General features: G+C 47.6%; 195 protein-coding genes, 2 tRNA genes and 1 riboswitch (2 of these 198 running past the window's edge). Of the genes, 35 read left to right on the forward strand and 162 right to left on the reverse strand.

Features of this window, described 5'->3' with window-relative positions:
• The 16 genes from BN1938_RS16110 to BN1938_RS16185 form a co-directional block, all read right to left on the reverse strand.
• A protein-coding gene (locus BN1938_RS16110) for a sensor histidine kinase (protein ID WP_050641561.1) crosses the window boundary here: on the reverse strand, window positions 1–918 show its 5' portion. Its footprint begins 903 nt before the window's first position; the window shows 918 of its 1,821 coding nt (coding positions 1–918); its start codon is at window positions 916–918; its stop codon lies beyond the left edge, outside the window.
• 70 nt (window positions 919–988) lie between these two features.
• Entirely contained in the window at window positions 989–1,810 is an 822-nt protein-coding gene (locus BN1938_RS16115) for a carbohydrate ABC transporter permease (protein WP_050641562.1), read from the reverse strand.
• Window positions 1,810–2,682: a carbohydrate ABC transporter permease gene (locus tag BN1938_RS16120; RefSeq protein ID WP_050641563.1), complete on the reverse strand. Its 873-nt coding sequence runs from the start codon at window positions 2,680–2,682 to the stop codon at window positions 1,810–1,812. The genes BN1938_RS16115 and BN1938_RS16120 overlap by 1 nt, the downstream gene beginning before the upstream one ends.
• Window positions 2,683–2,791: 109 nt before the next feature.
• Window positions 2,792–4,159, reverse strand: a complete 1,368-nt coding sequence (locus BN1938_RS16125; protein WP_050641564.1) for an ABC transporter substrate-binding protein — start codon at window positions 4,157–4,159, stop codon at window positions 2,792–2,794.
• A gap of 124 nt (window positions 4,160–4,283) precedes the next feature.
• Complete coding sequence (locus tag BN1938_RS16130) at window positions 4,284–6,701, reverse strand: glycoside hydrolase family 95 protein (RefSeq protein WP_050641565.1); 2,418 nt, start codon at window positions 6,699–6,701, stop codon at window positions 4,284–4,286.
• 22 nt (window positions 6,702–6,723) lie between these two features.
• Window positions 6,724–9,339 carry a type 1 glutamine amidotransferase family protein gene (locus BN1938_RS16135; RefSeq protein WP_050641566.1) on the reverse strand — a complete coding sequence of 872 codons (2,616 nt, stop codon included), beginning with the start codon at window positions 9,337–9,339 and terminating at the stop codon, window positions 6,724–6,726.
• Window positions 9,329–11,386: a beta-galactosidase gene (locus BN1938_RS16140; protein ID WP_050641567.1), complete on the reverse strand. Its 2,058-nt coding sequence runs from the start codon at window positions 11,384–11,386 to the stop codon at window positions 9,329–9,331. The genes BN1938_RS16135 and BN1938_RS16140 overlap by 11 nt, the downstream gene beginning before the upstream one ends.
• Window positions 11,387–11,782: 396 nt before the next feature.
• Window positions 11,783–11,968, reverse strand: a complete 186-nt coding sequence (locus BN1938_RS16145) for a PspC domain-containing protein (protein ID WP_050641568.1) — start codon at window positions 11,966–11,968, stop codon at window positions 11,783–11,785.
• Window positions 11,969–12,035: 67 nt separating this feature from the next.
• Window positions 12,036–12,932, reverse strand: a complete 897-nt coding sequence (locus tag BN1938_RS16150; protein WP_050641569.1) for a DUF4097 family beta strand repeat-containing protein — start codon at window positions 12,930–12,932, stop codon at window positions 12,036–12,038.
• A gap of 3 nt (window positions 12,933–12,935) precedes the next feature.
• Window positions 12,936–13,700 carry a DUF1700 domain-containing protein gene (locus tag BN1938_RS16155; RefSeq protein ID WP_050641570.1) on the reverse strand — a complete coding sequence of 255 codons (765 nt, stop codon included), beginning with the start codon at window positions 13,698–13,700 and terminating at the stop codon, window positions 12,936–12,938.
• Window positions 13,697–14,020, reverse strand: a complete 324-nt coding sequence (locus BN1938_RS16160; protein WP_009002195.1) for a PadR family transcriptional regulator — start codon at window positions 14,018–14,020, stop codon at window positions 13,697–13,699. Before BN1938_RS16160 ends, BN1938_RS16155 begins: the two co-directional genes overlap by 4 nt.
• A gap of 520 nt (window positions 14,021–14,540) precedes the next feature.
• A complete protein-coding gene (locus BN1938_RS16165) occupies window positions 14,541–14,816 on the reverse strand; it encodes a DUF1294 domain-containing protein (RefSeq protein WP_050641571.1) in 276 nt (91 codons plus the stop codon).
• A gap of 19 nt (window positions 14,817–14,835) precedes the next feature.
• On the reverse strand, window positions 14,836–18,444 hold the full coding sequence (gene addA, locus BN1938_RS16170; RefSeq protein ID WP_050641572.1) for a helicase-exonuclease AddAB subunit AddA: 3,609 nt from the start codon (window positions 18,442–18,444) through the stop codon (window positions 14,836–14,838).
• Entirely contained in the window at window positions 18,422–21,784 is a 3,363-nt protein-coding gene (locus BN1938_RS16175; RefSeq protein WP_050641573.1) for a PD-(D/E)XK nuclease family protein, read from the reverse strand. The genes addA and BN1938_RS16175 overlap by 23 nt, the downstream gene beginning before the upstream one ends.
• 64 nt (window positions 21,785–21,848) lie before the next feature.
• On the reverse strand, window positions 21,849–22,556 hold the full coding sequence (locus tag BN1938_RS16180; RefSeq protein WP_050641574.1) for a DUF5131 family protein: 708 nt from the start codon (window positions 22,554–22,556) through the stop codon (window positions 21,849–21,851).
• Between the two features lie 110 nt (window positions 22,557–22,666).
• The gene (locus BN1938_RS16185; protein ID WP_050641575.1) at window positions 22,667–24,382 is read right to left on the reverse strand and encodes a diguanylate cyclase domain-containing protein; all 1,716 of its coding nucleotides are present in this window, start codon (window positions 24,380–24,382) and stop codon (window positions 22,667–22,669) included.
• Window positions 24,383–24,996: 614 nt separating this feature from the next.
• On the opposite strand from BN1938_RS16185, the gene abc-f reads away from it, so the two are divergent.
• Window positions 24,997–26,565, forward strand: a complete 1,569-nt coding sequence (abc-f, locus tag BN1938_RS16190; RefSeq protein WP_082203035.1) for a ribosomal protection-like ABC-F family protein — start codon at window positions 24,997–24,999, stop codon at window positions 26,563–26,565.
• 370 nt (window positions 26,566–26,935) lie between these two features.
• Here the strand turns inward: abc-f and trxA are convergent, their stop codons facing one another.
• The 9 genes from trxA to BN1938_RS16235 all read right to left on the reverse strand — a co-directional run bounded on the left by trxA (window position 26,936) and on the right by BN1938_RS16235 (window position 38,783).
• Complete coding sequence (trxA, locus tag BN1938_RS16195; RefSeq protein ID WP_025654999.1) at window positions 26,936–27,244, reverse strand: thioredoxin; 309 nt, start codon at window positions 27,242–27,244, stop codon at window positions 26,936–26,938.
• A gap of 130 nt (window positions 27,245–27,374) precedes the next feature.
• Complete coding sequence (locus tag BN1938_RS16200) at window positions 27,375–28,031, reverse strand: Crp/Fnr family transcriptional regulator (protein ID WP_050641576.1); 657 nt, start codon at window positions 28,029–28,031, stop codon at window positions 27,375–27,377.
• Window positions 28,032–28,526: 495 nt separating this feature from the next.
• The gene (locus BN1938_RS16205) at window positions 28,527–30,608 is read right to left on the reverse strand and encodes a penicillin-binding transpeptidase domain-containing protein (protein ID WP_330581583.1); all 2,082 of its coding nucleotides are present in this window, start codon (window positions 30,606–30,608) and stop codon (window positions 28,527–28,529) included.
• Between the two features lie 120 nt (window positions 30,609–30,728).
• A complete protein-coding gene (locus BN1938_RS16210; protein ID WP_050641578.1) occupies window positions 30,729–31,892 on the reverse strand; it encodes a uroporphyrinogen decarboxylase family protein in 1,164 nt (387 codons plus the stop codon).
• A gap of 105 nt (window positions 31,893–31,997) precedes the next feature.
• Window positions 31,998–33,062 carry a uroporphyrinogen decarboxylase family protein gene (locus BN1938_RS16215; RefSeq protein WP_050641579.1) on the reverse strand — a complete coding sequence of 355 codons (1,065 nt, stop codon included), beginning with the start codon at window positions 33,060–33,062 and terminating at the stop codon, window positions 31,998–32,000.
• Between the two features lie 31 nt (window positions 33,063–33,093).
• Window positions 33,094–35,709: a hypothetical protein gene (locus BN1938_RS16220; protein ID WP_050641580.1), complete on the reverse strand. Its 2,616-nt coding sequence runs from the start codon at window positions 35,707–35,709 to the stop codon at window positions 33,094–33,096.
• A 5-nt stretch (window positions 35,710–35,714) separates the two neighbouring features.
• Window positions 35,715–36,554, reverse strand: coding sequence for a carbohydrate ABC transporter permease (locus BN1938_RS16225; RefSeq protein ID WP_050641581.1), 840 nt, complete (start codon window positions 36,552–36,554; stop codon window positions 35,715–35,717).
• Entirely contained in the window at window positions 36,544–37,449 is a 906-nt protein-coding gene (locus BN1938_RS16230; RefSeq protein ID WP_148487240.1) for a carbohydrate ABC transporter permease, read from the reverse strand. Before BN1938_RS16230 ends, BN1938_RS16225 begins: the two co-directional genes overlap by 11 nt.
• Before the next feature lie 68 nt (window positions 37,450–37,517).
• Window positions 37,518–38,783: an ABC transporter substrate-binding protein gene (locus BN1938_RS16235; protein WP_050641583.1), complete on the reverse strand. Its 1,266-nt coding sequence runs from the start codon at window positions 38,781–38,783 to the stop codon at window positions 37,518–37,520.
• A 266-nt stretch (window positions 38,784–39,049) separates the two neighbouring features.
• Between BN1938_RS16235 and BN1938_RS16240 the strand changes: the two genes are divergently transcribed.
• On the forward strand, window positions 39,050–40,807 hold the full coding sequence (locus BN1938_RS16240; protein WP_050641584.1) for a sensor histidine kinase: 1,758 nt from the start codon (window positions 39,050–39,052) through the stop codon (window positions 40,805–40,807).
• Between the two features lie 47 nt (window positions 40,808–40,854).
• Here BN1938_RS16240 and BN1938_RS16245 read toward each other — a convergent pair whose 3' ends face one another.
• From BN1938_RS16245 to BN1938_RS16305, 12 genes are all read right to left on the reverse strand, one after another.
• Window positions 40,855–42,381: a response regulator transcription factor gene (locus BN1938_RS16245; protein ID WP_050641585.1), complete on the reverse strand. Its 1,527-nt coding sequence runs from the start codon at window positions 42,379–42,381 to the stop codon at window positions 40,855–40,857.
• 217 nt (window positions 42,382–42,598) lie between these two features.
• Entirely contained in the window at window positions 42,599–43,870 is a 1,272-nt protein-coding gene (gene purD, locus BN1938_RS16250; protein ID WP_050641586.1) for a phosphoribosylamine--glycine ligase, read from the reverse strand.
• 11 nt (window positions 43,871–43,881) lie between these two features.
• Window positions 43,882–44,508 carry a phosphoribosylglycinamide formyltransferase gene (purN, locus tag BN1938_RS16255; RefSeq protein ID WP_050641587.1) on the reverse strand — a complete coding sequence of 209 codons (627 nt, stop codon included), beginning with the start codon at window positions 44,506–44,508 and terminating at the stop codon, window positions 43,882–43,884.
• The gene (gene purM, locus BN1938_RS16260; RefSeq protein ID WP_050641588.1) at window positions 44,502–45,527 is read right to left on the reverse strand and encodes a phosphoribosylformylglycinamidine cyclo-ligase; all 1,026 of its coding nucleotides are present in this window, start codon (window positions 45,525–45,527) and stop codon (window positions 44,502–44,504) included. The genes purN and purM overlap by 7 nt, the downstream gene beginning before the upstream one ends.
• A 25-nt stretch (window positions 45,528–45,552) precedes the next feature.
• Window positions 45,553–46,065, reverse strand: a complete 513-nt coding sequence (purE, locus tag BN1938_RS16265) for a 5-(carboxyamino)imidazole ribonucleotide mutase (protein ID WP_050641589.1) — start codon at window positions 46,063–46,065, stop codon at window positions 45,553–45,555.
• 63 nt (window positions 46,066–46,128) lie between these two features.
• Complete coding sequence (locus BN1938_RS16270) at window positions 46,129–48,201, reverse strand: aminopeptidase (protein ID WP_050641590.1); 2,073 nt, start codon at window positions 48,199–48,201, stop codon at window positions 46,129–46,131.
• A gap of 1 nt (window position 48,202) precedes the next feature.
• Window positions 48,203–48,571: a DUF6142 family protein gene (locus BN1938_RS16275; RefSeq protein WP_082203037.1), complete on the reverse strand. Its 369-nt coding sequence runs from the start codon at window positions 48,569–48,571 to the stop codon at window positions 48,203–48,205.
• Complete coding sequence (locus tag BN1938_RS16280; RefSeq protein ID WP_025654990.1) at window positions 48,549–49,022, reverse strand: VanZ family protein; 474 nt, start codon at window positions 49,020–49,022, stop codon at window positions 48,549–48,551. The genes BN1938_RS16275 and BN1938_RS16280 overlap by 23 nt, the downstream gene beginning before the upstream one ends.
• Window positions 49,023–49,056: 34 nt before the next feature.
• Complete coding sequence (locus BN1938_RS23720) at window positions 49,057–49,206, reverse strand: hypothetical protein (RefSeq protein WP_025654989.1); 150 nt, start codon at window positions 49,204–49,206, stop codon at window positions 49,057–49,059.
• A 12-nt stretch (window positions 49,207–49,218) separates the two neighbouring features.
• Complete coding sequence (gene pyrE / locus BN1938_RS16290; RefSeq protein ID WP_050641591.1) at window positions 49,219–49,893, reverse strand: orotate phosphoribosyltransferase; 675 nt, start codon at window positions 49,891–49,893, stop codon at window positions 49,219–49,221.
• Between the two features lie 680 nt (window positions 49,894–50,573).
• Entirely contained in the window at window positions 50,574–52,817 is a 2,244-nt protein-coding gene (locus tag BN1938_RS16300; RefSeq protein WP_050641593.1) for an ATP-binding cassette domain-containing protein, read from the reverse strand.
• Window positions 52,818–53,121: 304 nt separating this feature from the next.
• Window positions 53,122–53,658 (reverse strand): sugar O-acetyltransferase, encoded by a 537-nt coding sequence (locus BN1938_RS16305; RefSeq protein ID WP_369794806.1) that lies wholly within the window; start codon window positions 53,656–53,658, stop codon window positions 53,122–53,124.
• Window positions 53,659–54,107: 449 nt separating this feature from the next.
• Between BN1938_RS16305 and BN1938_RS16310 the strand changes: the two genes are divergently transcribed.
• Complete coding sequence (locus tag BN1938_RS16310) at window positions 54,108–55,007, forward strand: LysR family transcriptional regulator (protein ID WP_050641595.1); 900 nt, start codon at window positions 54,108–54,110, stop codon at window positions 55,005–55,007.
• A 76-nt stretch (window positions 55,008–55,083) separates the two neighbouring features.
• Here BN1938_RS16310 and BN1938_RS16315 read toward each other — a convergent pair whose 3' ends face one another.
• The 9 genes from BN1938_RS16315 to BN1938_RS16360 all read right to left on the reverse strand — a co-directional run bounded on the left by BN1938_RS16315 (window position 55,084) and on the right by BN1938_RS16360 (window position 67,277).
• Window positions 55,084–55,986, reverse strand: coding sequence for a dihydroorotate dehydrogenase (locus BN1938_RS16315; RefSeq protein ID WP_050641596.1), 903 nt, complete (start codon window positions 55,984–55,986; stop codon window positions 55,084–55,086).
• Window positions 55,986–56,768: a dihydroorotate dehydrogenase electron transfer subunit gene (locus tag BN1938_RS16320; RefSeq protein WP_050641597.1), complete on the reverse strand. Its 783-nt coding sequence runs from the start codon at window positions 56,766–56,768 to the stop codon at window positions 55,986–55,988. The genes BN1938_RS16315 and BN1938_RS16320 overlap by 1 nt, the downstream gene beginning before the upstream one ends.
• A 113-nt stretch (window positions 56,769–56,881) precedes the next feature.
• Window positions 56,882–57,808 carry an orotidine-5'-phosphate decarboxylase gene (gene pyrF / locus BN1938_RS16325; protein WP_050641598.1) on the reverse strand — a complete coding sequence of 309 codons (927 nt, stop codon included), beginning with the start codon at window positions 57,806–57,808 and terminating at the stop codon, window positions 56,882–56,884.
• 96 nt (window positions 57,809–57,904) lie between these two features.
• Window positions 57,905–59,182 (reverse strand): dihydroorotase, encoded by a 1,278-nt coding sequence (locus BN1938_RS16330; protein ID WP_050641599.1) that lies wholly within the window; start codon window positions 59,180–59,182, stop codon window positions 57,905–57,907.
• A gap of 87 nt (window positions 59,183–59,269) precedes the next feature.
• Window positions 59,270–61,084: a DUF6320 domain-containing protein gene (locus BN1938_RS16335; protein ID WP_050641600.1), complete on the reverse strand. Its 1,815-nt coding sequence runs from the start codon at window positions 61,082–61,084 to the stop codon at window positions 59,270–59,272.
• Between the two features lie 3 nt (window positions 61,085–61,087).
• Window positions 61,088–62,035, reverse strand: coding sequence for an alpha/beta hydrolase (locus BN1938_RS16340; RefSeq protein ID WP_050641601.1), 948 nt, complete (start codon window positions 62,033–62,035; stop codon window positions 61,088–61,090).
• 1,083 nt (window positions 62,036–63,118) lie between these two features.
• Window positions 63,119–65,017, reverse strand: coding sequence for an ABC transporter ATP-binding protein (locus tag BN1938_RS16350; RefSeq protein ID WP_050641602.1), 1,899 nt, complete (start codon window positions 65,015–65,017; stop codon window positions 63,119–63,121).
• Window positions 65,010–66,761, reverse strand: a complete 1,752-nt coding sequence (locus BN1938_RS16355) for an ABC transporter ATP-binding protein (RefSeq protein WP_050641603.1) — start codon at window positions 66,759–66,761, stop codon at window positions 65,010–65,012. The genes BN1938_RS16350 and BN1938_RS16355 overlap by 8 nt, the downstream gene beginning before the upstream one ends.
• A 72-nt stretch (window positions 66,762–66,833) precedes the next feature.
• Window positions 66,834–67,277 carry a MarR family winged helix-turn-helix transcriptional regulator gene (locus BN1938_RS16360; RefSeq protein ID WP_082203038.1) on the reverse strand — a complete coding sequence of 148 codons (444 nt, stop codon included), beginning with the start codon at window positions 67,275–67,277 and terminating at the stop codon, window positions 66,834–66,836.
• A gap of 365 nt (window positions 67,278–67,642) precedes the next feature.
• Here BN1938_RS16360 and BN1938_RS16365 point away from each other — a divergent pair, with 365 nt between their 5' ends.
• Together BN1938_RS16365 and BN1938_RS16370 are read left to right on the forward strand one after the other, a co-directional pair.
• Window positions 67,643–68,461, forward strand: a complete 819-nt coding sequence (locus tag BN1938_RS16365) for a helix-turn-helix domain-containing protein (RefSeq protein WP_050641605.1) — start codon at window positions 67,643–67,645, stop codon at window positions 68,459–68,461.
• Window positions 68,462–68,464: 3 nt separating this feature from the next.
• Window positions 68,465–68,935: a VOC family protein gene (locus tag BN1938_RS16370; protein ID WP_050641606.1), complete on the forward strand. Its 471-nt coding sequence runs from the start codon at window positions 68,465–68,467 to the stop codon at window positions 68,933–68,935.
• A gap of 206 nt (window positions 68,936–69,141) precedes the next feature.
• Here BN1938_RS16370 and BN1938_RS16375 read toward each other — a convergent pair whose 3' ends face one another.
• Entirely contained in the window at window positions 69,142–70,035 is an 894-nt protein-coding gene (locus BN1938_RS16375; RefSeq protein WP_330581584.1) for a DegV family protein, read from the reverse strand.
• A 246-nt stretch (window positions 70,036–70,281) separates the two neighbouring features.
• On the opposite strand from BN1938_RS16375, the gene BN1938_RS16380 reads away from it, so the two are divergent.
• Both BN1938_RS16380 and BN1938_RS16385 read left to right on the forward strand, forming a co-directional pair.
• The gene (locus BN1938_RS16380) at window positions 70,282–70,872 is read left to right on the forward strand and encodes a TetR family transcriptional regulator (protein ID WP_050641607.1); all 591 of its coding nucleotides are present in this window, start codon (window positions 70,282–70,284) and stop codon (window positions 70,870–70,872) included.
• A 141-nt stretch (window positions 70,873–71,013) separates the two neighbouring features.
• Entirely contained in the window at window positions 71,014–72,024 is a 1,011-nt protein-coding gene (locus BN1938_RS16385; protein ID WP_242843876.1) for a D-isomer specific 2-hydroxyacid dehydrogenase family protein, read from the forward strand.
• Window positions 72,025–72,156: 132 nt separating this feature from the next.
• Here the strand turns inward: BN1938_RS16385 and BN1938_RS16390 are convergent, their stop codons facing one another.
• Window positions 72,157–73,845: an AAA family ATPase gene (locus BN1938_RS16390; protein ID WP_050641608.1), complete on the reverse strand. Its 1,689-nt coding sequence runs from the start codon at window positions 73,843–73,845 to the stop codon at window positions 72,157–72,159.
• 270 nt (window positions 73,846–74,115) lie between these two features.
• On the reverse strand, window positions 74,116–76,125 hold the full coding sequence (locus tag BN1938_RS16395; protein WP_050641609.1) for a beta-galactosidase: 2,010 nt from the start codon (window positions 76,123–76,125) through the stop codon (window positions 74,116–74,118).
• 205 nt (window positions 76,126–76,330) lie between these two features.
• On the opposite strand from BN1938_RS16395, the gene BN1938_RS16400 reads away from it, so the two are divergent.
• Window positions 76,331–77,137 (forward strand): AraC family transcriptional regulator, encoded by an 807-nt coding sequence (locus BN1938_RS16400; RefSeq protein ID WP_050641610.1) that lies wholly within the window; start codon window positions 76,331–76,333, stop codon window positions 77,135–77,137.
• Window positions 77,138–77,225: 88 nt separating this feature from the next.
• Here the strand turns inward: BN1938_RS16400 and BN1938_RS16405 are convergent, their stop codons facing one another.
• The 5 genes from BN1938_RS16405 to BN1938_RS16425 all read right to left on the reverse strand — a co-directional run bounded on the left by BN1938_RS16405 (window position 77,226) and on the right by BN1938_RS16425 (window position 81,003).
• A complete protein-coding gene (locus tag BN1938_RS16405; protein ID WP_050641611.1) occupies window positions 77,226–77,843 on the reverse strand; it encodes an ABC transporter permease in 618 nt (205 codons plus the stop codon).
• Window positions 77,840–78,607, reverse strand: a complete 768-nt coding sequence (locus BN1938_RS16410; RefSeq protein ID WP_050641612.1) for an ABC transporter ATP-binding protein — start codon at window positions 78,605–78,607, stop codon at window positions 77,840–77,842. Before BN1938_RS16410 ends, BN1938_RS16405 begins: the two co-directional genes overlap by 4 nt.
• A 24-nt stretch (window positions 78,608–78,631) precedes the next feature.
• The gene (locus tag BN1938_RS16415) at window positions 78,632–79,555 is read right to left on the reverse strand and encodes a glycine betaine ABC transporter substrate-binding protein (protein WP_050641613.1); all 924 of its coding nucleotides are present in this window, start codon (window positions 79,553–79,555) and stop codon (window positions 78,632–78,634) included.
• A gap of 20 nt (window positions 79,556–79,575) precedes the next feature.
• A complete protein-coding gene (locus tag BN1938_RS16420) occupies window positions 79,576–80,247 on the reverse strand; it encodes an ABC transporter permease (RefSeq protein WP_050641614.1) in 672 nt (223 codons plus the stop codon).
• A 147-nt stretch (window positions 80,248–80,394) separates the two neighbouring features.
• Entirely contained in the window at window positions 80,395–81,003 is a 609-nt protein-coding gene (locus BN1938_RS16425) for a 4Fe-4S binding protein (protein WP_050641615.1), read from the reverse strand.
• Between the two features lie 439 nt (window positions 81,004–81,442).
• Here BN1938_RS16425 and BN1938_RS16430 point away from each other — a divergent pair, with 439 nt between their 5' ends.
• Window positions 81,443–81,766, forward strand: a complete 324-nt coding sequence (locus BN1938_RS16430) for a winged helix-turn-helix transcriptional regulator (RefSeq protein ID WP_050641616.1) — start codon at window positions 81,443–81,445, stop codon at window positions 81,764–81,766.
• 102 nt (window positions 81,767–81,868) lie between these two features.
• Here the strand turns inward: BN1938_RS16430 and BN1938_RS16435 are convergent, their stop codons facing one another.
• From BN1938_RS16435 to BN1938_RS16510, 16 genes are all read right to left on the reverse strand, one after another.
• A complete protein-coding gene (locus BN1938_RS16435) occupies window positions 81,869–82,963 on the reverse strand; it encodes an ABC transporter substrate-binding protein (protein WP_242843877.1) in 1,095 nt (364 codons plus the stop codon).
• 48 nt (window positions 82,964–83,011) lie between these two features.
• Window positions 83,012–84,187 carry a Gfo/Idh/MocA family protein gene (locus tag BN1938_RS16440; RefSeq protein WP_050641617.1) on the reverse strand — a complete coding sequence of 392 codons (1,176 nt, stop codon included), beginning with the start codon at window positions 84,185–84,187 and terminating at the stop codon, window positions 83,012–83,014.
• A 197-nt stretch (window positions 84,188–84,384) separates the two neighbouring features.
• Window positions 84,385–85,290, reverse strand: a complete 906-nt coding sequence (locus BN1938_RS16445) for an AraC family transcriptional regulator (protein ID WP_050641618.1) — start codon at window positions 85,288–85,290, stop codon at window positions 84,385–84,387.
• A 5-nt stretch (window positions 85,291–85,295) separates the two neighbouring features.
• The gene (locus tag BN1938_RS16450; protein WP_050641619.1) at window positions 85,296–86,804 is read right to left on the reverse strand and encodes a phosphohexomutase domain-containing protein; all 1,509 of its coding nucleotides are present in this window, start codon (window positions 86,802–86,804) and stop codon (window positions 85,296–85,298) included.
• An 11-nt stretch (window positions 86,805–86,815) separates the two neighbouring features.
• Entirely contained in the window at window positions 86,816–87,280 is a 465-nt protein-coding gene (locus tag BN1938_RS16455; protein ID WP_050641620.1) for a VOC family protein, read from the reverse strand.
• Window positions 87,281–87,524: 244 nt separating this feature from the next.
• Window positions 87,525–88,460: a class II fructose-1,6-bisphosphate aldolase gene (fba, locus tag BN1938_RS16460; protein ID WP_050641621.1), complete on the reverse strand. Its 936-nt coding sequence runs from the start codon at window positions 88,458–88,460 to the stop codon at window positions 87,525–87,527.
• 14 nt (window positions 88,461–88,474) lie between these two features.
• Window positions 88,475–88,915 (reverse strand): ribose 5-phosphate isomerase B, encoded by a 441-nt coding sequence (gene rpiB / locus BN1938_RS16465; protein ID WP_050641622.1) that lies wholly within the window; start codon window positions 88,913–88,915, stop codon window positions 88,475–88,477.
• Window positions 88,916–88,937: 22 nt separating this feature from the next.
• A complete protein-coding gene (locus BN1938_RS16470; protein ID WP_050641623.1) occupies window positions 88,938–89,885 on the reverse strand; it encodes an ABC transporter permease in 948 nt (315 codons plus the stop codon).
• A 26-nt stretch (window positions 89,886–89,911) separates the two neighbouring features.
• Entirely contained in the window at window positions 89,912–91,426 is a 1,515-nt protein-coding gene (locus BN1938_RS16475) for a sugar ABC transporter ATP-binding protein (protein WP_242843878.1), read from the reverse strand.
• Window positions 91,427–91,494: 68 nt separating this feature from the next.
• The gene (locus tag BN1938_RS16480; RefSeq protein WP_050641625.1) at window positions 91,495–92,577 is read right to left on the reverse strand and encodes a substrate-binding domain-containing protein; all 1,083 of its coding nucleotides are present in this window, start codon (window positions 92,575–92,577) and stop codon (window positions 91,495–91,497) included.
• A 387-nt stretch (window positions 92,578–92,964) separates the two neighbouring features.
• Window positions 92,965–93,642: an HAD family hydrolase gene (locus BN1938_RS16485; protein WP_050642730.1), complete on the reverse strand. Its 678-nt coding sequence runs from the start codon at window positions 93,640–93,642 to the stop codon at window positions 92,965–92,967.
• Between the two features lie 110 nt (window positions 93,643–93,752).
• The gene (locus tag BN1938_RS16490; RefSeq protein ID WP_050641626.1) at window positions 93,753–94,382 is read right to left on the reverse strand and encodes a KpsF/GutQ family sugar-phosphate isomerase; all 630 of its coding nucleotides are present in this window, start codon (window positions 94,380–94,382) and stop codon (window positions 93,753–93,755) included.
• 145 nt (window positions 94,383–94,527) lie between these two features.
• Window positions 94,528–95,451 (reverse strand): carbohydrate kinase family protein, encoded by a 924-nt coding sequence (locus BN1938_RS16495; RefSeq protein WP_050641627.1) that lies wholly within the window; start codon window positions 95,449–95,451, stop codon window positions 94,528–94,530.
• Window positions 95,452–95,480: 29 nt separating this feature from the next.
• Window positions 95,481–96,557 (reverse strand): inositol-3-phosphate synthase, encoded by a 1,077-nt coding sequence (locus BN1938_RS16500; RefSeq protein ID WP_050641628.1) that lies wholly within the window; start codon window positions 96,555–96,557, stop codon window positions 95,481–95,483.
• 1,352 nt (window positions 96,558–97,909) lie between these two features.
• The gene (locus tag BN1938_RS16505) at window positions 97,910–98,941 is read right to left on the reverse strand and encodes a LacI family DNA-binding transcriptional regulator (RefSeq protein ID WP_050641629.1); all 1,032 of its coding nucleotides are present in this window, start codon (window positions 98,939–98,941) and stop codon (window positions 97,910–97,912) included.
• A 1-nt stretch (window position 98,942) separates the two neighbouring features.
• Window positions 98,943–99,866 (reverse strand): carbohydrate kinase family protein, encoded by a 924-nt coding sequence (locus tag BN1938_RS16510; protein ID WP_050641630.1) that lies wholly within the window; start codon window positions 99,864–99,866, stop codon window positions 98,943–98,945.
• A gap of 508 nt (window positions 99,867–100,374) precedes the next feature.
• Between BN1938_RS16510 and BN1938_RS16515 the strand changes: the two genes are divergently transcribed.
• The 4 genes from BN1938_RS16515 to BN1938_RS16535 all read left to right on the forward strand — a co-directional run bounded on the left by BN1938_RS16515 (window position 100,375) and on the right by BN1938_RS16535 (window position 104,231).
• A complete protein-coding gene (locus BN1938_RS16515; protein ID WP_050641631.1) occupies window positions 100,375–101,451 on the forward strand; it encodes an inositol-3-phosphate synthase in 1,077 nt (358 codons plus the stop codon).
• A gap of 356 nt (window positions 101,452–101,807) precedes the next feature.
• Window positions 101,808–102,473 (forward strand): ribulose-phosphate 3-epimerase, encoded by a 666-nt coding sequence (gene rpe / locus BN1938_RS16525; RefSeq protein WP_050641633.1) that lies wholly within the window; start codon window positions 101,808–101,810, stop codon window positions 102,471–102,473.
• Window positions 102,466–103,305: a transketolase gene (locus BN1938_RS16530; RefSeq protein ID WP_050641634.1), complete on the forward strand. Its 840-nt coding sequence runs from the start codon at window positions 102,466–102,468 to the stop codon at window positions 103,303–103,305. Before rpe ends, BN1938_RS16530 begins: the two co-directional genes overlap by 8 nt.
• Complete coding sequence (locus tag BN1938_RS16535; RefSeq protein ID WP_050641635.1) at window positions 103,293–104,231, forward strand: transketolase family protein; 939 nt, start codon at window positions 103,293–103,295, stop codon at window positions 104,229–104,231. Before BN1938_RS16530 ends, BN1938_RS16535 begins: the two co-directional genes overlap by 13 nt.
• A gap of 220 nt (window positions 104,232–104,451) precedes the next feature.
• Here the strand turns inward: BN1938_RS16535 and BN1938_RS24275 are convergent, their stop codons facing one another.
• The 4 genes from BN1938_RS24275 to BN1938_RS16545 all read right to left on the reverse strand — a co-directional run bounded on the left by BN1938_RS24275 (window position 104,452) and on the right by BN1938_RS16545 (window position 105,917).
• On the reverse strand, window positions 104,452–104,610 hold the full coding sequence (locus BN1938_RS24275) for a hypothetical protein (RefSeq protein ID WP_082203040.1): 159 nt from the start codon (window positions 104,608–104,610) through the stop codon (window positions 104,452–104,454).
• Window positions 104,611–104,618: 8 nt separating this feature from the next.
• Window positions 104,619–104,762, reverse strand: a complete 144-nt coding sequence (locus BN1938_RS23485) for a hypothetical protein (RefSeq protein WP_156320710.1) — start codon at window positions 104,760–104,762, stop codon at window positions 104,619–104,621.
• On the reverse strand, window positions 104,752–105,012 hold the full coding sequence (locus BN1938_RS16540) for a type II toxin-antitoxin system Phd/YefM family antitoxin (protein ID WP_050641636.1): 261 nt from the start codon (window positions 105,010–105,012) through the stop codon (window positions 104,752–104,754). Before BN1938_RS16540 ends, BN1938_RS23485 begins: the two co-directional genes overlap by 11 nt.
• A gap of 110 nt (window positions 105,013–105,122) precedes the next feature.
• A complete protein-coding gene (locus BN1938_RS16545) occupies window positions 105,123–105,917 on the reverse strand; it encodes a nitroreductase family protein (RefSeq protein WP_050641637.1) in 795 nt (264 codons plus the stop codon).
• A 389-nt stretch (window positions 105,918–106,306) separates the two neighbouring features.
• Between BN1938_RS16545 and BN1938_RS16550 the strand changes: the two genes are divergently transcribed.
• Window positions 106,307–106,492 carry a ferredoxin gene (locus tag BN1938_RS16550; RefSeq protein WP_050641638.1) on the forward strand — a complete coding sequence of 62 codons (186 nt, stop codon included), beginning with the start codon at window positions 106,307–106,309 and terminating at the stop codon, window positions 106,490–106,492.
• 859 nt (window positions 106,493–107,351) lie between these two features.
• On the opposite strand, the gene BN1938_RS16555 is transcribed toward BN1938_RS16550, so the two are convergent.
• The 6 genes from BN1938_RS16555 to BN1938_RS16580 all read right to left on the reverse strand — a co-directional run bounded on the left by BN1938_RS16555 (window position 107,352) and on the right by BN1938_RS16580 (window position 115,760).
• The gene (locus BN1938_RS16555; protein WP_050641639.1) at window positions 107,352–108,293 is read right to left on the reverse strand and encodes an ABC transporter permease; all 942 of its coding nucleotides are present in this window, start codon (window positions 108,291–108,293) and stop codon (window positions 107,352–107,354) included.
• Window positions 108,286–109,809: a sugar ABC transporter ATP-binding protein gene (locus BN1938_RS16560; RefSeq protein WP_050641640.1), complete on the reverse strand. Its 1,524-nt coding sequence runs from the start codon at window positions 109,807–109,809 to the stop codon at window positions 108,286–108,288. The genes BN1938_RS16555 and BN1938_RS16560 overlap by 8 nt, the downstream gene beginning before the upstream one ends.
• A gap of 97 nt (window positions 109,810–109,906) precedes the next feature.
• Window positions 109,907–110,914, reverse strand: coding sequence for a sugar ABC transporter substrate-binding protein (locus BN1938_RS16565; protein WP_050641641.1), 1,008 nt, complete (start codon window positions 110,912–110,914; stop codon window positions 109,907–109,909).
• Between the two features lie 65 nt (window positions 110,915–110,979).
• The gene (locus BN1938_RS16570; RefSeq protein ID WP_050641642.1) at window positions 110,980–112,212 is read right to left on the reverse strand and encodes an anhydro-N-acetylmuramic acid kinase; all 1,233 of its coding nucleotides are present in this window, start codon (window positions 112,210–112,212) and stop codon (window positions 110,980–110,982) included.
• A 55-nt stretch (window positions 112,213–112,267) separates the two neighbouring features.
• The gene (locus tag BN1938_RS16575) at window positions 112,268–113,287 is read right to left on the reverse strand and encodes a LacI family DNA-binding transcriptional regulator (RefSeq protein WP_050641643.1); all 1,020 of its coding nucleotides are present in this window, start codon (window positions 113,285–113,287) and stop codon (window positions 112,268–112,270) included.
• Between the two features lie 184 nt (window positions 113,288–113,471).
• A complete protein-coding gene (locus tag BN1938_RS16580) occupies window positions 113,472–115,760 on the reverse strand; it encodes a bifunctional diguanylate cyclase/phosphodiesterase (protein WP_050641644.1) in 2,289 nt (762 codons plus the stop codon).
• A gap of 169 nt (window positions 115,761–115,929) precedes the next feature.
• On the opposite strand from BN1938_RS16580, the gene BN1938_RS16585 reads away from it, so the two are divergent.
• Entirely contained in the window at window positions 115,930–117,411 is a 1,482-nt protein-coding gene (locus tag BN1938_RS16585; RefSeq protein ID WP_050641645.1) for a GntR family transcriptional regulator, read from the forward strand.
• A gap of 54 nt (window positions 117,412–117,465) precedes the next feature.
• On the opposite strand, the gene BN1938_RS16590 is transcribed toward BN1938_RS16585, so the two are convergent.
• From BN1938_RS16590 to BN1938_RS16615, 6 genes are all read right to left on the reverse strand, one after another.
• Window positions 117,466–118,692 carry an NAD(P)/FAD-dependent oxidoreductase gene (locus BN1938_RS16590; RefSeq protein WP_050641646.1) on the reverse strand — a complete coding sequence of 409 codons (1,227 nt, stop codon included), beginning with the start codon at window positions 118,690–118,692 and terminating at the stop codon, window positions 117,466–117,468.
• 3 nt (window positions 118,693–118,695) lie between these two features.
• Window positions 118,696–119,142 carry a 4Fe-4S dicluster domain-containing protein gene (locus tag BN1938_RS16595; RefSeq protein ID WP_050641647.1) on the reverse strand — a complete coding sequence of 149 codons (447 nt, stop codon included), beginning with the start codon at window positions 119,140–119,142 and terminating at the stop codon, window positions 118,696–118,698.
• Between the two features lie 17 nt (window positions 119,143–119,159).
• Complete coding sequence (gene cooS / locus BN1938_RS16600; protein ID WP_050641648.1) at window positions 119,160–121,043, reverse strand: anaerobic carbon-monoxide dehydrogenase catalytic subunit; 1,884 nt, start codon at window positions 121,041–121,043, stop codon at window positions 119,160–119,162.
• Window positions 121,044–121,162: 119 nt separating this feature from the next.
• Window positions 121,163–121,552 carry an RrF2 family transcriptional regulator gene (locus BN1938_RS16605; protein WP_050641649.1) on the reverse strand — a complete coding sequence of 130 codons (390 nt, stop codon included), beginning with the start codon at window positions 121,550–121,552 and terminating at the stop codon, window positions 121,163–121,165.
• 238 nt (window positions 121,553–121,790) lie between these two features.
• Window positions 121,791–122,687: a helix-turn-helix transcriptional regulator gene (locus tag BN1938_RS16610; RefSeq protein ID WP_050641650.1), complete on the reverse strand. Its 897-nt coding sequence runs from the start codon at window positions 122,685–122,687 to the stop codon at window positions 121,791–121,793.
• Between the two features lie 257 nt (window positions 122,688–122,944).
• Window positions 122,945–123,979, reverse strand: a complete 1,035-nt coding sequence (locus BN1938_RS16615) for a cell wall hydrolase (RefSeq protein ID WP_050641651.1) — start codon at window positions 123,977–123,979, stop codon at window positions 122,945–122,947.
• Between the two features lie 311 nt (window positions 123,980–124,290).
• Here BN1938_RS16615 and BN1938_RS16620 point away from each other — a divergent pair, with 311 nt between their 5' ends.
• Window positions 124,291–125,052, forward strand: coding sequence for a 4Fe-4S binding protein (locus BN1938_RS16620; protein ID WP_050641652.1), 762 nt, complete (start codon window positions 124,291–124,293; stop codon window positions 125,050–125,052).
• Window positions 125,053–125,179: 127 nt separating this feature from the next.
• Here the strand turns inward: BN1938_RS16620 and BN1938_RS16625 are convergent, their stop codons facing one another.
• The 6 genes from BN1938_RS16625 to BN1938_RS16650 all read right to left on the reverse strand — a co-directional run bounded on the left by BN1938_RS16625 (window position 125,180) and on the right by BN1938_RS16650 (window position 131,281).
• A complete protein-coding gene (locus tag BN1938_RS16625) occupies window positions 125,180–125,968 on the reverse strand; it encodes an aspartate/glutamate racemase family protein (RefSeq protein ID WP_050641653.1) in 789 nt (262 codons plus the stop codon).
• A gap of 221 nt (window positions 125,969–126,189) precedes the next feature.
• Window positions 126,190–127,212, reverse strand: coding sequence for a uroporphyrinogen decarboxylase family protein (locus BN1938_RS16630; RefSeq protein ID WP_050641654.1), 1,023 nt, complete (start codon window positions 127,210–127,212; stop codon window positions 126,190–126,192).
• A gap of 11 nt (window positions 127,213–127,223) precedes the next feature.
• On the reverse strand, window positions 127,224–128,624 hold the full coding sequence (locus BN1938_RS16635; protein WP_082203041.1) for a GntP family permease: 1,401 nt from the start codon (window positions 128,622–128,624) through the stop codon (window positions 127,224–127,226).
• Window positions 128,625–128,628: 4 nt separating this feature from the next.
• A complete protein-coding gene (locus tag BN1938_RS16640; protein ID WP_050641655.1) occupies window positions 128,629–129,843 on the reverse strand; it encodes a Tm-1-like ATP-binding domain-containing protein in 1,215 nt (404 codons plus the stop codon).
• 13 nt (window positions 129,844–129,856) lie between these two features.
• Window positions 129,857–130,654 carry an N-acyl homoserine lactonase family protein gene (locus BN1938_RS16645; protein WP_050641656.1) on the reverse strand — a complete coding sequence of 266 codons (798 nt, stop codon included), beginning with the start codon at window positions 130,652–130,654 and terminating at the stop codon, window positions 129,857–129,859.
• Between the two features lie 21 nt (window positions 130,655–130,675).
• Window positions 130,676–131,281 (reverse strand): class II aldolase/adducin family protein, encoded by a 606-nt coding sequence (locus tag BN1938_RS16650; protein WP_050641657.1) that lies wholly within the window; start codon window positions 131,279–131,281, stop codon window positions 130,676–130,678.
• A gap of 290 nt (window positions 131,282–131,571) precedes the next feature.
• Here BN1938_RS16650 and BN1938_RS16655 point away from each other — a divergent pair, with 290 nt between their 5' ends.
• A complete protein-coding gene (locus BN1938_RS16655) occupies window positions 131,572–132,282 on the forward strand; it encodes a FadR/GntR family transcriptional regulator (RefSeq protein WP_050641658.1) in 711 nt (236 codons plus the stop codon).
• 586 nt (window positions 132,283–132,868) lie between these two features.
• Here BN1938_RS16655 and BN1938_RS16660 read toward each other — a convergent pair.
• From BN1938_RS16660 to BN1938_RS16730, 15 genes are all read right to left on the reverse strand, one after another.
• The gene (locus BN1938_RS16660) at window positions 132,869–133,993 is read right to left on the reverse strand and encodes an ROK family protein (RefSeq protein WP_050641659.1); all 1,125 of its coding nucleotides are present in this window, start codon (window positions 133,991–133,993) and stop codon (window positions 132,869–132,871) included.
• Window positions 133,994–134,551: 558 nt separating this feature from the next.
• On the reverse strand, window positions 134,552–135,586 hold the full coding sequence (locus BN1938_RS16665; protein WP_050641660.1) for an NAD(P)-dependent alcohol dehydrogenase: 1,035 nt from the start codon (window positions 135,584–135,586) through the stop codon (window positions 134,552–134,554).
• Window positions 135,587–135,656: 70 nt separating this feature from the next.
• On the reverse strand, window positions 135,657–137,171 hold the full coding sequence (locus tag BN1938_RS16670) for a sugar ABC transporter ATP-binding protein (RefSeq protein ID WP_050641661.1): 1,515 nt from the start codon (window positions 137,169–137,171) through the stop codon (window positions 135,657–135,659).
• Between the two features lie 47 nt (window positions 137,172–137,218).
• Window positions 137,219–138,310, reverse strand: a complete 1,092-nt coding sequence (locus tag BN1938_RS16675) for a sugar ABC transporter substrate-binding protein (RefSeq protein ID WP_050641662.1) — start codon at window positions 138,308–138,310, stop codon at window positions 137,219–137,221.
• Window positions 138,311–138,328: 18 nt separating this feature from the next.
• Window positions 138,329–139,318, reverse strand: coding sequence for an ABC transporter permease (locus BN1938_RS16680; protein WP_050641663.1), 990 nt, complete (start codon window positions 139,316–139,318; stop codon window positions 138,329–138,331).
• 14 nt (window positions 139,319–139,332) lie between these two features.
• Window positions 139,333–140,610 (reverse strand): uroporphyrinogen decarboxylase family protein, encoded by a 1,278-nt coding sequence (locus BN1938_RS16685; protein ID WP_050641664.1) that lies wholly within the window; start codon window positions 140,608–140,610, stop codon window positions 139,333–139,335.
• Between the two features lie 179 nt (window positions 140,611–140,789).
• Complete coding sequence (locus BN1938_RS16690) at window positions 140,790–141,995, reverse strand: ROK family protein (protein WP_173020117.1); 1,206 nt, start codon at window positions 141,993–141,995, stop codon at window positions 140,790–140,792.
• Window positions 141,996–142,152: 157 nt separating this feature from the next.
• The gene (locus BN1938_RS16695; RefSeq protein ID WP_050641666.1) at window positions 142,153–142,983 is read right to left on the reverse strand and encodes a carbohydrate ABC transporter permease; all 831 of its coding nucleotides are present in this window, start codon (window positions 142,981–142,983) and stop codon (window positions 142,153–142,155) included.
• Window positions 142,984–142,986: 3 nt separating this feature from the next.
• Window positions 142,987–143,901 (reverse strand): carbohydrate ABC transporter permease, encoded by a 915-nt coding sequence (locus BN1938_RS16700; RefSeq protein WP_050641667.1) that lies wholly within the window; start codon window positions 143,899–143,901, stop codon window positions 142,987–142,989.
• Between the two features lie 152 nt (window positions 143,902–144,053).
• On the reverse strand, window positions 144,054–145,409 hold the full coding sequence (locus BN1938_RS16705; protein ID WP_187376320.1) for an ABC transporter substrate-binding protein: 1,356 nt from the start codon (window positions 145,407–145,409) through the stop codon (window positions 144,054–144,056).
• 138 nt (window positions 145,410–145,547) lie between these two features.
• Complete coding sequence (locus BN1938_RS16710) at window positions 145,548–146,246, reverse strand: class II aldolase/adducin family protein (RefSeq protein WP_242843879.1); 699 nt, start codon at window positions 146,244–146,246, stop codon at window positions 145,548–145,550.
• 39 nt (window positions 146,247–146,285) lie between these two features.
• On the reverse strand, window positions 146,286–147,770 hold the full coding sequence (locus tag BN1938_RS16715) for a rhamnulokinase (RefSeq protein ID WP_242843880.1): 1,485 nt from the start codon (window positions 147,768–147,770) through the stop codon (window positions 146,286–146,288).
• 311 nt (window positions 147,771–148,081) lie between these two features.
• Window positions 148,082–148,576 (reverse strand): 8-oxo-dGTP diphosphatase, encoded by a 495-nt coding sequence (locus BN1938_RS16720; protein WP_242843881.1) that lies wholly within the window; start codon window positions 148,574–148,576, stop codon window positions 148,082–148,084.
• Window positions 148,577–148,650: 74 nt separating this feature from the next.
• Entirely contained in the window at window positions 148,651–149,307 is a 657-nt protein-coding gene (locus tag BN1938_RS16725; protein ID WP_330377689.1) for a DUF4317 family protein, read from the reverse strand.
• Window positions 149,308–149,331: 24 nt separating this feature from the next.
• Window positions 149,332–150,201, reverse strand: coding sequence for an aminoglycoside 6-adenylyltransferase (locus BN1938_RS16730; RefSeq protein ID WP_050641669.1), 870 nt, complete (start codon window positions 150,199–150,201; stop codon window positions 149,332–149,334).
• Between the two features lie 205 nt (window positions 150,202–150,406).
• Here BN1938_RS16730 and BN1938_RS23985 point away from each other — a divergent pair, with 205 nt between their 5' ends.
• Window positions 150,407–150,502, forward strand: coding sequence for a putative holin-like toxin (locus BN1938_RS23985; RefSeq protein WP_242843882.1), 96 nt, complete (start codon window positions 150,407–150,409; stop codon window positions 150,500–150,502).
• Window positions 150,503–150,911: 409 nt separating this feature from the next.
• Here BN1938_RS23985 and BN1938_RS16735 read toward each other — a convergent pair.
• From BN1938_RS16735 to BN1938_RS16775, 9 genes are all read right to left on the reverse strand, one after another.
• A tRNA-Pro gene (locus tag BN1938_RS16735) sits at window positions 150,912–150,985 on the reverse strand.
• Between the two features lie 63 nt (window positions 150,986–151,048).
• Window positions 151,049–151,119, reverse strand: a tRNA-Gln gene (locus BN1938_RS16740).
• A gap of 193 nt (window positions 151,120–151,312) precedes the next feature.
• Window positions 151,313–152,527: an LL-diaminopimelate aminotransferase gene (locus BN1938_RS16745; protein WP_050641670.1), complete on the reverse strand. Its 1,215-nt coding sequence runs from the start codon at window positions 152,525–152,527 to the stop codon at window positions 151,313–151,315.
• A gap of 1 nt (window position 152,528) precedes the next feature.
• A complete protein-coding gene (dapF, locus tag BN1938_RS16750; RefSeq protein ID WP_050641671.1) occupies window positions 152,529–153,380 on the reverse strand; it encodes a diaminopimelate epimerase in 852 nt (283 codons plus the stop codon).
• A 24-nt stretch (window positions 153,381–153,404) separates the two neighbouring features.
• Window positions 153,405–153,953 (reverse strand): ANTAR domain-containing response regulator, encoded by a 549-nt coding sequence (locus BN1938_RS16755; RefSeq protein WP_050641672.1) that lies wholly within the window; start codon window positions 153,951–153,953, stop codon window positions 153,405–153,407.
• Between the two features lie 66 nt (window positions 153,954–154,019).
• Window positions 154,020–155,351, reverse strand: coding sequence for a glutamine synthetase family protein (locus BN1938_RS16760; RefSeq protein WP_050641673.1), 1,332 nt, complete (start codon window positions 155,349–155,351; stop codon window positions 154,020–154,022).
• Between the two features lie 212 nt (window positions 155,352–155,563).
• Window positions 155,564–155,812: an HPr family phosphocarrier protein gene (locus BN1938_RS16765; RefSeq protein ID WP_050641674.1), complete on the reverse strand. Its 249-nt coding sequence runs from the start codon at window positions 155,810–155,812 to the stop codon at window positions 155,564–155,566.
• 139 nt (window positions 155,813–155,951) lie between these two features.
• Window positions 155,952–156,713: a polysaccharide deacetylase family protein gene (locus BN1938_RS16770; RefSeq protein WP_050641675.1), complete on the reverse strand. Its 762-nt coding sequence runs from the start codon at window positions 156,711–156,713 to the stop codon at window positions 155,952–155,954.
• Between the two features lie 78 nt (window positions 156,714–156,791).
• Window positions 156,792–157,376, reverse strand: coding sequence for a TetR/AcrR family transcriptional regulator (locus BN1938_RS16775; protein ID WP_050641676.1), 585 nt, complete (start codon window positions 157,374–157,376; stop codon window positions 156,792–156,794).
• 383 nt (window positions 157,377–157,759) lie between these two features.
• On the opposite strand from BN1938_RS16775, the gene BN1938_RS16780 reads away from it, so the two are divergent.
• A complete protein-coding gene (locus BN1938_RS16780) occupies window positions 157,760–158,779 on the forward strand; it encodes an NAD-dependent epimerase/dehydratase family protein (RefSeq protein WP_050641677.1) in 1,020 nt (339 codons plus the stop codon).
• Window positions 158,780–158,894: 115 nt separating this feature from the next.
• A complete protein-coding gene (locus BN1938_RS16785; protein ID WP_050641678.1) occupies window positions 158,895–159,722 on the forward strand; it encodes a C39 family peptidase in 828 nt (275 codons plus the stop codon).
• 546 nt (window positions 159,723–160,268) lie between these two features.
• On the opposite strand, the gene BN1938_RS16795 is transcribed toward BN1938_RS16785, so the two are convergent.
• The 10 genes from BN1938_RS16795 to BN1938_RS16840 all read right to left on the reverse strand — a co-directional run bounded on the left by BN1938_RS16795 (window position 160,269) and on the right by BN1938_RS16840 (window position 170,095).
• Entirely contained in the window at window positions 160,269–161,228 is a 960-nt protein-coding gene (locus tag BN1938_RS16795) for a carbohydrate kinase family protein (RefSeq protein WP_050641680.1), read from the reverse strand.
• 130 nt (window positions 161,229–161,358) lie between these two features.
• Complete coding sequence (locus tag BN1938_RS16800) at window positions 161,359–162,306, reverse strand: TIGR03943 family putative permease subunit (protein ID WP_050641681.1); 948 nt, start codon at window positions 162,304–162,306, stop codon at window positions 161,359–161,361.
• Between the two features lie 62 nt (window positions 162,307–162,368).
• A complete protein-coding gene (locus tag BN1938_RS16805; protein WP_050641682.1) occupies window positions 162,369–163,562 on the reverse strand; it encodes a CobW family GTP-binding protein in 1,194 nt (397 codons plus the stop codon).
• Between the two features lie 27 nt (window positions 163,563–163,589).
• A complete protein-coding gene (locus BN1938_RS16810; protein ID WP_050641683.1) occupies window positions 163,590–164,348 on the reverse strand; it encodes an exodeoxyribonuclease III in 759 nt (252 codons plus the stop codon).
• A 118-nt stretch (window positions 164,349–164,466) separates the two neighbouring features.
• Window positions 164,467–165,213: a tRNA pseudouridine(38-40) synthase TruA gene (gene truA, locus BN1938_RS16815; RefSeq protein WP_050641684.1), complete on the reverse strand. Its 747-nt coding sequence runs from the start codon at window positions 165,211–165,213 to the stop codon at window positions 164,467–164,469.
• The gene (locus tag BN1938_RS16820) at window positions 165,200–165,856 is read right to left on the reverse strand and encodes an ABC transporter ATP-binding protein (RefSeq protein WP_050641685.1); all 657 of its coding nucleotides are present in this window, start codon (window positions 165,854–165,856) and stop codon (window positions 165,200–165,202) included. Before BN1938_RS16820 ends, truA begins: the two co-directional genes overlap by 14 nt.
• A gap of 1 nt (window position 165,857) precedes the next feature.
• The gene (locus BN1938_RS16825; protein WP_050641686.1) at window positions 165,858–166,682 is read right to left on the reverse strand and encodes an ABC transporter ATP-binding protein; all 825 of its coding nucleotides are present in this window, start codon (window positions 166,680–166,682) and stop codon (window positions 165,858–165,860) included.
• Complete coding sequence (locus BN1938_RS16830; protein WP_173020115.1) at window positions 166,679–167,524, reverse strand: ABC transporter permease; 846 nt, start codon at window positions 167,522–167,524, stop codon at window positions 166,679–166,681. The genes BN1938_RS16825 and BN1938_RS16830 overlap by 4 nt, the downstream gene beginning before the upstream one ends.
• A gap of 4 nt (window positions 167,525–167,528) precedes the next feature.
• On the reverse strand, window positions 167,529–168,467 hold the full coding sequence (locus tag BN1938_RS16835; protein ID WP_050641687.1) for an ABC transporter permease: 939 nt from the start codon (window positions 168,465–168,467) through the stop codon (window positions 167,529–167,531).
• A gap of 83 nt (window positions 168,468–168,550) precedes the next feature.
• On the reverse strand, window positions 168,551–170,095 hold the full coding sequence (locus tag BN1938_RS16840; RefSeq protein ID WP_050641688.1) for an ABC transporter substrate-binding protein: 1,545 nt from the start codon (window positions 170,093–170,095) through the stop codon (window positions 168,551–168,553).
• Between the two features lie 1,095 nt (window positions 170,096–171,190).
• On the opposite strand from BN1938_RS16840, the gene BN1938_RS16845 reads away from it, so the two are divergent.
• Window positions 171,191–171,715, forward strand: coding sequence for a nitroreductase family protein (locus tag BN1938_RS16845; protein ID WP_050641689.1), 525 nt, complete (start codon window positions 171,191–171,193; stop codon window positions 171,713–171,715).
• The gene (locus BN1938_RS16850; RefSeq protein ID WP_050641690.1) at window positions 171,712–171,984 is read left to right on the forward strand and encodes a DUF6092 family protein; all 273 of its coding nucleotides are present in this window, start codon (window positions 171,712–171,714) and stop codon (window positions 171,982–171,984) included. Before BN1938_RS16845 ends, BN1938_RS16850 begins: the two co-directional genes overlap by 4 nt.
• 574 nt (window positions 171,985–172,558) lie before the next feature.
• On the opposite strand, the gene nrdR is transcribed toward BN1938_RS16850, so the two are convergent.
• From nrdR to BN1938_RS16870, 4 genes are all read right to left on the reverse strand, one after another.
• Window positions 172,559–173,008 (reverse strand): transcriptional regulator NrdR, encoded by a 450-nt coding sequence (gene nrdR / locus BN1938_RS16855; protein WP_025654864.1) that lies wholly within the window; start codon window positions 173,006–173,008, stop codon window positions 172,559–172,561.
• 48 nt (window positions 173,009–173,056) lie between these two features.
• Window positions 173,057–173,311, reverse strand: coding sequence for a YlmC/YmxH family sporulation protein (locus BN1938_RS16860; RefSeq protein ID WP_025654863.1), 255 nt, complete (start codon window positions 173,309–173,311; stop codon window positions 173,057–173,059).
• A gap of 80 nt (window positions 173,312–173,391) precedes the next feature.
• Entirely contained in the window at window positions 173,392–174,594 is a 1,203-nt protein-coding gene (locus BN1938_RS16865; RefSeq protein WP_050641691.1) for an ABC transporter permease, read from the reverse strand.
• Between the two features lies 1 nt (window position 174,595).
• On the reverse strand, window positions 174,596–175,369 hold the full coding sequence (locus BN1938_RS16870) for an ABC transporter ATP-binding protein (protein ID WP_025654861.1): 774 nt from the start codon (window positions 175,367–175,369) through the stop codon (window positions 174,596–174,598).
• A 145-nt stretch (window positions 175,370–175,514) separates the two neighbouring features.
• Here BN1938_RS16870 and BN1938_RS16875 point away from each other — a divergent pair, with 145 nt between their 5' ends.
• The gene (locus tag BN1938_RS16875) at window positions 175,515–175,889 is read left to right on the forward strand and encodes a DUF3783 domain-containing protein (protein WP_050641692.1); all 375 of its coding nucleotides are present in this window, start codon (window positions 175,515–175,517) and stop codon (window positions 175,887–175,889) included.
• Between the two features lie 171 nt (window positions 175,890–176,060).
• Here the strand turns inward: BN1938_RS16875 and BN1938_RS16880 are convergent, their stop codons facing one another.
• The 6 genes from BN1938_RS16880 to BN1938_RS16905 form a co-directional block, all read right to left on the reverse strand.
• Window positions 176,061–176,540, reverse strand: coding sequence for a DUF2178 domain-containing protein (locus tag BN1938_RS16880; protein WP_050641693.1), 480 nt, complete (start codon window positions 176,538–176,540; stop codon window positions 176,061–176,063).
• Window positions 176,531–176,746 (reverse strand): helix-turn-helix transcriptional regulator, encoded by a 216-nt coding sequence (locus tag BN1938_RS16885; RefSeq protein WP_025654858.1) that lies wholly within the window; start codon window positions 176,744–176,746, stop codon window positions 176,531–176,533. Before BN1938_RS16885 ends, BN1938_RS16880 begins: the two co-directional genes overlap by 10 nt.
• Before the next feature lie 34 nt (window positions 176,747–176,780).
• Entirely contained in the window at window positions 176,781–176,993 is a 213-nt protein-coding gene (locus BN1938_RS16890; RefSeq protein ID WP_050641694.1) for a hypothetical protein, read from the reverse strand.
• 652 nt (window positions 176,994–177,645) lie between these two features.
• Window positions 177,646–179,022, reverse strand: a complete 1,377-nt coding sequence (locus BN1938_RS16895) for a hypothetical protein (protein ID WP_050641695.1) — start codon at window positions 179,020–179,022, stop codon at window positions 177,646–177,648.
• A 123-nt stretch (window positions 179,023–179,145) separates the two neighbouring features.
• Window positions 179,146–180,888: an ABC transporter ATP-binding protein gene (locus BN1938_RS16900; protein ID WP_050641696.1), complete on the reverse strand. Its 1,743-nt coding sequence runs from the start codon at window positions 180,886–180,888 to the stop codon at window positions 179,146–179,148.
• 1 nt (window position 180,889) lies between these two features.
• Window positions 180,890–182,638 carry an ABC transporter ATP-binding protein gene (locus BN1938_RS16905; protein WP_050641697.1) on the reverse strand — a complete coding sequence of 583 codons (1,749 nt, stop codon included), beginning with the start codon at window positions 182,636–182,638 and terminating at the stop codon, window positions 180,890–180,892.
• Between the two features lie 192 nt (window positions 182,639–182,830).
• Here BN1938_RS16905 and BN1938_RS16910 point away from each other — a divergent pair, with 192 nt between their 5' ends.
• The 5 genes from BN1938_RS16910 (at window position 182,831) to BN1938_RS16930 (ending at window position 189,639) form a co-directional block, all read left to right on the forward strand.
• Window positions 182,831–183,532: an ABC transporter ATP-binding protein gene (locus BN1938_RS16910; protein ID WP_050641698.1), complete on the forward strand. Its 702-nt coding sequence runs from the start codon at window positions 182,831–182,833 to the stop codon at window positions 183,530–183,532.
• A 1-nt stretch (window position 183,533) separates the two neighbouring features.
• On the forward strand, window positions 183,534–185,270 hold the full coding sequence (locus tag BN1938_RS16915) for an efflux RND transporter periplasmic adaptor subunit (RefSeq protein ID WP_050641699.1): 1,737 nt from the start codon (window positions 183,534–183,536) through the stop codon (window positions 185,268–185,270).
• A gap of 29 nt (window positions 185,271–185,299) precedes the next feature.
• The gene (locus tag BN1938_RS16920) at window positions 185,300–186,538 is read left to right on the forward strand and encodes an ABC transporter permease (protein ID WP_050641700.1); all 1,239 of its coding nucleotides are present in this window, start codon (window positions 185,300–185,302) and stop codon (window positions 186,536–186,538) included.
• A gap of 109 nt (window positions 186,539–186,647) precedes the next feature.
• Complete coding sequence (locus BN1938_RS16925; RefSeq protein ID WP_050641701.1) at window positions 186,648–187,025, forward strand: hypothetical protein; 378 nt, start codon at window positions 186,648–186,650, stop codon at window positions 187,023–187,025.
• Between the two features lie 697 nt (window positions 187,026–187,722).
• Window positions 187,723–189,639, forward strand: coding sequence for a putative bifunctional diguanylate cyclase/phosphodiesterase (locus BN1938_RS16930; protein WP_050641702.1), 1,917 nt, complete (start codon window positions 187,723–187,725; stop codon window positions 189,637–189,639).
• A gap of 799 nt (window positions 189,640–190,438) precedes the next feature.
• Here BN1938_RS16930 and BN1938_RS16935 read toward each other — a convergent pair.
• The 7 genes from BN1938_RS16935 to BN1938_RS16965 form a co-directional block, all read right to left on the reverse strand.
• Window positions 190,439–191,626 carry a uroporphyrinogen decarboxylase family protein gene (locus BN1938_RS16935; protein WP_050641703.1) on the reverse strand — a complete coding sequence of 396 codons (1,188 nt, stop codon included), beginning with the start codon at window positions 191,624–191,626 and terminating at the stop codon, window positions 190,439–190,441.
• Between the two features lie 187 nt (window positions 191,627–191,813).
• Window positions 191,814–192,563 (reverse strand): response regulator transcription factor, encoded by a 750-nt coding sequence (locus BN1938_RS16940; RefSeq protein ID WP_050641704.1) that lies wholly within the window; start codon window positions 192,561–192,563, stop codon window positions 191,814–191,816.
• 15 nt (window positions 192,564–192,578) lie between these two features.
• Window positions 192,579–194,345, reverse strand: a complete 1,767-nt coding sequence (locus BN1938_RS16945; RefSeq protein ID WP_187376321.1) for a sensor histidine kinase — start codon at window positions 194,343–194,345, stop codon at window positions 192,579–192,581.
• A gap of 79 nt (window positions 194,346–194,424) precedes the next feature.
• On the reverse strand, window positions 194,425–195,549 hold the full coding sequence (locus BN1938_RS16950) for an autoinducer 2 ABC transporter substrate-binding protein (protein ID WP_050641706.1): 1,125 nt from the start codon (window positions 195,547–195,549) through the stop codon (window positions 194,425–194,427).
• Between the two features lie 57 nt (window positions 195,550–195,606).
• Window positions 195,607–196,596: an ABC transporter permease gene (locus BN1938_RS16955; RefSeq protein WP_050641707.1), complete on the reverse strand. Its 990-nt coding sequence runs from the start codon at window positions 196,594–196,596 to the stop codon at window positions 195,607–195,609.
• Complete coding sequence (locus BN1938_RS16960; RefSeq protein ID WP_050641708.1) at window positions 196,596–197,597, reverse strand: ABC transporter permease; 1,002 nt, start codon at window positions 197,595–197,597, stop codon at window positions 196,596–196,598. Before BN1938_RS16960 ends, BN1938_RS16955 begins: the two co-directional genes overlap by 1 nt.
• A 3-nt stretch (window positions 197,598–197,600) precedes the next feature.
• On the reverse strand, window positions 197,601–199,121 hold the full coding sequence (locus BN1938_RS16965; protein WP_050641709.1) for a sugar ABC transporter ATP-binding protein: 1,521 nt from the start codon (window positions 199,119–199,121) through the stop codon (window positions 197,601–197,603).
• Between the two features lie 218 nt (window positions 199,122–199,339).
• Between BN1938_RS16965 and BN1938_RS16970 the strand changes: the two genes are divergently transcribed.
• From BN1938_RS16970 to arcC, 3 genes are all read left to right on the forward strand, one after another.
• Complete coding sequence (locus BN1938_RS16970; RefSeq protein WP_050641710.1) at window positions 199,340–200,971, forward strand: DUF975 family protein; 1,632 nt, start codon at window positions 199,340–199,342, stop codon at window positions 200,969–200,971.
• 69 nt (window positions 200,972–201,040) lie between these two features.
• The gene (locus tag BN1938_RS16975; RefSeq protein WP_050642736.1) at window positions 201,041–201,592 is read left to right on the forward strand and encodes a prolyl-tRNA synthetase associated domain-containing protein; all 552 of its coding nucleotides are present in this window, start codon (window positions 201,041–201,043) and stop codon (window positions 201,590–201,592) included.
• Window positions 201,593–201,849: 257 nt separating this feature from the next.
• A complete protein-coding gene (gene arcC, locus BN1938_RS16980; RefSeq protein ID WP_050641711.1) occupies window positions 201,850–202,779 on the forward strand; it encodes a carbamate kinase in 930 nt (309 codons plus the stop codon).
• Between the two features lie 234 nt (window positions 202,780–203,013).
• On the opposite strand, the gene BN1938_RS16990 is transcribed toward arcC, so the two are convergent.
• Complete coding sequence (locus tag BN1938_RS16990; protein ID WP_050641713.1) at window positions 203,014–204,597, reverse strand: DEAD/DEAH box helicase; 1,584 nt, start codon at window positions 204,595–204,597, stop codon at window positions 203,014–203,016.
• Between the two features lie 397 nt (window positions 204,598–204,994).
• Here BN1938_RS16990 and BN1938_RS16995 point away from each other — a divergent pair, with 397 nt between their 5' ends.
• Entirely contained in the window at window positions 204,995–205,654 is a 660-nt protein-coding gene (locus BN1938_RS16995; protein ID WP_050641714.1) for a PAQR family membrane homeostasis protein TrhA, read from the forward strand.
• A 506-nt stretch (window positions 205,655–206,160) separates the two neighbouring features.
• On the opposite strand, the gene BN1938_RS17005 is transcribed toward BN1938_RS16995, so the two are convergent.
• The 6 genes from BN1938_RS17005 to BN1938_RS17030 form a co-directional block, all read right to left on the reverse strand.
• A complete protein-coding gene (locus tag BN1938_RS17005; protein WP_050641716.1) occupies window positions 206,161–206,727 on the reverse strand; it encodes a nucleotidyl transferase family protein in 567 nt (188 codons plus the stop codon).
• Between the two features lie 137 nt (window positions 206,728–206,864).
• Window positions 206,865–207,491, reverse strand: a complete 627-nt coding sequence (locus BN1938_RS17010) for a GTP pyrophosphokinase (protein WP_025654835.1) — start codon at window positions 207,489–207,491, stop codon at window positions 206,865–206,867.
• Window positions 207,492–207,721: 230 nt separating this feature from the next.
• Window positions 207,722–208,222 carry a DNA-deoxyinosine glycosylase gene (locus tag BN1938_RS17015; RefSeq protein ID WP_050641717.1) on the reverse strand — a complete coding sequence of 167 codons (501 nt, stop codon included), beginning with the start codon at window positions 208,220–208,222 and terminating at the stop codon, window positions 207,722–207,724.
• Window positions 208,219–208,716: a flavodoxin family protein BilS gene (gene bilS, locus BN1938_RS17020; RefSeq protein WP_050641718.1), complete on the reverse strand. Its 498-nt coding sequence runs from the start codon at window positions 208,714–208,716 to the stop codon at window positions 208,219–208,221. The genes BN1938_RS17015 and bilS overlap by 4 nt, the downstream gene beginning before the upstream one ends.
• 37 nt (window positions 208,717–208,753) lie before the next feature.
• Window positions 208,754–210,994, reverse strand: coding sequence for a formate C-acetyltransferase (pflB, locus tag BN1938_RS17025; protein ID WP_050641719.1), 2,241 nt, complete (start codon window positions 210,992–210,994; stop codon window positions 208,754–208,756).
• A gap of 134 nt (window positions 210,995–211,128) precedes the next feature.
• Window positions 211,129–211,209, reverse strand: a riboswitch (ZMP/ZTP riboswitch).
• Between the two features lie 344 nt (window positions 211,210–211,553).
• Entirely contained in the window at window positions 211,554–212,195 is a 642-nt protein-coding gene (locus BN1938_RS17030) for an HAD family hydrolase (protein ID WP_050641720.1), read from the reverse strand.
• 119 nt (window positions 212,196–212,314) lie between these two features.
• Here BN1938_RS17030 and BN1938_RS17035 point away from each other — a divergent pair, with 119 nt between their 5' ends.
• Window positions 212,315–213,106 (forward strand): DeoR/GlpR family DNA-binding transcription regulator, encoded by a 792-nt coding sequence (locus BN1938_RS17035; protein WP_050641721.1) that lies wholly within the window; start codon window positions 212,315–212,317, stop codon window positions 213,104–213,106.
• A gap of 73 nt (window positions 213,107–213,179) precedes the next feature.
• On the opposite strand, the gene BN1938_RS23145 is transcribed toward BN1938_RS17035, so the two are convergent.
• The 5 genes from BN1938_RS23145 to BN1938_RS17060 all read right to left on the reverse strand — a co-directional run bounded on the left by BN1938_RS23145 (window position 213,180) and on the right by BN1938_RS17060 (window position 220,898).
• Complete coding sequence (locus tag BN1938_RS23145) at window positions 213,180–214,199, reverse strand: NUDIX domain-containing protein (protein WP_187376322.1); 1,020 nt, start codon at window positions 214,197–214,199, stop codon at window positions 213,180–213,182.
• A gap of 131 nt (window positions 214,200–214,330) precedes the next feature.
• Complete coding sequence (locus tag BN1938_RS17045; RefSeq protein ID WP_050641722.1) at window positions 214,331–217,060, reverse strand: glycoside hydrolase family 2 TIM barrel-domain containing protein; 2,730 nt, start codon at window positions 217,058–217,060, stop codon at window positions 214,331–214,333.
• Window positions 217,061–217,298: 238 nt separating this feature from the next.
• Complete coding sequence (locus BN1938_RS17050; RefSeq protein ID WP_050641723.1) at window positions 217,299–219,041, reverse strand: S8 family peptidase; 1,743 nt, start codon at window positions 219,039–219,041, stop codon at window positions 217,299–217,301.
• Between the two features lie 65 nt (window positions 219,042–219,106).
• Window positions 219,107–219,712: a rubrerythrin gene (gene rbr / locus BN1938_RS17055; RefSeq protein WP_050641724.1), complete on the reverse strand. Its 606-nt coding sequence runs from the start codon at window positions 219,710–219,712 to the stop codon at window positions 219,107–219,109.
• A gap of 169 nt (window positions 219,713–219,881) precedes the next feature.
• Complete coding sequence (locus tag BN1938_RS17060) at window positions 219,882–220,898, reverse strand: glycosyltransferase family 2 protein (RefSeq protein WP_050641725.1); 1,017 nt, start codon at window positions 220,896–220,898, stop codon at window positions 219,882–219,884.
• Between the two features lie 199 nt (window positions 220,899–221,097).
• Here BN1938_RS17060 and BN1938_RS17065 point away from each other — a divergent pair, with 199 nt between their 5' ends.
• On the forward strand, window positions 221,098–222,321 hold the full coding sequence (locus tag BN1938_RS17065; RefSeq protein ID WP_050641726.1) for a 6-phosphofructokinase: 1,224 nt from the start codon (window positions 221,098–221,100) through the stop codon (window positions 222,319–222,321).
• Window positions 222,322–222,658: 337 nt separating this feature from the next.
• On the opposite strand, the gene BN1938_RS17070 is transcribed toward BN1938_RS17065, so the two are convergent.
• From BN1938_RS17070 to BN1938_RS17095, 6 genes are all read right to left on the reverse strand, one after another.
• Window positions 222,659–224,137: a glycoside hydrolase family 32 protein gene (locus BN1938_RS17070; RefSeq protein WP_050641727.1), complete on the reverse strand. Its 1,479-nt coding sequence runs from the start codon at window positions 224,135–224,137 to the stop codon at window positions 222,659–222,661.
• A 21-nt stretch (window positions 224,138–224,158) separates the two neighbouring features.
• Entirely contained in the window at window positions 224,159–225,502 is a 1,344-nt protein-coding gene (locus BN1938_RS17075; RefSeq protein ID WP_050641728.1) for a glycoside hydrolase family 172 protein, read from the reverse strand.
• 120 nt (window positions 225,503–225,622) lie between these two features.
• Window positions 225,623–226,453 (reverse strand): carbohydrate ABC transporter permease, encoded by an 831-nt coding sequence (locus tag BN1938_RS17080; RefSeq protein WP_050641729.1) that lies wholly within the window; start codon window positions 226,451–226,453, stop codon window positions 225,623–225,625.
• A 7-nt stretch (window positions 226,454–226,460) separates the two neighbouring features.
• Complete coding sequence (locus tag BN1938_RS17085; protein WP_050641730.1) at window positions 226,461–227,333, reverse strand: carbohydrate ABC transporter permease; 873 nt, start codon at window positions 227,331–227,333, stop codon at window positions 226,461–226,463.
• 134 nt (window positions 227,334–227,467) lie between these two features.
• Window positions 227,468–228,796 (reverse strand): ABC transporter substrate-binding protein, encoded by a 1,329-nt coding sequence (locus BN1938_RS17090; protein ID WP_050641731.1) that lies wholly within the window; start codon window positions 228,794–228,796, stop codon window positions 227,468–227,470.
• A 286-nt stretch (window positions 228,797–229,082) separates the two neighbouring features.
• The gene (locus BN1938_RS17095) at window positions 229,083–230,063 is read right to left on the reverse strand and encodes a LacI family DNA-binding transcriptional regulator (protein WP_050641732.1); all 981 of its coding nucleotides are present in this window, start codon (window positions 230,061–230,063) and stop codon (window positions 229,083–229,085) included.
• A 277-nt stretch (window positions 230,064–230,340) separates the two neighbouring features.
• Here BN1938_RS17095 and BN1938_RS23490 point away from each other — a divergent pair, with 277 nt between their 5' ends.
• Window positions 230,341–230,505 (forward strand): hypothetical protein, encoded by a 165-nt coding sequence (locus tag BN1938_RS23490; protein WP_154253258.1) that lies wholly within the window; start codon window positions 230,341–230,343, stop codon window positions 230,503–230,505.
• Window positions 230,506–230,644: 139 nt separating this feature from the next.
• Here the strand turns inward: BN1938_RS23490 and BN1938_RS17100 are convergent, their stop codons facing one another.
• Window positions 230,645–230,686, reverse strand: partial view of a rhamnulokinase gene (locus BN1938_RS17100; protein WP_050641733.1) — the 3' end only. Its footprint extends 1,431 nt past the window's final position; 42 of the gene's 1,473 nt are visible here — the last part of the coding sequence; its start codon lies beyond the right edge, outside the window — the gene reads right to left on this strand; the stop codon is at window positions 230,645–230,647.

Raw genomic sequence — 230,686 nt, forward strand, 5'->3', positions numbered from 1 at the left:
CACTCCCAGCACGATAATCCATGCCAGATTCTGATAGATGACGCCCATATAGCTGTTTACATCTACATAGAGGCAGACCTGCATCTCAAAGGCAGTATTGTCCGCCCCATACACCAGATATTTCCGGCCGCCGGCTTTTACTTCCTGAATGTTCCCCTCTTCCGTGAATTCCATCTCCTGCCTTATGGATTCCAGATGCTCTTTATTCTTCAGATCTTTCCCGTAAAACAGCTCTCCCCCATGATAAACAGCCACCTGAACAGGATAATTATTCATCTGCAGAGTGAAAATATCATCGAGAAGCTTTTTCTCATACTGGATATCAATATATCCCAGTTTCTGGTATTCATCCTGGATCTGTCGGACATAAGAGAAGACCTTCTCTTTCGTGCGCCCATATCCATCTTCTGTAAAGGGCGTAATATACTTGATGTACTCTTCGTCCCTCATCTTTTCCCGCCAGGGAAGAGCTTCAATCCCTTCTTTATTCATGTAGGCCTCGTTATAAATATCCAGATTCAGCCAGTCATCCCGCGCAGAAATCACGTGGAAGCTGCGGTTCCGGAAATCCTCTCCGATCAGGTTCATCAGAACCATCTGTATGGTCTTACGCTCCTGGGGATATTTCTGAAAATAATTTTCCTCCCCATTATAATTTTCTGCTTGTTCCAGAACCCGGAGCACATGCTTATCGGAAGCCACGCCAAGCGAGATTCTGTGCATGTTCTCCAACAGCTCTCCAAACTGGGTGACCGCCCTGACGGAAAGCTGTTCCATTGTATCCTGTTCCTTTTCCTTGATGGATTTGCTCTGGGAGTTCGTGTATATAGCGAGGAATACAAGGATAAGCAGACTGATTAAAAGAGAGAACAACAGGACTGCCTTTTTCTGATAACTAAGCTGTTTTACCCTGATCATCACGTTCCATCCCCTTTCTGTTACATTTTCTGAAACATTTTCCCCACTATATCACAGAGCAAATTCGTTATCAACCTTTCACTGCGCCTGCAACCATGCCTGATATGATGTATTTTTGTCCCGCCAGATATACAATAACTACTGGCAGGGAAGAAAGCAGGATGTAAGCACATACGATGTTCCAGTCACTGCCAAACTGACCGATAAACTTGTAAACGCCGAGGACTATGGTCCACTTGGAACTGCTGGACAGCAGATACAGCGGATACTGGAAATCATTCCAGATAAATACAAATTGCGTAATAAAAGATGTCACAATTACCGGCGTCAGCATCGGGCGTATGATGTGGAAGAAAAGCTGCAGGGGAGTCGCCCCGTCCATTACAGCCGCCTCATCAAGCTCTTTCGGCACGGAACTGACAAAACTGTACGCCAGGAATACGCTCAGCGGTACAAACATTGCGATATAGACAAATATAATCCCCGCATAAGAGTCCATCATCCTGAATTTCTGCAGGACCTGTATCAATGCTATGACCTGTACCGGAACCACCAGTCCAAGCAGAAAATAAGAGTATACGCCTCTGTTAATCTTATCCCGGTTCCTGCTTAGGGAATATCCGGCCATTGTCCCCAATATGGAGGATGCCAAAACCGATACCCCTGTGATCAGGACACTGTTCAGGAAGGTCCTGAAAATATTGGACTCCGTAACGGCCACGGCAAAGTTTGCAAACTGCCACACTTCCGGCAGCTTCAGCGTCATGATATCTGCCTCCGCGGAGGTTTTAAATGAATTGATGATAATCAGCAGCAGCGGGATCAGAACGATCAGACTTAGTATCCACATAAATACCGCCAAAACAGTGCGCTTTATTTTCTGTGCTCTCATTAGTGATCCACCTCCAATTTTGCAAACAGTTTATTCAGGGCAAAGAATACTACAATGACAAATACCGTCAGTACCACATTGGCCGCGCAGCCCGTGGAGAGTGCACCGCTGCCCAGATAGGAGTATATGGTTGTACTTAGGACCTGGGTGGACATACCCGGCCCGCCTCCGGTCAGGGCAATGATGATATCAAATACCTTTAGGCCGTTGACTACGCTCAGAAGCACATTGATACTGATAGAAGGCACGATCAGCGGCAGCGTGATATTTTTAAAACTGGTCCATGCCGTTGCGCCGTCGATCGAAGCTGCCTCGTAGTATTCTTTGGAGATCACCTGAAGCCCTGCCAGATAGATTACCATGCAGTAGCCGGCCCCTTTCCATATCTCTACCAGAATGACCATCCACATCGCAGTATTCGGGTTGCCGAGCCAGTCAAAGCTTAAGGCCGAGGAGCTGAAAACAGAAAGAATATGGTTAATCAGCCCCGTATCCGGCTGGAGCATTGCCTGGAAGATCTGCCCAACGATCAGGGTGCTTAAGATTACCGGCAGATAAAAAATGGTGCGGAGCACATTTCTGGAACGGATGCTGGTATTCAGCGCAACCGCCATTGCCAGGCCGATCAGGTTCTTGCATACCGTTGTCAGTACGGCAAACAGGAGGGTATTGCCAAGCCCCACCCGGAACCGGTTCTGGGAAAACATCTGGATATAGTTGGCAAATCCGACGAATTCCTTGGAATCGTTATAGATCGTGTAGTTCACAAAAGAGTAATAGATACCCAGAATCCCCGGCAGTATGTAAAATAATGTGTAAATAACCAGGGGGATCATCCAGAGATACCTGGGATACATTTTCTTATAATTCATTTACAAGCCTTCCTTTCTTAAAGTAACGGGGCACAAAAACCATCCCGTTTTTGTGCCCCGAATGTAACCGTTCAGAAAGCCTGAACAGTTACCCCAATGCCGCTGTTCCTTAGAATCCTTCCAGACCAAGGGACTGGCAGATTCCCTCACGGATACCGTCATATTCATCGCAGAACTGTTTCGGCGTATACCGGTTCATCACCACTTCCTGTAGCAGCTGGCAGAAGCTGTCCCAATCCTGCCCCTGTATCACGGAATTGTGAGATACATGCACGCCATAAGTTCCGTCGCTTAATTTGTCCAGGAGCTCTTTCGTCGGCGCCGTCATTTGGCTTGGCTCTATATCTTTGAACGGAGATACCGCTCCGATGGAATCATAGAATGCCTGCAGATTTTCATCTTTTGCACACCAGTTGATAAAGTGCTTGCTCACGTCTATATTTTTCCCGTCCTTTGGAATATAGAACTGTGTGCTGGTGGACTGGTAGATCGTATCGTTCTCTCCAATGTAATAGGGGATCATAGTCAGTTTATCCGCTGTTCCTTCTCCATATTTTGCATCGATCTCATTGAACCAGGATGTCAGCCCGATCAGTACGCCGCATTCATTGTCTGCAACCGCTGCAAACTGCCCGTCCCAGGACTGTGCCATTGGATTCTTTCCAAAATAGCCGTCTTTCGACCAGTCATACAAATCCTGCAGCATTGCATTGAAGCTTTCGCTGTCGCCGTAGTTCATCTCGTTTGTGTTAAACTTCTTGATCAGGTCGGGATCCTTCTGGTTGTCCGCATAGACACCTGAGCTAGTGATGTTGCCGCACATCCAGGAATCTCCTGCGCCAAAGTAAAATGGTGTGTAACCTTTTTCCTGCAGCACTTTAAAAGAATCTACAAGATCTTCTTTGGATTCCGGGATATCCAGCCCGCATTTCTCGAACACTTCTCGGTTTACACAGAAACCCCAGTAATCCTGTGCTGCCAGCGGGCAGCCGTAAAGTCTTCCGTCTGTGTCCACAAATCCGTCGATGCTGTTCAGTTTTTCCACCCATGGTTCCTCCGTCAGATCCTCCAGATTCTGAGAGGCGTTCATGTAAGTCAGCTCGGCCGGTGATGCGGAGTTCATGATGATGTCAGGGAGTTCCTTTGTCGTAAACTTGGATTTAATGACCTCGGATGCGGTGTCGCTTGGCAGGATCTCCACCTGGATCTTGACACCAAACTCCTCTTTGTATTCGTCCACCAGCGCCTGCATTCCATCTTTCCACCAATCCTGTGAAGTAACCAGTGAAATGGTTCTTCCGTCCAGATCGTCTTTGGTGTACTCGTAAATATTGGCATCGGTTTCCTGTTTGCTGCTCCCGGAATCTTTCTGTGCGTCCGCGCCTTTATCGCCTCCGCCCTGGGAACATCCTCCGAGGATTGCTGATACTGTAAAAATTCCTGCCATCAGCATTGGCATTACTCTTCTCTTTTTCATAACCTTCTCCTTTCTTCTCCTGTAACCTTTTTCTTACCTATGGTATTTCCTTTACTGCTGATTTGATTATATTAGGGGTGCATTCTTTTTCACATGCACTTTTCACAGGAACCACTTGGACTTTTTAAATATCCTTCCGGGCGATGCTGTATTTCGCTCCGGCTTTCAGTTCGATTTCTGCCTCCCAGCCCGCTCTGCCCGGCATAGCATACACCAACGTGCTGTCTTTTTCTCCGCGAATTGTAAAGGGAACGGAACATACGATCACGGCCCGCCCATCTTTTCCGGCACACAGACCGCCGCCTGTAAGAGCCTCCTCTTCCCACTCCATGGATATCTTGAGGCTGCCCGGTGCGCCAATTCCCTTTACACGGCCGCTTTTCCATGCTTTCGGCAACGCGGGGAGCAGATAAATCTTTCCGCCAAGGCACTGAACAAGAAATTCGGTCATCCCTGCTGCCGCTCCCAGGTTTCCGTCGATCTGGAAGATTTCGCGTTCCCCTTCATTTTCCCCCAGAGGCGGATGCAGGTCGAATAAATTATCATAAACCGAGTATTTCAGCATCTGTTCCACGTATTCCCATGCACTGTCGGGCTCCTTCAGCCTTGCCGAAAAGTTGATCAGCCAGGCGCAGTTCCAGCCGATATACTGCTTTCTCCCTTTCAGCCTGATCTCCAGGCTCTTCTTAACAGCCTCCACAAGCCCGGGAGTATCTTCACTATTGATCTGGTTGAAGGGATGAAAACCAATCAAATGTGCAAAATGACGGTGGCCCGGATCCACTTCCCTGTATTCTTCCCTCCATTCCAGCAGCTGTCCCTTGCTGCCGGTATGAAATTCCGGAAGCGCATTCAGTACATTTCCGGCCTCCTGGCACTGTCTGCTGTCCGGCTGTTTTCCCCGCAGGATCTTCTCGATTTCCAGCAGATTGGAGAGAACTTCCCGGATCAGAACAATGTCCATTGTGGAGGAAACACAGGCGGCGCATTCCCTTCCCTGATCATCATAAAATGTATTTTCCGGAGAGGTGGAGGGACATGACTGGTATCCCCCCTCCTCCTGATATACATAATCTAAGATAAACGCCGCACATGCCTGATATACGGGATAGATCTCCGCCAGATACTCCGGATCCCCGGTATAGAGATAGTGCCGGTAAAGATGGGTTGTGAGCCAAAGCCCGCCCATGGGCCAGTACGCCCACTTTACTTCTCCCAGCGCCGGAATACACTGCCGCCACAGATCGATGTTGTGGTGGACCGCAAAGCCGCGGCAGTTCAAGTTCGCCGCCGCTTCCTGTCCTGCGTCCGCAAGCTCTTTTATCATCTTAACCAGGGGGATCTCACACTCCGGCAGATTTCCGGGCCCGCAGATCCAGTAATTCATCTGGGTATTGATATTCACCGTCCAGTTGCTGCTCCACACGGACCGCACGTCCTCACACCAGATTCCCTGGAGGTTCGCCGGCTGTACCAGAGCGTCCAGCGGTCTTGAAGACGAGAGCATCAGGTATCTTCCGTAATGGAATAATAGCACGGAAAGGCCCGGATCGATGCCTCCATTTCTTACCATCCTCAGGCGCTCATCCGTCGGACGCTGCTCCGCCTCTTCCCCGCCCTCTAATTCCAGGACAGTCCGAAGATACAGCCGCTGATGTTCCCGCGTATGCTCGCGGAAATGCTCCTTATAAGATGCAAGCTTTGCCTGTTCCCAACGCTCCTCCAGGCAATGGACCAGGAGTTCGTCTTGTGTGCACAGGGGGCTTCCGTACCCTTCGTATCCGGTTTTACCTGATAAGAACAAGGTCAGGCAGGTAAAATCCTGAATGCAGATCTCCCCTTCCTTCTCCCTGATCAGGCCATCACATTCATTCACCCCAATAAACAGGCCGTATATCATGCCCGGCTTTTCTTCGTCGTACTGAATCGGGTCGCTGCTGGACACATAGTTTGGCTCTACATGGGAAGGCGCCTGTGCCAATAATAGCAGCCCTTGCGTCTTTGCCTCATTCTTTCGCACTTTTAATGGGGTATGCAGGGAGACTGTAACTGTGAGCGGCGAGCCTTCTGTATGAATCCGGATATACATCCCGTTCTGCACTGCCGAGACAAAAACCTCTTCTCTTACCTTCTGCCCCTTGAACTCCCAGACCGTTCGCGTTACGGCTTCATCCAGGTGCAGACGCCTGTCACAGGCGTCGTATTTTGCATCACTCCCAAACTGCAGCTCCAGCCACCCTGCCGACAGATAGGATTCATTATTACACCCCAGCATATGTTCCTGTATCAGCTTCTGCGCGTCCCAGTACGCGCCGTCCTTTAAAAGTCTTCTGGACTCTCCCAGCATCTCCTGCGGGATCTTCTGCTGCCCCCGCCAATGTCCCGGGCCGCCGGACCACAAAGTATCGAGGTTCAGAGAGATGCGCTCCCGGGGAAATCCTCCGTATACCATGGCCCCCAGATGTCCGTTTCCGAGCGGCAGCGCCTGGGTAAAATCTTTTGCCGGCTTTGTATACCATAAAGTCTGATTTTTAGTTTTCATAGTCTCTTCCTTTCCCAGGTTTTTATGCAAAGGGGTCTGACCCTTTTGCAGAGGGGTCTGACCCCTTTGCCGCCTTTACAGACAGTACCGGTGTTTCCTGCAGTCCAAATGGTTTCAGCACTGTCAGGGCGGACCATGCATCCCCGCTCTCATATACCGGTGTCACCGGAAAATAGAGTTCCAGCACATTCTCTCCCTCTGCGAGTTCCAGTTCTGCCGTGTAAGGCGGGCCAATCAGCTTTTTCACCGGTTCTTTGTTGAGCCGGATCTCACATACATCCACCGGCTGCGGTATGGTTATTTTTCTCTGTACCGCTTGCTCCGCGGATATCACGGTCCGGTAAATGATCTGGCCGTTGAATTTTTCAGCCGCCAGCCATGGATTCAGATCCTCAAGCACCCCGGAATCTCCACTTTTGATCAGTACCGGCTCTTTTGCCCTGCTGTCCGCCGCATAGATCTCCCATGTGCCCTCTATTCTTTCGCTTTCTTCCCATTGTTCCTGTATCTCTGCCGGGATTTCTTCCCGCAGGAAAAGGCAGACCGCCGCCTCACCTGGCTCCAGGCTTAGAACTGCATTTCCCTCCGCATTTCGTTTCAACGCATAGCATTTGTTTTCAAGTCCGTCATAGCGCACAGCATATGCCGGCTCTCCCCCCTTTTGGAGGACTGTGAATTCCTGTTTCTCTGCCACAGCTTCATTGAAACAAAGAAGGGCTGTCCCGTAATCATTTTCGTATGAATAGGTTCGGAGTTTTTTATTCCCTCCCTGTATGACCAGACCCGGGTGAATCAGTTCCATCACCCTCCCGGGAAGCTCTGTTAGAGAAACGGTTTCCGCCATGCTGATAAAGGCGTCATCCGCATCCGGCGCCCTGTCGATGCAGAGTACCCGGCCTCCCAGCCGCATCCATTGTTCCAACCCTTTTAAAGTCTCTTCGGGCAGAAATCTCATGGCTGGAATTACCAGGCATTCATACTCCTGTGAACCCACTTTCAATGTGTTCCCATACTGTGTTGCGTACCCGCCCGTCCCGGAAAATGCATCGCATGGGATCACATCTGCATCGATCTGGTGCTCCATCAGGCTGCGCAGCGGTTTCTGGTACAACTGCGCATCCTCTCCGGACCATTCCGCGTCCGCATGATACAATACCGCAGCCCGTGCTGGATACCGCCCTCCGCTCAGCAAATGTCCCATACGGTTCACATATTCCATTAATTTCTGAAAATACGGGTACTGCATATGTCTGCCGCCTGCATAGAAATGAGGCGGGCAGTCCGGATCCGGATATGTTTCCGGTGAAAATGCATGCGGCACAAAGTAATTAATCCCCCTGGCCAGCATATGGTCCGCCAGCCATTTCATCAGGGATACTCCCTCCTGCCAGCCAAACGCGCCGAATATCTCACACATCGCCCTGCCCTGATGCAGCGGGTTGATATGCGCCGCAGAACTCCCCAGCTTTCCAAGTCCGTAATGAAAGAACTCTCCATCCCGGTCAGAAGCTACCCACTGATGGGTTTCCTGATCCATCCCCGGCATTACCTGCAGCAGCACGACATCGATCCCTCCCATGTCAAAGGAGGACATGGTTCTGAAATAGTGGCCGGTGCTGCATCCCAGACGCCCGTGGGAATTGTCATCCTCTATAATATGGCCGACATGCAGAACACCCCTCTCACTGCACCAGTCATGGATCTGGTCTGAAAATGCGGTTTTTAATTGTTTTGTCACCGCATCCATATATTCATACCGTATGGTTTTTGTCCTGTCGCCGCACGGGTACCAGAGGGCCGGGAGATGATTCACAAAATTCTCTTCCCATTTTTCCCGCAGCCTGTCGGAAAGTTCTCTGCTCCACGGAATAAATTTCATCTTTTCTCCAAGCCTTGCCTGAAAATCATACCCCGGAAGATTGCCGAATTCCGGCTCATCCGAAAAGAACCCTTCGAAGGTGCCGCCGAATTCCTTTCCATAATGCCTGTAATGCGGCTCATATACCTGCTCTATCAGCACTTTTACGGATTCCGAATCCAGGATATTAAAATAATTTAGTTTTCCGTCTCCTTCATGGGTCGTATAGAACAAAACCACCCGGTGAAGCCCTTCCGGCACATCAATCCGCAGCCAACCGTCTTTGATCTTTCCCGTCACGTCGATGCTTTTAGACAAATCCAGTTCCGTGCTGCCCGGATCCGTCCGGGGTGCAAGCACTGCCCCAACCAGCTCTTCTCCTTCCTTTAGCACCGCTCCCGCAGGAAGCGCAGCCTGTCTGACCGGCCCCAAAACATCCGTTGACCAGCAGGTAAGAAACTGATTTGACAAGTCGTTCGATCCGCCTTCGAATGCACCGTTTGCATGCCCTGTTGGAAAATGGTCGTCATCCAGGAGCCACAGCTTCATGTCATGCTCTTTTGCATATTCCATAATAAAATCCATATCTGACCACCAGGACGCCCCCCCAAAGTCCGGATGGGGCCTGGCTTCGATACAGATGCCGCGTATATTGCAGTCATAGATTTTATCAAGTTCTTCCCTTAAAACTTCATGATCCTCACCGTGCATCCAGAAAAACGGATAGATTGTGTTCCCCTCTTTTCCCTGCAGTACCTGCTCTAATCTGTTATTGCTCATGATTCCTGCCCCTTTTCCATATTTTTACTTCGTAGGGCTGCAGGCAGCACTGGCCCTGCGCCCCCCATTCCTCAGGTATGTCAGCTGTTTGTTCCCCGTCAGAATGGTTCATCACAAACAAAAATGCCTCCCTGTCGTTCTGCCTCACCGCATATTCAACCGGCCCGCCCCAGGTATTCCTGAGTATTAAGCCGGATTCCCTGCCGATCTGCTTCATGATCCATTCTCCTGCCGCCTCATCCGGAACGCATCCGATGTACCATGCTTTGCCATTGCCGTATGTATGCACAGTGACTGCAGGTTTCCCTTTGTACATCCCGGTCTCAAACAGAAGAACCGGCTCCGCTTCCTCCGGGCAGATACAGTCACACCAGATGACGCCTTTTCCAACAGAACCTTCCCCGCTTTCTTTGTCTTGTTCTTTCCGGTTTTCTTGTTTACCCCCTGCCCGGGGCGCTGCTGCCAGGCCGGATTCTTCCGCCCACAAGCAGTCGTACTCGGGAACCGTAATTCCCAGCAGCTTCCGAAACGGCCCGGGAAGCATATCGGGAAGGCATGCGTTGCAGCGGTCTTTCACTCCCGAACGCACCGACATTACCAGGTTTCCCCCCGATTCCACATAGCGTTCCAGCCTCTCCGCCTGTTCCGGGGACGAGAGATACTGAAGCGGTGCAAATACCAAAGGATACCTCTCCATTGGCTCGCCTTCCCGTATGAAGTCAACCGCTATGCCCGCTTCGTAACACCATCTGTAAAACTGCTGCACCTGGTACAGGTAAGAATAATCCGGGTGATGGGGCTGCACCTGAAGCGCCCAGTCCTGCTCATAGGAGAAGAGTATCGCCGCCTGTCTCACCGGCATGCTTCCCTTCATCTCCTCCATCACCGGCTTCAGCGTACGGATCGTTTCCTGCAGTTCCCGGTAAGTTCTGCCTGGAACACCGCTGTGCGGCAGGATTCCATGCCAGTACTGTTCCGTTCCATAAAGGCAGTTCCTCCATCGGAAATAGACAATTGCGTCCGCTCCATGCGCCACGCTCTGGGAGGTCCAGAGATTCAGCTGTCCAGGCTTTGGAGTCCTGCCGATCAGTTTGCCCCCTGTAGCCCCTGCCTGCATCTCCAGCATCCAGAAAGGCTGTTTTTTGACGCTGCGGATAAAATCATAACAGGCAGCCACTTCCCATGCAGGCTGTCCCGGCTGCTCAAAATAGTATCCCGTGGGGTATTGGTCATTGCCCGCAATGTCCAGGTTCTCTGCCATTTCAAAATAGTCCGTTTTATCATAAAATCCCATCAGATTGTGGGTAATCATCTTATCCGGAGAGATCTCCCGGATGATATCCGCCTGCATCTTCAGGAAATCATTGACCAGGTCAGAGGTAAACCGTTTCCAGTCCAGTTCCAGAGAAGGGCTGTGCATAGTCGGCACTGTCCTTGGCGCAGGGATTTGAGAAAAGTCGTTATATTCCTGGCTCCAGAACACGGTGCCCCATGCGGCATTCAGATTCGAAACCGTCTGATATTTTCCTTTCAGCCAGCGCTGGAAGCTTCTCTCGCAGCTTGGGCACATGCACAGATCTTCATGGCTGTTTCCCAGCTCATTATCTATCTGCCAGCCGATTACCCATGGCTCATCCTTGTACTGCCCGGCCATTCTCTCCACTAGTAACCGGATTGCACTCCGATAGTGATGATTGCTCATACAGTCGTGGTGGCGGCCGCCGAATCCCTTACGCTCCCCGTGGGAGTCCATGGGAAGTATCTCCGGATCTTCCCCGATCAGCCAGGCCGGAGGCGCCGCAGTGGGGGTGCCCAGTATGGTATAGATGCCTGCCTGTTTCAGCATTTCAATGATTTCATCCAGCCATCCGAACTGGTAGACTCCGGGTTCCGGCTCAAAACGGCTCCAGGAAAACTCGCCCATACGCACCGCCTGGATCCCCATCTCCTTCATCAGCCTGATGTCCTCCAGCCAGCGCTCCTTCGGCCAATGCTCAGGGTAATAATCCACGCCAAAGGAAATCGGCGGTATAGTTGTCTTGTTCATAACTTTTCCTCCTCTGCTTTTTAAGATAGAATATTAATTTTAGTATAAACGCAGCCGAAAAGGATTCACATGAAGGATTCACAGATTGTTTATGTAGAAAGTTTATATCAGAACAATGTGGGCAAGCCCACTTCAACTCCCCATCCTCTCACTCATGCGGGGCTGGCACACTTTTGCGCCGCCGCGATGCCGCTTTGCGGCTATATACCTTATCGCGGCGTGTACATCCCCGGAGGGTTTTGTATAACAGGAAAGTGCTAAACACTTTCCTGTTATATAAAAAATAAGCCATACAAAATAAGGCTGATTTTATAAATCCCGCCTTATTTTGTATGGCTCATTGATTGATCGTAACAGTCCAGGCAGACCTGAACTGTTATGATTGATATCCGCTCTTTACTTCTCGTCAGGGATTATGATTGCAGCTATAAAGTAAGCCACAATACCGCTGCCTGTGCAGCCTAAGAGTACCAAAAGCAGACGTATCAGGGTTGCGTCTATGTTGAAATATTCTCCGACACCTCCGCACACTCCGCAAATCATGCGGTTGCTTCTTGAACGGTATAATTTTTTTTGTTCCATAATGATTCCTCCTATTTTAAGATAGATTTACTGTCTTATTGGTCTAAATGCTGCTCCGCATCACTTTTTAAAAATCTTCATTGAATTTAACTTCCACTCTTCCGATACCGCAGTCGATCTTCATCGGTCTGCCTGTTCCATTATCTAAATTACGTTCACTTCCAAGACCTGCATAGCTGTAGTCTCCGACTGTTAGCTCGCCGATTCCGCATTTCAGATCATAGTCGTAATCGTCCTGGTTCCCATACAGTGTCATTTTAAGTTCGCCAACTCCACAGTGAATGTCCGCAGATTGATTTACTTTTCCTTTCAGAGTCGTCTGGCCTGCACCGCATTCCACGTCCAGCTCTCCTGCCTCAAAGCTTTTGATCACGGCCTGGCCTGCGCCTACATTGATATCCAGTTCTCCTGCCTCAATGCTTTCAATTTTCAGCAGTCCTGCCCCGATATCGAAGGATGCCTCTGTAAGAGCGCTGTCCTCCGGAATCTGAATGACCACGGCTCCGGAATTATGTCTTCCAATCTGTTTCCATATACTATGATTCTTTGTTTCAATAAAGAGTTCGCGGTCCTCTGTCCCCATGATCAGATTATTTCTCAATTTGCTGTTCAGCTGGCTTGTATCTACTGTAACGGTATCCCCGCTGTATCTTCTAATATCGATCTCTACATAGGTCGCCTCGATATCAATGGACTGTATTTCCTTAAAATTGGATACGTACTCTTCACTGCCCTGAGTATAATGTTCCCCAGCTGTCTCTAAATCATCCAGATCTTCCAAGTCGTTATCATCATAACCATTCCATCTCTGCCAGTCATCCCAGTAGAACCAATGGTCTGCAGCATACACCTCTCCGATGCCCGAAAGAGTCGCCCCCATTCCGGCACCCGTCACGCAAAGTACGAGTCCGATGCCTGCAATTGACGCACATACGATCCAAAAAATCTTCCACCCTCTTCTCATTGTTTAAGACACCACCCTTCTGTGAAATGGCCAGCGGCAGATATTTACAATGATTCTGCACATAGCCGGATAAATAACCATACAAAGTCTTACGGTTGCCACGGTAGCAATGAGTCCCAGTACAAATATAATCAAACCGGAACCGCAGGTCAAAAGTGCTGTAGGAAGAGCAATCAGCAGCTTTGCCAGGCCGAATACAAAAACAACAATACCGGAAAGCATCAGGGCAACGGAGCCGACAACAAGACCTGCGAACAATCCAAATGCGGCACACACGATTCCGATAATCAAAGCCACAATCCCGATCAGTACAGGGAATGCAAACGGAATCACTACCAGACAAATCAGAATCACCAGTATGATCTTAAGCGTCTTGCTGGTTCTGGGTTTCTCACTACCATCATCATAGTCTGTATAGGAAGATCCTCCATAGGACTCATTCCCGGATGTACTCCGATAGCTGTAACCGCCCTCAGCCTTTTTATAAGTATACTCTCTTGTTGCAGGATTCTCTTTTTTCTCAAATCTGGAATCGCTGTAACCGTTCTCTGTAAATTCACCGTTTTCACTGCTTCCGCCTTTTAAATCTGCTTTGATCGTAGCAGCAACCTTTTCCGGGCTGCCAAGTTCGCTGATGACTTCCGCTTCGTGCTCCTCTCCGGCATCCTCAAAATAATCGGTATAATACTGCAGCGCTGCTTCCCGCTCATCTACGGGAATGCCGGTGAGTAATCTTTCAAGTTTTTCCATAAATTCGTTTCGATTCATGCCGTAACACCTCCCTCAAATATCTCGTTAATCTTACTGGAATAATTCTTCCACTCTACTCTGTATAAATTCAGCTGAGCCATTCCTTTTTCTGTTACTTTGTAGTATCTCCTGTTTCTCCCATCAAACTGCCTGTCATATACTTCCAGACATTCGTCCTTCTGCAGCCGTCTGAGCACAGGGTATAGTGTAGATTCCGATACTTCAATAACCCGGCGGACATCCTGGGTTATCTTATAACCATACGTCCCTTCTTTCTCCCGTGACACAACTGCAAGCACAATTGCATCCAGCAGTGCTGCTCCGGTGTTAAATACCATATTATCACTCCTTTTTATAATATTATGATAATGTTAATATTATGAAATTGTTAATATTACTATCCCATCAATATTATTTACTTTTCTATATTATACGATATATAATATCGCCTGTCAACCATTATTGTATTCTTTTGGGGAAATTTTTTGGATGGTATGGGGACGCCGCGGGAACCGGACATAGGGGTGGTGGAGGCGGGGTATGGCTGTAAGAGGCAGTTAAGTAAAATAGAACGAAAACCGGGGCGACCTGGACACATCACCCGAAGCCCTTATGGGGGCTTCGCGCGCTGGGTCCAGGGATTCTTTTGATTCGGTATCAAAAGAATCACCCCGGTTTTCGTTCTATTTTACTTAACTGCCTCTAACAGCCATACCCATGCTTCCACCACCCCTATGTCCGGTTCCCGCGGCTGGCTCATCCGATCGGGAAGAAATTTTGTGGGAGGCATTGGGGGCGCGGTGGATGGAGAATGGGGGATGCGTTTAGTTTTGGGAGGAGGGAGTTTTTAGGTGCTATTTATGCTGCACTGCTCCAATATATTGCTATTCCTGCTGCCTGCATCATCATAATGCAGGGGACTCCGATTCGGAATAGGGGTTTTCTTGTTTTGTGACGGAAGATCTGCATGCCTAGCAGTGCTCCCGGGGATCCTCCCAGCAGCGCCAGGAGGATCAGGGTTTTTTCCGGGATCCTCCATTTGTTTTTTTGCGCCCTTCTTTTGTCATACCCGTAGGTTAGGAATGCGATGACGTTTATGATGATGATTGCTGTTATAATATAAGGATGATTCATGGCACACTCCTTTTTTGTTTTATACTTGTATCTCTTGTTCCAGTGTGAAGGAATAGATGATTTTTTCCTTTACTTTTTTTCCCAGAAGCTGTTCCAGCGCCTGGGCATAGTAGTCCAGCTGGGCATGATATTTTTCCTGCAGCTCACGGGCTGTTTTTACTTTGTCTGTTTTGTAATCCAGGACGACCAGCTCTCCGTCTTCCTCGAAGTATACATCGATGATACCCTGTACCAGGATCGTCTCTTCAGTGGCTTCATCAGGGTAGATTTCATGGGCGTCCACTCCCAGTACGAATGGCTGTTCTTTTTTCAGCAGGTGATTCCGGGCCGCTTTGTGCATACGCAGTCCACTCTCACAGTGTAAAAAGGCCAGTATGTCCGGAATGCGGATGCATTCTGCCATCTCGTCCGACAGTTTTCCCTCCCCCTGCAGGTTGGTAATTTCTTTTTCCAGTGTATCTGCATCGTAATCCTGGGAAAAGTCCAGTAATTCAAGTAGTTTATGATATGCACTTCCCCGGGATGCCCCCGTAAGCTCGGCTGATTCCTTGAGAAATTCCGGAAGAAGCGGTACGATCTCCGGTTCTTCGTATAATTCTTCTCCCGATTCCTCCGAGAGATAGGCACGCTTTTTCAGCTCGGATACCGTGAATTTAAGCTTTAGTTTCTGCTCCTGTCCATAGGGGTACGTATACTCCAGCTGTTCGGGCAGTCTCTCACGAAGTGCTTTGTGATAGATATGTTCTGTGTTCCAGTGCTCCAGGATATCTCTCGCCAGGCTTTCTGCCTGCTGTTCCACCGTATCTGCTGCTACGGCGTCCAGACAGTCTGTAACCGTAACTTCCAGCGGAACCTCTTCCGTAATCCGTGGAATGAGCGGGAGTATCCAGTCCAGATAGGTGCGCGCACCGGAAAGCACATAATACGGCAGGGGCAGAATCTTACCGCCTGGAGCCTGCTCTTCCCGATATTGCTCAAGCACTTCTCCTGCTTGGGGCAGCCCGCCCGTCATGATCAGCTTTTCCTTCGCTCTGGTCAGAGCCACATAGAGTACCCGCAGTTCCTCGCCCAGATTTTCTCTGGTTATCTCTTCCTGGATTACCTTCTTTAATATAGTAGAAATCCTGGTTCTTTTTTCCAGATCAATCGCGTCTATACCAACGCCCCACTCCGGATGTATCACGATACTTCCTTTTACATCCTGGGTATTGAACTGCTTCCCCATACCGCATACAAATACAATGGGGAATTCCAGGCCCTTACTCTTGTGGATCGTCATAATCCGCACCGTATCAGACTGTTCATCGGCTATATTGGCTTCTCCATAGTCAACATCGTACTTTTTCAGCTGTTCGATGTAGCGTACAAAGTTAAAGAGCCCTTTATAGCTCGTGCCTTCAAATGCAGACGCCTTTTCCACCAGCATTTCCACATTTGCTTCACGCTGCGCCCCGCCCGGCATGGATGCGATATAAAGGCCGTAGCCCGTGTCTTCGATAATCCTCCAGAGCAGCTCATGTATGGCAGTATAAGGAACCATTTCCCGGAAATATTCCAGTTTCTCCAGAAATGCCTGCAGAAGCTTTCTGAGATCTCCGCCTTGCTCTTTGGCATGGGCGTATTCCAGGACTGCCTCATAGTAGGGAAGTTCCGGATATGCATTGCGGATGTCCGCCAGCTGCTGCGCGTTCAGACCTGCAAACGGGGAGGTCAGTACAGCCGTCAGCGGCAGCTCCTGCATGAAATTATCCAGGATTCGCAGGTAATCTAGCAGGACGCTTACCTCATAGGTTTCAAAATATCCTTCGCGGCTTCCGGCATAGGCGGGTATCCCTTCCTCCCCCAGTACTGCCGCGAAGACATCGGCCCATCCCTTGATGCTTCTGGTCAGGATCACGATATCCTTATACCGGGGCGCCCGGTAAGTTCCGGATGCCTTGTCCAGAACCCGGCCGCTTAGCAAAAGTTCTTTGATACGCCGGGCCACAGCACGGGCTTCCCTCTCTCTGCCGGTTTCTCCGGCCAAGCCGTCATCGGACGTATCTACCAGGATCAGCTCCGCCCGATTGAGGCTCCTTCCCTGCCCGTCCAGCTGCGGATCATAGGAAGCGCCCGGATAGAGAGCCGCCTGCCCGTCATAACAGATGCCGCCCAGCTCCCTGCGCATGATCTGTTCAAAGATAAAGTTGACGCTCCCAAGCACTTCCTCCCTGCTTCGGAAATTCTTATGCAGGTCGATCCGCTGCCGGTCGCTGTCCTCCTGGCTGTATGTCTCATATTTCTCCATAAACAGTTCCGGCCTGGAAAGGCGGAACCTGTAGATGCTCTGTTTGACATCCCCCACCATGAAAATGTTATTTCTGCCCTTGCTTACCGTAGACACGCTGGTCAAAATAGCCTCCTGTATCAGGTTGCTGTCCTGGTACTCATCAATCATAACTTCTAAAAACTGTTCCTGATACTCCGCCGCCGCAAGTGAAGGCACAAGCCTGCCCTCTTCTTCCGTGGTCAGAATCCGCAGGGCAAATTGTTCCATATCGCTGAAGTCTATCATATTTTTGCTCTGCTTTTTCCGGGAAAATGCTTCGGAGAACTGCTTCACCAGATCTGTCAGCACCTGCATGGAATCCGCAGATTCCTCCATGTCTTTCAGGATTTCTTCCGGCGCTTCATAGAAGTACATTGCGGTAATATCCTTCATCATTTTCTTGACTTTTTCACGCAGAGCTTTCACCTGATCCCTTTTATCCACATCCACAGAATCATCTTTCTTTGCTGAAAGACGCTTCCACGCAATTCCCTGGACGGCTTCGTACATCCCCGCAAAGGACTCCTGCTTCAAGAGATGTTCCAGGCCTTCGCTGTCAGCTTCCAGCATCTCCCCATACATATAAGGACCATCGGGCAGCCCGCACAGGCGCAGGCCTTCCTCCAGGATCAGCAGCATATCCCCTGTTTTCTGACGGACCAGTACTTTCACACGCTCCATGCAGGCCGGCTCCGTACCGGTACCGTCATCCCGCCCGGTCCGGTAACTCCTCACACATGCGTCCAGCCATAGTTCCGGCTGTGGATAACTTCTGGAATAATCATACAGCTTTAAGATAATCTCTTCGATTTTTTTATCATTTCTGCCTATGCCGAACTTCTCTACAAACTCCAGGAACGAAGTCTCCGCATTTATATAGCATGCTTCTAATAATTCATCGAGAACATCCTGTCTGAGGAGCTTTAGTTCTCCCTCCTCCGCGATGCGGAAACTCGGGTCAATATCCAGGATATGAAAATGCTCCCGTATAACGGACAGACAGAAACTGTGAATGGTTGTAATCTGCGCGCTGTGGATCAGGGTTGCCTGCCGCTGCAGGTGTACGTCTTCCGGGCGTTCCTCCAGCGCCTGCTCGATTGCTCCGCGGATACGTTCCTTCATCTCCGCAGCTGCCGCCTCTGTGAATGTCACGATCAGAAGCCGGTCCACATCAGCAGGTTTCTCCGGATCTGTCAGCATCCGGATGATACGCTCAACAAGAACCGCCGTTTTCCCGGAGCCCGCTGCTGCCGAGACCAGAATGTTCCGCTCTCTCAAATCAATAACTTTCTGCTGTTCACTGGTCCATTTCACGTCCATTTTCCTGCTGCTCCTTTCCGTCCTGTCTCATTCTCTCTACCGCTTCTTCCCTGTCCAGCTTTTCCATTTTCCGATATTCACATCCCTCAATGCGCACATCAAAGCCGCAGATATCCCGGTACGCACAGTAATCACAGCCCGTCTCTCCCTCCAGTTCATAGGGCAGGGCCTGTGTCTCCCCTGACAGGATTCTTCTCTTGAGCTCCTGCTCTTTTCTTTTTGTGTAAACCAGAAGCGTATGAAAATCTTCCGGAGCAAGCACTCTGGAATACCGGTTCAGGCTTCCGTCTTTATTCTTTCCTACCGGAATTAGATTTGATGTTCCCGACAGCCCCCTTTCCAGGTGCTGGATCACTGCCTCATCCGCATTGACAAGGCCGTCCAGTTTCAGTTCCTTCAGAAGTTTTTCCTCCAGGACCGCTTCATTTTTCTCCTTCTCCACGATCGGATCCTTCATGCGGTAATAAAAGATGCCGGCAGGCAGAATTTCCCGCCCCGGATACTTTCTTTGTTCTATATCCATGGCCGCATTCAAATACACGGGCAGCTGCATCTGCAGCCCATGATAAAATGCAGTAATGTCAAAGCTTTTGGAGCCGGTTTTATAATCCGTTACCTTTACATAAACTTTTTCTTCGTCCTCGCAGGTGTCGATCCGGTCAATCTTCCCGCTGCCAAACTTCATCTCATAACCGCTCGGCACAAAGTCCCCCTTTTTCAGCTGCTCTGTCAGAGCCCACACCGACCGGTGGATCAGCTTTTTAATGCGGGTGATCATATATTCATTGCGCGCTGTACTGTAAAGAACCGTGTTGCCATAATCCACAATACTTTCCTCCACGCTTTCCTCGATCAGTTCTGCACGCATTTCTCCCGGCATCTCCGTCCACAAGACCTGGTTCATCTCTGCTTTTTTGGAAAAACGTTCCATTGACTGGTGGGCGATATTTCCCAGATCCATAGCCTCAAACTGATATGCTTCCCTGTCCGAAAGGCGCAGTCCATAGTTCAGAAAATGTGCATATGCACAGGAGGCGAAGCGCTCCAGCCGGGTTACGCTGAAGCGGGAGGGATCCCCGTACATCAGTCCCGCAGACGACGGGGAAAGGCGCTCTGGTTTTTTTACAAAGAAAGCGGCATCCAGTACTTTTCCGGTCCTTGCTCCGTGCTTCACATACCAGGTATAAAGTTCCTTCCACTCATCAGTCACCCCTGCCGCCCGGTTCCGCAGGCCCCGGATGAGATGGTCCATAGCGGTCCTGCCCGTCAGCTCCATATCCGCAATGCCTTTCATTTCTTCATCCACGATTTTAAGCTGCGGGTAGAGACGCCGTATATCCTGTACAAGGTAGGCCGGCCGGAGCGTTTTTCCCTCGGCTGATACCCTGCTGAATGAAATGGACAGATAGTCCGTCGGCTTTGTCAGGTTCATGTACAAGTAAAATTTCTGAATATAGGTTTTTTCTTTTGCTCCCGGGGAGAGACTGAGTTTCCGGCTGGCAAAATGCTCCCGGTCACGTTCGGATAAAAGACCTCCCTGCCCAAGATTACCGGGAAGCAGGGTATCATTCGCCCCTACAAAAAAAAGAGCCTTGATATCTTTCAGACGGGTTCTCTCCACATCCCCGATGACCACCTGGTCCAGGCTGGGCGGAATTACCCCCACCTTGGCTTCTTCCAGTCCGGCATCCAGCAGTTCGCAGTATTCCTTCAGTGATATTCTTTCCTCCCCCAGAAGCTCAACGAATTTATCAAACAATTCTATCGTAATACGGTAGACCTGGGCATATTCCTTCGCTAGTGCCAGTTCACCCTGCTCCTGAAAACGGATCTCCATCTCTTTGAGACGGATCTGCGCCTGCTGCTCCACAAGAAAATGATATACCGCTTCCGTCACGTCTCTTACCGTTTTATTCCGGCGCTTCAGTACAGATACAAGAGAATCCAGCTGTTCTACAAAACGTACCCTCAGGCCGTTTAACTCAGCAAGCGCGCTTTCCTCCATTCCAGCGGTACGTCTCACCCAGGCAGACTGCCATTTTTTATAGCCTTTCAGCCCCAGGGCCAGCACATAATTTTCCATCTGGTCAATTTCCCGGCGGGTAAATCCTGCAAGACCCGTCCTAAGATACCGGAAGACGCTCTCATAGGAAAAACTCTGCTCCGCCATTGCCAGAAGGCTCCTCACATATTCTACAAAGGCATTCAGCAGGATACTCTTTTTATGGTCCATGAATATCGGAATAGCATACGTGTCACAGGCTTTCTCCAGACTGGCCGCGTAAGCGTGCATATCGCTTGCAATCACCGCAATGTCCCGGTATCTGAGGCCTTTTTCCCGCACCAGATACCGGATCTGTGATGCCACATATTCTGATTCCTGTTTCGGATTACGCGTGATATGGACGGAAAGGACCTCCTGTGCCTTATCATACTGATTTTTGGAATACCGAAACAGCTCTGCTTCCAAAAATCCCAGCACCTCGTTCTCTTTAAACCGGTAAAACGGCCGCTCATACAGGCAGACCGCATCTTCAACCTCAACCCTGTTCTCCCGGGCGGTACGCACAAGGCTAGTCACCATCTGACGGCTCAGGGCGAACAGCTGATAGGGATGGCTGTACACATAGGGATCCTCCCGTGAATCCATCACCGCCGTGACGGCGACTTTTCTGCATACCCTCATCAGTTCCCCCAGCAGCTTATTCTGTACCGGAGTAAAACCGGTGAATCCATCCAGCACCACCACACTGTGTCTCAGCAGTTCCGAATGGGGCACCGCGCCGCTCAGCACATCCAGCAGCTCTTCCTTTGTGATATACTTGTCCGCCAGATAATTTTCAAAACCCTCATATACCTTGCGGATATCCTGCAGCTTATAATGAAGATAGCTCTCCGGTTCCAGCCCTTCCATAAAGTCATCCAGCTTTTCAAACCCGATCCCATACTGGGTGAACTCCGAGATCACCGACTTCACCTCGCTGATATAGCCCTGCTTTTTCAGATTCCCCCGCAGCACCTTCAGCTCGTTTTCATAGTCTCCCGCAATTTTACGCAAAATCAGATTCTTCCCCTCATCATCCAGAACCCGCTTCGTATCCTGCCCGGTCTCCTCAAAGATCCGGTGCGCCAGCCGACCGAAGCTCAGAACATCAATATTCATGATTCCATGCCGGGGATGCAGTGTACACAGATCCTTCTGCGTCTGCATCGTAAACTGCTCGGGCACCAGTACCAGATAATTCAGATCCGGGTGATTCATAGAATCTTCAATCACCTTTTGATATAAGTAATGAGACTTTCCTGAACCGGAATTCCCAAAAATAAATTGTAAAGCCATCCATACCTCCTAATATCTAAAAAACTCCAAAGGGGTCAGACCCTTTTGCGGCGGGGCCTGACCCCTATACATTAATTCCGGCTTTCCTGGCCTGGCTCCCCAGATCACGGACCGCCAATGTGTACATTTTCCCGTCCTTGATAAAGTGTGTTCCGCACTGTCTGAATTCGAAATGTGTTCCTGCCCTGATGCACTGTTCCCGCAGAGAAAGTATCCATTCATAATCCAGCGGCCGCGCATTTTTGTCGGATTCCCCGCCCGCCACGACCAGTTCCACGCCCTCCAGATACTGCTCCAGCCGGATACTGCCAATGAGAGGCTGGCAGATGATGTTCTTATGCCTGATAGGAAGACCGGAAAATATAGACAGCCTGGCATCGGCCATCTCCTGATTCTCTATGGTACATCCCACCGTGACATTCTCATAGCCGTCTCCCCAGTCCTTTGGAATACACTGCATAAACCGTTCAATTCTCTTTGTCAGAAACAAGAAATGCAGATCCTGGCGCTCCCGGATCATATCCCAGCATTCTGCCCGCCATTCATCCGCATCCTCCAGCAAAAAGTCCGACGAAAAACAGACATATACCGTTTGACCGGATTTCATCTTATAATCACCGGACTTCTTCTTCTCGACCGGAGCATAAAACTTGTCCGTCCGCACAACCTGATCCGTATCAGCCCCTTTTTTGCTGTCTCCTTTGTGGATATAACAGTACTTACATCCTTCGCTCTTCCTGTGGCATCCCCGCCACGGATTCCACATTGCCATCCATCTGCCTCCCCTTATTCAGACGCCGTGCGTCCCCTAATATTTACTTTTCACAGCACTTTTGCTCCCCGGTTACTCAATGTAACAGTTCAGGCAGGCCTGAACTGCTATCACTCAATACACAGAAAAGCAGCTTTCTGTTCCCATACTATTGACATTTTATTCTGATTGTAAAAATCAGGACCGCCGGAACTCCAGGAATGTCCGATTTTACACTCCGGATACAGTTCTCTGAATTTTCTGTTTCCATACAGTAATAATCCCTCTTCCTTTTCTACCACGTAAATACATTCGTCCAGGCTGTTCAAAACCGTCTGATACTGCTGCATCTCCTGATTTACTTTTTTTATCTTCTTACTCTGCAGGAAAATGGACAGTACCTGGGATATCAGCGAAAGTGTGCTCACCTCTTCCTGTGTCCACAAACGCAGGCCTGTACACTCATCAAATCCGACAAACCCGCTGAAAACATTCTCATTCCAGCAGGCACACTGCAGAGTGGAATGTATTTTCTGCCTGGCCAGCAGTTCTTCCTGTTCGGGTTTCAGGGTATGAATATCACGGCAGTAGAAAATAGAATCTTCCCCAAAAAGCTTCTCATAATCTCCATACTCTTTAAAATCAAGATCTTTCAGATTGTCAATCTCCGGCTCGATGCCTTCGCTGCACCACTCATAAGTATTCGTGGTATACCTTCCATCGCTGGTATTTTCAAATACATAAGCCCGGCTTACGTCAAATTGTTTCCCTACAAGTTCTAAGACCGCATTCACCGCCTGATCCACATTCTCCGCCTGATATAGGATGCGGAATACATACCTGGCCAGATTATCCCCGCTTTTAGCATATCTGTTTTCCGATTCAATCGCTGTCCTAGGTGAACTGTATTCCATCATTCCCAGCTCACAGACCGTATTACAGTCATAAATGACATAATTATTCTTCCCCCGGCTTTTTGCCTGGTATAAGGCCAGGTCGGCTTTTCTGTACATTTCCTTAAATGTCCGCCCGTCCCTGGGGTATATCGCTGCCCCGATGCTGCATGTGATACACACCGGACTTTTCTCCTTCTCAAACAGGTGCCGGAACATGCGCAGAAGATCCTCCGCCTTTTTCTCCGCATCCTTAGGTGTTACAATGTTCTTCATAAAAACGATAAACTCATCTCCACCGATTCTGCCCACAATATCGCTTTCCCGCATCAGTCCCTTCATCCCGGCTGCCATCTCAGCCAGAACGATATCCCCGACCATATGTCCGTTCGTATCATTGATCTGTTTAAAATTATCTGTATCGATCATAAATAATGCGCCCATGGCATTACTGTTTTCCACAATATACTTCTTAATCTGCTTCTCTATCTCCGCACGGTTATAAATACCGGTCAAAGAATCTTTCTCCGCAATGTGCTGCAGCGTCTCTATCTTCTTTCTTTCACCCGTAATATCCAGGCCGATGCTATAGTAAGACGGTATACCGTCCCCGCAGTCTTCCCCACTGACATAGCAAAGCGATACGGTCCAGATTCTTTCTGCTTTGGAGCGTGTATATGCCCTTACCTCGAATACAACATGCTCTCCGGTCTCAGTCAGATTGCCGGCCAATACGCTTGCACGCTTGAAATCCTCCGGATGCAGATAGTTGCATCGGCTATGGAGCTCCTCTTCAAACTGTTCCCTGGTATATTCGATCATTTCCAGGAAAATGTCATTATACCATAAAATCGTACGCAGATCCCGTGCATCCAGCCGTATCATACCCGCGGGGACCGTCCGCAAAATGGCGTCTCGTTCCTGACCCTGTTTTCCACTGTTCTCCATTTCCATCTCTATTATCTCCTATTCAGCATCCATATGTACCATTGGCTTATCTGCTTGACTTTATATATTGTTATTTTACAATCACGGGTAGTATTCAATCTCCGTAGGTCTATTATAAAGCCTTTATAAAACAATTACCATAGAAATAATATTTCCAAATCTCTATTCGCACTTCAAAAGTTACTGTGTACAGCCCTGTGAATAGTAACCTGCAAATAAAAATCCTATCGTTGACATTTCGATTGATATCTGCTACGATAATCCCAGATCAAGATCACAGATAGGAGATGTTAAGATGAAGAATTTTTTCTGCTAATTTATACCGCATAACAAAACGAAATGACACGGGGACTTGGTCCGTTTTTTTGTTGTGCAATCGCAGAAAGGTTCCTTCATTTGCTTCTCTTCACTTGATAGACAGCAGTCATTGATTCGCATGCTCTCAGCGCCGCTCTGTTTAGAGGACTGGCGTTTTTGACAGAGTATCTGAACTGCCATATTGAATCAGAAGCCGCAGGAATTAACTTTTCTGCGGCTTTCTTTTTACGTATCCCTGTCCTGCCGCCGCAGGAGGGGGAGAACAACCTATATGTCAGAACACAGATACGGAGGTATGCCTTATGTCAAGAATTCAAATAACCAATTTAACTTTTTCATATGATTCAAGCTTTGATCCGATCTTCGAAAATGTTTCTTTTCAGATAGACACAGACTGGAAGCTGGGATTTATCGGCAGAAACGGGCGCGGAAAGACTACATTTCTCAATCTTCTGCTTGGGAAATACAACTACCGCGGTACGATTTCAGCCAGTGTAGATTTTGAATATTTTCCCTATCCGGTAGAACATCCGGAGGATATGACGCTTTCAATCATAGAGGAGGTCAACCCCCTTGCAGAGAGCTGGCAGATATGCAAGGAACTCAACCTGCTGGACGCTGATCCCGAAATCCTGTACCGCCCCTTTTCGTCTCTCAGCAACGGAGAGCGCACAAAAGTACTTTTGGCGGCACTGTTCTTAAAGGAAAATGCATTTTTACTGATCGATGAGCCCACTAACCATTTGGATATCAGAGCCCGGGAAAAAGTCGCCCGGTACTTGAACAGCAAAAACGGCTTTATCCTGATCTCCCATGACCGTGCCTTTTTGGACGAATGCATAGACCATGTCCTTTCCATCAATAAAGCGGACATCGAGATACAGAAAGGAACCTTTTCTTCCTGGTTTGCCAATAAAGAAGCTCAAGATAAAATGGAACTGGAACGCAATGTCCAGCTAAAGCAGGATATTCGGCGCCTGGAGGAGGCTTCCCGGCGAACCGAACGCTGGTCAGACAAAATCGAAGGTACCAAAACGGGAACCCGCATTGCCGGCCTGCGCCCGGACAGAGGCCATATAGGCCACCAGGCCGCCAAGATGATGAAACGGTCCAAGTCCACACAAAAACGTCAGCAAAACGCGATCTCCGAAAAAGAGCATCTCCTGAAAAACATCGAGACAGCCGATGACCTGAAACTCAATCCGCTGCGCTTCCACACAAGCGTACTGCTCTCCATGGAAGACATCTGTATCGCATACAAAGATACACCCGTCTGCCAGAATATCAATTTCACAGTACGTCAGGGAGACCGCATCTGCCTGAGAGGAAAAAACGGATGCGGCAAGACCAGCCTGATCAAATTAATCCTGGGGGAGCCTGTCCCATATACCGGCAGCCTGCATCTCGCAAGCCAGGTGAAGCTATCCTACATCTCCCAGGACACCTCCTGGCTAAAAGGAAGCCTCACTGATTTTGCCGCGCAATGGAACCTGGATGAAACCATATTTAAAACACTCCTGCGAAAACTGGATTTCAGCAGAATCCAATTCGAAAAAAACATAGAAGAATACAGCGAGGGCCAAAAAAAGAAAGTCCTGCTCGCCAAAAGCCTCTGCGAGCCCGCCCACCTGTTCATCTGGGACGAACCCATGAACTTCATCGACGTATTCTCCCGTATGCAGATCGAAAACCTTCTGCGGGAATATCAGCCAACAATGATCTTCGTAGAACACGACGAGGCATTCCAAAATAAGGTAGCAACTTTGGTGGTGGATCTGGAGTTGGATAAGGGGGCGCCTGTCCAAAATGGGGAGAGAAAGGCCGCCGGGAGAAAAGGTGAGGGGGCTGGAAGCAGCCCGTCTGCTTTCTAAACGTACCGTGTATCCCGCACACATCCGCAGCTCCCGCCTATAGGGCACCCCCGTGAAGAAGGCTTACTGTCTGCCGGATGCGCCAGCTGTGGGGAATCGTGACAGGGGGCTTTGGGATGCTTCATTATGGCATTACAGCCTCTTCATCAAAATAAAAGCCAACATATGAACTGACAGCAGGACTACCAGTCCTGCTGTCAAGCCGACTCAAGCGGGAATGCATCCGGCATTCCCGTGTTTGTCGGCGGTGTTCATCATGTTGGCTTTTATTTTGATTAGAGGCTGTTATGCCATAATGCTGCATCCCAGAGACCCCTGTCACGATTCCGCACAGCGTCCCCATACCAGCCATCCCCTCCTACACATCCCTCTACTCGAACATGGAGAGGACTGCGCTTTTGGGTTTTGCCCCCAAATCTTTTTTTACGACTTTTCCGTCTTTGAATACCATGAGTGTGGGTATGCTCATTACTCCATATTTTTGTGCAATTTCCATCTCTTCATCGATGTTCAGCTTGCACACTTTTGCATCTTCTTTTTCTTCTGCAATTTCTTCTACTACAGGAGCCATCATTTTACATGGGCCGCACCAGTCTGCATAAAAGTCTACCAGTACCGGCTTTTCTGAGTTTACTACCTCCTGCTCGAAATTCTGTGCTGTAAGTTTTATAACTGCCATAATTTGTTTCCTCCTTTAATTTAGATGCTCACTATTTTAGTTGAGTAAGAATTGTTTGCTTTGTTTATATTGTAAGTATAACACAATCTATTATTCTTTCTGTGACATAATCACAAAACAGGCTTCTTATTTATACTTTGCCCAACTTTGCCGCATCCAATACTTCAATGTGACCGCGTGTAAGTTTTACCAGACCGTCTGTCTGAAATTGTTTTAGCAGCCTGGTCACGACCTCTCTGGCGGTTCCGATATCGCGGGCCAGGGCATCGTGGGTGATTTTGAAGGTATCAGAACCTGCCAGTGAGCGGTGTTCGAGTATTGTATCCGCCAGCCTGGAGGCTACATTGGAAAATACGTACTGGTTAAACAGCCACATGATATCCGAAAATTTTTCAGAGATCATTTCCAGAGTGTAGTCCTTAACTTTCGCGTTCTGCTCACTGATTTCCCTGTATGCACCTTTGGGAATTGTACAAATGACAGAATCCTGCTCCAGCTCCATATCCAGTTCGATATCCAGTCCCTTCATCATACATGCCGCGCTCAGGATACTGACGTCTTCATCCACCAGCCTGAACAGCGTAATCTCGCCCCCGCCGGGGGAAGTCACATAGACTCTGGCCTGACCGGATTTGATAATCTGCACACCGGCACATTCCCGTCCTCCATAATGAAGGATTGTGCCTTTCTCGTATGTACTTTCTACTACCCGCTGCGCCAGTGCATCCTGTTCCCTTTTTGTTAAATCATCCCAAAAGGGAAGCGTCCTTTTCAGTAATTCCTTCATAATAAACGGTCCCACCTGTCATATCAAAATTTAGCTGTAAAAAAAATTAAGTTTGAAAATAATCTCTCTTGATTGCATAATAATTATTTTTATGCTATATTAACAATATAGCAAGAACAACCGTAAAGGTTGACCTTTGAAAGATTATGTGAGAAATTCCACCCAGTACCTGTCAAAGTAAGAGGGTGGATTTTCTTATGCTAATGGCTCATAAGATAAATAAAGGTCAGCAGTGCAATCAGGAGCATTCCAAATTGCATGAGATCCTTAAAATCAAACGGTTTTTTATCCATTTGCACCACCTCCCTTCTATGTAATAAGAACGGGAGGCCAACCACCCTGTTTACGGTTGTTCTTGCAATGATTCTAGCATATGTCTCATCTCATCTCAATATTTATATCCTAATCCAAATATCTTTATATATTATTACATATTTTGCCATTTAATAATAAACAAAAACTCTTCTTGTAAATTGTTCACTTTCCCCTACAGCATTACTGCACATAAGACGCCACAAATTCCTTGACTTTAGCTGTCACATATCCGCTGCCGCCCTTGCTCTTTACATCTTCTACCATACCGACTGCAAGCACCGGCTTTGCGATATCCTCCGTCGTTCCGCAGACGAACCAGCCTCTTTCTACTCCGTCCGTATCGTCCTGGCTCTCTTTGATTTCCGCCGTACCGGTTTTACCAAGCATCAATACGCCGTCTATTTTTGCGCTTGCTCCCGTGCCGGAAGGATTTTCGATGACCTGCACCAAGTCATTCTTCACCAGTTCAGCCGTCTCCGGCGAAACCACCTTTTCCTTCCATACTTTGCCCTCTGCCTGCTCTTTATACAGAATTGTGGGCTGAAGCATATTTCCGCTGTTCATAAACATGCTGTACATGGACAACATATGAACAGGATTCACCAGCAGCTGCCCCTGGCCGTAGCCGGTGTCCGCAAGCTGGATCTCAGAATCGATATTGTCATCGTCGTCATATGTGGATTCGGAAAGTGTCAGCTCAAACGGCATTTGTTCATCAAATCCCATGTTCTTAAAATACTCACTGATCGTGTCCGCACCTATATCCAGCGCGGCTCTGGCAAAATAAATGTTGTCTGAGTATACCAGAGCATTTTCCAGATTCACCTCAGAACCATAATCCGTCAGCGTTGTTACGTGATAATCGCCCCAGCTTCCATCCTTCTGCCAGCTTAATCCCACATACCCCATATTGGCATCCGGCTGGATCTTCCCGGATTCCACACCGATTGCGGCTGTTATAGCTTTGAAAGTAGAGCCCGGGACCCATGACGTATTGAATCGATTGGTTAAAGGTTTATTTTCATCGTTATTCAGTTCCTCCCAGCGTTTCTCGGACATACCCATGATAAATTCGTTGGGATCATACCCAGGAGTACTCACCAATGCCAGTATTTCTCCTGTCTTGGGATTCATGGCTGCGGCCGTGCCCGGATCCGATGCAAACTGTTCATACGCCGTTGTCTGCAGCCCGGCATCCACTGTTACCTGCACATCCTTCCCATTCTCCGCCGGTTTCAGGGCCAGCGTTTCGATCTCCGTCCCCTCCTCGTTCACGATCACAATGCTGCATCCGTCAACGGCTTTGAGTTCATCCTCCAGAGCCCTTTCCAGACCAGACTTTCCTATCACACTATTCTCATGATACCCCTTTTCCCTCAATTCTTCAAGCTCTTCCGCGGTCACGGTCTGCACATATCCCGTAAGCTGGCCTGCTGCGGCTCCAAGCGGATATACACGCTCCTCCTTATCATTAATCATGATTCCCGGTATCTGCAGAAGCTCTTGTTCGGCAGGGTCATTTTTTGCAAGTTCTTTCACCGGTACAAACGAATCGTCCTGCACATAGGAAGCGCTCAGTTTTTCATTGATATTATCCTCCGTCATCCCCAGGATTTCCGCAATTTTCTTCACGGATCCTGCTTTGTCTTCCCCCAGTTTGCCCGGGACTATACCCACTTCGGATACAATCCCCTGGCCCGCAAGCATCTGGCCGTTCCTGTCCAGTATGGATCCCCGTGCTGCGGTCTGGGTGTTGATCTGCACTTTATAACCATCCTGCAAAGAGGGGAAAATCAAAGTAGAGTCCCAGACAATCCGGTAATCCTTCCCCTCTTTTACAAACTGCATCTTATTATCAAATATAAGTTCATCTGCCAGAGTGTCCATAGCAGTTGAATAAGAAAGCACTGCCTTCTTTTTACCTTCTTTATAATCAGGCTCTCCCTGAACTGTCACCTTTATGTTTTTTGCCTCTATTCCCTCGTAAATATTCTGGTTCCGCTCCGTAAAATCTTCCTGGGAAATGCTTTTTTTGGTGTCCTCACTCAGCAGCTGATACATCTCTTTATACTTGCCCTCATTCAGCAGAGAAAAATACTGCCCGGCTGCATCCTGGGGCGTTGTCTTAACCCGCAGAAGCCACCATGCCAAAACACCAGCCAGTATCACCAGAACAATTGCCGCCGCTGCTGCCGGAATGATCCACTTGTTCCCCTGTTTTTGTCTTCTCTTCCTACGCCTGTATGCTTTTCTCTCTGCCAATATCAATTCCCTGCCTTTCTGTGAACCCTTTATGATCCTCTCCTGCTAAATGAATACGCATCGCCTACCTCTTAATATTACATTTGTAATCCTGCCCTGTCAATATCTTGTATGCAGCTTCTAAGCATTCCTTTCTTCCATAACCGCCCTCAGGCGTCTGATATAGTATTGGTAGTTTTGCAAAGATGTGGACGGCGCCACCTGATGGTCTGCCCCCGGCAGGTAGCCTCCCTGACGGATCACCGGCTGCAGACGCCTGAATTCCTGATCGATTGCCTCCGGGCCTTCAGCGATTTTCAACTTATTAAAGCCGCCAATCAGCTTAACATGGGGAAATGCCTCTCTGATTTTTACGATATCCATTCCTGCGTTAACGTCTACCGGTAAGAAACCCTCTACTCCGGCCTGCAGCATATTCGGAATAAGCATACAGAAGTCCCCGTCAGTATCTATAAATACATTCGCGGCACCTTTGCTTTTTAAGAAGGGAATCAGCTTTTTGTAGTATTTCCCTACGAATTCATCGAACAGACCACCGGATATCATGGGACCCCCACTGCCGCTTAAGTCTTCTTCTATCAACAGGACTTCCGGTTTTACCCATGCCATGATCTTGTCCAGACAGATCAGATATGTTTTTAGAATAAATTCATTGATTTCGTGCAGCAGCTCCGGCTCATCGTAATAGGCATACATATGCTCCTCGTCTCCAAATAATTCCCTCAAAGTCCAGAAAAAACCGGATATGCGAAAGCGTACGGAATAGTCTTCCCTTTCAGAATCCAGCTTATACTTTTCATACACTGCCTTTATATTCTCCTCTTGACAACAGTCCTCAAGTTCCTGAAGAACACGTATTTTCAATTGATACCAGCTGGCCTGATCCCATATGACCGGTTTCATATCCTCTACCAGTGCTCTTTTCTTATAATATTTTCTGATCCAGCCGTCTTCATCCTGCCTGAGCTGATACTCCTGTGTATCCTCGATGATCTCTCTGTCAAAACATTTAAAAGGAATCCGGAAGCTCATACGTTTCACTCCATCCAGGCCCATGTACTGCTCATATTGGTAAACAGGTTCCGTCATGAGATCGTTCAGATATCTCTGATAGCGTTTTTCCGGTTCGGGATAAAGGGATTCGGATTTGAATTTCCGGGGAAGGCCTTCTCTAATCCAGCGGTCCACACTTAACGCCCATGGGAAAAATGTTTCAGCCGCAGTTCCTCCCCCGTCCACTTTTTCAAAGTTCAGTGTTCTTAACATCTTCTCGGAATTTTTCATACATAACCTCTTTTCTTGAAACAAAAACTGTGTATCCGTGCGCCTGTGTTTTCAAGGTACAGGCGTATCTACGATACACAGTATTTCGTTAAATATATTTTAATTCTAATATGTACCGTATCTGACAGCCGCCTTATACATGGCGAGAACATTTTCCAATGGAGTATTGTCCTGGAGCATGTGAGTCGGGGAAAACGCGTATTCATAGCCTGGCTTCATAATCTCCAGTGTCTCCTTTACATTCTTCTCTACGTCCTCCGCCGTTCCCTCCACCACCGGTCCTGCAGTGGAGATACATCCATGAAAACAAAGTTTTCCGCCAAACTGTTCTTTTAGGTACTTGGGAGACATGTTATTTGCCTCGGGCTGGAGCGTATCAACCGCAGTGAGCCCCATTTCAATCATCTCCGGGTATACCCAGCTGGAGGAACCGCATGTATGAAGCATGGTTTTCTTATGATAGGCAGCGGCCAGATCCAGATATTTCTGGTGCCAGGGTTTGAGCACTGCGCGGTAGCTTTCCATGCTGATCAGCGGGCCCTGCTGAGTTCCCAAATCTTCCCCCAGCCAGATAAAGTCTATATAATCCCCGCATTTATCGAGCACACGTTCCATGCGTGCAAGCTCCAGTTCCATTCTACGCTTTGCCAGCAGTTCCCCCGCCGGATCCTGCGTTATGATGTCTATAAAAGTCTGCTCCATGCCCCGCAAAAATCCATTCGAATTGATATAACACCCATACCCGGCATTTCCTGCAAACAAGGAAAAGTCTTTTGTAAGGCTCCTGCACTGCTCCAGTATTTCATCATAATCATAATCGTCCGGTGAGGGCATCGGCCAGGCCATGACCGTCTCCTCATCTGCCTCTTCTAATGGAAATTCACAATAGTCCTCATAACCGCCGTACTCATTGTCCACCCAGCGTGTTACAATCCCGTAATCCGGTGACACTCTCACTCCCGGTTTTTCTGCGTGGAGCCGTTTTCCGGTATAGCGGGGCTCTATCCCATAGAAATCTGCATACAGGCATTTTCGCAGTGCCGCATCGCTGTGTACCCCAAAGTGCCGCTTTAGCTTCCCATCAATTCCCGGATTGGCAAAGTAATCAATCGGAACCCGATCCAGTTTTTCTCTGGCAAAATAGTTCAAAACCCGTTTTCTGCTGTTCATCTCATCTCCTCCTTGATTTTCCGTCATCCGGCTAAGCCGAATACAGTAACCTGACCGGCCCGAGCAGCCCGGACGGCTCCTGTGCCATATAGCGGTCGAACATATTGTTTTGAACCGACTTGGACAGGGTATTGGTTACGGTAACAACCAGCTCGTTTTCTTTCTGTATAAGTCCGGTCAATTCATAACAGTAAGGGGGACAGATTTTTGTGCCAATCACGCCCCCATTCAGCTTAACCTCCACACATTCAAAGGCCTCTCCCAGTTCAAGGAATATCCGCCCTTTCTCCGGAAGATCTGCTGCAGTCATCTTTGTCGTGTATACGATATCTCCCGCATACTCCGGATACAGATCAGGTCCCGTTATATTTGCAAGAGTCTCCATGGCAAATTTCATCCTGTGCAGCCCATCAGTCAACTGTACATTCCATTTTTGGAAGTCCGCTTTTAGAGGCACCAGGTGCTTTTGAGATATTCTTTTTTCTGTAATGACCGGCGTTTCCTGCTCCTTTGCCGCCCCGATTAAAAACAGGGACTGGTACGGCAGCAGTTCTAAGCATATGATTGTCTCCCCTTTTTCAAACCGCCCTTCCGCATCGTATGTCCTGTTTTCCAAGGCATCATAAAAATAATAAGTTTTTTGTACCGGCAGTTTGATCTCGGTGGAAATGGATTCGTAAAGACTCTCATTTGTCAGGAAATACATCTCTGTTTCCTGCCTGTGGTAATGGTAGATACGAAGATAACGGCTTCCCGGAGTTACAGCGACATCTGCTGCCCCGATCTCCTCCAGCAGCTGACGTGGCTCCCTCAAATCCGTAACAGAGATGCCCGGATGGCGTTTCAGCCGCTGCAGAATCTCTTCATCAATACTGTAATAAATATGTTCCGGATATCCGCCTGTCAGATATACCGGCACGCCCTGATCTGCAAATTCCATGAGCCTTAAGGCCCACTCTCGTGTGATATTCTGTGCGTAGGGCATGAGCAGCATTTCATAGTGCTCATCATGAATCCACAGCTTTCTGTTGGCAATCTGTGTCTTTTCCCGGTCCATAAGATAATCCATAGGCGCAATATCACAGTCAATCTGTACTTCCATCAGTGCTTTGGCTATTTCTTCAAATGCCTGGCTTTCACCGCCCCACTGTGCCTCCGCATGATAAACTACCAGCGCGGGGCACTGATGAACTCCGTCAGAAAGCAGACTGCAGACACGGCCCGCGTACTCCGACCAGATGTGAAAATACTTCCACTGCGGATTCTTCCCGCCCGCGTAGAAATGCGGCGGGCAGTCCTCATCATTCTCTTTGGGCGAAAATGCATGGGGAACCAGCCGGTTGACTCCTCTGACACAGACATGGTCTGTCAGCCATTTCATCAGCTTAAGCCCCTCCTGCCAGCCATATGCCCCGAATATTTCGCACATGGTCTTCCCTTCTTTTTTAGGATCCAGATGTCCGAAGGAACTCGCCATCTTTGCAAGCCCCCAATAGTAGAACGTAAGATCGAGGTAGCCAAAAGGGCTCTCCATCCTGCCTTCGAAACGCTCCGGCCAGATCTGATACACCACGTCCAGGCCGGATTCATCCATGCCCTCCAGGCTTCTGTAAAAGTGTCCGCTCCCATAGCCGGTACGGGCATGGGCGCCGTTATCCTCCACTACATGGCCGGTCAGCTTGACTTTATGTGCCCGGCACCAGTCTCCGATCTGCCCGATAAAACCATCCCTGAACAGCCTTGTGATAACATCCATATATCCGTAACGAACATCTCTGCTCTTTTTACTGTCTCCGTACCAGAGATACAGGAGGTCTTTTCTGCAGTCCTCCCCCAGTTCCCGGGAAAGCATGGGGAAGACTTCGTCCGAATACGGCAGGACAACTCCCTGCTCATTGATGCACTCACGGTATCCGCCTCCCGATCCCAGTTTTCTCTCATAACCTTCTGCATTGCCGAATCTGGGTTCATCTATGAAAAAGCCCTTTATTGTTTTTCCAAACTCCTCACGGTATCTTTCATAATGGGATTCATAAGCCAGCGAAATATACGCTGCAGCCGCTTCCCTGCTTATGGGATTTACATAATCTTTTGTCCACTCTTCCCCTCCATACCGGGTTTTTACAAACAAAAAGATGCGGTAATCCCCCTCTGGCACGGACCAGTACAGCCTTCCGTCTGCCACCAGGTCCGTCAGGTCACATATGGACTCATCCACAATGCCGTCCACTTTATCGCTTCGCTTTACTGCCGTAACGGCCAGAAGTTCCTCTCCCTCCTTCAGCCAGGGGGTGATATAAAAACAAGCATCCCGCAGCGGCCCGACTGCATCAATATGGTATTCTCTCAGGTACACCTTCAGATGCTGCGGATACAGCTCTTTGATTTTTCCTGCTCCATAACCGCTGGGATAGGCACTGTCATCGAAGAGCCACACCTCCATGTCTCGTTTCTTTGCTGCCGCTATTAAAAAATCCAGATCCGACCACCAGCCCTCTCCCATAAAATCGGGATGGGGCCTGGATTCCACGATAAACCCGCCGATCCCATTCTTGTACATCTGCTCTATCTCATTTTCCAGAATTTCATGTGCCTCACCGTGCTGCCAGAACAGCGGGCGCAGACAGTTTTTTCCATTCATCTCCATATCATTTATCCTTTCACACTCCCCGCTGTCAGGCCTGCGACAAAATATTTCTGCGCAAATCCAAACAAAATAAACAGCGGAATTAAAATCATGATAATAGCAGCACACAGCGGCGGCCACTGGGTTCCAAATTCACCCTGGAAGTTTAAAAGCCCCACAGTCAGCGGAATCCCTTTGTCCGTCAAAAGTGTGGAAATCTGTGCCCACATCAGCTCGCCCCATGCAAAGCTGAAATTCATGACGATACAGGTCATTACGGAACTTTTCATCAGGGGCAGTATCACCTTGACCATTGTATTGACCTCGCTGCTGCCGTCGATTCTGGCAGCCTCCAGAAGTTCGCCGGGGATAGACTGAAAAAAGTTTTTCATAATAATTATGGTGCCGGGCAGCGACCACCCCGCATAGGCCAGTATCTGCGACAGATATGTAACTTTCAGGATACTCATTTTCGTCATCATCATATAGAGCGGAATTACCATTGTCTCTGTGGGCAGAATCTGAATTCCCAGAAGAATGAGAACGATCAGCTCCACATGCGGCACCTTCAGTCTTGCCAGTGCATAGGCGCACAGGATACTGAATATCTGGATCAGTATGACGGTTACCGCTGTAATGATCACACTGTTGATAAAGTAACTGCCGATCTTTCCGGTCACAAAGGCTTCCACGTAATTTTCCAGGTGCAGCACCTTTGGGAGACTCCACACATCCGCATAGAATTCCTGCATTGTTTTAAAAGACGTAATACCAGAAAAGTAAATGGGAATGATACACACAATCATTGACAATAGAAGGAGCAGTCTGATCATCCATTTTGAAATCGATATTTTTTTAGTATTCATAGACTTCTCCTTTCATCAGCCGTCTCGCAACTATAATACATATCATAACAACCACCGTAAGGATCAGCCCCAGTGCAGCGCCGCTTCCAAAACGGTTGTAGCTGAAGGCCACCTCTATCATCTTGATCGGCGCTGTCTTGGACAGATCCCCCGGCCCGCCCTTGGTCAGCGCCCATACCATATCGTAGGTCTTAAACGCCCAAAGCAGCATCATGGAAAGCGCCAGCTGAATGGTCGGCTTTACAAGAGGCATAATGATCATCTTCACTTCCATCCAGTAGGATGCCCCGTCCAGCCTTGCCGATTCGAACAGACTCCCCGGTATGGAGATCAGCCCTCCGTACACCAGAATCATGATGATTCCGCTGAACCGCCAGCCCTGTACCGATGCGACGGCCCACAGCACCGTGGATGGATCCGACAGCCATGCATGTTTCAGGCTTTCCAGCCCGATCACCTGCAGAAAAGAATTCAACAGCCCTTTATCCGGCGCCAGAATGAAGGTGAACAGAAGGCCGATCACCGTCATCGGCAGCATACTTGGGGCAAAAAATACAAACCGGTAAAGCGCTCCTTCCCGCCTGCCCATCCGGTAAATGAACAGGGCACACAGCGTGCCTAGTATCATTGCTTCCACGGTAGACACCAGGGCAATAAACAGTGAATTGTATATGGTTTTCTTCATGGAAGCATCGAGCAGAATTTCCTTATAGTTTGTAAGCCCGATAAATTTGATGCCGGAATTGCCGTTCCATTCACAGAAAGACAATACCACATTCCAGATAATCGGTATAATTACGGTATATATAATCAGCAGCACGGCAGGAATCATAAATATAATTCCGACTGTAGTTATTTTCTTGTTTAGTTTTGAATGATTCTTAATTGCATCCACGTTTTACAGAGTCCTTTCTATAATGAAGAGGCTGCCACTTGTATGCAACAGCCTCACAACTTTTGTACTTATTTTTCAGCAGCCTTTCTCATCGTGTCCATTTCCTCCAGAGACTGATCTCCATAGAACAGATAATTAGCGGGAACATTCTGTGTGATATAATCAAACAGCTCTGAGGAAAGTCCCATGATTTCCGTTGGATATACTCTTCCTGAATCCCTCGCGTAATCTTTCGCATTTGGGTCGTCACTGCCACCCGTTGTTTCCACTGGTGTCACAGTGCCGTTTTCCGCTGCATGCTCAAATACTTCCTGGCTTGTCAGCAGCTTTAACATTTCGACAGACAGATCTTTGTCTTTCACATTGGATGGGATAAAGTATCCTGTACAGCCGCCCAGTATATAATCCAGTTCTCCGCTTCCCATCATGGGCCAGCTTACGATTCTGACGGTATCCAGACCGGAGTTTTCAATGCTTTTCTTTGCCATGGAATTCACCTCTGCAACCATTGCCACATCGCCGTTTGCAAATGCCGCATTTACCTCATCACCGGTCACTGATATTGCGCCTTCGCCAGGATAGCAGTAGTTGTCATAGAGTTCCGCAACTTTTTCAAAGACATCAACGACTCTTTTATCTGTAAATGAGATCTCTCCGGCATTAAACGATTCCAGCTCTTCCTCGGAATCCCAAACCTGAAGAAGCCCGTTTCTGACCGTCCAGTTTGCCAGTTCTGCGCGGATTCCAATCGGAAATGCTTTGGTGTTTTCTTTGATCTTAGCACACGCATCCATGAATTCATCCCAGGTCCATGATTCCTGTACTTCCACTCCCGCTTCTTCCAAAATGGCCGTATTCACCTCGATCAGCGGATAAACGGTGGAATCCGGAATAGAATACACTTTTCCATCGTAGGTTCCCACATCCAGCGCACCCTCCACGAAGGAGTCTTTCCATTCAGGGTCTTCCTCCAGATATGGCGTGAGGTCAAGCGCCATGTCTGAGGTCAGGAAATTCTGCATTTTATTTGGCCAGTACATGGACAGATCGATAGACTCCCCAGCCGTAAAGGCAGTTTTGATCGTTTTTTCAATTGTGTTATTATCAAAGGTTTTATTCACAAATTTTACATCCGGAAGTTTTTCTTTCAAATATTCCAAGTTCCATGTCCCATTCGGAATAGAATCTCCTTCAATAATTACCACCGCTTCTTTCGATGCGGAAGACGACTTATCCTCCCCTTTCCCACTCTCCTTACCGGATGATCCGCAGCCTGCCGCCGTAAGCATTGCCGCCAGGGCTACTAAGGTAATACATACACTTTTTCTTTTCATTTAAATCCTCTCTCCTTTACACCTTTTTACTTTTGTTTCTCTTTTGTTTTCATAATTCAATTATAAATACTTTCTGCACTTTAAAATATTTGAAATTTCTACTACTTTTTTTGTTATTCTACGATTTGCTTAAAATGATTGACAAAGTCCCGGCTACTCTCTATAATGACAAAAAACGTTCGTCCCCATTATACAAAAGCAGATTTCAACAGGATAGCGCCCGTTTTGGGGAATAATTTAGTTCGATAAAAGGAGAGCTGCCGAAAATGAATTATATAAGAAATATGTCCTTGAAAAAACGTTTGTATTTTTCGCTCTTTCTTTTTATTATCCTTCCGATCACTATATTCGGAATGGTTACGTATTTTTATATGGGGAATCTGAACCGCAAGGAAAAGTATGCACAGGAACTGGAATCGTTCAAAAACAGTGCGAAAGATATTGAGTCCATTCTGACCTATACAGAGAACATCGGCCTCTCCGCGGTCACCGCCAATCCCATTTTCCGCTTGGTCGACGGAACCGCAAACAATAAAAATTATTATGATATCAGCAACTATTTTCAGGATCTGATGGATCGTTATCCCTACTATAAGAATTTTACAATCAGCTCCAATAAGCAGATCATTTTTCAGCGGGGCGTCTATATTGAAAAAGAAAATCACGCTTTCCTCAACAGTGCTTATGAAAGCACGTATGGACATTACTGGGCGCCTGCACACATTCTGCCCGTCCCGTCCACCAATTATGATACGGAATCGGGTCCTGTAATTACCTATTATTCCAATATTTATGACTATTATCATGACATCAATCAGACCGTGGGCATGCTGTCTGTCAGCATCCAGGAATCGGCGCTTCACACCCTGTATACAACGTATCTGAATCCGCTGTCCTCCACATCCAAGATCTTGAAAAGCGACGGAACCGTTATGTGCTCAGACAATAAACAAGAACTCGGGAAGAAATCGGATCTCTATCTCAGCAATAAAGACGCGATGACAGGCTCAAGCAGCTATCTGATTTTAAACGGTTCCGACGGTAAAGTGCTGTGCTATTATTATAAAAGTGATATTTCCGACTTTGTTTTCCTGAATTTGGTCCCCTACTCTGCTTACGGAAGCCTCGAGATGGCTCTTGCTGCTATTCTGGGTGTTTCCCTTACGATCTGCATTTTTTTCGGATTTATGTTCTCCGTACTCCAGAAGAAATATGTGGTAGAACCGATTGGTGGGCTGATTCAGGAAATAGAAAAAATGAAAGATGGTAATTTTGACCTTATACTCCCTTACGAGTCCAGGGATGAGATTGGGCAGCTGAGTCAGGATTTTATAGATATGTCTGAGAGGCTGAAGCACCTTATCAATGAAGTATACCTTGGGAAAATCAAGCAGCAGGAGGCGGAGATGGCGGCCCTGGTTATGCAGATTAATCCGCATTTCCTCTACAATACGCTGGATTCAATCCACTGGCTCGCTATCACTGAAGGAGCATATGATACCAGCGAACAGATCGAAGCCCTTTCTGCAATTTTCCGCCATGTCCTCAGCAAGGGATCGGATCTGGTAACGATACAGAGCGAGGTGGATTTTCTGCAGAACTATATGTTCATCATGGAAAAACGCTATGACAGCAGAGTACGTCTCACCGTAGCGATTCCTGAACCTCTCCGGGAATACCGCATACTGAAGCTGCTGATTCAGCCGCTCGTTGAAAACTCACTGCTGCACGGGCTGGAGCCTAAAAAAGAAGGCGGCAGCATCCGTATAACCGCTTACACTGATGATTGCCGCCTGTATATTGAAGTAAAAGATAACGGGGCCGGAACCGACGAACATGAGATACAAAAAAGGCTTCGCAGTGAAGCAGAAGACTCTTCTGTATTTGCTCTGAGAAACATCGATGACCGCATCAAGCTTCACTACGGGGAAGAATTCGGCCTGTCCTTCTCCAGCAAAAAGGAAGTCGGAACCTGTGTCACGCTTGCCCTGCCCTATGAGGCCTCAAACAGTATACTCCGCTAACAGCATGGATCCGTTTGGCACGACATGAGCAGCGGGACGTTTTGCGACTACATTTTTTTCCGAAGACTGGAAGGAGAACACCCTTCCAGTTTTTTAAATACAGAGACAAAGTATGCATAATCCGTATATCCGGCAAGGACAGCAATCTCCGACAGCGGGAGTATTGTCTCCCGCAGCAGCCGTTTCGCCTCCGCAATCCGAAGCTGATTCATATACTGTGAAAATGTCACGCCCGTCTCCTTTTTAAACAATGCGCTGAAATAATTTGGTGACTTCTGCACATATTTAGCCACCTGTTCCACAGAAACAGCTTCTCTGTAATGCTCCTGCAAAAATTTAACGGCGGCCCCCACGGTATGGCCGTAATGGCTGCGTTCTCTCTCCAGTTTTGCCGCAATCGACCTGGACAGAAATGCCTTGTACTCCTCTAAGATGTCCTCCAAATAGGACATTCCCTCCATACGTTTTGCAAAAGCGGCAGGGTCGGGAAGTCCCTGCTGCTGGGATGCAAGTTCATAGAGCCATCCCATAAGGCAGGATTTTATCTCGGCTGGGGATGGTTCAAGCGAGCGTCTCCAGCATTCTCCAATAGCATCCACCAGTTCCGTGCAGTCCTGACCTGCGGCCGCTGCCTGAATCAGTGCTTTTCCCCTTTCTGTTACAGATATGCCAATTTCTTCTTTACATTCCGTCTTAGATTCTTCAAGCAGCTGCCCGGGCCCGGTATAGAATCTGTACTCCCCGAGCTTTTCCAGGTTTTTATATGCCTTTGACAGCCGCCTGATGGAATACATTCCGGACAAAACTGCCGTGATCTTCTGTTTTGGATATGCTTTCACCAGCCTCTGGAAGAGACGGGCCAGCCCTACTGACCTTTCCTGTATGTAAAGAGCGGAGTTTACAACTTTGACGAGAACCAGATATTTATTCTCCATCTTTATGATGACACCGTCCCCGCCGTATTTTTCATTCAGTTCGGATTCAACCGCGCTGAGCAAACCGTCTTCGTCTGACAGTGCCTCCCCGTAATCCTGAATCATCAGCATCATCAGAAATTCATTTAAGTTCTCCAATCCATAATGATTTTCAAAAAACTCTTTTGTGATATTGTAATCCTCAATCTCGCCTTTTAATATTTTCTGAAAGGTATTTCTTTTGTATTCCTGCCGGTACTTCAACTGCAATATGGAAGAATTCCTTTCCTTTAGGATCTCATCCCGCAGATCCGTCACCCGCCGAATCAGAGAACGAGCATTAAGTGGTTTCAGCTCATAATCGATTGCCCCCAGCTTAATTGCCTGCTGTACATACTCAAAATCAGAATAACCGCTGATCAAAATCACGCGGATATCAGGATTCAGCCGCTTAACCTCCCGCAAAAATTCAATTCCGTTCATCTCCGGCATACACACATCGCAGAGAACAATATCGGGCATAAATTCCGGAAAGGCTTTGACGGCATCTATCCCGTCCTGGAACGCGGCAACCTGGTCTATCCCAATCGCCTCCCACTTAATTCCCCGGCTGATCCCCTCTCTAATCTGCTTATCATCATCAATAATCATCAAATTCATAATTGTCCCTCATGCACGCACATTTTTCTCAATTATACTATCCTTTTATCTTAAAGTCTATTACACTTTCTGGCAGACGTACAGGCTTCAGCCTTGTGGACAGATGGGACGCAGCATAAAGGGATCGCCGTCAGCCTTCCAAATGCACTTTACAATGGCATAGGTGCATTTGGAAAGCTGACGGCGATCCCTTCATTTGGCGCGCCGGCCGCGAATCCTAAAATTCATCAATCGCTTTCCCAATATCATGGCGCATGTATTTATTGTCAAATTTTACCCATTCAGTTGCGGCATAGGCGTTTGCCCTTGCCTCTTTAAGATCTTTTCCTTTTGCCGTTACTCCCAGCACACGTCCGCCGTTTGTAACGATCTTATCTCCGTCGAACTTTGTCCCTGCATGGAAGCAGTAATACCCCTCATGCTTTTTGAACTCTTCCAGCCCGGTAACCTCGAATCCCTTGTCATACTGAACCGGATATCCGTCCGAAGCCAGCACAACGCATACTGCCGCATTGTCCTCGAACTGAAGATCAATCTGGTCCAGCGTACCGTCGATGCAAGCCTCAACGACTTCGATCAGGTCATTCTTCATGCGCGGCAGCACCACCTGGGCTTCCGGATCCCCGAAACGTGCATTGTATTCCAGCACCTTGGGTCCTTCCTCCGTCAGCATCAGCCCGAAGAAGATCACGCCTTTAAACGCTCTCCCCTCTGCCGCCATGGCATCTACCGTGGCCTGATAGACATACTTATTACAAAACGCTTCTACTTCCTTCGTGTAAAACGGGCTTGGGGAAAATGTTCCCATGCCGCCGGTATTCAGCCCGGTGTCTCCGTCCCCGGCCCTCTTGTGGTCCTGCGCAGAGGTCATCGTCTTAATGGTCTTTCCGTCAACAAAAGAAAGCACAGATACCTCACGTCCCGTCATGAATTCCTCGATTACCATCTCGTTTCCTGCGGAGCCGAACTTCTTATCCAGCATGATGGTCTTCACGCCTTCCTTCGCCTCCTCCAGGGTATTGCAGATCAGCACGCCCTTACCAAGCGCCAGCCCGTCCGCCTTCAGGACAATCGGAAACTTTGCCGTTTCCAGATAGGCGAGCGCCTTGTCCGGATCTGTAAAGTTCTCGTAACCTGCTGTAGGTATGTTATATTTCTTCATCAGATCTTTTGAAAATGCTTTGGAGCCTTCCAAAATTGCCGCATTTTTGCGCGGCCCGAATGTACGGATTCCGACGGCTTCCAGTTCATCCACAAGACCGCCCACCAGAGGGTCATCCATGCCAACGATCACAAGGTCGATCTCTGCCTCCTTCGCAAAAGCTGTCAGCTTGTCAAATTCCATGGCTTTGATCTCCACACACTCTGCATACTCCGCAATTCCTGCGTTTCCAGGTGCACAGTACATCTTTTCCACCTTGCTGCTCTTTGCCGCGCTTGCCGCAATCGCATGTTCTCTTCCACCGCTTCCTACAATCAATACCTTCATAGCAGCCTCCTCTATTTCGTAATTACTGTTTTTCCGTCCACTACTCTTACTTTATCATTCGCAATCAAATCGATTGCCATGGGCAGGATCTTCCACTCTGCCTGTTCCATCACTCTGCGCTGCAGAATCTCCGGGGTGTCCCCCTGCTCTACTTCTACCGCCTTCTGCAGGATGATGGGCCCCGTATCCGTCCCTTCATCTACAAAATGCACCGTGGCGCCGGCTACTTTTACGCCGCGCTCCAGGGCTGCTTCATGTACCTTCAGCCCGTAATAACCTTTTCCGCAGAAAGCCGGTATCAGAGACGGATGAATATTGATCATGCGGTTCTTATATTTTGCTGTCATAGCCGGAGGTATGACAACCAGGAATCCGGCAAGTACAATCAGGTCGGGCTCATATGTATCTACCGCCTCCAAAAGCTTTGCATTAAACACCTCTCTGGATTCGTAGTCTTTGGGTGATATACAGCAGGCGCTGATTCCATTCGCACTGGCACGCTCCAGAGCACGGGCATTTTTATTGTTGCTGATCACACCCACGATCTCCGTATTCGATATAGCTCCGCCTTTGACACCGTCGATCACCGCCTGCAGATTAGTCCCGCCGCCTGACACCAGAACAACGATCTTTAGCATAAGGTAACTCCTTTTTCTCCGGCTTCAATCCGGCCGACTACATACGGATCTTCCCCGGCAGCCTGAATGGCCTCCATAGTCTTATCCACATCCGCCTCGTCCACTGCCATGATCATGCCGAGTCCCATGTTAAACGTATTGTACATCATCTGCTCTTCAATCTCGCCGTCCACGGATAACATATGAAAGATCGGCGGAATCGGATAGCTGTCCTTTTGGATCACCGCGCGGGTGTCATCCTTGAGCATACGCGGAACATTCTCGTAAAATCCGCCGCCTGTAATATGGCTGCATGCCTTAATTGTTACCCCTGCCTCTTTGATGCTGCGCAGTGCCTTTACATAGATCTTTGTCGGTACAAGGAGCGCTTCTCCCAATGTCTTTCCAAGGCTGTCATAATATGTATCCAACGCCTCTCTCTTCATGTTAAATACATTTCTCACAAGAGAGAATCCATTGCTGTGAACACCTGAGGACGCCATGCCGATCAGCACGTCTCCGGCCTTCAGGTCTTTGCCTGTGATCAGGTCTTTTTCATCTACAATGCCCACTGCAAAACCAGCCAGGTCATACTCATCTACCGGATAGAAGCCCGGCATCTCCGCCGTCTCCCCGCCGATCAGGGCCGCATTGGACTGCTTGCATCCCTCTGCCACACCGCTGACGATGGTTGCAATCTTCTCCGGTTCATTCTTGCCGCATGCAATGTAATCCAGGAAGAATAAGGGCTCCCCTCCTGCACAGGCAATATCATTGACACACATTGCCACGCAGTCAATGCCGACTGTGTCATGTTTATCCAAAATAAAAGCCAGCTTCAGCTTTGTACCTACACCGTCAGTTCCGGATACCAGTGTCGGCTTCTCCATATTTTTAAACTTCTCCAGGGAAAATGCGCCTGAGAACCCGCCCAGATTCGTCAGTACCTCTGATCTCATGGTCTCCTGCACATGCTTTTTCATGAGCTCCACTGACTTATAGCCAGCTTCTATATCAACACCCGCGTTCTTATAATCCATATTATTTTTCTCCAATCTGCCGCTTCTATTTATTTTCAAGGTATGCTTCGTATCCGATTTCTTCCAGTTTGGCTGCTTTTCCCTGCACAGTCTCCTTCATCTCAACGGAGTATGCTTTCAACTTGTCCAGAAGCGCCTCGTCCGAGGTAGCCAGGATCTTTGCTGCCAGGATTGCTGCATTCATTCCGCCGTCGATAGCCACAGTTGCAACCGGAATTCCCGGCGGCATCTGTACGATTGAAAACAGAGCGTCCTCTCCGCCCAGGTTCTTCCCTGACATCGGCACGCCTACGACCGGCATAGGGAACAGCGCTGCGCACATCCCCGGAAGGTGTGCCGCCATACCTGCTCCTGCAATGATTACCTTAATTCCTTTACCCTCTGCGGCCTTCGCCCACTCGAAAAATACATCCGGCTCGCGGTGTGCTGAGATAATGGTCATCTCGTAATCAATTCCCAGCTTCTCCAGCATACTTGCAGCCTTACTCATAACCTTCAGGTCAGAGTCGCTTCCCATTACTATTCCTACTTTTGGCATGTCTCTTCCACCTTTCTCATTTTGTACGCTTCCGTATCTGTTCCATGCGAGCAGATACGCTCTTTAATTAAAGGGCTCGTTGAGAGCCTCTGTTCCTTCAAGTACGAACCTGCCATCCTTCAATAGTATAATATCATTTCCTTCTTTTGTCACTACACTTATTTCTTCTAACTCTTCATAAGGTATGGTTATATCTGTGTGGCACTGGAAATATGCCTTTGCCACGTCTTCTTTTCTCAGCATAGAGACTGTGTTGTCTTTTGCCACGATTTCCTTGCCGTTCGGATTATACACACGGATGTCCTCGCTCCAGCTGTAACAGGTGTCTCCCACTGCAAAATGAGGTCCCATTTTTTCCGCAATCAGTATGGGCATTTTGTCTTCAATCCCGTACTTCTTCGCCGCCACATACGCCGTCGTGTTGGTGCCGATTGCAAATTCTCCGAGGGGCAGGGTCTTGTGGTTATGGAGAATATTTTCATAGATATACGTGCTGTTATCTTCCTCATTCTCAAAGTTCGTGCATGTGTAATCTGTTATCATGCCGTCTTTGAATGTAATCTTCAGGTTCAGATACTGCAGTTCATTCAGATAGACACATCCCACATGCAGGACACCGTTTGTTCCCTCCAGTACCGGTGAGGTAAATACTTCGCCGACCGGAATGTTGACATCGGCCACGCAGTTCTCGAATATGGTTTCCTTCTCCGGGTCTGTCAGGCGCCGCAGCTGCACTGTCAGATCCGTCTGGTTCTCTCCTTTTCCAAGAATGCGGACACACTCGCCCTGATCCAGGGCATCAATCATAACCTGCTGGACTTTTTCATAAAGCCCGGCATCCAGTGTGTTGATGCGGATCACTTCATCAAAAATGGCCGCATAATCCTCCCCGATCTCGGGAACCGGATAAGCAATTATAGTAAAACTTCTCTCTTCCCCTTTGATATATTGGTTTGTCATCTGACCGGACTTGCTGTCAAAGAGAAGGGCCAGGGAACGCTGTGCCTCACTGCAGCTTACTGCCTCCGGCTTCGCCTTTGGAGAAAATGGCTTCTCCCCGAAGATTTCCATCACGGCCGGGCCTGCAAACTGTGCGGCCTGCTCTTTATTCTTTTCATAAGTATTTTTAATGACATCCAGCTTCCGCTCGATGTAGCGCTTGTCCATAAATAATGCCTGATCATGGCGGTGGTCGTATTCATACTGCTTGTTGGCAATGGCCCCGCAGTACCCGATCTTCAGATGTTCCCTCTTGGTTATAACACTGGAGGATGCCCGGTAAATCACCGGCTTAAGCCCCATTTTTGCGAAATTTTCAATAGCAAGCTTTACGACCTTTTCAAATCCGAGAGAATAGCGGATATTGACCACTGATTTTATGGACAGATCCTTTCCGGTGTTGATAAATCCGACACGGTACCCCTCCGTATACACATCCGCCATCTTCCGCAGAGTCTCTTCGGGCAGCCCGTTCAGATGCCTGGCTGTTCCCAGCTCATTTTCCGTAATGTATTCTCCAAAGCGGTACAGATACCTCTCGTCATCCAGATCCGCTCCCATTATGATATCCGCCGCAAAGGAATAACAGGGACAAATCTGTTCCTCAATCCGGTCTGCCAAAAACACGTCACAGTAATCGCTGGCATACCAGTAAATCATGTCTTTCAGTGTTTTATATTCCGGCAGTTCTTCAGCTTCAAAGCTGTTATAAATTTCAATAAACAGTTCATTCTGTATGGTCAGATAATCCAGGCGGTTCTCAAAAACAAAAGGAATTCCGCCCCGCAGCTCTGTGTACAGGAGACTCAATAACTGCCCGTATTCTTCTCCCAGCTGCTTTACCGCATATGCCGGATCCGCATAACTGTGCCCGTAATTTTCCTCCAGAATATCCGCGTACAGCGCCTGGTTGATATCCTGCATCTGCCTGAGGCTTAAGTGCCCCCATTCTCCACTTTCGATCAGCTGCCGCACGTCCTCCAGCTGAAGCAGGAATGCCGCTGTTCCTTGAAAAAAGGGCCGGAAAGCCCCGCCAACCGATTCTTCCACGGCCACCCTTCTGATCCTGTCTATTGCAAGCTCATGCCGTTCTCCGAACTCACTGTTTCTTTCTGCCTTCCATTCTTTCTCTTCCATATTACATTAGACCTCCTAAAAATATCGCTGCCAGGCCCAGCAGAATTACGATATTTCCCGCCATGCCTGCTTTACAGGTTATATAACGCTTTTCCCGTTCCCGCATTCCTTTTACCGATGCCCGGACTCCAAGCGCCGCCAGCACGATAGCGACAATGCCCAGTCCTCCGATCAGCCCGAATGTATTGCCGCGCATGACAAACGCCGCCAGAATGCAGATCAGAAGGATGGCAAGCGCGCCTCCCGCAAAGACGCAGGAATAGATCCCCATACGGGAGTGCTTGAACTTGGCCTGCCCGTATTTTCTGGAACCCCGCTTCTTGCGGTCCTTTTCCTTCTGTCTGTCTTTAGTACTTTTTGCCATGCCCATAATGCCTTCTCCTTATCGTATTGCAAATTGAGAACAAAATATATCCCAGCACGCCGCCAATCGTGTTCAGCAGAAGATCATCCACATCAAAGCTGCCTACCTTTGTCAAAAGCTGGAAAACCTCCACGCACAGGCTCAGGCCAAAGCTGTAAAACAGTGTCATAAAAAAACCTCTGGCCCTGCTCGCCATGGAAATAAAAAACCCGAAAGGCATGAATATAAGAATATTTCCGAATAAATTAGTGAATACCGCGAAGGCTCCCAATTCTTCCCGGTATTCGATGAATCGCTTTATCTCTTTGAATAGTACTAAATTATACTGGTATTCCCTTGAAACACCAGTCCGCCCGTACCAGTCTGAAAAGATCAGAAAATAAAGGAGAAAGAAAATGTAAAGAACAAACAACACTTTCCCCAGGGTACGGATCTTTTTTACTTGTTTCTGGCTCAAAATTTTACCCCTTTAATTTACTGAGTACTCTCGGTTAAAATGTAATCTGATTCTTGTTTTTCAGAAGGCGGGCGCCATTAATAATAGAAATAATTCCCGCTGCCACTCCTGTCACAATCATAATGATCCCCAGCACGATGCTCCCCACACCTGCGCTTTGCATAGTCTTGTAGGCTTTTTCCATAATACTACCTCCTTACTTTACGCCATATTGCTCGTAATATGCATCAATTGCTGCTTTTAATGTGTCATCTATGATGATTTTTCCTTTGTAAGGTCTGTTGTACAGGTGCTCTACAACCTCGGCCATCGTCACGATTGCCGTCGTCTCCAGCCCGTATGTTTCCTGAATCTCAGCCAGCGCGCTCTTGGTTCCCTGTCCCCGCTCCATGCGGTCTACTGAAACAACAAGCCCGATTGGGGATACGTCTCCCTGTGCTTTGATAATCGGCAGTGTCTCCTGAATGGAAGTTCCCGCAGTAGTGACATCCTCGATAATCACAACCTTGTCCCCGTCCTGCATCGGGCTGCCAAGCAGGATTCCCTTGTCCCCGTGATCCTTCACTTCTTTTCTGTTTGAGCAGTAGCGGATCTCTTTTCCGTAAAACTCGCTGATAGCCATCGTTGCAGCCACGGTCAGCGGGATTCCTTTGTATGCCGGTCCGAATAAAACATCAAAATCAAAGCCAAACTTCTGCTCAATTGCCTTTGCGTAATATTCACCTAACTTTCTCAGCTGTGTACCTGTGCGGTAAAATCCTGTATTTACAAAAAAAGGCGTCTTCCTGCCGCTCTTTGTTACAAAATCTCCGAATTTCAGAACCTCACAGTCGATCATAAACTCAATAAATTCCTGCTTGTACTGTTCCATATGTTATTAACCTCCGTATTTGCAGGGCTTGCTGCCCTCTTCATGATTTTTTAATCTCAGCCGCATGGTTTTAACTCTGCCGCTCCAGTGTTTTGAAAATTGCTCTGCGTTTTCTCATCGATGCCTTTTTCCTCAAAAGCGGAATAAGTGCAAGTAAATTTCTTTACAATTTTACCACACCTTCCATATATTTTCAATTAAGGAATCAGCGGTACGCAGAAATTAAACAGGAGCAGTTACTGTTCAGACGTTACTTTTTACATCCCAGCCAACAACTAAATCGGGAGTTAGTGACGCGCTTTAGCCGCGGCACGGATGGGGACGCTCCATGAAGGGATCGCCGGAAGGCTTTCGGCGATCCCTTCATGGAGCTGGTTCATCCGACCGGCAGGAAAAGGCACGTTCCTAAGGAGGGCCTCAAGCGGGGGAAGCTTATGGTATTGAATTGGCGTAACGCTCTTATCCCAGCAAGTTTTATAAAAAGCGATTGGCTTACTTTAAAGTCATTTGTCAATTCAGTTAAAAATATGCTTAATAACTTAGCGCTAATATAAAAGTTCCACCAATTCTGTCCCATCCGCTGCAACCGCACGGAACCCCTCCGGGGAACGAGCTCTGAACTACCGTTTGGATGCACCTTGTCATTTGCGTCCCCCCAAAAATTCAGGCTCTTAACTGCTTCATTCGGGACATGATGCCCGCAGGCTGACCGCCGTCAGTGTCTGTGCATTTTGTATCATATCCATAGGTGTTCCGGTAAATACGACCTCACCGCCGTTTTTTCCTCCATCGGGGCCTATGTCAATGATCCAGTCCGCCTGCTTCATTACATCGAGATTGTGCTCAATGACCACCAGAGTGTTGCCCCGGCATACGATGGTATCAAATAGTTTTAACAGATTCTGGATGTCTGACATATGCAGGCCTGTGGTCGGCTCATCCATTACGATTATACTTCCCTTTTTCCCCAGGTTCTTCGCCAGTTTGATTCTCTGGCGCTCCCCGCCGGACAGTGTGCCAAGCGGCTGTCCTAACTTCAGGTAGGATAATCCCACCTGCTGCATGACTTTTAGGTGCTTCCTGATTCTGGCGTCCTCAAACACTTCCATTGCCTCGGAAGCGGTCAGTCCCAGCAGTTCAACGATATTCTTTCCTTTATAAGTGCAGGCAAGCGCTTCTTCGTTATAGCGCAGTCCGCCGCATGCCTCGCATTCTGTGACAATCGGATCCATATATGCAAGCTCGGTCACAATAACACCTTTGCCGCCGCACACCGGGCAAGCCCCGGCGGAGTTAAAGCTGAACAGACCGTCCGGTTTGCCGTTTTCCTGCGCCAGCAGCTTTCTTATCCGATCAAAAAAGCCGAGAAATGAGGCCGGGGTAGACCGGTTCGTTGCCGTGATCGGCCCCTGGTCTATCATCACGATATCCTTTTCGTACTGCTTCGCAAACACCCGGGAAATCAAGGTGCTCTTGCCCGAACCGGCGACTCCGGTCACAACGGTCATAATCCCCAGCGGTATGTCCACATCCACATGCTTCAGATTATGCAGACAGGCCCCCCGGACCGGCAGGCTTCCCGACTGCCGTCGCGGTTCCTGTTTCACGGGGAGGGAACCAAGCATCGCATCGCCTGTCAGAGTACCGGACTTCAGTAAGTCCGGATAACTGCCGGCAAATACAATTTCCCCTCCATGTTGTCCCGCCTGCGGGCCAACATCTATCACATAGTCTGCAATTGATATGACATCCTTGTCATGCTCAACCACAAGAACCGTATTTCCCTTATCACGAAGCTGCTTCAACAGGTTATTCATGCGGTAAACATCGCGCGGATGCATCCCGGCGCTTGGTTCATCAAAAATATAGGTCATTCCGGTCAGACTGCTGCCCATATACCGGACCAGCTTAAGCCGCTGGGCCTCCCCTCCGGACAGGGATGGCGTATCCCGATTCAGATGCAGATAAGGCAGCCCGATCTCTATCATCCTGTCCAGCCCTTCTACAAGCGTCTGAACCAGCAGCCCTACTGTTGAATCCGTGATCTGCGTAAGGACTTCCCGAAGCTGGGTCAGCTCCATCCCACACATATCCGCAATCGAATATCCGTTTATCTTACAACTCAGGGCGGCTTCATTCAACCGTTTACCGTGGCAGTCGGTACACTCCACCTCCGTTACCAGAGTCTGCGCCTTTTCCTGGGTGTGTTTGCTTTTGCTGCTGATGTCCCGGTTTAACAGCGTTTTCGTATATTTGTGGTACAATCCGGTTACTTTCGGATTTTCCGGCTCCCCTTTTCCGTCACGGGAACCATATAGAAGAAGGTTGTACTCCTCCCGGGAATACTCCTTTACAGGCTTGTCAAGATCGAATAGCCCTGACTTTGCATACTGCTTCCAGTACCATGAGCCGGGTGCATATAACGTATCCTTAATGCAGCCTTCCTTCCACGACTTATCAGGGTCAATCATGGCTTCAATATCCACCTTTGTGATCTTTCCCAGGCCGGAACAGGTCTTGCACATTCCGTTGGGGTCATTAAAAGAAAAGTAGGACGCCGTCCCCGCATAGGGCTGTCCGATTCTCGAAAACAACAGCCGCAGGCTGGAATACAGTCCGCTGATCGTTCCCACCGTTGACCGCGCATTCCCGCCCAGGGGAGACTGGTCTACTACCACAGAAGCGGTTAGATTATCAATTCGTTCCACAGCCGGTTTGGGATACTTCGGCAGCCTGGACCTAACAAATGCCGGATAGGTAGCGTTCATCTGCCGCTGCGATTCGGCGGCAATGGTATCGAAAACGATGCTGGATTTCCCCGAACCGGATACTCCGGTAAACACCGTGATTTTTTCTTTTGGGATCGTAAATGTAACATGTTTCAAATTATTTTGAGTAAGCCCATGAACCATGATATCTTCCATATAATTACACCTCTTTTAATCAGATTATAATAGGAAATAATGGGCTTTCCTTAGAGCGTGTACTTGCACACAAATCTACGGTTAAACCACAAAATAAAGTATATCATAATAAAATTAAGATAGCCACCGTCCATTTTTTATCCTGCACTGTATGGGATCTTCAGGATTCCATTGTATTCCCCCTACTCTTCTGTCTCAAAAGTTACTTCTGTGGTGCCTCCTGTTTCCTTACTGCTATTTGCGTTATTTTCCCCGGATACCTCCTGTCCAGTCCCGGAAATGCCCTGCGCCGCTTCTTCCTGTATCAAAACATTTTTATTGTTTTCGCAGGTACGCCCCCCACCACAGTATTCTCAGGTACATCTTTTGTGACCACTGCCCCGGCAGCGATGACCGCGCCGTCACCAATACTGACTCCCGCCAGAACAGTTGCATTTGCCCCTATCCAGACATTTTTACCAATAGAAATGGGCGCTGGTATCAAGTCCGCCCTATATTCCGGATCCAGATTGTGGTTCAGAGTCGCAAGCACCACATTGTGCCCGATCAAGGAGCCGTCGCCGATGGTAATTCCTCCCTGATCCTGGAATTTGCATCCCGCATTAAAAAACACATGTTTCCCGATGGTCAGGTTCTTCCCACAGTCCGTATAAAAGGGCGGAAATAAACAAAAGGATTCATCTATCGGTTTTCCTGTCAGCTGCTCCATAATCGCCCTGATTTCTTCCGGCGTGTGGTGACTTCCATTTAGTTCCGCCGTCAGGCGCAGAGCTTCCTGTGACAGGCAATGCATCTTCCTGCTGACGTCCGACTTAGCAGGTATATATTTTCCACTGTCCATATATTCTATAAATTCTTTTACGTCTATCATTTTTCAATCTCCATTTTCGTTATAATTTCAGTTAAGCCGGCGTCCCAGACAAAGCCCTGTCACCGGACACTTATTCTGTTATGCTTCCTTTCCCATCTTTTTTCCTCTCATTTTTTATTTAACAACGGTCTGCCCGGATCCTGAACTTATCATTTATTGCAGAGCACCTCGTATATGTTTTTTCAAGATTGTGAGTATATCGCTGCTATTCACAGGGCCGTGAATAGCAGCGATATATCTGCTCTGTGTATAGTATAAATCAGTCGCATGATAATAACAAATACTTATATTTAATCAATCTGTATAGTTGAAAGCTATTTATCTTTATGCTAAACTAAACAAACTAACCGAACTACATACAAGACCAATACCTTGTGACCATCGTCAAATGAATAAGTTATTATTTAGGAGGTCATCATATGGAACTAAGAGTTCTGCAATATTTTCTTGCAATTGCAAGGGAACAAAGTATCGTCCGGGCTGCGCAGTCACTGCATCTTTCGCAGCCAACACTTTCTACCCAGATTAAGAACTTAGAAGAAGAACTTGGTAAGCAGTTACTGATACGCGGCACAAAAGGCTCGCGTAAGATAACGCTTACTGAAGAAGGTATGATTTTACGAAAACGTGCCGAAGAGATCCTAGATTTAGTAGAGAAAGCAGAAAAAGAGGTTACCTTTACCGATGATATTGTTATGGGTGATATTTATATCGGTACCGGCGAGACAGATGCGGTACGAATTTTAGCGAAAACTGCCAGAGCCTTGCAGAATACGTATCCCGGCATTCACTACCACATTTCCAGCGGCAACTCCACCTTCGTAATGGAACGCCTGGATAAAGGTCTGCTGGACTTCGGCATCATATTTGGGACGGTTGATTTGACGAAATACAATGCTCTCAGATTGCCGGCAAAAGATGTCTGGGGAGTTCTAATGCGAAAAGATTTCCCCCTTGCATCAAAAAGTGCAATATCGCCTCAGGACTTATGGGATAAACCATTGATCATCTCCCAGCAGGAAGACAAAGGCGGAAAACTGCTCCAATGGCTAAAGCATCCGGAGTCTGATTTGAACATCGTCGCCACTTATAATCTTATTTTTAATGCCTCCCTGCTTGTAGATGAAGGGCTGGGATATGCCATTGGTTTTGACAAGATCATCAATACTTCCGGAAATAGTAACCTCTGCTTCCGTCCACTAAAGCCCGGGCTGGAGGATGAAATGAATATTATTTGGAAGAAATACCAGATATTTTCTAAGCCTGCCGAGAAATTCATAGCCAAACTGCAGGAACTTTTAAATACGGATGGAATTTGACTATTTTGTATGCAAAGGGGTCTGCCCCTTCTGCAGAGGGTTCTGCTCCCTTTGCAGAAGGGGCAGGCCCCTCCTTTTATTTAACGATTCCCACCATCTCACTAAGGTTCTCGATGTGATATTTTTCCATATACCGTTCAATCCCCTCTACAATTTCAACGGTAGCCGCCGGATTGAAAAAGTTGGCTGTTCCTATGGATACAGCCGCAGCGCCTGCCAGGATGAACTCAATAGCATCCTCATAAGTAGCAATTCCCCCCATTCCGATTACCGGAACTTTTACGGCATTGGCCGCCTGATAGACCATGCGCAGGGCGATGGGCTTTATCGCAGGCCCCGATACGCCCCCTGTTTTATTGGCAAGGGCAAATGCCTGTTTATCGATGTCGATCTTCATACCTGTCAGCGTATTGATCAGGGAGAGTACATCCGCCCCGCCTGCCTCTGCCGCTTTTGCCGTCTCTGTGATGTCTGTCACATTCGGGCTCAGTTTCATAATAACAGGCTGCCTGGCACGTTTTTTCACTTCTCTCGTAATGTCCTCGACAGCTTTTGGATTCTGTCCAAAGGCAATACCTCCCGCTTTTACGTTCGGGCAGGAAATATTGATTTCCAGAAGATCTACCGGCTCATCTGCCAGCCGCTCCACAACTTCACAATATTCTTCCGTTGTCTTTCCGCATACATTTACAATAATCTTAGTGTCAAACTTCTTTAAAAACGGAATGTCCCGCTCGCAGAAGACATCAATCCCCGGGTTTTGAAGTCCGATTGCGTTCATCATGCCCCCATGCGTCTCTGCGATTCTGGGTGTTGGATTTCCCGGCCACGGTACGTTTGCCACGCCCTTTGTTACCACCGCGCCGAGGCGGTTCAGATCTACAAACTCGCTGTACTCTTCCCCCGAACCGAAAGTCCCGGAAGCCGTCATGACCGGATTCTTCAATTCCACACCGGCAAGGTTCACTGTTGTATTCATTAGATTTCCACCTCCGTCGCTAAGAATACCGGCCCATCTTTGCAGACACGCTTATTGTGTACATGGCTGTGGCCATCGATCTCTTTTGACTGACATACGCATGCCAGGCACGCCCCGATTCCGCAGGCCATACGCTCCTCCATAGATACATAGCATACGATATTATTTTCTTCGGCATACTGCTTGATTGCCCGGAGCATGGGGGACGGTCCGCATGCGTATATAATCTCCGCAGCAAGCGCATTTTCGGCAATGGCATCCATGACATTTCCCTTTGTTCCCGCACTTCCATCCTCTGTGGCAATATACAGGCGGCCCTGATGTTTGAATTCCTCTGTCAGAAACTGCTCGTCACGGTATCCCATGACCATCACCTTTTCACCAGGCATCTGCTTTGCCAGCTCCAGCATGGGCGGCACACCGATACCGCCTCCGATTAAGACGGCTTTTCTGCCCGCCGCTTCATTGACAGGAAAACCATTTCCCAGAGGACCCAGAATATCAATCCGGTCTCCCTCCGATAGTTTAGAGAACTGTTGTGTCCCTGTACCATCTCCGGTTACACGGTATACAACACGGATCTGATTCTTCTCTTTCTCTATCTCACACAGGCTGATGGGGCGGGGCAGCAGCTTACTCCCGTCCTTTGTATACATAGAAATAAACTGACCAGGCACTGCCAGAGTCGCAATCTTTTCTGTCTGTATCCACATACTGTAGATATCTGCGGCGATACACTGCTGAGATACAATCAGGGCCGATTCTTTTTGTTTATTAGACATTCTTTTACTCCTTTTCCGTAGCAGCTCAGACAGGACTGAACTGTTACCCTTTTATGGACAGCACCCATTATTTCAGGGCCTGTCACTTTTGTATTACTTCCATATCTTTCTGCCTATCTGCCTTGTAAAGCTCCCTGAATATCTGCTGTCATCGCTTCTACCGCAGCCCTTGACGCATCCCCAAAGTTTTCTGCGCTATATGCCGCATAGGCCTCCTGCTTATATGCTGCGATAATACCGCGGGAAGAGTTCACAATTGCGCCCAGCCCGTCCTCATTAAAGAAGTGAACCAGATCCTTGCCCTGCCCTCCCTGAGCACCGTATCCCGGCACCAGGATATAGGCTTTCGGCATCACTTTACGGAGCACTTTTCCCATCTCCGGATAAGTAGCGCCCACTACCGCACCGATATAGCTGTATTCTCCGCCCATGCACTGTGCGCCCCACTCGGCAACTTTTTCACCGACCAGCTCGTAAAGCGGCCTGCCGTCAATCAACTGATCCTGGAACTCACCGCTGGACGGATTGGAAGTTTTCACAAGAATAAACAGGCCCTTTTTCTCAGCCTTACATATGTCTATAAAGGGGTTCACGCCATCGGAGCCAAGGTAGGGATTCACGGTCGCAAAGTCCTCATCAAAGGGCAGATATTCCCTGCTTCCCACCTTCACTTTACCAAGGTGACCCACGGCATAGGCTGCAGAAGTAGAGCCAATATCGCCCCGTTTAATATCCCCGATCACGACCAGGTCTTTTTCCTTACAGTAATCGACCGTCTTCTTAAAAGCCATCAGTCCCGGAACGCCAAACTGCTCATACATCGCAATCTGAGGCTTCACAGCCGGAATCAGGTCATACGTCTTGTCCACTATCTCCTTATTAAACTGCCAGATCGCCTCCGCAGCCCCTTCCAGAGTCTCACCAAACTCCTCAAAAGCACGCTTCTGGATATGTTCCGGAATGTAGTTCAACATGGGATCCAGTCCGACCACGATCGGAGCGCCCGTCTTCTTAATCTTACTTACCAGCTTGTTAATCATGAAAAAACCTCCTCAATTATCTGAATGTTCTGAAAATGATGAGCAAAGGGGTCAGACCCCGGTGCACCGGGGTCTGACCCCTTTGCCCTCCGTTTTTTATCTGGTATATACAATTCGTCCATCAACGATGGTACAACATACCTCTCCCTTGACCGGATATCCATCAAACGGGGTGTTCTTCCCCTTAGATAGAAACGTATTTTTATCGATTCTGTATTCTGCAGAAGGATCAAAGATGACAATGTCTGCGGTCTTTCCCTCAGACACAGAGCCTTTGTCCTCCAGGCCCAGTATCCGGGCCGGATTATAACTCATCTTCTCGACCATCTGCATGATTGTCAGAACGCCCTTTTCGACCAGCTCTGTGTATGTCAGGCAGGCGGATGTCTCCAATCCGACGATCCCGAATGCGGCTTTTTCCATGGGGAGATTTTTCTCTTTTTCCGCATGGGGTGCGTGATCGGTAGAAATCACATCCATGATGCCGCTTTTCAGCCCTTCTCTCAGAGCTTCTACATCCTCCGGTGCACGCAGCGGCGGATTCATCTTATATTGTCCGTGATTCTCGCGGATGTCTTCTGTAGACAGAATAAAATGATGCGGGCATACTTCCCCTGTTACCGGCAGCCCGTCTTTTTTGGCCGCGGCTATCATTCTGACGCTGTCCGCCGTGGAACAATGGCAGAGGTGCAGGCGCACTCCTGTCTCCTTCGCCAGAAGAATGTCTCGGGCTACGATGACATCTTCAACGGCATTCGTAATTCCCTTCACTCCAAGTGAATCCGCCTTGGACCCGGCATTCATAACGCCGCCTTCTACCATCGTAATGTCTTCGCAATGTGCAAAAACAGATATATTATTTTCTTTGGCCAGTTTCATCCCTTTTCGGTACAAAGAGGCATTCATGACCGACCTGCCGTCCTCACTGATCGCATGGCATCCGGCCTCCGCCATTCCTTTGATATCCGCCAGTTCCTTTCCGGCTTCTCCTTTTGTAACAGCCCCAAGCTGGATCACATGAACCGGAGATTCTTTTGCAGCTCTTTGATGTACGTCTGCAACCATCTCTTTTGTGTCCGTTACGGGCTTTGTATTCGGCATCGCGCACACCGTGGTCACTCCGCCCCTGGCCGCTGCCCGGCCGCCTGTCTCCAGTGTTTCTTTATGGGTCAGCCCGGGATCGCGCAGATGCACATGCAGGTCTATGAAGCCAGGCATGACGTAACAGCCTGATGCATCAATCGTCTGATCCGCAGTGTCCCGGATATCTTTTGCAACTTTCACGATCTTGTCACCTTCTGTCAGAACATCACTGATACCGTCCAGTCCTGTCAGAGGATCTAATACATGTCCGTTTTGAATCAAAAGTTTCATATAGTCTTGTCCTTCCTATCAATAATTGCTGCAATACTGCATACGGATTTATAATACCACAAACGGCGCAGAGAGTACAATCCTTGTCTACACATGGAACTTTTTATGCATCTCTTCCCGGAATTCTTTTCCTTTAAATATAACAAGGGCCGCCAGAAACAAAAAGCACGCCACCACACAGATGGAACACACAAGCTGGAACTTCACCACGCCAGTCAGCAGCAGAATCAGCGGGAGCAGTACCCCGTACCCGGCTGCCATCACAAAATAGATCATATATTCTCTTGCCGTGTTCCTCTGCACCTTTGTAATAATAAACATAGAAAGCAGTATCACCATACAGACAGCCGGAAGCACATAATCCACAGACCATCCATGCCAGCCCGTAAAAACATCCCACAAAATACAGCCCACCGAAACGATAATCAGCTGCCACATAGCATTCTTCATCAGGTTATACCGCTTCACAAAACCAATCGCCAGAGCCAGCCACATACTGGCAATTCCGGCCGCCGTAAAAATAGGCCAGCGGATATCCGGATGAAAATTAAAGTCAGCGGCCACAAAGCCTACCGCTGCTGCCAGGCACAGAAAAGAGAAAAAGCGGAAAACCTTCAGCTCCATCTTTCCCGGCACGTCTGGCTGCGGGAATTCCGGTTCTATCCTCTCCACAGTGATTCCCTGTTCCTTAAGTATCCGGTAAAAGTTTCTCTGAATATTCAAAGTATCGAACCTGGATGTAAATCCAAGAGAAAGCTTGTCTCCAAAAGAGCACATACACAACTCCAGTTTAGGTGTACTTGTATATACTCCGAAGCGTTCTATATAAGGCTCATATTCCCCCGGCATCCTGACTGCACTCATATTGGAAAAAATAGCCGTCACATCCCGCTCCGCATATCTGGCTCCGGCCCGAATGCCCAGATTCTTTAGTTCCAGAGGCGCCAGCCTGAGAATAGGGTGCATCTCCAGGGCGATCAGTTCATTCATATGTTCCGCCACACGCTCCGTCGTAAGCTCCTCTGCGAAATATTCCTTTACACGCCCCAGTACAGCCTCAAAACTCCCCTCTCCGGTTCCAAAATGATATCCCGGTTCAATCCAGTTAAAGAAATTCAGCATGGAATCAGAAGGGAAAAACTTCCGCAGATTTACAGGCACCATCAATACAACCGGATGGTTCTCCTGCTGTTTGGACATTTCCTGGTGAATTGCCATCAGAAAAACACTTGTCAGAAATACGGTCATAGATACTCCGAGTTCTCTCGAGCGTCCAAGCACCTCTTTTACTGAGACCACCGCCTCATTCACCTGGAGCCGCCCGATTTCCTTCCTGGGTTTTTTCAGCTGATGCGCTTTTGGTTTTTTTACCTTCTTCTTTTTTACTTCTGTATAATACTGTGAAAAGCTGTCGCTCTCCTGATCCTGGATCGTGACGTTCTCATCTAAAAGAGGAACATCCGCAAGCCCCTCCTCTTTGTGGGTTATATACAAATAATTCTTCACAAGCTCTTTTAAGAATTCTGTAGCGCCCGTCCCGTCTGTCAGCGCATGAAACACTTCAAAATTAATCCTGCGTCCATAGTAGGTCACTTCAAACAACAGCGATTTTTTATCCCGCACATACAGGCAGCTGCACGGTTCCTTGTACTCTTCACGCACTACAGGCCTGAGCCTGCTCTTTTCCAGGTAATGCCAGAACAGCCCCTTGCGCATAACTGATAAAAATACGGGATACGTAACAACCGTTCTGTCCAGCGCCTCCTGAAGCCGCTCCCCGTTTATCTCCTCCTTCAAAACACAATAGAACCGGAACACCCTGGTGTCCTTTTTATTACTCGTAGCTGAAAATAATTTTGCCGCATTATCCAGCTTTCTCCAATACGCCCGTTTCTGCTGCACACTTTACACCCCCTGAGCTGGTTCATATCCCAAAAATTCATTAATCCGGTCAAAGCTCTCCTGCACATGAAAGTTTTTGATGCCCAGGGCAAAATAGCCGTGCAGGGCATCCTTGATCCTGCAGATCTCCACCTTGTTGCCGGCCGCCTTCAGCTTCTCCCCATATGCCTCCCCCTCATCTCTCAGGGGATCATATTCGGCCGTAATTACAAGCGTATCCGGCTGATTTGTCAAGTCTTCCGCCAGTATCGGTGCAAAGTAAGGATTTCTTTTGTCCTCCTCGCATGAAGCATAAAGTTCAATATAATCCCGCATCTTTCCCGCTGTAAGCAGATAATCCGTCCCGTTCTCCCGCACGGACTCAAATGGCGAATTCTCTGTATAGTCGCTGTTGACTGCCGGATAGATCAGCACCTGGCGCCTGGGAAGGAATTCGCCCCTGTCCCTCGCCAGAAGCGACAGCGCAGCCGCAAGATTTCCTCCCGCGCTGTCTCCGATGAGCGTAATATCCTCCGGATTTACATTCAATATAAACCGTTTCGTAAATACAGCCCTTGCCGCTGCATAACAGTCCTCCAGACCAATCGGAAACCTATTCTCCGGAGCCAGCCTGTAATCCACAGAGACCACGACATGCTCCGTGGCATTGGCAAGCCTGGCGCAGATACGGTCATAATTATCCACACTCTCTGTCACCCAGCCGCCGCCGTGGATAAGCAGCATCACCTTATGCAGGATCGGGCCTGTATTCTTAAAGGCCTTTTCATTTGGGAAAAATATCCTCGTAGGCACCTCGTACCCGTCGTTATAAATCTTATAGTCAATCTTCTTATAAAAAATCTTCATCGGATCCAGCCTCTTCAGATCCGCCAGATGCCGTGAAGCCTCCACTTCAATTCCATCAAAAGAAAGCGCCTTTAGTATCATTCTTGCCGTATTATTAATCGCCATTCATCTCTCCTATCGCACCCGGCCGAAACTGCAGGAAATTCTGCAGCTGCCTGAGGCATCCTTTGTTTTCTATTATTATAAGTGAAGACTGGAAGAATCACAATAGTATTTGTGAATGCGCTATCGGGAGTTGGCGACGAGCTTTGGGCTTGGCGCGGATGGGGGGACGCTCCATAAAGGGATAGCCGAAAACCTCCCGGAGAACATCCATGTCCTTTCAAAAACGCGGCCACGGACCTAAGAAATTCTAGGCGGGAAACAGCCCTGAAAATGGAGCACCACTGACACATCACGAGAAATCCGATGATTTCTCGCGCTGGGTCAGCTGATTTTTGGATTCGGAATCCAAAAATCTCTCCATTTTCAGGACTGTTTCCCACCAAGAATTTCTAAGGTCCGCTTTGAGCGTTTTTGAAAGGACATGGATGTTCTCCGGGAGGTTTTCGGCTATCCCTTCATGGAGCTGGCGCATCCAACCGGTAGGAAAAAGCTCGTTTCTAAGGAGGGGCCTCAAACGGGGGCAGCGTATGGATATAGAATTGGTGGCACTTTTATGTCCCCAGTAGGTGTAAAAAGCAAGGGGATACGCTTCCGGTATCAAAATAATTCAATACGCATCTTGAAGATGAAAAGACACGCATAGCCAATCCACATCCGCTGCCCTGGTCCGGGATCCCACCCGGTTGGCGAGCTCACCTGCCGATTGGATGAGCCAGCTTTATGACAGGGAGGCCGGGGAGGTGCTGGGGCTGTATATGCCGTTGCGAAATGCTGGAATGCGCTTAGTGATTCTTGAACAGCCGATGCCGGATAGGCGGGGAACAACTTGATCTCCAAATCAAGTTGTTGCTGAACCCAGCGCGGGAAATCATCAGATTTCCCGTGATGTGTTCAGCGTACCCGCCTATCCGGCATCGGCTGTTCTAGAATCACTTAGCAGCATGGGTGCATATCGCAACGGCATATACAGCCCCAGCACCTCCCCGGCCTCCCTGTCATAAAGCGTCCCCATCCGTCGACCAGTCTAAAGCTAGCCGACTAAATCCCGATTTACTGATAATTGCCGGGGTATGAAATGTACCCCTAAGCCAATTCAAAAGCCCCGGTATACAGCTGATAGTATTTGCCATGCTTTTGTATGAGTTCCTGATGGCTTCCTCTTTCTATGATTTCTCCCAGTTCCAATACCATGATTACGTCTGAATTCTGCACGGTGGAAAGTCTGTGTGCGATGACGAATACGGTGCGGCCTTTCATGAGCGCATCCATGCCGCGCTGTACGATGGCCTCGGTTCTGGTGTCTATGGAGGAAGTGGCCTCATCCAGGATCATGACCGGAGGATCTGCTACGGCTGCTCTTGCGATGGAGATCAGCTGGCGCTGACCCTGTGACAGGCCGCTGCCGTCCCCGGAAAGTACGGTGTCGTATCCTTCCGGCAGCATACGGATAAATCCGTCCGCGTTGGCGCGTTTTGCAGCCGCGATACATTCTTCATCCGTTGCATCCAGTTTGCCGTACCTTAGGTTCTCCATGACAGTTCCGGTGAACAGGTTGACATCCTGGAGTACGATACCCAGGGAACGGCGCAGGTCGGACTTACGGATTTTGTTGATATTGATACCGTCATAACGGATCTTGCCGTCAGCAATGTCATAAAACCGGTTGATCAGATTTGTGATTGTGGTCTTGCCCGCGCCGGTTGCGCCGACAAATGCCACTTTCTGGCCCGGTTCGGCATACAGTGTAATATTGTGGAGAACCATTTTATTCTCTTCGTAGCCAAAGTCCACGTCAAACATCTTCACCTCCCCTTTGAGTTCGGTGTAGGTCAGGGTACCGTCCTCGTGGGGGTGTTTCCATGCCCACAGGCCGGTGCGCCCGGGCGTCTCTGTAAGAACGCCGTTTTCGTATTTTGCATTTACCAGTGTTACATATCCATTGTCTGTTTCACTTTCCTCATCAATCAGCTGGAAGATACGCCTTGCGCCCGCCAGTGCCATGATGATCGCGCTCAGCTGTTGTGACACCTGCCCCAGCGGCTGGATAAAGCTTCTGGAAAGCTGTAAAAAGGAGGCGATCATTCCCAGCGTAATGACGCCCACGCCGGCCAGACTGACATTCGTCACACCCCATATTCCCAGGGCGCCGCCCACAATCGCTATCAGAACATACAGAATATAGCCCAGATTGTTCATGATCGGCATGAGGATATTCGCATAGGTATTGGCCTGTGATGCCTCTCCGAAAAGTTTTTCGTTCTTTTCATCAAACATTTCCTTTGCCTTTTCCTCGTGGCAGAATACCTTTACAACCTTTTGCCCGTTAATCATTTCCTCGATATAACCATTGACATCTCCAATGGATTCCTGCTGCCTCACAAAATACTTGCCGCTGTTTCCGGCCACCTTTTTAACCACCTGAAGGATAATCGCCACAAATACCAGCACAAACAAGGTCATCCATATACTGATGGAAAGCATGGCAATAAACACGGCTGCGATGGTAATGACAGAGGAAAAAAGCTGCGGGACACTCTGCGACATCATCTGGCGCAGTGTGTCTGTGTCATTCGTATAATGGCTCATCACATCCCCATGGGAATGTGTGTCAAAATATTTGATCGGCAGGGTCTGCATATGGGAAAACATTTCATCCCGGATATCCTTTAATATGCTCTGAGATATCACCGCCATGAACCGGTTATAAAACAGCGTGGCGAGCACACCGATCAGGTAGATGCCGCCCATCATAATCATCACCCTGAGCAGCCCGCTGAAATCCGGCACTGCCTGCACGAGCAGAGGGGTAATATAATCATCGATCAAGGTCTCTAAAAACAGGGCGGCCAGTACGCTTGCCCCTGCGCTCACCAATATACAGATCAGTACAAATACAAACCTGGCTTTATATTGTTTCAGATAAGAAAGCAGACGTTTTAGCGTCTGCATATCCAGCTGCTGTTTTTTCTTGCTCTTATTCATCTTCACTGCCTCCCTTCTGCTGAGATTCGAAGACTTCTTTATAGATTGCATTGCTTCGGAGCAGCTCCTCGTGGCTGCCGAATCCGTCGATTTTCCCGTCATCCAGTACGATGATTTTATCCGCATCCTGGACAGAGGAAATTCTCTGCGCAATGATGATCTTTGTAGTGTCCGGTATCTCTTCCCTGAAAGCCTTCCGGATCAGTGCGTCCGTCTTTGTATCCACTGCGCTGGTGGAATCATCCAGAATCAGTATCTTCGGCTTTTTCAAAAGCGCCCTTGCGATACAAAGCCTCTGCTTCTGGCCGCCGGATACATTGGAGCCGCCCTGTTCAATATGCGTGTCATACCCATCCGGAAATCTCCGGACAAAATCATCGGCCTGAGCAAGCTGACAGGCATGGATCAGTTCCTCATCCGACGCATGTTCATTTCCCCAGCGCAGGTTTTCCTTAATCGTACCGGAAAACAATTCATTCTTCTGCAGCACCATAGCCACCTGATTCCGCAATACTTCAATGTCATAATTCCGGACATCAACACCTCCGACTTTCAGCACACCCTCTGTCACATCATAAAGTCTCGGGATGAGCTGAACAAGCGTGGACTTGGATGACCCGGTGCCGCCGATAATACCGATGGTCTCTCCTGAGGCTATCTTCAGGTTAATGTCACTCAGGCACATCTTATTAGCCTTCCTTGAATAACTAAAGGAAACATCTTCATATTCAATGGAACCGTCCGGCACTTCCATAACCGGATTCTCCCCGTTCTGAAGGTCGCTTGTTTCTGTCAGAATTTCTGCAATTCGTTCTGCAGATGCTTTGGACATCGTGATCATAACAAATACCATAGAAAGCATCATCAGGCTCATTAATACTTGTGTTGTATAAGTAAACAGACTCATCAGGCCGCCTGTACTCAGTCCTGCATCCGGATTGCCGCCGCTTGCTATGATCAGTCTGGCCCCAAACCAGGAAAAGACCAACATACAGGCGTACATGCAGAACTGCATCAGAGGCATATTAAAAGCAAGTGTTTTCTCAGCTTTTGAAAAATCCCTGTATATCTTCTCGGAAATATTCCGGAACTTTCCATTTTCATAATCCTCGCGCACAAAGGATTTTACAACACGGATTCCCCGCACGTTTTCCTGTACCACATTGTTCAGTTTGTCGTATGTCTTAAATACCCTCCTAAAAATGGGATGCACTCTCGTCATAATCAGATACAAACCAATTCCCAAAATCGGCACACAGATGAGAAATACGACAGACAGCTCTGCGCTTACCCTGATCGCACAGAACAGGGAAAAGATCAGCATAACCGGCGCCCTCATGGCCATACGTATGGTCATCTGATAGGCGTTCTGCACATTTGTGACATCCGTTGTCAGCCTTGTTACAATACTGGATGTGGAAAATTTATCGATATTAGAAAATGAAAAATTCTGTACATTATAGTACATATCCTTCCGGAGGTTCTTTGCCAGCCCTGCAGAAGCATGTGCCGCCGTTTTACCGGCCGCCGCCCCGAAAAACAGGGAAAAAAATGCTGCAATCAGAAGAAAAACCCCCGTTTTTCCAATATAGCCCATGTCCCCTTTGTCGATCCCATAGTCAATCAAATTCGCCATCATCAGCGGAATTATGACTTCCAGCAAGACTTCCAGCGAAACCAATATGGGCGTCAGAATGGAATCTCTTTTATACTCTCTAATACTTTTTGCCAATGTTTTTACCATGTCTAAACCTCCTCGTTCCAATTTGTCAGACATCAAACAATCAGTGGATAGTATAAGCCGGCACAGGCCGGCTTAGATTTCAGTTACATTTTTTCTTATTCGTTCAATATACGAGTAGAACTGCTCCAGTTCTTTCTCTGAAAAGCCTTTTGTAATCTGACGCTCTGTGGCATCCCTGTCTGCTTCCATCCCTTTCGAGATTTCGATTGCTTCCGGCGTCAGAACCAGCTTCTTCAGCCTGGCATCTTCGGGTACGCTCTCCCTGACAATGAACCCCTTTTCCTCCATCAGGTTCAATACCTTGGAGGCTGTGGAACGGGTGATATTGAACTCAGCCTCCAGATCTTTCTGGTAGACTGGCTTCGGAGACTTCTTTCGAATATAATCAATAATCCATCCGTTCGAACCCGTAAGACGGCAAAAAGCCGACTTCTGTATCTTGCTGTCAATCAGTCTTTTGATCTGATTATCCAGTGCCCGTATCTCGATTCCCATATATCTTTTTGTTCTCATCATAACCCCTGCTCATATATTATTCTGCAGCTATGCTGCAGACCTGCCCGCAGAGCATGCATTACGGGATGCCCTTTGGGTATACATTATTCTGCAGTTTTGCCGCAGACCCGCCCGCAGGGCATGTGTTACGTTGTGCCCTTTCGGTATAGTTCTATCATCAACTGTCCTACCTGCAACTGTTTGACATAGAACATAATACCGCTTTGTAATTGAGATGTCAATAGTTGATCCAAAATTAACCAAAATTTCAAACAAAAGACTTGGTTTATCTTGTGGAAAGAACTATAATACATCAGAGCGCCTGTGTTATAATGAAAGCTGTTATCTAATAAATTTCAACATCAAAATACAGAGGAAAAAGTAGAATGATTCATAATAATAAGCAGTTTAATATGTTCCCCTCTCATGCGGGACTGAGAGAATACATACTGAATTACAACATCGTATTTCCGGAGAATGATACATTCACAACTCGGTATACGCTTATGCCCAACGCCTGCGGGACGTTGTCGCTTTCTTTCGATGGAACCGATGTCATAGCCGAACTATGGGGAGCATCCGTGGCTCCTGTATTATTAGGGACGGAGCCAAATCGTTACCGTGTCATGCTGCTTGTTCAGCTTTCCCCCTGTGGTTTGTATCAGATCACCCGCCAAAACCAGGCGGAGTTTGCCGGCAAACGGATGCCGCTTTCTGACATCGACTGTGAACTGTTCCATTCGCTGCATCAGGCGTTTGTCATGTCAAAGACTATCATAGATCTGGTAAATGCCTGTGATAATATTCTTTATAGGCGCATGGATAAACGCGTTATATCTAATGCTTTGTTGTTAGCAGCAACCGTAATTTCCAACAGCCATGGACAAGCACAGGTGAAAGAAACCGCCCGGCAGTCCGGCTATAGTGAACGTCAGCTGAACCGCTTATTTCTTGCGCAAATCGGAATGAGTATCAAAAACTATGCGCGATTAACCCGTTTCAACTATGTGCTAAAGCACATACATAAATCTCACTGTATGCTGGCAGAATTATCACAGAAAGCAGGATATTTCGACCAGGCCCACTTTGATAAAGATTTCAAAGCGATCAGTGGACTTACCCCGCAATCTTATATAAAAACTATGTCTGATTTTTACTATGACGGAATGGAGATGTATCATACAATGTCCTCAAAGGAGGAATAAATCATGAAATATCAAGGTTGTTTATTAGCAGTCAGGGACATTTCCGTCTCTAAAAACTTTTATGAAAAGGTGCTTCATCAAAACGCCATAATGGATATCGGCGTACATGTAACCTATGAAGGCTTTTCGCTGCAGCAAGGGTATGCCGAACTCGTTGGTATCGAAACCGAAAGCGTGAAAGAAAGATCTCACAACTTTCAGGTCTATTTTGAAGTGGAGGACTTAGACAAAGTGTACGCCGAGACGAGAGACATCCCCGGCCTGCAGTGGGTCCATGAGATTAAAGAATACCCGTGGGGACAGCGCAACATCCGGATCTATGATCCGGACCTGCATATCGTGGAGATTGCAGAGGATATGAATACGGTTTTCAAACGCTTTTTCAGTCAGGGAATGTCTGCAGAAGAAATTGCCGAGCGAACCATGTTCCCTCTTGAGGCCGTAAAACAGTATGCGCCTTGTGATGCGGTATAACGCATGAGGCTAGTACAGCAGTGCACTGCTGTACTAGGAAACCAGCCTGGCAAATATAAGCCGCAGGTCATCTTGCCGGTAAGATCGGATTTTAACCGCCTTACCGCAGGATGCCTGCGGCTTGTTTTCTTAATAGAATCTCTATCTGCTATCAGACTGAAAGCTTTTTGCTAATCCCTCCCGATACCAGAGGATCAAGATTTATATCAATGCTTTCTATATGCCCCAATCCCCAGTGCTGCGGGACCGGTATGACACCCAATACTGAGCATCAGCGGGCTGTGGGTGATCTCCTCCCCCGGAAATTCCTCCTGCATCTGAGCGATCCAATGTTCCAGTACTTCCGTCTCCATGGCGGTATTGGCAATCCCAAACATCAGCTGATGGCTGTCGTACAGTCCCTTCAGCCTGGTAGATACATCGTTATGTAACGCCTTGCACATGGTGCGGAATGCCGTCTTCATGCCCCTTACCTTTGCATATGCATCCAGTTTGTCACCCTGGATGGTAAGCACCGGTTTAATATTGAGCACGCTTCCGATCGCAGCTCCCGCTGCCGTTACTCTTCCGCCCTTTTTCAGGTATTCCAGGGTATCCACGGCAATATAAATCGTTGCATCCATAGCTTCGGCCTCTAAAGTCTCTTTAATCTGTGCTCCGCTCATCCCCTGCTCTGCCATGCACATCGCATCTTTCACCGACTGAATCTGTGTAATAGAAATCCGGCGGTTATTCACGACATGTACCCGCCCTTCAAATTCCTGTGCGAATATACTTGCACTCTGGCAGGAATTACTGAGGGCGCTGGACATCGGAATATAGACGATCTCCTCATGTTTTTTCAGAAGCCGGTACCACATCTCCATCACTTCTCCGGGCGCGGGCTGGGAAGATGTCACAGACGCGCCCTTCGCCTGGAGATCGTAAAATGTGTCCGCTGTAATATCCACGCCCTCCAGATATGTCTTTCCATCAATCTGGATGGGCATCGGAACAACCGTAATTCCCATCTCCCTGCCCTCTTCTGGCAGAATTCCGCAATTGCTGTCCGTCATAATTGCAATATCCGGCATAATCTTCATCCTTTCAATTCTTTTCACAACTATAAGCCAGCCCATTCTCCGAATCCGAATATCTCTTCCATTACCTAAGCAGAGTTACTGTGCACGCCCGAAGGATATGAACTGTTACAACAACTAAACAGATACACTGATATACGGTAAGCTGACACGTTGACCATTATTTTAACACGTGTTAAAATTATAGCAAATACGGAATTTGATAACAACTTACAGTATTTTATTTTTGTTAGTTATTTATACAGATTGGAGAAATTGTAAATTATTATGGAAGACAGACGAATCAGAAAAACCAAAAAGAATCTGAAAACCACCCTTATTTCCATGCTGTCAGACATGCCCTTTGAACAGGTATCCATCACAGAGCTGTGCAGCCGGGCGGACACAAGCCGGATCACCTTTTATACCCACTACAGCGATAAGTACGCCCTGGTTGACGATATTTTCCAGGATATGATCCGGGAGGGAACCGCTGTTTATGAAGAAATGCAGGCGGCCAACAACCCTTCAGCCAGTCCGGTCATCAGCTACTGCAATGTATTGGACAGCATTATGAAGCTATACTACAAGAACCATAACTTTTTCCGCCATACCATCCCGGATGAGAATCCCTATCTGGCATTTGCCTTTTACAACTATGTATTGGAGACCGTAGAAACGCACACAAACAAAGAAAGCCGGGTCCTCAGCCTCCGGTATTCCCCGAAGAAAATCGCAGGGTTCTTATGCTATGGCATTGTCGGTTTTATCAACGAAGGACATGCGGAAAATATCTCCAGGGAGAAAAATATTGCAGAAGCACGGGAACTGCTTACCCGAATTTTGGAATCCGATATTTTGACCACCGATTCAATCTAAACCGGCAGCCCACTTTTGTTTCACTCAAAACCGATAAAGTTTATCGCTTTGACGCGTTCCCCCGTGTGTTTGACAAGAGTTAATTCCTTTTTTAAAATAGGAAACAATGTGATTGCATAAGACACACGGAGGTACACAGTTATGAACAATGATTTTATAAAAATCCTGGCTTTTGAGGTACGTGATGATGAGAAATGCTTTTTTGAGGAGGCGGCAAAACGCCTGCATCTAGAAACCGTACTCCGTCCGGACATCCTGACAGTGGAAAACACTGCTGAATGCCAGGGATTTACAGGAGTGACAACACTGGGAATGAGCCGGCTCTCCCGGGAGGTACTGGACGGCCTGAAGCAGGCCGGCGTAAAATATATTTCTACCCGCACGGTGGGATACAACCATATAGACGTTGCGTATGCCCAGTCGATCGGGCTTCACGTCTCAAACGCAGAGTATGCCCCGGAGAGTGTCGCAGAATTTACCATTATGCTGATGCTCCTCGTTCTACGAAAGTATAAGCCCGCAGTATACCGGCAGAATGTCAACGACTATTCCCTGGGCGGCCTGTGCGGAAGAACACTGAAAAGCCTGACCGTCGGAGTGGTGGGAACCGGACAGATCGGTCAGGCGGTGATTCGTTCCCTCAGCGGCTTCAGCTGCCGGATTCTGGCTTATAACCGCAGCCCGCGTAGGGAACTTGAACCTTATGCTTCATTCGTTTCTCTGGAACAGCTTTATTCCGAAAGCGATGTCATTACCTTTCATCTTCCGCTGAAAGAAACGACAAGATATATGGTCAATCCCCATACACTTTCTCTAATGAAGGACGGTGTTGTGCTGATCAACACAGCCCGCGGGGAACTGATGGATCAAAAGGCGCTCATTCAGGGGATTGAATCCGAGAAAATCGGTGCGCTGGCCCTGGATGTCTTCGAAGACGAACGTTCCATCTATCACGAAAGCCGGATCAATGACATCATTGCAAACCGGGATATGGCGTATCTGCGCCAGTTTCCTAATGTGGCCATGACCCAGCATATGGCATTTTATACTGAATCGGCTGTGGAGGAAATGGTGGAGTGCGGCTTGCGCGGAATCGTGGAAATGCATAGAAATGGCTGCTGGGCGAAGGAACTGACAGCGTTCACATTATAAGATACATCTCTCAGACTGCTGTAAACAAGACCTTTTAAAACGCAGAATAGCCGCCCGTCCTCTGCCAGAACGAGCGGCTTGATTTGGTGAACCCTGCCTGCCGTCTAGACTGGCGCCGCCTACGATATCGCCCTATCCACCGAATCGTACTACACAGTCTTTCTTATAAAAAGAAATTCCATAACAGTCTATTTTCCGGTACCCTTCTGCCCGCAGTTCGTCCATATATCCTCGTTCAAATATCTGATTCACCGCCTTATCTGCATCCGCCTCCAAGGCGTCAATGCAATCGGAAACCTTAACTTCTATGACAAATGCCCTGCCGCGCAGGGACGGGCTTTTAACCATCAGGTCAGAACGGCCGTTTCCGGATTCCCGGTTAGATTTTACCAGATAGGACTCACTTTGGCTCAATATCCCGGCCAGAAAGCCATGATAAAAGTTTTCGGCACTGTCATAAAAACTAATTGTAGAAATAAGCTGCTCGCCAAGAATTTCCTCCATCCTGACAGCATTCCTTTCTTCCATGGCCTGATACAGATCCCTGAAATCCCGCTTCTTTATATTCTCACGAAACCAGTACAGAATTGTATTTTTGTAGATGCTCTTTACCTCTGCGTTTGGGATACGCACTTTCAGGAAAATAGAGGACTCCTTGAAATACTCGCCTGCCTTTGTCAGATAGCCGGTAAAATACAGAAAATTCCACAGATTTTCCCCAATCTCTTTCATATCCTCATAAGTAACTTCTTCATGTACTTGAATATCCATCGTTTTTCCTGCCAGCAGTGTTTCGATCTGCCCTTTCATCTCCCTGTCCGCCCGTGCAATCATATTTTTAATAATATCATTAGAGCTGGTATTGATCCAATAAGGGCGCGGAAAAGCATCTGGATCTGCGCCTAAATCATATAGAAATTTAATCACACTCCACGGATTATAGACCTCAATATCGCCAAACAGATATCCATCATACCATTCCTGCATATCCTTAAACCGTTCATCCCTTCCGTAATAAGACATCGCAAGCCGCACTTCCTGCTCTGTAAAACCGAAATGCTCACTGTATCTCTTGTCCAATACAGAAATGATATTCAGATGGTTCAGTCCTGTAAAGATGCTCTCTTTTGAAATCCGAAGGCATCCGGTAATTACCGCAAACTGCAGGCAGTCATTTGTCTTCAGCGCAGATTCAAAAAGAGAGCGGATAAAACTGACCATCTTCTCATAAAATCCTGCAAAATACGCATTTTCTAAGGGCACGTCATATTCGTCCAACAGGATAACGGTCTTTTCTCCCGTCGCCTTATAGAGACATTTACTTAGAAACTTCAGCGAACCGGAATATACATCATATGACGCATTACCGTCTGCTATACCTTGAAACAACTGTTTCTCCGCTTCCGTAAGTGCGCAGGAATCTAAGAGGTACCTGTGCCGTTTGAACTCCTCCCCGATTTCTTCCTTTAACTTATAATAAGCGGATTCAAATGTGTTCTGCTTCGCTGACTTCAGCGTCAGATTAATCACTGGATACTTTCCCATCTGCTCTGTATAGGAAGCTCCTGCCTCCATGATCTTCAATCCCTGGAAGAGAGCCGCATTATGGGCATTTTCTTCAGGATTGCCTGTGTCTTCAAAAAAGTACCGGAGCATGCTCAGATTCAAAGTTTTTCCGAACCGCCTGGGACGTGTAAATAGATTCACTTCCCCTCGTAAATCAGATAACTCCTTTATAAGCAAAGTCTTATCCACATAATAATAATCTTCTGTTATTAATTTTTCAAAATTATCAACACCAATCGGTAATGCTTTTATCATTCCTAGCACCTCCTGCATTTTGCGTTGCTATCTCCGGCTGCATTCTTACGTTTGTAAGCCTGCAATATCCGGATCAGAACCTCTTCTATATTATAGCAGACATCCTCTCCAAGGCATACCCCCCCCTATGATTCCGAACATGTATTTTACAACCACAATTTTCAGGATTGGGTCTCCTGTGGGAGTAAATGGCCGTAGTTCCCCAATAAGAGAAGCCCCTCGCTTTAGCTATGGGGAGAGTCACCCCATTTCGTGTTATCCGTAATCCTGCTATTCTCTGTTTCTGCTTATAAGTTTTACATCAAACCTGGACATTATCTCGCCCTCCTGTACCCGCTCACCCGTCAGCAAATCGGTCCCGCCTGCGAAGCAGGACGGCAGTTTTAAATCCTTGTCTTTGAAATTCATCACGAAATAATACTTATGTTCTTCTGTTTTCCTGCAGGTAATCTCAAGTTCTGTGCTCTCATTTATCACAGGCTTCACCCCGGCATCAGCGACTGCTTTATCCAATACTGCTGCAAGGCCTTCTTCCATACTGGTTCCCACATAATAGACCGTACCATCCCCGAACCTGTTTCTCGCCACAGCCGGCATTCCTGCATAAAAATCTTCCCCATACACCGCAGCGCTTTCAGCATGTTCCAGATGCATAATATCGCATACCAGGCCGCATCTGAATTTTGTTCCATCCCGGAATACAACCTCGTTTGTCTGTTCGGGTGCAAGTGCATCGATCTCTTCGACCCACACCCCAGCCAGCTCTCTCAGCGGCCCCGGGTACCCTCCCAGATGTACATTGTCCGACTGATCCACGATCCCGCTCATAAAGGATGTAACCAGTACTCCGCCGCCCCTTACAAATTCCTCGAGCGCCTCCTTCATACCTTCCTTCACCATATAGAGTACAGGAGCAGCCACCACCTTATATCTGCTGAAATCTGCATCCGCCGGAATCATATTGACTGCGATATTCCGGTCATAGAAGTACTTGTAATACTCGTGGATCTGTTCAACATAAGCCAGATCTTTGGATGGCCCGCTTGTATATTCCAGCGCCCAGTAGTTATCCCAGTCAAAGATGATTCCAACCTGTGCTTCATTAACTGAACCTAAGATCGTATTCCCCAGGCTTTCAAGTTCCTCTCCCAGCTGCCTGACTTCCCGGAACACTCTGGTATCCGTTGTCCCCACATGCGCAATCACTGCCCCATGAAACTTTTCGCAGCCTCCGACGCTTCTGCGGAGCTGGAAAAACTGGATTGTGTCCGCTCCATGTGCAAGTGTCTGGTAACTCTGGGCACGCATCTGCCCCGGTCTTTTCAGCGAATTGTAAGGCTGCCAGTTCTGCTGGCTCGGCGTCTGTTCCATCAGCATAAACGGAGCGTCCTTTAACCCCCGCATCAGATCATGGCACATAGCAGTCTGGCTCCAAGGCGTATTATAGCTTGGGTAATTGTCCCAGGAGATAATATCCATTTCCTTTGCCCATTTAAAATAATCCAGCCCTTTGTATGTTCCCATCAGATTTGTCGTAATCGGCGCCTTGGTGTCAAACCTGCGTATCTCATCTCGTTCCATGATATAATTGCCCAGAATGCTGTCGGAATTGAACCTGCGGTAGTCTATGGAAATCCCCGCAAAGGCCGTATCATTATCTCCGATTCCTTCACTCAATGCATTTGGAAGAACGATTTCATCCCAATCATAGATTGTGTGGCCCCAGAATTCCAGGTTCCACGCCCGGTTCAAAGCATCTATTGTCTTATACTTTTTCTGAAGCCAGACACGAAACGCCTTCTCACAGTTTTCGCAGTAGCATTCCCCGCCGTACTCATTGTTAATATGCCAGCACGCAATATGTTCATTCTCCCCATAACGCTCCGCTAACTTTCCCGCAAGTGCTTTTGCATACTTTTGATATACAAGGGAGTTAGGACATGCATTGTGGCGCTGTCCGAACTTATGGCGCCGCCCCTCATAGTCGGTCCTTGCCACCTCGGGATAACGCTTCAACATCCATGCCGGAAGCGCAGCCGTAGAAGTGGCAAGTACGATGTCGTACCCTTCCCGGCTCAGCATATCAATGATCTCATCCAGTTCGGAGAAATCATATACATCTTCACCCGGCTGCAGCTTTGCCCAGGAAAAAACATTAATAGTAGCGCTGTTGATCCGCGCATCTTTAAAAACCTTCATATCCTCATGCCATACTTCTCTTGCCCATTGGTTCGGATTATAATCTCCACCGTATAAAATCCTGCGAAACTTGCTTTCCATGATTATGTCTCCTCTCTTACTTTCAAACAGTCCGTTACTCTACACTTGCCATTCTGTAAACAATAACACGTGTAACAGTTCAGCCAGGCCTGAACTATTACAACAAAGTTGCATTGTTTCACTATCGTGATTATATTACAGATAGACAAAGCTTTGTGTGATATGTTAAGCTAAATAATATAACATTTTGAAACAGGAGATTACGATGTCGATCTTTTACAGAAACATTCCGGTCAGCGAGCCTTTCACCTTTGATTCCGTAGGAAACCACTGGAACCAGGAGAGTCTTACCCGTCCAAAAGGATACCCGCTCTACCACTACCTGCAGACGGAAACAGGCTGCGGCAGAATTATCATACAAGAGAAAAAATATCAGCTGAGGGAAGGAGAAGGCGTTCTCATCGCTCCGCTGATCCGCCACTCGTATTCAAGGGAGACCGGGGAATGGAGTACCTTGTTTGCCACATTTACCGGTACGGTAGAGAGCAGCATCCCCAAAATCCTCGGCGGCAGACAAGTGATATTTACAGAAAAAGAACAGGCCGCGCAGATCGCCGGCCTGATTGATGACGCTGTGAAAATGTATGAAAACCCGCCCGTCGATGCCAGAGCCCTCTCAACGGCCTGCTATTGTCTACTGATGAATTTTGTGGATGGGATCTATACACGTGAACTGGCGGAAGATCCCTTATATCAAAAGTATGTGGCCCCTGTGATAAAAGAGATTGAAACCAATTATGCTTCTCCGATTACAGTACAGGAGCTGAGCCGGCTGGTCTACATTACGCCCCAATACCTGTCGCGGTTGTTCGGCCGTTTTCTCGGGTGCTCGGCTTATGAATATCTGACAACCTACCGTATCAATAAGGCAAAGGAACTCCTGCTTACCAGTCCAAGAATGGAAGTGCAGGAGGCCGCTCTGCGGACAGGCTACCTGGATGCCAGCCATTTTATTGCCATGTTTAAAAAACAGACAGGGGTGACACCACTTGAATTCAGGAGGATGAATTAAAAACATTATTAATAAAAGGGCCAGTTCTCTAACTGCTCTTTTGTCTTCTCCAAACTAATATCTGTTGAAGCAATCTGTAGTTTATCTCCTACATCCTCTTCTCCGCCACCTTAAACAATGCATTGATCCCCACTGCCAGCCCAGCGGAAAGGATACTTCCTATGACGATCTTATAGACATTCAACGTCCGCAGCCCGTCAAACAGTATGGTGCCCAGGCCGCCCGCATTGATCATTGCCGCAATCGTAGCAATACCAATCGTGGAAACCACTGCCAGCTGAATCCCGGTAAAAAGCGCCCTTTTCGCCAGCGGAATCCTGATTTGACACAACACCTGCATACGACGCATTCCCAGTCCCTCAGCGGCCTCAACCACTGCGGGTTCGACACCGTAAAGCCCGGAAATAAAGTTCCGCAAAAGCAGATATTGATTATAAACAACAAGAACGATCACTGCCGTCGTCTTGCCCAGTCCTGTGACCGGGATCAAAAATGCAAACATGGCAAGGCTCGGAACAGAATACAGTACGGAAAAAATATGAACCAGTATCTCGCCGGTTTTTTTCGAGTATATGGCAAGTACCGTCAGAGCAGAGGCAATGAGCAGGGAAAACAGCAGCGTAACCGCAGTAATCTGGAGGTGTTCCAGTAAAGCCTCCAGCAGATCATCATAATGTCTGGCCAGATACACCGTCAATTTACTCATATGTATCCCTCCCACATTTTCTCCTGCTCCTTTGCGGACCGGATCAGTGCTGCTGTGAAGTCGTCAGCAGGGTTCGCGATGATGTTCCCAGGCTGATCGAACTGGCTAATTTTACCTTCGTTCATTATCATGACTCTTGTTCCCAGCTTAAACGCTTCATGGATATCGTGAGTCACCAACAGAAAGGTCTTGCCCAGTCCCCGGTGCAGGCCAAGCAGTTCTTCCTGCAGGCCAGTGCGCGTAATGGCATCAACGGCGCCGAAGGGCTCGTCCAGCAGCATGACCTCCGGCTCCACTGCCAGCGCCCTCGCCAGCCCGACTCTCTGCTGCTGCCCGCCGGACAACTGGGAGGGGTAGCGTCCCTGGAACTCATCCGGATCCAGCTTAACAAGCTCCAGAAGTTCCCTGACACGTTTCTGTATCCGCTCCTTGTCCCACTTTAAAAGCCTGGGGACCGTTGCAACGTTATCCGCTATGGTCATATGAGGAAACAGGCCCGTCTGCTGTATGACATACCCGATTCCCCGCCTCAGCTGAACAACATCTATTTCGGCAGTATTTTCACCAAACAGATAGATATTCCCTTCATCCGGCTCATACAGCCGGTTAATCATTTTCAGCAATGTTGTCTTTCCGCACCCGGAAGATCCCAGAATGGTTACAAATTCCCCTTCCTCCACGGAAAAGGACAGCTGATCCACCGCATAATAGCTGGTTCCCGGAAACTGTTTACTTACATTACTGAAGGTGATTGCTGCTGACATAACTGCTGCCCCTTTCTGGCTGACTTATTTTATGGATTCATAGTACTCCAGTGCCACATCCTCGATCTCTTCTTTGTCCATATCTACCCTGGCATTCAATGCTGTCAGAGATTCCGTATCCATTGCCGCACTGACCTTGTTCAGGACGTCCGCGATATCCGGATGTGCCTCCAGTACGGAATCATGGATCACCGGCCCCAGATTATAAGGAGGCCATACATTTTTGTCATCCTCCAGAAGAGTAAACTTTTCTTTATCTGCCAGCTGTCCCTCTGTCGTGTACACAGGTGTTACGTCCGCTTCATCATTTGACAGTACTTCATACTTTAGACCGTTGTCATATATTTTGGAAGATTTCCAGTCCATCTTGCCATAGGCTTTTTCCAGCGCCGGAATTCCGTCCTCCCGTTCATCGAATTCCCCCTGTGATGCAAAACGCAGCTCACTGGCATGCTTCTGCAGATCGGATATTGTCTTAATTCCCAGTTTTTCTGCAACCGGAGTGCGGATTGCAAGACCCTGTCCGTCATTGGCCTGAGAGTAGTCAAGCCAGGTAAGCTGAAACTGCTTCTCATACTCCGCCTTTACAGTGTCATACACCTCCTGGGGATCTGTGATCACATCCATACCAAGTATTGAGAGAAGCGCAGTTCCGGTATATTCCGGATACATATCGATCTCATCATTGATCAGAGATGTATGGATAATAGAACCCGCAATGTCAAATATACGCTCCACCTCATACCCCGCATCTTCCAGTGCCAGGGAATATACCTCTGATACAATCATTCCTTCGGTGAAATCTTTCGATCCCACCCGGATTACCGCATCTTCTTTTTTCCCCTCGCCTCCTGCGTCTTTGTTCTCTTTGCTGCCGCAGGCTGCCAGCGATGTCATCATCGCCAGGCACACTGCCGCGATTACTGCCTTTTTCACCTTCAATTTCATAATACGTTTCTCCCTTGTCTTTAAGATTTGAGTTTCTTTTGTCTGCCAGGCGACCGCCATGGTATAAATATTTTCTCCAGCCCGCTGAAAATCATTCCTGCCGTCAGTGAAAGAAGCGCCACCGAAACGCCGCCGATCAGCAGCAGGTCTGTCCTGTTCAGCCCCAGTCCGGTAAAGATGATCCCGCCCAGCCCGCCGGCTCCGATTTTCGCTGCGATGGATGCACTGGCAACGATCTCAATGATTGCTGTCCTTGCACCCGTCAGCATATAGGGTACGGCAAGCGGTACCTGCACCTTCCAGAATATCTGCCGTTCCTTCATCCCCTGACCGGCTGCTGTCTCCAGCATAAATTCCGGCACCTCCTCAAAACCGTCCGCCGTATTCATGAGAATCGGGGGCACAGCCATCAGCACAAGCGCTGTCATAGCCGGTTTTACCCCTGTTCCCATGATTGGAATCAGGAGAATCAGTATAGCAAGGCTGGGGATAATACGCAGTATCTGAAATATCCCAACCAGCCACTTTTTACATTTTACATATCTGATACATAAATAACCGCATGGAATTCCTATGAGTGCGGCGGCCAGAAGCGCCAGGATGCTGATACTGATGTGCTGCCACAGACAGATCAGATATTCATCCAGACGGCTGGTAAAATATGCTTGTATGTTCATCCATAATTCGGACATCTTGTTGTTCTTCCTGCCTTTCTTTTCTCATGCCTGCTGCCTGTACATCCTGCTGCCTATAAAGTCTTCTGCTGCACATGAAGGCTTCTGCTTCCTATGAAGGTTTCTTCTGCCTATAAAGTCTTCTGCTGCACATGTAGCTTTCCGCTATCCATGAAGCTTCTTCACCGCATCCGCCGGGCACGTCTCCATGCACGCCCCGCAGTGCAGGCAGTGCACCGGATCGATCCGATACGGGCTTCCTTCTGTGATGCAGTTCTGGGGACAGACATATGTACATGATCCGCAGCCAATGCACGTCTCCTTAATGAAAAATCCGGCTTTTTCCACTTCTCTCCCATAGGCAAAAGCTTCCCTGCTGACCGGGTGGTGCAGAAGGTCAAACCATTCACCGCATCCCTCATAGATCAGAAAAGCATCCAATATGTTTCTCGTATTCCCCGGATATACCTCGTTCATTCCCGGATTATCCTCAAATACCTTATTAAGCCATGCCTTATCCGCCAGCTTTACCTTGCCCGTGAACTTCAGAGACTGGCAGTCCGGACACATCGCGCTCAGCGCAATCTCTCCGCTTTGGATCAGCTGTTCGTAAAAAGGTTTCCCTTTGGATGTAACAATATACATTCCCTCATCTGCCGCAATCATAATATTGATAATCCGGCTGTGTGGATGTCCTTCTTTATCAACGGTTGCAGCTGACGCAACCTTTACTTCACGGAACATATCGACGTACTTACGTGCTTTTTCATTCATGCTTTTCCCATCCTTTTCCAAATATGACAACGCTCGTTTCTTTATACAGCCATAATAAGCGGTTGGGGTTACAATGTAAAGTACGCACCTCAAAGTTCCTTAGTATCAAATCGATACTAAGTTACATTTTTGTCAGTACTTGCTTTCCCTCATCTTAACAGTATATAATAAATACTAAGAAGGCCATATCTGTTCGTGATAGAGAACAATATAGCGGATATTCCATACTGTACACCCATTCACCAATCGGAGAAAGTAAATTTTGCATATATTTTTTTGTATTGATGCACGCCTTGGCGTACTCGTGGCGGGCGCGCTTCATGCTCTGCACGATGATCTGCTTTCGGGATAAAACCTTTTTGATAACACTACTATTTTAACCCATTTTTTAATAGAAGGAAAACATATTTATTAGATATTTTTTATAGGAGGTCCTGCTATGGATGCTGAAAAGAAACTTCCGGAATGCCCTGTGGAAATAACGCTGCAGCTGATCGGAGATAAATGGAAAGTGCTGATTATAAGAGATCTGCTGGAAGGAACCAAACGTTTTAATGAGCTGATGCGCTCCGTGGAAGGAATTACTCAGAAGGTACTCACAAGCCATCTCCGCGCCATGGAGACCGCGGGCCTTGTGAACAGAAAGGTGTACCCCGAGGTGCCGCCCAAGGTGGAATATTCCCTTACCGAGACGGGTCTGAGTTTAAAGCCGGTTCTGGATGCTATGGTCGCATGGGGGACGGATTATAAAAAAATACTGTAAGTCAAAACAGCTCCATTCATTAAGATAGCAGGCGGCTCCTGGCAAGAGCCGCCTGCTGCTTTTTTCCTTGTATCATGTTACGACCAACCTGAAATATATCTGTTAGTCAATTGATATTTCAAAATCATATTTCGCGTCCGGATTGGTAACTTTGGATACACTCTTCCAGTCTACCGGAGCGTCACCGGACATGAATTTTTCTTCAAACTGTGCAATGTTTTCCTGTGAAACTGCCGGCAGTTCCAACTGAACTTTTTTCTCTCCGTCATATGTCTTGCCGTTCACAACATCGAAGGCTACCACCGCACCGAATGCTGCCTGGAGATAATGGCCTCCGGTAGAGAACCAGAGTTCCCCTGCCTGCATGGATTCGATTGCCGGATTTAAGAGGTCCATGCCTCCTACTTTAACGTCATCTATCTTGCCTTCTTCCTTGAGCACATTTACGGTAGCCAGAGCCAGGGAATCGTTGTAGCACCATACACCGTCCACCTCCGGATGTGACTGGTAGAGATTGCGGAATGCCTTATCTCCGTCATCCCAGTTCTCGCCGGCATATTCAAACTGGAGCAGTTCAACGTCAGGATTCTCTTCCAGTGCTTTATCCAGTCCTTCTTTTCTGCCCTCAGCAACAGAAGTTCCCTGGAATCCGCCGATTCCCAGAAGTTTCTTGCTGCCTCCATTGATCAGTGACATTGCGATCTGATATCCGGCCTCTTTATCATCCGGCCCGATAAAGCATACATAGTCTTCTCCTGCCTTCAGGTCGTCTCCCGGCCAACGGTCAATGATAACAAGCGGAATTCCCTTTTCTTTGCATGCCGCGGAGATCCCCGCGCATACGGAAGCATCCTGAGGACCCAGAACCAGAGCGTCGATACCGCCTGAAATCATGCTGTCCACATCTTTGATCTGTTCTGACTGATCGTTGTTGCAGTCGTCTGCCGTGACATTAAAGCCAAGCTCGTCTGCTGCCTGTTTCACATAAGTTAATGCATTTCCCCAAAACTCATTGTTTGCCGTTGGATAAGAATAACCGATTGTTATTTTTTCTGTACTTTCTGTCTTCTCTCCTGTATCCGTGGTCTCCTCTTTTTTCGTCTCCCCTTCTGCCTTCTTATCCGTACCGCATGCTGCCAGCCCAAAAATCATACATCCTGTTAACAGTATTGCCATTACCTTTTTCATATTTTTCATATTTTTTTCCTCCCGATTCTCGGTTTACATTACACAAATGTCTTTCAACTACTTAATGACCGGCGCATCATAGTGAGGCACAATATATTCCTCCGTAAGCGGCAGATCCACCCATGCATTCGTCTCCATGGACTTATAAGCCCCGACAAGCACATCCGTGACAATCGCGCTGTCCTCCGGTGTCAATGACGGCGGCACATCCTTTTCTATGCAATCAAGGAAGTGCTCAAGCATAGATTTGTACGCCCACCCCCGCTTTGGATAGATCGGCACCCAGCGTTTTGGAACGTTCCCGTCCGGCTGCATAATATCTTCTGACCAGAATAACTGCGGATAGCGGTACTCTTTCACGATCTCCGGAAGCTCACTCTGCTTGAAGTCTTTGCTTGTATAGACTGCAAGGGGAGCCGTCTGATATGGATTGGTTGCCTCGGAACCCGTGAAAATGGTTCCCTCGGTTCCATATACTTCAGATATATTGGATACACAGGGTGAATACCTGTCGCCGCTGATCACCCCGGTTGCTCCGTTTTCAAATTCGATGGTGATCCAGAAGGAGTCGTCCAGCTGTGTGTACTCTTCCGGGGTTCCCAGTCTTTTTATAATCCCCATCACGCGTTTCGGCCTGCTTCCCATCAGGAACATCAAAAGGTCCGCTCTGTGAGCTCCCAGGTCGAATAAAGCGCCGGCTCCTGCCAGCTTCGGGTCGGAACGGAACGGAGTGTAAGACAGCTGTTCGTGATAAAGGTTCCAGCCCTCATGCAGTGAAGAACGGCCCATCATCGGTTTCCCGATAAATCCCTCGTCCATCAGCTGTCTGGCTATCCTGTTCTGCTCCCAGAAGCGCTGATTCGTACCCGCCATAAGGAAGACGCCTTCTTTTTTGGATACTTCCACCATCTTCCACGCCTCATTGTGTGTACAGGCAAACGGCTTCTCAACAATGACATGTTTTTTCGCTCTCATGGCATCGATCGCCTGCTGTGCATGGAAGCGGTTCGGCGTACCTACAATTACAACCTCTACATTCTTGTCTTCGAGCATCTGTCCATAATCAGTATAAGTTTTTTCAGGTTCCCACTTCTTTGCCATTGATTCCAGTATCTCGGTATTTGTGTCGCACAGTGCCGCCAGCTTTGCATTTGGGAGTGCCGCAATTGACGGGCAGTGTCCAATCTCGGCGATGGAACCGGCGCCTACAATACCAACTCCAATTTGTCTCATAATTGTTACCTCCTTATTTGTAATATGGCAGTTAAGGTTCAAGTTAACGTTGTATGTTTTGTTCAAAAAAAAGAGTGATCCCTTCGGATGCTTGTCAACTTTTCCCTTAACCTTAAGCTTAGCTCCATTATACTGTTATTTTTATCCAAATTCTCGTAAAATCGATCCACATATTAGCACAATATGCCCAATTTTGTTCAGTATCCGCTGTTGTCTGCATCCTCCTTTTTTTTCCGAAGCTCCCTGGGTGTAATCCCATAGGTCTTTTTAAAAATTCTGGTGAAATAACTGCTGTTATCAAAGCCTGCGGCAACTGCTATATGTAAAATGGAGTCCTCCGTCGTCTCCAGTTCAAACCTTGCCTGACAGAGGCGGTACTGGTTAAGATATTCTACCGGCGATATCTGCATCCCCATCTGAAAGCAGCGTATCGCTTCGCTTTTACTGATATTTGCAGCCTGGGCAATGTCTTCAAGATATAGCTTTTGTGAATAATTTGCTTCTATGTATCTCATCATTTTACGCAGACGGGACTGGGATCTCAGTGAAATTCCCAGCTTCTCCATTTTCACCAGTTCCTCCCGGTGCCCGCAGAACAGCAGCCATAGGTTACAGACTCTGATGTGCATATCCAGCTCACAAAACGATGCATGGCTGCATATTTCAAAGATTTCCTCCAGCTTCTCAAGTATTTTTTCCTGCCAGGCCGAAGCATCCCGCAGAACAATATGGGAACATTCGGATTCGATAAAATCCCTGATGCAGTTATCATATATGACCGATGTTTCCGCCGCAATCAGATCTGAGGAAAATAAGATATTGGCAATGGCCCCGTCCTTACAGTTTTCGATGCTGTGAACTACCCTTGCATTGATGAATAACCCTTCCCCCGCTTCCAGCTGGATCTGCTGATTCCCGATCAAGCAGTAGACCGAACCATACATGACTTTTACAAATTCAAATTCCCGGTGCCAGTGCCATTCTATCTTTTCTTCATCAAACTGCTGCATTTCTTCCCGATTGTACTGGAAAGGAAATTTTTCCGTCCCGTGTGCCCTCAGCTCTTTCAAAGTCTCGTCGGTTACTATTTTTGTAATCTGCACAAACCTCAGCCCCTTAATTCGGTATACCTCTCCAGGAAAGGCCTGAGCCTTTCTGCTATCACAGCTACGCCTCCCTCTCTGTCGGCCTCGAAATTCAGCGGGAGGATCGGGTCATGTAGCGACATCCTGATCAGCATCCATCCCTTCACTTCATCATCCTGGAAATTGATGCGTATGCCCTCGTAGTTTGGCTCTGCAATGTGGAATTTCTCTTCCTGCTCCGCAAAAATACGAAAATCCTCCAGAATCTTTCTTCCATATTCTTTATAATCCGGAGCCAGTATCCGCAGACGCACTTCCCTGCTCTCCGCCGGTTTTTTAAGTCCCGCCGTCAGATCCTCCAGTCTCCGTCCCTCCCGCAGGGAGACGGCCAGTCGGCTGATGATAACCACGCTCATATAAGCCCCGTCATCCAGAAAGTAATTTTCCTTAACCGCACCATGCCCGGAAGTCTCGATTGCAAGATGGGTTTCGATCCCTTCCTTGTTTAAACGTATGGCTTCATTGATCACGTTCTTATATCCCCGCTTGAATCTGTGATGCTTCATCTTCAGCCGGTTCTCCAGGAATTCCGTCAGACAGTCCGAGGTTACGGAATCCGTCACCACCGTTGTATGGGGGTATTTCTCAGACAGGGCTGCGGCCATAAGGGCAATGACCCCGTCTTTATTTACTTCTTCTCCATCCGCAAATACGAAGGCTGCCCGGTCTCCGTCCGTGTCAAATATAACGCCAAGGTCCGCTTTTGCAGCCAGCACCGCTTTCTTTAACGCTTCCATGGCCTTTTCATTTTCCGGATTGGGCACATGTACCGGAAAAGTCCCGTCAGGATTCATGCAGATGCTGCCTTTAGTGGAGGCTCCCAGCGGTTCCAGTACGTTTTTAAAATAACCGCTTACCCCGTTGGATGCGTCGATTACAATATGCAGTCCTTCCAGTGGGCGATCATAATCATCGGCATTCACCTCCTTACAAATAAGATTTCTCAGGTATTCCGTATATGCGCCTGTCAGATCCGCGTCCTCTGCCCTGTGATATTCCGTCTCATAATTCATTCTGGATATGAGCGCCGCACGCTCCAGAACCTCCTTGATATCACTGCTTTCCAGGCCGCCGTCTCTGGTAAAGAATTTAAGGCCGTTCCTGTTGGGCGGCAGATGACTCGCTGTGATCATAACGGCTCCGTCATACTCAAACCCTTCCAATACCGTAGACATAAACATGGAGGGAGTAGACGTCAGCCCACAGTCATATACACGGCACCCTCTTCGTCCCAGCCCGTTAATGACCCCTCTTTTTAATTCCTGCGCGGACAGCCTGGAGTCGTGACCCACACCAACTCTCATGACTTTGTCCTCCTTCTTCTCCATTAGATATTCGGCAAAAGCCATGGCAATATCGCGCACGATATTCTCGGTCAGATTCACAGCCTCTCCCGCAGCGCTTTCCAGCGCAACTCCACGAACGTCACTTCCATTCTGCAGCTTTAAGTAAGCCTCTTTCCATGCCTCCATTTTGTTGTACCCTACCTTTCATAAAATTCTATTTTTGTTCCCGTCGGATCCCAGCAAAAACCGTATTTCTTTCCGGTGATCCGATCTATTTTTACTTCCGTTACCGGCACCCCTTTTTCCGACAATCTCCCCAGCATCTGTTCCACATCTTCTGCCAGAAAAGAAAGATGATTGAATCCCGGTAAAGATAATTCTGCATCTGCCTGCACGCCCGTACATACAGAGCCCTCTTTAATAAAGAGTTCGGCAATATACCTACCGCCGCTGTATAGTTCCAGCTTCCTTGCATTTTTATTGCTGGAAAACGACTCTCTGAACAGGTCAAATCCCATATAATCCACATAAAACCGTACTGTTTCCTCATAGTCCGGTGCAATCAGGCATATATGATGAAACTCCAGCGCCGGTTTTCCATTTTTCTCAGAGCTTACGCACTCTGGAGAGCAGTCCGTCCCTCCCGTCATTTTTTCTTTCATGCTGTCCTCCTGTATATCAAAGTGGGGAAGCCCACTTCAACTTCCGCCCCTTACCCATGAGGGGCTTGCACACTTTGGCGCCTCCGCGGTGCCGCCTTTCGGTTATATGCCTTATCGCGGCGTGTGCATCCTCCGGAGGGTTTTTATATAATAAGAAAGTGCCGGGCACTTTCCTATTATATAAAACAACTCTCCGGCCCTTACAAAGCCGGAGAGTTGTTATCCCGGATACCGCGTATCCGAATCAGGCTTTTCCTGATGAGCCTAACACACACTGTATTTTATGTTTTACAAGTTCTTTTACGTTATCTCTGCCCGGACGCAGATACTGCCTCGGGTCAAAGTGAGACGGGTTCTCTATGATGTCTTTTCTTACTGCCGCAGTCATAGCCAGGCGTACATCGGAATCTATGTTGATTTTACATACCGCCGATTTTGCTGCCTGCCTGAGCATCTCCTCGGGTATTCCGATGGCGTCATCCAATACTCCATGGTATCTGCGTATCATATCTACATATTCCTGGTTTACGGATGAAGAGCCGTGCAGCACGATGGGATAATCCGGAAGCCGTTTTTCAATCTCTGCCAGGATATCAAACCGAAGCTGTGGTTTTTGTCCCGGCTTAAACTTAAAGGCCCCATGGCTCGTTCCGATCGCAATCGCCAGCGAATCTACACCGGTTCTGGACACAAATTCTTCTACCTCATCGGGATTTGTGTAAGATGCATCTTCTGCCTTAACATTGACATCGTCCTCTATCCCTGCCAGTTTTCCCAGCTCACCCTCTACAACAACGCCTTTACTGTGCGCATATTCCACGACTTTTTTAGTCAGCGCTATATTATCCTCGAAACTGTGTTTTGATCCGTCAATCATGACAGAGGTGAATCCTCCGTCAATACAGGATTTACATATCTCGAAATCCTCGCCGTGATCCAGATGAAGCGCGATCGGGATGTCCACGTCCAGTACCGCGGCTTCCACCAGCTTCATGAGGTAAATGTGCTTTGCATATTTCCTTGCCCCTGCCGATACCTGCAGAATGACCGGAGACTGTTCCTCCCGGGCTGCCTCTGTAATGCCCTGTATAATCTCCATGTTATTGACATTAAATGCCCCGACTGCGTAGCCGCCCGCATATGCCTTTTTGAACATTTCCGCTGTTGTTACCAATGCCATGATGCATCCTCCTTCTACTGTTTCTTTTCAATCTCCGCTATTTTATCAATCCGTGTCTGATGCCTTCCCCCTTCGAATTCCGTGTTCAGAAACAGGTCTGTCATCATGAGCGCAAGTCCTGCGCCCACAACACGCCCCCCCATACAGAGGATATTGGCGTCATTGTGCTGTCTTGTCAGCTTTGCACTGAAGCAGTCGGAGCAGCAGGCTGCCCGGATTCCCTTTACCTTGTTGGCTGCAATGGAGATACCGATCCCTGTACCGCAGCATAGAATTCCCTTCTCGCATTCGCCAGCCGCAACCGCCTTTGCCAGAGGATACGCAATATCCGCGTAATCCACGGCCTGGGGGCTGAAGCTTCCAAAATCCCGGACCTCGATGCCCTGCTTTGCCAGATATGCTTTGATTTCTTCTTTTAGTGCAAAACCGCCATGGTCACTGCCTAAAGCTATCATTTTTTCTTCCTCCAGTCTCTCACTATCTGACGATCATGTTCGGTTTTCTCTCAGTCGATACCGCAACGGCAAAGATCACAACCAGACCCTTGATCAGCAGCTGTACTTCTGACGGCATTCCCCAGAGCACCAGACCGTTGGCAAGTATGCCGATCGTCAATACACCGATCAGGGTGCCTCTTACGCCGCCGACACCGCCGGTCTGTGATGTTCCGCCGAGTACGACTGCAGTGATAACATCCAGCTCATAACCGACGCCGACTGAGGGGGAACCGGAGCCAATGCGGGCCGCCATTACAATGCCGCCGAGCGCTGTCAGAACTCCCGCAAATAAAAATACCAGTACCTTCTGTTTCTTTACATTAATTCCACTTAATCTGGCTACATTTTCTTCCCCGCCCACCAGTCTGGTGTAGCGCCCGAAAAGCGTGAACCGTTCGATCAGAAATACAACCGCAAACGCTGCAATTGCAATAATCAGTATCCATGGCCTCAGGCCAAATACCTGTTTGATGGCCCCATTGTAATCCACCATTGTGATGGAACCGCCGCTGATCATCGTAACAAGAGCCCTGGCAATGGAGAGCATACCCAGAGTTACAATGAATGTGGGCACCTTCAGCTGCACGTGTATCACACCCATGAAGAGATAGCACACAAGTGACACTGCTATCGTAGCAAGAAGCGCCACAATCAGGCTGTTCGTCGACAGGTAGATCTTCGCCGCAATAACACCGCAGAGGCTAATCATGGAACCTACGGAAAGGTCGATGCTTCCCATCAGGATAATAAATGTTCCGCCCAGCGCACAGATCAGCAGGTCTGTGGAGGAGGTCAATACGCTCAAAAGATTGTTGATTTTTAAAAATTTGCCGGCTGTCGTAAATGAAAAGAGAATAAATAAAATCACAAACGCTGCCAAGGAAATATTCTTTTTAATAAAGCTAACTACTACATTTTTATTTTCCATTTTTCAATATTCCTTTCTTTATAGAATCAGACCATCTGTACTGCCAGCCGTTCTTCTGTAAAAGTATCCCGGGAGAATTCTCCGGACACTTTGCCCCGCCTGAAACAGTACACCCGGTCACTCATTCCGATCAGCTCCGGAAGCTCATCCGATATCAGCAGGATTCCCTTTCCCTGATTCTTCAGATCCTCCAGGATTTTATATATCTCATACTTAGCGCCTACATCAACGCCTCTTGTCGGCGAGTTCACGATCAAAAACTCCGATTCATTCACAACCCACTTGGAAATGGCCACTTTCTGTCTGTTTCCTCCGCTCAGGTCAGATACGGGTGTCGCCTCCGACGGCGTCTTGATCAGGAACCTCTTTATTGAATCGACCGCAATCTTTTTTTCTTTTTTATGATTGATAATCGCGTGCCTGCTGACATTTTTCATGTTCCCCGAAGAAATATTCATTGTAGAATCGTATATCAGAAACAGTCCTTCTTTATCCCGGTCCTTTGGTATATAGCCAATGCCATTTCTCATTGCCTCCAGCGGAGAATTGATTTTTACAGACTGCCCTTTAAAATAAATCTCGCCCCGGTCCACCTGGTCGTATCCAAACAGTGCCTTGCCAAAGCTTTCCGAACCGCATCCGCCGATGCCAGCGATCCCTACGATCTCTCCTGCATGTATCTGTATACTAATGTCTTCAAATTCTCCCGCTCTCGTCAGTCCCTTTGTCTCCAGCATGACGTCCCCTATGGAACTGTTGTCATCGCTTCGGTATACCGCATCCGATACGTCACGGCCTACCATGTTTTGTATGATCAGATCCGGAGAAACCGATTCGTTGACCTCCATTTTTGTGATCAGCTTCCCGTCCCGCAGAATGCTGACCCTATCGCAGAGGTCATACACCTCTTCTATGAAATGGGATATGTATATAATCGCGCATCCATTGTCCCGCTGCTCCCGAAGCAGCTGATACAGATTTTCTACGGAACTTTTGGAAATGGCTGCCGAAGTCTCATCTACAAGCAAGACCTTTGGATTCGTAGAAAGTGCACGGGCAATCTCAACTTGTTTTGTCTCCTCAAATCCCAGATCCGATAATAAATCCGTAGGCTTAATATGATCGTATTTAAATCTGTGCAGGATTTCTCCTGCCGCTGCAAACTGTTTTTTCCAGTCGATCAGCCCGGCTTTATTTGTAAATCTTTTATCCTGTCCCAGAAATATATTTTCGGCAACCGTCAGGTTGTTGGCAAAATTGGGCTGCTGCATAATGATTGCTACGCCTGCCTCTTCCGCATCATGTACGTTTCTTGGATTGTATGGTTTACCAAAAAGCTCCATCTCACCGTCCGTCTTGTCATATATCCCCATCAGGATCTGAAAGGTTGTTGATTTGCCTGCGCCGTTCTCACCTACCAGACCGTGAATCTCGCCCTCTTTGATCTCAATCGCATCATCAGCGCCCCAGTCCAGCGCCTTTGTCCCAGGGAAATACTTCTTGAGCCCGCGCAGAACAACCGCATTTCTTTTTTCAGCCAATGTTCTTCCTCCTTCCATTTTAGAAATATCCTCCTCCGGCCCGATACCGGAGGAGAAATGATCCGCTGTTACTCGAGTATCAGATTGAAGTTATATTCTGCATCCGGATTCTCTGCCCTGCTGGCTCCTGCCCAGTCATAGGACTGTTCTTTATCGAGAAATTGCTCCTTAAAGTCCTCCACATTGTTCTGATCCACACACAGCAGGCTCATCTGGACCTTGGCCGGGCCGTTATACTCCACGCCCTTCGCAACATCATAGGCTACAACTGCGCCAAATCCCGCTTCCATATAATGTCCGCCTGTTGAGAACCAAAGCTCTTTGGCTTCCATTGACTCCACCGAATTGCTGAGCAGATCCATGCCGCCGACTTTGACCGTATCCAGCTTGCCTTCTTCTTTCAGTATGTTTACGGATGCGAGGGCCATGGAATCGTTAAAGCACCATACTCCGTCCACTTCCGGGTGTGCCTGATACAGGTTCCGGAACGCTTTATCTCCGTCATCCCATGTGTCACCTGCATATTCATACTGTAAAAGCTTCACGTCCGGGTTCTCTTTCAGTGCCTTGTCAAGCCCTGCTTTCCTGCCTTCACCAACGGATGTTCCCTGCACACCGCCAACGCCCAGAAGGTTTTTGCATCCGGAATCAATCAGTGACATTGCGATGTCATATCCGGCCTGTTCGTCATCCGGCCCGATAAAGCATACATAATCTTCGCTGGCCTTCAGGTCGTCTCCCGGCCATCTGTCTATGATAACTACCGGGATATCCGCCGCTTTGCATGCCGCTGTGATCCCCGCACATACAGAGGCGTCCTGGGGCGCCAAAACAAGAGCATCGATACCGGAAGATATCATACTGTCGACATCCGATACCTGTTCCGCCTGATCATAATTACAATCATCCGCAATCAGCTTGAATCCCAGTGCTTCTGCAGCCTGCTTCGCAGAATTTAAGGCATTGGTACCCCAGAATTCATTATTGGAACCAGGGAAAGAATATCCGATCGTGATCTCTGCATCTGATTTGCCACTTCCGTTATCCGCACTGTCTGCAGCAGATGAAGCTTTTTCTTTCTCACATCCCGCTAATCCGAACACCATGCAGCCTGCCAATACTAATGTTAAAACCTTTTTCATATTCTTCATCTTATTTCCTCCTTCATGTCTGTCTCTTATTCGTACATCGTTATGCTGTTCATCGCTGCTTAATTTTACGATGCACATGTTTCTGTTCTGTAATTCCGGGCGCTGATTCCACTGTTTTGTCTCTCATAATACGTTCCTCCTGGGCATAATATCTCGTCTGCAAGTTCTCGATAAAGTTAACGTTAAAGTTTTTCTTTAAAAAAATATAACGTTTACTTTAACGTTAACTTCTTATCTGACTTAAATTTTACGCGCAAAGTCGAAAAAAGTCAATTGTCATATTTCCACAAATAGCCGATTATAAATTTATCTATTTTTTCCAATTGAAAAGAAATCAAAACAAAGTGGAATTCTCCGCGCTGCAGCTGCTGATTTTACTCTTGTCTCTTAATCAGCAGTATGGTACATAAACGGCCCTCCTGACTCCAGCACGGCTTTCGCCTCGGACAGCGAGGGAACCACGCAGAGGGCCATTTTTCTGTATTTTTCCTCCGGCTGTTTCATGTCGGGGACACAGATCACATCAATCCCTGCCCTGTATGCCGCCAGTATTCCCATTTCAGAGTCCTCTATCACATAAGCTTCCTCCGGCCGTACCCCCAATTTCTTGCAGCCATTCAGGAAAATATCCGGGCCGGGTTTGCCATGCACCACTTCATCGCCACAGATGATGTCATCAAAATACGCCTCTATCTCAGCATAGCGCAGGATACGTTCTACTCTTGCTCTGTCACTGGATGTCGCCACCATTGTCAGATACCTGTTCTCCTTTGTAAATCGTAAAATCTCCATCAGGCCAGGCTTCTTCGGAACCCCCTCCGCCGAAAACAGAAATTCCATCCTGTCATGGACGCATTGTATAATCTCTTCCAGGGGAAATGAATCTCCGAAATGTTCCCGCATCATCTTTCTCACCGCTGCCATGGGATGTCCCAGCATGAGCATGTAAAAATCCAGCGTCATCTCATACCCCCTGCTGCGGCACTCTTTCTGATACCCTTCCCAGGTCACTCTTTCACTGTCAATCATCAGTCCGTCCATATCAAATATTACTGCTTTTTTCATTGCCATTCAGCCTCCTTAACCACTGCGCTTTAAAAAAATAACCCTCTGGCCCGATCAAATGCCAAAGGATCATTTTTGAATCAGGTGTTCCTGACGAGCCCGGTGTTATATTACTTCCCTATTTTCTCCTGATATTCCCTGATCAGCTGCTGGCCCAATGCGCCGCCCGGATGGCTGAGCGCAAAATTCTCCCGCTTAAAATCCTTAATCTCGGATACCACGGTAGCAAGCGCATCTCCCGCCGCCAATGCCGCTGTTGAGCTCGAAGTTGGAGCGAGCCCCATATGGTCTACTTCCTTTCCCGCATCTACCAGTATCGCGATGTCAGTCTGCTGTGCCAGCGGCGACTGTTTATCCCTTGTAATAGAGACTGTCTTCGCCCCTATGATCTTCAGCGGCGGAAGCATATTCAGGATCTCCTGTGATTTTCCGCTGTTCGAGATCATAATCACCACATCTTCTTTTGTTATCATCCCCATATCCCCGTGCAGGGATTCACAGCTGTGCACGAAAAATGCCGGCACGCCCAGGCTCGCAAATGATGCTGCGATCTTCTTCCCGATATGGCCCGTCTTACCGAGTCCCGTAATAATCAACCGGCCTTTGCATTCCAGTATTGCTTTTATCGTCTTGGCATAGGCTTCGTCCACCTCGTCAGATACTGCCTTTAAAGCTTCTGCTTCGGCCAGTATTTTTTCTTTTGCTTTACTTACCAGTTCCGCATCTGTATAATTCTTCATTGCTTAATCCTCCTGCTTCCTGTGCAGAGGGGTCAGACCCCTTTGCAATCGGGGTCTGACCCCTTTTGTTTGTATTCGTTTCTATATGATTAATTTGTCACTGCCTTCCCTGCTAATCAGCGGCCGGCTTATAATGTTCTGCCCTTTAAGCGCCTGTCGCGATGCGCATCTGTACTTTCTCCTTTGACGGCATTCGTCCATATGTACAGCCGCCAGACCGCTGTATTACCAGGGATGCCGTTGCGTTTCCGTTCAGTGCAGCCTTATACATATCCTGTTCCTTTACATAAGATGCCATAAATCCGGCGCCGAATGAATCTCCTGCACCGGTAAAGTCCAGGCTTCCGTCCTCTACTTCGCTCTTCGCAGAAAAGGGTTTGATACGGACGAGCTCTTTTTTGCCTTCTTTAAACATTACACCGTTGCCGCCAAGCGTTACCACCACATTTTCAGCCCCTGCATCTGCCAGATACCTGACCGCCTCTTCCGCTGTTCTTCCCGGTATGATAGACTGCAGGTCCTCCTCGCTTGCCTTGATAATGGTACTGTTTTTACATAAGGTGTCAATCACCATTCTCCCATACGTCTCTTCTACAGAGTGACGGATGTCACTCGTTGCGCCTCCGTATCCTCCCAGGTCTACAAAGACTGTTTTATTTCTCTCATAGAGTTTTTTTACAAGATCCAGCTCCACTTCATAGTTCATCGGACAGATTTTAAAATAATCCGCCTCCAGATAATCCTTATGAATATCTTCAAATCCGATATTCGGCGCCGCCTTCTGATACTCTACATATTTAGTGCCGTCATTTCTGTATACCAGCAGGTTTGTTGTCGTATATTCATATGGCAGAATGCCTCTTTTGTCCAGAACATCTATTTCTGAAATAATGTCCTCCATGTCATAGCCATAATAAGTAACAATTCCGACATTTCTTCCCTGCGCCGCCATAACAAGGCTTGAATATGCAGCCGGGCTTCCCAGAACAGGACCAATCGTCCTGTTTGGGAACTGTATGGTTTCTTTGATAATTGTGCCAATTACAACGATATCTAAATTTTTTTCCATTTTTCTTCCCGCCTATCTGTCATTTTAATTTATTTACCCGCGATAAAGTCTTCCAGCATTGCACGGCACTGATCATCCGGATGCTGTACCGGTGGGTGTTTCATGAAGTAGGAGCTTGGCTCTTCGATAGCGCCTGCCATCCCTCTGTCTTTTGCGAGCATACAGCATCTAACGGCGTCAACGCTGATTCCGCCGGAGTTCGGGCTGTCGATTACATCCAGTTTCAGGTTCAGGCTTACAGGTGCCCCGCCAAACTTCTGTCCTTCGATACATATAATCGCTGTCTTCTGGTCACCCTGGTTGTCGACAAAAGCAAATCCGGGAGCAATCGGCACGTCATGCTTCAGAATACTTGCAATCGCGTCATGCTTTGTGACATGCTTTGTCTCACCACGCATAACCAGGTTGATAAAGTCTGTATTTCCAGCGTAGTTGAGCTGATAGGACTTCGTGATCTTAATTCCTCTGTCCTCAAACAGTTTTGCAAGCGCTCTGTGTACGATGGTTGCGCCTAACTGGCTCTTCCAGTCGTCACCGATAACCGGGATGCCGGCTTTTTTGCATTTGTCAGCGATAGCCGGTGTGCTGGCTATCAGTTCCGGAATTCCGTTGACAACGCCGCATCCTGCTTCACATGCTGCATCCACGTAGAATCTTGCTGCATCGTGTGAACCTGTAGGAAGATTGATAAGAATGACATCAACTTTGTAATCTTTGAGTGCCTTAACTACGTCTACCGGCTCCTGAGAGTCATCGATTGTAAAGTAGTCTTTGCCATAGTAGTGCTGCAGATGATCCGGTGCTCCGTCCAGGACTGGTCCTTTTAATACCGGCGCTCCGAGTTTCGGAACATCACAGATTTTGTATGTACAGTTTGGCCATTCCAGAATTGCTTCGCTGACATCCTTGCCCACCTTCTTGGAATCAATATCAAAACCTGCAACAACTTCGATATCGGAAGGAACATATCCCCCCAGGTTATAATGCATAAGCCCGCCGGCCTCTTCAGCAATCTCCGGTGTCTTATAGAACTCAATCCCCTGAACAAGAGAACATGCACAATTCCCCACTCCCACAAGCGCCAGTCTGATCTTTTTCCCTGCCATAGTCTTTTCCTCCTAAATGTAATGTTAAATTGTAGTAACCGATAAAGTTAACGTTATAGTTTAACTTCAAAAAATATAACGTTTACTTTAACGTTAACTTCTTATCTGTTTCAAATTGTACCCGTAAAAATACTAAAAGTCAATTGTCACTTTTCAACAAAGACATCCCCCATAATTTATCCAAAACTGCCAAATCGGGATTCAGCGACGAGCTTTAGTCTCGGCGCGGATGGGGACGCTCCATAAAGGGATAGCCGAAAACCTCCCGGAGAACATCCATGTCCTTTCAAAAACGCGGCCGCGGACCTAAGAAATTCTAGGCGGGAAACAGCCCTGAAAATGGAGCACCACTGACACATCACGAGAAATCCGATGATTTCTCGCGCTGGGTCAGCTGATTTTTGGATTCGGAATCCAAAAATCTCTCCATTTTCAGGGCTGTTTCCCACCAAGAATTTCTAAGGTCCGCTTTGAGCGTTTTNCCGAAAACCTCCCGGAGAACATCCATGTCCTTTCAAAAACGCGGCCGCGGACCTAAGAAATTCTAGGCGGGAAACAGCCCTGAAAATGGAGCACCACTGACACATCACGAGAAATCCGATGATTTCTCGCGCTGGGTCAGCTGATTTTTGGATTCGGAATCCAAAAATCTCTCCATTTTCAGGGCTGTTTCCCACCAAGAATTTCTAAGGCCCGCTTAGAGCGTTTTTGAAAGGACATGGATGTTCTCCGGGAGGCTTTCAGCGATCCCTTCATGGAGCTGGCGCATCCGACCGGCAGGAAAAGGACTCGTTCCCAAGGTGGGGCCTCAAACGGGGGCAGCGTATGGATATTGAACTGGCGGGACTTTTATGTCCCCAGTAGGTATACATAAGCAAGGGGATACGGTTCCAGTATCAAAATAATTCAATACACATCTGGAAGATGAAAAGACACGCATAGCCAATCCACATCCGCTGCCCTGGTCCGGGATCCCACCCGGTTGGCGGGCTTTCCTGCCGATTGGATGAGCCAGCTTTATGACAGGGAGGCCGGGGAGGTGCTGGGGCTGTATATGCCGTTGCGAAATGCTGGAATGCGCTTAGTGATTCTTGAACAGCCGATGCCGGATAGGCGGGGAACAACTTGATCTCCAAATCAAGTTGTTGCTGAACCCAGCGCGGGAAATCATCAGATTTCCCGTGATGTGTTCAGCGTACCCGCCTATCCGGCATCGGCTGTTCTAGAATCACTTAGCAGCATGGGGGCATATCGCAACGGCATATACAGCCCCAGCACCTCCCCGGCCTCCCTGTCATAAAGCGTCCCCATCCATCGACAAGTCTAAAGCCAGCCAACTAAATCCCGACTTTTTAGGAGGTCTCCCGCAGGATTAGTTCTGGTTTCATTACTACATGTTTTTTCTCTTCCGGTTCTGTCTCTTCCTCTTCATCCTCCAGCTTTGCCCTTGCATCCATTAATTCTATCAGCAGTCTGGCGCTCTCAATGCCCATTCTTAATTTGGGCGATCCGATGGTTGTCAGACGGGGTTTTACAAAGGACAGTATCCCGATGTCGTCATTGCCGCTGAGTGCGATATCATGGGGCAGGTTGAATCCCCTCTCCTGGATTGCACAGATCGCACCTATTGCGATATAATCGCTGTAACACATCACGGACAGCGGGGGTTTATTACGCTCCAGTATACGCTTCATGCTCTCGTATCCGTCCGCCTGATCCGTACAGCCGGATACGACCATGTTCGGCTCATACGGAATGCCGCAGTCTTCGAGGGCCTTCTTGTAGCCCTCCAGCCTGTTCTGCGCGGAAGAAACACTGGGCAGGAAATTCAGGAAAAAAATCTTCTCATTGCCGTAACTGCAGAGGTGCTTTGCTGTCATATATGCAGCCTGATAATCATCCAGTACCACATAGGTATCCTCGCCTTTTTCCAGGTAACGGTTCACCAGAACATAGGGGATGTCATATTTCCGCAGCAGTTCACAGCTCTTTTTATTTCCCGCCGCCGGTGTCAGGATTACTCCTGCCACGTTAAGACCCCTCAGCTCGTCTACAAGCTGAATCTCTTTATCCACATCCTCATGGCTGTTCATCACGACGCAATGGTAGCCGTGGGCCGATAACGTCTCTTCGATCCCCCGGATCACCCTTGCGTAGAATGGGTTGGCATTATCACTGATGATAATCCCAACCATGTTGGTCCGCTGCTGGCGGAAACTTCGGGCAACCTGATTCGGCACATAGTTTACTTCTCTTGCATAGTCCAGAATCTCTTTTTTCCTCTTAGCGGATATATCCGGATGGTCATTCAGCGCCTTAGATACCGTCGTAATACTTACACCAAGCCCCTCTGCCAGGTCCTTCAATCTTGTTACTTTTTTCATACTATAATTTTCCCTCCATCCGCAGCTTGACCATTCTTTCAACCGGCATCCTGCTCTCCACGCATCCGCCGTTCTCTTCCAGAATCAGTGATGCCATACTGTTGGCATACTCTACTGCATAAACTATGTCATCGGGCTTTTCATCCAAAGCCGCCATTAAACCTGCCGAAAATGCATCTCCGGCTCCCGTCAGGTTCTTTTCCTTTCCTTCCATCGTAGGGTAACTGTCCGAAAACTGTACTTTTCCGCCTGCCCCCTGGAATGCCGCCCCCTGATCTCCCATGGTAACAACGGCATATCTGGGGCCTCTTGCAGTCAGATACTCCAGGCAGTCTTCCACGCTTTGATCCGGCATCAGATAACGCAGGTCATCCTGGCTGGCTTTTATTATGAATGCATTTGCACATAAATCATCCACCAGTTTTCTTCCCCGGTATGTTCCAACCGGAAAATGATTGTAGGAGGTGGTTCCGCCGTATCCGCCCAGATCCACGATAATGCGCTTTCCGGCCGCATTCAGCTTCTGGCATATCTCAATGTCCACTTCATAGTCCATTGGGCAGATGAAAAATGTGGAGGCTTCCAGATATGTCTCCGGTATTACTTCATAACTGATCACAGGAGCTACTTTAAAATACTCTACCCTGTTTTTCGCATCTTCCTGATAAATCAAATGATTCTCTGTCGTATACATATAGGGAATGCATCCCGTTGTATCCACCATGCGCAGTTCTCTTTCTATTATCTTCTGCATCTCCTCGCCGCAATAGGTCACAATCCCCGTACTCTTTCCGGCTTTCGCCAGAGCCAGGCTTGTATATGCACAGGGGCTTCCAAGAACCGGCCCCACTATCTTATCCGTCAGAAAAATTGTCTCTTTTACAATATTGCCTATAGTGACAATATCTACCTTTTCATTTTTCACTGAGTATCCCCTCCGTTCAATCTGCTGGCAAAAGTTTGTTTCACTCCTTAACAGCAGAGATTTTTCTATGTACAGCCTCACTATAACGAAAAAAACTGAAATAATAAGTAACATTTAAGTTATCGGTACAGTAACTGTATTTTCTTAATTTTTAGTATAGCTTACTATTCAAACATTGTCCAACACTTTATACAAAAAAATCCGCTTTTTTCTGCTCCTTCAGCCGATTTTTCATTCAACATTAGACTTTTTGAGAATATTGACTAATTTTCTCTGAACTTTTTGTGCATATATGCCAATTGACATTTTTATTTTTTGGATTTAGAATGGGGTCATGAAGCAGATCAAATGATACAGTTAACGTTAACTATCATTTATTTATCTTTTCACATTTTCATACTGAGGACAACATAATAAATTTTTTTGTCCGGTTACTTAAACGTTAACTTTAACATTTGCTCCAGCATCAAATACATAATAATCCATATTATCTCAGGAGGAAAAAACTATGGCAGAGAAAAAAATCAGATTGGCACTCGTCGGAGTAGGTAACTGCGCATGCTCTCTCGTTCAGGGAATCGAGTTCTATAAGACACCGGAGATTGCAGAAGAAGCCGGCGGACTTATGCATTATAACCTGGGGGGATATGTTCCTTCCGATATCGAAGTTGTTGTAGGTTTTGATATTGATTCCAAGAAGGTGGGCAAGGATGTCAGCGAAGCGATTCTGGAATGGCCAAACTGTACATACAAGATCTGCGATGTTCCGAAACTTGGGGCGCCGGTATTAAAAGGACCAGTCCTGGACGGAGCTCCGGATCATCTGCAGCACTACTATGGCAAAGACTACTTTACAATCGATGACTCTCAGGAGCCGGTAGACGTAGTTAAGGCACTCAAAGATTACAAAGTTGATGTCATTCTTATCAACCTTCCTACAGGTTCACACGATGCAGCAAGATTCTACGTGGATGCAGCATGTGAAGCAGGATGCGGCGTTGTCAACGGAATTCCGGAACTGATAGCCAGCACACCGGCTATCGCTGACAAATGCAAAAAAGCCGGCATCCCGGTTATCGGTGACGACTGGAAGAGCCAGTTAGGCGCAACCATCGTACACAGAGCGCTTGCAAAACTGTTTGAGGACAGAGGAATTAAGATCACGAAGTCCTATCAGCTCAACTACGCTGGAAATACAGACTTTATCAACCTGGTTATGCGTGGTGAGACAAAGCATGTCACAAAGCATGACGCGATTGCAAGTATTCTGAAGCATGACGTGCCGATTGCTCCCGGATTTGCTTTTGTCGACAACCAGGGTGACCAGAAGACAGCGATTATATGTATCGAAGGACAGAAGTTTGGCGGGGCACCTGTAAGCCTGAACCTGAAACTGGATGTAATCGACAGCCCGAACTCCGGCGGAATCAGCGTTGACGCCGTTAGATGCTGTATGCTCGCAAAAGACAGAGGGATGGCAGGCGCTATCGAAGAGCCAAGCTCCTATTTCATGAAACACCCGCCGGTACAGCATCCGGACGATCAGTGCCGTGCCATGCTGGAAGATTTTATCGCTGGTAAATAGACATATTGACTCCTTCACTTTAGAATTCTGCAGTCAGTGAACCATATGGGTATTGTTTCATATATGGAACCTGGTGCAGGGTCAGGTATCCGGCAGCCCGCTAGCAGCTGCTGCCGGATATTTGAGCAAATCATGCTGCAAAATTGCAAGATTGTAACAGTTCAGGCAAGCCTGAACTGTTACACATCCAGCCCATTCAAGTTCGCCTACGGCGAATGGCTGGATGTCTGCAGCCACTATGTTTTCGTACGGTCTGCGCAGTAAATGCGCAGACCTTTCTGAACTACTACACAAGATTGTACCTCTGCAATTTTGCAGCATTTTTACGAAAAACAAGAAAACCGGGGAGGTAACTCATGATAAAATTAGCACCTTCAATTCTTTCTGCTGATTTTGCAGAACTCAGGAAAGAGATCACAGTCTTACATCTCTCTCCCGCAGATTATATACATATCGACGTTATGGATGGTATGTTTGTACCCAATATTTCACTCGGCCTGCCCGTCATCCAGTCCATACGAAGATATACCGACAAGCCTTTTGATGTCCATTTGATGATTGAGGAGCCTTACCGCTTTATAGACGACTTTGTAAAAGCAGGCGCCGACATCATTACCGTACACGCAGAGGCATGCCGCCATCTGCACCGGACCATCCAGGCCATTAAAAACCACGGAATAAAGGCCGGTGTTGTCCTGAATCCGGCCACCCCTCTTTCTTCTATAGAATATGTACTCGAAGATGTGGATATGGTGCTTCTTATGACTGTAAACCCAGGATTCGGCGGCGCTTCCTTTATCCCCAATGTGCTTCCCAAGATAACACGGCTCCGCAGCATGATCGATGAGGTGGGGCTTTCCGTAGATATCGAAGTCGATGGGGGTATCAAACTGGACAATGTAAAAGATGTCATACAAGCCGGTGCAAATGTAATTGTGGCAGGCTCCTCAGTATTCAACGAAGATATTTCCATGAATATTGAGAATTTTTATAAAAAATTTAAGGAGGCAACTCATGAATAAACAAAAACTCCAGCAGATTGCGAACGAAGTGCGCAAGGGAATCGTCACTTCTGTTCACAGTGCGAAAGCAGGCCATCCGGGCGGATCTCTTTCTGCCGCAGACCTGTTTACCTATTTATACTTTGAAGAGATGAACATTGATCCCGAGAATCCAAAGGATCCGAAACGGGACCGTTTTGTTCTTTCCAAAGGACACACGGCTCCGGGCCTGTATGCCACGCTCGCACACAGAGGATATTTTCCGGTAACCACACTTACCACGCTCCGGCAGATCGGCTCCATCTTGCAGGGACATCCGGATATGAAACACATCCCCGGCGTGGATATGTCCAGCGGTTCCCTGGGGCAGGGCGTATCCGCTGCCGTTGGCATGGCACTTGCGGCAAAATTAAGCAAGGCGTCTTACCGCACCTATACCCTGCTGGGTGACGGAGAGATTCAGGAAGGCCAGGTATGGGAGGCTGCCATGCTGGCCGGACACCATAAGCTGGATAATTTGGTCGTAATCGTCGACAACAACGGCCTTCAGATTGACGGGGCAATCGACGATGTATGCTCCCCGTATCCCATTGATAAGAAATTTGAATCCTTCAATTTCCATGTAATCAACGTAGACGACGGCAATGATTTCGACCAGTTGAAAGCAGCTTTTGACGAAGCTAAGACTACCAAGGGAATGCCCACCGCAATCGTGATGAAAACCGTAAAAGGAAAAGGTATTTCCTTTATGGAAAATCAGGCTTCCTGGCATGGAACCGCACCAAACGATGAGCAATACGCAATTGCTATGGAAGAATTAGAAAAGGCAGGTGAGACATTATGTCAGAAGTAAAGAAAATCGCTACCCGTGAAAGTTATGGAAACGCACTTGTTGAACTTGGCAAAGAACATGAAGAAATCGTAGTTCTGGATGCAGACCTTGCTGCTGCAACTAAAACAAGCATTTTTAAGAAGGCTTTCCCTGAAAGATTTATCGACTGTGGGATTGCAGAAGGCAATATGATCGGTGTGGCCGCAGGTCTGGCTGCTGCCGGAAAAGTACCGTTTGCAAGCTCCTTTGCCATGTTCGCGGCAGGCCGTGCCTTTGAGCAGGTGAGAAACTCCGTGGGCTACCCGCACCTGAACGTAAAGATCGGCGCCACCCATGCCGGTATATCCGTAGGAGAGGACGGAGCTACACATCAGTGTAACGAGGATATCGCGCTAATGAGGGCAATCCCGGGTATGGTTGTGATCAATCCAGCCGATGACATAGAGGCCCGCGCCGCAGTAAAAGCCGCATATGAATACGAAGGTCCCGTATATCTCCGTTTCGGACGCCTGGCAGTACCCGTAATCAATGACAGACCTGACTACAAATTTGAACTTGGAAAGGGGATCACACTCAGGGACGGCAGGGATGTCACCATCATCGCTACCGGACTGTGCGTTTCTGCTGCCCTTGAAGCCGCTGAAAGATTCTCCCAGGAAGGTGTTCAGGCCAGGGTCATCAATATCCACACAATCAAGCCCCTGGATGAAGAACTTGTCATCAAAGCTGCAAAGGAAACCGGTAAGATCGTCACAGTAGAGGAACATTCCGTCATCGGCGGGCTTGGAAGTGCGGTATGCGACTGTCTGAGCGAAAACTATCCCGCCAGTGTACTGAAAATAGGTACGAATGATGTGTTTGGGGAATCCGGCCCGGCGGTAAAACTGCTTGCAAAATATGGGCTTGATGCCGACGGAATTTATACGAAGATTAAGAGATATCTTTAACGATTAGAGCACGGAACAAGTTGCACTAAGCCGCAAACTGATGCAATGTTGGATGCGTGTGTATTTTACTTTGGGCGGGAAATCCGCCAGCCAGGGTGCTCCCCTACATGGCAAAGCATCTTTTTGAATGTAACAGAGCGTGTCTGAAAATTATTTGCTGCAAGATGTTGCCCTGCTTCACGGGATATTGCGGCAGTAAATTTTCAGACGCGCTCTGGTCTTACCTGTCATTTCTGTAATTATATTTGCTGTAGAATATTCCATCTATTTGGATCTCTGTTTTATCATTATCAACAAGATACAGAACAATATAGTTATCTACAGGCATTCTTCTGTACCCTAAGAACCTTAGCCGCATATCATTGGTATATTTGTACATTTCAGGATTTAAACAAAGCTGATCATACTTTTTTTCTGTGTATTCAAAAAGTCGGTTGCAGCTTTTGAATGACGAAGCTTAAGTGTCATATATTCTATAATCTCTTTGAGCTGCAGACGTGCTTCTTCTGAAATCTTTAGTTTATAAGCCATATTCTTCCTTTAAATCCCGAAGCACTTCATATCCATCATGTACTGTCCCATTGTCGAATTGATCCCGGGAGATTTCCAATGTTTTGTATATATTGTTCAAGTACATATTTCGTTCATAGGCTTCCATACTCATAATCACCATATCACCATAGCCATTCTTTGTTACAAAAATAGGTTCATCTGACTTATGGCACAATTCTGAAACTTCACTTGTATTTTTTAAGTCTTTGATAGGTATAATCTGAGGCATAAAATCAACTCCTTTCTTTATGGTACAATTATACCTTAATAATCCCATAATTGCACAAGTTTTATACTATATGAAACTATAGTTCCTGCCATTTTTTTGTATTCGATGAGTTATTTTATTATGATATGTCCGACGAGCCTTGGTGCGGTTCTTCTGTATGTAACTGCGGGATAACCCAAAAGCATGCAGCCTGCTATTCCTTTTTCTTCGATTCCAAGCCATTTTTTCAAAATCGGGCTTGTACTGATTACACGCATCATGTAACCGCTGTAAAGGGCTCCCAGACCGTGGGCAACGGCCATGTTCTCGATGTTGGCTGCAGCCAGGCCTCCGTCCAGCGGGTGGTTGTCCGCTGATATTACCAGGAAGGCGGGGGTGTTGTAAAAGAAATTATCGTCCGTGGAATCCGCTTTCCACTTTTCGTAAAAACGTTCAAAGATTCCGGCATACCGTGGCACATCTTTTTGCAATGTACGGATAATATCCGGCATGTTTTCCCATACCAGTGCCTTGAATTCCTCTATCTGATCCTGTATAAAGACAAATGTGCACGCCTGTTTGTTTCTTGCTGTAGCAGTATAACGGCCTGCATTCAGGATATCCTCCACCTTTTCCCGTTCGATTTTTTCCGGCCTGAAATTGCGGATACTTCTCCTGAATTTCATTGCATGCAGCATATTTTCAGGATTCACATCAAATGTCTTTGGCACATACTCCTCCACATCGTCCATATCATATTCCGGTATCGCAGCAGCGCGGACCGGACAGACCGCCACACAGTGTCCGCACTGGAAGCACGGTCCCGAAACTTCTGCTTTTCCTTCTATAATATGCAGCACATCTACCGGGCAGTCAGCCGCACATTCCCCGCACCCGATACACAAATCACGATTTATTTTTACCATATTTTATCTCCTTCCATGCTTTTATTTTCTTGTATTATACACCAAATAAAAACTAGTACATCGAATAATAAGTAACTTGCTGTTAAACTGAGATAAATTTTCGAGAGTGCTGCTTCACAAACGTATGCGTAGCGGGCTACGCTGAGGCTTGTGGAGTAGTGCTATCGGAAATTTAGGTTAGTTTAACAGTAAGTTAATTATACTTCGAGGTACTGGACACCATCCCGGACGATATCCAAAAACTGCATTTTTCTGTAATAATTTTCCTGCAAACACTGTATTACTTCCAATAACAAGGCAATACTATATTCATGCACGTCCGCTGGAACACCCCACCATTACTTCCAGAGGGCGCCATGCAGACTGACAATGAAAGGAGCCTTATTTACATGAAAGCAGAAATTGACAGAGAAGGATGTATATCATGCGGACTCTGCGCCGCTACCTGCCCGGAGGTATTCCGCATGGCAGATGACGACCTGGCAGAAGTCTATAGCGAAATAACCCCGGAAACAGAAGATACCGCAGAAGAAGCGGCAGAAAACTGCCCCGTCAGCGTTATCAAGGTTGATTAGGGGGGAGGTTGTTTTGGCAGGGGGGACGCTGTGCGGAATTGGAACAGGCATCTCCTGGATACGGAATTAGGGCATAAGCGCCGCTAATCAAAATCGGAGCCGGCATGGTGAACACCGCAGACACTCACGAGAATTCTGATGAATTCTCGCTGCGGGTCTGCTTTCCTTCAGGCCTTGTGGGCCTGAAGGAAGTTCACATGCCGGCTCCGATTTTGATGAAGCGGCGCTAATGCCCTAAAAGACGCATCCAGGAGATGCCTGTTCCAATTCCGCACAGCTGGTGCATCCAGTCAGAAGTCAAAAACTCCCTCACGTGAGGAATCAAGGCGGGAGCAGCGTATGGAAGAGAACTGGTGATACAAAGGTTGCTCCAGAACAATCCCTTTCGTAATAACAGACACTGCCTTTTAAGCCAGAACATTAAGTTAAACTCGCTTATAATCTCATCCCGCTCAGCCAGTTCCCATCCGCCTCACCCGCCGGAATCCCCACCGAAGGCAGTATAGTGACCGACTTGATGCGCCCAGCCTGCCGGGAGGTGGATGCTCCGATGCCGTCCGGGGAGGCTTATGCTGATTTTGGAAGCCTTTAGCGTGCCGTACAATTTCTTACTGCGAAAAAGCCGCATCTTATGGAGGAAAACTGATTCCGAATCAGTTTTCCAGAGCGTCTGAGCTTAGAAAGCATCGGCTTTCTAAGTGAATACGCTCGGTTCCATAAGATGCGGCTTTTTCGCAGTTAGAAATTGTAGGCTAAGCGGCCGGTTTCCAAAATCAGCATAAGCCTCCCCGGACGGCATCGGAGCATCCACCTTCCGGCGGGCGCCCCTTCATCCGCCACCCCACTGCCCCCAAAATTCCTACTTCTTGCTATGTGTATCTGCTAGTACGGATATTACGATTATGACTCCCTTGAACACCTGCTGCCAATATGTATTCATTCCCACCAGTGTCATTCCATTTGTCAGAACGGTAAGCAGAAGTACTCCCACGATTGTGCCCATGACTTTTCCGCGTCCGCCGGACATGCTTGTTCCCCCGACTACGGCTGCCGTGATGCAGTCCATCTCGAAGTTCAGGCCGGCTGAGGGCTGTCCGGAACCGAGGCGGGTGGTGATGATCAGACCTGCTATGGCGGTCAGGACTCCCATGATCATATAGACAAGGATTTTTACTTTTTCTACTGCGATTTCTGACCAGCGGCTTGCCTCCATATTTCCGCCTACGGAGTAGATGTAGCGTCCGAAACGGGTCTTCGATGTCAGAATGACGCCGAATATGATAACGATTACCATAATGATGACGGGGACGGGAATTCCAGCGATGTATCCGGTTCCTATCATCGTAAAACTTTCATTGCTCCATACTACGGAATTACCGCCGGTGACGATGTAGGCCAGGCCCCGCAGTACGGTCATGCTTGCAAGGGATGCGATGAATCCTGGCAGCTTTCCTATTGCGCAGAGCACTCCGTTAACGGTTCCGATTACCGCGCCAACTGCAATTGCCGCAATCACGGAAAAGAATACATTGTCCGTATTCTTGCAGACTACGGCTCCTACCAGGCCTGCGGCACATACGAGGGAACCTGCCGATAGGTCAATCTCACCTATGATGATAACCATGGTCATCCCCACCGCCGCGATCGCCGTATAGGAAGCCTGCCTCAGAATATTAGATATATTGTTGGCGGACAGAAACTGTGAGTTCATGATCGTCCAGATCATACATAATACGATTACTACGCCAACTAAAAGCAGTTCCCTGAAGGATCTGAGATTTATCTTTTTTGTTTTATTCATTTTCCATACCTCCGCCAAATGCAGCCTGCATTATGCTATTCTTTGAAACTTCCTCCGCAGCGATTTCGCCGGAAATGCTGCCCTCATGCATGACGATAATCCTGTCGCTTACCTGCATGACTTCTGCGATTTCCGATGAAATCATGATGATGCTTTTTCCTGACTGGGTCAGCTTACGCATCAATGCATAGATCTCACTCTTTGCGCCGATGTCAATTCCTCTTGTGGGCTCATCCATAATCAGGATATCCGGCGTCATGGCCAGCCACTTTGCAATCACCACTTTCTGCTGGTTGCCTCCGCTCAGCTCTTTGACCTCCTGCTCCTCGTTTCTCAGGGATATGCCAAGATCGCTGATGTAGTTTCCCGTGATCTGCTTAAGCACCCGGCGATTCAGCCAGAAGCTTTTCAGCTGTCCAAGCTTGGAGATGAGCATATTATCCCGGATACTCATTCCCAGGATGAGGCCCAGCCCCTTTCTGTCCTCGGGGACAAGGCCGATTCCTGCGCCGATTGCATCCTTAGGAGAAGAGACGCAGACTTTTCCCCCTTTTATATATATTTCACCTTCCCCAATGGGGTCAATGCCAAACAGCTTCCTCATCAATTCCGTTCTCCCCGCGCCTACCAGGCCAAAGAATCCCAGAATCTCCTTTTCATAGAGCTTAAAACTAACCGGGCTGCTTTTGGGATATACCTTCACGTTCTTCACTTCCATGATTACATGCTCCCGATTCACAAATTCACTTCCACATGCCTTGCGCCCATCTAACTCATGCCCTATCATCATTTTAATCAGGTCGGGTTCTGTCACCCGCTTTGTCTCTACCGTATCTATGTATGTACCATTTCGAAAAACCGTAATACGATCGGATAGCTGGAACACCTCTTCCATTCTGTGGGAAATGTATACGATGCACACGCCCTGTTTTCTCAGATCCTCTATGATCTGGAACAGCACCTGAGATTCCTTTTCCGACAGACTGGCCGTAGGTTCGTCAAACACCACCACTCTGGCCTGAAAGGACAATGCCTTCGCAATCTCCACGCACTGCATCTGTCCGCAGCTCAGCTCGGATACCGGGGTGCCCGGATCGATGTCCAGGTTTACCTTTTGAAGTTCTGCCTTTGCCTTTTTATTCAGTGTGTCCCTGTCCAGCAGCCTGCTTTTTCCGACCGGCTCTCTGCCGATGAAAATATTTTCTGCTATATTCATATTTTCCAAGAGGTTCAGTTCCTGAAAAACCATGCTTAATCCTGCTTTCTGTGCCATTAGCGGTGATTTCATCTCTGCCTCTTCCATCTGTCCGTTTTCTTCGTTCAAAAGATACATGCTGCCTTCGTCTTTTGAGTATACCCCTGTCATGATTTTCATCAAAGTAGATTTCCCTGCCCCATTCTCTCCCATGAGTGCATGGACTTCTCCTTTTCGCAGCTCGATCTGTACATGATCCAGTGCCTTAATTCCTGCAAATGCCTTCGATATTCCTTCCATCTTTACTATTACATCGGACATATCTTCACCTCTTCATTTATGATAGGAACCATCCACATACGCAGATGGTTCCAATTCAGGTACGCCAGGGCGTACCTGCGGCTTTCAAGGTTAATACTTATTCTACCTCAACGCCATATCCTTTTTCTCTGTCGATAAATTCCTGGATATTGTCTTTGTCCATGTACTCAACAGGAACTTCAATAAATTTCTCAACGTCTTTTCCTTCACACCATGCCAATGCCTGTTCTACAGCCTTGTATCCCATCTGATATGGATCCTGTGATACGCCTACTGCCACTTTCCCGTCCCGGATAGCCGCCATATTCTCGGATGTTGCATCCACAGTGGTAATCAATAGGTCTTTCAGATTCGCGGAGGTAGCCGCGCTTAAGATTGCCATACCTGAATTTTCATTAATTCCTACAAACGCATCGATGTCCGGATTTGCCTGCAGAATATTCTCTGCGGAAGCCAGGGCCGTATCTCTTGCATGCGCAGTCTGCTGCTCTGCCACAATTTCAATCCCGCTCTCTTTGATTACTTCCATGAAACCTTCGGTCCTGTCCTTCAATGAGCTGACCGTAATCCCATCGATGATAGCGATTTTCCCTTTGCCGTCGAGTTTTTCTATTACGTATTCTGCCAGCATTTTTCCGATTTCTTTATTATCGGAGGCAACGAATGCAAGGGAACCTTCGCAGTCCACATCCATTGTAAATACGCCGACGCCTCCATTCACGGCATCGCTGACGGCATTGACCACGCCCTCCGAATCATAAGGGTTCAGCAGGATTGCATCGCATCCCATAGTCACCAGGTTCTCGAGCTGGGAATTCTGCGTTTCCAGAGAACTGTCGGCTGACAGGACGTTACATTTTTTCACGTTGTAATCTTCACATGCCTTCTCAATCCCCTTTTGCATTGCTACGAAGAAGGGGTGCACATTCTGTCCGAATGAAACTCCAAGTGTGATTTCTTCCGCTGACTTTCCTTCCTCTGTTTTTGCCTGCCCGGAATCTGCGGCTGGTTCAGAAGCTTCTTTCCCTGGTCCCTCACTTGTACATGCAGCCAGTGTGACTGCCATCATTGCTGCGCAAAGCAGAGCTGCTATTCTTTTTTTCATAATCTATTCCCTCCATTATAACTGGCATTTTATATGTTTTCATGGTATATTTATATCGTATTCAATTAGATCTGCGGGCCGCCTGCTATATTGCGGGGAGCCAGAGCAATCTTGCCAAGGATTGAGTACTGTGACGCATGACCTGCTGCTGGAATATTTCCCGGTATCCGGTGGATAGTTGAATAAGCGATGGTCGCAAACTTAATCGCTTCTTTATATTCCGGCGGGATGCCGATTTCAGCAGAGGTCGTCACTTTGATATTTCCCGGAATTCGTTCCCGGATCTCTTTCATAATCTGAGGATTCTTTACTCCCCCGCCGCTTGCATACAGCTTGTCCGTCTTCTCTATGATCTCCGCAGGTATATTGTCAATCATACTTTTCGCAACAGCCGCCCCTGTAAATGCGCATGACGTTGCAAGAATATCTTCCGCCGGCAGATGTCCGAATTTGTCCAGAACACTGTCTATGTACTGTTCGTTGTAATCTCCTACCCATCCTGATCTTGGTACCGGCCTGTCCCAGAACGGATGCTGCATAAAGAAGTCCAGCATCTCTTCATTGATGTTTCCTCTGGAGGCAAGCTCACCGTCTTTGTCGTAATCCTTCCCGGTCAGTTTCTTGCACAGGTAGTTGGATACCGCATTCCCCGGACCAGTGTCAAATCCAAACATGTCTCTTCTGTCTTTACCTGCCACATGCAGGTTTGCAATTCCGCCGATATTCAGCGTCATGACCGGCTTCTCCTCGTTCCGGAATAAAATGTAATCCAGATATGGCATCAACGGAGCCGCCGCACCTCCCCATACGTGATCTGCGGGACGGAAATGTGTCACCGTGTCAATATTCGTCAGGTTTGCGATTACAGAGCTCTCGCCCATCTGAAGTCCGGCCGGATACGGCCCGTCCAGCCATCTGTGGAGCCAATCCCCCTTTTCCTCCTCAGACATGGACGCGATCTTCGCGTGGTCAGGCTGCTCCTGGTATATGGTCTGTGTATCCAGCCCCAGCACTTTGATATCCAGCGGATTGATATGATTCTCTTTCATAAACTGTACTGCTTTTTCAGCAAATACTGCTCCGCAGATATAATTGAGCCTGTTGATCCCCACCATATCCACGCGGTTCTCAAAGGCATCCCTCACGATCGGCGTTACCTCCTCGGGCCAGTCGTAGGAACCTCCGCAGATAAAGCGGGGCGCTTTGGGAAAACCATCGCTGTCCATCTCGATCTCTGCCAGAATCACGTCGATTCCGTCAAAGGACGAACCACTGTTCATACCCATAATTAAATCCATTTTGTTCCCTCCTTGAATTGATATTTATAGAACACCCTCCGGTGCTGCTACCAGTTTAGTCGGCTTTTCTGCAGGATTTCCGAAATACAATGGAGGCCTCCAGTACCTCTCGTTTCTCCCCCTGCTCTCCGGGGGCTTTTTCTTTTTGTGCGATCAGCTCCTGCACCGCTGCCTTTCCGATCGCTTCGATGGGCTGAACCACGGTTGTAATATCCAGCAATTCATTTAGTTCTTCATCATCCCATACGAGAAGCGAAATATCCTGGGGAATGTGCATCTTTCTTTTCTTCAGTTCCATGAGCACACCGATGCACAGGCTGTTATTCAGCACATAAAGAGCTGTGGGGCCTTCCACGTCCAGCAGCTCCGCCGTCTTCTCCCGGATCTTTTCCTTATCATTATGTGCGGCAAACATCACCAGGTCTTCCCGGTATTCGGCGCCGTACTCTTCCAGTGCTCTTTTATAGCCTTTGATTCTTTCATTTACAGTAGAATAATCGTCAGTTGCGAGCACCCCGATCTTTCTGTGTCCCAATTCCAGAAGATACCTGGCCGCCTGACAGGATGCCTCCGCGTTATTGCTCTGAATTACCCTGGAATCCAGTCCGCGGATTCTTCTGTCCACAAACACAACCGGTACGCTGCCCTGATACAGTTCTCTGTATTGTTCCCGGATCTCCTCTTCCCTTTTTACCGTAGACATCAGGATCACGCCGTCCACCTGTCTGCCATACATGTTCTGGAGATGCCCGATTTCCTGCGCCACATTCTCATGGGTGTTGCAGACAATGACATTGTATCCCTGCTTTTGTGCTTCTTTTTCAACTGCATAGATCAGTTTATTGCAGTAATTATTTTTAATGCTGCCCAGTATTACGGCAATTGTCTTTGTGCTCTGGCCCCTTAGTCCCTGCGCTACCAGATTGGGCCTGTAGTTTAAAGCTTCCACAGCCTGCATGACTTTTTCCCTGCTCTTTTCCGATACGTTGCCGTAACCGCCGACCACACGCCCCGCCGTTGCTCTGGACACGCCTGCCAGCTTCGCCACATCTGTAATCGTAATATTCTGTTCCATCCTTCCACCTCCGCTCTCACATTTTTGAGAACGATCTCATTTCTGTGAATTTAAAAACTTGAGAACGTTCTCAAGTTGTAACTGTATTATACTCACACCATTTTCTATTTGTCAATTGCTTTTGGTCAACATGCTTTATTTTATTAGTTTTCACTAATTATAGTTAGCTATTTTTATCAGTATTTCACAAAGTTTTATTTTCATATCGCTGAAACCATTTCCCAAATTCTTCCGCTGGCAAAGGCCTGGAAATCACGTATCCCTGCACCATATCGCAGTGAAGTGAGCGCAGATATTCCAGCTGTGCAGTATCTTCAATCCCCTCCGCCACCGTTTTCACATGCAGCCTTTTGGCTAGTTCAAGCAGGCAGGCAATTACAGCCTTTGCCTTGTCACTGGACATATCCAGGAAGAACAGGCGGTCCAGCTTGATCACGTCCACATCAAATTCTTTCAACAGCCCAAGTGAAGAGAATCCGGAACCGAAATCATCCAGGGAGCAGCTGAAGCCGTGCTCATGCATCTGGCGTATCACATTTATAACCCTGCTGATCTGTCCGTCGTCAAAGAAAATAGATTCCGTGAGTTCGAATTCGATCATCTCATGTGCAATGCCATATTTATCTGCAGTTTCAATAAAAGGCTCCAAACATTGGCTGCCCTGAAAATGGAGCCTGGAAAGATTCACCGAAACCGGCACCGGATTCTTCCCCTCTGCGCTCCATTGCTTCAGCAATTTACAGACTTCTTCAAACATATACAGATCCAGCTGGCAGATCCTGCCATTTTTTTCAAACAGCGGGATGAAGTCCGATGGAAAAATCATCCCCTTCTTTGGATGGTTCCAGCGCACCAGAGCCTCTGCGCCCTCAATCCGTCCGCTTTCAAGCCCTGCTTTGGGTTGAAGATACACCTGAAAATCATGATTGATCAAGGACTCTTGAAACAAAGCATTCAGCTCCTGCTCTCTCTTCACCTGTTTTACAATAGCGCCGCTGTAAAACGCACAGACATTCTCCGATCCCTGCTCTGCATATTGATATGCCAGTCGGGCACGGTCCTGCAGAATCGTAATATCCATGAACGGATCGTCTAACATACAGGCACCCTGCTGAAAGATCAGCTCGCAGTGCGGTACATCTGTGTCTTTAAAGGAATGAATATCTTCGAGTATTTTATCAAGCCGCATTTGTACATCTTCACGACGGCTTTCTTTCAGGCAGAGCGTAAAGTGATCGGATCCGCTTCTGGCGGCAAACTCATTCTTATGCCTGTCAATGTTCCTGTCCAGAACCCGATATATATAACGGAGTATCTCGTCCGCCTCTTCACTGCCATAACGCTCGTTAATCAACTTAAATCCCTTCACGTTCAGCTGCACTAAGTAGTAATCAGACAACGCTATGTCCGGCCCTATTTCGGTAAATTTCAAGCGAAGAGCCGCCTGATTCATGCCGCCGGTCACTTCATCCATAAATGCAAAACGCTCCAGCTTCCTTCTGCTCTCATGAAACAGACGGTAAACATTCAGCAAAAGCACGAAACAGGCGGCGGCGACAAACCCCAGGATCAGAAATGAACGGAATACATACCGGTCCAGCCCCTCTGATATGATGTCTGCCGGTATCAGCGTGAGAAGAAACCAGTCGTTTATATTCAGAGAATTGTATGACAGATACAGCTCCTCTTGCTTGATGGACGTAAATTCCAGCATCCCGTTTTTACCGCTCTTTAAATCGGCCTTCATCTCGTAAATATCATCGACAACCTCGGAGTCCCTGTCGTTTTTGAAGATATCATCCAGCTGCATAAAGGTCTCTACATCAGTTGGGGAGAGAATCACCTCCCCGCTGCTGTCGATAATGCAGCTAAGACTGTTTCCGCTAAAGCTTTTGGAGGCAATCATTTCCTGCATCTTTTCCTTATTCCTGATGCCTACTGCCACTTCCTGTATCTCTTGATTGATGGTAACCGGCACCGTATAGATGATCTCCTGTCCGCCAAGGTAACTTGCCCCTGCCTTGCCTTCAAATGCTTCCTTTACGACAGGAAGGCGGCTGAGCCGTTTCTCTTCCTGCTCATTGAGACTGCGGCTCTGGCTGGATGAGATCAGTTTTCCCTCATTGCCAATGACAAAAAGAGAAGAAAATTCGAGTATGTCCGCCTTTCTCTTTAAAAGTTCCGGCAATTTTGCAATCCCGGCATCCTCCTGCAGCCTGGCTGCGGAATCTGCGACTGCTTTCAGATCCTCCATTCTATGATTCATGGTATCGCTGATTTCTCTTGTTGTCTGTATGGTTACATCGTATAGATACTGCTTCGTACTGCGGTCCAATACGCTCCTCAGATCTGCTGCATTCCATATGGAAATAAGTAATGTAATGATAACAACAGCAGAGATAAAAACGATCTGGACTCCTCTTAACATCAACGGCCGCCGATAATTCGGAACAGCTTTCACTTTTTTCTTCATGGCAAATGCTCCTGTTTACAAAAATAAATATTTGTACCTTTGTTATTCATTTTACTATGAAGCATTTTTACCGTGCAAACCAATATTTGTGTACGTATACAGATAGTGGCTTTAAGAAATAATATGATTTATGATATACTGTTGCAAAAATTAAAAAGGAGTCCCGGCTATGGAGCAGAAAAAGACGTTATATGATTACTTATATCAGAACCTAAGGGAGCAGATACTGACAGGTATCCTGCCTTACGGCGCTCATATTCCTTCCATAACGCAGCTCTGCGATATATACAATGTCGGCGTAAGAACCGCAAAAGATGTGGTCAAGGCCCTGAAGAAGGAGGGGCTGATCCATACAGAGCAAAGGCGCCCGTCTATTGTGATATACCGTCATCCGCAGGCCGCCACAGACAATCCCGTCTATGCTATCCTGGGACAGCGCAGCTCTATTCTCACGGTTTATCAAACCATGTCCATACTGATGCCGCTGCTTCTTTCATTTTCAGCCAGCCTGTGCAGCCCCCGGAAATTGGAGCAGTGCTTCTGGCCGCTTATCCATGAGCGTCGTGAGAAGCGGGAATTGTGGCAGAGCCATTCGGACTTTCTCCATGGTCTGCTGGCAGCTTCGCACAACCTGCTATTCAGAGATCTGTACACCAGTCTCGAAATCTATGCGCAGGTTCCCTTCTTCTGGGAGCACAGGGCAGAATTCCCAACCACCCCTGCATATGAGGCCTGCAGACGCAAATTCTGGGACATGGAAACTTTAAAAACCAGAAATCACGAAGAAACATGCCGTCATTTTACCCATTCCTACCGGCTGTCGGCAGAGATCATCAGCCAGTACCTTGACCAGCTTGCCAGAGAATATCCGATGGTTTCGGACCACAGTGAGGATATCTACACATGGCGTGCCGAGCTTGGCAGGGACCACTATTATATGCAGATTGTCCGGGATCTGATTGACAAAATCGGCCTGGGGACATACAAAGACGGGGATTATCTGCCCTCCGAAAAAGTGCTTGCAGACCAGTACGGCGCTTCCCGCTCCACAATCCGCAAAGCCATTGCCACCCTGAACCAGCTTGGTTTCGGACAGACATTCACCCCCAAAGGCACCCGTGTCATACTTGCTACGGATGAGGCGACTTATGCCTGTATGAAAACAAAAATGTACAAACGAGATACCCTGCTCTACTTAAGCGGCCTGCAGTTCATGGCCCTCGCCGCGCCATCCGCCGCAGCCCTGGCATTTCCCAACATTACGCCCTCTGTACAGGACCGTATGCGCAGCAGGTTCCGTGAGCCAGGGGCGATTCCCCTGGACATTATCATGGACGAGGTGATAAGCCTGCTGCCTCTTCGTCCCCACAGAATTATTCTGCAGGAAGTCCGCAGCATCCTCCACTGGGGCTATTATTTTTCCTTTTATCCTGAGGGAAATCAATTATCCAATCCGTTAAACCAGATGGGATTAAAAGCATTTGAAGGCCTGGAGGCCCAGGACTGCGGGGCCTTCTCTATGCATCTTGCCCAATGTTACTGCCATGTCCTGAATGTGATCCGGGAATTCATGGTCACGTGCGGACTGCCGGAGGCCGCAGAGATTGTAACACCCAAAAAACGGTTTTTGCAGTGCACCATATATAAATGAAAGATACAAAATCAAGGCTGATGGACGGTTCCTCCCGTCCATCAGCCTTATCTTCTATATACCTGCCCAGAGGTACTTTCCGCGTTCTCCAACCTGATAGAAATCCCCATAGTTAATATGGAATACATCTTTTTCTATTCCGCTGATATCCGCCTTATTCTTGATCAGATACTGCCAGATTCCCGCGTTGGAGATGTCCCCCTGAAGGAGAATCCCTTCTATTTTGCCATCCCGCAGAATCACTCTGTTATAATGCCCGCGGTCTTCTCTGACCTGAACTTCGTCTCCCTCTTCTGCACGGATTTTCCCGATGCAGAGCGTGACAAGCCCAAAGAAATTGATTGTATTTTTAGCCGCATATGTATCCGTATATTCTGTTTCAATGCCGCACATATTTTTTCCGGCTATACGCCCCTGGTCCGCCGCATTTGGCCAGATTCCTGAGAGACCCGTCATGTCTCCTGCCGCATAGACATCCGCCGCAGTGGTCTGCAGATAGCTGTCTACCACGATCCCCCGTTCACAGGCAATGCCGCTGCCTTCCAGATATGCTGTACATGGGCGCACACCCGCCGCAGCAATAATCATGTCGCAGGCCACTTCTTCCCCGTTATCGAGTGTCACCTTATGAATCCTGCCATCGGCTTCACATACAGCCTGGTCCGCCTTTCTTCCAAGGAGAAAACGTACCCCTGCCTTTTCAAATAATTCCTGATAAGCAGCCGCCCCGTGTTCATCCAGCTGAACCGGCAGGATCTGAGGCGCCATCTCTACGATGGTCACTTTCTTTCCCAGTTCCAGAAGTCCATATGCTGCATCCAGGCCTACCAGGCCGGAACCGATAATCAGGATTTCCTGCGCCTGCGCCGCTTCCCTCACAATCGCCCGGGCATCCGGCAGATCTCTGAGCCCGAATACATTGGACGCTTTTCTGAGTTCCCCGACAGGAGGAATCAGGCTGTTCGCCCCGGTTGCAAGCAAAAGTTTGTCGTAACGGACGGTTTCTCCGTTATCCAGAACGGCTTCCTTTTGGTTCGGACAGACTTTGGACAGCCTCACGCCGCTCATCCAACGGACGTTGTATTTGGCAAAGAAGTCTTCCTCTGTAAAATCCAGACCCTTCTCGTCTCTTTCCCCGGCAATATATTTATGCAGCATACAGCGGGAATGAATCTGTGTGTCTGCAGAAATCATGACAATCTCCGCTGATTCTTCCTGCGCTCTTATGACCTTTGCAGCTTCTACGCCTGCAACTCCGGCGCCGATTATTACATACTTCATCCGCTATACCTCCTCCACATAAATCGCCTTCGTTGGACAGGCCGCCACACAGGATGGCTCGCCCCCTGCATTTACACAGAAATCGCACTTGATGACTTTGCTGTTCGTAACACTGTCAGGCTTCAGTACTCCAAAAGGACAGTTCATCACGCACATGAAACAGGAACCGCAGCGGTCCTCGTCATAGAACACATGACCGCTTTCGGGATCTTTTCTGAGCGCACCACTCATACAGGATTTGACGCACTCCGGGTCGTCACAGTGACGGCAGAACAGCGGTTTATATCTTCCTTTGGAATCCTTCAATATAAAGTTTCTGGACTCATTTTCCGGGTCTGTCAGATTCAAGTCATAGACCGTACCCTCGCCTTCTCTGTGAGCCTGCATGCAGGCTACGGAGCAGTTCTTACATCCATCGCATTTTTCATACTCAATCATGATACGCTTCATAAAATAAGGCTCCTCTCTTAAATATTCAGTCCCTGGCGTTTTTCCAGTACAATCTTCTCTAAAATGTCTGCGGATTCTTTTGCATCTCCGTTGATGATGACCTGTCCTCCGGTCAGAGTCTTCATATCTTCTGTCAGTACCTGAACCGCTACCGGGCTTCCGGTTACAAACGGCGGCAGTCCCAGATGAAGCGGAAGTCCTAAAGCCAGGCCGTAGCATCCGTCTGCCAGCGCCTGTTCTTCCAGCCACTGTGCCGCAGAAAGCACAAGCGGAAGCTGAGGCAGGTCGACTCCCAGTGCCTCTGCCAGCTCGGTTGCCACGATTTCCAGACGTCCGATTGCCAGACACGGTCCAAAGTTCAGCACCGGCGGAATTCCCAGTGATTCACAGACTGCACGCAGTTTCGGGCCTGCATATTTGGCTGCTTCCGGTGTCATCAGCCCGCAGTTTTCGATACCGCCTGAAGAACATCCTGCAGTCAGTACGATGATATCTCTTGAAATCAGTTCTTTTACCAGGTCGACTGTAAGTATGTCATGGCCTCCTGCAGTCAGGTTTGAACATCCGACTACTCCTGCAACTCCCTTGATATCGCCTGATACGATCAGATCGATCAATGGTTTCCAGCTTCCGCCGAGGAATTTTTTCAGGGAAACTTCGCTGACTCCGGTCAGTGTATTCTCGTAACCGTGTTCTTCCATCAGATTCATAGGCACATTGCCTCTGCGTGCACTGTAAGCCTCGATTACTTCGTCAATAATCTCTTCCGTAACAGCCGGACGGTTTTCAAAATCAAATTCTTTTAATTCCGCATTGGCTTTTTTCGCTATATTATCAATGCAGATCTGCTTAATCTGCAGTTCATCACAGATCGGCTCGATTCCCGGCAGAGTACAGTTAAACTCTGAGATAACGGCATCAATTCCTCCGGTTGCCAGAATAGCTTCACTTGTGAAGTTATTGCCGGCATGGCCGTCAAAGATCTCCGTGTAGTGTGCGCCCCTCAGCTGCAGATCCTGCCCCACGCAGGTACATCCAACCAGCTTGAATCCTTTTGCGCCGGCTTTTTTTGCTTTTGCAATCACGTCCTCATCGGTCAGCCTGTTCTGCAGGAAGGTAAACATGGAGTGCTGATGTCCGGTAATCATGATATTGATATAATCCGGGTCAATGACTCTAAGCCCCACAGGTGCAAAACGGATTTCCGGTTCTCCGAGCACAATATCGTTGAGTAAATTCGTAAGCACAAGCCCGTACATTCCTGTGGATATCCCCAGCTTGAGACAGTCAAGGAGCATATTGACAGGGTCGGAATTCAGATTGGTTGAACATTTTACGACTCCGTGGAACACTTCAGACTTCGCGCCTCCGGGAAGAATTCCCAGCTCTTTCCATTTCTCAAAGCGTGGTTTATATGCCATCTTCTCTGTAAGCTGCATCTTTTCATACTCCGGCAGGTATAGATCTCTCAGAACCGCGTCTGCGACTGCTTCTGCCTTTTTATGTACGTCTGTCTCCTCAATGCCGAAAAGGGTAGCCAGACGGTCCAGTGTCTCAACACCTTTGATCTCGCCTTTGCTCTTTGCCACATTCTTCACGTTCAGAGCTGTATTCTCCACCACATGGATGTAGCAGCCGGAACCGGAAGCTACGGCCCTTAAAAGATTTCTCGTTACGATCGTATCTGCGTTCGCTCCGCAGATTCCGCGCGGCGCTTTTGGTGTAATACGGCAGGGGCCGTTCGCACACAGGCGGCAGCACACACCCTGCAGTCCGAAGCCACACTTTGTACTCTGTGCATCCACTCTGTGATGGGATGTCTCCACGGGCAGTTTTGCAATAAAGTCCTCCAGCGGCTTGTCAGCACTTTTGCAGGTATTGCATCCATAACATTGATTCATAATCTTTTCCTCCTTAATACATGACTATTTTAGTCTAGTTTTGGTTTATAAAAAAATCCCTTTCCTTCTGAAAGGAATATTTTTCAGAGTATATCTAAAGATTCTAGTTACCTGATATATCAGAATAAATCATACAATGTGGTTGATTTGAGCGCATCAACAAGTACTTTCTGCACTTTTCTCAGTTCCGCATGTACTCTGCAGGCATCTCCGCCTGTATTCCTGCTGCATGACTGGCTCATACACGGCGTAATCATAGGTTCCTCATCCACTGCTGTCACTACATCATAGAGCGTAAGGGCTTTCAATTCCACTGCCAGCCGACACCCTCCGGCCACACCCCGTTCCACGATAATATATCCGGCCCTCTGCAGCTTGCCGATAATCTTGTATGCAAATGACTCCGGCACTTCCTCCGCCTGGCATATATCCTTCACTGTATGCTTCTCCTTATCCTTCAGAGAACGCATAATACGAATCGCATAATCAGCTTCCTTTGTGATAAGCATTGCAACACCTCTTTTCTATAGTGATAGACTAACATACTGGAGTAAAAAAGTCAAGTTTAAAATTAAAGAAAAAAGCGGCCAAGCCCACTTCAACTCCCCCTCACTCATGAGGGACTTGCACACTTTGGCGCCGCCGCGATGCCGCCTTGCGGCTATTTACCTTATCGCGCCGTGTGCATCCCCCAGAGGGTTACAATGCCGGCTTTCCTCTTTACTCCTGATATCCGCAGCAGCATCCTCAGATTTTTACTGCGGGAACGGAAAGTTTTGCCCCCATATCTGTATCAGCTCCAAAATTAAAGCTGGGCGCTTTATCATAAGCCATCCTGTAGCCGTATACTTCAGGATGATATCTTTCCAACGCCGCATATGCACTCTCGATTGCCGCGCAGAAGTCTTCCTCATCCTCATATGGCTCCGTCTGGAAATACAGCATAACACATGGCTCCAGCACTGCGGTTTTATACTCCGCAGGCAGCGGTTTGTTAAAGTCCAGGGGAACTTCTATTCCAGCCGCCATTTTCGAAAAGCCTTCCTCTACCAAAAAACCGGGCAGTTCCATCAGGGCGGCTGTATCGAATTTCTCTCCGATGCTGTTTAACAGCCCTTCCCACTCACATCCCATTTCTTCGCAGTAAGAAAAATAGTCTTCTGCGCTTCGGGAGGGAAGCCAGATCAATTTCCTTTGGGGCCTTTCTTTCGCAGTTATCATGCACAGACTCAGATCTTTACTCATAATTGTTTCCTCCTTATATTTCAGTAATGCATAGTAATGATTAACCGGGTATTGGACAAACAGAGGAATCGGGATCAATCTTTCCCTGTATTCAGAGGGAGTTACGTGAAAACGCCTGCTGAAAGAGCGGGTAAAGCCTTCATGTGAGGAGAAATGGCTGTTCAGCGCAACCTGAAGCACACTGTTACCTGTGCCTGCCAGTTCGTTGGCGCTCTCGGTCAGACATACCGCATTCACATATTCCTGCAGCGTCCTGCCTGTCTGATGCTTGAAAATACGGTCGGCATGGCGCCTGGAATATCCGGCTGCCCTGCATACCTTTTCCGCGGTAAAGCCGTCCTCCTGAAAATGTTCCTTTATATAATCCTGCATGCTTCTTACTGCCTCAATTTCATCCATACTATGCTGTATCCTTTACTTCATCATCATACTGTGTCTATAAGGAATCTGTCTTGATAAATCCGGACATGATTTTTACTTAAAAAGCCCTATTGAGTTCTTTCTATAATATTATAACCGGCAGCTGTCCATTAAAACGCCTTCCCCAAAATAATATCTGCTGCCTCCACATATGCCCGCTAAATCTTTTGAGCATAAAAATACCTCAAAGCCTTCTTGATGGCTCTGAGGCATCTCTTTTCTATATTCAGTTAAACTTACCAGCTCCGGAAGAATAAGTTGTTGCCGATATTCACCCCGGGCCTGTCCGTTGATCCGGCATAGAGGAAATAATAACAATCCGCCACCGCTGCCAGCCTGACTCCGCTCAGCGCTTCTTTTGCCACCTGACAGGAAAGCGCCCTCGGCCCCCTGGACAGGGCCGCATCCAGGCTCCCCTTAGTTACCGGTTCAAACTGATTGGATGCATAGACTACTTCTGTTATACTATTGGGGAAGCGGGGATCATTCACCCGGTTCAGAATCACCGTGGCAACCGCCAGCAATGAATTGTAATCCTGATACGCTTCACACTCTATAATCGCCGCCAGCAGCCTTTCCTCATCCTCGGATACCTGAAGCGCCTCCGCACGCACGGTTGATCCGTCCGTACCGCTCGGGTACCCCAGTGCCGCCGTCTCCTGGGCGCGCACCTGCTGAAGCCTTACTGTATATGCCTCCAGATCCGTTGACGTAGCTTCCGCTTTCATCCTCAGCTCATCCTGCTGCGCCGTCAGCCTGCCCTGGAGATCGCCCAACGCCTTCTGCTGGTTCTGCAGTGTCTCCTGCTTTGTGGCAATGTCTTCCCTGACTGCGCTTAAGGATTCCAGCATCTCTCTGTCATAATCACTGATATTCTGGATAAATTCCGCTTTGTTCAGGAAGTCGGTCATGCTCTCTGCTGAGAAAAGCAATTCCAACAAGGACGCATTGCCTGTCTCATATAAATACTTAATGCGCGCTTTCATATCCTCGTACTGCTGTTCCTCGTTGGCTTTCGCACTAGAAAGAGCTTCTTCCGTACGGAGGATCTCGCCTGACATAATGGCTGACTGCATCTCGATGGACTGAATCTCATCGCTGATCGACAGCATCTCCTGGTTGATCCCCTCCAGCTCGGTCTGCAGCTCAGCGGTCTTCTGGCTTAAAGATGCGGAATCTTCCGCCCGGACAGGGATCAGAGGACATACCACTGCAAGAGTGCATGCAATTGCAAGTCCCTTATGTAACCTTCGTCTTAAGTACAAATTCATAATCTTAATTCCCTCCTGGAATAGTATCTGTTCAGACATTATACTATATAATGTCTTATTTCGCAATTTAAGATTTTCCACAATCTTCTGCGAGGCGTTTCGAATGCAGTGTTTCTGTGGGTTGCCGCCGCAAATTTTTTTCATGTCGGGCGGGATGTTTTAAAGGATTTTGCATATGGAAGTTCCAAAACAATGTTGTTTTGATTATTGGAAAGGTTTATAATAATTAACATACCACAACGTGAAACTAGAATACTATTAAAAAAGACTTTGTAACTATGTAGAGAGATTAGAAAGGAAAGGATACTGTTATGAGTACATATTCTATTTATTTCAGCCCCACACAGGGAACCAAAAAGGTTACAAATGCATTAGCCAGCGCCTTCGAGGACTATAAGGAGATTGAATTATGCAAGGCAGATGACGGCAGCTTGCTGCCTGCATTTACGGAACAGGATGTGTGTATTATTGGAGCTCCTGCTTTTGGGGGAAGAGTGCCGGCGTTTGCAATTGAACAGATTAAAAAGCTGGAGGGCCATCAAGCAAGGGCGGTATTAGCGGCTGTATATGGCAACAGAGCCTATGAAGATACGCTCATCGAATTATACGATACCTTAAAAGAATGCGGTTTTCGATGCGTCGGCGCCGTTGCTGCAATCGCGGAACATTCCATTATGCGCCAGTTTGCTGCAGGCAGGCCCGATGAAAAGGACATAGCAGAATTAGAAGAATTTTCAAGAGAGCTTTCCGAAAAATTAGCCGGCCCAAAAGGCGGTGAAGAGATTCAGGTACCGGGAAACCGTCCTTATAAAGTATTCAACGGTTCGCCGATGAAACCTTTCACGACCGAAGCATGCAATAATTGCGGCACATGTGTAAAAGCCTGTCCGGCAGAAGCCATCTCAGCAGAAGCTCCGTATACCACGGATCCGATAAAGTGTTTCTCATGTATGCGCTGTATCCAGGTCTGTCCTGAAAATGCAAGGCAGGTAAACCCGGATATGGTAAATGGGCTCGTACAAAAGATGCAAAAAATGTTGGAAGTACCGAAGAAAAACGAATTATTTATTTAAGCAGTATATAAAATGGCTCCGGGGGCTTTGCCCCTGAGCCATTTTACGAATGCAGCATAGCTGCTTCTGCATCAGATAACACCATGTACTTCTTTTCATATCCCTTTCCTTTTGTCCCTAAGTGTTCTTAAACATGCCCATAGTAATCTCTATGGTTTACAACAGAGTAAGCATAATCCAGCAATGTCCCCCAGCTATATACCGGCAGATCCAGCTCCCGCTGAATTGCTCTGGCAAAAGGCTGCATCCCCGTACATTCCAGCATAATGGCTCCCATATCCGGATGTTTATCCACCAGGTCCCTGCACATGGCAATCATCTGCTTCTCTGCTTTTGAATAATACGCCTCCGGAACCTCCTTGCGCACCTGTGCATTCCAGAGATTATCAAATTCCGTGCAGCCATATTCGTCCTGTGCACCGGCGATAAAATAATTACTGTCCGGGGCAATGCCCACATTTTTCAGATGTGTCTCTGTCAGGAATTTGCCCATAGCGGCAACAATCCCCACGCTTCTATTCTTGCCGATCGTCTGCTGGATCATTGGAACCTGCAGCAGACTTGACATGAATACCGGGATATCCACATAGCCGGCAACCTCCTGCTGGAAATATGCAAAATATCCGCATTCCGCTGCGATTGCGCGGCACCCCATTTTTTCCAGCCGTTTCGCCGCCGCCAATATCGGCTCCCTGCACTGTGTTTTATCTTCCTCCCACACCAGCTTATAAATATCTATATCCTGAACAATGTCATATTGTATAGGATACGGAAAAGCACTCGCGTTTCTGACATCTCCCGGGAACCCCGGATAGACTTCATCCAGAATCATGATCCCAAGCCCCATCCCGTAACAGCTGTGCTGCTTTCTTGCACGGATCAGCTCTATATTTGTATCATGTGGCAAATAGTACATATTTTCCCTCCTATACTTTTAAGTATGAATCCAATCGTTTCAGTTTATCCTCCGGCAATGCACCGCATCCTAAGATAACCGCCGCACTGGTTTTCCTGATGGACGGAAGTTAATGAAGCCGCATCCACGTATATAATCAGCTTAAAAGAATTTTACCAGACAGCATGAAGGAAGGATTTCCTAAAAACGAAATCCTTCCTTCATGTTTCTATGCAGCCTTTCTATTCATCGCATTTTCCAAAGTCCCTTCCGGCCTGCACAAAGGCCTTCAGGTTCTCCGGAGGAGTCGTTGCCGTCACCTCGCACCCGCTTCCCAGGATAAAGTTTCCGCCCTTTTTCCCTTCCTGTACAACTTTTGCCGTCTGGTCATAGACCTCCTGCGGTGTTCCGTTCGCCAGCAGCGAGGGATCAATGTTGCCCCTGAGCACCCTATCCGTCTGTGTTTTCAGTCTGCTGACATCACACAAATGGTCAAAGTCAATGATATCGCTGCCGTTTCTTGCAATAAGTTCCACAATCCCATGGATGTCCCCGCAAATATGTGTAATTGCCCTGACCCCGTTTTCATGAATCGCAGATACGAGCCTGGTTTCATACGGCAGCGCAAAATCTTCGTAATTTTGTGCAGAAATCACCGTATTAGAAGCCATTGCATGCCCAAAGGAAATGGCATCCACCCCTGTCTCCGCCAGATATTTCACATAGTTCACCGTATAGGCCAGACACCGTTCCAGCAGTTCATGCACCGTTTCAGGGTCTGTCAGCATCCCTATCAGCAGCTCTTCCATGGGGATCAGCTGACTTGCCACGTTCAGCGGGGCGTTGCACCACGCGGTTACGTAAATCCGGTCCCCAACCTCTCTCTTTACAATCTCTGACGCGCGCAGAATTGTTTTCGTCGGCTCAGTATCCCATGGATTCGTTACCCGAACCCGCTCATAATCATCCAGCTCTTCCAGATAATATTCGATCAGCTTGGACGTTTCCTCCTCCGGCCTGATATACTTACTGCCTATCGCCATGCCTTCATTTGCAATATCCGTGGTAATTCCGACTGCATCCCACTGGTACTTTTCAGCTGCTGCAATAATCGCTTTCGCCATATTTTCCGGATCCGTCATATAATCCCGCATCGTCATTCCCTCCACCGCACGGCACGTTGCGTGGCTGATCTTTGGGAAAATCGGGATGTAATCCGGTTCTTTTCCTTCGAGCACCCTTTCCATTCTTTCTCTTGACAACATATTTCCACCTCCTAAAACTGAAGCCCCAAACTAGCCAATATTACCATGATTACAGTTACACACATCGGAATAATTACAGATACAACACACATATCTTTATAGGATTGCTTATGGGTCATCCCGCATAACGCAAGCGTAGTGAGTACCGCTCCGTTAAACGGAAGCGTATCCAGCCCCCCTGATGCAAGTGAGGCAATTCTGTGCAGCACCTCCGGTGATATGCCGGCGGATGCAGCCATCTGCATATAATTGTCTGCAAATCCGCTGATCGCCGCACCCAGACCGCCCGAAGCCGAGCCGGTAATTCCACAGAGTATATTTACCGACAGAGCCTCCGATATCAGTGGATTCTGTGAACTTCCGACCAAAAGCTGCTGAAGTCCGGTGTAAAGCGGCAGAGAAGTAATGACTGTTCCGAATCCAACAATCGCACAGGCATTTACGATTGGACCGAAAGTTGTTGTCACGCCGTCTTTTAAGACGGTATTAATCCCCATCCCCTTTAGTTTTTTAATATTCATTAGTAAAATCACAACGATGGAGATTACAATGGCAATAATTACGCTCCAATTTCCGGCAACCGCCGGCAAGCTGGTTCCGTACTCCTCCAGATATCCACCGTTTACCCGTGGGTAATACACTTTTGATAAAAACAGATTCAATCCGAACATCAGGACAATCGGAAGTACCGCCAGACAGACCGGAGGCACATCCGTGCTGTCAGCCATATCGACTGCAGATGCTTCATCCTGGTGTTCTCCATACCCTTCTCCCAGCGCCTTTGCCTTTTTCGCCCTTGCCGACAGCCACAGATACCCCAGTCCGAAGAGCAGGATACTTGCTATGATTCCCAGACCCGGAGCCGCGAAGGAATCCGTGCCGAATACGGACATGGGAATGGTATTCTGTACCTGCGGCGTGCCCGGCAGAGCCGTCATGGTAAATGTAAACGCACCCAGAGCGATAGTTCCTGGTATCAGCCTTTTAGGGATGTCCGCTTCCCGGAACAAAGAAATCGCAATCGGATACACGACAAATGCCACAACAAACAGTGACACGCCTCCATATGTCAGGATCGCTCCCGCAAGCACTACGGACATGATTGCCTTGCCTTTTCCCAGCCGCCGCGCCACAAACCTGGCAATTGATTTAGTATAACCTACACTGTCCATCATTTTGGCAAATAATGCACCCGTAACAAACAACGGGAAGAAATTTTTAGCGAAATTCCCAAAGCCTTTCATATATACTTCCGTATATGCAGCCATTACTTTGGCATCCAGCCCGCTTGCAAACAATATCAATATGATCGCGCCTATAGGAGCTATAATCACGATCGGCGCGCCTTTATAAGAGAAATAAATCAGAAATATCAGTACCGCTATCAAACCTATAACTGCTGAAATCGTCATAAATCTACCTCTTTTCTATTAATTTTTGAACCTCCCGTATGCAAAGGCCAATACAGGCGTCATCATTAATATTTCCTTCCACCTCCAGCACACGGATGTTTTTATCCAGTTTCGACTTCAGCGCTTCCGTAAACGCCTGATCTGCAGCCGGATCACAGAGCGCCTGCCCTTTTCTCCCCGCCTCGCAGAAGCCATCATCCGGAAGCACTACGGTCACCTTTCCCTTCGCACGGTTCAGCCGCTTCGCAGTCTCTTCCCCCAGCTGCCGCATTTCTTCGGGAAATGCTTTTGTATGGCATATATTCGCATTATGAAATACATGCTTCCGTTCCAGAAACCTTTCAGGACGCTCAGTCACTCCATCCTCAAAATAATAATCAATGACATCAACCGCCCCCGGAACGCAGAGTATCGGAATCCCTGAATCAGCAGCCGCACGAAGACGCCCTGGCGCCCCTTCGCAAAAGCCGCCCAGCATTTCACAGGTAAGTTCGTGGAGATTCGCATCCAAAGACACATCAAATACGCCCTGCCTTATCATCTCCTCATAGCATCTTCCACCGGTGCCGTTGGCATGAAAGCAGACAACCTCTTCCCCCATGCCCTTCACAATTCCATCCGCAAATCTGGTGGTAACGCCAAGCATTGTCATGCCAATTTTAACCCCCCCTGCATCCTCTCTGCTATAAGGATGCACTACCATCCCAACCACAGCCTGCACACATTGATAAATCACCTTCCTGCTGATCGAGTTCAGCCCGGAGAAATCTACCACGGAATGCCTGAGAATAATATCGCTCGCCCCCATAAACTGTTCGATCGTTCTTTTCCCCGATATGAGAGGCGATACGATCATCTTAGGCACCCCAAGGGGCAGTTCTCTCATTACCTCTGCCGCCATCCTGGCATTTTGACCTCCCCCAATACAGAGAATCCCCTGGAACCGGCCATCAGCATATGCCGTTTGAACGGCAGTTTTGGCCGCATTCTCCATGGCACTGATACAGTCCGCCTTATCCATAGCCCGGATTTGTTCCTCTCCAATCCCTGCGGCTCCCAGAATCTCCTTCGCTTTTAAATCAGCATGGGCATTCTCCAGCCTGCGCGTGCTCAGATCAATCAGAAAGGTAAACAGGCCTCGTTTTTCTATCAGTTCTTTTGCATACAGTATTTCCTCTTCTTTTGTATCCAGTGAAGAAATCAGCGCTATTGTCTTCATATTTTATCCCCGCCTATACGCCAAGTATTTTTCCCGATTCTACCAGTTCAATCATTTCCGGCGCATGGGTCGGCAGAATAAAGTCCGGTGATTTCGCTCTTCTTTTCAATTCAACAATGCTGTTCCATGAATCAACTATGTCCAGGAATCTGCCGGGAGGGGTGATGTCATAATGCGCTTCCGGCACCTCTTTTATATTGTCATAAGTAAAGATCAGGTCACCGCAGCAATGGTACTCCCCGTCTTTCGTATTGACCACCACCGTCTGATGGCCAACGGAATGTCCTGTGCTCGGGTACACATAGATTCCGTCCATAACCTCACATTCCCCGTCCAGAAGCGTAATTTCCATATCCGCAAACTGGGGCCGGATTCCCAGCGCCGGGTACTCGTAAGACTTATAGTAAAGCGGGATCGGGTTCATGGCAAATTCATATTCTTTTCGCTGTGCATACATCTTCGCATTTGTAAACCGGTCCGTATAATAGACATGATCCCAATGTAAATGTGTAAAAATGATAGTATCAATCTCCCCGCATCCAATCCCCAGCTTATCCAGCTGTTCGTATACTGCATGCCCTTCCGGCTGCACAGATCCCGGGTGATGATATTTTCCCGCCCTGTCTGTATCAGACATTCCCGTATCAATCAGGATCTTGCGGCCGTTTCCCTGCACCAGAAAAATGGTAACCGGCAAATCTACAAACCCCTCTGTATCATAGTACTTATGTATACTGTGATGGTAGAGGTATGTAGCCTTGTTTGTATGTGTATAACCTGTAATAATTGGGGTAATTGTATAGTTCTGCATAGGTATCCTCCTGATTTTAATTCAACTGTTTTTCATATATTTCATTTTTTCGTCTTCCCAGAAAATCATCGCGGTTTCTTCAATAAGTTCTGCAGTCTGTCCCGCTTTTTCCGCGGTTTTCCCGATTGCAACGATCCCGTGTCCCCTGAGAATAAAAGCGGACAGGGACGGATTGTTTTCAAAAGCGTGAAACACTTTATATAGCTCCTGTGCTTCTACCGCCTGTGTTTTTACATCAATGACAGGGATGGACTCCCTCAGTTTCAAGGCTGAGTGCATCGTGACGAGCTCAACCTGGTCATAATGCAGCGATGCCAGGATTGCATATGGAGAATGGACATGGACAATCCCCCCAATATCCGGAAACCTGTTATATAGATTTCCATGCAGAACAGATTCTCTTGTGGGCTGATAGATACCATGCATGAGTTTTCCGCTAAAATCTGTAACTGTCAAATTTTCTTCCGAACACGCTCCGTACGAAAAACCGCTCGGCTTTACGAGCATACAATGATCATCCAGTCTCACGCTCAGGTTTCCACCCGTTCCGGTTTGTATGCCGCTTTCATATGTACGTCTGGCTGCACGGAGGAAATCGTTCTTTTTTTCTATAAAATTAAGATACATAAATTTTCCTTTCCTCATTGTTTTTGGTTATTTTTTATACCAACCATTTTTCTTTTAACAGGCCCTGTTTATATTAAAATAGTATAACCTTTATCTCTTTTAGTCAATATCACTTTCATTTCTTTTTATTATTCGTTTAATATGCACTATTTTCAACAGTTGTTTTTATACAATAGGTTTATTTTTTATTCTATATTGGTATTTTTATATACCATTTTTTCAAAACCATTGCTTTATGTTCTTGCTTTTGGTATAATTTATTTACAAGATATATTTGCGGAGGAAGAGACATGAAGAAGAAATCCCTTGGAGAAATCATTTCAGAAGATATAAAAAAAGAGATTATATCCGGCAAATATCAGGCCGGAGACAAACTGCCCACTGAGCGGGAGCTTGCAGAATATTATAAAGTCAGCCGTGTACCGGTAAGAGAGGCAATTTCTTTGCTTACCCAGGAAGATATCGTTTCTGTCAAAAGAAGTTCTGGCATATTTGTAACCAATGTCCCGCCATCTTTTATCTCTTCCGGAAAAAATACGCCCTATCTGAAAAATGAAGTAATCTTACAGGAGTCCGTGCAGCTCCGCTGCCTGATTGAATCCGAGGGGAGCCGGCAGGCCGCTGTCCATGCCAATGCAGAAGATATTATCCAGATACAGGAAAGCCTGTTCCGATCCATTGATGAAATCCGTAAATTAAAGGCAGGGCAGGATCATTATTTTTTTCAGGCGGACGCCGACTTCCATCTGGCCGTGGCTAATGCTTCACATTCAGACTTTTTTACCAACTGCCTTTCCGCCATGCCCCAGATCATATCTAATCATCAGTATTGGAGCCTGAAAAACACGACGCCTATGGATGAAGTTGTTTCCTATCATACCTCGATATTTGAGGCAATACTGACAAAAAATCCCGACCGGGCATATGAGGCAATGTACCAGCATCTGAGCAGGGTGAAAAAGCTTCTGACCAGCAAGACCCCGGAAAACACAGGCAAATAAAGGTATCCAAAAACATTATAGGACAAAGTGCGAATCCCAACGGGAAGGCTTTTTCTATAAAAGAAAAGTTCTTTCCCCTTATATAACAAAGTATGCAAGCTTTATCCTTGTCGACGGACGGGGACGCTTCATGACAGGGAGGATCCCTGACCGGGGCAGCGGACGTATGAAAGTACCGCCAATTCAATACCATACGCTGCCCCCCGTATGAAGCTCTACCTTAGGGACGAACTTTACCTACCGGCCGGATGCGCCAGCTCCATGAAGGGATAGCCGAAAGCCTTCCGGAGAACATCCATGTCCTTTCAAAAACGCTCAAAGCGGGCCTTAGAAATTCTTGGTGGGAAACAGCCGCAAAAATGGAGAGATTTTTGGATACCGAATCCAAAAATCGGCTGACCCAGCGCGAGAAATCATCGGATTTCTCGTGATGTGTCAGCTGTGCTCCATTTTTGCGGCTGTTTCCCGCCTAGAATTTCTTAGGCCCGTGGCCGCATTTTTGAAAGGACATGGATGTTCTCCGGAAGGCTTTCGGCTATCCCTTCATGGAGCGTCCCCGTCCGTCGACAAGTCTAAAGCTTGCCGCCTAAATCCCCGATACAAACTCTTTTACATGCATGAGCGCCGCCCCGACCGCAGAGGATTCATACTGATAATAGCAGGTTTTGATAAAGTTCACTTCTTCGCCAAACAGGCTGTTCTTTTGCACCTCAGCCGCTATTTCCTCCACATAATCTCCAAGAAAACTTCCCACATATCCGCCCAGAATGATATCGCAGTCAAAGGATGTCCTAAGGTTTAATATAGTCAGTACCAGATATTCTTTATATTCATCCCACACTTTCTTTTGTATCTCTTCGCCTTTTGCAAGCTTTCTGAAAAAATCTTCCAGAGTCTCCTCCCCCAAGCGCAGGTTCGTAGCAGAGCAATATGCATTCACACAGCCCCTGCGTCCGCAGTAGCACGCCTTCCCCCCCGGCTTTATGATGAGATGTCCGAATTCACCGCCTTTTTGCGTCTCTCCGTAGTAATTCTGCCCGTTGATCAGAATCGCCCCACCCACCGTATTACTAAGCGATAGGTAAATCACATTTTCCAAATTACCGGCCCGCCAAAGCTCTGCAAATCCACCCGCATTAGCGTCATTGCTGAACAGGCAGGGATAGGGAATCCTGCTCCGGAATTCATCCAGGTCTCCGCCGTCAAAGTCCAGCACCTTGCCGACCATCATGTACTTTGAGTCCGCATCAATGATGCCCGGCAGAGAGATTCCCACCCCGAGAATTGTGCTGCGCTCTACATCCCATTCTTCCAAAAAATCTTCTAATTTGATCACAAGATTGTCAAAATATTCTTTTTCGTTTTTAAATGTATAACGTATTCTTCTGTATTGAAGTATATTGCCCTTCAGGTCAATCAACATGAATACTGCGTGATTCCTTGTAATGTCCAGACCAACCGAGACCTTCGCAGCAAAATTACAGCCAATGACCTTTGGCCTCCGCCCTCCTGTAGATTCTTTAACCCCTGAATCCATGATCAGATTCTCTGCCTTCAGCTCTTTCACATTCTGCAGCAGCGTCGGCATACTCATGTCCAATATTCCCGCAATATTCTTTAGTGATTCTGGCCCATGTTCATAAAGGAGGTGATAAACCCTGCTCCTGTTATTCCGCTTAACATCCATATTATTCAGCTTATTTTCCGTCATATCTTCCCTCGTTTTATAAAAGTATTTTATTAATGTATCAATTTTAACACATATTCCTTACCAATACAATCATTTTCCCACAACAGAACCATTCACAATTACGCTGTAAGCACATAATGATCTCCTTTTGCAAAAAACAAGGCTCCTTCTGTGTCCCGGGACTATGCCATACCACCAAACGACTCAATACGCTGCCCCCATTAAGGAGCCTCCCCAGTTGAGGGCTTTAACTACCGGTTGGATGCACCCAGCAAAAGGAAGGGATAGCCGCAAGCCGCCCAAGTGCAGCTATGCCGTTGTGAAACGCTAAAGCGGACCTTAGAAATTCTTGGAAGCCGACAGCCGGGAAAGTGGGGAGATTTTGTGATCTCCGAATCACAAAATCGGCTGACCCAGCGCGAGAAATCATCCGATTTCTCGTGATGTGTCAGCCCGTGCCCCACTTTCACGGCTGTCGGATTCCTAGAATTTCTTAGGTTCGTGTCCGCATATCACAACGGCATAGCTGCACTTGGGCGGCTTGCGGCTATCCCTTCCTTTTGCGCCCCGCCCCATCTACTACGAAAATGCAATCACAGACTTCACCATTTCGGACTTATGATTGATGCTGTCATCGAGAGCCTGGCTCGTCTGCTCAAAAGTATACGTATTTGTTACAATCTTTTTCAGCGGCAGGTGGTAATCGGATACCGTATGTATCGCCGCTTCGTACAGATTTTGATAACGGAACACCGTATGCAGCTTTACTTCTTTATTCATAATCTTCCCGAAATCATACTGGAAAACCGGATCTGCCGCCATCCCTACCATAACTATAGTCCCGCCTCTTGCCACCAGTTCCGCTGTCTGCTGTGCAGTCTGCTGGCTCCCTGCAGTTTCAAAGACCAAATCCGCACCTCTGCCGTTTGTGGCATCCATGACTGCCTGTACCGCATCTTCCTGATCAGCCCGGATCACTTTCACTGCTCCCAGTTCTTTTGCCATGTCAAGACGGCTTTGGATCACATCCACCATGTATACGTTTTTCACGCCCATCGTCGACAGCGCCATCAGTGTACACAAACCTATGCATCCGGCCCCCAGGATCACTGCACTCTGTCCCACTCTGGCTTCCGCCTGCATGGCTGCATGCATTCCCACACAGAACGGTTCGATCAGCGCTCCCTCTATTGTATCCATCCCTTTTGGAAGTTTAAAAACCATATCAGACGGATATTTTATATACTCTGCAAAGGCCCCGTCATAAGGAGGAGTTGCCAGAAACACGACATCCGGGCATAAATTATATCTTCCGCTTTTACAAAATTCGCACTTTCCGCATGTATAACCAGGTTCCACCGCCACGATATCCCCGCTTTCCAGATTCTTTACCGAAGATCCGACTTTACAGATTTCCCCTGCGCATTCATGGCCTAATACCATCGGCTGGTTCACTACAAAATCCCCGATTCTTCCATGCTCATAATAATGGATGTCGGAACCGCAGATCCCGCAGTGTTTTACTTTAATCAGAACCTCGTCATCCCCGATCTGCGGAATATCCCTCTCTTCCATCACAACTTCTTTTATTTTCGTCATTACCGCTGCCTTCATAGCTGCCTCCTATCCTGATCAATTACCCTATTCGTTACTATTCACGGCCTATGGGCTTGCATAGTAACCCCTATTCCCTCTTGTTTGATGCCAGGGCAAGAATTTTTTCATCGCTGACATCCTTATGCATAAGCTCACCGGTGATCTGCCCCTCATACATGACAATCACTCTATCGCAGAGCGAGATAGTCTCCTGCATCTCGGACGATACCATTACGATACTGACGCCCTCTTTTACAAGCTCATTCATAATCTGATAGATCTCTTCCTTGGCTCCCACGTCTATCCCCTGGGTCGGCTCATCCATGAATAATATTTTAGGGTGGTTCATCAGACATCTTGCAATTACAACTTTCTGCTGGTTACCGCCGCTTAAGTTTTCAATCAGCTGTCCCTGTGAAGGAGTCTTGATGTTCAGCTTCTTAATATACTGCTCCGTCAGGCTCCTGCATTTGCGGGTGTTTAAAAGCCCCGCCTTAGACCTCAGTTTCCTGAGATACATGACCGATGCATTATCCCGGACACTCAGCTTCAGGAACAGCCCCTGAGTCTTCCGCCCTTCCGGCACCAGCCCCATTCCCTGTTCAATCGCCTCTCCTGTCCTCTGCAGATGGCATTCTTTTCCCAGGACTTTTATAGTTCCGCTCTGTCTTGGGTCAGCACCATACACTGCCTGCAGCACTTCACTTCTGCCTGCCCCTACAAGCCCTGTAATACCCAGAATTTCCCCCTCGTACAGTTTAAATCCTACATGTTTCACTTTGTTGCCTACGCACAAATCCTCCACTTCCAGTATCACACGGCGGTTCTCATAATCATCAAGGAAGCTTTCTCTCACCGTTATCTTGCTGTATTCCCTGCCCACCATATAGGAAATCATCTTCTCAATTGTCATATTGCTTTTGTCGTCAGTCACAATATGGCAGCCGTCTCTCAGCACCGTGATTTTATCCGCCAGCCGCATGATTTCATCGAGTTTGTGCGAAATGTAAAGAATTGTCACTCCTGATTTTTTCAGTCCCAATATGATCTCTTCCAGAAAGTTTGCTTCACTGGCCGTAAGAGAACTTGTGGGTTCATCCATAATAATCAGTTTTGATTTCAGTGCCAGCGCCTTTGCAATCTCCACCAACTGCTGCTGAGAAGTGCTGATATCCCGGATCAGTGTATGGGCATTTAAATAATCCAGCCCAACTTCTTTCAGCGCCTCCTCCGTTTTAGCATACAGTTTCCGGATATTCAGGAAGCCGCCCTTCCCTTTTGGAAGTCTGCCCGCAAATATATTTTCGGCAATATCCAGCGCCGGGGACAGGGAAAGTTCCTGATGAATCATCGAAATCCCCATATCCTGAGCGTGACTTACACTCTTTAGCTCAAGCCTCTCCCCTTCGAACACCAGGCTGCCCGATGAGGGCTGGTAAACGCCTGATATGATATTCATCAGTGTAGACTTACCCGCCCCATTTTCTCCGACTATTGCGTGGATCTCCCCCTCCATGATATCGAAGCTGACATCATCTAATGCCTTGACACCTGGAAAATATTTGCAGATATTCTGAAATTTATAGATTGCTTTCCGCTCCATATGCGCTCCTTTTGCCTTGCAGCATTCTTATCACCTGCAGTCATTATTTATTCCGGAAAATATTCATTTACATTTTCTGGTGTTATCACGTCTAAAGCAGTAAACACATTACCGGTTACTTCCGGCTTTCCTGTAATCACCTGATTGTATCCATAAACGATCGGATTTGCGCCCTGGTCAAATGGTCCCTGGCTTATAGTTGCATTGATTGTTCCCTTTCTGAGAAATTCAATGACTTCATCCATATAGTCGTAGCAGACAATTTTCACTTTTCCTTCCAGCCCTAAGTCTTCAATTGCCTGAGCCGTTCCAATCTGGCCGTTTGCAGTACAGATAATCCCGCTCAGATCGGGATTGCCGGTCAGAAGGTCTGTTGCCACATTATAGGCTACCTGGTCATTATCACTGCACTCTACGGTTTCCAGTAATTTGATATCCGGGTATTTTTCTTTAAACTGGTCTTCGCTTCCTGTCCTGCGCAGTTCATGGGCATTGACGCTGAAGAGACCTGTAATAATACCCACCGTGCCTTTTCCGCCAAGTATATCTGCCATCAGGTCAGCCGCTTTCTGTCCCGCTGCATATAAATCCTGGCCGATAAACGCTACTCTTGAACATTCCTGGGCCGTGTCTGAATTGTAGTAATAAACCGCAATACCAGCGTCCGTTGCTTCGTCTACGATGGGGCAGATGGAATCGGATACGCCGAACGTGCTGATCACATCGTATTCCTTTACGATACAGGTCTGGATTGCGTCATAGAACAGCTGGCCGTCCAGGGATTCCAACGGGATCAGGTCTACCGTACAATTATAGTCCGCAAGCAGTTTCTTTGCGGATTCCATTCCGTTTACGACTTCCAGCCAGAATGGGCCGTAAGGTACACATAAAGCTGCAATTCTGATCTCTTCCCCGGAAGTATTTTCAGCCGGTTTCACCGTGATTCTGGAGGTATCCACCACGACATCGTCCAGAATATTGTCGTCTCCAGCCTCTTCCTCTGCATCATCCTGCTTCGTTTCCCCGGTTGTCTCCGTTTTCGCCGCCTTTTCTTCTGGCGCATTGTCTGCTCCGCATCCTGCACAAAGGCAGATTACCATTGCTGCACTTAAAATAAATCCCAACACTCTTTTTTTCATAAAATAATTCCTCCCTTTTTAAATTCCTTTGTTGATTTTCCGCTGTTTAAAAAATGCCTTGACCGGATCAATTGACACCGCAATAATGATTACGATTCCAATGCTTGCCGTCTGCCAGTAAGAGGGTAACCCCAGGAGCACAAAAGCATTTTTCAGTACCCCCATGATTGCCGCCCCGACCATGACGCTCCAGATCTTTCCTTCACCTCCGCTCATACTGAAGCCTCCGATTACAACGGCAGCAATGACATCCATCTCATACCCGTTTCCAAGCTGGGAATCCGCGCTTCTGAGTTTACCTGTCGCAATCACCCCGCATAATGCGGCCAGAAACCCCTGGATAACATAGACCAGCACCTTAATACGCTCTACTTTGATTCCCGAGATCTTTGCTGATCTTTCGTTATTTCCCACGGCATAGATGTTCCTTCCGGACAATGTATACTTGGAAAAGACTGTTCCTATTATAATCACCAGCGCCATAATAATAACGGCAACCGGGATCTGTCCTACTTTTCCATTTCCCAGCCAGTTCAGGGGCGTATTTACACTGATCGGCATTCCATTTGTAATCAGCAGGATTAACCCCTGCATAATCTTCCCTGTGCCCAATGTGACAATAAATGGGGCAAGTTTCATATATGTAACCAGCACACCGTTCACTGCACCAATAAAAATTCCCATCAGCAGGACACCGATAAACGTCAGCCACATATTGCTGCCCTTACTTATCATGCTTGCAAGCATACAGCCGCAGATCCCTACCGTGTAACCGACCGACAGGTCAATTCCGCCGGTCAGTATGACAAAGCCCATGCCGATTGCCAATATGGCATACTGGGAAACCTGATACAGGATATTTATAATGTTAGAGCTTTTTAAAAAATAGGGACTTAGGAATGACATCGCTATACACAATAATGCCAGTGCAATGATCACACCAAACTCGCTGGTACTTGTAAACTTATTGATGGATTCTTTATTTTGAACCTTTGCCTGCTCTCCCATGCGCCGTCCCCTCCCTATTTTGCCATCCGGTTATAATCCCGGACAGCCTCAAACATCGCATTTATATTTTCTGGTTTGGTCGGACCCTGGATGTTATGGATTGCATTAAATACAAAGCCTCCGCCCGGCGCAAATATTTTCAGACGTTCCAGCACTTCCGTATAAACCTCTTCCGGTGTCCCGAAAGGAAGCGTCCTCTGCGTATCTACTCCCCCGCCCCAGAAAACAAACTTGTCTCCCCATTTTTCTTTCAGCATCCTTGGATCCATGCCGTCCGCAGAACATTGTACCGGATTCAGGATATCAACGCCCGCCTCATATAGTTCGGGCATAAGTTTTTCGATCGCCCCGCAAGAGTGGAAAAAGACTTTCCAGTCTGTATTCCGGTGGATCCAGTCATTCAGTTTTTTATGGCGGGGAAGGTAAAATTCGCGGTACATATCGTTGGATATATACTGTGACCGCTGTGTCCCCAGATCTGTACCGCTGACAAATACGGCCTGGATTTTATTCCCCGCTATTTCTTTTAAGAGCTTCACGTTTTTCATCGCTGTTTCTAACTGCATCTCATAGCATTCATGGACATATTCCGGAACCGTGTAATGCGCTACCAGCCAGTCTTCCGGGGAACGGATTCCCTTTGGAAGCTTCTGTGCCGGTCCCGGTATATAAGCCATATCCCCCATAGCCGTCAGTGCAGCCGCACCAAAGATTGCGTAATCCGTATTGTTGTAATAATAATCAATCTGTTCTTCCATGAAGCGCAGCTGCTTGTCTGTGTAGACCTGATAATCGTTCTTATAATCTTCTCTGGCATTGGCATTATCTTCGTCGAACTCTCCCACTGTGTGATCCACGTTGTCGAAAAAATACCCCCCAGCCGGTAGCTTAGCGACAGGCTTTGCGTATCTGTCTCCGCACGGGTACATGTATGTATTATTCTTTTCGTCAACTGAGCAGACAAAACCGGCCGGCACCTCTACCTCCAGTCCCTGAGGAAGATGCCAGGACTTCCAGCCTGCATTTTCGAAGCCATAGATCGTCGTGTTTGTGCCAATTCCCACAATATCAATTCCAAGAGCCTTCCTGATCTCCTCATCTACCTCGCCCAGCAGCTGAAAGGGTTCGCTGATCCGTTCTCTTTTAGGAGTCAAACCCAGATAACTGCGCAGATTAGACAGCGCTTCTGCATGAATGCCGGTTGTAGAAGCAGCGCCCAGGTCCACCACTACTTGTCCAGGGTCCTGATGATGAATCGTTTGAATAAATCTTTCTCTTGATGTACCGCCCATTTTGCACCTCCGAATAAAGTAAAATACTTTATTTAAATTGTTTTATAAATGTATTATAGTGAATAAGTGTGAATTTGTCAATTCGTGTTTTTTACTAATCTTTTCTTTTGATTTTTTGCTATTTCTACCAAAAAAAAATGCCATTCGATAAAAATCGAATGACACTTTAGAGCTTTTCTTTATATCGTTTTTTCCACAAACTCAAATTCTTCCTGCATAACCAGCGCTGCCGCACCAATGGCGCCCAGATCCCGGCCGAATTCAGAGCCAAGTATCTGCAGCCCTTTGTAATTTTCTTTTAAAGAGTTTTCTTTTACACATTTTCTCAGTATCTCAAAAAACGGTTCACCGATCCTGACCATCTCGCCGTAGAATACAATTTTTCTGGGGGCAAATATATTTACAAGCATACTGAACGTCTCGCCCAAATACCCCGCCACCTGTTTCATCAGATTCTGTGAATCAGGATGCTTCAAAAGTACGGAATCCACAAAAGTTACGATTGTAATTTCACTCAGATCACCGTTCACCATATCCACAATTTCCCGAAACCGCCCTACTTTGATCCCATCTTTAATCTTACTCACGATTGCAAAGTCCGATACTTCCGTGTTCAGGCAGCCGTAGCGCCCACAGGAACATATCCGGCTCCCTCCGCTTACCTTTACATGGCCAATCTCCCCCGGAAAGCCATTGATGCTGCTGACCGGCATATTATTGATAATCGGCATAACCCTCGCACCGGTACGTACAGAGAAAAAGAGCATATCTTCACATTTTCCGTTGTATACCAAACATTTATATGCATAAATCATACCGCTTACATTGTTCTCCATGTAACACGGAAGCCCAAACTCCTCTTCAATCATCTTCTTCAGGGGTATATTATCCCAATCCCTGATGTGACTGTACGAAATGGCGATTCCCTTCTTTTTATTGCTGTATCCGGGCACACCCAAACCAATACCAAGCACTCTTCCCTTTTTTCCATGCAAAATGTCCATAGCCCGGTAAATATTCTCTTTCAGCATTGTCAGAACTGCATCCGCATGGGTTTGTGACTCTGCTATTACACTTTCTCTTGAGTATATAACATTGCCGGCAAAATCCAGAACAACACAATGCATAATCCGGCCGTTGAATTCCAGGCCGATGAAATATCCTCCATCCGGGTTGATCCGAAGCCACACCGGCTTTCTTCCTACTCTTGCTTCCGCACATTCCTCCTCATATATCAAACCTTCGCCAAGCATCTCTTCTATCGTATTCAATACAGTTGTCATACTATATGCTGTTGCTTTTTTCACATCATATCTGGAAACATCCTTCTGATACCGAATAATACTCAGCATTTTATTCCGCTGATAATATTTTCGACTTTCCATGATGGATTCCCTGCTCATAGCCTTAACCTCTCGGATTCATGAATTTTATATATATTCTTTATATATCATACTCTTAATCCATCCGGCATGCAAGCTTTAGCGCCCATTTTCAGGGGCTTCCTATCCTTTTGCAAACAGTTCGGTCCCGTCTGGACTGTTAGCCCTTTACGGCCCCTGCTGTCAACCCCTTTACAAATTGTTTCTGAACGATAATATAGAATACAAGCATCGGTATCGTAATCAATGTCAGCGCAGCGAATAATGTCCCCGGCTGGCTGAAATAAGCTCCATTGTACTGCTGTGCGATCAGCGGCAGCGTTTTCACAGACTCCTTGGTCAGCGTACACATGGCAAGAAAGAACTCATTCCATGAAGTCAAAAACTGCCAGATGACAATGACCACAATCCCCGGCTTCAGAAGAGGACATACAATCTGCAGGAATAACCGGATAATCCCGCACCCGTCAATCACCGCAGCTTCTTCCAATTCTTCTGGAATGCCTACCATAAAGCCCTGAAGAATCGTAATGGCAAAAGGGATTCCGAGCGCAGCATATGGAAAAATCAACCCTAAGTAATTATTAATCCAGCCCAGTCTGCTGTTCAGCTGCGTAATCGGAACAACAAGCCCCGCTATCGGCACCATCAGAGTACATAAGAGGATATTGTATATCAGAACCTTCCCATGCACATTCTTTCTGGAAAAGCCGAACACAGCCATGCTTGCACAAATTGTAACAAGCGCCACTGATGTAACCGTAACAATCACGCTTCCCATAAAATTCTTCCATAGATCAGGGTTCTGTCTCAGTACATTTGCATAGTTTTTAAACGTCACGTCCGATATAAACAGCTGCGGTAATCCGATGGTATCCGGTGTCCGAAGAGACATGCTTACCATGAAGATCAACGGAACCATAAAAATCAATGTCACGACTATGAGAACACTACTCCAGATTATCTGTTTTTGCTTCTCTTTTGCTGTCATGGTTTAATCCGCCTCCTTCCTCATAAAATCGCCCGCTCCGAGTCCCTTCACCTGGAATACAGTAAGCACCAGAGCGAACAGTAATATTACTACGGATAAAGCGGAAGCATATCCCATCTGCTGATTTGTAAACCCGGACTGGAAAATGTAAGTTCCGGGCATCTCTGATGCATGATTCGGACCTCCTCCGGTCATGGTATAGATCAGGCCGAAGGTCTGAAGTGAGCCGATGATGCCAAGCATCAAAAGGGATTTATGTGTGGATGCCAGTGAGGGAATATAAATATAAAGAATTTCCTTCCACCGCGTCGCCCCATCTATTTTGGCCGCTTCTTTCATATCCTCCGGGATCTGGGACATTCCGGCCACATACATGATCATGGACCACCCCGTCCATTCCCATATGTTGGCGATAATACAGCCAAAAATTGCAGTATTGGGCATTCCGAGGATATTTACCTGTCCTCCGATACCGAGAACCGATAAGTAGTGTGTAATGATCCCCTGATATGGCTGCAGCATTTTTCCCCAAACAATAGCTACAACTACTACAGACGTAACTACCGGAAGGAAAAATACTGTTCTGAAAATACCTTTTCCTTTTTGAAGCTGTTCTTCTATTATATATGCCAGGAAAAATCCGACTCCCGCCTGAATCGGCACTGTCGTGATAATCCAGAAAAGAGAATTCCTCATAGTCGTCAGAAATACTTTATCCTGAAAAATTCTGATATAATTCTCCATCCCGACAAAAGTCATATTTTTCAGAGTAGACCAACTGAACAAACTGCTCCAGCCTACAAACCCTATCGGATATAAAATATAAAACAGGAAGAACAGTACAGACGGAAGAATAAACAAATACCCTGGGATATTATGTTTTTTCTTTCCCTTTGCCTTTACTGCTGTGTTACTCATCTTTTATCCTCCTTCCAGCCGCATTACTGTATATGTTTACACTACCGTGTTCAAATATGGGAGAACCTCTGCCCCATAAAAAGGGTTTGGTTCTCCCAGTTAAGTTCACCTAAGGCTTATCTGTTTGGGATTATAAACAGTGGCTCCGCCGCCTATAATGCATCCTGCGCATCCTGTACTGCCTGGCATCCCTGCTCTGGCGTGAGTTCGCCGGAACCAACGCCTGCAAGTGCATTCTGCAGTGCTGTTTCAATCGTAGGCTCGCCGATCCTTTGATTCATTGCGCTGTTCAAATCTTCTGAGAAGCTGTTATACTGTTCAACCAGGTCTTTATTCAGTTCTGTATTCTTAGGTTCGATCCCTTTGAACGCCGGAAGATTGTTTACATCATCCACACATGCCTGGATACCAGCGCCTGCGCTGAATGATTTGAGTGCTTTCCATGCGGCATCCGGATTTTTGCAATTCTTTGTGATTCCATAACCAAAGTCAATTCCGCCTACTGGAGTTGCCGGATTTTTAGCCGTACCTACAGCCGGCAGATAGAAGAACCCAAAATCCCAGTCAGCAATCGTTGTTGCCGGATCTTCAGCCGTAAATTCCTGACACCACCAGGAACCAAGCGCCATCATTGCCGCTGAATCTGATACGAAAGCAGGAGTTCCGTTCGTATTTGCATCTGCAGACATCGCTCCCGTCTGAACGATCCCATCATCAAACATCAGTTTAAAGTTGCTCATTGCCTCCACCATAGCAGGATCTGTCCATTTAATTTCGCCGGACTGTGCTTTGTCAAATATCGTTGTGTCCAGCTGTGAACACAGCATTGTAAAGAGATTTACACACTGCCATCCATTGGCTCCGCCAAAGAACAGTGGTGCCACGCCATTATCATTCAGTGTCTTGCAGACCGCTTTAAATTCGTCATATGTTTTCGGAATATCGAGGTCGTATTTTTCGAATACGTTCTTATTGTAAACAATAGAAATCACCTGTGCCTCTACTGGAAGTATGTAATTGCCTTCATCTCCTGACTTATTCCCCATCTGAATCTGGTCTGCAATCATCTCCGGGTAATTATCTTTCCAGTTATCGCCCCACTCCTCCTGTGCGTAAGAAGAATAATCCATAAGGTAATCCGCATACTGCGCGGTCAGGGAGCCTGGCTGAAGGCCAATAATATCCGGAAGATTGTCCGATGCAGCAGCTGCAGACAATGCGGAGAGATATTCCGGATCATAATTATAATAGGTAAACTCAATCTCAATATCCGGATTTTCTTTTTCAAAAGCCTCAATCATCTTGTCACATGTACGTGTAATCGGGGACCATGACCACATGGTCAATGTCGTCTTTTCTGTTTCGTTGCCGCTGCTCTCACTGGCTTTGGAATCACTGGTTTTGCTGTCACTGCTCTTGCTGTCTCCGTCTGAAGAGCTGCCGCAGGCTGCCAGACCCGCAACCATCGTCAATGCTAATACTACACTTGCCACTTTTTTCAACTTCATACTGTTTTCCTCCATCTCTTTCTACGTGTTTCGCCTTGTTCTGCTGTTTTACTGCAAAACGGTTCCCCGGGGGCGTGTATGACAGCATGCCCTTCGGTTATATTACTCTCCCACTAGTGGAAGTAGGATTCCTCCCTGTTATTTAACTCTGCCTAAACGGTTCTCCTTATATATCTCAAAGAATCTTGCTATTTCGTCCACATCCAATGAAGCTTCTCCGCCAAGTATATATTTTGTAATCAAAATCTGTTCTGCTATTGATTCGCATGCTTCCACAACATTCATGGCTTCCTCCACAGTCCTGCCTACGGCAAGGCTTCCGTGGTTTCCCAGAAGTACGATTCTGTAGCCCTCCGCAAAGTAAGGCTCTGCCATCGTCATAATGAACTTTGTTCCCGGCGCCCCATATGGCGCACAGGGAATCTTATGGAAGTTTCCCATCATCTCCGGAAGCGCCGTTGTCTCCACATCCAGACCCGCCATAGAAAATGCAGTCAGTACTTTCGAGTGACTGTGAACAACACCTCCCACATCCCAGCCGTTCTCTTCGCAGATATCATAGGCCATACTGTGCATGATAATTTCCGAAGTTTCTTTCATCCCAAAGATACGCTCCCCATCCCGATTCACAACAGCAATCTTCTCCGGTGTGAGAAGGCCTTTATTTTGTCCGGTTGGCGTAATATAAATTTTGCCGTCCACTTTTGCAGAAATATTCCCTGCAAAGGAATTGACCAGTCCTTTGTCGTCCATGCGCTTAGCTACGGCCAGCACCTGATTTACCACCTCCTCGGATATTCCCAGTTCTTTCATTTTTTCCATGTAATTTTCGCTCATCTTTGTCCTCCTTTTTTTACATGCAGGTTTCTTCCCGTACTACTTGCAGATCCCTTTTTCTGTCATTTTCTGCAAATCCTCTTTCCATCTTTCTTTTTCTTCTATATGCGGCTGGTATTCCTTCATTTCGAATGAATTTGCGGCTAATTCCCGGATCTCTTTGATCGACGCCACCTCCCCCATCGAATACATCTGTGTCATCACATTACCGGCCAGTGTTGCATATGGCATGCCCCCATAGACAGGCATTCCCAGCGCATCGCTGATGAACTGCATCAGCACGTAATTTCTGCTTCCGCCATTTACTCCCGACACCCTCTCTACCGGAATCTCAAGCTCCTTATTCAAGTACTCAACACAATACATGACTTTCAATGCAATGCTTTCCAATATACAACGGACGAATTCTGCATCCGTCTGCAGTGTCTGCTGCCCGGTCTGTTTCAGATAGGCATTTATTTTTTCTTTTGCGTTGCCGCCCGCATTATTTAAATGTGTATCATCGGCATCCACGTACACCCGCTTTGATTTACATGAAAGGGCCATTTTCATAATTGCGTCATACTCATAATCATGTCCCTCGGCCTTCCAGGTTCTTCTCAGTTCATTCAGAAGCCAGAATGCCGCAAAATCCCGATATAGAATCTTCCGGTCTTCTATGACTCCCGCATTTTTAAATCCGCCTTCATAGGCCTTATCAGTTATAATGCAGCGGGAAAGTTCGATTCCCATATTAATATTGGTTCCAATACTCATGTATACCTGGTTTACGCCGAAGCCCGGGATTCCAACCACCGCCGACGCTGTATCATGTCCCGGCACTGCAATGACCTTCGTATCCGTGGTTCTCGTAATCGAAGCAATCTCCGGGAGAACACAGCCTTTTACCGATCCTGTATCCACAATGTCCGTCAGCATCCTTTCCTGTATGCCAAGCCTTCGGAACACCTCCCACGCCCAGTCATCCTGCTCCGGCTTCATGAGCCCCGATGTTCCGGCAATCGAACGCTCGGTTGACATCTGCCCACAGAGAAAATATCCCAGCAGATCCGGCAGAAATAGCATCTTATCTACCAGCTCAATGATCTTATCCCCATGTTCTATGTAAGAGTAAAGCTGAGGCAATGTGTAAGAACGATTAGGCTGGCATCCGGTGAGTTCAAATAGTTTTCTCTTCGGAAGCACTTCGTAAGATTTCTCCAGAGATTGTTCTGTGCGCAGATCCCGATAATGATAAACCGGCTCCAAAAGCCTTCCCCTTTTATCCAGAAATCCGTAGCTTGCCCCCCATGTATCAATACCAATCGTGGCTGCCCCCTGCTCCCTGGAGTAAAAGTCAAGACCTTTTAATATGCTATTGTAAAGCGCAAACAAATCCCAATATAGATTTCTATTCAAGGATAAGGGCCGGTTTGGAAAGTCAAAATAATCACCAATCTCGACGTGATCCCCGTCAAAATATCCTCTTGCCATCTTACCGCCGCTGGCTCCCAGGTCTGCCGCAATAGATATCTGCTTCTTCATTGCTTTCCTCCTGTTATTTTTTCTTTTTCGATAATATTATTCTAGCTAATAACAACTTAAATGTCAATATTTAAATTCTGTATGGATTATTTTTAGTATTTTCGCCCAATATTATTATTGTTTTCGATACAAATACCCTCTAAAATCTTATTATTTCTCTATAAAAACGCACAAATGATACAATGCCCTTTTGCGGCCAAATATAAATGGCATTAAAAAATAGGAATATGCCGTGATAAATCATGTGCTGGAAAGCACTCAATTCCACGGCATATTCCTATTCTTTGGTAAAGGACTTAAAACATATCTGTTCAGTACAAAGTCCCCACATATCCATCTGCTTTCTGCTGCATATAACATTCGCAGAACTGACTCGATTCTATGATCTTCAGTGCATACTCCATCCCTGCTGCAAGTTCTTTCTCCTTTAATTCGTCCATCGGGATCCAGTAGACCCGGCCTTCTTCTGAGCTTTTTAATTCTCCTGCATATTTATCTGCCTTATACAGGAAAATCACATTACGAATCCCCGCTTTCTTCCAATGATAGACTCCACAGAGACGGGGATTTTCTATATCCAATCCCGTTTCCTCATGAATCTCACGAACTACAGAATCATGAAAATTTTCTTCCTGTTCAACATGCCCTCCTGGAAAGGTTGTTCCGGTATAGCTGTCATTGACTTTATCCAACGCAAGTACATTCCCTTTTCCATCCTGGATCATGCACATATTCATAAAACAGACGGTTTCTGTCTTATTTTCCGATTTTACATTCAGTGATCGCTTTACTCTCTTTGTCTGCAACAATTTCCCCTCTAACATTTTATGATTTTTTTGTGGCACCGGGATCATCTCCTTCCTTCAACAAATTGTATATACTAAAATAATTGTACCCCCAGCAGCTCCAGTATTTCATCATGTGGGGCGTCTGCGTCCGCCTGGAACACATCAATATGATTCAGATCCCCGCATCTGTCTGTGAACGCAGGGAATAAGAAGCCGCACTCCGGATTCCCGGGATTGTATTCCCCAAGAAGCGGGCATACAGCGCAGATAATATATTCAAATACTTCCTCGGACTCCCACAGGCGTTCATGATCGGATGCCTTTGCCGGAATGTCATAGCGGTCATGAAATAGTAGAACAGCGTAATCCGATTTGGCATGGTATTGTTCCATCACAGTTTCATAAAATGTGTCCAGCAGGGCATCATTTTTCAACCCGCATTCTTTTATTGCCATAAGCATCTGCCACATACTGCCTGGTTTTTGCTGTTCCTGCGGAAATTCATATTTTTTCAGATTTACATTCGTAGGGGAGTAAGGAATTGCCTTCGCCAGCGCCAGCTTATTTGTCCGCTCCGCCGGGGACAGTTTTAAAAAATTTATATTAAAACTTCCGTCGAATATTCCTTCTCTGTCTGCATAGCACCCGGCAATTCTTGTAACCGAATTACGGGCGAGGGTCATACGTCTGGTCAGTTCCAACATGTCTTCTCTGTTTATTATGCTATTTGTGTTTTTTGTTTTTATCATTATTATTCTCGCTTTGATTAGTCACTATATTTCTGTTGAATCCGGGGGCAGATTTCTTATATGCACCAAGAATGCTCTTGCAGCTTTGCCTTCATCCTGATTATAAATGTAACCGCTATGTTCTGCTACCCAAAGAGCTGTGTTTTCGAAAAGATCACACATTAACATAACAGATTTCCACGCTTCATCAACACGCCCCCCGAAATAGGTATCTAAGTATAGCTGATATTCTTCGCCCGAAAGCCACCGGTACATGTATTTTGCTGATTTTCCCACGCTTACCTGATAATCCGTCATATATCCTATTTTCCAGGACAGCATCTTTTCCAGCTGCTTACGCACAACGTAATTTGCCATATCCTGCACATAAGGAATTTCTTTGCGCCATAACCCCTTTGCTATATTATTACTGCACCACCAGAATTCATTGCAGCACGCTGTATATTGATCTTCTGTGGGTTTTTGTACCCAATACTGCTGATCGGTGGGTTCCCCTATCAGCGGCAGTATACCCTTTTTATCTAATAAGATTTGACACAGCTTGTCTTTTTCAATATTCTGCAGTGCATGTTCTGTTGATTCGACGTGTAAGTCCACGCGGATGCCATCTTTGAACTGCATAAGCCAGCCATAAAAATTTTCCTTATCATTAGGGTAATCCGGGCTTTCGTCCGGATACTGCATGTACATGATATCCCCAAATTTGGTTATCCACAGGCGGTTGTTTATGAAATCGGCAGTTTTCTCTACAACATATACGATATCATAGTCCTGAAAGATATCCTTCGGCGCATTTTTATTTGTGCGAGAGCCGTTCATATATACCGCTAATATTCTGTCATCATTGTTTGCTATGTCTAAAAAGAGTTGGTACATTTCCTGTTCGTTTCGCATAGGTATCGTTCGATTTTCCTTTTCCATTTTATTAAAGATGTGTACGGCACGGTCTAAACTATAACCATTGCTCCCAGACAGAACACCCTGACAAAAGCAGTTTCTTGTTTATTGCCGAATCAGTCTGATAATGATATAATCGTTCAAGAGTACCGTGTACAGGGTAGGATCCTCCCAACTTCACAGAAGAGGGGAGGTGGTGCGGATGGACGCTTATGAAGTGTTGTCGCTGCTGTTTTTAGGCGGCGGTTTTCTGCTCGCATTACTTACCTACATAGATAGGCATAATAAGCGAAAATAAAAAATGCCTACCCTGTTCGGCAATAACGGGGTAGGCGCGTCCTTATGTAGGACGTAATCCTAAACTGTGAGGCTCCCACCACTGTGGGCGGTACTCTCCTTATTTCTAAATATAACACATCTTACATCTGATATCAAGTTTCTATTCCTTAAAAATCCACAAAAGACAATCTATGAAACCTTTCTAAGCCCCAGTCCTAAATATCAACCAAACCATACTTAAAGATAAAACATAAAAAAATACACTATCTCCTATTTTAAATTTTTCTAAATTCTTTCAAAATTATTATCCCCCAGTATCACCTGTCACAAAAAAATTCTTAACAAAATTCTTAATTATCGGTATTTTCATTAAAAAGAAAGAGACCGCAGAAATCTGCAATCCCTTATGTCTCCAGCCTTGTAACCAATCGGAGTGACGTGATTCGAACACGCGACCTCTACGTCCCGAACGTAGCGCTCTACCAAGCTGAGCCACACTCCGATATGTATAAACCTCTGCTTCTCTTAAAGAGAAAATTAAGAATCTGCTTTCGCAGATTCTCAACTACGGATGAAGGACTCGAACCTTCACAAACAGAGTCAGAGTCTGTTGTGCTGCCATTACACCAATCCGCATTATCCTGTCTTGTCCTTGTCAGACGCAACATGGTTATTATAGCAGACTCCCCGGAAAAATCAAGCCCTTTTTGTAATTTCCATCAAAAAGTTTTTTGAGACGCTTTTTTCTGAATATTCTGAATACGGTGTGCAATGGGGTCAGACCCCTCTGAAGAGGGGTCTGACCCCATTGCACTGCCCCCTTACCATTTTACAATGCTTTTATTCTTTCTATTGCCTCCACCGTTTTCTCATGACTGCCGAACGCAGTCAGACGGAAGTATCCTTCTCCGCTTGGACCAAACCCTGATCCCGGTGTTCCGACTACACCTGCCTTCTCAAGCAGATGATCAAAGAAATCCCAGGAGCTCATTCCTTTCGGGGTCTGCAGCCATATATATGGCGCGTTTACTCCCCCGGACACGGTGTATCCGGCATCCTTCAGGCCCTGATATATGACTTTCGCATTGTTCATGTAATATGCGACCTGTTTTTTCAGCTGTTCTTTGCCTGCTTCGGAGTATACGGCTTCCCCGGCACGCTGTACAATGTAAGGTGCTCCGTTGTATTTTGTGCCGTGGCGTCTGGCCCACAGTGAATGCAGGGTTACCCCATCGCATTTTATGTCTTTCGGTATGATCGCCGCTCCGAGACGCACGCCTGTGAAGCCCGCGTTTTTGGAGAAGCTTCTGAGTTCGATTGCACAGGTTCTGGCGCCTTCACATTCATAGATTGTATGTGGGACGTCCTCCTCTGAGATATAAGCCTCATAAGCAGCATCGTAAATGATGACTGCCCCTGCCTTGTTTGCATAGTCTACCCAATCCTGGAGCTGCGCCCTGGTTATCGTTGAACCGGTCGGGTTGTTGGGGAAACACAGATAGATGATATCGGGTGTCTCTTTTGGGAGCTCCGGTGCAAAGTTCGTTTCTGCTGTGCAGGGCATGTAGATCACATCGCTCCATGTCTCTGTCTTCGCATCATAGACGCCTGTCCTGCCGGCCATGACATTGGTGTCTACATAGACCGGATATACAGGGTCACATACAGCGATTTTGTTGTCTGTGCTGAAGATTTCCTGGATATTTCCGGAATCGCATTTTGCACCGTCCGAAATGAAGACTTCATCCGCGGAAATATCGCAGCCGCGGGCCTGATAGTCGTCTTCCGCCATGGCTTTCCGCAGGAATTCATAGCCCAGATCCGGTGCATACCCGTGAAATGTCTCTGCTTTTCCCATCTCATCCACAGCGCTGTGCAGGGATTCGATGATGGCCGGAGCCAATGGCTGTGTGACATCCCCGATGCCAAGGCGTATGATCGTTTTTTCCGGGTGCTCTTCGGTAAAGGCATTCACCTTTTTCGCAATTGTAGAAAATAAATAGCTTCCCGGCAGTTTTAAATAATTGTCGTTTATTTTGAACATGCTAGTTCTCCTTTGCTGATGATTGATTCCATTCCCCGTCAAAAACAACTTCCGCGGGGCCCGTCATATATACGGTATCCTTTTCCCGGTCCCATTTGATCAGCAGGTCGCCTCCCAGCAGCCTGACTGTCACTTCGTCCTCTGTCAGGCCGTTTAAGATACTGGAAACAGCTACTGCGCATGCTCCCGTACCGCAGGCAAGCGTCTCCCCGGAACCCCGTTCCCACACGCGCATGCTGACCGTATGTCTGTCGAGGACAGCCGCAAACTCTGTATTGATCCGTTTGGGGAAACGCTCATGGTGTTCAAATTTGGGACCTGTCTTTTCTATATCCAGATGCTCGATATCCTCCATGTAGACAACCGTATGGGGATTGCCCATAGACACACCCGTCATCTTATATTCTGTTCCGTCTACTATAATCGGTTCATTGATTACCAGCTCTTCCTCTGAGATAATCGGAATCAATGCGGCCTTAAGCTCTGGTTTTCCCATGTCTACCTTCACCTGCACTACTTTTCCGTCCTCCACGGAAAGCTCCAGATATTTGATGCCGCCCAGCGTCTCCACCGATATCGCAGTCTTGTCCGTGAGCCCGTAATCGTAAACATATTTTCCCACGCAGCGGATGCCATTTCCGCACATCTCCCCCCTGGAGCCGTCCGCATTGTACATTTCCATCTCAAAATCAGCCACTGCAGACGGATTGATCAGAATCAGACCGTCAGAACCGATTCCAAAATGCCTGTCGCTGACCTGTACGGCCACTTCGGACGGATTTTCTATTTTCTCGGTAAAGCCATTTACATAAACATAATCATTTCCCAGTCCCTGCATCTTTGTAAACTTCATTCTTGTCTCTCCTTTTCGCATCTTTTATTCTGACATGATCGTCAGTACCATCTGCGCAGTCTCCAGCATATTGTTCCCGCTGTCCATGCTGCACTTCTGCAGATAGCGGTGCGCCTCTTCTTCCGTCATATGATTGCGCTCCATCAAAAGCGCTTTTGCCTGCCCTATGAGCGCCCGCTGCCCGGGATCCCTGTTCCTGGCTGCCTCTCTTCTCTTCCTGCGTCTTCTCTGCATGGTCTGCATCATCATTTGCAATGTGTTCAGCAGATCATAGCCTTTGACCGGCGTCGGAAGCCCTATCACGCCCTTCACCAGATCCTGGCTCCACTTATCAGGCGAGGCAATCAGGAGCATTTCGAAGGATTCGGGCAGGCATTCCCTTAGTTCTGAATATAACATATCCTGCATTTTATATCCACAGATCATAATGCCTTCCCCAAAATTATCTGCATATTGAAGCGCCTGGGCCCCGGTGGTACAGATACCGGATATGTCAATGCCGCCCCGTACTAACAGGTTGCGAATATTTGCCGCAGTCTCTTTTTTGGGAAATACTACCACAATACTGCTCATACCCGCTTACACCTCCTGCCCATTTTCATTCCAAGCCACACTGTTTTCGTTCCCCATACAGGACGTTTACATTTTATGAAGATAATTCGCAAGTTCCCAGTCCGTCACCTGCATACAATAATCATGGTATTCCTTTTTATGTGAGGCAATCGTTTTAGCTGTCAGGTCCGCTCCCAGCACTTCACGGATGAGTGCGTCTCCCTCCAGTTCGCGAACCGCCTCCATCAGGTTCCATGGAAGAGCTTCAATATGGAGCTCACGGCGCTGTTCCTCTGACATTGCCTGAATGTCTTCATCCACACTGTCCGGCGGCAGAATCTGATTTTTAATGCCGTCCAGCCCGGCAGCAAGCAGAACTGCCAGTGCCAGGTACGGATTCGCAGAAGGGTCGGGGCTTCTGAGCTCTATCCGCGTCTTCTCCCCGCGGACAGACGGAATGCGGATCAGCGGCCCCCTTGTTCTTGCTGACCAGGATATATATACCGGCGCCTCATATCCCGGCACAAAGCGTTTGTAGGAATTCACAGTCGGGTTCGTGATGCAGGTAATGGCCTTCATATGTTTCAGCAGGCCGCCCATAAAATAATACCCGTCCCGGCTCAGGCCGTTTTTATCATTGCTATCCTGGAATATATTCGTGCCGTCTTTTGAAAGTGACAGGTTCAGATGCATTCCGGATCCATAGGTTTCGGATTTGGGTTTAGGCATAAATGTAGCATGCAGTCCGTGGCGTTTTGCAATGGTCTTCACAACCAGCTTAAATGTCATAATATTATCCGCCGTGGCCAGGGCTTCATCATACCGGAAATCAATTTCATGCTGCGCAGGGGCGATTTCGTGGTGGGATGTCTCAATCTCAAATCCCATTTCCTCCAGGGTAAGCACCATATCCCGCCGCGCATTTTCACCGTAGTCCAGCGGCCCGACATCAAAATAACTTCCTCTTTCATGTGTAATCGTGGTCGGAAGACCGTCATCATCCGTATGAAAAAGGAAAAACTCGCACTCCGGGCCGGCATTCATAGTATATCCCATTTCCCGGGCTTCACGTATGACTTTTTTCAGCACGCAGCGGGGATCACTTTCATAGGGTGTGCCGTCCGGGCGGTATACGTCGCATATGAACCGCGCCACCTTTCCCTGTTGCGGCCTCCAGGGGAAGATCTCAAACGTATTTAAATCCGGATATAAGTACATATCTGATTCTTCTGTCCTGGAAAACCCCTCAATAGATGAGCCGTCAAACATGCACTCGTTATTCAGCACCTTCTCCAGCTGGCTCACCGTAACGGCCATATTTTTCATGGTGCCGTAGATGTCTGTAAACTGAAGGCGGATAAAGCCGACGTCCTCTTCCTCTACCATTTCTAAAATATCTTCTCTCGTGTAATCATTCATAAATTACCCTCCTGACTGTTATCTGACATATTTATATCTTTTATACTTCTCACGTGCTTATTTTGTTTCTGTTTACAGGCTTGCCTGCGGAAAAGTTTTCTGGAATTTAAAAATGGGCGTTCTCTCCCCTGAAGAAAACGCCCTTGTTTCGTCTTATTATAACGACCCTGTGAAAAAATGTCAAACTTTCTTATCCGACTTTTTTCATTTTTTTATTTTATGAATTTGCGTATTTTACTTTTGAGTTTTTCAAACTCTCCGCTGTGTACCTGGAGTTCCATTTCGTCATGCATATTAAGGCTGCAGATTCCTAAAATTGACTTGGCATCCACGGTCATTCTTCCCTGCGCCATATCAAGATCTCCTTTATATTCCTTGATAAGCTGTACAAATTCCTGAATCTCGTTAACAGTTGCAAATCCCACTCTTACTGCGTTCGCTGTTAATATTTCCCCCGCCATGGTTCTTACCTCCTGATTGCTATAGAGTACACCCATCCATTGACATTTGATGGAACCGCTTGTTACGTGGCAATATTTCATCACCGATTCAATATTGTACACTATCTTGTACAAAAAGGAAAGTCCTAATGTTAAATTTTTATCTGCTTTTAATCTGCCTTCCGGATGCATCCATATGATAGTCTTCCTTATAGATCAGCTCCGAAACCGGTACAATCTGGTACCCTTTTTCCTGAAGTCCTGTAATCACCTTTTCCAACGCGTCCGCCGTATACTTTGCGCCATTATGGCAGAGGATAATGGAGCCGTTCTGCAGGGATTTGTTATCCAGAACTGTATCAATGATGTTCTGTTCGCCATAATCCTTCCAGTCCAGACTGTCCACGTCCCACTGAATCGCATAATATCCGCATTTCGCGGCAGTCCGGATCACCGTATCATTGTAATCCCCGTAGGGAGCGCGGAACAGCTGCATATCATAGCCTGTAAGCTTCTTTACCTTGTCGTGCACGCCCATGATTTCCGCTTCCTGTTCCGCCTCGGAAAGCTGGCTCATATTCGGGTGTGTCTCACTGTGGTTTCCCAGGTCATGTCCCGCCGCCAGTATGGCTTTCACATCCTCCGGGTATTTCTCCACCCATCCCCCCGTCGTAAAGAAAGTCGCATGGATCTTGTATTTTGCCAGAATCTCCAGAAGCTTCTGCATAGACTCATTGCCCCATGCGGCATCAAAGGTGAGCGCAGCCTTCTTCTCAGGTGTGTCCACGGAATAGATGGGAAGCTCCCTTCCGCTTACATTACTCGCCACCTTGGCATGACCCGCCATATACTTCACCGAACATCCTAAAATCATAATAACCAGAAACGCACTAAAACTGACCTTGAACAGCCTTTGTCTCATAAAAAACTCCAGAGTATATTTGCTTAAAATAAGTATATGCTGTGTGGGCACAAAAATAGAAGCAAAGGGGTCAGCCCCCTATGCACCTCTCTCCCCCGTTTCCATCCCCTGTACACAGCTCCGGAACATCCGGGCCATGAACTCTGCGATCTCTTCCGGTTCTGCCTCAAATCCGTTCAATGCCCATTTCCGTATAATCCCCTCACAGCCATTTACGATAAATTCATACAGCCACTCCAGCCGTTCCTCTTCCATTCCCGGATACAGCCTTTTCCAGGCGACGAGAGAATCTGCCTTTGCAAAATACATCATCCTGGCAAGAAATTCTTTATCTCCATATTTGCTGAACATCGCTTTGCACAGCTCTTCATTCTCTCTGATTTTTTTTAATATTTCAGCCGGCAGAATTCCTGTAAGATTTTCCTGCCCCATATCCCCCGCAAATGAGAGTACCTCCTGATAAAATTCCTCCTCAATCTTGCAGAGAAGGTCATACACGTCCTCATAATGAGCATAAAAAGTGGCCCTGTTGATGTCGGCCTTTTCGCAGATCTCCTTAACTGTGATTTTTCCCAGCGGTTTTTCCTCCAGCAGCTGCAGAAAACTGTGCCTGATCATTTTTCTTGTATACTTGATCCTGCGGTCTAAATTTGAATTTTTCATGAACAATCAACACTTCTTTCGTTTTTGTTGTATTACTTACAGATACACCTAATCTGGCGGTTGCCATTTTCTGATACCTCTATTATATTTAAAATAAGAACAAAAAGCAACGCTGTGTCGTATATCTTTCACCGGATTTACCCAGACGTTACTATTCACGGCCCAGGGGCCGCGCATAATAACGGCATCTGGGCCATTTAAAGTCGCCTGGGGCGTGGGCCCAGATGCCCGGCTCCATTACTTTAATGGCTCGGATGCCGTGCAGCGGGGTGCACGGCCCCGTGAATAGTAACACCCAGACAGCAGAATATTCCTGCCCCTGGCGGTATGTATTTCACCGCTGCACATCAGGGATGTTCCATCATGATCGGGAGGTGTTGATTATGAAAAATACAATATATATCGTTACCGGAGCCGCCGGCCATCTTGGCAGCCATATCGTTTCGGAACTGGTCAGAGAGGGGAATACAGTGCGGGCATTTATACTGCCCTCCGAAGCCGGACTGATCCGTACTTCTTCCCCAAACCTCACCTGGATCACAGGGGACGTCTGCCTCCCGGATACGCTGGAACCTCTTTTTCTGCAGGAAGATTCCGGCCCGGCAGAGGATCTCATCCTGATCCACTGTGCCGGCCTGATCTCCATCTACGGCGGGAAAACACCGGGTGTATACGCCGTCAATGTGGAGGGCACGAAAAATGTGGTGGACGCCTGTATCCGACACCATATCAAACGCCTGGTATATGTAAGCAGCGTTCATGCAATCCCCGAGGCGCCGCAGCATAAGGTTATTTCCGAGATCCGGACCTTTTCCCCCGGACACGTCACGGGATATTACGCAAAGACCAAGGCAGAGGCCACCCAGTATGTTCTGGACAGTGCCGCACGCGGGCTGGATGCAGTCGTCGTACATCCGTCCGGGATTATAGGCCCCGCAGAGCGCCCGGCGGGAAGCCTGATGCATATGATATCCAATTATACGAAAAAGGGCATGCCGGTGGCCGTACACGGCGGGTACGACTTCGTGGACGTAAGAGATGTGGCTTCCGGGGCCATTAAGGCCGCCCAAAAAGGCAGAAGCGGGGAATGCTATATACTCTCCAACCGCTTTATCTCACTGAAAGAATTATTCACAGAAATGTCAAAAGCAGCCGGACAGAAAAAACCCCGTCTCTTCCTGCCAGCCTGGACTGCCAAATGTGCGGCCCCTTTTGCACAGCTCCACTATAAATGCTGGAAGAAAACCCCCGTGTTCACCCCCTATGCCATGTATACCCTGACTTCTAACGGAAACTTTTCACATGAGAAGGCCAGCCGTGAACTTGGATACCACCCCAGGCCTCTGCATCAGACCATCGCTGATATGATACGGCAGCTCCGGGAACATTCCGTCAAAAAATAGAACCGGCTGGGGTGTCAACAGTAAAGAATTGTATTCCGTTTTTTTAGATCCTTCAGAATATAGGACAATCCCTGGTGATTATAATATATATAAGAAGCAAACACAGCGGTGTACAATGGCAGAAAATGGCAGAGACAGCAGATATAGGAGGCAGCGGCTCAGAATCATACTGATCGGAGGCATTGCGGCCGCCAGCATTTTGTATACAAAGGCAGGGCAAAGGGGCACGGCTGCTGCAGGAAATGAAGAAACGGCAATCGAGGAGAGCCGGGCGGGAGAAAGCGATAAGCAGGATCCGTCCGGCTCTTTAGAAACACAGCCAGAGAAAAAGATCCTGCCAGTTCCATTTCTGAGCCAGAACGATTATCCAACGGGCTGTGAGAGCGTGACCGCTGTCATGGCGCTTCAATATGCCGGGGTTGATGTTTCTGTGGATGACTTTATTGACAAGTACCTGAGAATCGGGACTTATTATGAAAAGGACGGCGAGTATTACGGCAACAGCCCCTACTATTATTTTATCGGAGATCCAAGGACCGGCAGTGGATTTGGCTGTTTTGCACCGGTGATTCATGATGCGCTTGCAGCGGCAGCAGGAGCGGACCGGGTGAAAGATCTGACCGGAACGCGCCTTAAGCAGATTACGGAGAAATACATCGGACAGGAGATACCGGTGATCATCTGGGCGACCATTGATATGCAGCCAACCTACGAAGGAAATGGGTGGACCATACTGGAAACGGGGAAGTATTTTACGTGGCCGGCGGAGGAACATTGTCTGCTGCTGGTGGGATGGGATGAGGAGTACTACTATTTTAACGATCCAAACCAGGACGGGGGTGTGACAGGATATGAGAAGGCGGTGGCAGAACAGCGTTATCTCGAGATGGGAAGCCAGGCGCTGGCTGTGCTGCCTGCGGACAGCGGCAGCCCGGAAAAGTAATCCTGCTCTGCGAGCGTAGCACTAATGTGGAATTAACTATACCCAAAAGGCACCCCGTAATACCTGCCCCTTCGGGGCAGGTCTGCAACAGAGCTGCAGAATAAAATATAACTTTCTTTTTCTATGTACCGTTGCTATTCTATAACACCAAACGACTCAATACGCTGCCCCCGTTACGAAGCCACCCCCAGTTGACAACCTTTACTGCCGATTGGATGCACCCAGCAAAATGAAGGGATAGCCGCCAGCCTCCTAAGGGCACACATGCCGTTCCGAATTGCTAAAGCAGGCCTTAGAAATTCTTAGAAGCAGCCCGCCGCGAAAGTGGGGAGCTTTTATGATTCCGAATCATAAAAGCGGATGGCCCAGCGCGAGAAATCATCCGATTTCTCGTGATGTGCCATCCCGTGCCCCACTTTCGCGGCTGGCTGCTTCTTAGAATTTCTTAGGTCTGTGTCCGCAAATCGGAACGGCATGTGTGCCCTTAGGAGGCTGGCGGCTATCCCTTCATTTTGCGCCCCCATCCGTCCCTCTCCAACTGCCTCCTTACCGTCCTATTACTTCCAGAACGTCCTCTTTTTCAGGCATAGAACGGATAGCTCCCTTCCGCGTCGTTATCAAAGCTGCCGCAGCATTTGCAAAGGTCATCATCTCACCCAGCTGTTCCTCCGTCAGATCCTCCATACCATGCTCAAGCACATAATTCAGCGAACTTCCGCAGAACGTATCTCCTGCGCCCGTCGTCTCAATCGTATCCATCTTAAACCCGCTTCTCTCTACACGCATGTCTTTATAGTAGGCACGGCTTCCGTCTTTGCCGAGCGTCAGCAGGATCAGCGGAATATGATATTTCTCCTGCAGATACTGGATTCCCTCATCATAATCCTCTTTGCCGGACACGAACTGAATCTCATTGTCAGAGATCTTCAGGATATCGCAGAACTGGAAACCATATTCCATCTGTTCCTTTGCAAGCTCCAGGGAACTCCAGAGCGGCGGGCGCAGATTCGGGTCAAATGAAATCAAAAGCCCGTTCTCTTTCGCGATATCCAGCGCCTTTTTCGTGGCCTCACGGACGCCGTCATGCGTCATGGACAGGGTGCCAAAATGGAACAGCTTTGCTTTCTTTAAAAATTCTGCGTCAATCTCGTCCGCCGTCAGCTTCATATCTGCACCCGGATTGCGGTAGAAAGAAAACTCCCGGTCCCCGTCAGGAAAGGTATGTACAAAAGCAAGCGTCGTATTGACATCCGCATCCATCTTTAAATTAGAAGTATCGATCCCCGCCTCATCCAGCGTATTTTTCAGCAGAACCCCGAACTGGTCCTGCCCCACTTTTCCAAGAAATGCCGTCTTTTTTCCCAGTTTATTCAACATGGCAAGCACATTGCAGGGAGCGCCGCCGGGACATGCTTCGAACATGTTGTTTCCCTGTTCGCTCTCACCATTCATTGTAAAATCAATCAGCAGTTCTCCCATTGCGATTACATCAAATTGCTTTTCCATAGACCTATCTCCTTATTCCTGTATTTGTTATAATTTTAACGCAAATCAAATCTTTCTGCAATCCTTTTATAAAACTCCAGCGTGCATTTCATGTTACTGTGCACGCCCAAAGGGTGTGTACAGTAACCATTTAATTGAAATAAACCAGTTCCTCAATTGCCTCATCGTCCTCTATGTGCTCTGCCTCCAGAACCGGACCAACACCGCCGTATACAGACACTCTTGCGAACCCGATCTTAGCCCGGATCTTCACCCACTGTCCTTTTTTGAGCTTAGGGGCGTAGGGGCTTTTACACACATATCCGAGAAATGTCGTATCATCTGCGCAGCAGGTCATTGCCATACGCCCCGGCATGAATACTTTTGACGGAAATCCCTTCGGCTTCAGTACCCGCGCCGTAAATTCCACCGTCTTCCCCTTGTACCGTTTTGGATGTTCCATCACATCCACATACCAGATCCCGTAGTCTTCCCGCCGCACCTCGATAACCGGCGCATCCAGATCATAGGGAACCTCATCCAGGAAAATATTTTCCACTTCCCCGTTTTCATCCTCGAATATCACTTCCGCCTGGGGACTCACGACCTTGACGCTCCTCCGGTACCCAGCCAGAGGCTTTCTGTCCGTGCATCGGTTAAATACCACCATCTCGGAATCCCGCACCATCTCCACAAACAGAGGCTTCAGGTTCGTCAGATACATCTGGAATGTGCTGGCATCCACGGTTGTCAGCTTCTGCTCGATTCCCCAGCCCTCGGGAAGTTTCATCTTCTCAAAATCGCTGACCTTCCACATCCCGTTATACTCAATCACAACACGCTCCGGATGATACTTAGCGTCCATTTCCTCCAGCCATACCTCTGTCAGTTCTGCCTGTTCCTGCACACGCTCAATTCTCACGTTGTACTCCAGCATTTCCTGCGGATCGTACTCCACTTCGCCCTCCTCACAGAGAATCAGAAGTGTGGTTCCCTCGATCTGGAAATAATCCTGTGAAAGTGTAAACTTTAAAAATTCCGTTTTGCCGCTGTCCAGAAATCCGGTCATCAAATATACCATAACATCAGGTTCGTTCATTATTTAATCTCTCCATTCTTTACAGCAGCCTGCTCCTGCACAGGCCGCCGTCAGGCTGCTGCTTATTTTATTCCAAACAGATCCCCCAGTTTTCCCTCATTCAGGTTCGAACCGATCACACAGAGTCTGCCGGTATACTCGGCAGCACCGCTGCGCACCTCGTGCTCCCCGGGAACCATATCAAAATAGATCCAGTCATTTTCCCCGGCAACCATCCCCTTTGCCCTCAGAATAACTCCGAATGATTCATCGGATTCGAGAGCTTTCAGAATATGCTCAATTTCCTCTTTTGTGTAGGTCTTAATCGTCTCTCTTCCCCAACTTGAGAACACCTCATCCGCATGATGGTGCCCGTGATCATGGTGATGGTGGTCATGGCCGCACCCACAGGAATCTGCATGCTCCTCATGACTGTGCTCATGCTCTTCATGATGATGGCCGCAGCATTCTCCATGGCTATGCCCATGTTCCTCATGATGATGGCCGCAGCATTCTCCATGACTATGCCCCTCTTCCTCATGATGGTGCCCGTCCCCTTCATGGCAGCATCCCTGTCCTTCATGGTGATGGTCGTGCCCGCATCCGCAGCTCTCCCCATGCTCATGATGTCCTCCGCATTCCGGACACATGATCTCCGCCAGCAGTTCTTCCTCCAGCGTTTTACTGTGTTCCATCGTCTCCAGCAGCTTATCCCCCGGCAGTTCTGCAATCGGCGTGGTAATAATCGGAGCCTTCTCATTCAATTCCCGAAGGATCTGATAACTCTCCTCCACTTTCTCCGGTTGAGCCTTATCTGTACGGCTCAAAATAATAGCCCCGGCATATTCCACCTGATTGCTGAAAAATTCCCCGAAATTATTTCTGTACAGCCGGCACTTCATAGCATCAACCACGGTCGTAAAACTGTTCAGCTCCGCGTCGATCTCCTCCTGGACATCCTGCACGGCTTTGATCACATCCGAAAGCTTCCCAACGCCGGAGGGCTCAATCAGGATACGGTCCGGGTGATAAGTTCCCACCACTTCCTTCAGGGATTTTCCAAAATCACCGACCAGTGAACAGCAGATACATCCCGAATTCATCTCCCGAATCTCGATCCCGGATTCCTTCAGAAAACCGCCGTCAATCCCGATCTCGCCGAATTCATTCTCAATCAGTACGACCTGTTCCCCGCCAAACGCCTCTTTCAGCATCTTCTTGATAAATGTAGTCTTACCGGCGCCCAAAAAGCCGGATATAATATCTATTTTCGTCACAATGACTGCCTCCTAATCTCTCAGTGATTACTTTTCGTTCATTTCCAGCATAACAGGGCAATGGTCCGATCCCATAATGTCTGTCAGTATCCCCGCATCTACCAGCCTGTCCTTCAGGCATTCGGACACACAGAAATAGTCGATGCGCCACCCCGCATTCTTCTCGCGGGCACGGAAACGGTAGGACCACCAGGAGTATACCCCCTCCTGCTCCGGATAAAAATACCGGTACGTATCAATAAACCCCGCCTCCAAAAGTTCCGTGAACTTCTGCCGCTCCTCATCCGTAAAACCGGCGTTCTTCCGGTTCGTTTTGGGATTCTTCAGATCGATTTCTTTGTGCGCCACATTCATATCGCCCGTCACGACAACCGGTTTCTTCTCTTCCAGCTTTTTCAGCCAGGCGCGGAAGTCGTCCTCCCATTTCATCCGGTAATCCAGGCGTGCAAGCTCATTCTGGGAGTTCGGCGTATAAACCGTAACAAAGTAAAAATCATCATACTCCAGCGTGATCACGCGCCCCTCCTGATCGTGTTCCTCAATTCCGATACCATTTACCACGGAAAGCGGCTCTGTCTTTGAAAATACCGCCGTCCCCGAATATCCCTTCTTCACCGCATAGTTCCAGTATTGGTGATAGCCGTCCAGTTCCAGCTCAAGCTGCCCTTCCTGCATTTTAGTTTCCTGTATGCAGAAGATGTCCGCGTCCGCCTGGCTGAAGAATTCCAGAAACCCCTTCTGCACACATGCACGGATTCCATTCACATTCCACGAAATAAACTTCATATAAACCTCCTTATCTTTTATGGAGCAGTCTTATTTCAAATATACAAAAGCCGGACAACCGGAACAAAGAACTCTCTCCTTCCCCGTAATCCGACTCCATCCAAATGAATACACATTTTTATCTGCCCTTATTATAGTAAACTTCCTTCAGAAACAGTCCCCTGGCCGGAGCCAGAAATCCCGCATACTCCCGGTTTCCCGCTTCCAGCGCCGCAGCAGCCTCCTCGGGTCTTTTCTCACCCGTGCCGACCTCCAGCAGCGTCCCTGTTAAAATACGGACCATATGGTATAAAAAGCCTGTCCCATAATATTCCATCCTTATTTTGCTGTCCTGTTTCTCAATGATTATATCATAAATTGTCCGTATTGTGGTTATTTCATCTTTTTTATCTGTAAATCCTGCAAAATCATGTGTTCCGATCAGATACCCCGCAGCTTCTTCCATTGCAGAAATATTCAGCTCATGCGGATAATGAAAACAATATTTCCTGGTAAAAACATCTGGTTTTTCCCTGGTGTCAATAAAGTATTCATAACGTTTCCCTTTCGCATTGAACCGCGCATGGAACCCGTTTTTGACGAGCGTCATCTCCTTCACACGGATATCCTCGGGCAGCGCTTCGTTCAGGCTCGCGCAGAATCCCGTTTCTTCCACTTTGCCGGGCAGCACCATACTGGCGGTCTGCCCTTTGGCATGCACGCCTCCGTCGGTTCTGCCGGAGCCGTTAATCTCCGTTTCACGTCCCGTGACCTCAGAGACTGCCCTTTCCAGAATTCCCTGAATGGTTCTCTCCGTGCTTTTCTGCCTCTGCCAGCCCTGGTACCGGCTGCCGTCATATACTACCGTCAATTTATATGTCCGCATATTCCTCCACTTTCCGGTCTTTTAAAAAGAGCACCCTGCTGCACAGCATGCTGACCACATCCAAATCATGAGATACAAACAAGTAACATATCTTTTCTTTTTTCTGCAGTTCTTTCAACAACTCTATGATCTGCGCCTGTACCGTCACGTCCAGCGCAGACAGAGGCTCATCGGCAAGAATGAATCTGGTTCCCGTAATGAGTGCCAGCGCAATGCTTACCCGCTGGCGCTGCCCTCCGCTCAATTCCCGCGGATAGCGCCGGTAAAACTCCCTCGGAAGGTGCACCTGCATCAGCATTTCCTCCGCCCTTTTTCTGCGTTCTTCTTTGGAATATCCCCCACGGATCTTAAGCGGCTCTTCCAGAATCCAGCCGATGGTCTTCTTCGGATTGAGGGAACCAAAGGGATCCTGAAATATCATCTGGGGGTGTTCTGTATAATGAATGATCTCGCCCTCGTATTCCCTGAGCAGCCCCAGAATACATTTGCACAATGTAGACTTGCCGCTGCCGCTTTCGCCGACCAGTCCGACAATCTCTCCTTCATATAGTGCAAATGTTATGTCTTCCAGTACCTGTTTTTTTCGTTTTCCTTCTTTGTAATATGCATTTACAGCTTTCAGCTCCAGTACCTTCTCCGCCATCTCACTCACCTGCCTTTGCTCTCAGGAGTTTATAAAAAGCAGTGCTCTTTGTCCTGCCCGGAATTGCTGCAACCAGCTCTTTTGTATAAGGCGTTCCGGGATGTTCAAAGATATCCCCGGCTGCCCCTTCCTCCACGATCACCCCGTCTTTCATGACCAGCACGCGGCTGCACAGCTCGTTGACCACCCGGAGATTATGTGAAATGAACAGGATCCCCATATGATATTTCTGATTCAGCTTTTTCAGCAATTTTAAAATGCTGTCCTGGGTCCCCACATCCAGCGCCGTTGTGGGCTCATCCGCAATCAGCACCCTGGGCCTGCATACAATAGCAGCTGCAATCATAACCCGCTGCCGCATGCCCCCTGACAATTCGTGGGGATACTTCCCGTACAGGTCCTCCGGATCTTCCAGCTCCACATCCTGAAGCGCCCGCACCGCCTTTTGCCTGCGTTCTTCCTTTGAAAGCTTCGTATGCAGCACAAGCGCTTCCTCCACTTGTCTGCCGATCTTCATCGTAGGATTCAGGGCTGTCATCGGCTCCTGGAATATCATGCTGATGTCCCTGCCCTGGATGTCTCTCATCTGTCTTGGAGACAGCTTCAGCAGATCTGTATCATCCAGAAAAATACTGCCGCAATCCAGTACTGCCTGCTCCTTCAAAAGCCCCGCAATTGTCAGCGCTGTCATGGTTTTTCCGGACCCGGATTCCCCGACGATCCCGAGGATTTCACCATCCTGGAGGCAGAAAGAAATGCCCCGCACAACCTCCTGCGTTTCACCGCCCTCTCCAAAATGGATGGACAAGTTCTCTACTCTCATCATGATCTTCCACCTCCGAACCTGTCCAGAATCCCTTCTCCGAGCATTCCTGCCCCCAGCACTATAAGTACCAGGAACAGCCCGGGAAATACCGCGCACCACGGTCCGCTTGCCAGATACGTCTGGGATTCCGACAACATTCTTCCCAGGCTGGCATCCGGCGGCTGCACGCCGATTCCCAGATAGCTTAAGCCCGCTTCCGCAAGCACTGCGTTATTAAATCCGATCGTCAGTGCGGAAAGCAGCGCCGGCAGAATATTCGGAAGGATGTGCACAAATAGGATTCTCGGGGCAGATACCCCGATCAGCCTGGCGCTGGTTACATAGTCCGCCTCCCGGCAGCGCATGAATTCTCCCCGCACAATTCTGGCAAAGCTGGGGATAAATGCAATTCCAAGAGCCAGCATAACCTTATATTTCCCGGTTCCCCACACGGTAATGATGACCAGTGCAAGCAGCACGCTTGGAAAAGCCGCCACGGCATCATTAACCCGCATCAGCCCCTCGTCCAGCCAGCCCCCGAAATACCCGGTTACCGCTCCCACGATAATCCCGATCCCGCCGCCGATCAATATCGTGCCGGCTGCAATCAAAAAAGTACTGCCTGCTCCCGCAAGTACTCGGCTGAATATGTCACGGCCAAACTGATCTGTTCCGAAAATGTGCAAAAGCGACGGCGCATTCAGTTTCACGGACCCCTGCATAGCTTCTGTATCATAAGGGGTCCAGAAAAAGCCGAGCACAATCAGGGCTGCCATGATGATGGTAAGCACTATGCCAAATGTAAAGTTATATCCAGTTTTTCCCATTTTCCCATTTTTTATTCGCTGCTTCTTCACTTTCATACCCCTAAATCTCAATCCGTTTATCCAGTTTCCGGTACAGCAGATCCACAATCACATTGACCACCAGTATAATAACTGCTATCAGGACAATCACCGCTTCCACCACCGGATAGTCCCGCGATGAAATTGAGGAAATCAGAGTCCGACCAAGCCCCGGTATCCCAAAGACCTGCTCGATCACAATGCTGTTGGCTATCATATCTGCAATTGCCATCCCCAGAAACGTAACAACGGGAAGTATCCCGTTACGGAACGCATGCCTGACCAGCATTCTCCACGGACTGTTGCCCCGGCTCATGGCCGTACGTATATAGTCCTTGTGCATTTCCTCCAACAGAGAATTCCTCAGCATCTTGGTTGTCATTGCCGCCTTTGGAAGCGCTATTGCAATGGACGGCAGAACCAGATAACCCAGAAAGCCGCCCACACTCTCCGTATAAGGCACATATCCCCCAGGTGTAAAGAGCCGAAACGTAAGCCCGAATAATACAGTAAAGATAATGCCAACAAAAAATGGCGGAACCGACATGGTAATCTGATTTAAAACCAAAAACAGCCTGTCCGCAAATTTATTCGCATATCTCACACTCAGCAGGCTGACCGGTATGGAAAACAACAGGATGAAGACAAATGCCATCGAAGTCATCGCTGCCGTAATGGGTACTTTATCCCCAATCATTTCTCTGACCGGAACCTGGTAAGAATAAGAAGTTCCCATATCTCCTGTGACAAAATCCTTCACCCACTGTCCATAACGCTGCGGCAGGGGACGGTTCAGTCCCATCTCCTCCCGCAGAGCCTGGACTTTGCTCTCCGTAGCTTCCGTACCCAGAATCGACCTGGCCGGATCCCCGGGAATTACTTCAAACGCGAGGAAGGCAAGTACGCTGACAATTAATAATGCGATTATAAGACCTGCTATTTTTTTTAAAACAAATTTCATACTTACCTCCCCGGAGCTTAAAAGACTTTCATCCTATTATGCCCCATTTGCATCTGAATGTGTATTTTCCGTAACAATTCTATCTATTCCACCATATAAATTGACGCCATATCCTGCACATACAGCGGATAGAATGTATATCCATCGTATTTGTCACTTACAGCCACCAGATTAGCCAGATCCTGGATATATACATTGGCAGCCTTCTCAGCCAGAATCCCCTCCAGCTCCTTATAAAGCGCCGTCTGTTTTTCTTCCTCAACGGCAGAGATGGCTTCTTTGAATTTGCTGTCATACTCCGCATCCTTAAAGTTAATAAAGTTGCCGCTGTTGTCGGATGTAAATCTTTCCAACATCGCGCGGGCGGACAGATTGGATGCGTCGACACCCACTACGGTGGACTGGAAATCGCGGTTTGCATAGACATCTTCCAGCCATGCCTCCCACTCAATCGGCTTAATCGTCACATTGACACCGATATTCTTCAATTCTTCCGCAATAATCTGAGCCGTATCTACATGCGGCTGGTCCGCAGAGCTGACGGTAATATCCAGATCAAAACCATCCGGATATCCCGCCTCTTTTAGCAGTTCTTTTGCCTTCTCATAATCCTGCTCATAATAGTGCGCGTATTCTTCATCATAATACTTCTTCAATCCGGGATACATGCTCGTACCGATGCGCACGCCTTTTCCGTCGGCCATCATATCCATGATTTCATCCGGATTGACAGCATAGCACAGCGCCTGCCTCACCTTCTCATTGTCCAGGGGTTTGGCATCGTTATTCAGATACAGCGCCTGCACCAGGTTCATGGTGCCCTCTTCTATATGAAAACCATCCGTCAGCTCCGCCGCCTGGCTGGAAGTCAGACGCATTGCCATGTCAATAGAACCGCCCTTGAGATTGGTCACCAGCATGTCCGCATCCGCCACAATCTTAAACTCCACCTTGTCCAGATGCGCCTTCTCTCCCCAGTAATCCTCATTTTTCTCCAGAACCACATTTTCCTGAGGGCTGCGTGACACATACTTAAACGGCCCCGTTCCCACCGGAGCTGTCTCCAGGGCATCATAATCCTTCGGGATCACCGCAGTCGTCATATAGGCAAGAAATTCCGTATTCGGTTCGTTGAGGCGGATTTCCACGGTCTTATCATCCAGAATATTCACACTCTCTATAATAGAATACGCCGATACCAATGGATCACCATTTGACGTATCAGCGCATCTGTCTATCGAATATTTTACATCTTCCGCCGTCACGTCATTCCCATTATGGAACTTCACCCCATCACGCAAAGTAAATGTATACACCTTTGCATCATCCGAAATTGCATAATCGCTCGCCACGGCCTCAATTAAATTACCATCTTTGTCCGGCTTAACCAAGCCTTCATAAATGTTAAATAAAACCTCTTTTGTTCCTGCCGCAACTGCTTTATGTGGGTCAAGACTGTCTAAATCCTGGGATATACCTACCTTGATACTCCCGCCCTCGACTGGGTTTCCTGAAAGTTTATTCTCCGTCGTTGACTTCTGCTTCTCCTTGTCACCTGAACATCCGCTCAGTGCAACAGTTACAGCCATAGTGAGCACTAAAAGAATCCCTGTTACTCTTCTCTTCATGTTTGTCTCCTTCTTCAAATAACCTTCATTATTAAATTGTCGACTTAATTGTAAAGGATTTGGGGCAATTTGGCAAGCCTTTAAATCGGGATTTAGTTGGCTAGTTTTAGACTTGTCGATGGACGGGGACGCTTCATGACAGGGAGGCCGGGGAGGCGCTGGGGCTGTATATGCCGTTGCGATATGCACCCGTGCTGCTAAGTGTTTCTAGAACAGCCGCTGCCGGCTAGGCGGGTACGCTGAACACATCACGGGAAATCTGATGATTTCCCGCGCTGGGTTCAGCAAACACTTGATTCGGAGATCAAGTGTTTCCCCGCCTATCCGGCAGCGGCTGTTCAAGAAACACTAAGCGCACTCCAGCATTTCGCAACGGCATATACAGCCCCAGCGCCTCCCCGGCCTCCCTGTCATAAAGCTGGCTCATCCAATCGGCAGGAAAACCCGCCAACCGGGTGGGATCCCGGACCAGGGCAGCGGATGTGGATTGGCTATGCGTGTCTTTTCATCTTCAAGATGTGTATTGAATTATTTTGATACTGGAACCGTATCCCCTTGCTTTTGTACACCTACTAGGGACATAAAAGTACCACCAATTCTATATCCATACGCTGACCCCCGCTTGAGGCCCCACCTTAGTTACGAGTCCTTTTCCTGCCGGTTGGATGCGTCAGCTCCATGAAGGGATAGCCGAAAGCCTCCCGGAGAACATCCATGTCCTTTCAAAAACGCTCAAAGCGAACCTTAGAAATTCTTGGTGGGAAACAGCCCTGAAAATGGAGAGATTTTTGGATTCCGAATCCAAAAATCAGCTGACCCAGCGCGAGAAATCATCGGATTTCTCGTGATGTGTCAGTGGTGCTCCATTTTCAGGGCTGTTTCCCGCCTAGAATTTCTTAGGTCCGCGGCCGCGTTTTTGAAAGGACATGGATGTTCTCCGGGAGGTTTTCGGGTATCCCTTTATGGAGCGTCCCCATCCGCCCCGGGACTAAAGCCCGTTGCTAAATCCCGATTTTATGATATAATTTTTTTATGGTTTATATAGCGGATTCATTATAAAATGAATCAAATAATTATGAAAAGTGAGGTATTGCAATGAACATTACAGAAGCAATTAAATCACGCAGAAGTATCCGGAACTTCAAGGACACCCCGGTCCCGGAAGACATTCTGCGCAGGCTGGCCGATGCCGGCAGGCTCGCGCCCAGTGCCAGCAATCTACAGGCATGGAAATTTTTCTTTGTGACCGAACCGGACCTCGTCGCTAAAGTGGACATGTTCAGTCCCGGACTCAGCGGCCATCCGCCCGTCATCCTAGTAATCTGTTCCGATATGGAATATGCCCTGAGCCACTCCCGCAATGCTGAAATCTACGGCTGCATGATGGACGCCTCCATGGCGGCCGAAAACATCATGCTGGCGGCACTCGAAGAGGGCCTCGGCACCTGCGCCATCAAGTCCTACACCGATGCCGCCGTACGCAAACTCCTCTGTCTCCCCGATACATACCGTATAGAAATGCTAATGTCCATAGGCTACCCCGAAGGAGACCCAAGAGACCCCAGAAGAAAACCCCTGGAAGAAATCCTATACTTCAATCAATGGGAGGAAAATAAATGAAAAACAAAGAAGCCAGCCTCGAACTCTTAATCTACATGATAACCAGCGCCGCCGGCCTGGAAAACGAGCCTCACATCTACGGCCCCCTCCGCTTAATAGAGGCCTCCCAGCGCCTGTGCCAACTCCGCCTGGAGGATGACCCCGATAATCAGGACCTAAAAGACCTCATATCCATAATAGAAGAAGGCAAACACAAATGCACCTCCGACGAGCCCGCCTTCTACCAAATGCTCCAGGACGCCGCCGCCAAACTGGTAGACATAATCTAACAAAAGCAGAACATTATTCTGCCCCCATACTGCCGTCCCGCCCGCCAGGGTATACATTACGGCGCGCCCTTTGGACATACCTTATTCCGCAGTCTACTGCGGATCCGCCCGCAGGGCATGAGTTACGGCGTGCCCTTTGAACACACATTATTCTGCATATACCTGCCCCCTGGCCCACAGTTTCCAACTTAAGGCGCTATAACATTCTCCCCCCAGCATCCCCTCGCGCCGCCTCCGTCCGCCATCTCCGGCCACCCGCCAGGATGAGCGCCGCCTTCCCGGGATGGTGAATGAGACGCCGGAGGGGATTTGTGCAGGTGTTTTTAGATGCCTAAAGTGTGCCGTGTTTCCGTTAGGATAAAATAGAAAAATCTGATGGACAAACTTTGCTTTCCCAAGCAAAGTTTGAAGCAACTAAGGCGCCAAATCATCAGATTTGGCGCCGCATGTTGCTGGTTCCATCAGATTTTTCTATTTTATCCTTACGGAAACTAGGCTAAACGCCCGGTATCCAAAAACACCTGCACAAATCCCCTCCGGCGTCTCATTCACCATCCCGGGAAGGCGCCCCCCTCTACTCTAAAAATTCCTTCAGTTCCGCCATAAAGGTGTTTACATCTTTAAACTCCCGATATACGGAAGCGAACCGCACATAAGCCACCGGATCCAGAGCCCTGAGCTTGTCCATCACAATCTCACCGATCATACTGCTCGGTATCTCTTTTTCCTCGCGGTTGAATATCTCCAGTTCCACGGCATCTATCGTCCGCTGAATCTCCGATGCCGGAACCGGTCTTTTATAGCAGGCACTTAAAATGCCCTGCTCAATCTTCGCGCGGTCATACTGTTCTCTGTTATTGTCTTTTTTGATAACGATCAGCGGAATAGTTTCAACCTTTTCATAGGTTGTGAAACGTTTTCCACACTCGTCACAGGAACGTCTTCTGCGTATAGAATTATTATCTTCTGCAGGCCTAGAATCAATTACTCTTGTGTCGGGGTTTCCACAATAAGGACATTTCATAATATATTCCGCCTTTCCTCCCATTTCTTCCCCCATTATACACAATAACTAGAACTTTTGCAAAAACTTTTCCTCCCTTATTTCCACCAAAATAATATCGGGACCGATCTTCTTGATGCAGTGCCACGGAATGACATATTCACAGTCTGTTCCAAGGAATCCGCAGATTTTCCCCGGCCCCGGAATGATGATGGCCTCCACCCGTCCCTCTTTGATGTCGATATCCACATCCACAACGCATCCAAGCCTTTTACAGTCGCATACATTAATAACTTCCTTTTCCCGCAATTCACATAATCTCATAATATCACCACACCAAAAATACCCGCATACAGCAGCAGCTTCTCTCACTGTTACTATATGCGGGCACTCTGAAATGCGTGTTAAATTGCCATTACCTTTTCACTTTCAAATGCTTTTGCAATCACACCGATTAATACGGCTCCCAGAACTAGTGTTACGCCCAGTGTCATCCCATACTGCATCATAGTCACTTCCTGCGTCAGAATGCCCTGCAGCGTAAGCGATGTGTTATAGATCGGCACGGCGTAGAACCATTCGTGCGGGGTCTTTGTTGTAAACATTGTCGTGATCCCAAGCACCAGAACCAGCATGTAAACCGGCATCACGTAAGAATTGGCCTCCTTCACGGTCTTGGCAAATACGGATACCAGGACGATAATTGCCGAATACAGAAATGCAATTGCCACAAGCAAAGCGGCCATCATTCCGATCTGCTTTGGATTCAACGACAGATCCAGTCCCATATCTCCGCCCATGCCGCTCATCATCTGCGGCATAAAGGCAACCATTGCACCCACATATACGACAGAGGATACTCCGGAGATAATCATCAGTGAAAATACTTTTCCAAGTACAATGGAGCTTCTCTTGATCGGGGAAACCAGAAGGCTTGCCATCGTGCCCCTTTCCTTCTCCCCGGCCACCATATCAGTACCGATTCCCATAGCCCCCGCAAATAACAGGATGGTTACAAAATAAGGAAGCATCATTCCCAGAACCTTGCCGCTGGCTTTCTCCTCGTCCTGAATTACCATTTCGGGATTATCCGAATTTACTGTAAATACGGTAAGACCTTCCATGTCCTCCACACGGTCGGATAAGAGCAGCTGTCTGTATGACTCCAGGACGCCATTTGATATTGTGTCATATGCCGCGCGTGAATAGTCTTCCGACGGATTGTAATACGTCTTAACCTGAGGGGTTGGCGCTCCTGTCTGATAACTGGAAACCTCATCCAAAAAGCCTTCCGGAAATTCGATCAGCAGATCGGCCCCTCCGTTTTTTATCATATCTTCGGTCTCGGCCCTGTCGCTGACCGTATATACATCGCATTCTTTGTCCGCAGCCTTTAAAAATTCTTCAAAACCTGCCGGCGCATTCTGGAGATATACGATCGCCTTGTGCGATTCGACATCTTCCTGAGCGCTGCTGCTCAGACTGCTGACCAGAGTCATAATACCAACCATAATAATCACCGGAAGGAAAAATACTGAGAAGATCATCTTCTTGTCTTTGAAAACCCTTGCCAGCTCTTTCCCGCATATCTGTTTAATCCCGCTCATCTTACTTTCCTCCTTTCTGAATTCTGTAAAGTTCGAAAAAGGCATCTTCCAGATCCTCTGTGTTTGTATCATGAAGTATCTGATCCAGGCTTCCCTCAGCCACCTTGCAACCATCAATGATAATTCCGATCCTGTCACAGATTTTTTCGGCTTCTGACATGACATGCGTGGAGATAATCACCAGTTTGCCTTCGTCTCTTAATTTTCTTAAATAATCAGTAACGCCGCGTGCCGTCACTACATCCAGCCCATTGGTCGGTTCGTCAAAGATTACGATATCAGGATCATGAACCAGACACACCGCGATTGCAGCTTTCTGTGCCATACCTGTAGAAAGTTCTTTGATTTTTTTCTGGGAAAAGTCTTTAATCCCAAAGTATTCAAAAAGCTCCTCTTTTCTCGCTTTGAGCCTATCCTCCGGAATGTTATGTAATCTTCCGAAGAAATCAAACATATAATCCACAGAAAACTGAGGATCCAGCTTTATATCCCCTGTCAGAAAGCCGAGCTTCTCCCGCACCATTTCCGGCTCCTTCTGCACTTCATGGCCGGAAACATAGATCTCGCCTTTTGTCGGCTTGATGATGGTAGAGATACACCGCAGCGTCGTTGTCTTCCCCGCGCCGTTTGGTCCCAAAAGGCCGTATATCTCGCCCGGTTTTGCCGTAAGGCTCAGGTCATTAACAGCAGTCTTTACGGGGTTTGTCGTCTTGGATTCCTTCATCTGCTTTTTATTCAGTTTATAAATCTTGGTCAGGTTTTTGATCTCTATCATGATCTCCCTCCTCATTCTGTACTATTGTGTTAATACAACTATATATCCTTGTTATTGATTTGTCAATAACAATTTTTTCCTTCCTCAGCCCTTTCAATCTTTTCCCAAATAGATTACAATATTAAAAAAATAAGGAGGACTATCCATGAAAGAAACTATCTTACTTTTTCACGTTCCCGATAAAGAAAAGCTGTTAAAAATCGAAATGGCACTTTTTCCCCTGCATGTTCGCTTGAAACATGTGAAAGAGGAAGAGTATCACCAGCCGCTCGGCGTACTGGCGGGTATAAAAGACGCGGTACCCGCCGAAGGAAATTATACCGGCAGCGCCCTGGCCGATACCATGATCGTTTTTGCATTCTTTGATGACAACCGTCTCAACCAGGCACTGGCAGCGCTGAAGAAAAGCGGCGCCGGCCCTCTGCCCTACAAGGCGGTCCTTACTCCGACCAACCAGTTCTGGACTGCCCACGAATGCTTGGCAGAACTGAAACGTGAACATGAGGCTATGACTCCCTAGTACAGCAGTGCACTAATAATTCAGCAATAATCACCTGCTCTCTACGTCATAGCTGTACCTGCTTTCGCTAGACGTAGGAACCACTACGCCGTCGCGAAAGCAGGCACAACTCTGACGCAGATATCAGGCACTTATTACTGAAAGATTAATGCACTGCTGTACTAGCAGGAATCATAGCTTTTTTTCATAATATTTTTTCACGATAACGGTAACAAGGAAATACAGCATTAGTACTCCCCATGCCGTCCAGAATACAGCAAAGTTAAAAAATCCTGAGATTAAAAGAACTGCATAACAGACTCCCATAACAATCATGCCTGCCCAATATGAGGTTTTTTCATTAATCATTTTATTTCTCTCGTCGGATACTTTGAGACGTTCTTCTCGTAGAAGTTTTTCATTCTTAAGAAGTTTTTTTGCCTTCAGGATCTCCTTAACCGCGAAGATAATGACGGCTGCACCGGTTCCCATAAAGACTCCGCATAAAAATCCCTCTTCATACTCTCCGCCTCTCAACATCATCACAATCGCCACTGCGATAGTAAGCAGCCCCACACCGCACATAAAAAAGTCTATCCTGATCCGGACTTTTAGTTTCTCCCTGTACTCCTCGTCTGTCTTAGCTCCCTGTTGCAATGCTTTTATAAACATATATTTTCCTCCTCCAGATTAAAAATAAAAATATCCTCAATATTGACTCCAAAATACTGGGCAATCTTATGTGCCAGTATCAATGACGCATTATACCTGCCGTTTTCCAGCGATATGATGGTCTGCCTTGTCACCTCAACTGCATCTGCAAGTTCACTCTGCGTAATCTTCCGTTCCTTCCTCAACTGCTGAATTTTATTTTCCAAAAACATCCCCCATTTCTGACCGTCGTATTCAACGCTACTTTCCTCCATAAAACAAAGACCCCTTAAACGCTTTTATTCTGCGGTAGGACTTTTCCGGAAGAATCCCGATCAACATCAGGCAGATCGCCATCCCAAAAAGGAATCCCTTAATCAGCTCCGGTGTATCCGCAAACTGCTGAAGCAGCAAAGCCAGCGCATGAAATGCAAAACCCAGCTTTAATTCTCTCCTCATATCACCTTTTTTCATAATCACCGCTCTCCTTTGCCTCTAAAGAAAATGTATAGTTCGTTTTACATTTAAAGTATAGTACGCTTTACATAAAATGTCAAGTACCTTTTACATTTTCCAACAACGAGCTTTAATCCCGGCGCGGATGGGGAACGGGACGCTCAACAACAGGTTTACCGCAGACACGAAAGCACCACCAATTCAACCTCCATACACAGCCCCCGTTTAAGCTCCCCTTGGGAACGGATCATATCTCCCTGCTGGATGCACCAGCTCCATAAAGGGATAGCCGAAAGCCGCCGTAAGAACATACCTGTCATTATAAATCGCTAAAGCGGATCTTAGTAATTCTTGGCGGGAACCAGCCGTGAAAATGGAGAGATTTTTTGATCCCGAATCAAAAAATCAGCTGACCCAGCGCGAGAAATCATCAGATTTCTCACGATGTGTCAGCTGTGCTCCATTTTCACGGCTGGTTTCCCGAATCAAAAAATCAGCTGACCCAGCGCGAGAAATCATCAGATTTCTCACGATGTGTCAGCTGTGCTCCATTTTCACGGCTGGTTCCCGCCTAGAATTACTTAGGTCCGTGTCCGCAATTTATAATGACAGGTATGTTCTTACGGCGGCTTTCGGCTATCCCTTTATGGAGCGTCCCCCTCTCCGCCCCCTATCCCCTGGGCGCAATCTTCCCTCCTCCTGCCAGGCTGATTGTTCTTCCCGCAAGCCAGCTGTTCGCGCTGTCCGCAGAGTCATAGTAAATGCTGTACCCTCCCGATTCTATATTACTGCAGGATTCATCCGCATTCGTCAAAACATTTACGTAGGCGTCACCCGACAATTTCCAGCCTGCATCTTCTGCCAGAGATACTTTTATGTATTTTCCTTTATTATCGCTGTTGATGCTGCCGCTAAAGCTGGAACTTTCTTTCAGCCTAAGATTCACGGTACTGATCTCATCACAGACTATCCTGCCCTTCAGTTTTTGATCTATGGCAGTCAATGTCAGGTTACCTCCGTTGCTGCCTGGGGTTCCCCAGTTGTTTATGCTGTTGCCGGATACTTTGGTCAGCACATTTCCTTCATACTTTAATTCCGAATTTCTAAGAATGATATCTGCCTTTGTATTTGTCACGTAGAACAGCGGCCCTTCTGTCCTGGATGTCAGCTTAGTATCAGATGCTTTCAGGTTTGAGGCCCCTTCCCCTTCATTTTCGGAGCTGCTCCGGTACAGCAGCACACCGTTCTCACCGGAACCGGATAGATCACAGCCGTTTAAAACTGCTGTGCTGCCGCCTTCTATCATCAGTATCTGGCTGTCATCCGCACTGCCCTCCAGCTTTTCTGCTGTTACCGTCCCTGCTGCAAAGATGCATGGGCTGCCGGTACCGGACGACAGCACGGTGCCTCCCTGTACGAACACACTGCCGCTCTTCTCTGCCGCCACGGGCGCACAGCGGGTGCCGCTGGTGGTTACTTCTATATTCTCTGCCTTAATTCTGCCTCCATAGGTAGCCTTCAATCCCCTGGAAGAATTACCCGACGTGCTGATCTTCACATGATCCGCATGTATGAGTGCATCCGTCCCGGTTGCAAAAACTGCGTTCGCCCCCTCGGCCGACGACGTGATCTCACTTTTGCTGATACTGGACTCGCTTCCTGCAGTTGTAGCAAATACCGCATTCACGCCATAATAATTGCTCTCATCCGCGCTGGACGTGTCCCCTGACTTTGTCAGCTTCCCATCTGTCATGGTAAGCGTCCCTCCGTTCTTTACCAGCACTGCATTTTGGTTTTCGCTGCTGGTACTAATGGATTCCGATTCTGAGTTCTCACTCTTCCCGTCCACCTGCAGCATGCCGCTTAACTCAATGCTCCCCCGTGATTCCTCATCTATAAAATCTTGCTCCTGCTCTTCAACGATTACTTCCCCTGAATTTACTGAATCCGTCTCTTTATCGTCTGTGTTCCCCTGATGGCTGCATCCGGTAAAGACATATGATAAAACCGCGATCCCCAGAAATAACTGTATCACTCTTTTCTTCATCCAACCATCCTTTCTGCCCCTTATTACCTCACCATTGTATGAAGAAAATTTGAATACCATGTAGTAGAATTGTGTTTTTTCTGTGAACTGGAAATCACTGTATTTTAAACCAATGTTTTTACATTAATGGGCAAACTGGCTCTCATAAAGATTCTTATAGAACCCGCCCACTCTGAGCAGTTCCTCATGGTTCCCCTGCTCAATGATGTTCCCGTCCTTCATCACCAGAATCACATCCGCTTCCCGTATCGTAGACAGACGGTGGGCCACGATAAAGCTGGTCCGTCCCTCCATCATCTTCTGAAACGCCTCCTGTATCTTAATTTCCGTCCTTGTATCGATTGAAGAGGTTGCCTCATCCAGAATCAGCATAGGGGGCAGATTCAGCATAACCCTCGCAATGCAGAGCAGCTGCTTCTGTCCCTGGGAAAGGTTCCCGCCCTCCTCCTGGATCAGCGTATCATACCCGTCCTTCATCCGCTTAATAAATCCATGTGCATGAGCGGCTTTGGCGGCAGCTACGATTTCCTCCCGCGGAGTATCCGGGCGGCCATAGGCAATATTTTCCGCAACCGTGCCCGACTTCAGCCAGGTTTCCTGCAGCACCATCCCATAGTTTGCCCGCAGGCTGTCCCGGGTCACCTCCCTGATATCATGGCCGCTCAGGATAATCTGTCCCGCATCCACGTCATAGAACCGCATCAGAAGATTAATAAGCGTTGTCTTCCCACAGCCGGTTGGCCCCACAATGGCGATCTTCTGCCCGGGTTTCACATCCAGCTTCAGATGCTCCAGCAGCGGGACGTCCTTTCTATACGAAAAAGAGACATTCTCCAGCCTCAGGCTGCCGTCCGCCTGCCCCATAACAATGGCGTCCCCGGAATCCGGGATCTCCGGTGTCTCCTCGATAAAATCAAAGACCCGTTTCGCACATGCAAATGCATTCTGCAGTTCCGTCACCACGCTGGAAATCTCATTAAAGGGCTTTGTATACTGGTTCGCATAACTCAGGAAACAGGACAGCTGTCCGACGGAAATCACCCCGCCTATCGCCGTGAATGCGCCCACAATCCCGACTCCCGCATACACCAGCCCGTTTACAAACCGCGTACTGGGATTGGTAATGGAAGAGAAAAATATGGCTTTCAGGCTTACTTCCTGCAGCCTGCAGTTGATCTCATCAAATCGTTCCAGCGCACGGTCCCCGTAACCGAAGGCCTGAACGACCTTCTGATTTCCCACCATTTCATCCACCAGGGAAGTCATCTCCGCCCGCGCCTCAGACTGTGCCCTGAACATGGTGTACGTTCTTTTTGCTATAAAGCTGGCTGCAAAAAGAGACAGCGGCGTGATCAGAATGACCACCAGGGAAATCCTTACATTGATAGAAAGCATAAAGATCAGAGTCCCGGCGATTGTCACGATCCCTGTGAACAGCTGTGTAAATCCCATCAGCAGTCCGTCTGAGAACTGCTCCACATCCGTGATAATCCTGCTGATCGTCTCGCCATACTGATGGCTGTCAATGTATTTTAAAGGAAGGATCTCCAGCTGCGCAAAGGCGCGGGTCCTTACATCCTTTACAACACGGTAGGTAATCGTATTGTTGCACAGGTTCATCAGCCACTGCGCTGCACTCGTAATGAATATGACAGCAGCCAGAATCTTTAGAATATAGAAAATAGAATCAAAATCCACCTGATTTGTTCCTATTATATAATCAATTGCATTTCCGGTCAGGATCGGTGCATACAGAGTCAGCGCAACGGATATCACCGCAAAGACCAGCGAGAGTGCCAGATAGTGCAGGTATGGCTTAATCAGGCGCAGGATTTTCCGTACAGTACCGTCATGATTTCGTGCCATCTTAGCCCACCTCCTCTCTGGAAAGCTGTGAGTAGCAGATCTCCCTGTAGACCTGGCAGTTCTCCAGCAGTTCCCCGTGCGTTCCGCAGCCTGCAATCTCCCCGTCATCCAGCACGAGAATCCGGTCCGCATACATAATAGAGGCCGCCCGCTGGGATACGATAAACACGGTCATTCCCGATGTATCCTCTGCAAGCGCCTTTCGCAGCCGGGAATCTGTAGCAAAATCAAGCGCCGATGCGCTGTCATCCAAAATCAATACCTGGGGCCGGCGCACCAGAGCCCTTGCAATCGTAAGCCGCTGTTTCTGCCCGCCGGACAGGTTTTTGCCGCCCTCGCTGACCATGGTATCCAGCCCTTTCGGTTTTCCCTCCACGATTTCCAGCGCCTGGGCCGTCTTCAGTGCCGTTCTGATCTCGTCATCCGAGGCATTTTCTTTTCCCATTTTCATGTTTTCCCGGATCGTTCCATGGAATAGAACCGCCTTCTGCGGAACAACGCCGGTTGTCTCCCTCAGATCATCCAGCCTCCATTCCCTCACGTCCGTTCCGTTCACACACACTGCGCCTTCACTGACATCATAAAAACGAGGGATCAGATTTACAAGCGTAGACTTACCGCAGCCGGTCCCTCCGATGATTCCAATCGTTTCACCCGCGCCTGCACAAAATGAAATGTGGGACAGCGCTGGCTCCTGGCTGCCTTCATAGTAAAAGGTGACATCCCGCATCTCCACACGCGGCAGAGGATCTGCAGCAGATACCGTTCCGGTACTGTTCTGTACGGTTACCGCGCCATCCGTAATACCTGGTTTCAGGTCAAATACTTCATTGATTCTGCCCGCAGATGCCATCGCCTTTGTAAAAGAGATGATGAGATTGGCAAGCGCCACCAGCGCCAGCAGGATCTGCGTCATATAGTTCACAAGCGCAATGACTTCCCCCTGGGTGATCCGTCCTGCCTGCACCGCGCCCCCGCCGTACCAGACAACGGCGATGATGCCCAGGTTCACAAGCACATAGGTCAGGGGATTCAGCAGAGCCGATATCTTTCCGACCAGCTGCTGAAACCGCATCAGTGTGCTGCTTTTCTCCTCAAACTCCGCTTTCTCCTGATTCTGTGTTCGAAACGCCCTGATCACACGAATTCCGGCCAGATTCTCCCGTGTAGAAAGAAGAACCTGATCCAGGCTCTTCTGCACCTTTTTATACAGAGGAATCGTCAGCATCATGATGCCATATATTACAAGAGACAGAACCGGTACAGTGATCAAAAATATAACCGCTACTTTCACGTCAATCGTAAATGCCATAATCATTGCGCCAACCACAATAAACGGGGAACGCAGAAACAGCCTGAGCACCAGATTCACCCCAGACTGCACCTGATTAATATCGCTCGTCATACGCACAACCAATGTAGAGCTCCCTGCTTTGTCTATCTCCGCATAGGACAGATCCCCGATATGGCGGAACAATTCGTGCCTAAGCCCGGTACCAAACCCAACGGCCGCCCTCGCCGCAAAATACTGTGCAAGAAGGGAACAGCTCAGCCCCAGCACGCCGAAAGCCACAAGGACAGCGCCCATCTTCCATATATATGGTATATTCCGGTGCCGGATTCCCACATCAATAATCTGTGCCATAATCAGCGGCACAATCAGTTCAAACGTTGCCTCCAGCAGTTTAAACAGCGGCCCGATAATGCTTTCCTTTTTATAACCGTTTAAAAACGGCAGTAATCTTCTCACGCTTTTTTCCTCCAAGTCCGTTATATTGCACGACTGTATTGTAACAGACAATACCTTTACTGTAAATGTTTCCCATTATTTAGTTTTTGAGCACGTTTTCTCCATAAAAGTATTGACTTTTTAATCTTAAAAGAATATTGTATTAGTTAAGTAATACAACTACCATTACACAAAATCATGGAGGGATGTTTCATGGAACCACTCATCAAAGTTGAGAACCTGCATAAAATCTACAATCCCGGCGAAAACGAAGTGCGTGCATTGGACGGCATCGATCTGGAAATCGGAAAAGGCGAGTTTGTCGCAATCATAGGGCACTCCGGTTCCGGTAAGTCTACACTGATGAACATGTTGGGCTGTCTTGACGTCCCCTCTTCGGGAAATTACTTTCTGAACGGACACGATGTTTCCAAACTGACAGACAACCAATTGTCAGATATACGCAATAAAGAGATTGGATTCATTTTCCAGGGATTTAACCTGATTGCCAATCTCGATGCTGTCGAAAATGTTGAGCTGCCGCTGATTTACCGCGGACTCGGCAAGCAGAAACGCCGCAGGATTGCGGTCGAGGCGTTGAAAAAGGTGGGATTGGGCACGCGGATGAAGCACAAGCCAAGTGAGCTTTCCGGAGGTCAGCAGCAGAGAGTAGCCGTGGCGCGCGCCATTGCCGCACAGCCGCCGATCGTACTGGCCGATGAGCCGACCGGTAATCTGGACACCAAATCCACTAAGGAAATCATGGAGATTCTGAAAGGCCTTCATAAGGGCGGCCGCACCGTTATTATCATCACTCATGATGACGAGATCGCACAACAGGTCAACAGAGTCGTCCGCATCATTGACGGGCGTATTGAAAATGATTATCTGAATGAAGAAAGGGAAGGGGCATAATATGTTTTCCAAAAAGAAAAAAGAACAGGAAGAAATTTTAGACACCATTGATAACGATATGACCGATGATGATTTGCTTTCCGGGGATGATTCCTACGAACTGGAAGATGCCGAAGCGGCGAAACCCCCTAAGAAAAAGCTTCCCGCCTGGATCATCATCCCGGTAATTGCGGTTCTGGGCATTGTGATCTTCGCAGCCTCAAAGCTTACCACAGGAAACAGCAATAACCAGGCGACATCTCTGCAGGTCGCCGAAGTCACAACAGGTGATATCAAAGAGGTCTACAATGCAAGCGGAAAGATAGAAAGCGAAAACACGAAGACCTATTATTCTCCCGTCACAGCACCCGTTGCCATCTGCAACGCTGTTGTAGGCAATACCGTAAAAGCCGGCGATCTCCTGGTGAGCTTTGACACAACAAACCTGGAACGTGACAACCAGCAGGCACAGCTGAGCCTGCAGTCCAGCCTCAACGCATCACAGGCTACAAAAGCACAAAATGCCAAAGCCATTGACGCGGCAAATGCGGCATCTGCACAGGCTGCAGACCAGGCCAACCAACTGGCAGATAAAGTAAATGATCTTGCCGCTCAGGTTGACGCCGCTTATGCACAGTTTCAGGCCAACCAGGCAGAGGCAGACGCCGCCGCCCCGGAACAGGAACGCCTGCAGAAAATCGTGGCGGAACAGCAGGAAATCATCAATACGAATCAGGCTGTGATTGATGACATCAATACAAACTATGCCGGACGCCGCGCTGATCTCGATGCTGCACTGGCAAAACCGGAAGACCAGAGGACTGCCGATGACACCGCCGTAATCAAAGCTTTACAGCCTGTTTTTGAGAAATATGATAAGGCGGCAGAAGCCATTGAAAAAGCACAGCAGGAAATCGACAAGGCAGCCCCGGGCATCAACAGCAATCCTGTGGATGATGCCGGTTATGCACAGCTTAAAGCGCAGTATGATGCGGCCTACGCAGAATGGGAGGCAGCTTACAATGCGGCCAACGCACCGACCACCGACCCCGGAATGTCCTCTGCTGAGCTGGCTAACCTGGATATCAGCGACAACCTTGCAGAACTCACAGCGCTGACCCCCGCCGAGCTTGTGGAAAAGGGCCGGGAAGGTATGAAGGCCGACATGGACGGTGTAATCGCAGCCGTAGATGCGCTGCAGACCAACACAGCCACTCAGGGAATGGCCATGTTCACCATCGCCAGCACCGAGAAGGTTCGTGTAAAAATCGAAGTATCTCCCGATGACTATGAAAAGATGAAGGTTGGCAATAAAGCCACCGTCACCGTTGGAGACTATAAATACGAAGGGAAACTGACAAAAGTCAATAAAATAGCCGTTAATAATGAAAAAGGAAACCCTGTCATCGGCGCAGAGATCCATATCGACAATCCGGATGAAAACCTCTGCATCGGCGCTACAGCCAAAATCACGATGACTGTTGCGGAGGCCGACAATGTACTGGTTGTTCCGACGGAAGTCATCAACACCTCCTCTGAGGGCGATTTCGTCTATGTAATCGAGAACGGTGTTGTAAAGAAAAAACCGGTCGAACTGGGTACCGCATCCACCACACAGATCGAAGTTAAGAGCGGCCTGAAAAAAGGTGACAAAGTGGTAAATGATCTGAACGTAGATATTGAAGACGGTATGAAAGCTACTGCGGCGCCTGCAAAGAACACGGATTCCGCTGCCGGTGCAGAAGCAGTGAAAGAATAAACGGACTGATTGAGAAAAGAGGACATAATATGGGACAATTTTTAGAATACGTAAAAATGGCTCTTGATAATATCCGTTCCAATAAAGGCCGTTCCTTCCTTACGATGCTGGGTATCATCATAGGCATCACATCTGTCGTCACCATCGTTTCCATCGGAAACGGTCTGAAAAAAGATGTGGTCGATGCTTCAAACGAACAGAACAACACCGTCACGGTCCAGGCAAATTCCGACGAGGTATCGGATCCCAACTGCATCACGGGCGAAGATATTTCTTATCTGAAAACCACCCTGGGCGATTCCATTCAGAGTGTGTCGGCCTATGCAGGTTCATTCGGATCCATTACAACCCGAAAAGGGAAATTTGATGCCTACGTAGGATTGACAACACCTGATTATGAAAATGCACAATATCAAAATCCCCTGGTAAAAGGAAGTTACTTTACGGACAACGATGTTGCAAATGCCAACAAAGTGTGCGTCATCGACGAACTGACAGCAATATACTTATTCGGTAATACAGATGTCATCGGCATGACCGTCGAACTGCAGGTAGACAGCAGTATACAGAATTTTAACATCATCGGCATACGTGAGACTTCCCAGGAAATGATGGAAGCAGAAAAACAGTACCTGGCAATGGGAATGGATAAAAGTATTTCCATCGAAATGCCTTATACAGTCTCTACAGACCTGGGCACTCCGGTAGAAGCTTTTGCTTCCGTCTCCATCACTGCTGCTGACAAAGACCAGGCATCCAGAATCGCCAAAAATGCCGTACAGATCCTGAATTCCAGACACCAAAATCTGGGGGAAACACCATTCATCCAGCAGAAGCCAATGGATTTCTCCGATATGTTCGGCTCCATCATGGACGGAGTAACCGCCTTCGTAGCTCTGGTTGCAGGTATTTCACTGATTGTCGGCGGTATCGGGGTTATGAATATCATGCTTGTATCCGTCACAGAGCGTACCCGCGAGATCGGAATCCGCAAGGCCCTGGGGGCCAAGACAGGTTCCATCATCGCACAGTTCCTCTGCGAATCCGCGATCATCTCGGGCATGGGAGGAATCATCGGGATCATACTCGGCGCCGCGCTAACGGCCCTGATCAGCGCCCTTGGAATCGGCGGTATCAAAGCCCAGCTTTCCTTCCCGGCGATTCTGATTGCAACCATATTCTCCTGCAGTGTGGGAATCGTATTCGGCATCTATCCGGCAAAGAAGGCTGCCAAGCTCAGTCCGATTGAGGCGCTCAGACGGATGTAATAATATTTATTTCTATGATTTAACAGATAATCCTGTGCACTCTTACAAAGACAGCACATGATTCTATACAACTTATTCACAAGTCTCATAAAACGAGGAGGGTTTTCACATGAAAAAACAAAGTAAGCTATTAAAAGTATTCTCTATTATCCTGATTGTCATTGGAGCAATTTCCCTTTTGTCAGGCGTGTTTGCTATCGCTATGAAATCAACAATGGATGCGACCTATGAGGCAATGGGTATCGTAGCACCGACGACATTCTCTTATATATATTCGATTATTGGGGGGCTGATCATACTGGCTTCCGGTATCATAGGTGTTGCCTATAAGTCCAGGAAAATGGTGCTGGTAATAGGAATCATACTGGCGGCATACTATGTGTTTAATATTATTTACGCTGCTGTGACTACGGGATTCTCCGCATTCAGCCTGGTGGGACTGATCTGGCCTCTGCTGTACCTCTGGGGGTGGTATCTTTCTGAGTAACGATAGGGGGGGACGCTGAGCGGAAGTGGAATAGGCCTCTTTCGGATGGGGCGCGAAGTAATGGAACAGCCATAAGCCTGACAAATGCACATATGCCGTTTCGGGGTGCGGACGCGAACCTAAGAAATTCTAGGAAGCCGACAGCCCCAAAAGTGGAGCACCGGGGACACATCACAAGAAATCTGATGATTTCTTGCGCTGGGTCCCCTGATTTTGTGATTCGGTGATCACAAAATCTCTCCACTTTTGGGGCTGTCGGCTTCTAAGAATTTCTAAGGTTCGCTTTAGCACCCCGAAACGGCATATGTGCATTTGTCAGGCTTATGGCTGTTCCATTACTTCGCGGCCCCATCCGAAAGAGGCCTATTCCACTTCCGCTCAGCTGGTGCATCCAGGCGGATGGGAATGTGTTACTCGTGGAGGGACTCTTACGGGGGAATGGGGATGGAGTTTATATAGGTTGACCAGTCAGGAGATAGGGAAGGGATACTTGAACAGGCTTAGAATTGAATTTTTGAGTTATTGCTTGGTTATTTTTTACAAGATTGTTGTATTATTGAGGGTTTGTACTTATAATAATAAATACGTGGGTTCTGTGTGTGGTGAAAACGTCTGTAGTTATTCTGGTTCCGGTGGGAAACCGGTATTATGTTACGATGATGGCCGATGAGGATTTGACTGTGAGGAGTATACGATTATGACCTGGAATATTGCACCCGAAAGCATTTCTTTGGTGATGCTTGGGATTATTTTAATTTATTCACGGAAAGGCAGCCGTCTTCCAACTCTGAAGAACAGAATGTTTCAGGGATGTCTGGTGGTTACTTTTTGCGCCATGCTTACTAATATCCTTTCCACGGTTATGATTTGTTTTGATCAGATAGCTCCTCTGTGGAGCACCTGGATTATCACTACTCTTTATTTTCTTCTTACCCCTCTTATGGGCCTGGCTTATTTTCTTTATACACTGGCCATTATTTATATCGAAAGCCCGGGGTTAAAAAAGGCTTTCGCATTTTGTTCTATTCCAGGGCTTGGGTATGCTGTACTGATTCTGCTGAATCCTTTCACCAGGGATATTTTTGATCTGACATCAGCGGAAGGTTATACACGTGGAAGCCTGATTATCACAACTTATCTGATTTTCTATCTTTACTGCCTTGCATGTCTTGTTATTACTCTGGTAAATTACAAAAAGATAGACAAGGAGGTTTCCCGGATTTTAGCTTCATTTCCTGTACTTGCGTTTCTGGTCATTTTATTTCAGCAGGCATATCCTCAAATTATTCTTTCAGGTACCGCCGCCACATGTGCCCTTCTTATCATATACCTGCACCTGCAGAATAAACAGATCTCGCTGGATTACCTGACGAATCTTCCAAACCGGCAGGAACTCCTGAATATGCTTACCCTGCTGCTCACCCGCTATCCTGACAGGCCCTTTACACTTGTGGTCGTGTCTCTGCGGGATTTCCGGCTGATTAACAACGCTTGCGGGCAGCAGAACGGAGATGTATTCCTGAAATCAGTTTCTCAATTTCTGAGTATGGTGGGCCCGCCTCAGAATGTTTACCGTTTCAGCGGAGACGAATTTGCACTTTTGTTTTCCAAAGAGGAGGACAGCAGAATACGAATCTGCATCCTTGAAATAAAAGACCGTATGGCCCGGCCATGGGAAGTGAACGACTATCAATTCAACCTGTCTGCAGTCATGGGCGTCATCCGCCATACAGAAGCCGCACAGACACTGGAAGAAACCATTGCCTCCATAGAGTACGCCGTTGTGCAGGCAAAGTCCGGCAAATATGGACAAATCTGCTATTGTGACAGCAAGATGCTCTCCAAACTGGAACGCAGACGCCGTATCATACAGATTTTAAAAGAAAAACTGGCCGACGAGAGTTTTGAGATGTTCTATCAGCCCATCTATGAAGTCAAAACAGGGAAATTTCTCTATGCCGAATCTCTGATGCGGATGAATGACACTCCAATCGGGCCCGTTTATCCGTCTGAGTTTATACCAATTGCCGAAGAGACAGGACTTCTCATTGATATTACATACGTCATAATTAAAAAAGTGTGCTGCTTCATTAATCGGCTGCTGGATATGAAGATACCGATGGAATGTATACATGTGAATTTTTCAGCGATTCAGTTTTCCCAGCCAAACCTGGCGGAAAAAGTATTGGATATCATTCACAGCTGCCACACTCCGGCACATACACTTAAGATCGAATTTACAGAAAGCACCCTGGCAGAGAATCCGGAGATCGTAAAAGAATTCGCACTGGAAGTGGAAAAGCACGGCATCATGATGGGCCTGGATGATTTTGGCACCGGCTATTCCAACATCGCCACCGTCATCAGCCTCCCCTTCGGCACCATAAAGCTGGACCGCAGCCTTATCTGTGCCTCCATGGAAAACAGCACCTCCGCCCTGGCCGTCAAAAACATGGTGCGCACGTTCCAAGAACTTGGAATGAAAGTAGTCGCAGAAGGAGTAGAAACCGAAGAGCAGAATCAGCTCGTCATAGACTTTGGAATAGATCAGATACAGGGCTTCTACTACTCAAAACCTCTCGCAGAGGAGGAATTTTTGCGGTTTTTGATGTGATTTGGCTGGGGGGCGCCTGCCTGGGATGGGGGGAGAGATGCTGCTCGAGAAAAGAGGAGGGGGACTGGATGTAACCCGCTTACGGAGAAGTACTAACGAAAAAGGAAGCGCCCATGAGGGCACGTTCAACATGCAACGAGAAAGCTTGATGCTTTCTCGTCTTAGATTGAACTGGAAAGTGATTTTGGAAAATCACTTTCCATCCCTCATGGGCGCTTCCTTTTTCGTAAGTACTTCTAGACCGTGCGCTCTATACTTCCAGTCCCCCTCCTCTTTTCTCGAGCAGCATCTCTCCCCCCATCCCAGGCAGGCTGGACGCATCCGGCCGGATGGATAAAAACCGTTTGGTGAATCCGGACGGTGGCAATGGATCATCCTGATTATATATGGCCTATATTCCTCCAGTACGGCCTATTTGAAAGGTTATAACCCTATATCTGCTGGAAAAATTTTTCCCGCATATCCAATTCCATCCGCTTGCCTCCCGTCGGATGCACCAGCGGTCTGTGCTGATGACTGCGGCACTGGAGGGGATGTCCACGGGGGCTTTCTGATGCCTCATAGTGTGCCGTGTTTCCGTTAGGATAAAATAGAAAAATCTGCCGGACAGACTTTGCTTTACCAAGCAAAGTCTGAGGCGACTAAGGCCCCAAATCATCAGATTTGGGGCTGCATGTCGCTGGTTCCGGCAGATTTTTCTATTTTATCCTTACGGAAACTAGGCTAAACGGCCGGTATCAGAAAGCCCCCGTGGACATCCCCTCCGGCCCCGCAGTCATCAGCACAGACAAGCGTCCCCTTATAAGTCCGCCCCCGCCTGTTCCATTATTTTTTTGAGTTTCTTTATGTAGTATTGATAGTTCTCCAGTGAGGTGGATGGCGCCACCTGGTGGTCGGATCCCGGGATATAGCCGCCGCCCCTGATGACAGGCAGGATACGGTCGAATTCTTTGTCAATGGCCTCAGGGCCCTTTGCGATCTCCAGTTTGTTGAAGCTTCCGATAAATTTCAGCTTTGGAAATTGTTTTCTTACCTCTACGATGTCCATTCCTGCATTTACATCCATTGGCAGGAATCCGTCGACTCCGGCATCCATAAAGTTGGGGATCAGACGTGCAAAGTCTCCGTCGGTGTCTACGAAGACATTTCCAACGCCATGCTTCTTGAACAGCGGAATCAGCGCTCTGTAATAGTCTGCCACGAATTCCTCGAAACAGTCCGGGGATACCATCGGGCCGTTCTTTCCGCTCAAGTCCTCCATAAAATAGATGACATCCGGCTGTACGAGGTCTATTACTTTTAACAACTTTGTGCGGTAAATCTCCAGTATGTAATCATTGATGGCATGCAGCAGTTCCGGTTCATCATAGAATGCATACATATGGGCTTCTATTCCAAGAAGTTCCCGGGGTACCCAGAAAAAGCCCTCTATGTTAAGGCGGATGGAATAGTCCCCTCTGTTGTGCCCCTCCGCAAGATGGCCGTAAGCGGCTTCGATCTGCTCATCTGAGAAATATGCTTCCAGCTCTTTCTCCGCGTGCAATTTCAGATTTTCCCAGTCTTCCATGGTTTCTATGACCGGCTTATAGTCGAGTTCCAGGTCTGAACCTGTGTTTTTGATTACCTGACGGCCGTAGATATCCTGCTTGATGATATGTTCCGGTGTCTCTTCAATGATCTTCTCTTCAAAGCGGCGGAAGGGGAGTACGAAATGGATTCTTCGGACCGGGTCAAAGCCCAGATACTGCTCATACTCCATGACTCCCCGGCCCCACTCTGCAGCAAGATACTTTTCGGTCTGATTTGCTTTATTTCCGACAATATTGTTTGTAATATCTTTGGCGCCGTCTGCAATTTCGGCGGGCATTCCCTCCTCCTTAAACCGGTTCGTGGTCAGTACCCATGGATAGAATGTCTCCGCGACTGTGCCTCTTCCTTCGGGTTTCTGAAAATTAAGTGTCGCCTGTTCCCGTTCTCTATTCGTCATCTTTCATTCCTCCACTGTCATTATGATAGTTTTATTATAAAAGGCAGCCTGTAATAAAAACATGGAAATGTAAAACATTCTTTTGTAAAATCCAAAACCAAGCCTTTTCGTCTTAAGATCCAGGGCCAGGAAAGATACACGATGCGGAAATGCACTGTAAAGTGACCTCCCACGCCGCCTTTATATGCTAAATCAGGAATTGCTTTCTGTACTCACGGGGCGTGCATCCCACTGCGTTTTTAAATACTTTGCTGAAGTAAAACTGATCTGTAAACCCCAGCGCTTCTGCCACCTCTCCAATGAGGCAGTCATGGCATTTCAGCAGCTTTTTCGCCTCCGTAATCTTCAGATTGATGATGTATTCGTTATAAGTACAGCCCTCATATTTCTTGAAAATCTTACTCAGATACGGCTGGCTTATCATGAATCTGCTGCAGATTCTGATGATGCTGTTGTCCTCCGATAAATGGCTCTTGACATAATGCTCGATCATGGACACCAGCTCCCGGCCTGAGGGCTTTTCAGAGGACAGGTACACTCTGCTCTGTTCCTTTTTCATTGATGCCAGAAGTTTTTGGATCCGGTTAAATAATTCCTCGATCTTGGCCGGTTCTATTGGTTTGAGCAGATAGTCAAAGCCTCCGTACAGAAATGCATCGTGAACATAGTGAAAGTCCGAATAGCCGCTGACTGCGATGCAGACCGCAGGCTTTTCCTCCTGCTGCCCAATGTATTTTATCAGTTCAATCCCGCTCTTTCTGGGCATTTTCATATCCGTAAGCACGACATCCGGGTGGATCTCTTCGAAGATCTCAATTGCCCGGTCCACAGAATACGCTTCTGCAATCACTTCAAAACCCCTTATACGCTGCGAAATCGCCCGTTTTTCCGCCTCCAGAATCGCCGGCTCATCATCTACTAAAAGCACTTTATACATGTTAACCTCCCTAAACTACTCGAGTTTCATTTTCAGTACAATCGTAGTACCTCCGGTATCATTCTGCCCCAGTATTTCATAGGAAAAGCCTTCTCCGAAGAAAATAGAAAGCCGGATCAGCGTCCCGCTCAGCCCCATACCGCCGAATTGGAGATTGTCCGTGATTTCCTGGGAGCCGTGATCCCGGTAAAAGGTCTCGATTCTGCTTCTTACCAGTGCCACAGCCTCTTCGGTTACCCCGCAGCCATTATCTTTAATCTCCACAATCGCATATCCGTCAAATTCGACGACAAAAATCTGGATAAATACGTGTTCGGATTCCAGAAGACTGTACTTGATTGCATTTTCCACAATGGGCTGGAATGTCACTTTCGGCAGCATAAAATAGTCCAGATTTCCGTCCACTGTGATCTCATAATCCAGCCTCTGGCGGTATCTGCTTTTCATGATAGCCATATATGCCTTCAGATTCTCCAGTTCTTCCTGCCAGGTTACCTCCACCGTTGTATAATCGGACGCATACCGCATGATCTCTGACAGACAGTAGCAGGCATTCGCCGCCTCCTCACGCTCTCCGTTCTCGCACATGTTTGCAATGCTGCCCAATGTGTTATACATAAAGTGGGGGCTGATCTCGGACTGCAGTATGCCGAACAGCGTCTTGGTCTGCACATCCGCCATCTGCTTCTCCCGCTCCATGGATTCCCGCAGACGGGCCGCCATATCTTCAAAAGCCGTAACCAGGATCATGGTCTCCCAGTCCATGTCCAGGGTGGCCTGATGTTCCGTAAAGTTTTCCAGCTTTGTCCCCTGCATCCTTTTCACAAAGGTATCAATGGGACGCATGATTTTCTTCGTCACAAACAGAATATACAAGATGGTAAATGCAATCAGCAGCAATGCTACAAGGCTGATTCCCTGAATGGTATTCCGCAGTGATTTATACAAAATGCTCTCGGGCAGCACAATCACTGTCCGGCAGGGATAATAGTTGGAACTGGCCATGGTCACAATCTCTTCCCCCGTATCCTGGGCCTTCACATACTGCTCCGTCAGCTCTGCAAAATATCTGATCTTCTCTTTCGGCTGCTTCCATGTCACATCCGCATAAAAAAGATCCGCCTGATCCCCAATGAAAACCATCGTATTCAGGTCATACCCGCTCCATTTTACATTGCATATATTCCTGAGGTAAAAATAGTTCTGCTGAACCTCTATATATCCTACGATTTCTTTGGACGGGGTTTTAATGGGCTTAATCTCCGTTATGACCGTTCCCTTTGTAGAGGGTTCCCAAAAATCGGCGGCAGGACCCAGAAAGACACGGCTGTCTGCTACATTAAAGCTGTATTTGTCCTCAATATAGGCAACTCTTGAAGCCACCTCTTCCCTTTCTGCCTCTGCGTTTCCGGTGCAGATAAAACTGCCCGTCTTGTCATACACGGCAACCCGGCGTATATCAGACTTATTTTTATAGGCATTTACCAGAATCCGCTTTACTTTCCGCCCGGTCTCCTGGTTCCAGCTCTCCGTGAATTCCACCCACAGCTCCAGAAAATGGGCATTTGTCAGGACGTCTACCGAAGCCTGTTCCATATTCGTCAGCCTGTTGTCGATCTGTTCCATTGTCGCAGCCGTCGTCTGGATCAGGTTGCTGACACCGTCGTCGTGGATGGAGTCCCTGCTGTATCGAAAAAATATGACAGCCGCCGCGGTAATCATCAGAATGACAAATACGGCATACGTGATGGACAGTTTCGTCCCCGCCTTCTGTTTTCTCATGTTCTTCGTCCGTCTCCCGTCCATAGCACTTAAGGAGGGCCGCCGCCGTCCGCAGCCCCCTCCTTGTCTGTCCTATATTTTAGTAATCAAATTCATCTACATTGGATGCGTCAAAAACAAGAGCATCTCCCAGTACGCACTGTGAATCAACGATATCCTTTGTGCCGAGCCTTCCTGCATCGATGGATGTTGAATCAGGTGTAATTGTTCCTTCAGAAAGCTGGTATGCCGTCTGTACTGCAAGATATCCAAGATCCATACAGTTCCAGAGTACACCGGAATTCAACGGATTCTCGTCATCTTTGATATAAGTCTTGAGTGCGTTCGGTGTTGCCAGCCCTGTCATGGAAACGACTTTCGCGTCCGGCTTACTGGATGCTGACTGGTACTGTGCCCCAAGTGCAGGTGTGGCCATGGATGATAGTCCGATTGCGGCCTGGATCTTATCATCACCTTCCCCCATACGGCCAATCAAAGTGGCACATTCGCTGTTCACCTTTGTCTCATCGGTTCCTGGATAATATACATCGGTCTCTTTGTTTTTGATCTTCATGAACTTGTAGTCGTCTGTCTCAAGAAGTTTATTAATTGCATCTTCCCATGCCTTCTGGTTTGCATCCGTTCCTGAACTTGATACGAGCGCGATATTCGCGGTTTTGCTGTCTCCGTAGCCCTTATTTTTCAGGTCATTTGCCGCGCCGTCCAGAAGTCCTTTGGCTGCACTCTCCGCCGTAATCTGGTTTACAAATATGTCCCTGGAATCTTCCTGTGCGTCTGCATCGAAGGTAACCACTTTGATTCCCGCATCCTGTGCTTTCTTCAGAGTCGGTGCAATCGCGGTGGGATCGTTCGGTGATACAACGATGACGTTAACCCCCTGTGCAATCCATCCTTCCAGAATGTCTACCTGTTTCTGGTTTGTTGCCTGGTCCTGGGAAGGCCCGTCATACAGAAGTGTAATCCCCAGTTCATCTGCCGCCTCCTGTGCGCCTGTCTTACAGGCATCGAAGTAATTCTCTCCCTTGAACTTCGGCAGCATTGCGACCGTCATATCTCCGTCCGCATCCTTGCTGTCCGAATCCTCCGTCTTGGTGTCCGCCGGCGGCGTCTCCGTCTTAGATACGCATCCCGCCAACATCGTGACTGCCATAACTGCAATCAGCGCTCCGCCAGTTACCTTTTTCATGAACTCTTTTGCTTTCATACATCCTCTTTCCTTTCCTTTTTATTGTATATATAATACTTGCGTATTACAATCTTTTTATGCCGGGTCCGCCTTGGTCCCCTCATGTGAATCCACTTTAATGATCCGCTTTTTCTTCGTCCGTTCTGTTACAATTGCACATGCGATCAGGGCAATAATCAGTACCGCCCCCTGCACAATGGTCTGCACATCGATCGGTATGTTCATGACCGTGAGGCCGCTGTTCAGAGTTGCAATGATGAGTGTGCCGAGAATCGTTCCCTTCATATCGCCGACGCCGCCCATGATGCTGGTGCCTCCGAGAACTACGATCGTAATGACTTTCAGATTGAAACTGGTTCCCGCATCGTATTTCACGCTTGTAAATCTTCCCAGGAAAATGAATGCAGCTATAGCGCAGACAATTCCGCATAATGTATAGATAATAATCAGCATACGGTCTGTATTGACGCCGGAGTATTTTGTTGCATTGATATTCAGTCCGATCCCATAAAGTTTTCTTCCGAAAATGCTTTTCCCCAGCAGCAGCGTGAACACAACCGCCAGTATGATAAACAACCAGATCTGTATCGGGAGTCCGGAGATCGATATATTACCCATAAACTCCGCAAAACTATAGGAGTAAACACTGTCCCCCTTTGAAATTCCTCTCGCGAGCCCCAGAAACAGGTACATGGTTGCCAGCGTGGTCACCATGGCGGAAATCTTCGCCTTTGCGATAATCACCCCATTCAGCAGCCCGCAGGCCGCTCCTGTCAGCAGGGTTGCCGCAACCGCTGCCGCGGTCCCCCATTTTGTATAGGCGATTCCTCCCAGCATGGCGGAAAGGATCATCGTATTGCCTACAGACAGGTCGATTCCCCCTGTGATGATGATAAGCGTCATAGGCAGCGCAACCATACCGATCTCCACAATGTTTCTGAGCATTACGTTGATAATATACGGCGCGGTCAGAAACGACGGACTCTTGACCGCGATTCCGATGAATATGACCAGCCAGATCAAAAACAGGGCTTTGTTAAATGAAAACTTCAGTACTTTTTTCATTAGGCTCTCTCACCTCCTGTTTTTATCAGCTTTTCTGTCGGAATCACCCGTTTTTTCTTCAGATATTTAGCCCCGCTCACAACAACTGAAATAATAATGATTGCACCTTTTACCGCGTCTGACCAGTTGGGGCTGATTCCCAGATAGTTGATCGCCGGTGCGATCAGAGCCAGGATAAAGGCACCGATCACCGTACCAATAATCTTTCCGGACCCGCCGGCCGTGCTGGTTCCTCCGAGTACGACGGCTGCGATAAAGGTCATCTCCAGACCGGTTCCCATTGTGTTTGTGACACGCTGTCCGGCCGTGGCAATGATGATGGCCGAGATTCCAAACAGCGCGCCTGCAATGGCATAGGTAATTACCACTGTCCGGTTTACATTTACCCCGGCGAGCCTTGCCCCATTAGCATTATTCCCAATCGCATAAATCTTCTTGGAAAACTTGGAATACTTCATAAACAGCAGCGCACACACTGTCACGATCAGACAGATCAGAACGCTTGCAGGTATGATTCCAAAGATCTTTGCATCAAACGCCAGCCAGGTAAAGCTTGCGGGCAGATCGTAGATTGAGCCCTCCACCAGCAGCGGAAGCACTCCCTGGAAGATCTGGGTTGTCGCCAGCGTTGCCACGATAGCCGGTATCTTCATCTTGGTTATGAACAGGCCGTTCAGGGTGCTTAAGGCTGCGCCCATCAGCATCGCCGCCGGAAGAAGCCCTGCAAAGGGAACTCCTGCTTTTCCCAGAGCGGCCGTAAACAGGCAGACCACCGAGATCAGCGCGCCCGTGGAAACATCGATGTTGGAGGTGATGATAATCATGTTCATGCCTATGGCTGAAATCAGGATATAGCTGAACGTATTCAGCAGGCTCATCATATTATTAATCGAGTAAAAATCCCTTGCCAGCACGCTCAGAAGCAACAGAACCGCTGCCAGAAATACCGCAAGATAAAATTCTGTTGTCAGAAAGGATGCTTTCTTTTTCTTCTCATTCATGTGTTATCCCTCCTGCCTGTCTTTCTTAGATTCCAATGCAACCGTCAGGATCTTTTCCTGTGTTACATTTTCCCGGTCAAAGCATCCTGCAATATAGCCGTCCTTCATGACATAGATCCGGTCACACATGCCGATCAGTTCGGGCAGCTCGGATGAAATCATGATAATCGTAAGGCCCTTTTGCGTCAGTTCACTGATGATCTTATGTATCTCCGCTTTCGCGTTGACATCAACCCCCCGTGTTGGTTCATCCAGAATCAAAAGCTTCGGATCCATTGCCAGCGCCTTGGATACGGATACCTTCTGCTGGTTGCCGCCGGACAGGTTCGCAACCATGAAATCCGGGGCCGGAGCTTTGATTCCAACCTCCTTGATGTACGCTTCCCCTTTCGCGCTCTCCTTTTTTTCATCCAGAAAGCCTGGACCTTTGCTGAAGTTTTCCAGCTGGGGGAGTGAAATGTTCTGCTGTATGCTCATGTCCACGATCAGTCCGTACTTTCCTCTGTCCTCCGACACATATACGATTCCATCTGCCATGGCGTCCTTATAGCTGTTGATGTTCAGCTTTTTCCCTTCCAGCCAGACACTGCCGGCCGCCCTGCCGGTGAATCCGCAGATTGATTCCATCAGCTCTGTGCGCCCTGCCCCCGCGAGGCCGGCAAATCCCAGAATCTCGCCTCTCTTTACGTGGAAGTTGATATTCTCCAGAAAGCCCTCATCATAGTATCCCTCTACCCGGAATATCTCTTCGCCGATGACCGTCTCTGACTTGGGATAATAGCTCCCCATCTTTCGCCCGACCATATCGGCTACTAATTCGTCTTTATTTGTCTCTGCAATATTTTTTGTAGAAATATACTGTCCGTCCCGGACAACCGTCACTCTGTCGCACAGTTCAAAAATTTCTTCCATACGATGGCTGATATATACGATCCCAAGCCCGCTTGATTTGAGGTCGTTGATAATGTTGAACAGTGCTGTTACTTCCCGCTGCGTCAGGGATGCCGTAGGCTCGTCGAAGATGATAATGTTCGCATCAAAAGTCAGCGCCTTTGCAATCTCCACCATCTGTTTCTGTGCCATGCCAAGTGTCTTTATCTGTGCATCCAGGCTTATCTTTGTATTCAGACGCTGGAAGATCCTCTCCGCCTCTTTCCTCATGGCGCTGTAATCCAGCACCTTTATGATTCCTGCTTTCTTAGTCATCTCATGTCCGAGAAACAGGTTATCCAACACCGTCATTTCTTCAAACAGGCTTGTTTCCTGAAAAATAATGGATACGCCTTTCTCATAGGCTTCCATCGGATTGGCAAAGTCTTCTGTTTTGCCGTTTACCACCATTGTTCCGCTGTCAGCCTTGTGTACACCGCAAACGACTTTCATCAGGGTGGATTTCCCGGCTCCGTTCTCGCCGCAGATCGCATGTATCTCGCCGCTCTGCAGATTAAAATTAATGCCGTTCAAAGCCAGAACTCCGGGAAATGTTTTTACAATATCATGCAGCTCCAATATTGTCTGCCCCATGCTGTCTCCTCCTTCCTTGTACATTGTAAAATAAGTAACTGAATTTACGATGTACTAGTTTATAAAAATAGTACAGGATCTGCGTTTGAATAAACATGGAAAATCTAAATGGTTTTATATAAAATACAATCTGGGGTTTCTTCCCATTTACGATTGCGTTATTTTTACTTCTTTACTATAATGGAGATAATAATCACTTTCTACGGAGGTTCCATTTTATGTGGAAGAGAAAAGTACTGAAGCAAAAGGCACGGTTTTCTGTCAAAATTAACTACTGGCGTATGATCGCAGTCTGCTTTCTGGCTGCAATGCTGACGACTGCCTACACTTCCTCGACTACGTTTCTCAACCAGTACGATCCGGAAACGGAAGTACATGCGGATACCGAGCCAGCCGTCACCGGCGGCCAGTCTAACTCCGCCGTCATAACGGATACCGTAGAGCAGATTGCCGATACGGATCAGGAGGAAACGATTCTTGCGCCCCCTGTCAGGACTGCTGCACATCTGCTTATCGACATGTATACCAGCGGAAAGTCCGTACTCTTTTCCATATTAAAGACCGTAAACAGCATTTTTACCGATCACGCCTATCTCTCCTCGCTCTTTCTGGCCGCCGGTGCTGTTACAGCCATGCTCTTTCAGTTTTTTATTGCGAACCTGATCCTGGTTGGCGAACGAAGATTTTTCCTGGAGGCACGGAACTATCATCAGACCAGAATCAGTAAGATTTTCTTCCTGTATAAACTGAGATACATACGCAATCCGGCCTGGATTATGTTCTGCCGTAATGTGTTCCAGTGGCTCTGGAACCTTACCGTCATAGGCGGTATCATCAAGCATTACGAATACAGCATGATTCCCTTTATTCTCGCAGAGAATCCGGCCATTTCACGTAAAGATGCGTTTCAGCTGTCCCGTCAGCTGATGCATGGAAATAAATGGAGAATGTTCCTTCTGCACTTATCATTTTTGGGCTGGGAGATTCTTTCGTTCCTGACTTTGGGAGTGCTGGATTTTCTCTATGTGAATCCCTATATGACCGGAACTGACGCCGAACTATATATGGAATTGAGACGCAGCTATGTACTGTCAAGGGCTCCACACTACGAGGCATTCAATGATCCCATGCTGGAACGTGTACCCTCCGAAGATGAGCTTCTGATCAGCAAGGCTCTTTACGATGACTCCGAGGGTCCCTATACCAGGATTTCATATTTTGCACCGGATCAGTATCCGGTGTTCCTGTATTCTATCCAGCCGCCTGAAAGGGCTGTCAAAGCCCCCATACAGGCCGACAAAAAATATAGCTTTGTGTCCTGCGTATTCCTGTTCTTCGCTTTTTCCGTCTTAGGCTGGATTGTGGAGAGCGCAATTCACCTCATACGCGACGGAGTCTTTCTGAACCGGGGGTTCTTATTCGGCCCATGGATTCCGCTGTATGGCGTCTGCGCACTGATACTGCTGATCTTTATTAAGAAGTTTGCACACAGGCCGATCTTATCTTTTACAATGATGATGGCGGCTTACATGGTCATTGAATACCTGATGAGCTGGCTGCTGGAATACGAATGGGATATCATACAAACGGATTACACCGGTTATTTTATAAACCTGAATGGCCGCACATTCCTTGGCGGGGCCGTGTTCTTCGCAATGATGGGCTGTGCATTTTTGTATTATCTGGCCCCCAGATGGGAGGAAATGTTTTTAAGGCTGCCTTTATATCTCCGCATAGCTGTGTGCATCGTACTGTGCGTACTATTTGCCGCCGATCTCCTCTATGCCGCACTGCATCCTGAACTGATTTCCCGGCTTTTGAATCCGGGGACGATTTTTATGAGTGTGTGAGTGATTTTAGGAACCTTTGCATCATACACGAGATCTGGTACATACTTGAATTAAGAAAGGACTATGATTATGAGTGAAATCTATGTAAGCAAGGAGCATTTTACGGCAAAACCCGACTGCTCCGGCCGGACTGACAAAGAAGCCCGCGTTTATGACCTGTTGGATCAGCTGCATATCCCCTATGAGGGCGTTGACCATGATGTTGCACCTACGATTGAAGCCTGCAGGGCCGTGGAGGAGGAGCTAGGTATTCTCCCCTGCAAGAATCTGTTTTTGCGCAACCGCCAAAAGACCACATTTTTTCTTCTGCTCATGCCCGGAGAAAAGAAGTTTTTCACAAAAGACCTGTCTGCGCAGCTGGGCATCTCACGCCTTTCCTTTGCGGAGCCGGAGTTTATGGAACAGTATCTGGGACTTACGCCAGGTTCAGTCAGTGTGCTCGGACTTATGAATGATAAAGACTGGTATGTTGATCTGCTGGTTGATAAGGAACTGCTGGATCAGGAGTATATGGGATGCCATCCCTGTATGAATACCACAAGCCTGAAAATAAAAACCGGGGATATATTAAAAAAGTTTTTAAAATATACCGGCCATCGCTACCGGGTTGTATCGCTCTAAACATCTAAAACCGGAGCTTAGTTGACAAGCTTTCGTTTTGTGACGGATCCGGGGCGCGAAATGAAGGGATAGTCTTTTACCAGGCAGTTCATCGTTGCTTTTTATGGGAAAAAATAATATAATCTTATATATTCACTAGTACACCGTAAAATAAGTGACTGACCCTTAAGCTCAGTTCAATTTTCCAGTTTAAGTGCCGTTAATAATTAAACGATGTACCAGATACTAATCTAATTACGAAACAGAGGGACCAGATTATGAAAAAAAGAGTAGTTGTCGCATTAGGACACCGTGCTTTAGGAACAACGCTTCCGGAGCAGAAGGTCGCCGTAAAAAATACAGCCAAATCCATTGCTGATTTAATCGAAGAAGGATATCAGGTTGCCGTTACGCACAGCAATGCGCCGCAGGTCGGCATGATCCACACTGCCATGAATGAATTTGGCAAGACCCATGATGATTATACCGCTGCCCCCATGTCGGTGTGTTCCGCCATGAGCCAGGGCTATATTGGCTATGACCTGCAGAACGGTATCCGAGAAGAGCTTCTGAACCGCGGGATCTACCGGACAGTCAGTACGGTACTGACCCAGGTGATCGTTGACCCATACGATGAAGCATTCTATACTCCCACAAAAGTACTGGGGCGTTACATGACAGCCGAGGAAGCCAATGAGGAACGCAAAAAAGGAAATTATGTCATCGAGGAACCCGGCAAGGGCTTCCGTCGTGTAGTCTCCGCTCCTCATCCGGTTAAGATTGTAGAGCTGGATGCAGTTCATGCCCTGCTGGATGCGGGACAAGTTGTCATCGCCTGTGGGGGAGGCGGAATCCCCGTCCTGGAACAGGACAATCACCTAAAGGGAGCCAGTGCTGTAATTGAAAAAGATCTGACAGCCGGCAAACTGGCTGAGGGGATCGATGCGGATGAACTGATCATCCTTACCAGTGTGGAACAGGTATGCATCAACCTGGGCAGGCCGGATGAAGAAAAGCTTGGAAAGATTACCGCAGCACAGGCCAGGGAATATATGGAGCAGGGCCATTTCGGCATTTATAATATGCTTCCTAAGTTCCAGGCCGCAGTGGAGTTTATCGAAAAGCGTGAAGGACGCAGCGCCCTTATCACCTCGTTTGATAAAGTCAGCGAGGGAATGAAAAGAAACGCAGGAACTATCATCTGCTGACATTTTCCGTGATAAGCAGAATACTATGGCTGCATCATAAAATAATATATGTTAACTGAAAAAAGACGGCTGCTGTCAGCCATCTTTTTTCTTTCTTGTAAATCTAAAGGGGACAGGTGTGATAAAACACAATCACTCCTTCCCCCTATTTCATGTTCTTCCTGTCTGCAATTCGACAGCTCCTGATCATTTATCGCTGTACGGCATGCTTTCTTCCCCGCCGGACCGCCCGCTTTATTTCTGGTTAGCCGGCTCAACAGCCACGTTTTTACCTTTTATTTTTGCATGATCCATGGCACCGAGCACTTCTCTCGCATATTCTTTCGGCACTTCTACAAAAGTGTACTTATCATACATATCGATAGATCCGATTAGTTTCCCCGGAATTCCGCTCTCTCCGGCTATTGCCCCGACGATATCTCCCGGTTTTGCGTTGTTTTTCTTGCCTATATTGATGAAAAGGCGAACCATACCTGCCTCCTCTGCCCCGGTATCTCCGAATTCTATATCCTCCGGTCCAGCTTCATTTTGTCCGGAGCTAAGCTTCAGGAAGGCTGCTGCCATATCCATCGCCGTATAATCGGATTCATTTACCTTATTTTCAATGGCCTGAAGATACTTTGTCAGATCCTCTGTCTCGATGATGTTGTCGATCTCACCGAGTATATTTTCGATCTTTGTACTTTCCACATCATTTAAGGAAGGAACCTTCTGCGCATAGATCTTGGTCTTGCAGTAGCGCTGGATCTCTTTTAACTTATAGACTTCTTTTCCTGAAACAAAGGAGAAAGAACGTCCCTCGCGCCCTGCCCTTCCGGTTCTTCCGATGCGGTGTACATAATATTCATCGTCCTGCGGAAGGTCATAATTGAACACGGCTTCTACCTCATCCACATCAATCCCTCTCGCAGCCACGTCTGTCGCCACAAGAATGTCTGTCTTCCCGGAACGAAATCCCTGCATTACCCTGTCACGCTGCTGCTGTTTCATGTCACCGTGCAGTCCCGCCGCAAAATAACCTCTGCCCAGCAGGCCATTGACTAGGATGTCTACCTGCTTTTTCGTATTACAGAATACTACCGATAACTTTGGTGAATAGATATCCAGCAGACGGGCAAGAACTTCTTCTTTGCTCTTTGGTTTTACTTCATAATAGTACTGCTCAATATTCGGTACCGTCAGTTCCTTTTTTGTGACTTTGACGATCTCCGCATTTTTTTGGAACTTCTTGGTGATATCCAGAATTGCCTGCGGCATCGTTGCAGAAAAGAGAACCGTCTGCCTGTCTTCCGGAACCCCTTCCAGAATGGTTTCGATATCTTCGCGGAATCCCATATTCAGCATTTCATCCGCTTCGTCCAGGACGATGGTGCTGACCTCATCCATCTTAATTGTTTTCCTTCGCATGTGGTCCATCACACGCCCCGGAGTTCCAATGATCAGCTGTGTGCCGCTCTTTAAAGAACGGATCTGTGTGACAATCTCCTGACCGCCGTAAATGGGCAGCACTTTAATGCCGTGCATATATTTTGCAAGATTGCGGATCTCTTCCGCCACCTGAATAGCCAATTCTCTTGTAGGGCATAAAACAACTGCCTGCAGTTTCTTATTCTTAGGCTCTATCTTCTCCAGAAGAGGAATTCCAAAAGCAGCCGTCTTACCGGTTCCTGTCTGTGCCTGGCCAATGATATCCTTACCCGACCGCATGATGGGAATTGCTTTGGCCTGAATCGGTGACGCTTCCTCAAAGCCCATTTTTTTAACTGCCTTAACTATCTCGGAGCAGAGCCCCAAATCTTCAAATTTTACTTCTTCCATAAATCTCCTTTATTCTTATTCTTAATTCTGTGTCATTTTTACAGACCTTTAAAATCTCAAAAAAATACCCTTTACCGGACACCAAGTAAAGGATATACACATAGTCTCAGTTGCTATCATAACAGACTTGGCGCCAATTGTCAATTTTGAGTACAGGCTGCTGCCTGTTTTTCTGTTTTCTACCTGCAATCGGCTGTAACATTTCAGGCAGGCCAGAACTATTACAATCGGCTTCCCATGCGCCTGAAAATCGTCCGGAATATCTCCGTTTTTAAAAAAATAATAAAATCTCTGAAACGCTTGCAATTTTGTAATAATAGTTGTAATATAAGCATATACTAAACGTAGTTTTAAAAACTACATGTAAAAGTTTTCATTTTCTAGGAGGCGTGATATTATGACTAAGAAGCAGCATATTAAAGACCCGGGCAGTGCAATTACACATTTTATAGGAATGTTAATGGCAATCTTTGCCGCAATTCCATTGTTGATAAAGGCGGCACATGAACCACGCAGTGTTTATGTGGTTTCCCTGGCAATATACGCAGCCAGCCTGATTTTATTATATGCAGCAAGCACGACTTATCATACATTTGATTTATCAGAGAAGGTCAATACCATATTAAAAAAGATTGACCATATAATGATTTTTATTCTGATCGCAGGAAGTTATACCCCGATCTGTCTCCTTGTTCTGCCCGGTAAAACCGGCCGGATCCTTCTGACACTTGTCTGGGGCATAGCAATTGTAGGAATCCTCATCAAGGCATTCTGGGTCTTCTGCCCCAAATGGGTATCTTCCGTTCTGTACATCGGAATGGGGTGGACCTGCGTACTGGCATTCACCCAGATCTTAAACAACATGTCCAGGGCCGGATTCTTCTGGCTTCTTGCAGGCGGGATCATCTATACCATCGGAGGAATCATCTATGCACTGAAAGTGCCGATCTTCGATAACAAACATAAAAATTTCGGAAGTCACGAAATCTTCCATTTGTTCGTAATGGGGGGAAGCGCCTGCCACTTCGTGCTGATGTATGTTTTTTTGCTTCCTTAAGGCGGAGATTTAATTGAAATAGTCCGCCTGTCTGGAAGGGGGAACGGGAGAGCGGCGGGAAAGAAGGGATGGTTCCTGAAAGTCATCCGTTTGCGGAGAAGTACTAACACAAAAGAAGCTGCCCACGAGGGCACGTACAACATGCAACGAGAAAGCTTGATGCTTTCTCGTCTTAGGATGTACTGGCAAGTGATTTGGTAAATCACTTGCCATCCCTCATGTGCATTATTTCCGATTTGATGTAACAAGCTGCCGGAGCCGGACATAGGGATGGTTGGAAGCGTCTTGGGGGCTGTTAGGTGGAGTAGAGGAAAAAAGACGGCAGACAGGGGGGAATATTGTAATTCCGAATTACAATATTCCCTGGACCCAGCGCGCAAAGCCATCAAGGCTTTGGGTGATGTGTCCAGGTTCCCCCTGTCTGCCGTCTTTTTTCCACTACTCCAGCTTACAGCCCCCATCCCGTTTCCAGCCATCCCTATGTCCGGCTCCGGCAGCGGCCCCCCCTACTCATACAAATACTGCACCCCACGTATCCTCTCGGTGATAGAATGGCTGGTGAGGTATTCACCCACGGTCTTTGGTACATACTGCTGCCATTCTTTATCCGCAGCAATTAGTCTTCTGATTTCGTCTCCTGTGATTCCTTTTTCTTCTCTGCTTTTTCTCCACAGCACCTCAACCTCCAGCCCCTGGCCCTGGAGTATCTGGCAGCGCTCCTCGTCCCAGTCACTGCAGATACTCATATAGTAGGTTGCATCTTTCGGTGCATACTGGAGAATGAGTTCCGGATGGCTGATGGGGAATGGGATGATCTCGTACTCTTCCCGACCTACTCCAAAGTCAGCCAGCGCTCCTTCTATCATTTCCAGACGCTCAAAATATGTGAGCGGGTTATCTCTTCTTGTTGTTCCGTGCTGATCCAGATCCGATGTAGCTGCGAATGATGAGATATCAGGATGTGTAATCCCTATAAAAAGCTTTTTGCATCTCATTTTTGCTGCCAGCAAATATTCCATATGTTTTAAATGAAAGATCTGAAATCTTCCATGTATAACCCCTGTCTCGACCATTTTTCCGGCTCCTCTCCCGTATTCTGAGGGTATGGCACATCCGCTTTTTCTTTGCTCATATCCCGCATAGTATCAGTATAATACAGTTTTTCTAAGAAAGCAAATATGACTGTCCTGTTATTATTTAGGCCCGGGCTCTATATTTTATCTATTTTTTTTCGGATTTCCAACATAGTCTGATCCAGTTTTCCAATAGTTTCTGAACATTTCTGCAGCTCATTGTCGATCAGTTCCGCTTCACGCCTGCCCTTTTTGTATCTCAGCTGATGATCCAGATTCGCCCAGTAGTCCATGGCCGCAGTGCGCAGCTGCAGCTCCGCCTTCATCCACTGGGTGCCGCCCTGGAATCCGATGGGGATTTCCATAATCAAATGAAGGCTCCGGTATCCGGATGTCTTCGGATTTTTTATATAATCCTTTACTTTTACAATCTTAACGTCCTTCTGCTCCGAAAAAATCTCTGCGATTCGGTAAATATCATCCATATAAGAACAGACCGCACGCACCCCGATCAGGTCATTTACTTTTTCCAGCGCATTTGAAAAGGTTTTCTCAATCCCCTTTCTGTCCATTTTCTTGCAGGTGCTCTCATAGGATTTCATACGCCCTGTCTTCATCTGGATCACATTGCGGTCCAGCTCCATCGACAGCTCGATATTAATTATGTCCAGTTTTGTCAGAAGCAGGCTGATCGCACACTCGCCCTTAATACTAAAATCACTGTTAACCAAATTCGCTTTCAACTTATTATTTTTCTTTTTCATTCAAACGATGCTTCTCTCTGTTTATATTTCATATTAGTCCCCATAAAAGGGGCTTTTTGCTATCTACGGCCTATGGGCCGTGAATAATAACGAGTCTTTTACTAATATATGTTAACAGCATGCGGAACATACCTCCAGCATGCGGATGTTAAGATTGTTTTAAACTCCTGTAAACAGAAAGAAGATCAAAGGGGTCTGACCCCTTTGCAGAGGGGTCTGACCCTTTTGATCTAAAAAATAAACTTTTTTATTTCTCCCCAGCTTTCCATCAGGCGGTCTGCAGAGTAAGCGGCGTTCGCCGGACTTGTGGAGGGGAGGCCGGTTATTGGCCTGCCGGTCTTCGGCCTGCTGTATTTTTCATATAGTTTTTTGGCAGTTCCCCCATTGGCATAGATCTGTTTGATGCTGCAGTTGTTCAGTATCCTGGATAAGTCTGCGGGCACCACATTTCGGATACTGCTGTCACTGGATCCCCGGATCTCACAGCTGGCGATGACATCCCAAACTGCAATGCCATGGTCCAGCAGTATCTTTTTCTTATCTGCAATCGTCTCCGGCACTTCGCTTTCGGTTAAACGTGCGATGATCTTCCAAAAACGGTTCTGCGGGTGACCGTAATAAAACTGGTTCTCCCTGGATTTTACGGACGGGAATGTACCCAGGACCAACACCCTGGAATTCTTGTCAAATACGGGTTCAAACTCGTGGCTTACCTGTTCTGTTATATTCATAGCTTCTTCAGTCTTTCTTCTAATTCCTGCAAATCTTCACTGTTGGGATGGGGCAGTGCCTTTTCATAGTTATCCAGCATTGCCTTTATCCGTGCATCCGCCGGGTCGTTCTCCAGCATGGCCTCGTAGCGCTTCTTTACGTTCTCCTGCATCCGGCCCTGACACATGAATGTCCCCTTCACAGTACAACTTTCCGGCAGATATGCTTCTACTCTTTCCAGAATACTGTCAAAGTATTCCCGCATGACGCCAAATCCCGCCGTACCGAACAGAAACACCTCTTTCTCATTAAGCCTCTCCAGAAAGTTTCTCATTCCCTCACTGCAGTTTCCCCGATCTGTCCAGAATCCTGCAAATATCAGTTCAGACTGTGCGGGAGCCTCCGTTGGGCCGCCGAAATAGGCACATTTCCCCCGCTCCATGCTCTCTTTTATCTTCTCCGCCAGCAGCTTTGTATTGCCGGTTGCACTGTCAAATACGATCTCATATGTCATAGTTATCCCTTCTTTTTTTGAGTGCTCTCTTTTTATTCTACATCTTTTCGTGGAAAGTACGCATAATTACTTCCTTCTGCTGCTCTCTGGACAGCTTGTGGAAGTTTACCGCATACCCGGAAACCCGGATTGTCAGGTTCGGATATTTTGCAGGATTCTCATAAGCCTCCATCAGCATTGCGCGGTTCATTACATTTACATTTATGTGGTGCGCCATCTGCCTGAAATATCCATCCAGGATATTCACCAGATTCTCAAGCCGCTCCTCTTCTGTCCTGCCCAGCGTATCCGGGGTAATGGAAAAGGTATTGGATATCCCGTCACGGCAATCTTCAAATGAAAGCTTGGCTACAGAATTCAAGGATGCCAGCGCTCCGTTCTTCTCCCGGTTATGCATCGGATTTGCTCCGGGTGCGAACGGCTCTTTCGCCCTGCGCCCATCCGGTGTTGCCCCTGTCTTCTTCCCGTACATGACATTGGAGGTAATGGTCAGGACAGACAATGTGTGCACTGCATCGCGGTATGTCTTCGTCTTCTTCAGCTCCGCAGACATATCTGCCAGGATTTTCCTTGCAATCTCATCGGCTCTGTCGTCATCATTTCCATAGGTTGGAAATTCTCCCTGTGTTTCAAAATCCACTATGTATCCGTTCTCATCTCTTACAACCTTTACCCTGGCATATTTAATGGCACTCAGGGAATCTGTCAGCACAGACAGCCCCGCAACACCGCATGCCATAAAACGTTCCACTTCGGTATCATGCAGCGCCATCTGTGTCTTCTCATAGGCATACTTATCATGCATATAATGAATTACATTCAGAGTGTTTATATACAGACGGCAGATCCATTCCCTGTACTTTTCAAACCGCTGCATTACAGTATCAAAGTCCAGTATATCTCCTTCATATACCGGCATCTCCGGTCCGGCAGGCGACTTGGTATAGGTATCATATCCGCCGTTAAGCGCCAGCAGAAGCAGCTTCGGCAGATTGCACCTTGCCCCAAAGAACTGCATCTGCTTCCCGATCTTCATCGCAGACACACAGCAGGCAATTCCATAATCATCCCCATATACCGGTCTCATCAGATCATCGTTCTCATATTGGATCGCATCTGTATCAATGGAAGCCTTTGCGCAGAAATCCTTAAAGCCCCGGGGCAGCTTTTCGGACCACAGCACCGTCAGGTTCGGCTCCGGAGCCGGTCCAAGGTTGTAAAGTGTATTCAGAAAACGAAAGCTGTTCTTTGTCACCAGCGTGCGGCCCTGTTCGTCCATTCCGCCAATGGACTCTGTAATCCACATGGGGTCCCCGCCAAACAATTCATTATATTCCGGCGTGCGCAGATGCCTTGCCATACGCAGCTTCATCACAAAATCATCAATCAGCTCCTGGGCATGCACCTCGTCCAGCAATCCCGCCTCGATGTCTCTCTGAATATAAATATCCAGAAAACTGCTGGTCCGCCCCAGTGACATGGCAGCACCGTTTTGTTCCTTGATAGCTGCGAGATACGCAAAATAAGTCCATTGAACAGCTTCCCGCGCATTATGTGCAGGTTCTGATATATCATAACCGTACATCTGCGCCATTTCCTTCATTTTATTGAGAAAATTGATCTGCTGGAACACTTCTTCCGATAAACGGATGGACTCGACATCAAAATCCCCCTCGCCGATGATTCTCTTGTCATTCTGCTTCTCCTCTATCAGAATATCCACTCCGTACAGAGCCACCCTGCGGTAGTCTCCGATAATCCGTCCTCTTCCATAAGCATCCGGAAGCCCCGTCAGTATACCCGCGTGCCGAACTTTGCGCATCTCATCCGTGTACACGCGGAAAACTCCGTCATTGTGGGTTGTCCTGTACTGGAATTCCTGTTCGATCTTATCAGAAAGCTCATAACCGTAAGCCTTGCAGGCCTTTCTGGCCATGTTGATTCCTCCGAAGGGATTCACCCCCCTCTTTAATGGCCGGTTCGTCTGCAGACCTACGATCAGCTCCTCTTCTTTATCCAGATAACCTGGCTGGTATGCTGTAAGAGACGATACGGATTGTGTATCAATATCCAGCACGCCGCCAAAATCCTGTTCCAGCTTTAAAAGACTGTTCAGACGCTCCATCAAGCGCTCCGTCCTCTCCGTTTTCGTTTCCAGGAACTCGTCCGTACCTTCATATGGGGTCACATTCTTCTGAATAAAATCCCTGACATTAATCTCTTTCTGCCAATCTCCTGCTGCAAATCCATTCCATTGCTCAAAATTTTTCTGTTCCATGACATTATCCTCCATTTATCAAGGTCATTAAATTTCTCCCAATCATCCCGCTGCCTTTCTCGTTCCTCCCACTGATGCCATGCAGACAATCCCAATGTATACTAAGTTAAAAACAAAAAAGACAGCCCAAATCATTGAGCTGCCCAGACGGTCGGCGTTCTATTCTATGCTCCCATGTGGTATACTCCACTTTTCCGTCAGTCACATAGAACATTTCAGTTTTCCACGAAGCCTGAATACTTATGTCGTACTCTCAGTATAAACACAAAACCGACTAAAATGCAACATATTTTTTGATAAATCTTTTCTGAATACAATTCGCTGTGTGAAAAAGCAGTAAGAGGAAGTCTGCAAAATCAGCCGGAATAATAATACTGCCAAGGCAGCTTATGTAAACACTTGAGGATCTTAATCATCTGATTAAGGGGTGAATGTGTTCGGCTCCGGCTGATTTTGCAGATCTCCTCTTACTGCTTATTCGCATGATGGATCGTATTTTCTACAGAACAGACACTTTCTGCAGTACATTCCGGCAGACACCACCATCCAGTGAGCTGTATTAAGAAACATCCTTCATCTGCAGCAAAATCCTTGTAATCTCCTCCGGGTCCGCCAGACGGTATACAGAAGGGATCTTTTCCGTCTCATGAGCCCCCCAAATCGCCAGTGCCCCGTGGACCCCTGCTGCTTTGGCACAAGCCATGTCATACGTAGAATCTCCCACGTACAGTGCACGGGAAGGTGTAAGATCAAGCTTTTCCAACGCCGCAAGAAGTGGCTCCGCATCCGGTTTATGTTGTTTCGTGTCATCCGCACAGATGATGACTTCAAATTTCCTGACAAAATCAAATCTTTCCACGCTCTTTTTAAACTCTTCCCTGGTCCTGGAAGTTACGATCCCCAATCTGAGGCCTGCGTCTTTCAGGCGCTGCAGTGTTTCAGGAATTCCCTCGAAAGGTTTTTGGAGAAATTCATATCTGGCACTGTAGTCCAGCCACATCTTCATCGCTTTGTCCGCATCCTCTAGTTCAAGCAGCTCCAGGGCCCTGGCTCCTGGAATTCCCAAAGCAAAATAGAGTTCCTCAGGCCGGTACATTTTCCCCGTCATCCGCAGCAGCATGTGCTGTAAAGACAGCAAAATCGTATTCTCCGTATCAATTAAAGTTCCATCTACATCAAAAATCACTGCGTCATATTTCAAATCTCCTGTTCCTCCTGCCTTGCATTCTGCTTGTTACAGGTTTATAATAACACATATAAAAACATTTATTAATGTTTATTTATGTTTTATTCAACCATTTTCAAAGGAGATTTTGTGCTATGAATCATCAAAACGAACCAGATCAAACATATCTTGACGGAATTGGACGGCGCCAGAAAATTCTGCATATCCTGGAGGAAAATGGGGAGGTGTCTGTCAATGAACTGGCACAGGCATTTTCCGTTTCTCCCATGACAATCCGGCGGGACCTTCACTTCTTTGCCAGGCAGGGAATCCTGGAGACCCACTACGGCGGCGCCCATCTAAGTAAAAACAGAGCAGTAGTTCCGAATTTTTCGTCCCGCAATGAAAAAATGAGGCAGTACAAACAGTCAATCGGAAAAAAAGCCGCCAGCTTTATCAAAGAAGGCGACACCATTTTTCTGGATTCAGGCACCACAACCATCCAGCTTATAAAATACTTTCCGGACGTCCACGCCACGCTGATTACGAATTCCCTCTCTGCCATCCAGCAGCTCAGCACCAACCGGAAAATCAGGCTCATTGTTGCCCCCGGAACTTATCAGGAGCAGATCGGCGGCACTCTCGACCTTTCGACCATAGAATTCTGCAGGCAGTATCATGTGGATAAAAGCTTTGTTGGCACCATGTTCTGTTCACTTGATTTTGGCATCACGACTACAGATGAACTGGATGCTGCGCTGAAAAGAACCTTCCGTGAGCAGAGCAGCTGCTCCTTTCTTATGGCGGATCACACAAAATTTGCCGGTAACAGCTTTGTAAAATACGCGGAGCTTTCAGATTTTGACTATATTCTGACTGATAATGAACTGGATCCAGATAAAAAAGAAAAATTAGAAAAGATCAATCCGGGATTGATTCTCTGTTAGAGCGAAACGGACCATGCAGGTATCCTCCCCCGTCAGGCCGCTGCACAGTACGGTCTGACGGAGTCCCCTGCTGCTACAGCACCCCGAGATATTTTCCTACCATTTCAAACTCTTCGATATAAATACAGTTATTCAGTGTTCCGTCCAGGATCCCCCTGCGGCAATCGCCGTAATCCATCCATATCACTTCTTCCACCTCTTCCTCCTGCAGCCTTAGCCCCCCGATGTCCACAGGTTCACTGTACACATACACGGCGCTGAGCTCGTCATCTTTGAAAGGCATGCCATAGAATACGTCCTCGAAGCCGCCATGGTGAATACCTATAAACTGCAGATCTTTAGGCTCTGCGCGGAGTCCAAGCTCTTCCTGAAGCTCTCTTACCGCAGAAGTCAAATATTCATCTCCTGCCGCCACATGTCCTGCGGATGAAATATCGTAGCATCCGGCATTCGAATCTTTGACAGCGCTGCGTTTTTGCAGAAGAACATCATAGCCGCCCTTTTCCTTTTTCCGCACCACCCATATATGTGCGGCAGCATGAAGGCTGCCCTCTCTGTGGGCAACGCCCCGCTCCCTGACAATCCCTGTCTTACTGCCGTCGGGATTCAGTATATCGAATAATTCCATCTCTTTTCCGTCCAGCGCAGCATATTGAAGCGTATCCGCCTCGTCATATACAAGCTTAAGAGAAAAGAATTCTCTGCCCTCGTCCAGAAGGCGGAAGAAAATCTTGTCCCCTTCCCATAGATTCAGGCCCAGGACTTCTTTCTTATCTACCCACTCCAGCTCCCCTTCATCGCAGGCAGTCTGCTCGCCTGTAAAGCCGTCCGCAGTATACAAAGACATATATTCAACCGTGTCTTCACCGTACACAAAGGTAACAAGCCCACGGTATTTGTAAGAGGTCAGGATAAATCCGGTTTCTTCCCAGACCTCTCTGAGCAGGCATTCCTCCGGGCTTTCCCTGTCCTCGAAATGCCCGCCTACACCGATCCATTTATCCTTATTCACATCATTCTCTTTCACGGTCCGGTGCAGCATCAGATAACGGTTCTCTTTTTCAATATAACATAATGTACTCAATTTAAACATTTTTCCATCTCCCATCTAATTTCATCTGTTACTATTCACGACCCATGTGCCGTGCAAAGTAACTTTTGTCTTTCTCTATTCTAACACAATCAGATGGAATTTTGCAGTTTTTCGGAGCTTCTGTACATAAGTCATGGAATCAATAACACCGGTTCGAAGATTCCCGCTTTCCGGTCCGCCGCAGTATTTTTTACAATCACGGACAGCACACAGTTTTCCCCGGCCCGGCTTGGAATGGTTACCGTCAGTTCACCGGGCATTACAAAGGATTTTCGGGCCAGACATTTCTCCCCCAGATACACTTCAACATCGCCTGCCACCTTGTGAAAGCATAAGGTTTTTCCGGCATCCTTTTGCGAAATCTCTGTCGACCGGTATAGGCAATACCAACCGTCTTTTCCGGATAACTGTGACTGTGCCTTTCCCTCGAATTCAACAGGTTCCAGCGTATTCATATCAGACTTATCCATACCCAGGTGCAGATCCGGTTTTTCCCTCACTGCTTTATGCGACATCCTCCAGCCGCCCACAAACACTGCATCCACACTCCATATTTCTTTTTCGTCTTCCGCTCTGCGGATCTCCCACTTTCCGGTGTACTCCCCCAATTTCTCAGAAACCAATGTTACCTGCAGGTACTCCTGATCCGCCGCCTGCAGTATGATCTGACAGCGGCCGCGGAATAACCTGACCCGCCCGTCTACCTCACGGTCATGATTGTTCGGATCGCCGTTTCCTGCCCCGAGCAGCTTCGCCCCCGAAACGGCAGCCTTTATATATCCCTCCTCCAAAGGCTGGACTTCCCCTTTCGCATCAACCGCCGATATGTTTAGTATCAGCGCATCCTTTGTACTGTAATTCACATAATTGCGATTGGATTCTACCCGGATTGAAACAGCTTCCCCTGCAGTTTTACGTGCTGCCTCTATGACCTGCTTTTCTGAGATATAGCCTGCCGCGCGCAGCGTTCCCGGCTCAAATTCAAGATCCCAGGCGCACTGTTCATATATCTCATTTTTCTTTCTGCCCATAGACCGCCCATTCAAGAAGAGTTCCACTTCCTCACAATTGCTGAAAGTCATTACCCGTACTGTCTCCCCTCTTTTGTGGTTCCAATGCGGCAGAAGATGGAGTACTGTCTCATTTTTCCAGCAGGCCTGATATAGATAATAAGTATCCTTGGGAAATCCACAGGTATCTATTATTCCGAAATGAGAACTTACACTCGGCCATTCATAAGGAGAGGGTTCCCCCCGGTAATCAAATCCGGTCCATACAAACATCCCCATAATAAAGTCTCTGGATAAAACGGACTCATTGGCTGCCCGCACTGTTTCTCCCCAGGGAGCCGTTTTTTCATCATAATTGCTGAATACCTGTTTTTCTTCATTATCTCTGTAAGTATCTCTTGTAGAAAATGCGGACACTAATTCAGAAGCTGCAACCGGCTGATGCGGATATTTTTTATGAAAAGCATCGTAACTGTCCGTATAATAATTGATACCTGTGATGTCAAATACTGTGGCAGCTCCTTCTTCCTCCATATAACCGCCGTTAAATGCACCCAGAACAGGGCGGTCCGGATCGAGCGCTTTTATTTGGGCCGTCATCCTTTCTGCTATCTTTCTTCCCTTTGCGGTGCCCTGCAGCGGCTCTTCATTAAATACGGAATATATGACAACGCACGGATGGTTCCTGTCCCGCCGCACCATCCCCCTAAGCCGCCGCATTGCGTCCTCCGCCGTACTGAATGTCCGGTTTTCATCCATCACCAGAATGCCCATCCGGTCACATAGGTCAAGCAGTTCCGGCGTGGGATTATGGTGAACGCACCGATAGGCATTACAGCCCATATCCTTCAGAATTTTCAGACGGTATCTCTGAACCTCATCGGGCAGTGCGGCCCCGATTCCGGCATGATCCTGATGATTACATGTCCCCAGAAGCTTCACCCTCTGTCCATTCAGCCAAAAGCCCTTGTCTGCATCAACTTTTATTGTCCGGTAACCATAGGGGATGTCTGTTTCATCCATGTTTTCCCCATCCTTCAGCCGCACCTTACAGTGGTATAGATATGGGCGGTCAATATCCCACAAAAATGGATCCTCTATTTTCATTTCACAGCATACCTTGAATCTCCCAAACGCTTTTGCCGTCCCCTCTGTGCTGTACTGCATATCCGGCAGTACATTCCCATCCTCATCGCACAGTTCTACGATGCACTGATACCGCTGCTCTTCCCCGGATGCATTTTCAAGTTCGGCCTCTATATGCGTCTTCCAGCCGTCATCTACCCGTTCCGGCCGCACAAAGATACCGCTGTAAACCGGATGTACCAGAGGCTCCTTCAACAGCCAGACATGCCGGTATATCCCCGAGCCTTCATACCACCAGCCCTCCCAGATACTGCAGTCAATCTCTACTGCAAGAATATTCGGCTTCTTCCCGTAATTTGCAATGTCTGTAATATCCACACAAAAGCTATTGTAGCGGCTTTCATTATGGTACAGCTTACATCCGTTCAGGTATATATCAGTTATGCCTGCAATTCCGTCAAAAACCAAGCTAAGTGAACGGTATTTGTCACATTCATCTAAACAGAATTTTTTGCGGTACCAGCCTTTGAGCCCCCTGCGGTATCCATGGTCTGCGGGGGCAGTAAGGTCAAGCTCCTGGCTGTGCTGCCAGTCATGGGGGAGATCCACTGTCTCCCAGATCGAATCATCAAATTCCAGAGCCGCAGCGCCTGTAATCCCGCCGGCTTTTGAAAAGCCATAGACGGCTCCATGCGACATGGATTCCGGTAAAATACCAAAGTCCCCCAGTGAAAATTTCCATTCTCTGTCAAAATTATATCTCATTTGTTGTCTCCTTATCTATTTTTACTGTATCTCTGGTTCGTTGTTTGTCAGGAAAGTATGTTTCTGTGTCTGAAAATGATTCGATTTGAACATGCTCGCCTTTAGTTTTGGTTTATTATATCATTGACGATTGTTCAATAGTTATTAATAACGCTCCCAAAAAGAGCATATTCGACCATTTATTTAGATGTCTATTTAAAAATCTGTTTAAAACAACCTATTCGGCAGCATGTAAACCTTATACCGGAATACTATCCCGCACACAAAGCGCCCCATACCCCATCTGGTTATTCGGCCACCGATCAAATCCCGGAAGTTCTCTCGCCCCTCTCCGCAGATAGGCCTTCACCTTCTCCCCATACAAATAGGAGTCATTCCCTTTCACAATCCCCCACTCCATCAGCAGTGCCGCGCTTCCGGTCACAAAGGGCGCGGCAAATGAAGTTCCGGTGAACTGTGCATAGCCCCCGCCGGGCACCACAGTCGTTACGTTTACCCCCGGAGCCACAAGATCCGGCTTTGGCACCGCAGCATACTCATAGAGCGCCGCCGGCCCCCGGCCCGAAAAGTCTGCATAACTGAATGTCAGACTATTATATGCTCCCACGGTTATCACCCGGAGTGCCGTAGAGGGTATGGTGAGCGTCGTATCACTCTTTGGAAATAAAAACCCGGTTCCTATATTCAGTGCGCTCTGACTGGGCAGCCACATCTCATATTCTCCTGTCACCACCCTGCGCGGCGATAGGATAATCTGCCATACGCCGCTGTCTATATAGGTCTGTCTGGGCAGAAAGTCAATAAATATTTCCTGCTTGACACTGTACGGTTTCGGTTCCCCATAATATAGAAGTATCTCCGTATTACCCAGGATAAAACGCTGAGAGCCAAGTATCTCCTGAATCGGGCCCACCCGCACTCCCGATGGGCTGATCAGGGAAATATCCACTGTATCCACATAGGATTTCCAAAGCTGCACATTGACCGTGGGCTCGTTAGCCTGTACCCCCAGCTGCACACTTTCTTCCACATTCACTGTCAGCCTGCCGGAGGTGTGGCCGGCGCTGGTTCCTTCATTTCCGCTGCCCACACAAACTGCACACTTCCAGTAATTAGAAATATCATCCAGAAAGCGCTCCAGCAGGGAAGTTCCGTCGTGGGAACCATATGTATTTCCAAAACTAATATTCACGGCCACAGGCATTTGGTACTCCAGAGCTTTGCGGACCGCATAATCTACCCCCATCATCAGTTCCGTTGTTCTGGGGAAGCCTTCATCCCGGGGAATTCCCAGCTTAACGACCAGCAAATCACTGGCCGACGCCACCCCCGCATACTGGCGGCCAGGACTCCCGGCGCCGTTGCCCGCTGCAATTCCTGCGACCGCGGTCCCATGGCCCGAAGTATCCCTGCTTGGCACAATTCGCTCCCGCTCCTCTCTGGAGTCCTGTGCAAGCGCCTCGTTGATCTGCTCCTGTGTATATTCCGTGCCGATGGCATAGCCTTCCGGCGGGCTGCCCGGAATCGTCTGATCCCACAGTGCTCGTATTCTGGTGGTTCCATCCGGATTTCTGAAGTCCTCGTTGGCATAATCAATTCCACTGTCTATTACGGCAGTCAGCACGCCGTTTCCGAACAAAGAAAAAGGAGTTCGCTGCACCGGATTGATGCAGGAAACTCTCTTTCCGTTCGCCACCTGAAAAAACAGCCTCTTTGGTTTTTCAATATACTCTATCTGAGGAATGGATGCCAGCCTGTCAATCACAGATTCCCGTACTGTGATAACAGCATACTCATTTGTCAGTTCCGTCACAGACGTTGCCAGCGCTCTCACCGGATCAAGGGAACCCGAATACTTAATCACCAGATCCCATTCTCTGTCAATCGGGTTATATCCCACCTCCAGCTCCAGTGACTTGACGCGTTCTTCTTCCGTAGCATCTAATGCAAGGTTCAGCAGATTCTCTACTTTCTGGCTCATATCCCGCTCCTTTTGACTATTCAGTTAACAGATGGTTCTTACCCGTTTGGGTATATCTTTTCTGGCTATCTTCCTTCTCCCTTATATGCAGCATATGCATATGGCAGAAAATACCCCTGCGCATGGCGGCAGACCGGACATACAGCCGGAGCCTGTTTTCCCTCGTGGATATATCCGCAGTTCGTACAGATCCATTTGCTCTCATTCTCACAAGCAAAGTATTGGTTGGTCTCCAACATGCCGGCTATTTCACCAAAACGAACCTGATGGATGTGTTCAATCTCTGCGATCTGATAGAATGCAGACGCAGCCTCTAAAAAGCCTTCTTCCTTAGCCACATCACCAAATGCCTGGTAAACATCCTCATATTCCTCTTTTTCGTTGTGCTCCGCAGCTCTCAGAAGCTCAGCCAAAGTCGTCTGCTGATCTACCGGATAACCGCCGTCAATAAAGATTGTCTCACCGGACAGATCTTTAAGCAGCTCGTAATATCTCTCCGCATGGGCGCGCTCCTGATCAGCCGTATACAAAAAGATGTCGGCAATCGTATACATTTTCATCTCTCTTGCCTTATCTGCAGCGATCGTATATCTGTTTCTTGCCTGACTCTCCCCGGCAAATGCTCTCATCAGGTTTTCTTTTGTTTTACTTTCTGAAAAATTAACAGCCATAATACACACTCCTTTTTTTATTACTAGTATGTACCATGGCTGGTAAAATATGCTCTTTTCAGTTAAAATATTTTCTTTACGCACATGCGGCTGTGCAGATTCTGTTCCATAACTTTTGCCGGACCGTAAATCATAAAACGTTTCGTAATATCCAATCGTACCGTATCAGCTAATTAAACCCGATAAGCCTTCTTGCCACGCTGTAAGCCATGGAGGATACCTTTCGTCCGGACTTGCCGGGAAGATTGATCGTCTGGCCCAGGATTCCGTAACGAATCTTAAAGTAAGTGCCGTAATCCTTTTTCTTCAGATACTGCCACAGTTCCGCCTTCTTTTCCAGATTCGCCTTTTTCTTGGAACGGATACACAAAATCGAGGATACAGTCATCATAATTGCAAGGTAATTAATCATGTATTTACGCAGCTTTTTACTGGAAATCATCCGCAGTTCATACATATTTATCATGCACTTGTTTACGAATATCTGCTGGTCTATCCTGCTGATCATCACCTTTTCGTTAACGGATTGATCCTCTCGCCCGATAAAATACCTGTAGAAGTCAACATCCATATAGTAGATCGTACGCACATGCGGCAGGGGGTAATACACGTAAATGTTATCCACATAAAATGTATGCTTCGGCAGCCTGAGCTGGCATAACTTCAGCATCTCGGTCCGGTAGAGGACGGAATGCATCAGGATATACTGGTCCAGCCGGAAATGCCCGATATCGTCCCAATGGAATATCTGGTTCTGCGGCAGCACATTGCGGTAATGGATGACCTTCTTATGCTCAACCCCAACCTTTTCATACACATAATTTGAAACAATCATGTCCACTTCCGTCTCCGTCTGCACAAAGCCCCTGACCGCTTCCAGAATCTGCCTGAGGGCCTCCTCATCTACCCAGTCATCGCTGTCCACCACCTTAAAGTATCGACCTGTGGCATGGGCCAATCCCGCATTGACAGCATCGCCGTGTCCCCCGTTCTCTTTGTTTACTGCCTTAATAATTGTTGGATACAAATCTGCATAATGACGGGCAATCTCTTCTGTACCGTCCTTGGAGCCGTCATTCACAATGATGATCTCCACATCCTCCCCGCCCTTTAATATTGATTGTATCGCCTTTTCCATATACGCTTCAGAATTGTAGCATGGAATTGCAAATGATATAAATTTCATAAGAACACCTCTTTACTCAGATACAGCAATTATACTGCACATTCACCAAATTTCCAACTGTTTTATCACAAAATCCGTTTTTGTACCTGTTACAGTTACTATCCACAGGGCCGCACATAGTAACCTATTGTAAAATATGTCTTTTTCCATTATAGTTATAGGTATGACAAAAACGAAAATAGCTTTGGAGGGATTATTTATGAAGAAAAATGTTATCGTGGGCCAGTCAGGCGGACCAACCGCAGTCATCAATGCCAGCCTTTACGGCGTTGTATATGAGGCATTGAACCGGGAAGATTCTTTTGGCGCTGTATATGGAATGATCAACGGAATCGAGGGCTTCCTCGCCGGGCATTACATGGATATGGAGCCTCTGGAACGCTCCGGCGAACTGGAATTGATCAAGACGACTCCCGGATCCTATCTGGGATCCTGCCGCTATAAACTTCCCGAGGATCTGAACGATCCGGTATATCCAGAGCTAATGGAAAAGCTTAATGCATTAAATATCGGATATTTTTTCTATATCGGTGGAAACGACTCCATGGATACCGTAAGCAAACTCTCCCGCTATGCCGCTAAAACCGGCAGCGATATCAAGTTCATCGGGATTCCCAAGACAATCGACAACGATCTGGTGGAGACAGACCACACCCCGGGCTTCGGCAGCGCCGCCAAATTCATTGCATCTACGGTCAGAGAAATCACCCTGGACGCCTCCGTATATGACAATAAAAAATCCGTTACCATCGTAGAAATCATGGGACGCCATGCCGGCTGGCTGACCGCCGCCAGCGCTCTGGCCCGGAAGTTCGAGGGAGACAATCCGGTTCTGATCTATCTTCCTGAGGCTGCATTTGACCAGGAAGCATTCCTTCAAAAAGTGGAGGAAGCCCTGGAGCAAACTCCCAACCTGGTTGTATGTATATCCGAAGGTATTCATGACAAAGACGGCACCTTCATTTGCGAGTTTGCCAGCGACGTAGGCGTAGACGCCTTTGGCCACAAGATGCTAGCCGGCTCGGGAAAATATCTGGAGAATCTGATCAAGGAACGGCTGGGCATCAAAGTCCGTTCCGTAGAACTAAACGTATCCCAGCGCTGCTCCAGCACCATGCTCTCCGGCACAGACCAAAAAGAGGCCATCGCCTCCGGCGCCTTTGGCGTAAAATGTGCGCTGGAAGGCGAAACCGGAAAGATGATTGCTTTCAAAAGAATCCAGGACAAGCCCTATACAATTGATTACGTAACAACCGATGTCAACCATGTCTGCAACAGGGAAAAAACAGTTCCGGCAGAATGGATTACGAGAGAAGGCACGGATGTGGGCGATGCATTTATCGACTATGCAAAGCCTCTGATCCAGGGGGAAGTCCATGTTCCAATGGAGGACGGGGTACCCATGTTCGCATACAGGAAGTAGGTTTGTGGCTTACGAGTTTTAGGCTTGGGAGCGGATGAAGGGGGACGCCTGGCGGGGAACGGGACGGGATGCAGACGTAAGCATATATCTGTCTGGAATACTGCCCGCTGCGCTAAGCAGCAGTAAGAGGAAACGGAAAAAATCAGCCGGCACCATACGCATTCACCGCCTGCTCTGATGAGCAGACGGCTCAGGCGTATTCAAAAGTTGATTCGGAATCAACTTTTGTCCGGCTGATTTTTTCCGTTTCCTCTAACTGCTGCTAAGCTCGCTCTATGTACTCCAGACAGATATATGCTTACGTCTGCATCCCGTCCCGGCTCTCGGCAAGCGTCCCCTACATCACGCCCTCCAAATCCCAAGTTTCCATAAGCTCAATACTTAGTTCCCCCCCCTGTGCCGTTATGTAATTCCCGCACGCTGTTTCGGGGGCGAATATATTGCATGATATGTTATTCTGGTAATGATTGCTGAACATTTCTACTGAACTCTGGTCTGAGAATATATGGATATCCAAGTAGTCCTTTCCCAGCAGATTCAATGGACTTTTGGCAATGCCCTTGCTCCAGCCGTCTGCCTGGCTTCTGTCAAAGCTGATCTCTGCTTTTTCAAAATCGAAGACTACCAGCGTTTTCTTTTCTTCTGAGGAGCGCAATTCCATACAGATCTTCTTTGCGGTTGATTCTTTTAGGTTAATTTTGAGCTTTGCCTCGTATACGCTGCCTTCCCGGAACAGGAGGGGGTTTTCCGCCTTTAATGTTACATTTCGCTGTATCTGCTCATCCCGTCTGAGCTGTTCCAGTTCTCTGACCGGCAAAAACTGCAGGGTATTGTCCTTGCAGAGCACGACCTCCCTCGGAAGATTGAAGAATCCGCACCACCCTTCCTTGTAGGTGGGGCCCCAGTCCTTCCAGAACGGCATCCAGTCCCAGGCATTGGCCCATCCGACGATGATCCGCCTGCCGTCCGGGGACAGGAATGACTGCGGGGCATAGTAGTCGAATCCCCAGTCGATTTCCCCGGATACGGTATAGTAGAATTTTCCGGTCTGATAGTCAAAATCACCTACCAGATATACACTGGTTCTTTCTTTTGCCCCCATAGGGGAGAACATCAGGACGTATTTGTCACCGATGGGGTAAAAATCCGGGCACTCCCACATATATCCCCACTCGCCCCGGCTTTCGGCCAGGATATTCACAAATTCCCAGTGAAACATGTCTTGTGACTTGTATAAAAGCGCCTGGGCCATACCGTCTTTGTTCGCCCCACAGACCACATAATAGGTGTCCTCGTGCTTCCAGAGCTTCGGGTCACGGAAGAAGTCTCCCGGAATCCCCTCAGGTGCGGTCAGAACCGGGTTTCCCTCGTATTTTTCAAAATGGATCCCATCCTCGCTGTATGCAATACACTGGGACTGCTCAAAGCCCTTCCCATTATTCGTTGTCCCCGTATACATCAGGAATAGTTTCCCGTCATGCTCGATCGCGCTTCCCGAGAAACATCCGCCCTGGTGATGGTCGTCATAGCTTTCACTTGGAGCCAGCGCAAGGGGCAGGTATTCCCAGTGTATCAGATCTCCGCTCACCGCATGTCCCCAGTGCATGCAGGACCAGAATCCCTCGTATGGGTTGTACTGGTAGAAAAAATGATATTTTCCCTTGTAGTAAATCAGCCCGTTCGGATCATTGAGCCAGCCGGTCTGCGGCATAAAGTGGTAGTGCTGGCGCATTTTGCCCTTTCTCACGCATTCCTTTTTCGCATCAATCTCCCTCTGGGCTTTCTCGATATTTTGCTGCATTAATTCCTTAGACATAAAACGCCTCCAGTTCTCCCATTACTTGTATTCTTCACGCAGTTTTTTTGCAAACTCCGTATTGAGCGCCGACTCACGGCGTGCTTTGTTCTCCTTGATTCTGAATTGCTCCTGCCTTGCCGGAGAGTACTCTTCCCAGCGTTTCTCGTAAGAATCCCTGGCCGCCTGCATTTCTTCTGTTAACTGTGGCATCTTCAGGTCTCTTTCGGGAAGCACAGGCACATTCGGCAGACGCTCCTCCACTGGAAGGATCGTAAGCGGCTTTGCGGTCGGCAGGGTCTGATACCAGTAAGCCGTGGAACTCCAGTCGTCCGACAAATGGTTTGCATGACCATGCTCAATCGTTACGCGAAGGCGCTTTTCAAATCTGACCGGATCTGTAATATGGAACCGGTAGGATACATGGAATCCGTCCGTATCCCCTTCGTGCACAATGGTTCCAAAGAATGGGAATGCGTTGCGCTGCATACCCCATGCATGGTTAAAGTAATCCTCCGTTCCAGTGCCATTGAGGCTTGGATACTCTTCCCCGTCAATAAAAAACATGTCGTTTCCTTCGCCCCACCAACTGCCCTGGTAATGCTTCACGGTCAGGTTGCATCCCACGTAATGGCCTGTTCCTTCCACGTCCAGGACGGTGTAATTGCCTTCCCCTTTCAAATTAGTAACATTATTGACCTCCGGTGAATTCACCTGAATATCCGGTCCCCATCCGTCGCACGGATTCTCTCTGTGCCAGCTTGTATGGAAATAAGCGGTATTTTCATCCAACGGTTTTTTATACATTTCATAGTCAATGTTAAAATATAAAATAAACGGCAGCTCATTTTCATTGATAATCTCAATCTTTGCCTTCTTATTAAATGGCATTGGGAAATAACAGGATACAGAACATGGTGCGCCGTAGCGTCCTGCCTCCTCCGGTTTCAGCGATACATTAAATGGAAGAGAGGAAAAATTCCCCGGATAGCAGTTCCCGATACAAAAGAAATCTCCGAAAGGCGCCAGAACGCTCGGCGTATCCTGGTCATCCCATGTAATTTTGATCAATGCCTTCCTATAATAAAACGGATCATAATCGTCCCAGATTACCCCCAGAGCCGGATGGATTTCCATCACCGGAGCTGCGGATGCATTCTGCACCGGATCCAGGATGCTGGGTGCCTTTACCCTTCGGCAGGATGAGGTCATCCAGATATGCGTGATACAGCCGGGGCCTTCAATCTCTCCCAGTGTTATGCTTTCTTTTGCAGGAATTTCCCAGTAGTCCTGGTTCTTGCCTCTCTGATCCCAACTCGCCAGCCTTCCGTTTCTGGCCTCTTTTATGGTTGTCAGATCCTGAAATAATCCTGATACTTTACTCATGATATCTCCTCCTAATTCTTTTACAATGTTATATTTATTCACAACAGTCCACACAGATCTGCCCGTTCACAGTACAAACGTGTGTATAAGTGCAGAAGCCTATAAATTAACGCTCCCGGTTTAGCCTTTTACGGCCCCGGCCGTCATACCCTCTACAATATTCTTCTGGAAGATGCCGTAGAAAATCAGTTCCGGTATGATAATCAGCACACTAGACGCTACAATCCCGCCATAATCCACCGTATAGGTTCCTTTAAAGAAGGACGCCCCCATGGAAAGCGTATAATCTGAGATGTCTCTCAACATAACAGATGCGAATGGGAATTCATTCCAGATATACAACACGTTAAAAATTACAATCGTTGCAATGACCGGTTTTGCCATGGGAAGAATCACCTTCAGCATCAGATCCCAGATGCTGCATCCGTCAATCACGGCGGCCTCATCAATCTCTGTAGGAAGCGCCTTCAGGTAGCCCACCAGCAGCAGCGTATTAAAGGATATGGATGTTGCCACATATGGGAATATCAGCGCCAGCTTTCCCCTTAATCCGAAGAATACATTGATTTTGTACACCGGAAAGAGCAGAATAAAGGGTGAAATCGAAAGCCCCATAATCAGAAACCCATATATTAAGGAAACAATTTTCTTATTCTTAAACTCCATTCTGGAGATCACAAAGGAACTGAAAAAGGTAATAATTAATTCGATAACCAGTGATATCACACATACAAATAATGTATTTCCATACAGCTGCAGAAAATCCAAAGTTTTAAACGCATTGCTGTAGTTTTCCAGATTCAGGCTTTTCGGCAGAGAAAGCGGTGCTGACAATATTTCTGAATTTGTTTTAAAGGAAAGCACCAGCATCCAGATAAACGGAAATACAACCATCAGCGTAATCAATACCATCAGGATATACATGGCTGTCTTCTTCTTTTTATTTATCATAATCCTGCTACCTCTCTTTCTCTCTGGTCAGGAATGAGTAAATCCCCGTAATCAAAAGCGACAGCAAAAAGGTAATCGTAGCCAAAGACATCCCATAGCCGTAATCACTACTGGAGAATGTCATAGAGTAACTGTAGGTTACCAGTGTCTCTGACAGGTGGTTCGGGCCTCCGCCTGTTGTCTGCTGAACGATTTCAAAGATTTTGAATACGCCGGTAATAATCAGGACAGATACCGTCGAGATTGTCGTGCGCATCATGGGAATGATGACATAGCGTACCTTCTGCACACCGCTTGCTCCGTCAATTTTCACTGCCTCCAGCACGTCTTCCGGAATCATTTTCAGTCCGGCAATAAAAATGGTCACCAGATATCCGAGCTGCTGCCAGAAATAAATGACTGCAATGCTGTATGGTGAAAATGTCTCCCCGCCGATCCATTTGTGCTTCAGCGCCGATGCTCCCACCGCGTCCAGAATATTATTAATAACGCCGATATTCGGATCCAAAATATATACCCATATAATACCTACAATAATGGGCGCAATAATTGCAGGGGAAAATATAAGTGCTTTCGAAAAATCGGTTCCTTTCAACCGGTTATTTAAAAGCAGTGCTATCAGAAATGATAATGTCAGCAGCAGGATAAATGCCAGTATGAAAATAATCATCGTATTCTTCAGTGAAATCCAAAACACATTATCCTGAAACAGCCTGATATAATTCTGAAATCCCTGGAACCTTGCCTTACCAATGCCGGAATACTTTGTAAAGCTGTATCCGACCGCAATCACAATCGGCAGGACGATGAACACGCTATAGACGAGCAGTGTCGGGATCAGAAGGCCTATTTTATATCTTCTTTTACTTAACCAGCGCATATCCTTCTCCAATCATAGAATCCGCAACAGCTCAGGCATGCCTGAACCATTACCAGTACATTGTCAACAATCCACCCGCAGCCCCTCCGCACTCACGGAGGGGACTCCGGCTTTCTGCGTATTAACCTGTCTCTTTACTTACTGTAGGACAGAGCCTCGTCAATCTTATCCAGAGCTTCGGACGGCTCATATGTTCCCTGCATCACGCCAAACATGGAATTGTAAAGTGCCTCCTGTACTGCGGATACCACAGTCAGATCCGGCGCTGCCTCCGGGCTCTCCCATCCTGCAGCCAGGGCTTCCAGCATCGCATTCATAGAATACTGTGTGTCCGTTGCTGCAACTTCGGAATAGTTTGTTGCCGGGAAAATAGAACCTTCATAGGAAATCTTTGCAGCATCTTCTCCATAGTAGAATTTCAGGAATTCGTAAACTGCCTCTTTCACTGCGTCATCGTCTGCAACCTCTGCATTCACAACGATCGGTGCGGACGGAACCTTCATTGCAATATCCTGGTTGTAATTCGTATCTGTATATTTAGGCCCCCACCAGAAACCTACCTTTTCGCCGATATTTTCATCAAATTCCGCACAGTCCCACTGGCCGGTGCCGAACATTGCCGCCTTGCCTTCGTTAAAGAGCTGCTTCGCGTCGAAGTATTCAATCGTAGCCATATTTTCCGGGAATGCCCCTGCATCCGCAATTCCTTTTAATTTCTCAAAGCAGGCGTTCAGGTCTTCATTGTTGAATTTCTTTTCTCCTGAAAGAATGCTGTCGATATTCTCCGCCCATCCATATCTGGCAAGCGTCTCATTGAACTCCCACATTGCGTATGCACTGTTTTTGCTTCCGATTGACAGTGGAGTCACGCCGCTCTCTTTCAGCTTTTTGATCATCTCAATGAATTCTTCGTATGTAGTGTCGTTCGTAGGATACTCAATCCCTGCCTTATCAAACAGGTCTTTGTTGTAAAAGATTCCCTGGACATTACACTGGTATGGCAGACCGTACTGTCCGTTGTCATCCTGAAATGCATTTTCCATGCCGCCAAGTGCTGTCTGGATATCGGAATTTTCGGATAAGAAATCCGATAAGTCCATCAGTACGCCGGAGTCGCTGTATTCCGGAGCCTCGCTGGCATCCAGCCAGAAGATCTGCGGAAGTGTTCCGTCGGAAGCTTCCAGCTTCATATTCTTGGAATGGGACTCTTTATCGGAAGCCTCAAACTCCACCTTATATTTTCCGTCATACTTTTCGTTAAATGCCTGCACAATGTTGTATGTAACCGCTTCCTGCTCCTGGGGGTTTGCCACATGGATACCGAACTTAATCGTCGTTGCTCCTCCCTCTGACTCTGCTTTCGGCTCCGGCTCCTTGCCGCCTGAACATCCCGCTAGCAATCCCACAGCCATCGTACCGGCCATAACAGCTGACAACAGTTTTTTTAAAGTTCTTTTCTTCATAATGCTCCTCCTTGTATTACGAATACTGTTTTGTTGTTCCCAATGTGGAACCCGTTCCACATTGTTTAAAAAAAATACCTCAGCTTGTTCCGCGCCGCATCATGGAACCCGTTCCACAATGCGGCAAAAAAAATAAGTTTTCTAGGATGTACACCTGTTGATTACTTTAAGCCCATTATATAACTCCATTTAAAAAAGTCAACCTTATTTTTTAAATTTACTGCTTTTTTGTTTATAACTACAAAAGATTTTGATTTTATTTTGTACACCTTTCACAATGAACTGATTATAAAGTTGTCTTTCCTTTTTTAAGTTCCACCTCTAATAAGACCTGCTTGTTTTTGTAAGTCTTTCCATTTACCAGCCTTGCCATCAGGCGCACGGATTCCCTGGCCAACGCTTCCATAGGCTGTGCAACGGCCGTCACCTGTGGTTCTACGATTCCCGTCAGGTAGGTACCGTCATAAGCCACAATCTTCACATCCCCCGGTACCTTTTTATGCCTTCTGATCGCTTCATTCATATAACCGATCGCCAGCTGGTCAACCCCGAATACTCCGTCAAAATCTATTCCCATCTCAAAAACTGAATCCACCGCCTTTTTATAATATACGGCGTCAAAACGGTTCCATTCCAGTTCATAGGCATATGTCTTCACATGGTTCTTTTTCATAATCCTTTCAAATTCATAATGCCTGTCATGGTATGGTGACTCAACTTCCTGCGCTCCGCGAAAATGCAGTACGGACTTACAGCCGCTTCTGATCAGCTCCTCTGCCGCCAGTCTGCCGCCTCTTTTATGGTTCACTGCCACCACAGGGATATCTTCGCCCAGGTAGCGGTCAAGCGCCACAATCGGCTTGTGGATCTTAAGGTATTCTTCCACATCAAGTGAGTGTACGCCGGTGATCACGCCGTCTACAATATGACGGTTCAACATATCCAGATATTCGAGTTCTGCATTTTCTTCTTTCACGGTATTGCACAGCATGGTCTTGTAGCCGCAGTTATACAGCTCTGCTTCCACATATTCTACAAATTCAGCAAAAAACGGGTGTGCAACCGTGGGAACTAATACGGCGATGATCCCTGTTTTCTTGTGAAATAAATTGCGCGCCAGCTCGTTGGGCGTGTAGTCCAGTTCACGCATGGCTGCTTCAATCTTCTGGCGCGTCTCATCGGATACATAACCGCTGTTGTTCAGAACCCGTGAAACCGTTGTCGGACCTACGTTTGCCTTTTTTGCAACATCTCTGATACTTGCCATAATCAGACCTCCTTTCCTCGTATTTTAAGCTCTGCTTAATTCTAGTTGTAATATATTTTCGGACAAAAGTCAAACAATTTATGCTAAAGAGCAGAAGCGTAAGAAGGATATAATGTATGGCATGTCATACCCTTATAAAACTACTCAACATTCCAAAGTTTTAAATGTTTAAATACTGCTAAATTATGGATAACAATATTAACCCATTAATTTACAAAATACATTTACCTTTATGCGTAAGATATTAATAGAACTTAGATAGAGAGGGGGGATTACAATGTATAAAAAGTTTATTGCTGTACTATTGGCTGTAGCCTCCTACAAAGTATTGGAAGTCTATGGACTGGAAAATCTATACACCCCGGCTCAGTATAATGAAACTATGCAGTATAGTGCCTTAACAGGTAACTTATTCAGGATGGGGTATCCCGGCGTTGGATGAGATACTCTTTTACCTGCATTTTCCTAATTTAATAATGTTTATAGGAGCAGCACAGATGATGCACGTTATACTGCTCCTATATTAGTTTATCCCGCCCCAACTCTGTATATCCCCTTGAAAGTAAGAATATTCCTCATTTTTAAAAACAATACTTTGAGAAATTTTTATATGCCAGATTCCA

This window comes from Eubacterium sp. SB2 (assembly GCF_001244405.1).
GTDB lineage: Bacteria > Bacillota > Clostridia > Lachnospirales > Lachnospiraceae > Faecalicatena > Faecalicatena contortus_B.

What these genes read in the sequence shown, in the direction of transcription:
- BN1938_RS16835 (WP_050641687.1), bottom strand. Translation starts at nt 168,467, where the DNA reads ATGAAATTTGTTTTAAAAAAAATAGCAGGTCTTATAATCGCATTATTA.
- BN1938_RS16675 (WP_050641662.1), bottom strand. Translation starts at nt 138,310, where the DNA reads ATGAAAAAAAGAGTGTTGGGATTTATTTTAAGTGCAGCAATGGTAATC.
- BN1938_RS16225 (WP_050641581.1), bottom strand. Translation starts at nt 36,554, where the DNA reads ATGAATACTAAAAAAATATCGATTTCAAAATGGATGATCAGACTGCTC.
- pyrE (WP_050641591.1), bottom strand. Translation starts at nt 49,893, where the DNA reads ATGGAACAGTACAAGCAGGAATTTATTGAGTTTATGATCGACTGTGAG.
- BN1938_RS16895 (WP_050641695.1), bottom strand. Translation starts at nt 179,022, where the DNA reads ATGAAGAAAAGAGTGATACAGTTATTTCTGGGGATCGCGGTTTTATCA.
- BN1938_RS16570 (WP_050641642.1), bottom strand. Translation starts at nt 112,212, where the DNA reads ATGGATTTAATTATGGGTATGAACAGTGGTTCGTCCTTTGACGGAATC.
- abc-f (WP_082203035.1), top strand. Translation starts at nt 24,997, where the DNA reads ATGTCAAGAATTCAAATAACCAATTTAACTTTTTCATATGATTCAAGC.
- BN1938_RS16370 (WP_050641606.1), top strand. Translation starts at nt 68,465, where the DNA reads ATGAAATATCAAGGTTGTTTATTAGCAGTCAGGGACATTTCCGTCTCT.
- BN1938_RS16940 (WP_050641704.1), bottom strand. Translation starts at nt 192,563, where the DNA reads ATGTATAAAGTGCTTTTAGTAGATGATGAGCCGGCGATTCTGGAGGCG.
- BN1938_RS16690 (WP_173020117.1), bottom strand. Translation starts at nt 141,995, where the DNA reads ATGGAAAGTCGAAAATATTATCAGCGGAATAAAATGCTGAGTATTATT.
- BN1938_RS16395 (WP_050641609.1), bottom strand. Translation starts at nt 76,125, where the DNA reads ATGGAAAGCAAGTTTCGCAGGATTTTATACGGTGGAGATTATAATCCG.
- dapF (WP_050641671.1), bottom strand. Translation starts at nt 153,380, where the DNA reads ATGAAGTTTACAAAGATGCAGGGACTGGGAAATGATTATGTTTATGTA.
- BN1938_RS16355 (WP_050641603.1), bottom strand. Translation starts at nt 66,761, where the DNA reads ATGGTAAAAACATTGGCAAAAAGTATTAGAGAGTATAAAAGAGATTCC.
- BN1938_RS16610 (WP_050641650.1), bottom strand. Translation starts at nt 122,687, where the DNA reads ATGGATGAAATTGAGGCAGTAAGAAGCATGCAGGATTATATAAAGGAA.
- BN1938_RS16590 (WP_050641646.1), bottom strand. Translation starts at nt 118,692, where the DNA reads ATGAAGTATGTAATAATCGGCGCCGGAGTTGCAGGCGTAGAAGCTGCA.
- BN1938_RS16650 (WP_050641657.1), bottom strand. Translation starts at nt 131,281, where the DNA reads ATGTATCTTAATTTTATAGAAAAAAAGAACGATTTCCTCCGTGCAGCC.
- BN1938_RS17045 (WP_050641722.1), bottom strand. Translation starts at nt 217,060, where the DNA reads ATGAGATATAATTTTGACAGAGAATGGAAATTTTCACTGGGGGACTTT.
- BN1938_RS16165 (WP_050641571.1), bottom strand. Translation starts at nt 14,816, where the DNA reads ATGAATCATCCTTATATTATAACAGCAATCATCATCATAAACGTCATC.
- BN1938_RS16620 (WP_050641652.1), top strand. Translation starts at nt 124,291, where the DNA reads ATGAGTACATATTCTATTTATTTCAGCCCCACACAGGGAACCAAAAAG.
- BN1938_RS16830 (WP_173020115.1), bottom strand. Translation starts at nt 167,524, where the DNA reads ATGAAAGTGAAGAAGCAGCGAATAAAAAATGGGAAAATGGGAAAAACT.
- BN1938_RS17080 (WP_050641729.1), bottom strand. Translation starts at nt 226,453, where the DNA reads ATGATAAATAAAAAGAAGAAGACAGCCATGTATATCCTGATGGTATTG.
- BN1938_RS16775 (WP_050641676.1), bottom strand. Translation starts at nt 157,376, where the DNA reads ATGAAAAATTCAAATTTAGACCGCAGGATCAAGTATACAAGAAAAATG.
- BN1938_RS16605 (WP_050641649.1), bottom strand. Translation starts at nt 121,552, where the DNA reads ATGCTTATCACAAAGGAAGCTGATTATGCGATTCGTATTATGCGTTCT.
- BN1938_RS16645 (WP_050641656.1), bottom strand. Translation starts at nt 130,654, where the DNA reads ATGCAGAACTATACAATTACCCCAATTATTACAGGTTATACACATACA.
- BN1938_RS16850 (WP_050641690.1), top strand. Translation starts at nt 171,712, where the DNA reads ATGAAAAACAAAGAAGCCAGCCTCGAACTCTTAATCTACATGATAACC.
- pyrF (WP_050641598.1), bottom strand. Translation starts at nt 57,808, where the DNA reads ATGATTAACAAGCTGGTAAGTAAGATTAAGAAGACGGGCGCTCCGATC.
- BN1938_RS16155 (WP_050641570.1), bottom strand. Translation starts at nt 13,700, where the DNA reads ATGAATCGAAACGAATTTATGGAAAAACTTGAAAGATTACTCACCGGC.
- BN1938_RS16970 (WP_050641710.1), top strand. Translation starts at nt 199,340, where the DNA reads ATGTGGAAGAGAAAAGTACTGAAGCAAAAGGCACGGTTTTCTGTCAAA.
- purM (WP_050641588.1), bottom strand. Translation starts at nt 45,527, where the DNA reads ATGGATTATAAGAACGCGGGTGTTGATATAGAAGCTGGCTATAAGTCA.
- BN1938_RS16130 (WP_050641565.1), bottom strand. Translation starts at nt 6,701, where the DNA reads ATGAAAACTAAAAATCAGACTTTATGGTATACAAAGCCGGCAAAAGAT.
- BN1938_RS16955 (WP_050641707.1), bottom strand. Translation starts at nt 196,596, where the DNA reads ATGAAAAAAGTACTGAAGTTTTCATTTAACAAAGCCCTGTTTTTGATC.
- BN1938_RS16185 (WP_050641575.1), bottom strand. Translation starts at nt 24,382, where the DNA reads ATGGAAATGGAGAACAGTGGAAAACAGGGTCAGGAACGAGACGCCATT.
- BN1938_RS16390 (WP_050641608.1), bottom strand. Translation starts at nt 73,845, where the DNA reads ATGATAAAAGCATTACCGATTGGTGTTGATAATTTTGAAAAATTAATA.
- BN1938_RS16275 (WP_082203037.1), bottom strand. Translation starts at nt 48,571, where the DNA reads ATGGGCATGGCAAAAAGTACTAAAGACAGACAGAAGGAAAAGGACCGC.
- BN1938_RS16575 (WP_050641643.1), bottom strand. Translation starts at nt 113,287, where the DNA reads ATGGAACAGAATATTACGATTACAGATGTGGCGAAGCTGGCAGGCGTG.
- BN1938_RS16115 (WP_050641562.1), bottom strand. Translation starts at nt 1,810, where the DNA reads ATGAGAGCACAGAAAATAAAGCGCACTGTTTTGGCGGTATTTATGTGG.
- BN1938_RS16405 (WP_050641611.1), bottom strand. Translation starts at nt 77,843, where the DNA reads ATGAGTAAATTGACGGTGTATCTGGCCAGACATTATGATGATCTGCTG.
- purD (WP_050641586.1), bottom strand. Translation starts at nt 43,870, where the DNA reads ATGAAGGTATTGATTGTAGGAAGCGGTGGAAGAGAACATGCGATTGCG.
- BN1938_RS16595 (WP_050641647.1), bottom strand. Translation starts at nt 119,142, where the DNA reads ATGAAGCGTATCATGATTGAGTATGAAAAATGCGATGGATGTAAGAAC.
- BN1938_RS16340 (WP_050641601.1), bottom strand. Translation starts at nt 62,035, where the DNA reads ATGGCGATTAATAATACGGCAAGAATGATACTAAAGGCGCTTTCTTTT.
- BN1938_RS16760 (WP_050641673.1), bottom strand. Translation starts at nt 155,351, where the DNA reads ATGAATGATTACACGAGAGAAGATATTTTAGAAATGGTAGAGGAAGAG.
- BN1938_RS16945 (WP_187376321.1), bottom strand. Translation starts at nt 194,345, where the DNA reads ATGAGAAAACAGAAGGCGGGGACGAAACTGTCCATCACGTATGCCGTA.
- BN1938_RS16135 (WP_050641566.1), bottom strand. Translation starts at nt 9,339, where the DNA reads ATGAGCAATAACAGATTAGAGCAGGTACTGCAGGGAAAAGAGGGGAAC.
- arcC (WP_050641711.1), top strand. Translation starts at nt 201,850, where the DNA reads ATGAAAAAAAGAGTAGTTGTCGCATTAGGACACCGTGCTTTAGGAACA.
- rpiB (WP_050641622.1), bottom strand. Translation starts at nt 88,915, where the DNA reads ATGATAGCTTTAGGCAGTGACCATGGCGGTTTTGCACTAAAAGAAGAA.
- BN1938_RS16535 (WP_050641635.1), top strand. Translation starts at nt 103,293, where the DNA reads ATGTCAGAAGTAAAGAAAATCGCTACCCGTGAAAGTTATGGAAACGCA.
- BN1938_RS16235 (WP_050641583.1), bottom strand. Translation starts at nt 38,783, where the DNA reads ATGAAAAGAAAAAGTGTATGTATTACCTTAGTAGCCCTGGCGGCAATG.
- BN1938_RS23720 (WP_025654989.1), bottom strand. Translation starts at nt 49,206, where the DNA reads ATGGAAAAAGCCTACAAGACTATGCAAAGCGCAGGTGTGGGGAGCATC.
- BN1938_RS16635 (WP_082203041.1), bottom strand. Translation starts at nt 128,624, where the DNA reads ATGACGATTTCAGCAGTTATAGGTTTGATAGCGGTACTGATATTTCTG.
- purE (WP_050641589.1), bottom strand. Translation starts at nt 46,065, where the DNA reads ATGCCAAAAGTAGGAATAGTAATGGGAAGCGACTCTGACCTGAAGGTT.
- BN1938_RS16660 (WP_050641659.1), bottom strand. Translation starts at nt 133,993, where the DNA reads ATGACGGAAAATAAGCTGAATAATATGGATGTTAAGCGGAATAACAGG.
- BN1938_RS23490 (WP_154253258.1), top strand. Translation starts at nt 230,341, where the DNA reads ATGTATAAAAAGTTTATTGCTGTACTATTGGCTGTAGCCTCCTACAAA.
- BN1938_RS17085 (WP_050641730.1), bottom strand. Translation starts at nt 227,333, where the DNA reads ATGCGCTGGTTAAGTAAAAGAAGATATAAAATAGGCCTTCTGATCCCG.
- BN1938_RS16300 (WP_050641593.1), bottom strand. Translation starts at nt 52,817, where the DNA reads ATGGAAGATATCATGGTTCATGGGCTTACTCAAAATAATTTGAAACAT.
- pflB (WP_050641719.1), bottom strand. Translation starts at nt 210,994, where the DNA reads ATGGAACAGAAAAATTTTGAGCAATGGAATGGATTTGCAGCAGGAGAT.
- BN1938_RS16125 (WP_050641564.1), bottom strand. Translation starts at nt 4,159, where the DNA reads ATGAAAAAGAGAAGAGTAATGCCAATGCTGATGGCAGGAATTTTTACA.
- BN1938_RS16640 (WP_050641655.1), bottom strand. Translation starts at nt 129,843, where the DNA reads ATGAAGACAATAGCGCTGATTTCTTCACTGGATACAAAAGAAGAGGAA.
- BN1938_RS17090 (WP_050641731.1), bottom strand. Translation starts at nt 228,796, where the DNA reads ATGAAGAAAAGAACTTTAAAAAAACTGTTGTCAGCTGTTATGGCCGGT.
- BN1938_RS16425 (WP_050641615.1), bottom strand. Translation starts at nt 81,003, where the DNA reads ATGAATGAAAAAGCACGTAAGTACGTCGATATGTTCCGTGAAGTAAAG.
- BN1938_RS16755 (WP_050641672.1), bottom strand. Translation starts at nt 153,953, where the DNA reads ATGAGCAGTATTGTGGTAGTATTTCCCAAAAAAGAGACTGCGGCAAAT.
- BN1938_RS16160 (WP_009002195.1), bottom strand. Translation starts at nt 14,020, where the DNA reads ATGGTATTTAACACCGGAGCAGCACTGCTGGATGCAATTGTGCTTGCA.
- BN1938_RS16215 (WP_050641579.1), bottom strand. Translation starts at nt 33,062, where the DNA reads ATGAACAGCAGAAAACGGGTTTTGAACTATTTTGCCAGAGAAAAACTG.
- BN1938_RS16730 (WP_050641669.1), bottom strand. Translation starts at nt 150,201, where the DNA reads ATGCGAAACGAACAGGAAATGTACCAACTCTTTTTAGACATAGCAAAC.
- BN1938_RS16910 (WP_050641698.1), top strand. Translation starts at nt 182,831, where the DNA reads ATGGAACCACTCATCAAAGTTGAGAACCTGCATAAAATCTACAATCCC.
- BN1938_RS16175 (WP_050641573.1), bottom strand. Translation starts at nt 21,784, where the DNA reads ATGGCTTTACAATTTATTTTTGGGAATTCCGGTTCAGGAAAGTCTCAT.
- BN1938_RS16820 (WP_050641685.1), bottom strand. Translation starts at nt 165,856, where the DNA reads ATGGCGGAGAAGGTACTGGAGCTGAAAGCTGTAAATGCATATTACAAA.
- BN1938_RS16555 (WP_050641639.1), bottom strand. Translation starts at nt 108,293, where the DNA reads ATGAATAAAACAAAAAAGATAAATCTCAGATCCTTCAGGGAACTGCTT.
- BN1938_RS16540 (WP_050641636.1), bottom strand. Translation starts at nt 105,012, where the DNA reads ATGCCTCAGATTATACCTATCAAAGACTTAAAAAATACAAGTGAAGTT.
- BN1938_RS16515 (WP_050641631.1), top strand. Translation starts at nt 100,375, where the DNA reads ATGGCAGAGAAAAAAATCAGATTGGCACTCGTCGGAGTAGGTAACTGC.
- BN1938_RS16810 (WP_050641683.1), bottom strand. Translation starts at nt 164,348, where the DNA reads ATGAAGTTTATTTCGTGGAATGTGAATGGAATCCGTGCATGTGTGCAG.
- BN1938_RS16745 (WP_050641670.1), bottom strand. Translation starts at nt 152,527, where the DNA reads ATGTTCAAAATAAACGACAATTATTTAAAACTGCCGGGAAGCTATTTA.
- BN1938_RS16630 (WP_050641654.1), bottom strand. Translation starts at nt 127,212, where the DNA reads ATGTTGTCAAGAGAAAGAATGGAAAGGGTGCTCGAAGGAAAAGAACCG.
- BN1938_RS16200 (WP_050641576.1), bottom strand. Translation starts at nt 28,031, where the DNA reads ATGAAGGAATTACTGAAAAGGACGCTTCCCTTTTGGGATGATTTAACA.
- trxA (WP_025654999.1), bottom strand. Translation starts at nt 27,244, where the DNA reads ATGGCAGTTATAAAACTTACAGCACAGAATTTCGAGCAGGAGGTAGTA.
- BN1938_RS16415 (WP_050641613.1), bottom strand. Translation starts at nt 79,555, where the DNA reads ATGAAATTGAAGGTGAAAAAGGCAGTAATCGCGGCAGTGTGCCTGGCG.
- BN1938_RS17060 (WP_050641725.1), bottom strand. Translation starts at nt 220,898, where the DNA reads ATGAAATTTATATCATTTGCAATTCCATGCTACAATTCTGAAGCGTAT.
- BN1938_RS17035 (WP_050641721.1), top strand. Translation starts at nt 212,315, where the DNA reads ATGAATCATCAAAACGAACCAGATCAAACATATCTTGACGGAATTGGA.
- BN1938_RS16360 (WP_082203038.1), bottom strand. Translation starts at nt 67,277, where the DNA reads ATGATGAGAACAAAAAGATATATGGGAATCGAGATACGGGCACTGGAT.
- BN1938_RS16545 (WP_050641637.1), bottom strand. Translation starts at nt 105,917, where the DNA reads ATGGTAAAAATAAATCGTGATTTGTGTATCGGGTGCGGGGAATGTGCG.
- BN1938_RS17070 (WP_050641727.1), bottom strand. Translation starts at nt 224,137, where the DNA reads ATGTCTAAGGAATTAATGCAGCAAAATATCGAGAAAGCCCAGAGGGAG.
- BN1938_RS16485 (WP_050642730.1), bottom strand. Translation starts at nt 93,642, where the DNA reads ATGAAAAAAGCAGTAATATTTGATATGGACGGACTGATGATTGACAGT.
- BN1938_RS16685 (WP_050641664.1), bottom strand. Translation starts at nt 140,610, where the DNA reads ATGGGCGGTACATCAAGAGAAAGATTTATTCAAACGATTCATCATCAG.
- BN1938_RS16180 (WP_050641574.1), bottom strand. Translation starts at nt 22,556, where the DNA reads ATGGCAATGTGGAATCCGTGGCGGGGATGCCACAGGAAGAGCGAAGGA.
- BN1938_RS16320 (WP_050641597.1), bottom strand. Translation starts at nt 56,768, where the DNA reads ATGTCTAATAAACAAAAAGAATCGGCCCTGATTGTATCTCAGCAGTGT.
- BN1938_RS16500 (WP_050641628.1), bottom strand. Translation starts at nt 96,557, where the DNA reads ATGGCAGGGAAAAAGATCAGACTGGCGCTTGTGGGAGTGGGGAATTGT.
- BN1938_RS16450 (WP_050641619.1), bottom strand. Translation starts at nt 86,804, where the DNA reads ATGGAGGCATGGAAAGAGGCTTACTTAAAGCTGCAGAATGGAAGTGAC.
- BN1938_RS17075 (WP_050641728.1), bottom strand. Translation starts at nt 225,502, where the DNA reads ATGAGTAAAGTATCAGGATTATTTCAGGATCTGACAACCATAAAAGAG.
- BN1938_RS16150 (WP_050641569.1), bottom strand. Translation starts at nt 12,932, where the DNA reads ATGAGAAGAGGGTGGAAGATTTTTTGGATCGTATGTGCGTCAATTGCA.
- BN1938_RS16950 (WP_050641706.1), bottom strand. Translation starts at nt 195,549, where the DNA reads ATGAAAGCAAAAGAGTTCATGAAAAAGGTAACTGGCGGAGCGCTGATT.
- BN1938_RS16565 (WP_050641641.1), bottom strand. Translation starts at nt 110,914, where the DNA reads ATGAAAAAAAGAATAGCAGCTCTGCTTTGCGCAGCAATGATGGCAGTC.
- BN1938_RS16665 (WP_050641660.1), bottom strand. Translation starts at nt 135,586, where the DNA reads ATGAAGGCAGCGGTAATGACGAAAATAAAAGAAGTTGTGATGGAAGAG.
- BN1938_RS24275 (WP_082203040.1), bottom strand. Translation starts at nt 104,610, where the DNA reads ATGTACAAATATACCAATGATATGCGGCTAAGGTTCTTAGGGTACAGA.
- BN1938_RS16785 (WP_050641678.1), top strand. Translation starts at nt 158,895, where the DNA reads ATGGCAGAAAATGGCAGAGACAGCAGATATAGGAGGCAGCGGCTCAGA.
- BN1938_RS16915 (WP_050641699.1), top strand. Translation starts at nt 183,534, where the DNA reads ATGTTTTCCAAAAAGAAAAAAGAACAGGAAGAAATTTTAGACACCATT.
- BN1938_RS16990 (WP_050641713.1), bottom strand. Translation starts at nt 204,597, where the DNA reads ATGGAAGAAGTAAAATTTGAAGATTTGGGGCTCTGCTCCGAGATAGTT.
- BN1938_RS16530 (WP_050641634.1), top strand. Translation starts at nt 102,466, where the DNA reads ATGAATAAACAAAAACTCCAGCAGATTGCGAACGAAGTGCGCAAGGGA.
- BN1938_RS16960 (WP_050641708.1), bottom strand. Translation starts at nt 197,597, where the DNA reads ATGAATGAGAAGAAAAAGAAAGCATCCTTTCTGACAACAGAATTTTAT.
- BN1938_RS16920 (WP_050641700.1), top strand. Translation starts at nt 185,300, where the DNA reads ATGGGACAATTTTTAGAATACGTAAAAATGGCTCTTGATAATATCCGT.
- BN1938_RS16145 (WP_050641568.1), bottom strand. Translation starts at nt 11,968, where the DNA reads ATGGAACAAAAAAAATTATACCGTTCAAGAAGCAACCGCATGATTTGC.
- BN1938_RS16780 (WP_050641677.1), top strand. Translation starts at nt 157,760, where the DNA reads ATGAAAAATACAATATATATCGTTACCGGAGCCGCCGGCCATCTTGGC.
- BN1938_RS16400 (WP_050641610.1), top strand. Translation starts at nt 76,331, where the DNA reads ATGTCGATCTTTTACAGAAACATTCCGGTCAGCGAGCCTTTCACCTTT.
- BN1938_RS16925 (WP_050641701.1), top strand. Translation starts at nt 186,648, where the DNA reads ATGAAAAAACAAAGTAAGCTATTAAAAGTATTCTCTATTATCCTGATT.
- BN1938_RS16765 (WP_050641674.1), bottom strand. Translation starts at nt 155,812, where the DNA reads ATGGCGGGGGAAATATTAACAGCGAACGCAGTAAGAGTGGGATTTGCA.
- BN1938_RS16305 (WP_369794806.1), bottom strand. Translation starts at nt 53,658, where the DNA reads ATGGACAGTGGAAAATATATACCTGCTAAGTCGGACGTCAGCAGGAAG.
- BN1938_RS16845 (WP_050641689.1), top strand. Translation starts at nt 171,191, where the DNA reads ATGAACATTACAGAAGCAATTAAATCACGCAGAAGTATCCGGAACTTC.
- BN1938_RS16935 (WP_050641703.1), bottom strand. Translation starts at nt 191,626, where the DNA reads ATGACGAATAGAGAACGGGAACAGGCGACACTTAATTTTCAGAAACCC.
- purN (WP_050641587.1), bottom strand. Translation starts at nt 44,508, where the DNA reads ATGCTAAAGATCGTTGTTCTGGTGTCAGGCGGCGGGACTAATCTGCAG.
- nrdR (WP_025654864.1), bottom strand. Translation starts at nt 173,008, where the DNA reads ATGAAATGTCCTTATTGTGGAAACCCCGACACAAGAGTAATTGATTCT.
- BN1938_RS16800 (WP_050641681.1), bottom strand. Translation starts at nt 162,306, where the DNA reads ATGAACGAACCTGATGTTATGGTATATTTGATGACCGGATTTCTGGAC.
- BN1938_RS17065 (WP_050641726.1), top strand. Translation starts at nt 221,098, where the DNA reads ATGAAGAAAAATGTTATCGTGGGCCAGTCAGGCGGACCAACCGCAGTC.
- BN1938_RS16140 (WP_050641567.1), bottom strand. Translation starts at nt 11,386, where the DNA reads ATGAACAAGACAACTATACCGCCGATTTCCTTTGGCGTGGATTATTAC.
- BN1938_RS16585 (WP_050641645.1), top strand. Translation starts at nt 115,930, where the DNA reads ATGGAGCAGAAAAAGACGTTATATGATTACTTATATCAGAACCTAAGG.
- BN1938_RS16310 (WP_050641595.1), top strand. Translation starts at nt 54,108, where the DNA reads ATGGAACTAAGAGTTCTGCAATATTTTCTTGCAATTGCAAGGGAACAA.
- rbr (WP_050641724.1), bottom strand. Translation starts at nt 219,712, where the DNA reads ATGGCTGTTAATTTTTCAGAAAGTAAAACAAAAGAAAACCTGATGAGA.
- rpe (WP_050641633.1), top strand. Translation starts at nt 101,808, where the DNA reads ATGATAAAATTAGCACCTTCAATTCTTTCTGCTGATTTTGCAGAACTC.
- BN1938_RS16860 (WP_025654863.1), bottom strand. Translation starts at nt 173,311, where the DNA reads ATGAGATTATGTGAATTGCGGGAAAAGGAAGTTATTAATGTATGCGAC.
- BN1938_RS16995 (WP_050641714.1), top strand. Translation starts at nt 204,995, where the DNA reads ATGACTAAGAAGCAGCATATTAAAGACCCGGGCAGTGCAATTACACAT.
- BN1938_RS16365 (WP_050641605.1), top strand. Translation starts at nt 67,643, where the DNA reads ATGATTCATAATAATAAGCAGTTTAATATGTTCCCCTCTCATGCGGGA.
- BN1938_RS16385 (WP_242843876.1), top strand. Translation starts at nt 71,014, where the DNA reads ATGAACAATGATTTTATAAAAATCCTGGCTTTTGAGGTACGTGATGAT.
- BN1938_RS16865 (WP_050641691.1), bottom strand. Translation starts at nt 174,594, where the DNA reads ATGAGCGGGATTAAACAGATATGCGGGAAAGAGCTGGCAAGGGTTTTC.
- BN1938_RS16495 (WP_050641627.1), bottom strand. Translation starts at nt 95,451, where the DNA reads ATGGAAAAAAATTTAGATATCGTTGTAATTGGCACAATTATCAAAGAA.
- BN1938_RS16410 (WP_050641612.1), bottom strand. Translation starts at nt 78,607, where the DNA reads ATGTCAGCAGCAATCACCTTCAGTAATGTAAGTAAACAGTTTCCGGGA.
- BN1938_RS16870 (WP_025654861.1), bottom strand. Translation starts at nt 175,369, where the DNA reads ATGATAGAGATCAAAAACCTGACCAAGATTTATAAACTGAATAAAAAG.
- BN1938_RS16420 (WP_050641614.1), bottom strand. Translation starts at nt 80,247, where the DNA reads ATGTCCGAATTATGGATGAACATACAAGCATATTTTACCAGCCGTCTG.
- BN1938_RS16435 (WP_242843877.1), bottom strand. Translation starts at nt 82,963, where the DNA reads ATGAAAAATATGAAAAAGGTAATGGCAATACTGTTAACAGGATGTATG.
- BN1938_RS16430 (WP_050641616.1), top strand. Translation starts at nt 81,443, where the DNA reads ATGGATGCTGAAAAGAAACTTCCGGAATGCCCTGTGGAAATAACGCTG.
- BN1938_RS17050 (WP_050641723.1), bottom strand. Translation starts at nt 219,041, where the DNA reads ATGAGCCAGAAAGTAGAGAATCTGCTGAACCTTGCATTAGATGCTACG.
- BN1938_RS16670 (WP_050641661.1), bottom strand. Translation starts at nt 137,171, where the DNA reads ATGGAGCGGAAAGCAATCTATAAATTTCAGAATATCTGCAAATATTTT.
- BN1938_RS16965 (WP_050641709.1), bottom strand. Translation starts at nt 199,121, where the DNA reads ATGGGGCAGACAATATTGGAGCTGCATGATATTGTAAAAACATTTCCC.
- BN1938_RS16880 (WP_050641693.1), bottom strand. Translation starts at nt 176,540, where the DNA reads ATGTTTATAAAAGCATTGCAACAGGGAGCTAAGACAGACGAGGAGTAC.
- BN1938_RS17015 (WP_050641717.1), bottom strand. Translation starts at nt 208,222, where the DNA reads ATGAATATAACAGAACAGGTAAGCCACGAGTTTGAACCCGTATTTGAC.
- BN1938_RS16440 (WP_050641617.1), bottom strand. Translation starts at nt 84,187, where the DNA reads ATGAGACAAATTGGAGTTGGTATTGTAGGCGCCGGTTCCATCGCCGAG.
- BN1938_RS23145 (WP_187376322.1), bottom strand. Translation starts at nt 214,199, where the DNA reads ATGTTTAAATTGAGTACATTATGTTATATTGAAAAAGAGAACCGTTAT.
- BN1938_RS16655 (WP_050641658.1), top strand. Translation starts at nt 131,572, where the DNA reads ATGAAGAAGAAATCCCTTGGAGAAATCATTTCAGAAGATATAAAAAAA.
- BN1938_RS16715 (WP_242843880.1), bottom strand. Translation starts at nt 147,770, where the DNA reads ATGAAGAAGCAGATATCTATTGCGGCAGACCTGGGAGCCAGCGGCGGT.
- BN1938_RS16490 (WP_050641626.1), bottom strand. Translation starts at nt 94,382, where the DNA reads ATGAAGAATTATACAGATGCGGAACTGGTAAGTAAAGCAAAAGAAAAA.
- fba (WP_050641621.1), bottom strand. Translation starts at nt 88,460, where the DNA reads ATGGCATTGGTAACAACAGCGGAAATGTTCAAAAAGGCATATGCGGGC.
- BN1938_RS16220 (WP_050641580.1), bottom strand. Translation starts at nt 35,709, where the DNA reads ATGGAGATGAATGGAAAAAACTGTCTGCGCCCGCTGTTCTGGCAGCAC.
- BN1938_RS17010 (WP_025654835.1), bottom strand. Translation starts at nt 207,491, where the DNA reads ATGAAAAAGAAAAATAATAAGTTGAAAGCGAATTTGGTTAACAGTGAT.
- BN1938_RS17005 (WP_050641716.1), bottom strand. Translation starts at nt 206,727, where the DNA reads ATGGTCGAGACAGGGGTTATACATGGAAGATTTCAGATCTTTCATTTA.
- BN1938_RS16550 (WP_050641638.1), top strand. Translation starts at nt 106,307, where the DNA reads ATGAAAGCAGAAATTGACAGAGAAGGATGTATATCATGCGGACTCTGC.
- BN1938_RS16625 (WP_050641653.1), bottom strand. Translation starts at nt 125,968, where the DNA reads ATGTACTATTTGCCACATGATACAAATATAGAGCTGATCCGTGCAAGA.
- BN1938_RS16210 (WP_050641578.1), bottom strand. Translation starts at nt 31,892, where the DNA reads ATGAAAAATTCCGAGAAGATGTTAAGAACACTGAACTTTGAAAAAGTG.
- BN1938_RS16470 (WP_050641623.1), bottom strand. Translation starts at nt 89,885, where the DNA reads ATGGAAAATAAAAATGTAGTAGTTAGCTTTATTAAAAAGAATATTTCC.
- BN1938_RS16270 (WP_050641590.1), bottom strand. Translation starts at nt 48,201, where the DNA reads ATGGAAGAGAAAGAATGGAAGGCAGAAAGAAACAGTGAGTTCGGAGAA.
- BN1938_RS16560 (WP_050641640.1), bottom strand. Translation starts at nt 109,809, where the DNA reads ATGTCCGATGTAATAGTAAAGATGGAAGGAATATCGAAGGCATTTGCA.
- BN1938_RS16930 (WP_050641702.1), top strand. Translation starts at nt 187,723, where the DNA reads ATGACCTGGAATATTGCACCCGAAAGCATTTCTTTGGTGATGCTTGGG.
- BN1938_RS16480 (WP_050641625.1), bottom strand. Translation starts at nt 92,577, where the DNA reads ATGAAGAATATGAAAAAGGTTTTAACATTAGTATTGGCAGGCTGCATG.
- BN1938_RS16315 (WP_050641596.1), bottom strand. Translation starts at nt 55,986, where the DNA reads ATGAATACAACAGTGAACCTTGCCGGTGTGGAATTGAAGAATCCGGTC.
- BN1938_RS16890 (WP_050641694.1), bottom strand. Translation starts at nt 176,993, where the DNA reads ATGAAAAAAGGTGATATGAGGAGAGAATTAAAGCTGGGTTTTGCATTT.
- BN1938_RS23985 (WP_242843882.1), top strand. Translation starts at nt 150,407, where the DNA reads ATGGACGCTTATGAAGTGTTGTCGCTGCTGTTTTTAGGCGGCGGTTTT.
- BN1938_RS16330 (WP_050641599.1), bottom strand. Translation starts at nt 59,182, where the DNA reads ATGAAACTTTTGATTCAAAACGGACATGTATTAGATCCTCTGACAGGA.
- BN1938_RS16120 (WP_050641563.1), bottom strand. Translation starts at nt 2,682, where the DNA reads ATGAATTATAAGAAAATGTATCCCAGGTATCTCTGGATGATCCCCCTG.
- BN1938_RS16825 (WP_050641686.1), bottom strand. Translation starts at nt 166,682, where the DNA reads ATGATGAGAGTAGAGAACTTGTCCATCCATTTTGGAGAGGGCGGTGAA.
- BN1938_RS17095 (WP_050641732.1), bottom strand. Translation starts at nt 230,063, where the DNA reads ATGGCAAGTATCAGAGATGTTGCAAAAAAGGCAAACGTAGGTCCGACA.
- BN1938_RS16695 (WP_050641666.1), bottom strand. Translation starts at nt 142,983, where the DNA reads ATGACAGCAAAAGAGAAGCAAAAACAGATAATCTGGAGTAGTGTTCTC.
- BN1938_RS16380 (WP_050641607.1), top strand. Translation starts at nt 70,282, where the DNA reads ATGGAAGACAGACGAATCAGAAAAACCAAAAAGAATCTGAAAACCACC.
- BN1938_RS16710 (WP_242843879.1), bottom strand. Translation starts at nt 146,246, where the DNA reads ATGAGCGAAAATTACATGGAAAAAATGAAAGAACTGGGAATATCCGAG.
- BN1938_RS16705 (WP_187376320.1), bottom strand. Translation starts at nt 145,409, where the DNA reads ATGAAGTTGAAAAAAGTGGCAAGTGTAGTATTAGCATTGACGATGGTT.
- bilS (WP_050641718.1), bottom strand. Translation starts at nt 208,716, where the DNA reads ATGACATATGAGATCGTATTTGACAGTGCAACCGGCAATACAAAGCTG.
- addA (WP_050641572.1), bottom strand. Translation starts at nt 18,444, where the DNA reads ATGGACGTGAAATGGACCAGTGAACAGCAGAAAGTTATTGATTTGAGA.
- BN1938_RS16840 (WP_050641688.1), bottom strand. Translation starts at nt 170,095, where the DNA reads ATGAAGAGAAGAGTAACAGGGATTCTTTTAGTGCTCACTATGGCTGTA.
- BN1938_RS16875 (WP_050641692.1), top strand. Translation starts at nt 175,515, where the DNA reads ATGAAAGAAACTATCTTACTTTTTCACGTTCCCGATAAAGAAAAGCTG.
- BN1938_RS16240 (WP_050641584.1), top strand. Translation starts at nt 39,050, where the DNA reads ATGAATTATATAAGAAATATGTCCTTGAAAAAACGTTTGTATTTTTCG.
- BN1938_RS16680 (WP_050641663.1), bottom strand. Translation starts at nt 139,318, where the DNA reads ATGGGAGAGCAGGCAAAGGTTCAAAATAAAGAATCCATCAATAAGTTT.
- BN1938_RS16900 (WP_050641696.1), bottom strand. Translation starts at nt 180,888, where the DNA reads ATGGCACGAAATCATGACGGTACTGTACGGAAAATCCTGCGCCTGATT.
- BN1938_RS16615 (WP_050641651.1), bottom strand. Translation starts at nt 123,979, where the DNA reads ATGAATTTGTACTTAAGACGAAGGTTACATAAGGGACTTGCAATTGCA.
- BN1938_RS16580 (WP_050641644.1), bottom strand. Translation starts at nt 115,760, where the DNA reads ATGAAGAAAAAAGTGAAAGCTGTTCCGAATTATCGGCGGCCGTTGATG.
- BN1938_RS16795 (WP_050641680.1), bottom strand. Translation starts at nt 161,228, where the DNA reads ATGGAAAAGCAATTTGATGTAATCGCAATGGGAGAACTGCTGATTGAT.
- BN1938_RS23485 (WP_156320710.1), bottom strand. Translation starts at nt 104,762, where the DNA reads ATGGCTTATAAACTAAAGATTTCAGAAGAAGCACGTCTGCAGCTCAAA.
- BN1938_RS16350 (WP_050641602.1), bottom strand. Translation starts at nt 65,017, where the DNA reads ATGAATAAGAGCAAGAAAAAACAGCAGCTGGATATGCAGACGCTAAAA.
- BN1938_RS16245 (WP_050641585.1), bottom strand. Translation starts at nt 42,381, where the DNA reads ATGAATTTGATGATTATTGATGATGATAAGCAGATTAGAGAGGGGATC.
- truA (WP_050641684.1), bottom strand. Translation starts at nt 165,213, where the DNA reads ATGCGGACATATAAATTGACGGTAGTATATGACGGCAGCCGGTACCAG.
- cooS (WP_050641648.1), bottom strand. Translation starts at nt 121,043, where the DNA reads ATGAATCAATGTTATGGATGCAATACCTGCAAAAGTGCTGACAAGCCG.
- BN1938_RS16770 (WP_050641675.1), bottom strand. Translation starts at nt 156,713, where the DNA reads ATGAGACAAAGGCTGTTCAAGGTCAGTTTTAGTGCGTTTCTGGTTATT.
- BN1938_RS16455 (WP_050641620.1), bottom strand. Translation starts at nt 87,280, where the DNA reads ATGAAAGAAAAAATGACGGGAGGGACGGACTGCTCTCCAGAGTGCGTA.
- BN1938_RS16700 (WP_050641667.1), bottom strand. Translation starts at nt 143,901, where the DNA reads ATGAGTAACACAGCAGTAAAGGCAAAGGGAAAGAAAAAACATAATATC.
- BN1938_RS16505 (WP_050641629.1), bottom strand. Translation starts at nt 98,941, where the DNA reads ATGAAAAAAGTAACAAGATTGAAGGACCTGGCAGAGGGGCTTGGTGTA.
- BN1938_RS16725 (WP_330377689.1), bottom strand. Translation starts at nt 149,307, where the DNA reads ATGATAAAAACAAAAAACACAAATAGCATAATAAACAGAGAAGACATG.
- BN1938_RS16975 (WP_050642736.1), top strand. Translation starts at nt 201,041, where the DNA reads ATGAGTGAAATCTATGTAAGCAAGGAGCATTTTACGGCAAAACCCGAC.